Annotated in this window: 200 protein-coding genes, 1 tRNA gene and 2 pseudogenes (1 of these 203 only partly in view); 105 read left to right on the top strand and 98 right to left on the bottom strand. The window is 70.0% G+C overall.

Features of this window, described 5'->3' with window-relative positions:
- Positions 1-1,062: 1,062 nt before the first annotated feature.
- Together clpB and ACFVT5_RS24875 are read left to right on the top strand one after the other, a co-directional pair.
- Entirely contained in the window at positions 1,063-3,702 is a 2,640-nt protein-coding gene (gene clpB / locus ACFVT5_RS24870; RefSeq protein WP_389892031.1) for an ATP-dependent chaperone ClpB, read from the top strand.
- 125 nt (positions 3,703-3,827) lie between these two features.
- Entirely contained in the window at positions 3,828-4,358 is a 531-nt protein-coding gene (locus ACFVT5_RS24875) for a YbjN domain-containing protein (protein WP_389892034.1), read from the top strand.
- 46 nt (positions 4,359-4,404) lie between these two features.
- Here ACFVT5_RS24875 and ACFVT5_RS24880 read toward each other — a convergent pair whose 3' ends face one another.
- The 5 genes from ACFVT5_RS24880 to ACFVT5_RS24900 form a co-directional block, all read right to left on the bottom strand.
- Complete coding sequence (locus tag ACFVT5_RS24880) at positions 4,405-5,643, bottom strand: hypothetical protein (protein ID WP_389892037.1); 1,239 nt, start codon at positions 5,641-5,643, stop codon at positions 4,405-4,407.
- A gap of 91 nt (positions 5,644-5,734) precedes the next feature.
- Complete coding sequence (locus ACFVT5_RS24885) at positions 5,735-6,529, bottom strand: aldose 1-epimerase (RefSeq protein ID WP_389892040.1); 795 nt, start codon at positions 6,527-6,529, stop codon at positions 5,735-5,737.
- A 29-nt stretch (positions 6,530-6,558) separates the two neighbouring features.
- A complete protein-coding gene (locus ACFVT5_RS24890; protein ID WP_389892042.1) occupies positions 6,559-7,356 on the bottom strand; it encodes an SRPBCC family protein in 798 nt (265 codons plus the stop codon).
- A gap of 64 nt (positions 7,357-7,420) precedes the next feature.
- The gene (locus tag ACFVT5_RS24895) at positions 7,421-9,049 is read right to left on the bottom strand and encodes a polyamine aminopropyltransferase (protein WP_389892045.1); all 1,629 of its coding nucleotides are present in this window, start codon (positions 9,047-9,049) and stop codon (positions 7,421-7,423) included.
- A 204-nt stretch (positions 9,050-9,253) separates the two neighbouring features.
- The gene (locus tag ACFVT5_RS24900; protein ID WP_389892048.1) at positions 9,254-9,778 is read right to left on the bottom strand and encodes a DUF2617 family protein; all 525 of its coding nucleotides are present in this window, start codon (positions 9,776-9,778) and stop codon (positions 9,254-9,256) included.
- A gap of 929 nt (positions 9,779-10,707) precedes the next feature.
- On the opposite strand from ACFVT5_RS24900, the gene ACFVT5_RS24905 reads away from it, so the two are divergent.
- The gene (locus ACFVT5_RS24905) at positions 10,708-11,907 is read left to right on the top strand and encodes a pyridoxal phosphate-dependent aminotransferase (protein WP_389892050.1); all 1,200 of its coding nucleotides are present in this window, start codon (positions 10,708-10,710) and stop codon (positions 11,905-11,907) included.
- Positions 11,908-11,981: 74 nt separating this feature from the next.
- Here the strand turns inward: ACFVT5_RS24905 and ACFVT5_RS24910 are convergent, their stop codons facing one another.
- The 3 genes from ACFVT5_RS24910 to ACFVT5_RS24920 all read right to left on the bottom strand — a co-directional run bounded on the left by ACFVT5_RS24910 (position 11,982) and on the right by ACFVT5_RS24920 (position 13,583).
- Positions 11,982-12,479 (bottom strand): prevent-host-death family protein, encoded by a 498-nt coding sequence (locus tag ACFVT5_RS24910; RefSeq protein WP_389892053.1) that lies wholly within the window; start codon positions 12,477-12,479, stop codon positions 11,982-11,984.
- A 79-nt stretch (positions 12,480-12,558) separates the two neighbouring features.
- The gene (locus ACFVT5_RS24915) at positions 12,559-13,332 is read right to left on the bottom strand and encodes a hypothetical protein (RefSeq protein WP_389892056.1); all 774 of its coding nucleotides are present in this window, start codon (positions 13,330-13,332) and stop codon (positions 12,559-12,561) included.
- The gene (locus ACFVT5_RS24920) at positions 13,329-13,583 is read right to left on the bottom strand and encodes a hypothetical protein (protein WP_389892059.1); all 255 of its coding nucleotides are present in this window, start codon (positions 13,581-13,583) and stop codon (positions 13,329-13,331) included. Before ACFVT5_RS24920 ends, ACFVT5_RS24915 begins: the two co-directional genes overlap by 4 nt.
- A 326-nt stretch (positions 13,584-13,909) precedes the next feature.
- On the opposite strand from ACFVT5_RS24920, the gene ACFVT5_RS24925 reads away from it, so the two are divergent.
- The 6 genes from ACFVT5_RS24925 to ACFVT5_RS24950 all read left to right on the top strand — a co-directional run bounded on the left by ACFVT5_RS24925 (position 13,910) and on the right by ACFVT5_RS24950 (position 17,913).
- Positions 13,910-14,746: a helix-turn-helix domain-containing protein gene (locus ACFVT5_RS24925; RefSeq protein WP_389892061.1), complete on the top strand. Its 837-nt coding sequence runs from the start codon at positions 13,910-13,912 to the stop codon at positions 14,744-14,746.
- Positions 14,746-14,967: a DUF397 domain-containing protein gene (locus tag ACFVT5_RS24930; protein ID WP_389892064.1), complete on the top strand. Its 222-nt coding sequence runs from the start codon at positions 14,746-14,748 to the stop codon at positions 14,965-14,967. The genes ACFVT5_RS24925 and ACFVT5_RS24930 overlap by 1 nt, the downstream gene beginning before the upstream one ends.
- A gap of 15 nt (positions 14,968-14,982) precedes the next feature.
- Positions 14,983-15,192 (top strand): DUF397 domain-containing protein, encoded by a 210-nt coding sequence (locus ACFVT5_RS24935; protein WP_389892066.1) that lies wholly within the window; start codon positions 14,983-14,985, stop codon positions 15,190-15,192.
- Positions 15,193-15,449: 257 nt separating this feature from the next.
- Positions 15,450-15,788, top strand: coding sequence for a hypothetical protein (locus ACFVT5_RS24940; protein ID WP_389892069.1), 339 nt, complete (start codon positions 15,450-15,452; stop codon positions 15,786-15,788).
- Positions 15,788-16,756: an ATP-grasp ribosomal peptide maturase gene (gene tgmB, locus ACFVT5_RS24945; protein ID WP_389892072.1), complete on the top strand. Its 969-nt coding sequence runs from the start codon at positions 15,788-15,790 to the stop codon at positions 16,754-16,756. Before ACFVT5_RS24940 ends, tgmB begins: the two co-directional genes overlap by 1 nt.
- Complete coding sequence (locus tag ACFVT5_RS24950) at positions 16,753-17,913, top strand: methyltransferase domain-containing protein (RefSeq protein ID WP_389892074.1); 1,161 nt, start codon at positions 16,753-16,755, stop codon at positions 17,911-17,913. Before tgmB ends, ACFVT5_RS24950 begins: the two co-directional genes overlap by 4 nt.
- Positions 17,914-17,926: 13 nt before the next feature.
- Here ACFVT5_RS24950 and ACFVT5_RS24955 read toward each other — a convergent pair whose 3' ends face one another.
- The 7 genes from ACFVT5_RS24955 to pyrE form a co-directional block, all read right to left on the bottom strand.
- Positions 17,927-18,811: an alpha/beta hydrolase family protein gene (locus ACFVT5_RS24955; protein ID WP_389892077.1), complete on the bottom strand. Its 885-nt coding sequence runs from the start codon at positions 18,809-18,811 to the stop codon at positions 17,927-17,929.
- Positions 18,812-18,929: 118 nt separating this feature from the next.
- A complete protein-coding gene (gene kynU, locus ACFVT5_RS24960) occupies positions 18,930-20,141 on the bottom strand; it encodes a kynureninase (protein ID WP_389892080.1) in 1,212 nt (403 codons plus the stop codon).
- Positions 20,134-21,021 (bottom strand): tryptophan 2,3-dioxygenase, encoded by an 888-nt coding sequence (locus tag ACFVT5_RS24965; RefSeq protein ID WP_389892083.1) that lies wholly within the window; start codon positions 21,019-21,021, stop codon positions 20,134-20,136. The genes kynU and ACFVT5_RS24965 overlap by 8 nt, the downstream gene beginning before the upstream one ends.
- A gap of 166 nt (positions 21,022-21,187) precedes the next feature.
- The gene (locus ACFVT5_RS24970; RefSeq protein WP_389892086.1) at positions 21,188-21,601 is read right to left on the bottom strand and encodes a DUF3151 domain-containing protein; all 414 of its coding nucleotides are present in this window, start codon (positions 21,599-21,601) and stop codon (positions 21,188-21,190) included.
- 159 nt (positions 21,602-21,760) lie between these two features.
- Positions 21,761-21,940, bottom strand: a complete 180-nt coding sequence (locus ACFVT5_RS24975; RefSeq protein WP_389892089.1) for a hypothetical protein — start codon at positions 21,938-21,940, stop codon at positions 21,761-21,763.
- A gap of 104 nt (positions 21,941-22,044) precedes the next feature.
- Positions 22,045-23,067 (bottom strand): class II fructose-bisphosphate aldolase, encoded by a 1,023-nt coding sequence (fbaA, locus tag ACFVT5_RS24980; protein WP_389892092.1) that lies wholly within the window; start codon positions 23,065-23,067, stop codon positions 22,045-22,047.
- Positions 23,068-23,256: 189 nt separating this feature from the next.
- Positions 23,257-23,808, bottom strand: coding sequence for an orotate phosphoribosyltransferase (pyrE, locus tag ACFVT5_RS24985; protein ID WP_389892095.1), 552 nt, complete (start codon positions 23,806-23,808; stop codon positions 23,257-23,259).
- A 203-nt stretch (positions 23,809-24,011) separates the two neighbouring features.
- Between pyrE and ACFVT5_RS24990 the strand changes: the two genes are divergently transcribed.
- The 4 genes from ACFVT5_RS24990 to ACFVT5_RS25005 all read left to right on the top strand — a co-directional run bounded on the left by ACFVT5_RS24990 (position 24,012) and on the right by ACFVT5_RS25005 (position 28,232).
- On the top strand, positions 24,012-24,794 hold the full coding sequence (locus tag ACFVT5_RS24990; protein ID WP_389892098.1) for a DUF899 domain-containing protein: 783 nt from the start codon (positions 24,012-24,014) through the stop codon (positions 24,792-24,794).
- Positions 24,795-24,935: 141 nt separating this feature from the next.
- Complete coding sequence (locus ACFVT5_RS24995; protein ID WP_389892100.1) at positions 24,936-26,264, top strand: sensor histidine kinase; 1,329 nt, start codon at positions 24,936-24,938, stop codon at positions 26,262-26,264.
- On the top strand, positions 26,261-26,935 hold the full coding sequence (locus ACFVT5_RS25000; RefSeq protein ID WP_389892102.1) for a response regulator: 675 nt from the start codon (positions 26,261-26,263) through the stop codon (positions 26,933-26,935). The genes ACFVT5_RS24995 and ACFVT5_RS25000 overlap by 4 nt, the downstream gene beginning before the upstream one ends.
- Before the next feature lie 76 nt (positions 26,936-27,011).
- Complete coding sequence (locus ACFVT5_RS25005; protein ID WP_389892105.1) at positions 27,012-28,232, top strand: cytochrome P450; 1,221 nt, start codon at positions 27,012-27,014, stop codon at positions 28,230-28,232.
- Positions 28,233-28,248: 16 nt separating this feature from the next.
- Here ACFVT5_RS25005 and ACFVT5_RS25010 read toward each other — a convergent pair whose 3' ends face one another.
- Entirely contained in the window at positions 28,249-29,934 is a 1,686-nt protein-coding gene (locus tag ACFVT5_RS25010; RefSeq protein ID WP_389892108.1) for an ABC transporter permease, read from the bottom strand.
- Positions 29,931-30,899, bottom strand: a complete 969-nt coding sequence (locus ACFVT5_RS25015; protein WP_389892111.1) for an ATP-binding cassette domain-containing protein — start codon at positions 30,897-30,899, stop codon at positions 29,931-29,933. Before ACFVT5_RS25015 ends, ACFVT5_RS25010 begins: the two co-directional genes overlap by 4 nt.
- A gap of 94 nt (positions 30,900-30,993) precedes the next feature.
- Between ACFVT5_RS25015 and ACFVT5_RS25020 the strand changes: the two genes are divergently transcribed.
- Positions 30,994-31,545, top strand: coding sequence for a GbsR/MarR family transcriptional regulator (locus tag ACFVT5_RS25020; protein WP_389892114.1), 552 nt, complete (start codon positions 30,994-30,996; stop codon positions 31,543-31,545).
- A gap of 35 nt (positions 31,546-31,580) precedes the next feature.
- Here ACFVT5_RS25020 and ACFVT5_RS25025 read toward each other — a convergent pair whose 3' ends face one another.
- The gene (locus ACFVT5_RS25025; RefSeq protein WP_389892117.1) at positions 31,581-32,396 is read right to left on the bottom strand and encodes a diacylglycerol kinase; all 816 of its coding nucleotides are present in this window, start codon (positions 32,394-32,396) and stop codon (positions 31,581-31,583) included.
- 183 nt (positions 32,397-32,579) lie between these two features.
- Here ACFVT5_RS25025 and ACFVT5_RS25030 point away from each other — a divergent pair, with 183 nt between their 5' ends.
- The 3 genes from ACFVT5_RS25030 (at position 32,580) to ACFVT5_RS25040 (ending at position 37,953) form a co-directional block, all read left to right on the top strand.
- Positions 32,580-33,863 carry an adenylosuccinate synthase gene (locus tag ACFVT5_RS25030; protein WP_389892120.1) on the top strand — a complete coding sequence of 428 codons (1,284 nt, stop codon included), beginning with the start codon at positions 32,580-32,582 and terminating at the stop codon, positions 33,861-33,863.
- Positions 33,864-33,997: 134 nt separating this feature from the next.
- Positions 33,998-34,399 (top strand): hypothetical protein, encoded by a 402-nt coding sequence (locus ACFVT5_RS25035; RefSeq protein ID WP_389892123.1) that lies wholly within the window; start codon positions 33,998-34,000, stop codon positions 34,397-34,399.
- Between the two features lie 11 nt (positions 34,400-34,410).
- The gene (locus ACFVT5_RS25040) at positions 34,411-37,953 is read left to right on the top strand and encodes an NACHT domain-containing protein (RefSeq protein ID WP_389892126.1); all 3,543 of its coding nucleotides are present in this window, start codon (positions 34,411-34,413) and stop codon (positions 37,951-37,953) included.
- 7 nt (positions 37,954-37,960) lie between these two features.
- Here the strand turns inward: ACFVT5_RS25040 and ACFVT5_RS25045 are convergent, their stop codons facing one another.
- The 6 genes and pseudogenes from ACFVT5_RS25045 to ACFVT5_RS25070 all read right to left on the bottom strand — a co-directional run bounded on the left by ACFVT5_RS25045 (position 37,961) and on the right by ACFVT5_RS25070 (position 42,450).
- Positions 37,961-39,382, bottom strand: coding sequence for a M28 family metallopeptidase (locus tag ACFVT5_RS25045; protein ID WP_389892129.1), 1,422 nt, complete (start codon positions 39,380-39,382; stop codon positions 37,961-37,963).
- A 377-nt stretch (positions 39,383-39,759) separates the two neighbouring features.
- Positions 39,760-40,293: a flavoprotein gene (locus ACFVT5_RS25050; RefSeq protein WP_389892131.1), complete on the bottom strand. Its 534-nt coding sequence runs from the start codon at positions 40,291-40,293 to the stop codon at positions 39,760-39,762.
- Between the two features lie 76 nt (positions 40,294-40,369).
- Positions 40,370-40,840: an NUDIX hydrolase gene (locus ACFVT5_RS25055; RefSeq protein WP_389892134.1), complete on the bottom strand. Its 471-nt coding sequence runs from the start codon at positions 40,838-40,840 to the stop codon at positions 40,370-40,372.
- 5 nt (positions 40,841-40,845) lie between these two features.
- Positions 40,846-41,307 (bottom strand): annotated as a pseudogene (locus ACFVT5_RS25060) (XRE family transcriptional regulator); the annotation flags it as partial.
- A gap of 101 nt (positions 41,308-41,408) precedes the next feature.
- A complete protein-coding gene (locus ACFVT5_RS25065) occupies positions 41,409-41,876 on the bottom strand; it encodes an NUDIX domain-containing protein (RefSeq protein WP_389892137.1) in 468 nt (155 codons plus the stop codon).
- A complete protein-coding gene (locus ACFVT5_RS25070) occupies positions 41,863-42,450 on the bottom strand; it encodes a DUF5919 domain-containing protein (RefSeq protein WP_389892140.1) in 588 nt (195 codons plus the stop codon). Before ACFVT5_RS25070 ends, ACFVT5_RS25065 begins: the two co-directional genes overlap by 14 nt.
- A gap of 353 nt (positions 42,451-42,803) precedes the next feature.
- On the opposite strand from ACFVT5_RS25070, the gene ACFVT5_RS25075 reads away from it, so the two are divergent.
- The 3 genes from ACFVT5_RS25075 to ACFVT5_RS25085 are packed head-to-tail and all read left to right on the top strand — an operon-like array spanning position 42,804 to position 43,905.
- Complete coding sequence (locus ACFVT5_RS25075; RefSeq protein ID WP_389892143.1) at positions 42,804-43,229, top strand: hypothetical protein; 426 nt, start codon at positions 42,804-42,806, stop codon at positions 43,227-43,229.
- Positions 43,226-43,408, top strand: a complete 183-nt coding sequence (locus tag ACFVT5_RS25080) for a hypothetical protein (protein ID WP_389892146.1) — start codon at positions 43,226-43,228, stop codon at positions 43,406-43,408. The genes ACFVT5_RS25075 and ACFVT5_RS25080 overlap by 4 nt, the downstream gene beginning before the upstream one ends.
- Complete coding sequence (locus tag ACFVT5_RS25085) at positions 43,405-43,905, top strand: hypothetical protein (protein WP_389892148.1); 501 nt, start codon at positions 43,405-43,407, stop codon at positions 43,903-43,905. Before ACFVT5_RS25080 ends, ACFVT5_RS25085 begins: the two co-directional genes overlap by 4 nt.
- Before the next feature lie 45 nt (positions 43,906-43,950).
- Here ACFVT5_RS25085 and ACFVT5_RS25090 read toward each other — a convergent pair whose 3' ends face one another.
- The 4 genes from ACFVT5_RS25090 to ACFVT5_RS25105 form a co-directional block, all read right to left on the bottom strand.
- Positions 43,951-45,489: a PstS family phosphate ABC transporter substrate-binding protein gene (locus ACFVT5_RS25090; RefSeq protein ID WP_389892151.1), complete on the bottom strand. Its 1,539-nt coding sequence runs from the start codon at positions 45,487-45,489 to the stop codon at positions 43,951-43,953.
- Positions 45,490-45,608: 119 nt separating this feature from the next.
- Positions 45,609-47,534 (bottom strand): serine/threonine-protein kinase, encoded by a 1,926-nt coding sequence (locus ACFVT5_RS25095; protein WP_389892154.1) that lies wholly within the window; start codon positions 47,532-47,534, stop codon positions 45,609-45,611.
- A 47-nt stretch (positions 47,535-47,581) separates the two neighbouring features.
- Positions 47,582-48,046 carry a MarR family winged helix-turn-helix transcriptional regulator gene (locus ACFVT5_RS25100; protein ID WP_389892157.1) on the bottom strand — a complete coding sequence of 155 codons (465 nt, stop codon included), beginning with the start codon at positions 48,044-48,046 and terminating at the stop codon, positions 47,582-47,584.
- Positions 48,043-48,663: a DJ-1/PfpI family protein gene (locus ACFVT5_RS25105; RefSeq protein ID WP_389892160.1), complete on the bottom strand. Its 621-nt coding sequence runs from the start codon at positions 48,661-48,663 to the stop codon at positions 48,043-48,045. The genes ACFVT5_RS25100 and ACFVT5_RS25105 overlap by 4 nt, the downstream gene beginning before the upstream one ends.
- A 194-nt stretch (positions 48,664-48,857) precedes the next feature.
- Between ACFVT5_RS25105 and ACFVT5_RS25110 the strand changes: the two genes are divergently transcribed.
- The 4 genes from ACFVT5_RS25110 to ACFVT5_RS25125 all read left to right on the top strand — a co-directional run bounded on the left by ACFVT5_RS25110 (position 48,858) and on the right by ACFVT5_RS25125 (position 54,270).
- Entirely contained in the window at positions 48,858-50,213 is a 1,356-nt protein-coding gene (locus ACFVT5_RS25110; RefSeq protein ID WP_389892163.1) for an aspartate aminotransferase family protein, read from the top strand.
- A gap of 201 nt (positions 50,214-50,414) precedes the next feature.
- On the top strand, positions 50,415-51,101 hold the full coding sequence (locus tag ACFVT5_RS25115; protein ID WP_389892165.1) for a GntR family transcriptional regulator: 687 nt from the start codon (positions 50,415-50,417) through the stop codon (positions 51,099-51,101).
- Positions 51,098-53,524, top strand: a complete 2,427-nt coding sequence (locus tag ACFVT5_RS25120) for a dolichyl-phosphate beta-glucosyltransferase (RefSeq protein ID WP_389892168.1) — start codon at positions 51,098-51,100, stop codon at positions 53,522-53,524. Before ACFVT5_RS25115 ends, ACFVT5_RS25120 begins: the two co-directional genes overlap by 4 nt.
- 95 nt (positions 53,525-53,619) lie before the next feature.
- Positions 53,620-54,270 carry a hypothetical protein gene (locus ACFVT5_RS25125; protein ID WP_389892171.1) on the top strand — a complete coding sequence of 217 codons (651 nt, stop codon included), beginning with the start codon at positions 53,620-53,622 and terminating at the stop codon, positions 54,268-54,270.
- Between the two features lie 254 nt (positions 54,271-54,524).
- On the opposite strand, the gene ACFVT5_RS25130 is transcribed toward ACFVT5_RS25125, so the two are convergent.
- Complete coding sequence (locus tag ACFVT5_RS25130) at positions 54,525-55,277, bottom strand: SLATT domain-containing protein (protein WP_389892173.1); 753 nt, start codon at positions 55,275-55,277, stop codon at positions 54,525-54,527.
- A gap of 345 nt (positions 55,278-55,622) precedes the next feature.
- On the opposite strand from ACFVT5_RS25130, the gene ACFVT5_RS25135 reads away from it, so the two are divergent.
- The 11 genes from ACFVT5_RS25135 to ACFVT5_RS25185 all read left to right on the top strand — a co-directional run bounded on the left by ACFVT5_RS25135 (position 55,623) and on the right by ACFVT5_RS25185 (position 67,681).
- On the top strand, positions 55,623-55,964 hold the full coding sequence (locus tag ACFVT5_RS25135) for a YbaB/EbfC family nucleoid-associated protein (RefSeq protein ID WP_389892956.1): 342 nt from the start codon (positions 55,623-55,625) through the stop codon (positions 55,962-55,964).
- 56 nt (positions 55,965-56,020) lie between these two features.
- Positions 56,021-56,620 carry a recombination mediator RecR gene (gene recR / locus ACFVT5_RS25140; protein WP_389892176.1) on the top strand — a complete coding sequence of 200 codons (600 nt, stop codon included), beginning with the start codon at positions 56,021-56,023 and terminating at the stop codon, positions 56,618-56,620.
- 197 nt (positions 56,621-56,817) lie between these two features.
- Positions 56,818-57,480, top strand: a complete 663-nt coding sequence (locus tag ACFVT5_RS25145) for a DUF5063 domain-containing protein (RefSeq protein WP_389892179.1) — start codon at positions 56,818-56,820, stop codon at positions 57,478-57,480.
- Positions 57,481-57,845: 365 nt separating this feature from the next.
- Positions 57,846-58,856 (top strand): hypothetical protein, encoded by a 1,011-nt coding sequence (locus tag ACFVT5_RS25150; RefSeq protein ID WP_389892182.1) that lies wholly within the window; start codon positions 57,846-57,848, stop codon positions 58,854-58,856.
- Between the two features lie 74 nt (positions 58,857-58,930).
- Positions 58,931-59,821 carry a DNA-processing protein DprA gene (locus tag ACFVT5_RS25155; RefSeq protein WP_389892185.1) on the top strand — a complete coding sequence of 297 codons (891 nt, stop codon included), beginning with the start codon at positions 58,931-58,933 and terminating at the stop codon, positions 59,819-59,821.
- A 120-nt stretch (positions 59,822-59,941) separates the two neighbouring features.
- Complete coding sequence (locus ACFVT5_RS25160; RefSeq protein WP_389892188.1) at positions 59,942-60,391, top strand: nuclear transport factor 2 family protein; 450 nt, start codon at positions 59,942-59,944, stop codon at positions 60,389-60,391.
- Positions 60,392-60,486: 95 nt separating this feature from the next.
- Positions 60,487-62,895 carry a tetratricopeptide repeat protein gene (locus tag ACFVT5_RS25165; RefSeq protein ID WP_389892191.1) on the top strand — a complete coding sequence of 803 codons (2,409 nt, stop codon included), beginning with the start codon at positions 60,487-60,489 and terminating at the stop codon, positions 62,893-62,895.
- Positions 62,896-63,113: 218 nt separating this feature from the next.
- Positions 63,114-64,394 carry an aspartate kinase gene (locus ACFVT5_RS25170; RefSeq protein ID WP_389892194.1) on the top strand — a complete coding sequence of 427 codons (1,281 nt, stop codon included), beginning with the start codon at positions 63,114-63,116 and terminating at the stop codon, positions 64,392-64,394.
- Positions 64,391-65,449, top strand: coding sequence for an aspartate-semialdehyde dehydrogenase (locus ACFVT5_RS25175; protein WP_389892197.1), 1,059 nt, complete (start codon positions 64,391-64,393; stop codon positions 65,447-65,449). Before ACFVT5_RS25170 ends, ACFVT5_RS25175 begins: the two co-directional genes overlap by 4 nt.
- A gap of 424 nt (positions 65,450-65,873) precedes the next feature.
- Complete coding sequence (locus ACFVT5_RS25180; RefSeq protein WP_389892200.1) at positions 65,874-66,554, top strand: SigE family RNA polymerase sigma factor; 681 nt, start codon at positions 65,874-65,876, stop codon at positions 66,552-66,554.
- Positions 66,551-67,681: a hypothetical protein gene (locus ACFVT5_RS25185; RefSeq protein WP_389892203.1), complete on the top strand. Its 1,131-nt coding sequence runs from the start codon at positions 66,551-66,553 to the stop codon at positions 67,679-67,681. Before ACFVT5_RS25180 ends, ACFVT5_RS25185 begins: the two co-directional genes overlap by 4 nt.
- Before the next feature lie 39 nt (positions 67,682-67,720).
- Here the strand turns inward: ACFVT5_RS25185 and ACFVT5_RS25190 are convergent, their stop codons facing one another.
- From ACFVT5_RS25190 to ACFVT5_RS25200, 3 genes are all read right to left on the bottom strand, one after another.
- Complete coding sequence (locus ACFVT5_RS25190) at positions 67,721-68,488, bottom strand: SURF1 family protein (RefSeq protein WP_389892205.1); 768 nt, start codon at positions 68,486-68,488, stop codon at positions 67,721-67,723.
- Between the two features lie 235 nt (positions 68,489-68,723).
- On the bottom strand, positions 68,724-70,565 hold the full coding sequence (locus ACFVT5_RS25195) for a prolyl oligopeptidase family serine peptidase (protein ID WP_389892208.1): 1,842 nt from the start codon (positions 70,563-70,565) through the stop codon (positions 68,724-68,726).
- Between the two features lie 192 nt (positions 70,566-70,757).
- Entirely contained in the window at positions 70,758-71,096 is a 339-nt protein-coding gene (locus ACFVT5_RS25200) for a DUF6191 domain-containing protein (RefSeq protein WP_389892211.1), read from the bottom strand.
- 111 nt (positions 71,097-71,207) lie between these two features.
- Between ACFVT5_RS25200 and ACFVT5_RS25205 the strand changes: the two genes are divergently transcribed.
- Both ACFVT5_RS25205 and ACFVT5_RS25210 read left to right on the top strand, forming a co-directional pair.
- Positions 71,208-71,687 (top strand): BlaI/MecI/CopY family transcriptional regulator, encoded by a 480-nt coding sequence (locus ACFVT5_RS25205; protein WP_389892214.1) that lies wholly within the window; start codon positions 71,208-71,210, stop codon positions 71,685-71,687.
- Positions 71,688-71,696: 9 nt separating this feature from the next.
- Positions 71,697-72,641: a M56 family metallopeptidase gene (locus tag ACFVT5_RS25210; protein WP_389892217.1), complete on the top strand. Its 945-nt coding sequence runs from the start codon at positions 71,697-71,699 to the stop codon at positions 72,639-72,641.
- A gap of 106 nt (positions 72,642-72,747) precedes the next feature.
- Here the strand turns inward: ACFVT5_RS25210 and ACFVT5_RS25215 are convergent, their stop codons facing one another.
- The 3 genes from ACFVT5_RS25215 to ACFVT5_RS25225 all read right to left on the bottom strand — a co-directional run bounded on the left by ACFVT5_RS25215 (position 72,748) and on the right by ACFVT5_RS25225 (position 74,887).
- Entirely contained in the window at positions 72,748-73,203 is a 456-nt protein-coding gene (locus ACFVT5_RS25215) for a tellurite resistance TerB family protein (RefSeq protein ID WP_389892220.1), read from the bottom strand.
- 51 nt (positions 73,204-73,254) lie between these two features.
- Positions 73,255-74,334, bottom strand: a complete 1,080-nt coding sequence (locus ACFVT5_RS25220) for a PucR family transcriptional regulator (protein ID WP_389892223.1) — start codon at positions 74,332-74,334, stop codon at positions 73,255-73,257.
- A 145-nt stretch (positions 74,335-74,479) separates the two neighbouring features.
- Positions 74,480-74,887, bottom strand: a complete 408-nt coding sequence (locus ACFVT5_RS25225) for a rodlin (protein WP_389892225.1) — start codon at positions 74,885-74,887, stop codon at positions 74,480-74,482.
- 303 nt (positions 74,888-75,190) lie between these two features.
- Here ACFVT5_RS25225 and ACFVT5_RS25230 point away from each other — a divergent pair, with 303 nt between their 5' ends.
- Positions 75,191-75,337 (top strand): hypothetical protein, encoded by a 147-nt coding sequence (locus tag ACFVT5_RS25230; RefSeq protein WP_389892227.1) that lies wholly within the window; start codon positions 75,191-75,193, stop codon positions 75,335-75,337.
- A 123-nt stretch (positions 75,338-75,460) separates the two neighbouring features.
- On the opposite strand, the gene ACFVT5_RS25235 is transcribed toward ACFVT5_RS25230, so the two are convergent.
- Positions 75,461-75,871, bottom strand: a complete 411-nt coding sequence (locus ACFVT5_RS25235) for a rodlin (protein ID WP_389892229.1) — start codon at positions 75,869-75,871, stop codon at positions 75,461-75,463.
- 177 nt (positions 75,872-76,048) lie between these two features.
- Positions 76,049-76,444, bottom strand: coding sequence for a hypothetical protein (locus ACFVT5_RS25240; RefSeq protein ID WP_389892232.1), 396 nt, complete (start codon positions 76,442-76,444; stop codon positions 76,049-76,051).
- A 265-nt stretch (positions 76,445-76,709) separates the two neighbouring features.
- Here ACFVT5_RS25240 and ACFVT5_RS25245 point away from each other — a divergent pair, with 265 nt between their 5' ends.
- The 3 genes from ACFVT5_RS25245 (at position 76,710) to ACFVT5_RS25255 (ending at position 78,744) form a co-directional block, all read left to right on the top strand.
- Positions 76,710-77,120, top strand: coding sequence for a rodlin (locus ACFVT5_RS25245; RefSeq protein WP_389892234.1), 411 nt, complete (start codon positions 76,710-76,712; stop codon positions 77,118-77,120).
- Between the two features lie 261 nt (positions 77,121-77,381).
- Complete coding sequence (locus tag ACFVT5_RS25250) at positions 77,382-77,639, top strand: chaplin (protein WP_389892237.1); 258 nt, start codon at positions 77,382-77,384, stop codon at positions 77,637-77,639.
- Positions 77,640-77,739: 100 nt separating this feature from the next.
- Positions 77,740-78,744 (top strand): chaplin, encoded by a 1,005-nt coding sequence (locus tag ACFVT5_RS25255; protein ID WP_389892240.1) that lies wholly within the window; start codon positions 77,740-77,742, stop codon positions 78,742-78,744.
- 133 nt (positions 78,745-78,877) lie between these two features.
- On the opposite strand, the gene ACFVT5_RS25260 is transcribed toward ACFVT5_RS25255, so the two are convergent.
- Positions 78,878-80,134 carry an FAD-dependent oxidoreductase gene (locus ACFVT5_RS25260; RefSeq protein ID WP_389892243.1) on the bottom strand — a complete coding sequence of 419 codons (1,257 nt, stop codon included), beginning with the start codon at positions 80,132-80,134 and terminating at the stop codon, positions 78,878-78,880.
- Positions 80,134-81,480: an ATP-grasp domain-containing protein gene (locus ACFVT5_RS25265; protein WP_389892246.1), complete on the bottom strand. Its 1,347-nt coding sequence runs from the start codon at positions 81,478-81,480 to the stop codon at positions 80,134-80,136. Before ACFVT5_RS25265 ends, ACFVT5_RS25260 begins: the two co-directional genes overlap by 1 nt.
- 158 nt (positions 81,481-81,638) lie before the next feature.
- Here ACFVT5_RS25265 and ACFVT5_RS25270 point away from each other — a divergent pair, with 158 nt between their 5' ends.
- Positions 81,639-83,036, top strand: a complete 1,398-nt coding sequence (locus ACFVT5_RS25270; RefSeq protein WP_389892249.1) for a glycoside hydrolase family 26 protein — start codon at positions 81,639-81,641, stop codon at positions 83,034-83,036.
- A 215-nt stretch (positions 83,037-83,251) separates the two neighbouring features.
- Here the strand turns inward: ACFVT5_RS25270 and ACFVT5_RS25275 are convergent, their stop codons facing one another.
- From ACFVT5_RS25275 to ACFVT5_RS25315, 9 genes are all read right to left on the bottom strand, one after another.
- Positions 83,252-84,358, bottom strand: coding sequence for a GNAT family N-acetyltransferase (locus ACFVT5_RS25275; RefSeq protein WP_389892251.1), 1,107 nt, complete (start codon positions 84,356-84,358; stop codon positions 83,252-83,254).
- Positions 84,355-85,017: a lipopolysaccharide biosynthesis protein gene (locus ACFVT5_RS25280; protein ID WP_389892254.1), complete on the bottom strand. Its 663-nt coding sequence runs from the start codon at positions 85,015-85,017 to the stop codon at positions 84,355-84,357. Before ACFVT5_RS25280 ends, ACFVT5_RS25275 begins: the two co-directional genes overlap by 4 nt.
- Complete coding sequence (locus ACFVT5_RS25285) at positions 85,014-86,150, bottom strand: glycosyltransferase (RefSeq protein ID WP_389892257.1); 1,137 nt, start codon at positions 86,148-86,150, stop codon at positions 85,014-85,016. The genes ACFVT5_RS25280 and ACFVT5_RS25285 overlap by 4 nt, the downstream gene beginning before the upstream one ends.
- Complete coding sequence (locus ACFVT5_RS25290) at positions 86,147-86,956, bottom strand: polysaccharide deacetylase family protein (RefSeq protein WP_389892260.1); 810 nt, start codon at positions 86,954-86,956, stop codon at positions 86,147-86,149. The genes ACFVT5_RS25285 and ACFVT5_RS25290 overlap by 4 nt, the downstream gene beginning before the upstream one ends.
- Positions 86,946-88,679 carry a murein biosynthesis integral membrane protein MurJ gene (gene murJ, locus ACFVT5_RS25295; RefSeq protein WP_389892263.1) on the bottom strand — a complete coding sequence of 578 codons (1,734 nt, stop codon included), beginning with the start codon at positions 88,677-88,679 and terminating at the stop codon, positions 86,946-86,948. The genes ACFVT5_RS25290 and murJ overlap by 11 nt, the downstream gene beginning before the upstream one ends.
- The gene (locus ACFVT5_RS25300; protein WP_389892959.1) at positions 88,676-90,088 is read right to left on the bottom strand and encodes an O-antigen ligase family protein; all 1,413 of its coding nucleotides are present in this window, start codon (positions 90,086-90,088) and stop codon (positions 88,676-88,678) included. Before ACFVT5_RS25300 ends, murJ begins: the two co-directional genes overlap by 4 nt.
- A gap of 76 nt (positions 90,089-90,164) precedes the next feature.
- Positions 90,165-91,634, bottom strand: a complete 1,470-nt coding sequence (locus ACFVT5_RS25305) for a sugar transferase (RefSeq protein WP_389892266.1) — start codon at positions 91,632-91,634, stop codon at positions 90,165-90,167.
- Positions 91,631-92,812 carry a glycosyltransferase family 4 protein gene (locus ACFVT5_RS25310; protein WP_389892269.1) on the bottom strand — a complete coding sequence of 394 codons (1,182 nt, stop codon included), beginning with the start codon at positions 92,810-92,812 and terminating at the stop codon, positions 91,631-91,633. The genes ACFVT5_RS25305 and ACFVT5_RS25310 overlap by 4 nt, the downstream gene beginning before the upstream one ends.
- A gap of 119 nt (positions 92,813-92,931) precedes the next feature.
- Complete coding sequence (locus tag ACFVT5_RS25315) at positions 92,932-94,086, bottom strand: DUF3344 domain-containing protein (RefSeq protein ID WP_389892272.1); 1,155 nt, start codon at positions 94,084-94,086, stop codon at positions 92,932-92,934.
- Between the two features lie 335 nt (positions 94,087-94,421).
- On the opposite strand from ACFVT5_RS25315, the gene ACFVT5_RS25320 reads away from it, so the two are divergent.
- From ACFVT5_RS25320 to ACFVT5_RS25355, 8 genes are all read left to right on the top strand, one after another.
- Complete coding sequence (locus ACFVT5_RS25320) at positions 94,422-94,661, top strand: chaplin (RefSeq protein WP_389892275.1); 240 nt, start codon at positions 94,422-94,424, stop codon at positions 94,659-94,661.
- Positions 94,662-94,902: 241 nt separating this feature from the next.
- Positions 94,903-95,535, top strand: a complete 633-nt coding sequence (locus ACFVT5_RS25325; protein WP_389892278.1) for a hypothetical protein — start codon at positions 94,903-94,905, stop codon at positions 95,533-95,535.
- Positions 95,536-95,861: 326 nt separating this feature from the next.
- Positions 95,862-96,146 (top strand): hypothetical protein, encoded by a 285-nt coding sequence (locus ACFVT5_RS25330; RefSeq protein WP_389892281.1) that lies wholly within the window; start codon positions 95,862-95,864, stop codon positions 96,144-96,146.
- Between the two features lie 169 nt (positions 96,147-96,315).
- Positions 96,316-96,819 (top strand): DUF5949 family protein, encoded by a 504-nt coding sequence (locus ACFVT5_RS25335; protein ID WP_389892284.1) that lies wholly within the window; start codon positions 96,316-96,318, stop codon positions 96,817-96,819.
- 21 nt (positions 96,820-96,840) lie between these two features.
- A complete protein-coding gene (locus ACFVT5_RS25340; RefSeq protein WP_389892287.1) occupies positions 96,841-97,566 on the top strand; it encodes a vitamin K epoxide reductase family protein in 726 nt (241 codons plus the stop codon).
- Between the two features lie 115 nt (positions 97,567-97,681).
- Positions 97,682-98,182 carry a hypothetical protein gene (locus ACFVT5_RS25345; protein ID WP_389892290.1) on the top strand — a complete coding sequence of 167 codons (501 nt, stop codon included), beginning with the start codon at positions 97,682-97,684 and terminating at the stop codon, positions 98,180-98,182.
- Between the two features lie 247 nt (positions 98,183-98,429).
- A complete protein-coding gene (locus ACFVT5_RS25350) occupies positions 98,430-98,747 on the top strand; it encodes a tyrosinase family oxidase copper chaperone (RefSeq protein WP_389892962.1) in 318 nt (105 codons plus the stop codon).
- A gap of 29 nt (positions 98,748-98,776) precedes the next feature.
- Positions 98,777-99,640 carry a tyrosinase family protein gene (locus tag ACFVT5_RS25355; protein ID WP_389892293.1) on the top strand — a complete coding sequence of 288 codons (864 nt, stop codon included), beginning with the start codon at positions 98,777-98,779 and terminating at the stop codon, positions 99,638-99,640.
- 61 nt (positions 99,641-99,701) lie between these two features.
- Here ACFVT5_RS25355 and ACFVT5_RS25360 read toward each other — a convergent pair whose 3' ends face one another.
- The 6 genes from ACFVT5_RS25360 to ACFVT5_RS25385 form a co-directional block, all read right to left on the bottom strand.
- Entirely contained in the window at positions 99,702-99,983 is a 282-nt protein-coding gene (locus tag ACFVT5_RS25360) for a chaplin (RefSeq protein ID WP_389892296.1), read from the bottom strand.
- Positions 99,984-100,107: 124 nt separating this feature from the next.
- Positions 100,108-101,271: an NAD-dependent formate dehydrogenase gene (locus ACFVT5_RS25365; protein ID WP_389892299.1), complete on the bottom strand. Its 1,164-nt coding sequence runs from the start codon at positions 101,269-101,271 to the stop codon at positions 100,108-100,110.
- Positions 101,272-101,379: 108 nt separating this feature from the next.
- Positions 101,380-102,327, bottom strand: a complete 948-nt coding sequence (locus tag ACFVT5_RS25370) for a LysR family transcriptional regulator (RefSeq protein WP_389892302.1) — start codon at positions 102,325-102,327, stop codon at positions 101,380-101,382.
- A gap of 27 nt (positions 102,328-102,354) precedes the next feature.
- Complete coding sequence (locus ACFVT5_RS25375; protein WP_389892305.1) at positions 102,355-104,301, bottom strand: ABC transporter permease; 1,947 nt, start codon at positions 104,299-104,301, stop codon at positions 102,355-102,357.
- A 63-nt stretch (positions 104,302-104,364) separates the two neighbouring features.
- A complete protein-coding gene (modA, locus tag ACFVT5_RS25380) occupies positions 104,365-105,186 on the bottom strand; it encodes a molybdate ABC transporter substrate-binding protein (protein ID WP_389892308.1) in 822 nt (273 codons plus the stop codon).
- Positions 105,187-105,376: 190 nt separating this feature from the next.
- A complete protein-coding gene (locus ACFVT5_RS25385) occupies positions 105,377-105,775 on the bottom strand; it encodes a molybdopterin-binding protein (RefSeq protein WP_389892311.1) in 399 nt (132 codons plus the stop codon).
- Positions 105,776-105,973: 198 nt separating this feature from the next.
- On the opposite strand from ACFVT5_RS25385, the gene ACFVT5_RS25390 reads away from it, so the two are divergent.
- Positions 105,974-106,396: a molybdopterin-binding protein gene (locus ACFVT5_RS25390; RefSeq protein ID WP_389892313.1), complete on the top strand. Its 423-nt coding sequence runs from the start codon at positions 105,974-105,976 to the stop codon at positions 106,394-106,396.
- Here the strand turns inward: ACFVT5_RS25390 and ACFVT5_RS25395 are convergent.
- Positions 106,362-106,883 (bottom strand): molybdopterin-dependent oxidoreductase, encoded by a 522-nt coding sequence (locus ACFVT5_RS25395; protein ID WP_389892316.1) that lies wholly within the window; start codon positions 106,881-106,883, stop codon positions 106,362-106,364. The genes ACFVT5_RS25390 and ACFVT5_RS25395 overlap by 35 nt on opposite strands.
- 311 nt (positions 106,884-107,194) lie before the next feature.
- Between ACFVT5_RS25395 and ACFVT5_RS25400 the strand changes: the two genes are divergently transcribed.
- Together ACFVT5_RS25400 and lysA are read left to right on the top strand one after the other, a co-directional pair.
- On the top strand, positions 107,195-107,542 hold the full coding sequence (locus ACFVT5_RS25400) for an SAV_915 family protein (protein WP_389892319.1): 348 nt from the start codon (positions 107,195-107,197) through the stop codon (positions 107,540-107,542).
- A gap of 3 nt (positions 107,543-107,545) precedes the next feature.
- Positions 107,546-108,898: a diaminopimelate decarboxylase gene (gene lysA, locus ACFVT5_RS25405; protein ID WP_389892322.1), complete on the top strand. Its 1,353-nt coding sequence runs from the start codon at positions 107,546-107,548 to the stop codon at positions 108,896-108,898.
- A 276-nt stretch (positions 108,899-109,174) separates the two neighbouring features.
- On the opposite strand, the gene ACFVT5_RS25410 is transcribed toward lysA, so the two are convergent.
- Both ACFVT5_RS25410 and ACFVT5_RS25415 read right to left on the bottom strand, forming a co-directional pair.
- Positions 109,175-109,759 carry a histidine phosphatase family protein gene (locus ACFVT5_RS25410; RefSeq protein ID WP_389892325.1) on the bottom strand — a complete coding sequence of 195 codons (585 nt, stop codon included), beginning with the start codon at positions 109,757-109,759 and terminating at the stop codon, positions 109,175-109,177.
- A 56-nt stretch (positions 109,760-109,815) separates the two neighbouring features.
- On the bottom strand, positions 109,816-111,687 hold the full coding sequence (locus ACFVT5_RS25415; protein ID WP_389892327.1) for an alkyl/aryl-sulfatase: 1,872 nt from the start codon (positions 111,685-111,687) through the stop codon (positions 109,816-109,818).
- 308 nt (positions 111,688-111,995) lie between these two features.
- Here ACFVT5_RS25415 and ACFVT5_RS25420 point away from each other — a divergent pair, with 308 nt between their 5' ends.
- Both ACFVT5_RS25420 and ACFVT5_RS25425 read left to right on the top strand, forming a co-directional pair.
- A complete protein-coding gene (locus ACFVT5_RS25420) occupies positions 111,996-112,472 on the top strand; it encodes a phospholipase (RefSeq protein ID WP_389892330.1) in 477 nt (158 codons plus the stop codon).
- 252 nt (positions 112,473-112,724) lie between these two features.
- Positions 112,725-114,413, top strand: coding sequence for a DUF885 domain-containing protein (locus tag ACFVT5_RS25425; protein WP_389892333.1), 1,689 nt, complete (start codon positions 112,725-112,727; stop codon positions 114,411-114,413).
- Positions 114,414-114,536: 123 nt separating this feature from the next.
- On the opposite strand, the gene ACFVT5_RS25430 is transcribed toward ACFVT5_RS25425, so the two are convergent.
- The 3 genes from ACFVT5_RS25430 to ACFVT5_RS25440 all read right to left on the bottom strand — a co-directional run bounded on the left by ACFVT5_RS25430 (position 114,537) and on the right by ACFVT5_RS25440 (position 118,234).
- Positions 114,537-115,508 (bottom strand): NAD(P)-dependent alcohol dehydrogenase, encoded by a 972-nt coding sequence (locus ACFVT5_RS25430; RefSeq protein ID WP_389892336.1) that lies wholly within the window; start codon positions 115,506-115,508, stop codon positions 114,537-114,539.
- Between the two features lie 270 nt (positions 115,509-115,778).
- Positions 115,779-117,023, bottom strand: a complete 1,245-nt coding sequence (locus ACFVT5_RS25435; RefSeq protein ID WP_389892339.1) for a hypothetical protein — start codon at positions 117,021-117,023, stop codon at positions 115,779-115,781.
- On the bottom strand, positions 117,020-118,234 hold the full coding sequence (locus tag ACFVT5_RS25440; RefSeq protein WP_389892965.1) for a ThiF family adenylyltransferase: 1,215 nt from the start codon (positions 118,232-118,234) through the stop codon (positions 117,020-117,022). Before ACFVT5_RS25440 ends, ACFVT5_RS25435 begins: the two co-directional genes overlap by 4 nt.
- A gap of 396 nt (positions 118,235-118,630) precedes the next feature.
- Here ACFVT5_RS25440 and ACFVT5_RS25445 point away from each other — a divergent pair, with 396 nt between their 5' ends.
- Entirely contained in the window at positions 118,631-119,923 is a 1,293-nt protein-coding gene (locus ACFVT5_RS25445) for a M14 family zinc carboxypeptidase (protein ID WP_389892342.1), read from the top strand.
- A gap of 788 nt (positions 119,924-120,711) precedes the next feature.
- Here ACFVT5_RS25445 and ACFVT5_RS25450 read toward each other — a convergent pair.
- Positions 120,712-121,104 (bottom strand): hypothetical protein, encoded by a 393-nt coding sequence (locus tag ACFVT5_RS25450; protein WP_389892344.1) that lies wholly within the window; start codon positions 121,102-121,104, stop codon positions 120,712-120,714.
- A gap of 858 nt (positions 121,105-121,962) precedes the next feature.
- Here ACFVT5_RS25450 and ACFVT5_RS25455 point away from each other — a divergent pair.
- Complete coding sequence (locus tag ACFVT5_RS25455) at positions 121,963-123,135, top strand: helix-turn-helix domain-containing protein (protein WP_389892347.1); 1,173 nt, start codon at positions 121,963-121,965, stop codon at positions 123,133-123,135.
- Here ACFVT5_RS25455 and ACFVT5_RS25460 read toward each other — a convergent pair.
- Entirely contained in the window at positions 123,074-124,072 is a 999-nt protein-coding gene (locus ACFVT5_RS25460; protein ID WP_389892349.1) for an ATP-binding protein, read from the bottom strand. The two genes, ACFVT5_RS25455 and ACFVT5_RS25460, sit on opposite strands and share 62 nt — an antisense overlap.
- A gap of 611 nt (positions 124,073-124,683) precedes the next feature.
- On the opposite strand from ACFVT5_RS25460, the pseudogene ACFVT5_RS25465 reads away from it, so the two are divergent.
- A pseudogene (locus ACFVT5_RS25465) lies at positions 124,684-125,061 on the top strand (LacI family transcriptional regulator); the annotation flags it as partial.
- A gap of 82 nt (positions 125,062-125,143) precedes the next feature.
- Here ACFVT5_RS25465 and ACFVT5_RS25470 read toward each other — a convergent pair.
- Both ACFVT5_RS25470 and ACFVT5_RS25475 read right to left on the bottom strand, forming a co-directional pair.
- On the bottom strand, positions 125,144-125,818 hold the full coding sequence (locus tag ACFVT5_RS25470) for a hypothetical protein (RefSeq protein ID WP_389893016.1): 675 nt from the start codon (positions 125,816-125,818) through the stop codon (positions 125,144-125,146).
- A gap of 243 nt (positions 125,819-126,061) precedes the next feature.
- Positions 126,062-126,850, bottom strand: a complete 789-nt coding sequence (locus ACFVT5_RS25475; RefSeq protein ID WP_389892352.1) for a DUF1883 domain-containing protein — start codon at positions 126,848-126,850, stop codon at positions 126,062-126,064.
- Between the two features lie 632 nt (positions 126,851-127,482).
- Between ACFVT5_RS25475 and ACFVT5_RS25480 the strand changes: the two genes are divergently transcribed.
- The 3 genes from ACFVT5_RS25480 (at position 127,483) to ACFVT5_RS25490 (ending at position 132,747) form a co-directional block, all read left to right on the top strand.
- Positions 127,483-127,923, top strand: a complete 441-nt coding sequence (locus ACFVT5_RS25480) for a hypothetical protein (RefSeq protein WP_389892355.1) — start codon at positions 127,483-127,485, stop codon at positions 127,921-127,923.
- A complete protein-coding gene (locus ACFVT5_RS25485; protein ID WP_389892357.1) occupies positions 127,923-128,858 on the top strand; it encodes a hypothetical protein in 936 nt (311 codons plus the stop codon). Before ACFVT5_RS25480 ends, ACFVT5_RS25485 begins: the two co-directional genes overlap by 1 nt.
- Positions 128,859-128,946: 88 nt before the next feature.
- The gene (locus tag ACFVT5_RS25490; protein WP_389892359.1) at positions 128,947-132,747 is read left to right on the top strand and encodes a CHAT domain-containing protein; all 3,801 of its coding nucleotides are present in this window, start codon (positions 128,947-128,949) and stop codon (positions 132,745-132,747) included.
- A gap of 150 nt (positions 132,748-132,897) precedes the next feature.
- On the opposite strand, the gene ACFVT5_RS25495 is transcribed toward ACFVT5_RS25490, so the two are convergent.
- Positions 132,898-135,522: a hypothetical protein gene (locus tag ACFVT5_RS25495; RefSeq protein ID WP_389892362.1), complete on the bottom strand. Its 2,625-nt coding sequence runs from the start codon at positions 135,520-135,522 to the stop codon at positions 132,898-132,900.
- Between the two features lie 37 nt (positions 135,523-135,559).
- Positions 135,560-137,032, bottom strand: coding sequence for a hypothetical protein (locus ACFVT5_RS25500; RefSeq protein WP_389892365.1), 1,473 nt, complete (start codon positions 137,030-137,032; stop codon positions 135,560-135,562).
- 428 nt (positions 137,033-137,460) lie between these two features.
- Here ACFVT5_RS25500 and ACFVT5_RS25505 point away from each other — a divergent pair, with 428 nt between their 5' ends.
- Genes ACFVT5_RS25505 through ACFVT5_RS25520 form a run of 4 tightly spaced genes read left to right on the top strand, consistent with a single transcriptional unit; the run spans position 137,461 to position 145,691 of the window.
- The gene (locus ACFVT5_RS25505) at positions 137,461-139,569 is read left to right on the top strand and encodes a hypothetical protein (protein WP_389892368.1); all 2,109 of its coding nucleotides are present in this window, start codon (positions 137,461-137,463) and stop codon (positions 139,567-139,569) included.
- Between the two features lie 41 nt (positions 139,570-139,610).
- Complete coding sequence (locus tag ACFVT5_RS25510) at positions 139,611-141,251, top strand: type I restriction-modification system subunit M (RefSeq protein ID WP_389892371.1); 1,641 nt, start codon at positions 139,611-139,613, stop codon at positions 141,249-141,251.
- Positions 141,244-142,431: a restriction endonuclease subunit S gene (locus tag ACFVT5_RS25515; RefSeq protein ID WP_389892374.1), complete on the top strand. Its 1,188-nt coding sequence runs from the start codon at positions 141,244-141,246 to the stop codon at positions 142,429-142,431. The genes ACFVT5_RS25510 and ACFVT5_RS25515 overlap by 8 nt, the downstream gene beginning before the upstream one ends.
- Complete coding sequence (locus tag ACFVT5_RS25520) at positions 142,428-145,691, top strand: type I restriction endonuclease subunit R (RefSeq protein WP_389892377.1); 3,264 nt, start codon at positions 142,428-142,430, stop codon at positions 145,689-145,691. Before ACFVT5_RS25515 ends, ACFVT5_RS25520 begins: the two co-directional genes overlap by 4 nt.
- Positions 145,692-145,730: 39 nt before the next feature.
- Here ACFVT5_RS25520 and ACFVT5_RS25525 read toward each other — a convergent pair whose 3' ends face one another.
- Together ACFVT5_RS25525 and ACFVT5_RS25530 are read right to left on the bottom strand one after the other, a co-directional pair.
- Positions 145,731-146,117, bottom strand: a complete 387-nt coding sequence (locus ACFVT5_RS25525; protein ID WP_176162646.1) for a toxin-antitoxin system, toxin component, PIN family protein — start codon at positions 146,115-146,117, stop codon at positions 145,731-145,733.
- Positions 146,107-146,763, bottom strand: coding sequence for a DUF433 domain-containing protein (locus ACFVT5_RS25530; protein WP_389892380.1), 657 nt, complete (start codon positions 146,761-146,763; stop codon positions 146,107-146,109). The genes ACFVT5_RS25525 and ACFVT5_RS25530 overlap by 11 nt, the downstream gene beginning before the upstream one ends.
- A gap of 316 nt (positions 146,764-147,079) precedes the next feature.
- Here ACFVT5_RS25530 and ACFVT5_RS25535 point away from each other — a divergent pair, with 316 nt between their 5' ends.
- The 4 genes from ACFVT5_RS25535 to gltX all read left to right on the top strand — a co-directional run bounded on the left by ACFVT5_RS25535 (position 147,080) and on the right by gltX (position 153,428).
- Entirely contained in the window at positions 147,080-149,554 is a 2,475-nt protein-coding gene (locus tag ACFVT5_RS25535) for an AAA family ATPase (RefSeq protein WP_389892383.1), read from the top strand.
- Positions 149,551-149,931: a hypothetical protein gene (locus tag ACFVT5_RS25540; RefSeq protein ID WP_389892386.1), complete on the top strand. Its 381-nt coding sequence runs from the start codon at positions 149,551-149,553 to the stop codon at positions 149,929-149,931. Before ACFVT5_RS25535 ends, ACFVT5_RS25540 begins: the two co-directional genes overlap by 4 nt.
- A gap of 109 nt (positions 149,932-150,040) precedes the next feature.
- Positions 150,041-151,726: a TIGR04141 family sporadically distributed protein gene (locus ACFVT5_RS25545; RefSeq protein WP_389892389.1), complete on the top strand. Its 1,686-nt coding sequence runs from the start codon at positions 150,041-150,043 to the stop codon at positions 151,724-151,726.
- A gap of 328 nt (positions 151,727-152,054) precedes the next feature.
- The gene (gltX, locus tag ACFVT5_RS25550) at positions 152,055-153,428 is read left to right on the top strand and encodes a glutamate--tRNA ligase (protein ID WP_389892968.1); all 1,374 of its coding nucleotides are present in this window, start codon (positions 152,055-152,057) and stop codon (positions 153,426-153,428) included.
- A 10-nt stretch (positions 153,429-153,438) separates the two neighbouring features.
- Here gltX and ACFVT5_RS25555 read toward each other — a convergent pair whose 3' ends face one another.
- From ACFVT5_RS25555 to ACFVT5_RS25595, 9 genes are read right to left on the bottom strand one after another with little or no spacing between them, the layout of a single operon-like run.
- Positions 153,439-154,425 (bottom strand): glycosyltransferase, encoded by a 987-nt coding sequence (locus ACFVT5_RS25555; protein WP_389892391.1) that lies wholly within the window; start codon positions 154,423-154,425, stop codon positions 153,439-153,441.
- Positions 154,422-155,036, bottom strand: coding sequence for an HD domain-containing protein (locus tag ACFVT5_RS25560; RefSeq protein ID WP_389892394.1), 615 nt, complete (start codon positions 155,034-155,036; stop codon positions 154,422-154,424). Before ACFVT5_RS25560 ends, ACFVT5_RS25555 begins: the two co-directional genes overlap by 4 nt.
- A 16-nt stretch (positions 155,037-155,052) precedes the next feature.
- Positions 155,053-156,768 carry a carbamoyltransferase gene (locus tag ACFVT5_RS25565; RefSeq protein ID WP_389892397.1) on the bottom strand — a complete coding sequence of 572 codons (1,716 nt, stop codon included), beginning with the start codon at positions 156,766-156,768 and terminating at the stop codon, positions 155,053-155,055.
- A gap of 24 nt (positions 156,769-156,792) precedes the next feature.
- Positions 156,793-157,590 carry a radical SAM protein gene (locus ACFVT5_RS25570; RefSeq protein ID WP_389892399.1) on the bottom strand — a complete coding sequence of 266 codons (798 nt, stop codon included), beginning with the start codon at positions 157,588-157,590 and terminating at the stop codon, positions 156,793-156,795.
- Between the two features lie 18 nt (positions 157,591-157,608).
- Entirely contained in the window at positions 157,609-158,760 is a 1,152-nt protein-coding gene (locus ACFVT5_RS25575; RefSeq protein WP_389892402.1) for a hypothetical protein, read from the bottom strand.
- A complete protein-coding gene (locus tag ACFVT5_RS25580) occupies positions 158,760-159,872 on the bottom strand; it encodes a radical SAM protein (RefSeq protein ID WP_389892405.1) in 1,113 nt (370 codons plus the stop codon). The genes ACFVT5_RS25575 and ACFVT5_RS25580 overlap by 1 nt, the downstream gene beginning before the upstream one ends.
- A 3-nt stretch (positions 159,873-159,875) precedes the next feature.
- Complete coding sequence (locus ACFVT5_RS25585) at positions 159,876-160,874, bottom strand: D-2-hydroxyacid dehydrogenase (protein ID WP_389892408.1); 999 nt, start codon at positions 160,872-160,874, stop codon at positions 159,876-159,878.
- Positions 160,871-162,181 (bottom strand): glycosyltransferase family 4 protein, encoded by a 1,311-nt coding sequence (locus ACFVT5_RS25590; protein ID WP_389892411.1) that lies wholly within the window; start codon positions 162,179-162,181, stop codon positions 160,871-160,873. Before ACFVT5_RS25590 ends, ACFVT5_RS25585 begins: the two co-directional genes overlap by 4 nt.
- 44 nt (positions 162,182-162,225) lie before the next feature.
- A complete protein-coding gene (locus ACFVT5_RS25595) occupies positions 162,226-162,711 on the bottom strand; it encodes an ATP-binding protein (RefSeq protein ID WP_389892413.1) in 486 nt (161 codons plus the stop codon).
- 333 nt (positions 162,712-163,044) lie between these two features.
- On the opposite strand from ACFVT5_RS25595, the gene ACFVT5_RS25600 reads away from it, so the two are divergent.
- Positions 163,045-164,490, top strand: coding sequence for a carph-isopro domain-containing protein (locus ACFVT5_RS25600; RefSeq protein ID WP_389892416.1), 1,446 nt, complete (start codon positions 163,045-163,047; stop codon positions 164,488-164,490).
- Positions 164,491-164,500: 10 nt separating this feature from the next.
- Positions 164,501-165,454, top strand: a complete 954-nt coding sequence (locus ACFVT5_RS25605; protein WP_389892419.1) for an FAD-dependent oxidoreductase — start codon at positions 164,501-164,503, stop codon at positions 165,452-165,454.
- Between the two features lie 45 nt (positions 165,455-165,499).
- Here ACFVT5_RS25605 and ACFVT5_RS25610 read toward each other — a convergent pair whose 3' ends face one another.
- From ACFVT5_RS25610 to ACFVT5_RS25625, 4 genes are all read right to left on the bottom strand, one after another.
- Entirely contained in the window at positions 165,500-167,200 is a 1,701-nt protein-coding gene (locus ACFVT5_RS25610; protein ID WP_389892422.1) for a relaxase/mobilization nuclease domain-containing protein, read from the bottom strand.
- A gap of 4 nt (positions 167,201-167,204) precedes the next feature.
- Positions 167,205-167,804 (bottom strand): plasmid mobilization protein, encoded by a 600-nt coding sequence (locus tag ACFVT5_RS25615; RefSeq protein WP_389892425.1) that lies wholly within the window; start codon positions 167,802-167,804, stop codon positions 167,205-167,207.
- Between the two features lie 130 nt (positions 167,805-167,934).
- Complete coding sequence (locus ACFVT5_RS25620) at positions 167,935-168,699, bottom strand: DUF2637 domain-containing protein (RefSeq protein ID WP_389892426.1); 765 nt, start codon at positions 168,697-168,699, stop codon at positions 167,935-167,937.
- A 211-nt stretch (positions 168,700-168,910) separates the two neighbouring features.
- Complete coding sequence (locus ACFVT5_RS25625) at positions 168,911-170,188, bottom strand: DUF3631 domain-containing protein (RefSeq protein WP_389892429.1); 1,278 nt, start codon at positions 170,186-170,188, stop codon at positions 168,911-168,913.
- A 295-nt stretch (positions 170,189-170,483) separates the two neighbouring features.
- Between ACFVT5_RS25625 and ACFVT5_RS25630 the strand changes: the two genes are divergently transcribed.
- The 4 genes from ACFVT5_RS25630 (at position 170,484) to ACFVT5_RS25645 (ending at position 174,377) form a co-directional block, all read left to right on the top strand.
- The gene (locus ACFVT5_RS25630) at positions 170,484-170,990 is read left to right on the top strand and encodes a helix-turn-helix domain-containing protein (RefSeq protein ID WP_389892431.1); all 507 of its coding nucleotides are present in this window, start codon (positions 170,484-170,486) and stop codon (positions 170,988-170,990) included.
- A gap of 125 nt (positions 170,991-171,115) precedes the next feature.
- Positions 171,116-171,496 (top strand): helix-turn-helix domain-containing protein, encoded by a 381-nt coding sequence (locus tag ACFVT5_RS25635; protein WP_389892434.1) that lies wholly within the window; start codon positions 171,116-171,118, stop codon positions 171,494-171,496.
- Between the two features lie 31 nt (positions 171,497-171,527).
- Positions 171,528-173,027: a LacI family DNA-binding transcriptional regulator gene (locus ACFVT5_RS25640; RefSeq protein ID WP_389892437.1), complete on the top strand. Its 1,500-nt coding sequence runs from the start codon at positions 171,528-171,530 to the stop codon at positions 173,025-173,027.
- Between the two features lie 234 nt (positions 173,028-173,261).
- Entirely contained in the window at positions 173,262-174,377 is a 1,116-nt protein-coding gene (locus ACFVT5_RS25645; RefSeq protein WP_389892440.1) for a DUF3644 domain-containing protein, read from the top strand.
- 18 nt (positions 174,378-174,395) lie between these two features.
- Here the strand turns inward: ACFVT5_RS25645 and ACFVT5_RS25650 are convergent, their stop codons facing one another.
- From ACFVT5_RS25650 to ACFVT5_RS25665, 4 genes are all read right to left on the bottom strand, one after another.
- Positions 174,396-175,229: a hypothetical protein gene (locus ACFVT5_RS25650; RefSeq protein WP_389892443.1), complete on the bottom strand. Its 834-nt coding sequence runs from the start codon at positions 175,227-175,229 to the stop codon at positions 174,396-174,398.
- A gap of 87 nt (positions 175,230-175,316) precedes the next feature.
- Positions 175,317-176,006 carry a DUF488 family protein gene (locus tag ACFVT5_RS25655; protein ID WP_389892446.1) on the bottom strand — a complete coding sequence of 230 codons (690 nt, stop codon included), beginning with the start codon at positions 176,004-176,006 and terminating at the stop codon, positions 175,317-175,319.
- Between the two features lie 243 nt (positions 176,007-176,249).
- Positions 176,250-176,323, bottom strand: a tRNA-Pro gene (locus ACFVT5_RS25660).
- Positions 176,324-176,398: 75 nt separating this feature from the next.
- A complete protein-coding gene (locus tag ACFVT5_RS25665) occupies positions 176,399-177,325 on the bottom strand; it encodes a metallophosphoesterase (protein ID WP_389892449.1) in 927 nt (308 codons plus the stop codon).
- Positions 177,326-177,420: 95 nt separating this feature from the next.
- Between ACFVT5_RS25665 and ACFVT5_RS25670 the strand changes: the two genes are divergently transcribed.
- Complete coding sequence (locus tag ACFVT5_RS25670; protein ID WP_389892452.1) at positions 177,421-177,885, top strand: GatB/YqeY domain-containing protein; 465 nt, start codon at positions 177,421-177,423, stop codon at positions 177,883-177,885.
- Between the two features lie 409 nt (positions 177,886-178,294).
- Entirely contained in the window at positions 178,295-178,783 is a 489-nt protein-coding gene (locus ACFVT5_RS25675) for a DUF2690 domain-containing protein (RefSeq protein ID WP_389892455.1), read from the top strand.
- A gap of 169 nt (positions 178,784-178,952) precedes the next feature.
- Here ACFVT5_RS25675 and ACFVT5_RS25680 read toward each other — a convergent pair whose 3' ends face one another.
- Positions 178,953-181,208: a transglycosylase domain-containing protein gene (locus tag ACFVT5_RS25680; protein WP_389892457.1), complete on the bottom strand. Its 2,256-nt coding sequence runs from the start codon at positions 181,206-181,208 to the stop codon at positions 178,953-178,955.
- 476 nt (positions 181,209-181,684) lie between these two features.
- Between ACFVT5_RS25680 and ACFVT5_RS25685 the strand changes: the two genes are divergently transcribed.
- Complete coding sequence (locus tag ACFVT5_RS25685; protein ID WP_389892460.1) at positions 181,685-182,092, top strand: WhiB family transcriptional regulator; 408 nt, start codon at positions 181,685-181,687, stop codon at positions 182,090-182,092.
- 46 nt (positions 182,093-182,138) lie between these two features.
- On the opposite strand, the gene ACFVT5_RS25690 is transcribed toward ACFVT5_RS25685, so the two are convergent.
- Complete coding sequence (locus ACFVT5_RS25690) at positions 182,139-183,671, bottom strand: ArsA family ATPase (protein ID WP_389892463.1); 1,533 nt, start codon at positions 183,669-183,671, stop codon at positions 182,139-182,141.
- Complete coding sequence (locus ACFVT5_RS25695) at positions 183,668-184,669, bottom strand: ArsA-related P-loop ATPase (RefSeq protein ID WP_389892466.1); 1,002 nt, start codon at positions 184,667-184,669, stop codon at positions 183,668-183,670. The genes ACFVT5_RS25690 and ACFVT5_RS25695 overlap by 4 nt, the downstream gene beginning before the upstream one ends.
- Positions 184,670-184,857: 188 nt before the next feature.
- On the opposite strand from ACFVT5_RS25695, the gene ACFVT5_RS25700 reads away from it, so the two are divergent.
- The 5 genes from ACFVT5_RS25700 to ACFVT5_RS25720 all read left to right on the top strand — a co-directional run bounded on the left by ACFVT5_RS25700 (position 184,858) and on the right by ACFVT5_RS25720 (position 188,155).
- Complete coding sequence (locus tag ACFVT5_RS25700; protein WP_389892469.1) at positions 184,858-185,682, top strand: lipase family protein; 825 nt, start codon at positions 184,858-184,860, stop codon at positions 185,680-185,682.
- A 51-nt stretch (positions 185,683-185,733) separates the two neighbouring features.
- A complete protein-coding gene (locus ACFVT5_RS25705; RefSeq protein WP_075033571.1) occupies positions 185,734-185,895 on the top strand; it encodes a DUF4177 domain-containing protein in 162 nt (53 codons plus the stop codon).
- Positions 185,892-186,359 (top strand): RidA family protein, encoded by a 468-nt coding sequence (locus ACFVT5_RS25710; RefSeq protein WP_389892472.1) that lies wholly within the window; start codon positions 185,892-185,894, stop codon positions 186,357-186,359. The genes ACFVT5_RS25705 and ACFVT5_RS25710 overlap by 4 nt, the downstream gene beginning before the upstream one ends.
- 78 nt (positions 186,360-186,437) lie before the next feature.
- A complete protein-coding gene (locus tag ACFVT5_RS25715; RefSeq protein WP_389892475.1) occupies positions 186,438-187,325 on the top strand; it encodes an NUDIX hydrolase in 888 nt (295 codons plus the stop codon).
- Entirely contained in the window at positions 187,325-188,155 is an 831-nt protein-coding gene (locus ACFVT5_RS25720) for an MBL fold metallo-hydrolase (RefSeq protein ID WP_389892478.1), read from the top strand. Before ACFVT5_RS25715 ends, ACFVT5_RS25720 begins: the two co-directional genes overlap by 1 nt.
- 43 nt (positions 188,156-188,198) lie before the next feature.
- Here the strand turns inward: ACFVT5_RS25720 and ACFVT5_RS25725 are convergent, their stop codons facing one another.
- Complete coding sequence (locus ACFVT5_RS25725) at positions 188,199-188,873, bottom strand: Crp/Fnr family transcriptional regulator (RefSeq protein ID WP_016642758.1); 675 nt, start codon at positions 188,871-188,873, stop codon at positions 188,199-188,201.
- A 319-nt stretch (positions 188,874-189,192) separates the two neighbouring features.
- Here ACFVT5_RS25725 and nth point away from each other — a divergent pair, with 319 nt between their 5' ends.
- The 3 genes from nth to ACFVT5_RS25740 all read left to right on the top strand — a co-directional run bounded on the left by nth (position 189,193) and on the right by ACFVT5_RS25740 (position 192,389).
- Entirely contained in the window at positions 189,193-190,212 is a 1,020-nt protein-coding gene (nth, locus tag ACFVT5_RS25730) for an endonuclease III (protein ID WP_389892482.1), read from the top strand.
- 79 nt (positions 190,213-190,291) lie between these two features.
- Positions 190,292-191,038: an NUDIX hydrolase gene (locus ACFVT5_RS25735; RefSeq protein WP_389892485.1), complete on the top strand. Its 747-nt coding sequence runs from the start codon at positions 190,292-190,294 to the stop codon at positions 191,036-191,038.
- Positions 191,039-191,189: 151 nt separating this feature from the next.
- Entirely contained in the window at positions 191,190-192,389 is a 1,200-nt protein-coding gene (locus tag ACFVT5_RS25740; RefSeq protein ID WP_389892488.1) for a MarP family serine protease, read from the top strand.
- 74 nt (positions 192,390-192,463) lie between these two features.
- Here the strand turns inward: ACFVT5_RS25740 and ACFVT5_RS25745 are convergent, their stop codons facing one another.
- From ACFVT5_RS25745 to ACFVT5_RS25770, 6 genes are all read right to left on the bottom strand, one after another.
- Positions 192,464-192,652 (bottom strand): hypothetical protein, encoded by a 189-nt coding sequence (locus tag ACFVT5_RS25745; RefSeq protein WP_389892490.1) that lies wholly within the window; start codon positions 192,650-192,652, stop codon positions 192,464-192,466.
- 165 nt (positions 192,653-192,817) lie between these two features.
- A complete protein-coding gene (locus ACFVT5_RS25750) occupies positions 192,818-193,765 on the bottom strand; it encodes an alpha/beta fold hydrolase (RefSeq protein WP_389892493.1) in 948 nt (315 codons plus the stop codon).
- Entirely contained in the window at positions 193,762-194,247 is a 486-nt protein-coding gene (locus ACFVT5_RS25755) for a phage holin family protein (protein WP_389892495.1), read from the bottom strand. The genes ACFVT5_RS25750 and ACFVT5_RS25755 overlap by 4 nt, the downstream gene beginning before the upstream one ends.
- 179 nt (positions 194,248-194,426) lie before the next feature.
- On the bottom strand, positions 194,427-195,869 hold the full coding sequence (gene nhaA / locus ACFVT5_RS25760) for a Na+/H+ antiporter NhaA (protein ID WP_389892498.1): 1,443 nt from the start codon (positions 195,867-195,869) through the stop codon (positions 194,427-194,429).
- Positions 195,870-196,182: 313 nt separating this feature from the next.
- Complete coding sequence (acs, locus tag ACFVT5_RS25765; RefSeq protein WP_389892500.1) at positions 196,183-198,189, bottom strand: acetate--CoA ligase; 2,007 nt, start codon at positions 198,187-198,189, stop codon at positions 196,183-196,185.
- A 1,204-nt stretch (positions 198,190-199,393) separates the two neighbouring features.
- Entirely contained in the window at positions 199,394-201,712 is a 2,319-nt protein-coding gene (locus ACFVT5_RS25770) for a bifunctional SulP family inorganic anion transporter/carbonic anhydrase (RefSeq protein ID WP_389892503.1), read from the bottom strand.
- A gap of 338 nt (positions 201,713-202,050) precedes the next feature.
- Between ACFVT5_RS25770 and ACFVT5_RS25775 the strand changes: the two genes are divergently transcribed.
- Positions 202,051-203,310, top strand: a complete 1,260-nt coding sequence (locus ACFVT5_RS25775) for a hypothetical protein (protein WP_389892506.1) — start codon at positions 202,051-202,053, stop codon at positions 203,308-203,310.
- Positions 203,311-203,367: 57 nt separating this feature from the next.
- On the opposite strand, the gene ACFVT5_RS25780 is transcribed toward ACFVT5_RS25775, so the two are convergent.
- Positions 203,368-204,363: an ATP-binding protein gene (locus tag ACFVT5_RS25780; protein WP_389892509.1), complete on the bottom strand. Its 996-nt coding sequence runs from the start codon at positions 204,361-204,363 to the stop codon at positions 203,368-203,370.
- Between the two features lie 101 nt (positions 204,364-204,464).
- Here ACFVT5_RS25780 and ACFVT5_RS25785 point away from each other — a divergent pair, with 101 nt between their 5' ends.
- The gene (locus ACFVT5_RS25785) at positions 204,465-205,289 is read left to right on the top strand and encodes an oxidoreductase (protein ID WP_389892512.1); all 825 of its coding nucleotides are present in this window, start codon (positions 204,465-204,467) and stop codon (positions 205,287-205,289) included.
- Positions 205,290-205,730: 441 nt separating this feature from the next.
- Here the strand turns inward: ACFVT5_RS25785 and ACFVT5_RS25790 are convergent, their stop codons facing one another.
- Positions 205,731-206,564, bottom strand: a complete 834-nt coding sequence (locus ACFVT5_RS25790) for an HAD family hydrolase (RefSeq protein ID WP_389892515.1) — start codon at positions 206,562-206,564, stop codon at positions 205,731-205,733.
- Positions 206,565-207,137: 573 nt separating this feature from the next.
- On the opposite strand from ACFVT5_RS25790, the gene ssd reads away from it, so the two are divergent.
- The 7 genes from ssd (at position 207,138) to ACFVT5_RS25825 (ending at position 212,367) form a co-directional block, all read left to right on the top strand.
- On the top strand, positions 207,138-208,292 hold the full coding sequence (gene ssd, locus ACFVT5_RS25795) for a septum site-determining protein Ssd (protein ID WP_389892518.1): 1,155 nt from the start codon (positions 207,138-207,140) through the stop codon (positions 208,290-208,292).
- The gene (locus ACFVT5_RS25800) at positions 208,289-209,461 is read left to right on the top strand and encodes a TadA family conjugal transfer-associated ATPase (RefSeq protein ID WP_389892521.1); all 1,173 of its coding nucleotides are present in this window, start codon (positions 208,289-208,291) and stop codon (positions 209,459-209,461) included. Before ssd ends, ACFVT5_RS25800 begins: the two co-directional genes overlap by 4 nt.
- On the top strand, positions 209,458-210,348 hold the full coding sequence (locus tag ACFVT5_RS25805) for a type II secretion system F family protein (protein WP_389892524.1): 891 nt from the start codon (positions 209,458-209,460) through the stop codon (positions 210,346-210,348). The genes ACFVT5_RS25800 and ACFVT5_RS25805 overlap by 4 nt, the downstream gene beginning before the upstream one ends.
- Before the next feature lie 11 nt (positions 210,349-210,359).
- Complete coding sequence (locus ACFVT5_RS25810) at positions 210,360-211,178, top strand: type II secretion system F family protein (RefSeq protein WP_389892971.1); 819 nt, start codon at positions 210,360-210,362, stop codon at positions 211,176-211,178.
- A gap of 220 nt (positions 211,179-211,398) precedes the next feature.
- Positions 211,399-211,572, top strand: coding sequence for a DUF4244 domain-containing protein (locus tag ACFVT5_RS25815; protein WP_389892973.1), 174 nt, complete (start codon positions 211,399-211,401; stop codon positions 211,570-211,572).
- Positions 211,559-211,987 carry a TadE family type IV pilus minor pilin gene (locus ACFVT5_RS25820; RefSeq protein ID WP_389892527.1) on the top strand — a complete coding sequence of 143 codons (429 nt, stop codon included), beginning with the start codon at positions 211,559-211,561 and terminating at the stop codon, positions 211,985-211,987. Before ACFVT5_RS25815 ends, ACFVT5_RS25820 begins: the two co-directional genes overlap by 14 nt.
- Positions 211,984-212,367, top strand: coding sequence for an Rv3654c family TadE-like protein (locus tag ACFVT5_RS25825; RefSeq protein ID WP_389892530.1), 384 nt, complete (start codon positions 211,984-211,986; stop codon positions 212,365-212,367). Before ACFVT5_RS25820 ends, ACFVT5_RS25825 begins: the two co-directional genes overlap by 4 nt.
- A 21-nt stretch (positions 212,368-212,388) precedes the next feature.
- On the opposite strand, the gene ACFVT5_RS25830 is transcribed toward ACFVT5_RS25825, so the two are convergent.
- Complete coding sequence (locus ACFVT5_RS25830) at positions 212,389-214,869, bottom strand: DEAD/DEAH box helicase (RefSeq protein WP_389892533.1); 2,481 nt, start codon at positions 214,867-214,869, stop codon at positions 212,389-212,391.
- Between the two features lie 81 nt (positions 214,870-214,950).
- On the opposite strand from ACFVT5_RS25830, the gene bldG reads away from it, so the two are divergent.
- The 10 genes from bldG to ACFVT5_RS25880 form a co-directional block, all read left to right on the top strand.
- Entirely contained in the window at positions 214,951-215,292 is a 342-nt protein-coding gene (bldG, locus tag ACFVT5_RS25835) for an anti-sigma factor antagonist BldG (protein WP_003975386.1), read from the top strand.
- Between the two features lie 114 nt (positions 215,293-215,406).
- Positions 215,407-215,835 carry an ATP-binding protein gene (locus ACFVT5_RS25840; RefSeq protein ID WP_389892536.1) on the top strand — a complete coding sequence of 143 codons (429 nt, stop codon included), beginning with the start codon at positions 215,407-215,409 and terminating at the stop codon, positions 215,833-215,835.
- Positions 215,836-216,341: 506 nt separating this feature from the next.
- A complete protein-coding gene (locus ACFVT5_RS25845) occupies positions 216,342-218,750 on the top strand; it encodes a sodium-translocating pyrophosphatase (RefSeq protein ID WP_389892539.1) in 2,409 nt (802 codons plus the stop codon).
- 316 nt (positions 218,751-219,066) lie between these two features.
- Positions 219,067-219,660: a small secreted protein gene (locus ACFVT5_RS25850; protein ID WP_389892542.1), complete on the top strand. Its 594-nt coding sequence runs from the start codon at positions 219,067-219,069 to the stop codon at positions 219,658-219,660.
- Between the two features lie 57 nt (positions 219,661-219,717).
- The gene (locus ACFVT5_RS25855) at positions 219,718-221,253 is read left to right on the top strand and encodes a methyltransferase (protein ID WP_389892545.1); all 1,536 of its coding nucleotides are present in this window, start codon (positions 219,718-219,720) and stop codon (positions 221,251-221,253) included.
- Between the two features lie 269 nt (positions 221,254-221,522).
- Positions 221,523-221,720 (top strand): hypothetical protein, encoded by a 198-nt coding sequence (locus tag ACFVT5_RS25860; protein ID WP_389892548.1) that lies wholly within the window; start codon positions 221,523-221,525, stop codon positions 221,718-221,720.
- A gap of 240 nt (positions 221,721-221,960) precedes the next feature.
- The gene (gene topA / locus ACFVT5_RS25865; protein ID WP_389892551.1) at positions 221,961-224,804 is read left to right on the top strand and encodes a type I DNA topoisomerase; all 2,844 of its coding nucleotides are present in this window, start codon (positions 221,961-221,963) and stop codon (positions 224,802-224,804) included.
- A gap of 161 nt (positions 224,805-224,965) precedes the next feature.
- Complete coding sequence (gene tmk / locus ACFVT5_RS25870) at positions 224,966-228,244, top strand: dTMP kinase (RefSeq protein WP_389892554.1); 3,279 nt, start codon at positions 224,966-224,968, stop codon at positions 228,242-228,244.
- Between the two features lie 206 nt (positions 228,245-228,450).
- Positions 228,451-229,656: a DNA polymerase III subunit delta' gene (locus tag ACFVT5_RS25875; RefSeq protein WP_389892557.1), complete on the top strand. Its 1,206-nt coding sequence runs from the start codon at positions 228,451-228,453 to the stop codon at positions 229,654-229,656.
- A 171-nt stretch (positions 229,657-229,827) separates the two neighbouring features.
- Positions 229,828-229,841, top strand: the 5' portion of a protein-coding gene (locus ACFVT5_RS25880) for an alpha/beta hydrolase (RefSeq protein WP_389892560.1). Its footprint extends 1,654 nt past the window's final position; only the first 14 of its 1,668 coding nucleotides appear in the window; the start codon lies at positions 229,828-229,830; the stop codon falls past the right edge of the window.

Here is a 229,841-nt window from a genome sequence, read left to right on the forward strand (position 1 = left end):
CAATCCCCCCCCCCCCCCGCTGTGCCTGACGCTTTTCCCCCGTGTTAATAAATCGCGCTGGTGCTACCCCCCAGCCGCGGCGCCACCGTGGACCTGAAACACGGTGGCGCCGCTGCCGTTTGCTGTCCAGCATGGGTGACCGGTACATCCAGCTGCCGCTGTGTGTCGCGCCTCTACGCGAGCGGCACTCCCACCCACCCGCCCTCACGGGCGGCCCTGTCGACTACGTGCCGCTGCCCTGGCGGGCGGCCCCCGGACCTAGCGTCGGGCGGCGAGAAGTGCCGCTGCGCGGAGGGCACTCCCACCCGCCCGCCCTTTACGGGCGGTCCTGTCGACTACGTGGCGGTGGGAAAAGCTGCCGCTGCACGGCTCCGCTCGTCCTTACGTGCCGCCGCCGACGGTTCCGGGCGGGTGCCCCCGGACCTCGCATCACCGAAAAGTGCCGCTGCGCGGCGGGCTTCGCCGGGGCGCTCCCGCTCGTCCTTACGGGTGGCTCTGTCGACGGCGTGCCGCCGCCGGGCGGTTTCGGGCGGGTGCCCCGGGGCCTCGCGTCGCCGAGAAAGTGCCGCTGCGCAGGGCGCACTCCTTCCCGCCCTTGCGGGTGGCCCCTGTCGACTGCGCGGCGGCGCCGTTACGGGTGGCCCCTCGCGTCGCCGTTGTCGGAGTGGGGAGAAGATCCGCTGCGCGACGGGCGCTCCCGCTCGTCCTTGCGGGTGGCCCCGCACACTGCGTGCCCGCTTCCCGCGAGAGTGGTCCCCGGGGGCTCGTCCGAAGTGACGGGCGGCCCCGGGGGCCATGTGCCGTCGCCATTTCCCGCGCCAGCGGTTGAGGGGCGGGTGGGTGGGGGTTGCCCTGGTTGTCCCCGCGTGTCCGCCGTCGGCGATTCCGCCGGACCCTCGCCGCCGTGGTGCGCCACCGTCGCGGCCCGTCCTCGCCGATGTGCCCTAGGTCGCCCGTAAGGGCGGCTGGGTGGGATTGCCCTCCGCGTACTTGAGCCGGATTGGCTCAACTTTGTGTACGCTGGGTGAGTCAAAGGGGCATCGTCAGGAGGAGACAGCGGACGTGGACGCCGAGCTGACCAACAGGAGCCGGGACGCGATCAACGCGGCGACCAGCCGCGCCGTATCCGACGGGCACCCCGACCTGACCCCCGCCCACCTCCTCCTCGCACTGCTCGCCGGCGAGGACAACGAGAACATCATCGACCTGCTCGCCGCGGTGGAGGCCGACCAGGCCGCCGTACGGGCGGGGGGTGAGCGCGTACTCGCCGCTCTGCCCCGCGTCACCGGGTCCACCGTCGCACCGCCCCAGCCCAACCGCGAGCTGCTGGCCGTCATCGCGGACGCCGCCCAGCGCGCGAAGGAGCTGGGCGACGACTATCTCTCCACGGAACATCTGCTGATCGGTCTCGCCGCCAAGGGCGGTGGGGCCGGTGAGGTGCTCGCGCAGCAGGGCGCCACCGCGAAAAAGCTGCTGGACGCGTTCGAGAAGAGCAGGGGAGGACGCCGGGTGACCACACCGGACCCGGAGGGTCAGTACAAGGCCCTGGAGAAGTTCGGCACCGACTTCACGGCCGCCGCACGCGAGGGCAAGCTCGACCCCGTGATCGGCCGGGACCAGGAGATCCGCCGAGTCGTCCAGGTACTGTCGCGCCGCACCAAGAACAACCCCGTACTCATCGGTGAGCCCGGCGTCGGCAAGACCGCCGTCGTCGAAGGGCTCGCCCAGCGCATCGTCAAAGGCGACGTACCCGAGTCCCTGAAGAACAAAAGACTGGTCGCCCTGGACCTCGGCGCGATGGTCGCGGGTGCGAAGTACCGCGGTGAGTTCGAGGAGCGCCTGAAGACCGTCCTGGCCGAGATCAAGGCCAGCGACGGACAGATCATCACGTTCATCGACGAGCTGCACACCGTCGTCGGCGCGGGCGCTGGCGGCGACTCCGCCATGGACGCCGGCAACATGCTGAAGCCGATGCTCGCGCGCGGAGAGCTGCGCATGGTCGGCGCCACCACGCTGGACGAGTACCGCGAGCGCATCGAGAAGGACCCCGCCCTGGAGCGCCGTTTCCAGCAGGTCCTGGTCGCCGAGCCCACCGTCGAGGACACCATCGCCATCCTCCGCGGCCTCAAGGGGCGCTACGAGGCCCACCACAAGGTCCAGATCGCGGACAGCGCCCTCGTGGCCGCCGCGTCCCTGTCGGACCGGTACATCACCTCACGGTTCCTGCCCGACAAGGCCATCGACCTGGTGGACGAGGCCGCGTCCCGGCTCCGTATGGAGATCGACTCCTCACCCGTGGAGATCGACGAACTCCAGCGCGCCGTGGACCGGCTCCGTATGGAGGAGCTGGCCCTCGACAAGGAGACCGACCCGGGCAGCCGCCAGCGCCTGGAGAAGCTGCGCCGCGACCTCGCCGACAAGGAGGAGGAGCTGCGGGGCCTGACCGCCCGCTGGGAGAAGGAGAAGGAGTCCCTCAACCGCGTCGGTGAGCTGAAGGAGCGCCTGGACGATCTGCGCGGCCAGGCCGAGCGCGCCCAGCGCGACGGCGACTTCGACACCGCGTCCAAGCTGTTGTACGGCGAGATCCCCACCCTGGAGCGCGACCTGGAGGCCGCGACCGAGGCCGAGGAGGAGGTCGCCAAGACCGGGCCCGCCAAGGACAGCATGGTCAAGGAGGAGGTCGGGCCCGACGACATCGCCGACGTCGTGGGCGCCTGGACCGGGATCCCCGCAGGGCGTCTCCTGGAGGGTGAGACACAGAAGCTGCTGCGCATGGAGGAGGAGCTGGGCCGCCGCCTCATCGGCCAGAGCGAGGCCGTGCAGGCCGTGTCGGACGCCGTCCGCCGCACCCGCGCCGGAATCGCCGACCCCGACCGGCCCACCGGCTCGTTCCTGTTCCTCGGCCCTACCGGCGTCGGCAAGACCGAGCTGGCCAAGGCGCTCGCCGACTTCCTCTTCGACGACGAGCGGGCCATGGTCCGTATCGACATGTCGGAGTACGGCGAGAAGCACACCGTCGCCCGGCTGGTCGGCGCGCCCCCCGGCTACATCGGGTACGAGGAGGGCGGCCAGCTCACCGAGGCGGTACGGCGGCGCCCGTACAGCGTGGTCCTTCTGGACGAGGTCGAGAAGGCGCACCCCGAGGTCTTCGACATCCTGCTCCAGGTCCTGGACGACGGCCGGCTCACGGACGGCCAGGGCCGTACGGTCGACTTCCGCAACGCCATCCTGGTGCTCACGTCCAACCTGGGCAGCCAGTACCTCGTGGAGCCGCTGACCAGCGAGGAGGAGAAGAAGCAGCAGGTACTCGAACTGGTGCGGACCTCCTTCAAGCCGGAGTTCCTGAACCGTCTCGACGACCTCGTGGTCTTCTCCGCCCTCAGCCAGGACGAGCTGGGCCGGATCGCGCGGCTCCAGATCGACCGGCTCGCGAAGCGTCTCGCCGAGCGCCGGCTCACCCTGGAGGTGTCCGACGCGGCCCTCGCGTGGCTCGCCGAGGAGGGCAACGATCCGGCGTACGGAGCGCGCCCGCTGCGCCGTCTCGTCCAGACCGCTATCGGTGACCGGCTCGCCAAGGAGATCCTGTCCGGCGAGATCACGGACGGCGACACGGTCCGGGTCGACGCCTTCGGCGACGGCCTGATCGTGGGCCCCGCGACAAGCCCCGAGCCGGGTCCCGAGCCGGTCGAAAAAACGCTCTGAGCGAACCCCGGGAGGACCCATCCCCCAAATCGCGCCACGGACGCGCAAACCATGCCGGGCGGGGGTTGCCAGTACCCGCCCGGCATGAGGGAGGATGACTGAATCCGTACGAAGGGAAAAACACGGTGAGCATCGACCCGTCCTCGATTCCGAACTTCGGGGGCCAGCCAGAGCCGCAGCCCGGTGGACCGGCGGGCCCCGTCATCCCGGATCAGGACCTCGTGAAGCAGCTCCTCGATCAGATGGAGCTGAAGTACGTCGTCGACGACGAGGGTGACCTCGCGGCGCCGTGGGAGGAGTTCCGTACGTACTTCATGTTCCGCGGCGAGGACGACCAGCAGGTCTTCTCGGTGCGGACGTTCTACGACCGGCCGCACGCCCTTGAGGACAAGGCGCAGCTCCTTGAGTCGATCGACGACTGGAACCGTCGCACCCTGTGGCCGAAGGTCTACAGCCACACGCACGACGACGGCACCGTCCGCCTGATCGGTGAGGCGCAGATGCTGATCGGCACCGGCGTCAGCCTGGAGCACTTCGTCTCGTCCACGGTGAGCTGGGTGCGGGCCGCGATCGAGTTCGACCGCTGGCTCGTGGAACAGCTCGGCCTGGAGAAGGAGATCGACTCGGCGGAGAAGCCGGAAGACGACGACGAGTAACACGCGTACGCGCGTACGCGTGCCCCACGGTCCCCGCGCGGGACCGTTAGAGAGGTGCGCGCGCGAAGGCGATCAGATACGCCCCGTACGACAGCGAGAGCCCGGCCAGGAAGCCGACCACCAGGACGGCGTGCCACGGCCGGGCTCTTGCCGTGCGGGCCAGGGCCTGGGCGATCGGCAGCAGCAGCGGGAACGCGGGCAGCAGGAACCGCGGCTTCGACTCGAAGAACCCGGAGCCGCCGAGCACCACCAGCAGCAGTACGCCCGAGTAGACGATCAGGGCCACCGGCGCGCGGTCCACGATCAGCAGGCCGAAGAGCAGGACCGAGATCAGCACGATCAGCAGCGCCATCGGGAAAACGAACCGGCGCTCGCCGTGCGTCAGCATCCGTCCGACGAACGACACGGCACCGAAGTCGAAGCGTGAGCCCCAGTCGCTCTGCACCTTGAAGTAGCCGCCGAGCAGATCGTGCCGGCGATAGCCCACCCAGGCCACGTATCCGCACCAGCCGACCGGCGCGAGCAGCGCGCCCGCCCACAGCCGTGGCGGTACGTGACCGCCCTCTCGCCGCACCCGCCACACCTCGTACGCGGCACCGGCCACCACCGCCGCGAACACCGCCATGCCGTTCGGCCGGGAAATGCCCGCCAGGGTGGCCAGGGCGCCCGCCCAGATCCACCGGCCGCTCAGCACCGCGTACATCGACCACGCGGCGAAGGCGGTCAGGACGGGCTCCGTGTAGGCCATCGAGAGGACCACGGAGTGCGGGAGCAGCCCCCACAGCACCACCAGGGTCAGCCCGACCCCGCGCCCGTACAACCGGGTCCCGACGGCGAAGATGCCGACGGCCGCCGCTGCGGCGGCCGTCCATGAGATCAGCAGGCCCGCGGCGCCCCCGGACAGCGGCAGCACACCGCAGACGGCGTGGACCAGGCCCGGATAGAGCGGGAAGAAGGCGTAGTCGCTGAAGGTGATGCCCGGCCGGTAGTGCGTGGTGCGCCAGCCGTACCCGTGGACGGCGATGCCCATGTACCAGACGGAGTCCCAGGAGCGCCCGAGGAGCCTGAAGGGGCTGCGGCCGACGGCCGACGCCGTGACGAGGACGACGATCAGCGTGGCGATCCGGGTGGCGAGAAAGAGCCCCAGCGCGAGCGCGGTCACCCGCAGCCGCCCGGCCGGCGCTCCTCCCAGTCCCTTGAGGCGGCGGGCCAGCGACGGCTCGCCGCCCCGCTTCGTGCGGACTTTCCTGACATGCGGCGGTGCGATGGTACTTGGGTGGGTCACACCCGAACTCTGCGTTGCGAACCCACCCCGAGTGAGCTAGGCGCGGCCGTGCGGGCGGCCGAAACACCCGTCCGTACCGGGCCTCAGGCGGTCAGAGTGTGCGCCAGCTCCACACCGTGGTGACCTCCAGCGGCTGGATCGGGGTGACGAGCCGGGGCGTGGTGTTGAGGCCGTCCGGCGGCCCGGACTGCGGCTCCACGCAGACGGCGGCGTCCTGCTCGTCGTAGACGACGACCCACGGTTCGCGCGACGCGATCGTCAGTTCGAGCCGTTCGGGCCAGGTCAGTTTCACGTCGACGCCGTCCGGCATGCCGAAGCAGTCGTCCCACGGCCCCGGCTTCCGCTCGACGCGCCGCCCGGTCGGCAGATGGTCGGGTCCGCGTTCCTCCTGCCAGGCGGGCGAGAAGTCGATCCGCACGTCACCGCTGCCGATGTTCCGGTGGAACCAGGGGTGCCAGCCGGCCTGTGCGGGGAACGACGAGTCGTACGTCTCGACGCCGAGGGTCAGCGTCAGCCGGTCATCGGCGAGTTCGACGATCTGGGTGACGGTGGCGGGATACGGCCAGGGGTCGGTGAGTTCGCAGGTGAAGACGGCGCGGTCGGGCGCCGTGCTGTGGCGTGCGGTGCGCCATTCGGTGTCGCGTACGAAGCCGTGGATGGCGTGCGGCGGCGCGTTGAGCGGCATTTGGTAGACCTCGGCGCCGTCGCGGAACCGGCCGTCCCGGATCCGGCCGCACCAGGGAACCATCGGGAAGCAGCCGTACCGGTCGCCCTGGCGCAGCAGTTCGGTGCCGCCGATGCGCAGACTTCCGATCCGGCAGCCGTTTCCCGGCCGCACGGTGACTTCCGCGTCGCCCGCGGTCAGCGTGATGTCGTCGGTACTCACGCAGTTGACCCTACGGGGTGGACACCAGGTCAGCGGCGGCGGCGCAGGGCTCGGCCCACGACGATGGCGGAGGCGATGGCGAGCGCGGCGGCGGGCGCGGCCCAGCGGAGTGCGGAGTTGGGGAGGGCGTACTCCGGGGCGGGCACGGGGGCGTACCGGCCGCGCGGGGGCGCGTGGTCGACCTCTTCGGCGCTGCGGCCGATCATCGTCCGCCGGGCGTGCGCCGCTTCGGCCGGTGGGGCGCCGTCGTCCGCGTTCCCGAGGTCCTCGTCGTTCTCGTCGGCGTCCTCGTCCTCGTCGTCGAAGGCGGCGAAGGGGTCCAGGGACGACGGCGGAACGTCCACCTCCGACACGGCGGTGGGCAGTTGTTCCACCACGGCGGCCCCGGTACCCGCGCCCTCCGCGAGGGCCTCGGCGAATCGGTTGAGCAGTCTCCGCACCGCCGACCGCACGGCCTCGGGGGAGAGTTCGCCCGCGCGTCCGTCGGCGGAGGCTCCACCGGAGAAGGTGAGGACCGTACCCGTGATCCCCGCGCCGTCGTCTCCCGGGGCGAGCCGTACGCTCAGTGCGACCTTGACGCCGCCGGATCCGCGTACCTCGACGCCTTCGCCCTCCACGGAGAACCGGTCGGGTCCGCTCGGCGCGATCCGCAGGGCGCCCCGGTAGGTGATCGTCGTCCCGCCGACGCGGATCTTGAGCCGTCCCACGCCGGGCACCTCACCGGCGTCCTGCTGAAGCCCGGGGACCGCCCGTGCGACGGCGGCGGGATCGGTGAGCGCCTCCCGCAGAGGCTCTGCCGGAACCGGAACGAACACCTCATGCTCCATGGAAACCGAGCCTACCCAGTCCGGGCCGCACAAGGGGCCTGTCGGCTCAGTCCGTGTGACCGGTTCAGTCCGCGTAACGGGGATGCACGAGCGTCGACGGGGCGAGTCCCGGCAGCCGGGTGCGGGCGGCCTCGCGTACGCCCGCGTCGAGCGCGGGGCGCGGCTCGGGGCGGGTGCGCCCGGCGAGGACGATGCCCCAGTCGTCGGGCGACGCCTCGGGCGCCCCGGCACCGTCCGCCGTGCGGTCGGGCCCGGCCGAGAACCCGCTGAGCCGGCCGCCGACGCGGTACGGGGTGGTGCGCAGCCCGGCCGCGCGGACCGTCGCGTCGACCGTCCAGAACACCCGGGGCCGGGAGGTCACGGGCCCCGCGTGCACGGCGAGCCGCGCGCCCGGCGTGAGCACCCGCGACACGAGCCCGTAGAACTCCTGCGAGTACAGCTTGGTGCTGGCGGTGATGCCGGGGTCGGGCAGATCGGAGATCACGACGTCGTACGGGCGCCGGTCCTCGCGCAGCCAGCGGAAGGCGTCGGCGGTGGCGACGTGCACGCGCGGGTCGCGGTAGGCGTGCTGGTTGAGCGCGCTCAGGGCGGGGTCGGTGCGGGCGAGGCGGACCACTCCGGCGTCGAGTTCGACGATGTCCACGCGCCGGACGCCGGGGTACTTGAGGACTTCGCGGGCGGCGAGTCCGTCGCCGCCGCCGAGGATGAGCACGCGCGCGTGGGGGCCGTTCATCGCGGGACGCACCAGTGACGCGTGGTAGCGGTGCTCGTCGCGTCCGCTGACCCTGAGCCGCCCGTCGAGATAGAGGTCGAGGGGCCCGCGCGCGGAGCCGGTGAGGACGACCTCCTGGACGCCGCTCTGGAAGGCGACCCGAACGTCCTTGCCGTAGACGGCCTGGCGGGCGGCCCGTTCGAAGTCGTCCACGAGGACGGCGGCGGTGGCGAGGATGCCGAGGACGAGGACGTTCGCGGTCAGCAGGGTCCAGCGGCCCCGGCGGGTCAGGTCGCGGTGGAACAGGCCGAGGACGAGGGCGCCGCCCGCGACCGCGTTGACCGCGCCGGTGAGCAGGGCGCCGGTCAACTGGCCGAACAGCGGGAGGAGCAGGAAGGGGAAGGCGAGGCCGCCGACGAGGGCGCCCACGTAGTCGGCGGCGAACAGGTCGGCGACCGCGCCGCCCGCGTCCTGGCGGCGGATGCGCTGGATCAGCACCATCAGGAGGGGTACCTCGGCGCCGATGAGGACGCCGATGGCGAGCGAGAAGCCGACCAGGAGATAGCGGGTGTCGTCGGCCCAGGCCCCCTCCCAGGTGCCGGTCAGGGCACCGGTCCACGCGAAGGCCGCGTACAGGGCCATCGCGCTGCATCCGCCGACCAGCGCGAGCGCCGCCTCGACCAGGCCGAAGCCGACGGCGGGGCGGCTGCGCAAACGTTTCGCGGCGAGCGATCCGATGCCCATCGCGAACACCATCACGGACAGCACGACGGACGCCTGGGTGACCGAGTCGCCGATCAAGTAGGAGGCGAGGGCGACCAGTTCCAGTTCGTACACGAGCCCGCAGGCCGCACAGATGAACACCCCCGCGAGGACGAGGAACCGGCCCGTGCGCGCTGTGACGGGCAGACTCGCCCGGCCCTGCCGGTCCTGTCGGCGCCGGGGGGCGGGGACCGGAACAGAGGTACGCGGTTCGATCACGCTGCGAACGGTACGTCACGGTCCGATCGCGTCGAGTCACCCACACGTGTGGATCTGGCGCCGTCAGGCATGTTCGACACGGCTCGTACGGACGGGCCATTCGCACGGGAATCGGATGGGGTCACTCGTACGTGAGACGGATGGGGTCACTCGTCCGGTAAGCGGGTTCACGGGGGAGTGTGCCGGGGGCGTGCGGGCGCGCGGTCAGAGGGCCGCGGCCATCCGTGCGCCCACGCCGACCCGGGTCCGGGTCGCCACCAGTTGCCCGTCCTGCGGATAGGCGTGCCATGTACGCCAGTGCACATGGTCCTCGTGGCGCTGGGCCAGCATCGCCGTGAAGGCGTGCGGGCTGCCCGGGAAGACACCGGCAAGGCCGTTCGGATGGTCGGACACCAGAGCGATGAGTTCCTGTGCGCGGCCCGTGAACTGACCCCGCGACAGGGTCTCCACGCGGGCCGCGAATTCGTACTCCCAGTCGCCCACCCGTTCGGCCACGCCCAGCGGGAGGGGGGTGCTGCTGCCCGGGATACAGGCCACCGTCTCGGAGCAGGTACCGCGCTCTTCCTCAAGAAGTACCTGGTGGGAGGCGCCTAGGAGTCTCAATTGGAGTCTGACACCGGTGAGTTCGAGATCGAGGGTGGCCAGGGCGGGCAGCGGCTCCCGTCCCAGCGCCCAGGCGAGGTCGGACGCACTGGTGTCCGTATAGGAGGTCTTCAGGTTCGTGAGCATGGGTCGGCTCCGCTAGCACGCAAAGATGAGGTGAGTCCGGCTCGTCCGTGTGGGCGGGGATCGGCCCGGAAGTGTCCGCGCGATCGGGTGCCGGCTCGGGCCCACGAGAAGGATCCGCAGGCTGCCTTGACGTTTAAGAGGGAATCATGAACTTAGGCGCCACCACAGCGTTTTTACCCAACTTCGTAGGATTTCCATCCCCCCGAGGGCTGCTCAGCTCAACTGTTCACCAGGGTTGCCACGATCGGGGGGCGACGCGGGGGCGCTCGGCGCGGTAGAGGACGCACCGGCGGCGCCGGGGGGAGGGGCCTGTGAGGCTGGACGTGCCGACGGCGCCCGTCGCATCCCTTGCCGGATGCGTCGGGCGCCGCCCCATGTGGTGCCGTCAGACGGTGACCCGGCTCCGAAGCGTTCCCCCGCCGCTCCCGGCCCGGCCGCGGACCAGCTGCCCCGTGTCAGCTGCCTCCGCCGCAACCGCCTCCGCCACCGCCGCAGGAGGAGGACCCGCCTCCGCAGGAAGAGGATCCGCCGCCACAGGAATGACCACCGTGATCCGACCCGCCGGACGACCCGCCGGACGACCCGTCGAACGTGCCGCCGGACACCCCTCCGGAGCAGGACGAGCCACCGCCCGACCCGCTGGCCGCGCCGGCACCTCCGGCCCACCAGCTCTTGGACCGCCGCTTCTGCAAGCGGGCCCGCCTCCGCGCCGCGCTGGACGCCCCCCTCGTACCGAGAAAGACGATCCCAGCCACGATGATCACGATGAGGATGACGAAGACGATCATGTCCTCACCCTCCTTCCTTTCCCCCGTTGACTCCCCCGAGACGGACCCTCGTTCGGGCCCTCGCATCTTGCGTGAAAGGGGGATGCCCCCGCGCTCCCTTGGCCAAAGCAGAGTTGAGGAACTCCAGAGGTTCGGCGCAGGATGGCGGCCATGACCTCCACCTCCGGCCCGTCCCGCCCCTTGCTCAACCGCCGTCTCGCGGAGTTCGGTACGACGATCTTCGCCGAGATGTCCGCGCTGGCCGTACGGACCGGCGCCCTCAATCTCGGGCAGGGCTTCCCCGACACGGACGGCCCCGAAGCGGTACGGGAGGCGGCGGTACGGGCGCTGCGCGACGGGCGCGGCAACCAGTACCCGCCGGGGCCCGGCGTTCCGGAGCTGCGTACCGCGATCTCCGACCACCAGCGGCGTTTCCACGGCCTGTCCTTCGACCCCGACACCGAGGTCCTGGTCACGGCGGGCGCCACGGAGGCCATCGCCGCCTCGCTGCTCGCGCTGGTCGAGCCCGGCGACGAGGTGATCGCCCTGGAGCCGTACTACGACTCGTACGCGGCGAGTATCGCCATGGCCGGCGGAACCCGGGTGCCGGTGACGCTCCGGCCGCGCGACGGTGCGTTCCGGCTCGACCTGGACGAGTTGCGCGACGCGGTGACGCCGAGGACCCGGCTGCTGCTCCTGAACACCCCGCACAATCCGACCGGCACGGTCCTGACCCGCGCCGAACTCGCCGAGATCGCCCGCCTCGCCGTCGAACGAGACCTCCTGGTCGTCACGGACGAGGTCTACGAACACCTGGTCTACGACGACGCCGAGCACATCCCGCTGGTCACCTTCCCGGGCATGCGGGACCGTACGGTGACGATCTCGTCGGCGGGCAAGACGTTCTCGTTCACGGGCTGGAAGGTCGGCTGGGTGACAGCGCCGGCACCCCTGACGGCGGCGGTCCGCTCGGCGAAGCAGTTCCTGACGTATGTGGCGTCGGGCCCGTTCCAGTACGCGATCGCGGAGGCACTCGCCCTGCCCGACAGCTACTTCGCCGAACTCCGGTCCGGCATGGAAGCGAAGCGGGATCTCTTGGTGAAGGGCCTCGGGGATGCGGGCTTCGGGGTGTACCGCCCGTCCGGCACGTACTTCGTCACGACGGACATCCGCCCTCTGGGCACCGACGACGGCTTCGCCTTCTGCCGCGCGCTCCCGTCCCGGGCGGGGGTGGTGGCCATCCCGAACGCGGTCTTCTACGACCACCAGGGGGAGGGCGCTCCCTATGTTCGCTTCGCCTTTTGCAAGCGGGAGGAGGTATTGCGGGACGCGGTGACTCGACTGGGCCGAATCACTGCCTGACCGGCGCCTGGGCTGCGGAACCTATTCGGTGCCTGTCGCGGCCTCTGTCTTTCCGTTGATCACGCTCCATCCGGTCAGCGGGAGGACGCTGCGTGCACCTCGACCGGGCCGAGAGCGTCGCCGTCCAGGGGGCGCAGGGCGTCGCTGAGTTGCTCCGGATCGGCATTGATCCGGGCAGTCGCACGCCACGAGACGATGGCGCGGTGCACGGCCTCGCGCGCGCCCAACTCCGCCGCGTCGGAGAGCGCTTCGAGCAGTTCCACGGTGAACGCGCGGACTTCGTCGTCGTTCAGGTGGCGCACCCAGGGAAACACGTCGGGCAGCGCGAGAAGCAGTGAAGCGGCACCGTCGTTCCGCTTCATCAGGGCGAGGAAGAGCCGCGATGCGGTGGTCAGGTTCTCTTCGGTGCGTTCCGCGTGTACGGCGGTCGTCAGCACCATGTCGGGCGCGTCACGGTGTGTGACGCGCAGGCAGCCCACGGCGGCGGCTCTGGCGGCCACGGCCTTGGGGTTCCGGGACAGATCGGTGAAGGACACGGACTCCGGGTCACTTCCGAGGTGGGTGATACTCATACTCAGATTGTACTCAGACTGTGTTCTGATTCGCATGGGATAGATTCCCCGGGACAGCGCCCCCCGCGTGTGCGGGGGACTACTCGCCCTGGCATTCACCGGTACCGCCGGCGGTGTGATCTTTGCGGAGTAGGGCTTCTGTTCCGGGGTCGTGCAGAGCCCATGCGTGGGGGTGGGGGTGGTCCCTGTAGAGGGTGCAGGCGTCGTTTTGGGGGCCGTCGGCGGTTTCGCACCAGGGGAGGGACTCGTACCGCGGGGTGTCGCCGTTGTTCCAGCGGGCCCATAAGGCGTGGGTGGGTTGGTGGTCCCAGTCCCATACGTGGTCGGCGTGTTCGCCGTCGTGTCCGTGGCCGAGTTCGCAGTGGGCGCGGGTGGGTGCGTGGGCGAGGTCGTTGCCGAGGGCGCGGCCCTGTCCGGCGAGGATCGCGAAGAGGAGGCCGAGGGGCGGTACGGGGGTGGTGGCTTCGCACTGGTGCATGGTCTGTCCTGGAGGGAGGTGGCGGCAGGCGAGGAGGGTGTACGTGCAGTCCGCGTCCGGGACGACGACGAACAGGGGGTGTCCCGCCTTGATCCGTTCACGGGCGACCCGTTGTCTGTGCCGGTCCTCGGCCCAGGTACGTAACTCGGTGGGGCAGTCGGGTCCCGTCGCCGTCGCCTGGCGTGCGGCTGGCGGCAGCCAGGGCGAGTGTGCGGGGTCGGGGTCGAGTCGGTTCGCGATGTGTAGTGCTTGGCCGCTTAGCCAGCGGAGGGCGAGGACGGGGGAGATGGTGTGGTGGGTGCCGAGGATGTGGTGGGCGGTGTGTCCGGTGCCGTAGACGGGGCCTTCGGCGTGGACTTCGGACCGGTAGTTCATACGGGTCCTTCGCGCCACATCACCCAGGGGCGTTCGATGACTTCGGCGTAGCTGGTGTGGTCGGGGTGGGTACGGAGGTGGGTGAAGGTCCAGGTCTGGGGTTCGGTCGGGTCGGTGCTGGTGGGTGACGTGGCGTTGCATGCGGTGTCGTCGGTGTTGAGGGTGAGGCACCGGTAGGCGTAGGTGAGTTGGGGGGCGTCGGGGTCAAGATCCGGCCGTAATGTCCAGCGGACGAATCCGAGGGTGGTCACAGGTACTCACCCCGACTCCGGGCGTTCATCCGGGAGTTCTCCGCGCGTAAGCGCTGTTCGGGACTTGCCGGCCGTACGTCCTGTGGGTCAACGGTCCATTCCCTACCGCCAGTTACTGGGCGCAGGGACCATAGTCCGCACCACTCACCCCGGAACTCGCCGATCCGGTTCTGTGCGTCGACCATGAGCGTGCCGGGGGTCGGAAGGTTCTTTTCGGACACCATCGTTCCTCTCCGTAGCGGTTCCACTACCGGGAGGAATTAGGCTGACCCACAGTTGGAACCTGATCAACGTGGCCTGGCAGCAAGATAAGTTGGGGGTGATGGGTGAACCGGAAAGAGCTGGACCCGGAGAGCAGCCCGCAGGCAGCGTTCGGCGCACGTCTACGCAGCTCACGCGAGGCACGCGGCTGGAAACAAGACGAACTCTCCACTCAGATGGGCATTTCCAGCGGGCATATTTCGGGCGTTGAAACTGCTCGCAAGATGCCATCTTTACGCTTCGCGAAAGCTGCTGATGTGGCCTTTGGCTTGACCGGCCTGGTGGATACGTTCGAACGCCAGTGGCGGGAGATTCAGCACGGCAGCTTGCTGGAGGGCTTCCCCGAGTACGTCGGCTACGAGGGGCGTGCGGCGGAGATCCGGCTGTTCGAGTCAGGAGTGATCCCCGGGCCGCTCCAGACGCTGGAGTACGCACGGGCGTTGGCGGACTACGCGGTGCAGCGAGGTGACATCACGCCCGAACAAGCCGCTGAACGAATTGACTTCCTGATAGAACGGCAAGCCGCGCTTGTTCGGACGCCGCCGCCGGTCATCTTCGCGGTACTGGACGAGAGCTGCATCCGTCGACCCATCGGGGGCCCCGCCATCATGGCAGGCCAGTTCGCGCGACTGATCGAGTTCGCCAAGGAGCCGAACACGGCATTCCAGATCGCTCCGTTCGCCATGGGGGGACGGAAGCCGTTCATTCGGTTGGTCCACCTTCTGACGCTGTCGGACCGGTCTGTGATGTCCTACGTCGAGTCGCAGACGCAAGGGCACCTGGACCGTGAGCTGCCCTCCGTAGTGCCGTTGATGAGGAACTACCATCAACTACAGATCGAGGCAGCTTCTCAGGCGGAATCTGTCGCCATGATCGAAGAGCTACGAAGGGCAACGATGTGATGACCACGACCAACTCTCCCCCCTTGCGGTGGGTGAAGTCCTCGTACAGCGTTGAGAATGGCGGGTCCTGCGTCGAGTGGGCCCCGGCGCATGCGTCCGCGACCGGCATAGTCCCCGTCCGTGACTCGAAGGACCCGCGCGGCCCGGTGCTGAACCTCCCCGCCGATGCGTTCACGTCCTTCGTTTCGGGCATCAAGACGGGAGACTTCGACACCGTCTGACCGAAGGGGCACCCCGTGACGACCGAGTCTCCGCGTTGGTTCAAGTCTTCGTACAGCGAGAACGGTGGCGCCTGCGTTGAGGTCGCCGCCAACCTCGTCGCTTCGTGTGGCGTGGTCCCGGTCCGTGACTTCAAGAATCCGACCGGTCCGGTGCTGGACTTCCCCGCCGATGCGTTCACGTCCTTCGTGACGGGCATCAAGGCCGGGCGGTTCGGCGCCCTCTGAACTTTCGCCAACGCCCTGTCATGCCCCCGAGTCGGGAGGCACGGCGGGGTTGCGGCCATGACGGCCCGCACGAGGCATTCCCCCGGGATCTCGGGTGGCTGCGAGGAGACGAACACGCCTCCTGGGCGCCGATTTGTCGTGATGCGAGCTGGAACCCGGCCGGCGCTACGTCCAGCCCCTTCACTATGCGTGAGCGACCGGACACACTTGATGCACTGTCGGCTACTTCCCAGCCTTCCTGCGAGAAAGGGGAAGTCATGTCCATTGCACGGGTTCGAGACCGCCGCGCCGTCGGCCTGGCGCTCGACGTACCAGAACTGCGGTTGCCACTGAGTACCGATGGTGCCGCAGCCATGCCGGATCTGTCCGACGGAGAGGGACCGTTACCGTTCGCCTTCCGCTTTTTGGTACCGGTGTCTGGTACGGGCGGCATCCTGCCGAGCGACATCGAGTACGACGAGGACTCGCAGACATGCACCTACGAGGACATGCCACCCGGTGTCTACATGACCAAGAACCCCCCGAAGACCTACGGGCCGACGGCGCCGTCGGGCCAGATGGACGCGCCGGACGACCCGGGACCGAGTGACGACTGATGACCGACGCCGGTCAGATTCTCATCCTGGCGGGTCGCTTCGACCCGACCTGTGATCTGGTGGTTGAGGAACTGAACCGGCGTGCCCTGCCCGTCTTCCGGGCAGACATGTCCGAGTTCCCGCTGAGACTGACGCTCGCCGCGAGCCTCAGCGGGAGTCGGTGGCACGGCACACTGAGCAACGACCGTCGCACGCTCGACCTGGCGTCAGTGCGTTCCGTCTACTACCGACGTCCCACTCGCCCGAAGTTTCCCCAGCGGATGAGCCCCCAAGCCCGCAAGGTCGCCGAGACCGAAGCGCGGTCGGGCTTCGGGGGACTGTTGTCAGCTCTGCCGTGCAGGTGGCTTCCTCCCCCGGGGAAGGCGGCCGATGCCGAGTACAAGCCGCTGCAACTGCGTGTCGCCGCCGAGGTGGGGCTGAGTGTTCCCCGGACTCTGATCACCAACGACCCTGATGCGGCAAGGCACTTCGCCGATTCGATCGGTGGACCTCTCGTGTACAAGCCGTTCTCTCCCGTACGCGGCACCGTGCATGGCGAGACCGCAGCCGTGTACGCGAGCATCATCACCGCTGACGACCTCCCGCACCCGGACATCGGGACGACCGCCCACCTGTTCCAGGAGTGGGTGCCCAAGGCGCACGAAGTGCGGCTGACTGCGATTGACGGCCGGATATTCGCTGCCGAGATCCACGCCGACTCCGACGCCGGTCACGTCGACTGGCGCAGCGACTACGACAGCCACACGTACGAGATCTGCGAGCCGCCGCCCGAAGTGGCCACCGGAGTTCTGCGGATGCTCGGCCGGCTCGGGCTGCCGTACGGTGCCTTCGACTTCGTGGTCACCCCGGAGGGGAACTGGCGATTCGTTGAGGTGAACCCGAGTGGACAGTACGGGTTCATCGAGCAGGCGACGGGACTGGCGATCACGGCCGCGATCTGTGACTACCTGGAAGGAAACAGCCAGTGACGGGCATCCTCGGTGATGAGCAGCGGCTCCTTGCCTCTCGTGTTGGCCTTGCGCGGCAGATCGACAGGGGAAGCGTGGTGCTGTCGTCCCGGCTGGCTGGGGCCTTTCTCAATGTGCCCCGGCACCCCTTCGTGCCCGTCTTCTATCGGCGTGACGGTGAACGGTTCGTCCCGTGGCGTGTGAAGGACGGGGATCCGGAGGCGTGGCTCGATGCCGTGTACGCGGACGACTCCCTTGTCACCGAAGTGGACGGCATCCATGCCGAGGTCGCCGCCCCCGAGGGGTTGATCGGTGTTCCCACGTCGTCCTCCACCGCACCGAGCCTCATGGCGGACATGCTCGACGCCCTTGACGTGAGCGAGGGGAACGAGGTCTACGAAGTCGGCACCGGCACGGGCTACAACGCGGGCGCGCTCTCCTTCCTCGCCGGGGACCGGCACGTCACCACCGTGGACCGCACCGAAGCGCTCACGGACAGAGCCCGCCGGCGGCTGAATGCCATGGGATTCGACCCGCTCGTGCTTCATGGCGACGGAGCGCGGGACTTTCCCGAAGACGCCACGTACGACCGCCTCATCGCCACGGCCTCCGTGCCCCGCGTCCCGCGCGAGTGGCTGAAGCGGCTGCGCCCCGGCGGCATCATGGTCGTCCCCGTGAAGGGCACACTCGCCGGTGGGACGGTCGCCCGGCTCACCAAGCTTCGTGACGGCGCGGCGGTCGGCCACATCCTGCACACACCCGCCGCGTTCATGCCGCTGAAGACCGGCCCGCAGGTGCCCCCGCAGATGCCCGACGTCCCGGACCGCCCGGGGCGGAAGACCGCACTCTCAGCGCGCGTACTGGACGACTGGACGTTCTCGTTCTTCGCCCAACTCCACATGCCCGCCGGCCTCGTCCGCACGTACGGACGGCAGGGAACGATCCTGTACGACCCCGCCGACGGCTCGGTGACCCGCGTCGCCGACATGCACGAGGGGCCGCCCTTCGTCACCTCCACCGGGCCGAGCGACCTGTGGCGGCCGATCGAAGCCGCCCACCGCCTGTGGCAGCGCCTCAACCGGCCCCGCCGCGAATGGTTCACCGTCGAAGTCACGCCGGTGGAGCAGTCCGTGAGGTACACCGCCCCGGACGGCGAGGTCCACTGCTGGCTGCTGTAGTCAGGACGCGGGCCTACCAGGCCAGTTGGGCGATTTCCTCCGCTACCACCGCGCAGGCGTCCGCCGTCGGGTCGATCAGGGCATAGTGGCCGACGTCCTCCAGGAGTGTCAGGCCCACCACCTCGCCCGCTCTGGCCGCCGCCTCCGCGTAGGACTCGGCGACGGCGTGCGGCACCTCCGTGTCGGTGCGGCCCTGGACCAGGGCCGTCGCGATGCCGGTGGGGAGCAGGGTGACCGGATCCGCGTACGGGAGCCGGTCCTCGAAGTGGTCCTTGCCGCCGAGGAGTTGGAGCACCGCGCCGGAACACACGTCGAGCTGTTCGGCGACCCGGAAGTCGGCGATCGGGGCCAGGGCGACGACACCGCGCAGTTGGGCGGGGCGCGCGGTGCGCCAAGGCGAGTCGGCGGGCAGGACATGCCGGGCCGCGGCCCAGAGCGCGAGGTGCCCGCCCGCCGAGTGCCCGGTCAGTACCGTCCGCCGGGAATCGGCCTGCGGCAGGGCGTCCCGTACGAGAGTCGGCAGCGCGTCCCATGCCGCGGCCAGGTCGTCGAAGGTTTCCGGCCAGCGCCCCGCGACCGGACTCTCGCCCTGTACCGGTACGGCGGTGCCCCTGCGGTACTCGACCACCGCGACGGCGAACCCCCTGCGGGCCAGGAAGTCCGCGAACGGCGTGATGTGCCGCCGGTCGTACGGGGCCCGCCACGCGCCGCCGTGCACCACGACGACGAGCGGCACCGAACGGTCCGGGACGACGCCGTCACCCGCGCGCGGGGCGTAGAAGTCGATCACCTGGTCCGGGTGGCTCCCGTACGCGGCGGTCGCGTCGGGGTCCACGGCGGGGTGCGCGAACGCCGACTCCTCTTCTGCGGCGGCGCGGGCAGCGGCGTCGTCCGGCATGCTCCAACCTCTCAGCGGCAAAACGGAATTGATCTTTTCGACCGATGGCAGGGGACGGTATCAGCCGACGGTGTGTATGCCGTACTGCTCACCAGCCGTGACAGCTCGTCCCCGCCCGTCACAGCTCGTCGGCCAGTGCCCGTGCCGCCCTTTCCGTGTCCGCGTAGCCCACGTACAGCGGTGTGAAGCCGAAGCGGAGGGTGTCCGGGGCCCGGTAGTCGCCGACCACGCCCTTGTCGATCAGCCGGGCCATGATCTTGCCCGCGTCGGAGCAGCGTAGGGCAACCTGGCTGCCGCGTTCCGCGTGGGTGGCCGGGGTGAGCACCTCGACCCTGCCCTCGGGCACATACGCGGCCACGCACTCCAGGAAGAAGTCCGTCAGCGCGAGGGACTTCGCCCGTACGGCTTCGATCGTGACGCCCTCCCACACGTCGAGCGCCGCCTCCAGGGCCAGCGTCGACAGGATGTCCGGCGTACCGACCCGGCCCCGCACCGCGCCGGGCGCCGCCTCGTAGTCGGAGCGCATCCCGAACGGGTCCATGTGCGAGTTCCAGCCCGGCAGCGGCGAGTCGAAACGGGGCTGGAGGTCCCGCCGGACATACAGGTACGCGGGCGAACCCGGGCCCCCGTTCAGGAACTTGTACGTGCAGCCCACCGCGAGGTCGACCCCGTGCGCGTCCAGGCCGACCGGCAGGGCGCCCGCGCTGTGGCACAGGTCCCAGACGGCGTACGCGCCCGCCGCGTGCACGGCCGCCGTCAGACCGGGCAGGTCGTGCAGGCGTCCGGTGCGGTAGTCGACGTGGTTGAGCAGGACCGCCGCCGTGCGCGGGCCCACCGCGCGCGGGACATCCGCCGGTGCGACCGGACGCAGCGCGCACCCCGTCATCCGTGCGGCGGATTCCGCGATGTACCCGTCCGTGGGAAAGGTCGTGGCGTCCACCACGATCTCGTCGCGTCCGCCGTCCGGGGCGGATGCGCGCGCCATCCGTACGGCACCCACCAGCGCCTTGAACACGTTGACGCTGGTCGAGTCCCCCACGACGATCTGGCCGGGCGCCGCGCCGACCAGGGGCGCGATCCGGTCGCCGATGCGTTCCGGCGCGGTCCACCAGCCGCTCTCCTGCCAGGAGCGGATACGCAGTTCGCCCCACTCGCGTTGTACGACGTCGGCCACGCGCGCGGGGACCCCGCGCGGGAGGGCGCCCAGTGAGTTGCCGTCGAGATAGACGGTGTCGTCCAGGGTGAACCGGTCGCGCAGGGGGGCGAGTTCGTCGGCGGTGTCCAGGGCGGCGGCCTTCGCGGCCAGGGAAAGTGCGAGCGGCTCAGACATGGCTGCGCGCCGTCCACAGCTCGGGGAACACGTTCTTCACGGCGCGTTTCTCCAGCCATGCCACGCCCGCGGAGCCGCCGGTGCCGGTCTTGGAGCCCATCGCGCGCCGGGTCGCCACCAGGTGGTCGTTGCGCCAGCGCCACACCAGTTCGGCGACATCGGTGAGGGCCTCGCCGAGCCGGACCAGGTTGTCGGGCTCGTCCCCCGATGCACCCAGTGATTCGCCTCCGTACACGGTCGCCCACACCGCTTCGACCCCGGCCGACGGCTCGTACCGCAGGGACAGGTCGCGGTCCAGGACGGCGGTCGGTACGGGGAGGCCGCGGCGGGCGAGCAGCCGTAGCACCTCGTCGTACAGGCTCGGTGCGTGCAGGGCCTTCTCCAGCTCGGCGTGGACGCGCGGCGCGCCCCGGTGCGGGACGAGCATGGACGCGGACTTCTCGCCGAGCAGGAACTCCATGCGCCGGTACATCGCCGACTGGAATCCGGAGCCCTCGCCGAGGGCGCCGCGGTAGGAGTTGAACTGCGCGGGGGTGAGCTGGGCGAGCGGGCGCCAGGAGGCGTTGAGGGCGTCCAGTTCCCGGACCGACCTCTTGAGCGCGTCGATCGCGACCGGGATGTCGTCCTGGCGCAGGGCCCGCGACGCGGTCTCCCACTCGTGGACGATCACCGTGAACCACAGCTCCATGACCTGGGTCGTCACCAGGAAGACCATTTCCCCGGGGTCGTCCGAGAGCGGGTGCTGAAGGTGCGTGAGCACATCCGCCTGGACGTAGTCCTCGTACGGAGTGGTGCCGGCGAAGTCGAGGTTGGGGGCCTCTGTTGTCTCCGGCGCCGTCGTGTGCGGCTCGTGGGCCCCGCTGCTTACCTCGTGGGACATCGCTGTCTCCTCGATACGTACTCCGGGTAGCGGTCCGCCCCTGCCATGTCGGCACGGGGGCCCCGGTCCCCACCGGGCATCTTCCGCAATCGTCCCCGGAAACGGCAAGGCCCGCCTGGCCAGAGGTCCAGGCGAGCCATTTCCGTACCCGTATGTCAGCCGTATGTCAGCCCAGGGTCTGGGCGGCCGTCGGCGAGGAGTCCTTCAGGAACTGGCTGCACCGCTCGTACTCCTCCTGCTCGCCGATCGCCTGGGCGGCGCGGGCGAGGGCGTGCAGAGCGCGCAGGAAGCCACGGTTCGGCTCGTGGTCCCAGGGCACCGGACCGTGCCCCTTCCAGCCGCTGCGGCGCAGCGCGTCGAGGCCGCGGTGGTAGCCGGTACGGGCGTAGGCGTACGACTCGACGACGCTGCCCCGCTCGAACGCCTCGTCGGCGAGCTGGGCCCAGGCGAGGGAGGAGGTCGGGTACTTGCCCGCGACCTCGGCGGGCGCGGTGCCGCCGGCGAGCAGCTCGCGCGGCTCCGGGTCGTCGGGCAGATGGGTCGGGGGCGGTCCCCCGAGCAGATTCTCGTGAATGGCCATGGGTTCCAGTCTCCCAGGTACAACGCCATACGCAGAGCCCCACCAACCGCTATGGGTGCCGCCACCCAGTACGACCGGAACATCCGGTACCGGCGGGACACCCGGTACCGACGGGACATCCGGCACGGGCCGCCGGGCACGGCTGTCGTGGCGGTGACGTCAGAGGTCGTCGGGCAGAAAACAGAACGCCGTGTGCCCGGTCCAGGGTCGTACCACCCTTTCAAGGACAGCGGCGTCGATGTCCTCGGCCGAGACCGGTCCGCCGAAATCGACCACTGGAATGTCCCAGTCCCCGTCCCAGCGGCGGGAGCGCAGTGTGACGAGGTTCTTCAGAGTCATGAAGTCATGGTGCTGCCCCCCGCCACAGCACCTTCGCCCCGGAACAAGCCAAAACCCGGCACCCCCAAAGGAGTGCCGGGCCCCGGCGGCGTACAGGAAAGCTGCTACTTGAGCTTCGTGCCTGTCGACCGGAGGTTGGCGCATGCCTCTGTGACGCGGGCTGCCATGCCGGCCTCGGCGAGCTTGCCCCAGGTGCGGGGGTCGTAGGTCTTCTTGGAGCCGACCTCGCCGTCGACCTTCAGGACGCCGTCGTAGTTCTGGAACATGTGTGCGGCGACGGGGCGCGTGAAGGCGTACTGGGTGTCGGTGTCGAGGTTCATCTTGACGACGCCGTTCTCCAGGGCCGTGGCGATCTCCTCGGCCGTGGAGCCGGAGCCGCCGTGGAAGACGAAGTCGAACGGGGACGCCTTGCCGTACTTGGCGCCTACGCCCTCCTGGAGGTCCTTGAGGAGTTCGGGGCGCAGGACGACATTGCCCGGCTTGTAGACGCCGTGGACGTTGCCGAAGGACGCGGCGAGCAGATAGCGGCCCTTCTCGCCGAGCCCGAGGGCCTCGGCGGTGCGGACGGCGTCGTCGACGGTGGTGTACAGCTCGTCGTTGATCTCGTGGCTGACGCCGTCCTCCTCACCGCCGGTGGGGGTGATCTCCACCTCAAGGATGATCTTGGCGGCGGCGGCCTGCGCGAGCAGCTCCTGTCCGATGGCCAGGTTGTCGGCGAGGGTCTCGGCGGAGCCGTCCCACATGTGCGACTGGAACAGCGGGTCCCGGCCCTGCGCGACCCGCTCGGCCGACACGGCGAGCAGCGGGCGTACGTACCCGTCGAGCTTGTCCTTCGGGCAGTGGTCGGTGTGCAGCGCGACGGTGATGTCGTACTTGGCGGCGACGATGTGCGCGAACTCGGCGAGCGCGACGGCGCCGGTCACCATGTCCTTGTTGTGCTGGCCGCCCAGGAACTCCGCACCACCGGTGGAGATCTGGATGATGCCGTCGCTCTCCGCCTCGGCGAAGCCGCGCAGTGCGGCGTGCAGGGTCTGCGACGAGGTCACGTTGATGGCCGGGTAGGCGAACTTGCCTGCCTTCGCCCGGTCGAGCATCTCGTTGTAGACCTCGGGGGTTGCGATGGGCATCTGTCCGCTCCTCGTGATGTGCGGGTGTTTTCTGACCGGCCCTGACCCTTGCCGCGCCGGGGGGAAGCGACGTCGTCGTCGGCCCCATCTTTCCAGACGTGGCGGATTGCTCCAGACCGGAAGCGGGGGACTTTTCCGGACGTTTCCCCTCCCTGCACCCTCCCGGCCCCCTACCGGTCCCTTACCGGGTCAGTCCAGGCCCAGTTCGTCCTTGGAGAAGGCGAAGAGGTACGGGACCCCGGCGCCCTCGGTGATCTTCTCGCCGGCGCCGGTAGCGCGGTCGGCGATCGTGGCGACGGCGACGACCTCGGCACCAGCCGCGCGGACGGCCTCGACGGCGGCGAGCGGTGAGCCCCCGGTGGTGGAGGTGTCCTCCACGACGACGACACGCCGTTTCTTGATCTCCGGGCCCTCGACCTGGCGCTGCATCCCGTGCGCCTTGGCCGCCTTGCGGACCACGAAGGCGTCGAGGCGCCGCCCGCGCGCGGCGGCGGCGTGCAGCATCGCCCCGGCCACCGGGTCGGCGCCCATGGTCAGCCCGCCGACGGCGTCGAACTCCAGGTCCGCGGTCAGATCGAGCATGACCTGCCCGACGAGCGGCGCGGCGACCCCGTCGAGGGTGACCCGGCGCAGGTCGATGTAGTAGTCGGCCTGAAGCCCGGAGGAAAGGGTCACCGCGCCGCGTACCACGGCCTTGTCCTTGATCTGCCGCAGCAGCTCACCACGTACGTCATCACTCATACGGCCAGCTTAAGGGCGCCGCGATCGGCTGCCGGGGGTGTGATGGCGGTGGCTGAGGGGTGCGATGAGTTCCGGCCCGCTCGCGAGTCTGTTCCCGTGAGCGCCGTGGCACGTCGCGCGACGCCCACCCGCACCGGACCCCGCACCGGACCCCGCACCGGACCCCAGTACTGGACACCGCAATGGACACCACGGAGGACACCATGACGAACACGCCCGACGAACCGACCACCGCGCTGCCGGGCCGCCCGCCCGTCGTCGACCTGGCCACCTGGCAGGCCGAGCGTGACGAGCTGCTGGTCCGCGAGAAGGCCCACACCCACGAGGGCGACGCCATCGCCGCCGCCCGCCGCCGGCTCCCGATGGTGGAGTTCGACGGCACGGTCGAGGTCGTCGGACCCGACGGCCCGGTCCCGTTCCTGGACCTGTTCCAGGGCCGCGACGAACTCGTGGTCTACAAGCACATGTGGCACGACGGCGCGCCGCACCAGGGGCAGTGCGAGGGCTGCACCACCACGGCCTGGCTCCTGAAGGACGCCGTCTACCTCAACGCCCGCGGTGTCTCGTTCGCCATCCTGACCACGGGCCCCTGGGACGAGGTGGCCCCCTTCATCGAGTTCATGGGCTACACCCAGCCCTGGTACTCGGTGCGCGGCGTGGACGAGCCGGTCGGCGGCGACATGGGGTACGTCACCTGCTTCCTGCGCGACGGCGACCGCGTGTTCCTCACCTACTCCACGACCGGCCGCGGCAACGAGCCGGTGATGGGGGCCTTCGCCCTGCTCGACATGACGCCCTACGGCCGCGGCGAGGCATGGGAGGACAAGCCCGAGGGATGGCCCGAGGGGCAAGGCCCGTGCTGGTACTGGCGCTCGGACGCGGACGGGAACGCCACCTGGGGCCCGACCGGGCGTCCCGTACCGCAGTGGACCCGCCCCGGCGCGACCCCGGTGACGACCCTTGGCCGGAAGGGCGACTGCCACTGACGCACCTCGTATACCGACCTGAACCAGCTCGGTATCTTCCCCGGTACCCGTAGATACGTGCCGTAGTACTTGCGACGGATACCGCAGAACCCGTCTGACTGGGGACGACCGGGTACCGGCGGTGCGCCTACCGTTCATAGCGTGACCGAGACCCAGCCCCTGCCGGGCCCGCAGCCATCCAAGTCCCGTAGTCCCGAGTACGACCATGCCGCGAAGGTGCTCGCGGGGCTTCGCCAGGATCTGTTCCATGACGCCTTCGCGTACCGTCCGCTCCCCCCACGGAGCCCGGACGGGCGGCTGATACGCCGCGTGCCGGAGCGGCTGAGGCGCTACGCCGTGTGGACCCCGCACGCGATGGTCTGCCTGTTCGCTTTCTGGCTGCTGATGTTCGCCTACACCACGACGAACCCCTACGGCGGTTTCTCGCTCGGGGTCCTGATCGCCATGGTGCCGGTGGCCGGTGTGCTGCTGACCCTGCTGCGGCCGGTGGGCGCGTTCTGGGTGTCGCTGGGGGCGGCGCCGTTCGTCGGGGTGTGGGGGGCGTCGGACGGCGGCTGGCCCTGGTCGGACAGCTCACTCATCGGTCACCTCGTGGTGCTGGTGGTCGTGGCGGCCCGTACCACCCCGCGTACCGCCCTGTGGATGTGGCTGCTGACGTCGGCGTACGGCTTCTTCGGGGCCGTCCTTTTCGGCCGGGACGACTCCACCACCGCGACGATGGCGTTCGTCTCGGCGGTCGCCCTGCTCTGCGTCTCCGTACTGCACATCCGCCGCGAGGCGCGGCAGGAGGTCGCCGCCGAGCGCACGGTGTCGGCGGTCGAGCGGGACAAGCGGACGCTCCTCGAAGAGCGCACCACCATCGCCCGTGAGCTGCACGATGTGGTGGCCCACCACATGTCGGTGGTCGCGATCCAGGCGGAGGCCGCCCCGTACCGGGTGGAGAACCCGCCGCCGGAGCTTGAGCAGGCATTCGTGACGATCCGGGAGAACGCGGTGGCCGCCCTCACCGAGCTGCGCCGGGTCCTCGGAGTGGTCCGCGCCGAGGACTACGAGGCCCCGGACGCCCCGCAGCCCACCCTCGCCGACCTGGACAGGCTGCTCGCCAATGTGCGGGACGCCGGGCTGAACGTGGAGAAAGTGATCACCGGAGCGGTACGGACGCTGCCGCCGGGCGTGGAGCTGTCCGCGTACCGCATCGTGCAGGAGGCCCTCAGCAACAGCCTGCGGCACGCGCCGGGCGCCGAGGCCCGGGTCGAGGTCGGCCATGTACTCGGGGGCCTCGGCCTGCGGATCGTCAACGGCCCGCCGACCGGTCTGGTCAAGCCGTCCCAGGGCGCCGGACACGGCATCGCGGGGATGCGGGAGCGGGTGGCGATGCTGAACGGCGAGATGACGGCCGGCGTCCAGGACGACGGCGGCTACGAGGTGGCGGTGTTCCTGCCCGTACCGCTGACCGAGGAGCCCTCATGACCGGCGGGACGATCAAGGTTCTGATCGCCGACGACCAGATGATGGTCCGCGAGGGCTTCTCGGTCCTGCTCAACGCGATGCCGGACATCGAGGTCGTCGGCGAGGCGGTCAACGGCAGGGAGGCCGTCGACCGGGTACGTGAACTGGCGCCGGACGTCGTCCTGATGGACATCCGGATGCCGGAGCTGAACGGCATCGAGGCCACCCGCGAGATCGTCGCGGCGGACGGCGGCTCGAAGGTGCTGGTGCTCACCACCTTCGACCTGGACGAGTACGTCTACCAGGCGCTGCGGGCCGGGGCTTCCGGCTTCCTGCTCAAGGACGCGTCGGCACGGCAGCTCGCCGACGGGGTCCGGGTGGTCGCGAACGGCGACGCCCTGCTCGCGCCGAGCGTGACCCGGCGGCTGATCACCGAGTTCTCGAAACTCGCGGACACCCCCCGCCTCGCGCCCGGGGCACAGGCGGCGTACGGGGAACTCACCGAGCGCGAGACGGAGGTCCTGGTACTCATCGCCCAGGGTCTGTCGAACGCGGAGATCGCCTCGCGTCTGGTGGTGGCCGAGTCGACCATCAAGACACATGTGAGCCGCGTCCTGGTGAAGCTGGGCCTGCGGGACCGTACGCAGGCGGCGGTCTTCGCGTACGAGGCCCGCCTGGTGACTCCGTCCTGACCCCGCCCCTGTCCTCTCCGGGCTCCCGTCCTGCCCGGCCTTCCCCCGTGGCGGGCGCAGCGGTTAGCGTCGGCCCATGGACGCACCCCTCGAACCCGCCCTTTTCGATCCCTGGTCGCCCGGGTTCGTCGCCGACCCGTACCCCGCCTACGCCGAGCTGCGGGAGCGCGGGCGGGTGCACCACTTCGCACCGACCGATCAGTGGCTGGTGCCCCGGCACGCAGATGTGTCGGCGCTGCTGCGGGACCGCAGGCTGGGGCGGACCCATCTGCACCGCTTCTCCTACGAGGAGTTCGGGCGGCAGGCGCCCCCGGCGGCGCACGAACCGTTCCATGTGCTCAACGACCACGGGATGCTCGACCTGGAGCCGCCGGACCACACCCGGATCCGGCGGCTGGTGTCGAAGGCGTTCACGCCCAGGACGGTCGAGCGGCTCGCGCCGTACGTGGAGCGGCTGGCGGACCGGTTGGTGCGGGACCTGGTGGCCGACGGCGGGGGCGATCTGCTCACCCGGGTCGCCGAGCCGCTGCCCGTCGCGGTGATCGCCGAGATGCTGGGCATCCCGGAGGGCGACCGGGAACCGCTGCGGCCCTGGTCGGCCGACATCTGCGGGATGTACGAACTCAACCCGTCCGACGAGGTCGCCGGGCGGGCGGTACGGGCGTCCCTTGAGTTCTCCGCCTACCTGCGCGACCTCATCGCCGAGCGCCGCAAGGAACCCGGCGACGACCTGATCTCCGGGCTCATCGCGGCCCACGACGAGGGCGAGCGGCTCACCGAGCAGGAGATGATCTCCACCTGTGTGCTGCTCCTGAACGCGGGCCACGAGGCCACCGTCAACGCCACGGTCAACGGCTGGTGGGCCCTGTTCCGCCATCCCGACCAGCTCGCCGCGCTCCGCGCCGACCACGGTCTCGTATCCACAGCTGTGGAAGAACTCATGCGCTACGACACCCCGCTCCAGCTCTTCGAGCGGTGGGTCCTGGACGACATCGAGATCGACGGGACGACGATTCCGCGCGGCTCGGAGGTGGCGCTGCTGTTCGGCTCCGCCAACCGGGACCCGGCGGTGTTCGCCGACCCCGACGCGCTGGATCTGGGGCGTACGGAGAATCCGCACATCTCGTTCAGCGCCGGCATCCACTACTGCATCGGCGCGCCCCTGGCCCGTATCGAACTGGCCGCTTCCATGCGGTCGTTGCTCACGCGGGCGCCCGGACTCCGGTTGGCGGCGGAGCCCGGACGCAGGCCGAACTTCGTGATCAGGGGGTTGGGGGAACTGTTGGTGGAGGTCTGAGCGGCTCAGCCGGAAGTCAGGCTGTCGACAGGTCGCGGCGGCGGAGGGCGGTGAGTCCCGCCGTCAGCAGGGCCAGCGCGATGACCGTCAGTGTCAGGACCGGTGCCCACTGCATGTCCGAGCCGGGCAGTTTGGGGAGATGCCCGAACGGCGACAGGTTCATCACCGACTGCGGCAGCTTCAGCGCGGGGCCGATCCAGCCGATGAGCAGCGCGGCCCCCGCCACACCCCACGCCCCGATCGCGACCTGCGGCGAGATCCCGTGGAGCAGGACGGCCAGCGCGCCGATCACCCAGATCGCGGGGAGTTGGACCAGGCAGGCGCCGACGATCGCGCCGAACTCGTGCCCGTAGCCGAGGGCGAGGCCGAGGCCGCCGACGAGCATGATCAGGGCCGAGCCGCCGAAGGCGATGAGCAGATGGCCGCTCGCCCAGCGGAGCCGTCCGACGGCGTTCGCGAGGACGGGTTCGGCGCGCTGCGAGGTCTCCTCGCCGTGCAGGCGCAGTACCGACGAGACGATGTAGAGGGCGGCGACCAGGCCGAGCATCCCCACCATGGTGGCCAGGAACGCCTGCGTGACGCCGCTCTGGCCACCCATCCGTTCGATGATGTCCCGGGTCTGCTGGTTGTCGCCGACGAGGTCGGCCGCGCCGTTCGTCATCGAACCGAACACCGCGCCGGAGGCGAGGAAGCCGAGGCTCCAGCCGAGTACGGTGCCGCGTTGCAGCCGCCAGGCCAGCGCACCGGCCGTGGAGAGCCGCCCGCGCGCGGGGCCGGGACGCGTCGGCAGGAAGCTCATCCCGACATCGCGGCGCCCGGCCAGCCCGTACGCCACGACCGCCTGCGCGGCGACGGCGGCGACGAACAGGAGCAGGACCCACCAGCGTTCGGTGGCGAACGCCCGCTGGTTCTCCAGCCAGCCGACCGGTGAGAGCCAGGTCAGCGGGGACGAGCCGTCGCCGGTCGCCGAGTCACCGGCCGCGCGCAGCACGAAGGCGGCGCCGAGCAGCCCGGACGTCAGCCCCTTGGCGAGCCGCGCGCTCTCGGTGAGCTGCGCGACGATCGCCGCCATGGTGGCGAAGACCATGCCGACGCCGCCGATGCCGAGCCCCAGCGCGAGCGCGCCCGCCGAGCCCTGGCCCGCCAGACCGGCGGTGATCAGCAGGGCGAGCAGGGTGTTGGCGAGGGCGGCGGCGAGCAGCGCGGCGGTGAGCGGGGCCCGGCGGCCGACCATCGCCGCCGAGACCATCTCCTGGCGCCCGCTCTCCTCCTCGTCCCGGGTGTGCCGGATGACGACGAGCAGGCTCATGATCGCCGCGAAAACGCCGGCGAAGGTGCCCACGCGCCAGACCGTGAGGGCGCCGATGCTGTCGCCGAACACCGGCCCGTACATGGCGCGCAGGGAGCTGTTGCCGACCATGGACTGCGCGAAGTCGGCGCGTTCGGCGGCGGTGGTGTAGAGGCCCTTGAGGGTGCCCGGCATCGACAGCACCATCACGCTGATGACCAGGACCCAGACGGGGATCATCACGCGGTCCCGGCGCAGCGCGAGCCGGAGCAGGGTGCCGGTGCCGGCGAGGGGGCGGGAGCCTCCGGTACGGGGGTTTCCGTTACGGGGGGTTTCTTGACGCTGGGACGGGGTGCCGGTGCCTGTGCCGTGGGTGGGATCGGTGCCCGAGGTGGGATCGGTGACGGCGGTCATCGCGCCATCGCCTCCTCGGTACCCGAACCGCCCGAACCGCCCGAACCGCCCGCGCCACCCTCTCCGTCCGCCGCGTCCGCGCCGTCGTCCTGGTAGTGCCGCAGGAACAGCTCCTCCAGGGTCGGCGGGGTCGAGGTCAGCGACCGTACGCCCGACGCCGTCAGGGACCGCAGCACCGCGTCGAGCTTGTCCGTGTCGACCTGGAGCCTGACCCGGTGGCCCTGCACATCCAGGTCGTGTACGCCGGGGAGGCCCGCGAGACCGTTCGGCGCGCCGGAGAGTTCGGCGCTCACACTGGTACGGGTCAGATGCCGCAGCTCGGCCAGCGAACCGCTCTCCACGGTCCGGCCCTTGCGGATGATGCTCACGCGGTCGCAGAGGTTCTCCACCTCGCTGAGGATGTGCGACGACAGCAGGACCGTACGGCCCCGGTCGCGCTCCTCCTCGACACAGCTCTCGAAGACCTCTTCCATCAGCGGGTCGAGCCCTGAGGTCGGCTCGTCGAGGATCAGCAGGTCGACATCGGACGCGAAGGCGGCGACCAGGGCGACCTTCTGCCGGTTGCCCTTGGAGTACGTGCGGCCCTTCTTGGTGGGGTCCAGCTCGAACCGCTGGATGAGATCGGCCCGGCGGGCCTCGTCCAGACCGCCGCGCAGCCGCCCGAACAGATCGATGACCTCGCCACCGCTGAGGTTGCGCCACAGGGTGACGTCACCGGGTACGTAGGCGATACGGCGGTGCAGGTCGACGGCGTCGTGCCACGGGTCGCCGCCCAGGAGTTGGGCGGCGCCGGAGTCGGCGCGCAGCAGGCCGAGGAGGACCCGGATGGTGGTCGACTTCCCGGCGCCGTTGGGGCCGAGGAAGCCGTGCACTTCGCCGGTCTCGACATCCAGATCGAGGCCGTCCAGCGCGTGCGTCCGTCCGAAGGACTTGTGCAGTCCGGAGACGGTGATTGCCTTCGTCATGATTCGGAACGTACGCTACTTTCACAAATTTGTGAAGTTAAGGAAGCGTATAAACTCCGTTCGGGGTGGTGCGACCAGGGGAGATGATCGGGGCATGATCGAGCAGCACGGTGACAAGTCGGCGGGTTCGGGTTCGGGCTCCGGTCCGGGCGAGGGGGAGGTGCCGCGCGAGGCGAGGGTGTCGCGGTTCGTCGAGCACTTCGCGGCGCAGCTTGTCGAGGCGGGGATGCCACGGATGCCGTCACGGGTGTTCGCCGCACTCCTCGCGTCGGAGACGGGCACCCTGACATCGGCGGAGCTGGGGGAGCAGCTTCAGGTGAGTCCGGCCGGGGTGTCGGGCGCCGTGCGGTATCTGGCGCAGCAGCACATGGTGTCGCGGGAGCGGGAGCCGGGTTCGCGGCGGGAGCGGTACCGGGTCCACAGCAATCAGTGGTACGAGGCGTTGACCAATCGGGATGCCCTGTTGAAGCGGTGGTCGGACGCCTTGGCGGAGGGGGTGCGGATGCTGGGGGCCGATACGAGTGCCGGTGCCCGGCTGGCCGAGACGCTGGCCTTTTTCGACTTCATCGAGTCAGAGCTGGGCGGGATGATGGAGCGGTGGCATGCGCACCGGGTGACCTTGGGCTTCGGGACGCCGTCTCCCTGACCGTCCCCCCTTGGTGCGACGCGGCCGGTAGTGTCTCAGCCCGGCAGCGTCAGGCTCCAGGCTTCCTCCCGTACCGTCCACGTCCTGGTTCTCACCGGCCCTCCGGTCATCGCGTCCGCCCGGTACCGGAAGTCGGGGCCCGACACCGTGAGGGTGCGGGCTCGGGCGTGCACCGGGGCCGCGTCCGACGGGCGGATCTCGATCTCCGCGTACCCGTCCGCCGCCGGAGCGACCGAGACGCCGTCCACGGGCTGGTCGAGGTCCACGAGTGTCACCCCGTCCGCCTCCACGCGCAGTCGTGCGGCCCCCGGCCCCGGTGCCGTGGCCTGCGCGACCCGGCCGTTCCGTGGCCCCAGACTCCGTACCAGCGACTGGCAGGTGCGCAGCCAGGCGGGCGCCGGTCCGGTCGAGGCCGCGGAATGCGACAAGGACGGGATACGGAGATCGCCCAGGACCACCCCGTCACTGTCGTCCACCAGCAGGTCGAGGCGCCGGTCCACGCCCTCCAGGACGGCCCGCGCGGCGGCGACGGCCCCGGTGGGCACCCCGAGCGAGCGCGCCAGGGTCACCACGCCCCCGATCGGCACCACCGACAGCGCCCCCGCCGCCAGCTCCCGCTCACGGTGCAGCAGCCCCACCGTCCTCAGCAGGGCCCGGTCGTCGCCCACCACGACGGGGCGCCGGGAGCCCCGGCGGACCAGGGCACGGGCGAATTCCTCGGGACTGTCCGGAAGGCACACCTTCAGGGCCGCACCCGCGCTGAGCACGTCTTTCGCGATCCGGACCGACTCCCCGTCGTGACGCCGGGCAACCGGATCGATGAGCACCAGCAGCTGGTCGGAAGCCGACACTTCGGTCCTGCCTCGCTTCCTCGGGTAGCATCTTTGTGCAAGAGCCCCTTGCGCTATTGCGCCAGGGGCTTCGTCTATTCCGGGGCACCGGTCCGACGGGTCGCGACCGACAAGGGTCGCGGGTGTACGCGCGGCGTACGCCCCTGACCCTGGACATGCCCCGCCCGGAAGGGGTGTACGCCTGTGCCCGCACTTGTGCTGCTCGGTGCTCAGTGGGGTGACGAGGGCAAGGGAAAGGCCACCGACCTGCTCGGTGGATCGGTGGACTATGTGGTGCGCTACCAGGGTGGCAACAACGCCGGCCACACGGTGGTCGTCGGCGACCAGAAGTATGCGCTCCATCTGCTCCCTTCCGGAATCCTTTCCCCGGACTGCGTCCCGGTCATCGGCAACGGCGTCGTCGTCGACCCGTCGGTCCTGCTCTCCGAGCTGAGCGGTCTGAACGAGCGCGGCATCGACACGTCGAAGCTGCTGATCAGCGGCAACGCACACATCATCACGCCGTACAACGTCACCGTCGACAAGGTGACGGAACGCTTCCTCGGCACCCGGAAGATCGGCACGACCGGGCGCGGTATCGGCCCCACCTACGCGGACAAGATCAACCGTGTGGGCATCCGGGTCCAGGACCTGTACGACGAGTCGATCCTCACCCAGAAGGTCGAGGCGGCTCTCGACTTCAAGAACCAGGTGCTCGCCAAGCTCTACAACCGGCGCGCGATCGCGGTCGGCCAGGTCGTCGAGGAACTCCTCGGCTACGCGGCGAAGATCGAGGGTTACGTCGCCGACACCACCCTGATCCTCAACGACGCGCTCGACGCCGACAAGGTCGTCCTGTTCGAGGGCGGTCAGGGCACGCTCCTCGACATCGACCACGGCACGTATCCCTTCGTCACCTCGTCCAACCCGACCGCGGGCGGCGCCTGCACGGGCTCGGGCGTCGGTCCCACGAAGATCACGCGCGTGATCGGCATCCTCAAGGCATACACGACCCGGGTCGGCGCCGGCCCCTTCCCGACGGAACTGTTCGACAAGGACGGTGAGGCGCTGCGCCGTATCGGCGGTGAACGGGGTGTCACGACCGGCCGTGACCGCCGCTGCGGCTGGTTCGACGCGGTCATCGCCCGCTACGCGACCCGGGTCAACGGTCTCACGGACTTCTTCCTCACCAAGCTGGACGTCCTCACCGGCTGGGAGCGGATCCCGGTCTGCGTGGCGTACGAGATCGACGGCAAGCGCGTCGAGGAACTCCCGTACTCCCAGAGCGACTTCCACCACGCGAAGCCGGTGTACGAGTACCTGCCAGGCTGGTCCGAGGACATCACCGCCGCGAAGACCTTCGGCGACCTCCCGCGCAACGCACAGGCGTATGTGAAGGCGCTGGAGGAGATGTCGGGCGCCCCGATCTCGGCGATCGGGGTCGGCCCGGGACGCGACGAGACGATCGAGATCAATTCGTTCGTCTAGCACCCGGCCCGCCTCCCAAGTCCCCTAGCGGTACTGTCCGTTCGGGCGAGGGAACGTACCTGCCCCTGGTTGGCTCCGGCCGGCCGGGGGCACGTTCCGTGTGAGGGGTCCGGAGTCCGACGGAGGGGCGGAGGGTGCTCGTGGAACCTGTGGCGGCCGAGTTGCTGATGGCGCTGGCGAGCGGGGCGCTGGGAGCGGCGGGGCAGAGTGCGTGGGAGCGGCTGCGGGGGCTGGTGGTGCGGCGGCCGGACGGGCGGTCGGGCAGCGCGAACCCGGTTGTCGGGGAAGGCGAGTTGACCGCTTTCGGCGGGGCTGTCGGTGACGAGGAGCGGGCCCGGCGGCTCGCTGACGCGCTGGCGCTGCGGGCCACTCAGGACCCCGCCTTCGCGCAGGCGCTCGCGACCTGGCGGCAGGAGGCCGAGGCGGTGCGCGACGCGCATGTGTCGGCGGGCGACCAGCACCAGGAGATCTCCGGCGGCACCCAGACGCACGTGGTCTTCCTGCGTGACGTGAACGGGAACATCAACATCGGTTGAGGGACGCCAGGGTGAAGCGCGGACGGCGCCGCTGGATCCATCGGCGTGGGCCCCGGCCCCAGCAGATACAGGGGATCTGGGGCGGCACGCAGGAGAACGTCGTGTTCGCCCGGGACATCCAGCATCTGGAGATCCATGAGCACGGCGGGAACTCCGTCGGCCGGGGCGGCCTGCTGTGGCGTTCCGCCGCCGTGCTCGGCGCCCTGGCCCTGCTCTTCCTCCGGCCCGAACTGCCGCTGCCCGACCGCTGGGACCCGGGGCCGGTACAGGCAGGGTGGCTGCTTCTGGTCGGAGCCGTGGCCGTCGACGTGGCCGTGCGGATACGGGACGCGGCGCAGCGTCGGCGGCTGCGCGCCTGGCGGTCCCCGAAGCACCTCGCACGGGCCCTCGAAGCGCTCGCCGACGGCCTGTTCCTCCGGTACGACCGGGACGAACGCCTCGCGCAGATCAGTGATCCCCGGCCCATCGAGGTGACGTGGACGACACCGGCGGATGCCATGGGGGAGCGTGCCGGGGAGACCGCCGGGGAGACCGCCGGGGAGGCCGCTGGGGAGCGCGTCGGGGAGTCCGCCGGGGAGTCCGTCGGGGTGGGTCCGCCCGTGTCCCTCGCCGACTACTTCACCGCGCTCCCGACCCGCCGTCTCGTCGTCCTCGGCGGCGCGGGCGCCGGCAAGTCCGTCCTCGTCCTGCGGCTCGCGCACGACCTGTTGCGGCGCCGTACGGACGGGTCGCCCGAGCCGGTTCCCGCGGTGGTGTCCCTCGCCTCCTGGGATCCCCGGCGGCAGGGGCTGATGGGGTGGGTGGCACGGCAGTTGGCGGACGAGTACCCCGAGGCGTGCGAGCCGGTGCCGGGGGCGCCCCCGGCCGGCGTCGCCCTCGAACTGATCCTGGATCGCCGGGTCCTGCTCGTGCTCGACGGCTTCGACGAACTCCCGCCGGAGAACCGGAAACTCGCGCTGGAGCAGATCACCGGGACCCTGCGCGGCGGTGTCCCCTTCGTGCTGACCAGCCGGGAGCCCGAGTACCGCGAACACGCGCCCGATGCGGCCGTCTTCGAGCGGACCGAGATCACCCTCAGCCCGCTGACCGCCGGGACGACCCGCGCGTATCTCAGCCCCGGCACCGCGCGGACCCGCTGGTCTCCGGTGCTCGCCCGGCTGGCCGACGAGGAGGAGCGCGCCCCCGAAGTGCGGCGGCTGCGGCAGGTGTTGAGCGTGCCGCTGACGGTCGCGCTGGCCCGCGTCGCGTACGCGGACCCCACCACCGACCCCGCCGAACTCCTCGCCCCAGGCCGCTTCCGCCGCCGCGCCGACCTCGAACGGCACCTGTACGACGCGTACTTGGACGTCGTCTACAGCACCTCCCACGACATTCGGGCCGCGCACGGCGGCTGGGACCCCGTACGGGCCCGTGCCTGGGCGGGTTTCCTCGCCGCCCGGGGCAAGGCGGAGCAGCGGCAGGACATCGCCTGGTGGCGGCTCGACGAGGGCCTGCCCCGCGCCGTACGGCTGCTCGGACTTCTCCCCGCCTACGCGGTGAGCACGGCGGTCGTCGCGCTGCTCGGGTTCGGGCAACCGGCCTGGCGCGACTGGCTGCCGGTGCCGCTGTGGGGCGGATTCCTGCTGCTGTGCGGACTGCGTCTCGCGGTCGACGGGCTCGTCGGCATGGACGACTGGCCCGAACCGCCGCGCCGCCCGACCCGGCCGACCGGCGCCGAGATCCGGGCGGTGCTCCGGCGCCGCCGGGTCCGGGCGGTGGTGGCGGTCACCGTGCTCACGCTCGGCTGGGGCTGGACGGCGGCGTACCTGTCGGGGTCGGGGTTCTGGCGCTGGGTGACGGGCCTGCTGACCGCGTACACCGTGTGGCGCTGCGCCCTTCCGGCCGTCAAGTCCGTGGTCCGGCCGTCCGACCCGGCGCTCGCGCGCTCCCCGGCCGCGCTCCTGCGCGCCGACCGGCGGGCCGTCCTCACCCTCGGCTGGCTCCGGCCGGTCCGGGCCAGCGTGGAGGACACCCCTGCGGCCCTGGTGCTGCTGCCGCCCCTCCTCCTCCTCGGCTGGGGAAGCGTGGGCGGCCAGGACGTCGCCGGTGCCCGCGAGTGGGCGCTCGCCTGCGCGGGGGCGGTGCTGTCCGGCGCGCTGTACGGGTACGGGGTGTCCGCCTGGGGCCGGTTCACGGTGGCCCGCGCGTATCTCGCCCTGACCGGGCGGCTGCCGTGGCGGCTGATGGCGTTCCTGGAGGACGCGCACACGCGGGGTGTGCTGCGGCAGTCGGGGGCCGCGTACCGGTTCCGGCACATCGAGCTTCGGGACCGGCTCGCCCAGGACGCGCCCGCGTCTCCGGTACGGAGCGGTCCGCGCCCCGCGTGGCTCCCGGCGGCGGTGGCGTTGCCGGTCACCGGGGCGGCCCTCGTGGTGTTCCTGGGCATCGGGGCCCAGGTGTTCGTGGGGAGTCCGGGTCCTGTCCGGTCGGTTCCGCCCGCCTGCCGGCTGCTCACGGACGCCGACCTCGGCACGCTGATGACGGATCCCGCCACGGTGTCCCGGGAGCGGGGGCGGTCGTGCTCGGCCGGGGAGCAGTCCCCGTTCGCCCGGAACACGCAGATCGAACTGCGCGCGTGGGTCGAGACGACGGACGGGGTGAACGACGGACCCGCCAAGGCCCGGTTCGCCTTCGGCCAGCAGAAGGCGTACGCGGAAGCCGGGGACAGCAGGGTCCGTACGGTGACGGGGGTGACGGGGCTCGGCGACGCCGCCTTCCTGGTGACCCGGTCCCGCCCGGCGGTTCTCGACCATCCGGCCGAGCAGGGGTACGCGGCGTCCTGGACGGCGTCGGTGGGCGTGCGGGCCGGGAACGCGGTCGTGGTCCTCACCTACGGCGAGGAATTCGCGTCACGGGAGCGAGTGGCGGAGGTCGCGGAGGTGCTGGCGCGGACGGCGGTACGGCGGGCGGAACTCGGCCCGGCACCGGCCGCCGACCGGCGGCTGTCGGCGATCCCGCGCCCGGCACTCCCCTCGTCGGAAGACACCCGCTTCGGGGTCTATTCCCATCGGCCCGCGCAGTCCCTGACCGGGGCCGCTTGGCGGGCCGACGAGCGCTCGTACCTGTGGCACCTGACCGACGTGCCTTTTGTCTTCCGGGCGCCGAAGCATCTGAAGTGCGGGGCGGCGGACGAGGACGAGGCCGAGGTGGCGTCGTACATCTGCCGGTCCCGTCCGGAGAACGTCCGCGCCGGGCCACTGCCGGACCTGCGTCTGTCGATCCGGTCGTACTACTGCGGTGAGTCGTGCTCCCAGAAGGAGACGGACGACTTCCTGCGCGCGAGCCCCGACCACGCCACGACACCGTGGAAGAAGGCGGACGACTCGACGTACTACGCGACGGAGACGCACGGCGACGACCGGTACCGGATGTCGCTCAAGCGCCACTGGGGCTGGAGCGTGAAGTCCCGCACCTACGCCTTCCTTCTCTGGGCCCGGGTGGACGGACCGGAGTCCGCCGAGGAGTGGGCCCAGAAGCCGGTCAACGACATGTTCACGCAGACGGGCGGCCGTTGATTGCGGGCTAGGACTGGGGAAGCGGGAAAGCCACCGGACTCCTCTGGCCGCCGCGCCCCACCGCCCGCACCCCGAAGAACACGTTGTCCTTCGAGAGGTCGACTTCGTGGCGGGTGACGTCGCCGACCGGGACGACGTGGGTCCACTCGGGGGACGTGGTCTCGCGCCAGACGATCTCGTAGCCCTTGAGATCCGGTTCCGTGCCCCGCTCCCACACCAGTTCCGTGGAGTTGGTGAGGTTCGAGGTGATGATGCGGGCGCCGCGTGGGGTGCCCGGGGCCTGGGCCAGGGTCCAGAGGGCCGCCGCGTTCACCCGGGCGACGCGGGTGATGTACGCGAAGTCGCAGAACTCGGGCAGGTCCCCGAACCGTTTCCCGTCCGTGTCGACCCGTACGTCCTGGTGCTGGTGGGCGAAGTCTTCGGCGGGTTCGGTGAACCGGGCGGCGGGGTAACCCCGTTCGAGGAACGGGATGTGGTCGCCGCCGCGCAGGTACCGGTCCCTGCGGTAGACGACCCGTACGCGCATTCCGGTGATGTCGTGGTCGGCGGTGTCCTGGACGAAGCGGGCGAGTTGGCGGGCGGGTGAGTCGTTCTCGCCGCCGACCGAGCGGCGTACGGCGGCCTGTGCGGGGGTTTCGGAGGTGGGCACGCCCTCGGCGAAGAGCCGAACGGTGTACGGGTCCCTTTCGCCGTCGTCCGCGGTGGAACTGCCAACGATGTCGTTGGTGAACATGGCCTGGACGTCGGCCTGTCGGTCCTTGAACTGCTGTGCCATGTGGGCGGCCCCGTACAGCCCCTGCTCCTCGCCCGCGACCGCCGCGAACACGATCGTCGCGGCCGGGCGCCGCTTGGTCATGACCCGGGCCAGCTCCATGGCGACGGCGACCCCCGACGCGTCGTCGTCGGCGCCCGGCGCGTCCGAGGTGAAGTCCATGACGTCCGTGCAGCGGGAGTCGTAGTGCCCGGAGACGACGTAGATCCGCTCGGGTGTGAGGGAGCCGCGGAGGGTGGCGATGACGTTGGTGATACGGGTGGGGGTGGGGATACGGGAGGCGGGTTCCTGGACGTACGACTGAAGCTCCACGGTCATCCGCCCACCGGATTCGCCGGCGTACTCGCGCATCCGGCCATATATCCAGTCACGCGCGGCACCGATGCCACGGACCGGGTCGTCCTGGGTGGAGAGGGTGTGCCGGGTGCCGAAGCCGGCGAGCCGACGGACGGTGGCCTCGATCCGATCCTTGTCCAACTCTCTTAGGATTTCGCGGAGTTCGGCGGTGGGGCGCTGGGCGGTGGCCGGTGGACGAGACACCTCGGGGGCGGCGGTGGTGGCGGTGGCGGGCGCGGCGCCGATTCCGGTGACGGCCATCGCCCCCGTCCCGGCGACGCTCGCGGTCAGAAGGGTTCTCCTGCTGGGGCGCTGGGGCATGTGTCCTCCGTGGGGGCTGGGGACCGAGGGCGCTGCAATCGTCGTGCACGCGTCAACCCCCAGACAAGGGGACAAACCCCTGACGATCAGCCCCTCGGGTGACCGGTGCCGTATCCAGACGCACACCTCTGTGCGGGCGGGGGGCTTTGCTCCCGGCGGCGATGTCCCTGTCCTGCCGGACCCTTCCGTGGCGAATGGCCAGATCCCGGTGAGAGCCGCCGATCTGGCCAAAAGGACGGACAGGGTTACGTGACGTCGGCCATGTTCACGGTCACCCATCGGTTCTCGTACACGGTGCGCTCGCCGAGATTCCGCCATACGGACACGCTGCTGCCTCTCGTCGGGTACGGGAACATCCAGCCGTGTCCGTGGGTGGGTCAGTCGGGCAGGGCGGCCAGCGCGCGCTGCCACGGGAACGCTTTCGCGTTGCCCCGCTTGGGTGGGTGAGGTGTGTACCCGTCCGGTCCGATCAGGACCCGTACGCCTTGCGCGCGCAAGCGTTCCACTGACACGGACACCGCCGGCTGTGCCTCCTGTGCCTGGTTGAAGTACGGCATCGCCGCCACCGGTACACCCATGTGCACGGCTTCCGACGGCAGCCCGATGGCCAACGTGTCGGCGATCCCGGCGCCCCACTTGTTCAGCGTGGTGCACGACATGGGCGCCATCAGCATCGCCGTCGCCTTCGGCAGGGCGTCCGACTCCCACGGCAGCTTGTACCGGGACCTCACCGGATGCCCGGTCAACTCCTGCAACTCCCGCATCCGGGGCTCCCACCAGCGGGCGGCCGACGGCGTCAGCACCAGGCACACGTCCCAGCCCGCCCCCTGCGCGACCCGCACCCCCTCGTCCACGTACTGAGCCGGTCCCGCCGCACACGCGATCAGATACAGCACCCCGCGACTACTCATGCGCGAAGTCCACACTCCCGAGCGGGCCGCCGCAATGCCTCGCCGGCGGCATGCCGTGAGCCGATGTCAACCACGCCTACCCGAGATACGGCGCGGGCCGGTGTTCCAGGTAGTGGTGCAGTCGGAGCCGTTGGGTGTGATGCATGGGCAGGGCGTCGATGTCGCCCGGGGCGATCCAGCGCAGGTCTGTCGACTCGTCGGAGATGGCCAGTTCGCCTCCGATCACCTGGGCGTGGAAGCAGATGTTGAACTGCCTGCGTACCTCTCCGTCGCTGTACTCGATGATGTGCCGGGGATCGGTGTACGTGCCGACGAGACCGGTGATCTCGACATCGAGTCCGGTCTCCTCCCTGACCTCACGGACCGCCGCGCCGGGCAGTGACTCGTCCAGGTCCATCCCGCCACCCGGCAGCGCCCACAGGTCGTTGTCCCGCCGGCGCTGGAGAAGGATGCGTCCCTCGTCGTCGGTGACCACGGCGGACGCCGCCACCACCATGCTGTTGGGCGCGGGTGCGGCGGGGTCGTCGTAGTACTCGATCCGGCTCACGGGACCTACTCGGGAGGACGGTTGTAGGCGTCGAGCGTCGCCTTCGCCGTCGATGTGTCCATCAGGCGCAGTTCCCACGGTCCGGTGTTCACGTCGAATTCCTTCCCGAAGCCCACCCACTTGCCGGCCATCCGGCGGCCGGTCGGCTCGGCCAGGAGTTGTATGGCGCCGAAGTACCGGGCTCCGCGGTAGTAGCCCACGGCTGCCGTCTGCTCCGTCCAAGTGCCGGTGACCGTGTTGCCCTCCGCTTGGAGGTCGAGGGTCAGCGGGCTGTCCGCGTTCAGTGACGCGTGGGGCAGGCTGCGTCCGGTGAGGCGGTTGCCGTGCTGGAGGAGCACCACGTGGTGCTTGCCGGTGAAGACCTGGTTGCCCCGGCCGCTGGAGACGTACTCGTAGGTGCTCAGCCAGATGCCCGAGTAGTTTCCCCGGGGCGCACGCCGAGGGCTGGGGGTCGCCGGGGCGCCGGCTGCGGCCGACGTGCGGATGGCTCGGGCGACTTCGTCTTGGGACATGGGCAGGCCCCTCCTTGGGAACGACGCCTGGATGATGCCCCGCGATGACGCCCCGATCACCGGAAGGCGGGCATCGTGCCGCTGCGCCAGTCGTTCACGCGCTTGCGGATGCCGGACACCATGGGCAGCGCGTCGACGTCTGCCGCATCGAACCAGCGGACATCCGTCGACTCGTCGGAGACCACGATCTCACCGGCCACCGGGCGAGCCAGGAAGCAGATGGAGAACTCCTGCCGCACCTCGCCGTCGTCGTAGGCGAAGACATGCCCCGGATTGGTGTACGTCCCGACGAGACCGACGATCTCGACGTCGAGACCGGTCTCCTCACGGGTCTCGCGGACGGCGCATTCAGGCAGGGACTCTCCGATGTTCATGGCGCCCCCGGGCAGGGCCCACATGCCGTTGTCGACGCGGCGCTGAAGCAGAACACGCCCTTGCTCGTCGACCACGACGACCGAGGCCGCCGGTACGAGACTGTTCGCCTCGGGTGCGTCCGGATCGTCCTCGTAGTCACGCCTGCCCATCGACATCCCCTTCCCACACCGGGGTACCCCGGTTCCACAGTTCCTCGACATGCGACACGAAGCGGTCGAACATGCCGTCGTCCTGATGCCTGCGCAGATGCAGCGTGGGCGCGTCGTGGCCGACGTTGTGTGTCAGCAGAGGGGTGACGATCATGTCGTCATCGAAGCGGAACACGGACAGATGGGCGTGTCCGCCGCTGTACCGCGCGTCGATGCCCGAGTGCCCCTTGATCTTCTCCAGCTCGGCGAGCGTCACGCGGATACGCGTCGACAGGGTGAGCGCGACGTCCTCGTCCTGCTCACGCGACCGCGTGAGTTCGCTGTCCGGATCCCCGATCAGGAAACGCACACGGCACCCCTGAGCCGCCTTGCGTCCCAACTCCTTGCCGAACCGGGACTGTTCGAGCCACAGGAAGTAGTTGGTGTACCCGGCGAAGGTCAACTCCCGCTTGGCGTTGGTGATCAGCGAACGCCACAGTGAGGCCGGGCAGCCGGAACGGTACGGGTACACCGAGACGACCTCCCTGTCCGGGCCGACCTTGATCGCCTTCTTCGCCGCTACTGGCCACAACACGGCCTCGTCCTCTCCGAGCGCTTCGCAGACGGCCCACCGGTGGCGGGCCCGGGGCACGCGGCCCGACTGAGTCAGCCACCGGCCAATCGTCTTGACGTCGACGCCACACTGTTCGGCCAACTCACGGTCTCCTACGTGCGCTTCGGCCATGGCGCGGCGCAGTGCTTCGTTCACGAGTACCCCAAGGGACGTTAGGGACGCTTTCTGGAGCCCTTCCACTCTGTACCTAACGTTCTCGGGACGCAGTAGGAACGCCCGACTCAACTCGCAAGAGTGGTGGAGGTACCACGCACAGACCCCGGCGACCGCGCTAACGGCCCCGGGGCGTGGCCGACTACGAAGGAGTCGACGCGATGCACCGTACAACTGCCCCTGGCCCGAACGAAACGGTGTCCCCAACGGACCCACCACCCCTGCTGACCGACCAGCTCACCGCGTGGGTGCGGGACCAGCCCCCCTGCGAGCAGGTGGCCGTTGCCGCGCTCATCGAAGAGGACGAGCTGCTGGCGCGTCATTGGGTCCGCCGTCTCCTGGTCGCCGAGCACGACGACGGTGCGCTGTCGTGTGACTGGTTGCAGTTCGAGGCCCGGTACACCCGGGCGCCGGGGCTGACTCCGGAGGACAAGGCGTTCCTCCGCCTGATCATCGCGATCCGTTTCCCCCGGGACGTCTCGCTGTGGAACCTCGAACTGCTGGACGACCGGCGCCTGTGCATCGTGCTCCGTGCCATGGCGAAACTGGCCGGGTCCGAGACGGTCGCCGTAGGGACGCGGGTATGACCGGGCCTCAGCTCATGTATGTGACCGAGGACGGCCGCGTGGAGTTCTTTCCGGAGGCCGCCATCGCGTACGAGGCCCTGATCGAGCACACCGTGACGTGCGCGCAGTGCAACGCCGACCAGTCGAAGTGCGTACCCGGTACGGCTCTGCGCCGCGCGCTGAGGGCGGCGCGCCGGTGAGCGCCGCCGAGGACCAGGTCCTCACTGAGCTGTCGCTGTTCGAGATCCCGGGCATGCGCCAGCTCACCACCGAACAGAACACCGGTACCGCGTGTGTGTGGTGCGCCGATCCCCTCGTACGAGGCACGCGTGTCGACCTCCGTGCGGGCATCGGCTGGGAGCCGCACTCCTGCCGGTCCTGCTACACGATCCGGGTCGCGGTCGTGACCACGTACAGGAACCTCTACAGCCACTGGACCTCGTGCGGGCAGTGCGAGGACGCCGCCCTGGTCGGGGACCGGCTCTGCGCCGACGCCACCACGCAACAGACCGCGCTACTCCGGGCCCGCACGGCGGCCGGAAAGGGCCGACCCGTCTGCATCTCCTGCCACGCCGACCTCACCGAACAGGAACTGAACGCCGGCACCTTCGCACCCCTCGTATGGATGGGATACAGCTCGCCCCACCGGGGCTTCATCCACACCGGCGCCTGCCTATGGCACGGCAGCACACTGTGACGTGCGGGGGTTCCGGTTCGGGTGCCGATTCGTTCAAGGCGCCGCTCAGTTCTCCTCGCCGCAGATTCGCAACCCCTCCGGTGTCGCGCACGGCAAATGGCCGAGGTCTCGGATCACGTCCTGGCCGGTGCCCCGGCTCATGAAGGCGACGAAGCTGGCGGCGAGGGAGTCGGCGGGCGGGCGGTGGTACGTGTACGCGTACTCGATCTCGCGGTACGGATAGCCGTCCGTGTCGCCGGCGCGCAACGCGTCAAGTGAGGGCTCGTTACCGTCGAGGCGCAGCGCGTGCAGGCCCTTCACGCCGTCCGTCGCGCGCAGTTCGCTGTAGCCGACGGCGCCGGGGAGCCGGGCGACCATGGCCAACACCTGCTCGGTGCCCTCCAGTTCGCAGCGCACCACGTCGGGCCCCGGATTGTCCCGGTGGACGCAGTCCAGTGAGGTGTTGGCGGGCTCGCCCTCCTGAAGGACCCGACGCTGGAAGACCTGCCGCGTACCGGAGTTGGCGTCGCGACTGACCAGGCGTACCGCGAGGTTCGGGCCGTCCAGCTCACGCCAGTTGGTGATCTCGCCCCGGTAGAGCCGCCGTACCTGGTCGAGGGTGAGGCCCGTGAGCGTGACGTCGTCGTTGACGACGAGGGTGAAGACGGACACGGCGACGCGGGTGGGCTGGAGTTCGGCGTAGCCGGAAGGCGCCGGGCCGTCGGAGAGGGCCACTACCGCCGGTGAACTCCCCTTCGCCGCCGCCCCCTTCTCGACCAGCCCCCGTATCCCGGCGGTACTGCCATGCGTGTCCACGGTCACCGTCGAACCGGCGCACTCCTTCTCGTACCGGTCGGCGAGCCGCAGCAGCACCGGCCGGAACGCCGTCGAACCGGTCACCGTGAGGGTGCCCCGGGCACACCCCATCGGCGGCGGCCGGTCGTCACGGACGACGATGATCGTGGCGAGGACGACGACACAGGCCGTGAGCAGCACGGTGATCACCCGGGCGGCGCGGCTGAAGAGGGGTGGTTTGTCGTCCGGTGTCGTGGAACGGTTCGGCTTGACCTCGCCGTCCTTGATGCCGCCCTCGATCCGGATCGGACGGCCCACACCGCCGCCGGACAGCAGCATCAGCAGCTTGAAGTGCTCGCCCCGGTTGAGCGGCACTCGGGGCACGCACAGTTCGGACCCCTCGTACCGCAGGCCCGCCGTCTCGGTGAAGTGGCCCATCAGATGCCCGGCCTGGCGCGGCACGCTGACGACCAGGCCCTTGATGGTGCGATCGGTCAACACGACTTCCAGGCCGTGCAGTTCACGGCGCCGGTAGTCGTCCTCGTCGATGGACTGCGAGCCGTCGTTCTCTATCCGCAGCAGAACGAGGGTCGCGTCCTCCATGCCGGGCACGTCGGCGAACCAGCCCCGGCGGACGTTCGCCCGGCCGTCGTGCGCCTCGCGGCCTACCGGGGTGTCCAACTGGACGCGGTAGCCGATGCGTTTACGGCGCGGTACCCGCAGCTCGTACCAGAGGACGGCGACCGAGGTCAGCACACCGAGCACCGCCGTCCCGACGGCCACGACGTTCTCGGCGCTCAGCCATTCCACCGCTCCACGGTAAAAGCGCCGGAGCCGCCCGGGAACAAGTGTTCTGATTGGCCGTCAGGAGTTCGCCCCTCGTTCAACTCCGCACCGTTCAACTCCGCACCGTTCAGCCCCTCTTCCCTTCAGCCTTTCTTGTACGTGAGTGCGTCGCCGTTGTCGTTGTTGACGCGGCGCAGCCGGCCGTCGGAGAGGATCGTGACGGTGGTGGCGGCGCCCGGCGTGCAGGACGACATCGGCTCCCCGACGGTGACCCGCGACGGTCCGATCTCCAAGGGTCCGTCGCCGGAGGGCGCGGAGGTCAACTCGGCCTGGAACACGCAGTGATACGTACCCCCGCCGTCCATCGGGCCGTCCGCCGTGAGGGACATGACCGTGTCGCCGACCTTGCCCTGCTGGATGACGAGGCGACGGGTGCTGTGCCCGGACGCGTTGTCGATGGTGCCGGACCAGGTGCCGAGGTAGGCGTCGGGCACGGTCCCCTCGTCCTTCGGCGCGGAGGACTCCGGCGTCGGGGACGGGGAGGGGGAGTCCTCCGTCGAGGGGCCCGGGGTGCTCGGGGCGCCCGAGCTGGTCGGCGGCTTGGGGTCGTCCCCCTTGGCCTGCGTGCCGCCGTCGTCCTTCATCAGCGCGTACACGGCCCCGCCCGCGCCCAGCGCGACGACGAGCGCGACCACGACGAGCACGGCGGTCGACCGGCCGCCGCGCCGGGGCGGTTCCGGCGGCGGGGGACCGTACGGGGGCGTGGCGCCATAGGGAGGTGCGGCGCCGCCATACGGCGACGGTCCGTACGGCGACGGGCCATAGGGAGGCGTGGAGCCGAGCGCGCCGGGCTGCTGCTGCGGATACCCGTACCCGTAGGGCGGCGGCGCGCTCTGCGGGTACCCGTACTGAGGCGGCGGGGCCGCCGGGGCGTGGGCGGGTGGCGGGGTGGCGCTGACCTGGGTGGGGAGGCGATCGAAGGAGGGGGCGGCGTTGGGTGTGGGGGGAGGGGGTACGGGGGTGCCGGCGGCGGGGGCCTCGGGGGTGTCGGCACTCCCGGGATCCGGGGCGGGTTGCCCTGGCGCGGCGGTGGCCTCGTCCGCGCCGCCAACCGCGGCACTCTGACCTGCCCCAGCCTCCCCCTCCGTCCCCGGATCCTCCGTGTCCAGCAACTGCACGGCGTGCCGCCCCAGTTGGGCCACCAGCGCCCCCGGCAGCCACGGGTCGAGCGCGCGGCCGTCCGAGACGGTGTCCTCGGCTCCCGTACGGGCGAGGATGTCGTCCAGGGACGGGCGGGACGCGGGGTCCTTGCTGAGGCAGTCCCGTACGAGGTCGGCCAGGCCCTCCGGAAGCGCGGCCAGGTCCGGTTCCTCCTGCGCGATACGGAACATCAGCGCGTGCACACCACTGTTGGCGGTGCCGAACGGCAGTCTCCCGGTGGCGGCGTACGCGAGGACCGAGCCTAGGCAGAACACGTCGCACGCCGGGGTGATCCGGTCGCCGCGTACCTGCTCGGGCGCCATGAATCCGGGCGATCCGACCAGCGCGCCGGTCCGGGTCAGCCCGCCGTTCGTCACCGTCTCCAGGGCCCGCGCGATCCCGAAGTCGATGACGCGTGGGCCGTCGATGGTGACCAGGACATTGGACGGTTTGAGGTCGCGGTGGATGAGTTCCGCCGCGTGGATGTCCTTGAGGGCGTGCGCGAGTCCGGCGGCGAGTATCCGCACCGAGCGTTCGGGCAGCGCCCCGTGGTCGTGTCCGACGACCGTCTGGAGCGTGGGTCCGGCGACATAGCCGGTCGCCACCCAGGGGATCGCGGCGTCCGTGTCCGCGTCGAGTACCGGCGCGGTCCACTGCCCGCCGACCCGTAGCGCGGCCCGTACCTCCTGCCGGAACCTCCCCCGGAATTCCTCCTGTTCGGCGAGTTCCTGCCGAACCAGCTTCACCGCGACCGTACGGCCCCGGTCCGACCGCGCCAGATACACCTGCCCCATACCGCCCGCGCCGAGCCGCGCCAGCAGTCTGTAAGCACCGATCCGCTGCGGATCCCCCGCCCCCAGCTGTTCCATGGACCGAGGATAGGTGCGGGCGCCCTGCCGGGGGACCGGGCCGCCCTCTACGGTTCCGTAACAGCGGCGCCCTGTCGTCCGGTGACCTCGTCCATGGCGGCCGACAGCCGCTCCAGCACCCGTACCGTCTCGGCGAACGCCTCGTCGCCGAGATGGCGCGCGAGTCGGTCCGCGAGGTCGGCGTGCCCGGGGTTGATCTCCGCGATGGCCGCCCGCCCCTCCGACGTGGGTCTCAGCAACTTGGCACGCCGGTGCGCCGGGTTGGGTACGTACTCGGCGAGGCCGCGCTTGGCGAGGAGGTCGGCGACGCGTTGCACGCTCTGCCGGGTGATGCCCATCGCGCGGGCGATCCCGGCGACGGGCAGCGGCTCCCGGAGTACGGCACCGAGCACCTGCCACCAGGCCGCCGTCAGCCCGGCGGGCTTCGCCAACTCCTCGGATGCGGTGAGGAATTGACCGTTGAGTCGGAAGACGGCGAGTGCGGTACCGCTGAGCAGGTCCTGGTGGCTCACTTGCCGGCGGCTTCCAGTACGGCGTACGCGCCGGCGTCGGAGTCATGGAAGAGCCGGTACCAGGCGTCGAGTACCTCGCCCTCGAACACACCGAGCAGCCCGAGGACTTCGCGCGCGAACGCGACGGGTTCGGTGGGCCCGGCGGTGACCAGCGCACCGGTGCCGTCCGCCGCCCGGTCGGTCACGGCATCGGCGTCGACGTAGTGATCGCCCCCCTGATACCCGGTGGCCGCCAGATAGAAGGACACGGCGCTGGTGTGCGCCCGATCATCGAGCAGCCCTTCCCGAGCGAGCCCCGCGGTGGCTCCGCAGATCGCGGCGACGGGAGTCCCGGCATCGAGAAATCCCCGCGCGGCCCGCGCGAAGGGCGCCAGCTCATCACCGCTGTCCCAGAGATCGGCCCCGGGCAGAATCAGCAACGAGGACTCCTCGGCCCGCACCTCGTCCAGCGCGACATCCGGCTGAATCCGGACCCCACCGATGGTGGTGACGGATTCCCGACCGACCCCGACGGTCCGCACCTCGAACCCACCCCGCGCGAGATACGCGACCGCATGCCCGGTCTCCCAGTCGGCGAGGGTGTCGTACACGGCGAGATGAACGGGTTTGCGGTCCATGCGTTCCTCCTGGGACGGGCCGAGCAGATGTAAGTACCCTGTCAAAAAGGCAGTGTGCTGTCAATCGGAACGAAAGGGGAAGCCGAGAGGGAAACTGAGGGGTCGCCCGTCTGGACAGACTGTCGCGTTCCGGCCCGTACCTCACACACCTCGCCGATGTCACGTCCCACCCCCCGCCACCTACCCTCACCCCCATGACCCCTCAGCCGAACCCGCAGGCCGGCGCCGCCGTGAAGGCTGCCGACCGGGCACACGTCTTTCACTCCTGGTCCGCCCAGGACCTCATCGACCCGCTGGCCGTCGCCGGAGCCGAAGGCGCGTACTTCTGGGATTACGAGGGGAACCGGTATCTCGACTTCACCAGCGGTCTTGTCTTCACCAATATCGGGTACCAGCATCCGAAGGTCGTCGCCGCGATCCAGGAGCAGGCCGCGAAGCTCACCACCTTCGCGCCCGCGTTCGCCGTCGAGGCCCGTTCGGAGGCCGCACGCCTCATCGCCGAGCGCACCCCCGGCGACCTGGACAAGATCTTCTTCACCAACGGTGGCGCCGAGGCGATCGAGAACGCCACCCGCATGGCCCGCCTGCACACCGGCCGCCACAAGGTGCTGAGCGCCTACCGCTCGTACCACGGCGCCACCTCGACGGCGATCAACCTCACCGGCGACCCCCGCCGCTGGCCGTCCGACAACGGTTCCGCGGGCGTCGTCCACTTCTGGGCGCCCTTCCTCTACCGGTCCCCCTTCTACGCGGAGACCGAGGAGCAGGAGTGCGCGCGGGCGCTCCAGCACCTGGAGGACACCATCGCCTTCGAGGGGCCCGCCACCATCGCGGCCCTGATCCTGGAGACCATCCCCGGCACCGCCGGGATCATGATGCCCCCGCCCGGCTATCTCGCCGGGGTCCGCGCGATCTGCGACCGGTACGGGATCGTCTTCGTCCTGGACGAGGTCATGGCCGGGTTCGGACGGACCGGTTCCTGGTTCGCCGCCGATCAGTTCGACGTCGTCCCCGACCTGCTCACCTTCGCCAAGGGCGTCAACTCCGGGTACGTACCCCTCGGCGGTGTCGCCATCTCCGGTGCCATCGCGGAGACCTTCGCGCGCCGCCCCTACCCGGGCGGGCTCACGTACTCCGGGCACCCCCTGGCCTGCGCGGCGGCCGTCGCGACCATCGGTGTGATGGAGGACGAGGGCGTCGTCGAGAACGCGGCCCGGATCGGCGCCGACGTCCTCGCGCCCGGTCTGCGCGACCTGGCCGGGCGGCACCCGAGCGTTGGCGACGTCCGCGGCACCGGTGTCTTCTGGGCCCTGGAACTCGTCCGCGACCGCGAGACCCGCGAGCCGCTGGTCCCGTACAACGCGACCGGTGAGGCGAACGCCCCCATGGCCGCGTTCGGCGCGGCGGCCAAGAAGCGCGGTCTGTGGCCGTTCATCAACATGAACCGCACCCATGTCGTCCCGCCGTGCACCATCACGGACGCCGAGGCGAAGGAAGGTCTGGCCGCCCTGGACGAGGCCCTGACGGAGGCCGACCGCTTCATCGCGTGAGGGTGGCACTGCGGACGGCGACCAAGGACGGCGACCGAGGACCGGAAAAGAAAAGAAATCGCGGCCCCGAAAACATCGCCGGAACGCAGTGACTCAAAGCCCCTGAAAATCGGCACCGATTTCCGGCCCCCCGGAAAGGTAGGGTTACCCCCGCTCGTCAGAGCGATTAGTGACCCACACCGCCCGGGGGGAGGACGCCACATGCCAGGTATCGGCGCGAACGCCGCCGCCGTCACCCGCAACACCCTGCGCCAGCAGATCGCCGACGCCCTCCGCGACGAGGTCCTGGCCGGCCGTCTCCAGCCGGGCCAGGAGTTCACGGTCAAGGAGATCGCCGACCAGTACGGCGTCTCCGCGACCCCGGTCCGCGAGGCCCTGGTCGACCTGTCGGCCCAGGGCCTCCTGGACTCCGTCCAGCACCGCGGCTTCCGGGTCCACGAGTTCTCGCTCGCCGACTACCGGGGCATGGTCGAGGCCCGCAGCCTGGTCACCGAGGGACTCTTCCGCGGCCTCACCGAGGCATCGCACCGCCGGGGCGCCGCCGAGGCGCTGCGCGGGGTCCGGCGCCGCGGCGAGGAGGCCCAGCGCGCGGCGGCGGCCGGTGATCTGAACGTGCTCATCGGCTATGACCTGCGGTTCTGGCGGGAACTCGGCGCCCTGTTCGGCAACCCGTACCTCTCCGACTTCCTGCACCGGCTGCGCGTCCAGTCCTGGGTCTGCGCGGTACCGCTGCTCCGCCGCGAGAGCGACCTCAGGGGCTGCCTCTGGGCGGGCCACACGGAACTGGTCGACGCCCTCGCCCGCCGCGACCAGTCCGACGCCGGCGCGATCGTCGCCGCCTACAACGCGCACTCACTCGCCCTGATCGAACGGCTGGCCGCTGGATGAACGCAGTGGACCTGTCGGTGGTCGTCCCCGCGTACAACGAGGAGCACCGGCTCGGTCCCACGCTGGAGGCGATATGTGCCCATCTGGGTGCCGCCGACAGCCGCTGGGGGACCTGGGAACTGATCGTCGTGGACGACGGCTCGACCGACGGCACCCGCAAGCTCGCCGACGAGGCCGCCGCCCGAGACCCGCGCGTCCATGTCGTCGGGAGCGAGCACAACGGCGGCAAGGGGCATGCCCTGCGCGTGGGCGTCCTCGCCTCGTACGGCCGCCGGGTGCTGGTCACGGACGCCGATCTGGCCGCGCCCATCGAGGAGTTGGACCACCTCGACAAGGCGCTCTCGGAAGGCCACGCGGCGGCCATAGGGTCCCGGGCGACACCGGGCGCCACCATCGAGAACCGTCAGCACCGGGTCCGTGAACTCCTCGGCCGCACCGGCAACTTCCTGATACGCGGCGTCGCGGTGCCCGGCATCCGCGACACCCAGTGCGGCTTCAAACTCTTCGAAGGCGACCTGGCCCGTGAGGCGTTCGCCGCGTCCCGGCTCTCCGGCTGGGGCATCGACGTCGAGATACTCCAGTACCTGCGCCGCCAGGAGGCACCCGTCGCCGAGGTCCCGGTCCGCTGGGCCCACCAGCCCGGCTCCAAGGTCCGCCCCCTCGACTACGCGCGCGTCCTCGCCGAACTCTCCGTCCTCAAGGCCCGCTCGCTGCGCCGCGCCGACCTGCTGGCCGCCGCCCTGTTCCTGATCGCGTCCGTCGCCCTGTACTCCGGCCGCTGGTCCGGCGGCCCGGAGCACCGCTATCTGACGGACTCCATGCAGGACCAGAACCAGTGGGAGTGGTTCTTCGCCGTCACCGCCGACAACATCGCGCATCTGCGGAACCCGCTGTTCACCACGCTCCAGGGCTTCCCGGACGGCGTGAACCTGATGGCGAACACCGTGATGCTCGGCCTGTCGGTCCCGTTCGCGCCGGTGACCTGGCTCTTCGGCCCCGCGATCAGCCTCGCCCTGGTGATGACCCTGGGCCTCGCCGCGACCGCCCTCGCCTGGTACTGGCTGCTCGTCAAGCGTCTCGTACGCCACCGGGGCGCCGCCGCCGTCGGCGCGCTGCTCGCGGCCTTCGCGCCGCCCATGGTCAGCCACGCCAACGCGCACCCGAACTTCGTGCTCCTGTTCATGATGCCGCTGATCGTGGACCGTGTGCTGCGGCTGTGCGAGGGCGGCCGGCCGGTCCGGGACGGGGTGCTCCTCGGCCTGTTCGCGACGTACCAGATCTTCGTCGGCGAGGAACCGCTGCTGCTCGCGGCGATCGGCCTGCTGCTGTTCCTCGTCGGGTACGGGGCGCTGCGCCGCGATCTGGCCCGTACGGTGTGGCGGCCCCTGGTCCGGGGGATCGGCGTCGCGCTGGCGGTCTGTCTTCCGCTGGTCGCGTTCCCGCTGTACTGGCAGTTCTTCGGGCCGCAGAGCTACCACAGCGTGCTGCACGGCGACAACGCGGGCAACAGCCCCCTGGCCCTCCTCTCCTTCGCCGAGCGTTCCCTCGCCGGCGACGCCGAGAGCGCCGCGCGGCTGTCCCTCAACCCGACCGAGCAGAACGCCTTCTACGGCTGGCCGCTCACCGCGCTCGTCTTCGCGATCGTCGTCCGGCTCTGGGACCGGACCGTCGTCAAGGCCCTCGCGTTCACCGCCGTCTGCGCCGCCCTGCTCTCGCTCGGCCTGCGGTTCCGTATCCCGCTGACGGACATCGTCCTGCCGGGCCCCTGGAAACTGCTCGCATCGAAGCCCCTGTTCGAATCGGTCATCGAGTCCCGGGTCGCGATGATCTGCGCCCCGGCCCTCGGCATGCTGCTCGCGCTCGCCCTGGAACGCCTGCTCACCACCCGGAACCTGGTCAACCGGACGGTCGGCCTCGTCGCCGTCACCGCCGCGCTGCTGCCGATCGTGCCGATGCCCCTGAAGGCCGTGGACCGGGCGCCCGTACCGGCGTTCATCGCCGACGGCACCTGGCGCTCGTACGTCGACACCGCGCGCGGCGAATCGCTCGTCACGGTCCCGCTGCCCGACCCCGGCGCCGCCGAGGCGTTGCACTGGCAGACCGTCGCGGGCCTCGACTTCGCGCTGCCCGGCGGCTACTTCAACGGCCCCTACGGACCCGACCGCGTCGGTATCTACGGTGCCTCGCCGCGCTGGACGTCGAATCTGCTCCGGGACGTCCGTTATTCGGGCCGCATCCCGGCCATCGGCGATTCCTGGCGGAACCAGGCACGCAAGGACCTCGCGTACTGGCGCGCGGGCGCCGTCGTCCTCGCCCCGCAGCCGAACGACGAGGCGTTGCGCCGCACGCTCGAACAACTCCTCGGCCGCCCCGGGACCTGGGTCGACGGTGTCTGGGCCTGGGATCTGCCGCGGGTGAGCTGACGGTGTGACCTGCCGCGGGGGAGCCGACCGGCGGCCCGCGCATTACGCTGCTGCCCGGCGTCCTTCCCTCTTCCCCTCGCGAGGAGTGCTCTCTCTTGGCCTGTGACCTCTGGCTGGTCCCGCTCGTCGACGTGCTCTGCCACAGTTCCGACAACCCCTTCGCCGAGGAACTCGCGCTCTACGACCGGACCTTGGGCGAGGCCGGCCTGCCCCCGGTGCCGGTGTACGCCTATATGCCGGGCCTTTCCGGTGACGTGGCCCCGGTCGCGGGCTTCGACTACGACGCGCTGCACTTCCTGCGCCGCGCCTACCTCCTCCAGATCTGCGGGCTCGCCGTGACGCCCGTGGACGCACTCGGCGGCGACTACGAACAGCTCCTGGAGATGTTCGAGTCCACCGCCCAGCAGTCGCACCTGGTCTGGCACTACGACCACGCGGGCGCGTACGTCCCCCTCGACTTCCCGGCCCCGCTCTCCAACGACGAACTCCTCGCGGGCGGCGGCCCCCTGGGCTCCTCCCAAGCGCTCCTGCGCGAACTGGAGTACGTGGCCCCGGCGATCGGCATCGACCCGGCCAACCCCCCGGCCCCCCCGAGCCCCCCGGCGGGCCCCACGGACCTGGAAGAACCAGCGGCCCCCGCCCCACCGGACGACAGCCCCTTCGCCAGAGAACGCCACGTCTGGCTGGGCCTACACGCAGCAACAACAAGAAGCCTGGCCCAGGGCTCCATGATCATCTTCAGCTAACACTCACCGGTCCTGGATACTTCCGCTGCTTCCGTTGTGGGCAGGCGTCCCGCACGGCGCCCCCACCCCACCCGCGCCAGCCCTCCCGTTCCGCCTCCGTTGTGGGCAGGTGTTCCGCACGGCGGAACGGGTGGGCACAACGGAACCCCGGTGCCGGGCAACCCGAAGCAGTCGTTCACCGAGACCTCGGTGCCGGGCAACTCAAGAGCAGACGTTCACCGAGCCCCCCGTACCGCGCACCCGTACCCCAAGGGTTACCGAGGTTCCGGCGGCCGTTGCCGAGGCATGTTCGGGCGGGCCGCCCCGGAGGGGTGGGGGAGGACCCGCCCCCCGGACACACCGTCACCCCGGGGCCCACCCGAACCAACCACCCCGGTCTGCAAACCCAGCGGCGCGGGCCCGGCCCGAAACTCCACCATCCAGTCCGCCGTCTCCACCCGCACCAGCTCCGTCACGTCGTCACAGAACCGCCGCAACACCCCAAGACACCGATCGGCCGCCTCACTGGCGGTCCCCTCGGTCGGCCCCAAAACCTCCCGTACACACTCCGACGCCCAGTCGAACTGAAGAACCTGAAGCCGCCGCTGCACCGCCTGCGCCGTGGCCACGTCCCTTATCCACCCGGACGTCAACCCGAAGAACCGGTCCCCGGCCACACACGCCACCGCCAGCAACAGCGCGAGATACCCCCAGGCCGCGACCCCGCCACCGACGGCCCCGGTCAGTTCCATGAGCGGCAGCACCCCCGCGACCACGGCCCCGACCGCCGCCCCGCCCCGCAGCCCCCGCGCCCCCCGCCGCTTCCACACCCGGTCCGCCAGATACCAGTCGGCGGTGGCCAGGGCGCCCTGCTCCACCCACCGGTACAGCTCTTCGAGCCGCTGAGCCGGTTCCGCCCAGTTGCCGAGCGGAAAGCGCCGCCCGGCCAGATCGTCCGGCCGCAGGCCCCCGCCCTCGCCCCGCCCGTCCTGGGGCGGTCCCTCGGGCTGCATCTCCGGCTGACTCACCCGGCACTCCCTATGTGCTGCATGTCCTGCGGTACGTGATGACGGCGATTCGCGATGATTGCTCTGAGTGATGAATGGGCGACGTTACGTGATGTTGCTGTGACGTGCGGTGCCGATCGGCCGCCCCCTTCCTACCGCCCAATGGGTGGCCGCACTTCCGTTTTCGCAGGTTTTCCGCCCGGAAGTGGCCCTTGATCAGGTATAGGAGAACGGCCCAACTCACTCGAAAGAGTGCTGGGGCGAGTGACCCTCCGAGCACGTAGGCTCGTGCCAGGCGGAAAACCCCGCCGACCTGTCATACCGTCGTCCGCCGGCGTGGAAAGCGCCGGCAGCCAGGAGCTGATCGTGATCCCCGGTGGTGGCCAGCCCAATATGCAGCAGCTGCTCCAGCAGGCCCAGAAGATGCAGCAGGATCTCGCGCGCGCCCAGGAGGAACTGGCGGCGACCGAGGTCGAGGGGCAGGCGGGCGGCGGCCTGGTCAAGGCGACGGTGACCGGTTCCGGTGAACTGCGTGGCCTGGTCATCGACCCCAAGGCCGTAGACCCGGAGGACACCGAGACCCTGGCGGACCTGGTCGTCGCGGCGGTCCAGGCGGCGAACGAGAACGCGCAGGCGCTCCAGCAGGACAAGCTCGGCCCGCTCGCCCAGGGAATCGGCGGCGGCGGCATTCCGGGACTGCCCTTCTAAGGCGGTCGACGGCCAACTACGGTTACGTACCGAAGCACTCCAGGAAAGGCAGTCCGTTGTACGAAGGCGTGGTCCAGGACCTCATCGACGAGTTGGGCAGGCTGCCCGGCGTCGGTCCCAAGAGCGCGCAGCGGATCGCCTTCCACATCCTCCAGGCGGAGCCGACCGACGTACGCCGCCTTGCCCACGCCCTCCTTGAGGTGAAGGCCAAGGTCCGCTTCTGTTCGGTCTGCGGCAATGTGGCGCAGGAGGAGCAGTGCGGTATCTGCCGTGACACCCGGCGCGACCCGGCGGTCATCTGTGTCGTCGAGGAACCCAAGGATGTCGTGGCGGTCGAGCGGACCCGGGAGTTCCGGGGCCGGTATCACGTGCTGGGCGGCGCCATCAGCCCCATTGAGGGCGTCGGCCCGGACGATCTGCGCATCCGCGAACTGCTGGCCCGCCTCGCGGACGGCACGGTCACCGAGCTGATCCTGGCCACGGACCCGAACCTGGAGGGCGAGGCCACGGCCACCTACCTCGCCCGCATGATCAAGCCCATGGGCCTGCGGGTCACCCGTCTCGCCAGCGGCCTGCCGGTGGGTGGAGACCTGGAATACGCGGACGAGGTCACCCTCGGCCGCGCCTTCGAGGGGAGGCGGTTGCTGGATGTATGACACCACTGGCATCGGCATCGGCCGCCCCGTTCGCCGGGCGGCGCCCAGTACGGCGTACCGCACCGGACGACCCGTCCGCCGGGCCGAACGGCCCGGCATAGTGTCCCGCCGTCCGCACGACGGTGCGGGGGACGCAACAAGAGCCGCCGCGGAAGAGGTGACTCTCGGACGCGCCTTCGAGGGGAGACGACTCCAAGATGTCTGACGCCACGCTGCACGCCACGACTCAGGACCCGGACGACTTCGCGGTCCAGATCTCCGATCAGATCGAGAGCTTCCTCGTCGCCGTCGGCGAGGTCGCCAAGGGCGACGAGCCGGACTCCGCCGTGCCGTTCCTCCTCCTGGAGGTCTCGCAGCTCCTGCTGGCCGGCGGCCGACTGGGCGCGCACGAGGACATCGTCCCCGACGAGCGGTACGAGCCCGACCTCGGCCCCGAGCCGGACGCCGACGAGCTGCGCGAGCGCCTCGCGGTCCTTCTCGAACCGGTCGACGTCTACTCCGAGGTCTTCGACCCCTACGAGCCCCGCAAGGCCCCCGTCGCCTGCCGTATCTCCGACGACCTCGCCAACGTGGTCGCCGACCTGCGCCACGGCATGGCCCACTACCGCGCGGGCCGCGTGGTGGAAGCCCTGTGGTGGTGGCAGTTCTCCTACTTCTCCAACTGGGGCTCCTCGGCCTCCGGCGCCCTGCGCGCCCTCCAGTCCCTGGTGGCCCACGTCCGCCTGAACCAGCCCCTGGAGGCCCTGGACGGCCTGGACACGGACGAGGACCTGGCGGACGACGACCTGGCGGAAGCGGCGGGCCGAGTCATGGCAGAAGAAATCGCGGCCCCCTTGGGCCTCCGCACCACTTCACCCTGACGGTTTCCACCGGCGTTCGCCGGCCTTCACCCACCCCATAAACCCCAGATAAACCCCAGGTCGGCCCGAGGCTCAAGCCTCGGGCCGCGGGTTTCGGGCCCCGAGCTTCTCCCAAGGAATGGTTGGTTGGTCTCTCTACCCACCCAACCAACCCGGGATCGCAGGCAGGGCGCCAACGCGGGGCGCCAACGGTCGCTCTGACATGGCCAGTTCACTTTGGGTGACCAGCTTGCGCCGCAGTGTGTGCAGGCTTTAGCGTTCGCGGCAGGAAACAGCCCCGGTCGGTGCGCCAACACCGAGTCCGGGGCCTGACCTACGAGTCGAACCCGGCTCAACCCACTCGAAAGATTGATTGAGGCCCGCTCGTGGCTATCCTCAACTCTACTTCCGCGCTGCCCGCCGCCGCACACCCCCACGCAAGTCCGGGGTACGGAAAGCGCGAGGCACCGGCCCAATTACCGCCCTCTGAGCAGGACTTCGCACACCTGCCCAGGAGGGAAGCCGAGATCGCCGGCTATCTGGATCGCCTGGACGAGGGATCGGCGATCGGCTACAAAGCGCTGGCGAGCGTGCTCGACGGCTACGGCCAGCAGGCGTGCCGCACGGCGATCGGCAACCTCACCGACCACGGCCACATCCGGCACGTTCTGGAGCATCTGACGGCGGCCGACGGCTGCATGCGCTGGGTGACCAGGACGTATTGGTCCCGTACGGCACGGGACGACGCGTGGTGGGCCGAGTTCGTACGCGACATCCACGGCACTGACGTGACGGTGCGGCGCCGCTCGGGCAAGGCGACGGTGCCGGGTCCGAGGGTTGAGCCCGCCGACGCGGACACCCCGCAAGTCCCGGAACCGGAGCGGGAGTCGGAGGCCGACCTCCCGTCCAAGGACCCTTCCCAGCCACCGTCCCCTTCCCCGTCCCCCGCGTACACCGCTCTCGCCCGCCTCGGCCGTCAGGACCCCCGGATGACGTTGTCCGGCGCGGAATGCGCGGCCCTGGAACCGCTCGCGGCCGAGTGGCTGGAGCGCGGTGCGAGCGTCGACCATCTCACCCGGGCCCTGACGGCAGGGCTACCCGTACCCGTACAGAATCCGGGCGCCATCGCCCGTCACCGACTGGAGAAGAAGATGCCCCCCAAGCAGACTCCCGCAGCCGCCGAGCCCCAGGGCGAGCGGGTCACCCGCGCTCTGATGGTCTGCCCCCTGTGCGACGAGGACGAACGTACGGTGAACCTCGTCCGAGGCATCTGCGAGGACTGCCGCGCCGAGTTCATGTCCCCCGAGCGCGACGTCCGCCCCGGCCACGTGCCCGACACCTTCCGCCCCGCCCGGCGCATCGACCCCCTCCCGGTGGCGCAGCCGTGGCACAGGTGAGGTGCGCGGCGCCGTCGATACCCCGGTGCTCCGTTACCGGGGTGACCGGTGGGGGCCGTCTCTATACTTGCGGCATGGACCGGGAGCTGGAGCAGGCGGCGCTCGTCGCACTCCTGCGGCGCGGGGATCGGTCCTGGTCCGACCTCACCGACCAGGTCGAATCCGTCGGAAGCGCCTGGGAAGTCCTCGACGGTGCCCTTGATGTCTCCGGGCAGGGTGCCTTGTTCGATGAGGCGTTCGCGGACGAAAAGGACCTGGAGGGCATCGCCGCCGAGATCGCGGCCTGGGAGAGCGAGGGCATGCGGCTGGTCACCGTCCTGGACGACGACTACCCGCTGTATCTGCGGCTGGTGCACCAGCGTCCGCCCTTCCTCTTTCTGCGCGGCACTCCCGTAGAGGACGATCTGCGGGTCGCCGTCGTCGGCACCCGTAACCCCACCCCCGAGGGCGTCGCGCACGCGCGCGCCATCGCCGGAGGGCTCGCGGAGCGGGGTGTCACCGTCGTGAGCGGCCTCGCCGCCGGCATCGACACGGCAGCACACGGAACGGCCCTCGCGGTCGGCGGGCGAACCGTCGGGGTCATCGGGACGGGCCTGCGCCGTTCCTATCCGGCGCAGAACGCCCGCTTGCAGGGCGAGATCGCCGAGCGGGGGCTGCTGCTCTCGCAGTTCTGGCCCGACGCGCCGCCGTCGAAGACATCCTTCCCGATGCGCAATGCCGTGATGAGCGGGTACAGCCTGGCCACCGTGGTCGTCGAGGCCGCGTATCGCAGCGGAGCCCGTATGCAGGCCCGGCTCGCCCTGGAGCACGGGCGTCGGGTCTTCCTGATGCGGTCGCTCATGACACACGAGTGGGCACGGGAGTACGCGGCACGACCCAACACCACGGTCATCGACGGCCCCGACGACGTATTCACCGAACTCGACTCCCTCGTCCCTGCCACGGGCGAACTCAGCTGGATGTGACGGCGAGGCGACATGGTCTCCTGGGTTCGGACAGGGCGTGTTGCGGGAGTGGTGACCGTGTTGCACGACGACGTCTGATTTCCGCGAGCAAGATGTGGCCTTGCTGATCACGCTGGTGTCATGACGATCTCATCCACTACAGACTCAGTGACGGTCCTCACCTGCATGTATGCGGCTGAGGCCGAGTACCTCGCGGCCGGAGGTCCCGGCGAGGCTTCGTTCGACTTGCTTGCCCCCTTCTTCGCGTCGGATGTCGAGCTGCATCAGGCGGATGCCCTGCCGTACGGGGGTACTTGGCGTGGGCACACAGGAATGACGCAGTTCTTCCTCACGATGGGACAGGTCTGGGAGACCTTCGACATGGTGGAGCAGGAGTTTCTTGCCACCGGTGAGACCGCGGTCGTACTCACCCAGGTCCGTGCCCGTGCTCGTGCGACCGGCCGTGAACTCAGCTTCCCCATCCTGCAAACGATCACGGTCAAGGACGGGCAGATCGCCGAGGTCCGTCCGTTCTACTGGGACACGCAGGCCATCGCCGACGCCTGCGCCGGATCCACGCCGACAGACTGAGACCGACCGCAAGTCCCTCCCCCCGGTCGTCCCGCCGTGGGCAAGTGTCCCCGGAAGCCTGACGGTTCGGGTGTGGGCGCGGCATCATGTGGCGTATGAGCGGGATGTTCGAGCGGCGGCCGGTGGTGGGGGCCTCGGGGGACGGGGCCGTGGCGGCGCAGGGGGACATCGGTGTCGCCGTCACCGGGGCCGGTGCGATCGGGACCGTACGGATCGATCACGCCACCGTGCTGCCGGCCGGCGCGTATCCGCAGGCCGCGTCCGTGGAGTGGCCCGCCGGGCTGACGAATCTGCCCGAGCGGCCCACTCTGTTCGTCGGGCGTGACCGTGAACTCGCCCTGCTGGACGCGGCGTTGGCGAGTCCCGGTGGCGCCGTCGTGCACGCCGTGCACGGCCTGGGCGGTATCGGCAAGTCCACGCTGGCCGCGCGCTGGGCCGCCGACCGGGCCCGGCGTACCCCCGTCTGGTGGATCACCGCCGAGAGCCCCGCGTCCGTCGACGCCGGACTCGCCTCGCTGGCCGGCACCCTCCAGCCGGCCCTGACGACCCTCCTCCAGCAACGGCAGTTGCGCGACTGGGCACTTCAGTGGCTCACCGCGCACGACGACTGGCTGGTCGTCCTCGACAACGTCTCCGACCCGGCCGACCTCAAGCCGCTGCTCGCCGCGACCACCGGACGGTTCCTGATCACCAGCCGGCGCGCCACCGGCTGGCACGGCATCGCCGATCCCATCAGCCTCGACGTCCTCGAACCCGCCGAGGCCGCCGACCTGTTCACCCGGATCTGCCCCGGCGCGGGCGACGGCACCGCCGAGGTCTGCGCCGAACTGGGCTGTCTCCCGCTCGCCGTCGAACAGGCCGCCGCCTACTGCGCCGAGACCGGCGCCACCGCCCGCGAATACCTCGACCTGCTCGCCGACTACCCGGCCCATATGTACACGGCCACCGCGGAAGGCGGTGACATCCAGCGGACCGTCGCCCGGGTTTGGCGCCTCACCCTGGACCGCATCGCCGACGACCCGCTCGCCGTCACCATCCTGCTGGCCCTCGCCTGGTACGCGCCCGACGGCATCCCCCGTTCCCTCCTGGACACCCTCGGTGCCCGCCCCGCCGTGCACCGCGCCGTCGGCCGCCTCGCCGCGCACAGCATGCTCACCCTGCACGGCACCACCTCGCACGGCACCACGCTGTCCGTGCACCGGCTGGTCCAGGCCGTCGCCCGTACGCCCGACCCCGACGATCCGCACCGCGGCCCCGGCGCCGTCGCGCAGGCCCGGGAGATCGCCGCCGAATCCCTCGCCGAGTCGCTGCCCACCGACGCCGACGACCCGGCCGGCTGGCCCGAATGGCGCACCCTGCTGCCGCACGTCGAGGCGATGGCCGAGCACAGCCCGCAGGACGCCGACCCCGTCGAACTGGCGCGTGCCGTCAGCCGGTTGGGCGCGTTCATGTCCGAACAGGGCATGTCCCAGCGCGCCCTGCGGTTCCTGGAACGCGGTGCGGCCGGTCTGCTGCGGCACCTCGGCCCGGACCACCCCAGCGTGCTGATCGCCCGTAACCGCCTGGTCAGCCGGCAGCCGCTGCCCGTCGCCGAGGCCGAGCGCCATCTCGCCGACTGCGAACGGGTCCTCGGCCCGCGCCACCCCGAGACCCTCACCGCGCGCTACGAACTCGCCGGTGCCTGCCTCAAGGCCGACGACGCCGAACGGGCCGGGCGGATCGTCGAACACGTGGTGAAGCTCCGCACCCGGGTCCTGGGCGCCGGACACCCCGGCACCATCGAGGCCCGGACGGCCGGCGCCATGATCCTCGTCAGGGCCGGGAACCTGCCGGGCGCCGTGGACGGCCTGCGACGCACCATCGCCGACAGTGCCCGCGCGCTCGGCGAGACCCATCCGGCGACACTGGACGCCCGCGGCCGGCTGTCCCAGGTGTCGAACCTGGGAAGCCTCCTGGGCGACGACGCGGGAGCCACCCTGATGAGCATCGGAACCCGGCTCGACGAGAGTGAACTCACCTCCATGGTCAAGGACTTCAGCCAGTCCGTCGACCCGGACGAGACGCAGGAATGGGCCCGCCGCCAGGTCGTCGCCGCCGAGGAACAGCTGGCGGACTGTGAGCGCGTACTCGGCCCCGGACATCTGGAGACCATCCAGGCCCGGCTCACGCTCGCGCAGCTCTCCGTGTTCAGCCGGGACATCGAGGGCGCCCTCGCGCACGCCGAACGCAGCGCCGAGGACGCGGCGCGCCATCTCGGCCCCGACGACGCGGCGACCCTCAGCGCGCGCGGAATCCTCCTGCTGATGCACCTCGTCCAGAGGGCCGAGTCGAACGGGTCCTTCGACCTGGACGACGCCATGGACTCCGCCCGGCAGGTCCTGGGCGGCGACTCCCCGGCGTTCCGGGAACTCCTCAGCCGCGCCGACTCGCTACGCACCTCGCTGGAGGAGGAGGACGACCCCGGTGCTCCCCAGCTCCCTCCGGGTGTGAGCCCGGACGTGTGAGCCGGACGTGTGAGCCCGGACGTGTGAGCCGGGACACTTTCCGGAGTGGCCGCAGATACAGGGGGCAGGTTCCGCGATGGAGCGGGCCGTCCGGTCGGGTGATCACGTGGTGGGCGGGACATCTCACCATGTGATACGTACCCGGCCGTGACCGGCCGCTCGTTAAACTGAGCCGACCGCAGTGGTGCGGACCGAGACGGAATGAGCGAGGAGCGCACGTGGGCCTTGTCGTGCAGAAGTACGGAGGCTCCTCCGTAGCCGATGCCGAGGGCATCAAGCGCGTCGCCAAGCGGATCGTGGAAGCCAAGAAGAACGGCAACCAGGTGGTTGTCGTGGTCTCCGCGATGGGCGACACGACGGACGAGCTGATCGATCTCGCCGGGCAGGTATCCCCGATGCCGGCCGGGCGTGAGTTCGACATGCTGCTGACCGCCGGGGAGCGGATCTCCATGGCCCTGCTGGCGATGGCGATCAAAAACCTCGGCCACGAGGCCCAGTCCTTCACGGGCAGCCAGGCGGGCGTCATCACCGACTCGGTCCACAACCAGGCGCGCATCATCGATGTCACGCCGGGCCGTATCCGTACCGCACTGGACGAGGGCAACATCGCCATCGTCGCCGGGTTCCAGGGCGTGTCGCAGGACAAGAAGGACATCACCACGCTCGGCCGGGGCGGCAGTGACACCACGGCAGTCGCCCTCGCCGCCGCGCTCGACGCGGAGGTCTGCGAGATCTACACCGACGTGGACGGCGTCTTCACCGCCGACCCCCGGGTCGTCAAGAAGGCCCGGAAGATCGACTGGATCTCCTTCGAGGACATGCTGGAGCTGGCCAGCTCCGGCTCCAAGGTGCTCCTCCACCGCTGTGTGGAGTACGCACGCCGGTACGACATCCCGATCCATGTCCGGTCGTCCTTCTCGGGCCTCCAGGGCACCTGGGTCAGCAGCGAAGCACACGCCAGGCAAGGGGACCAGAAGGTGGAGCAGGCCATCATCTCGGGTGTCGCGCACGACACCTCCGAGGCGAAGATCACCGTAGTAGGCGTCCCGGACAAGCCCGGCGAGGCCGCCTCGATCTTCCGCGCCATCGCCGATGCCGCGGTCAACATCGACATGGTCGTGCAGAACGTGTCCGCCGCGTCGACCGGTCTGACGGACATCTCGTTCACGCTCCCGAAGACCGAGGGCCGCAAGGCCATCGACGCCCTGGAGCGCACCAAGTCCGCGTCCGGCTTCGAGTCCCTGCGCTACGACGACCAGATCGCCAAGATCTCCCTCGTCGGCGCCGGTATGAAGACCAACCCGGGCGTGACGGCGACCTTCTTCGAGGCGCTCAGCGACGCGGGCGTCAACATCGAACTCATCTCGACCTCCGAGATCCGTATCTCGGTGGTCACCCGCGCCGACGACGTCAAGGAAGCCGTCCGCGCCGTCCACAGCGCGTTCGGCCTCGACTCGGACTCGGACGAGGCCGTCGTGTACGGGGGCACCGGGCGATGACCGGGCGACCGACGCTCGCGGTCGTGGGAGCGACCGGAGCCGTCGGCGCGGTCATGCTCCAGATCCTGTCCCAGCACGCGGACATCTGGGGCGAGATCCGACTCGTCGCGTCACCGCGCTCGGCCGGCCGCAAGCTGACCGTGCGCGGTGCCGAGACCGAGGTCGTCGCCCTCACCGAGGAAGCGTTCGACGGCGTCGACCTCGCGATGTTCGACGTGCCCGACGACATCGCCGCGCGCTGGGCGCCGATCGCCGCCGCCAAGGGCGTGATCGTCGTGGACAACTCCGCCGCCTTCCGGATGGACCCGGACGTGCCGCTGGTCGTGCCCGAGGTCAATCCGCACGCCGCCCGGGTCCGGCCGCGCGGCATCGTCGCCAACCCGAACTGCACCACCCTGTCGATGATCGTCGCGATCGGCGCGCTGCACGCCGAGTTCGGGCTGCGAGAGCTGATCGTCTCCTCGTACCAGGCGGTGAGCGGCGCGGGCCGCGCGGGCATCGACACGCTGCGCGAACAGATCAACCTCGTCGCCGGTACGGAGCTGGGCACCTCACCCGGCGACGTACGCCGTGCCGTCGGCGACCGCACCGGCCCCTTCCCGGAACCGGTCGCGCTGAACGTCGTACCGTGGGCCGGCTCGCTGCGCGAGGACGGCTGGTCGTCCGAGGAGATGAAGGTACGGGACGAGTCCCGCAAGATCCTCGGGCTGCCGGACCTGCGGGTCACCGCGACCTGCGTCCGGGTACCGGTCGTCACGACGCACGCGCTGACCGTGCACGCCCGCTTCGAGAACGAGGTCACGGTCGACCGCGCCCGGGAGATTCTCGCCACGGCGCCCGGCGTCGTCCTCTTCGACAACCCGGCCGCCGGTGAGTTCCCCACCCCGGCCGATGTCGTCGGCACCGACCCCACCTGGGTCGGCCGCGTCCGCCGCTCCCTCGACGACCCGACCGCGCTGGAACTCTTCGTGTGCGGCGACAATCTGCGCAAGGGTGCCGCCCTCAACACCGCGCAGATCGCCGAGCTGATCGCGGCGGAACTGGCCAGGGGCTGAGTCAGGGGCTGAGCCAGGGGCTGAGCGAGGAGCTGAGCCACGGGCTGAGCCAGGAAAATCGGTGCTCCGCACGTTCGATAGCCGGACTCCCTCTGGTGTTCACCGGATTCATTTGTAGGATCTGTGTGTGTTCCATGAAACGGCAGGGGGCCGTGTCATGTGAGCCGGGCCGTCCTGGCCGTCGTCATGGCGGCCGAAATTTCTCCCCGCCCTGTGCAACCGCGCACACGGCGGGGAGCGTCTTTGCGGTCGCCTTCCGGGGCGTCGGGTGCGGGACATATCGGGGCACGAGGGAAGAGCTGGTACGCATGTGGGCATGTGACGTGACGTCAGGAAGGGCGCCCGGCGAGAGTGTGATGCCTGTCGCGTACAAGACGGCCGGCGCCGCGTACAACCCTGCCGGGGGGACGCGTGTCCAACAGGCGTGGCAGAGGTACTCGAATTCACAGTGGTCCAGGTGCGGGGCGCGGCTCTGCGCCCGGCCGGCCGTCCCCGCAGGCCCGGCGCACCGCTCGGCGGTATGCCCGTGATCGCGCCGGTGCCGGCGGCGCGGTCCACCCGCGTACCGTCGCAGCGCGGCGGTGACGCCGCGGGCGCCGAGGCCGTGGCCGAGGGGACCACTGTCGACCACCTCACCGAGACCTATCGCGCGCACTACCGGTCGCTGCTCGGTCTCGCCGCCCTGCTCCTGGACGACACGGCCTCCTGCGAGGACGTGGTCCAGGAGGCGTTCATCCGCGTGCACTCCGCGCGTAAACGGGTCCGTGACCCCGACAAGACCCTCGCGTATCTCCGGCAGACCGTGGTGAACCTCTCCCGGTCCGCGCTGCGCCGCCGCATCCTCGGGCTGAAGCTGCTGTCCAAGCCGATGCCGGACATGGCGAGCGCCGAGGAGGGCGCCTATGACCAACTGGAGCGCGACGCCCTCATCAAGGCGATGCGCGGACTCCAGCGGCGCCAGCGCGAGGTCCTCGTCCTGCGGTACTTCGCGGACATGACCGAGTCCCAGGTCGCCGAGACCCTCGGTATCTCCTTGGGCTCGGTGAAGGCATACGGCTCTCGCGGCATAGCCGCCCTGCGCGTCGCCATGGGGGCGTCGGCATGAGCAAGCACGAGTGGTACGAGAACGAGCAACACGCTGGGAACGGAACTGTGAACCACGGCCCCGATCGCTCGCCCGACGACGCGGATCACACGCCCGACGGCCCCGACACCGGTGCCTTTGATCTGGGCTCCGACGAGCCGGCGCTGCGCAGGCTGATGCAGCAAGCCGTGCAGAACATCGAGCCGGTCGACGGCACCCTCGACCATCTGCGCCGGGCGGTGCCCGCGCGGCGCGCCCGTAAGCGGCAGGCCGTCGTCGGGATGGCCGCCGCCGCGCTGCTCATCGGCACCGCGATCCCCGCCCTGGTCCATGTCTCCAACGCCGGCGGCTCGGGCGACGACCGCACGTCCATCGCCGGACACGGCGAGCAGACACAGGGCGGTACGGGACGGGGCAAGGGCGCCGACAGCGGCCACAAGGACTCCGACAGCCCGTCCGACAAGGCCAGCTCCCAAGGCAAGGGCGACAAGAAGGACAAGCCGGGCGACAAGGGGAAGGGTGCCGACGCGACCGGCGGTTCCGGCAACCCGTCCGGCACGGTGGCGTCCAACGCGCCCGCGTGCGGCGTCTCGGAACTCGGAAGCGCCAACACGGTGGTCGGCAGCCCGGACGCCGAGGGCAAGGTGTACGGCACGTTCCGGGTCACCAACATCTCCGGGGCCGGCTGTTCCGTCGAGGGCGGCGGCTCCGTGAGCACCGCGGTCGCGGGCGCGGCCGACCAGGGCAAGGTCATCACGGCGACGCACACCGCCGGTGACGCGGCCACCGGACTGCCCGCTCCCTCGGACGCGGCGGCCCCGGTCCTGCTCCACCCCGGTGCCTCGTACGAGGTGCGCTTCGCCTGGGTCCCGTCCGAGAGCTGTCCCCCCGGCGGCGGCAGCACGGGCGGTCCCTCACCGGACCCGTCACCGTCGGACCCCGGCACGGCATCGGCCGGCGCCGGAGGGGCCGGAGGCACCGGGGATCAGGGCACATCGGCGCAGCTGTACCGCGAAGACGGGGGGCAGGCCGACGGCAGTGTGACGGTCTCCCACACGGCCGAGCCGGGCGGACCCTCCACCGGCGCCACGATCCCCAACGCGTGCGCGGGCACGGTGTACTACACGGGTGTTCTGCCCGCGTCGTAGTCGTTCCCCCAGCCGTTTCTGTACGGGGGCCGGGGTGGCTCAGCTCTGTGTGGCGGGGGTGAGTCCCAGGGCGGCGTCGCGGGCGAACTCGGCCTCGCGGCGCAGCAGTCGGAACCACATGAACACCACGAACCCCGCGAAGACGAACCACTCGCCGGTGTAGCCCAGATTCTGGAACGCCTTCAGATCCAGGCCCGTACCCTGCGGCGCCGTCGCGGGCACCGGCTTCATCCCGCCGTCCGCGCGGTCGACGGTGACCCAGGCGTCGTACACGTCGTACGGCACGAGGTTCACCAGCGATGCCGCGCTGATCAGGCCGAGCTGGCCCTTGGGCAGTCCGCTGACGGTGCCGGAACCCGGGCTCTCGGATGCCTGGAGGGCGCCGGTGACGGTGACCTCGCCGGTCGGTGCCGCGGGGACCCGGGCCGGGTCGACATCGCCGGGCAGCCAGCCCCGGACCACGGGCAGTGCCCTGCCGCCGCCGTCGTCGGTACGGAACATCGAGACCACGTAGAAGCCGCGCTTGCCGTCGAGTTCACGGTCCGGGACGAGCAGTTGCTCGCCGTACCGGCCGGTGGCCCGCGCGCGCTTTCCCGACGTCTCCTTGTCCACGGGGAGCAGGGAGGCCAGCGGTCTTGCCGCCGCGGTCTTGTTCTCGGCGGACTGCTCGGTCTCGGACCGATGGTCCTTCACCCGGTCCTCGAACCGGCCAAGCTGCCAGGACCCCATGAAAACGCAGAAGGGGATGGCGAGCACGACGAACACGTTGATCCCCCACCAGCGGGGGGTCAGCAGGAACCGGTACACCTCTTCACCGTACGTGGTCCCTGCCGGGGGCTGACCGGTGGGGGGCCGGGGGCTCCGCCCCTCTGGCCCCCGCCGGGGAGATCGCGGTTCGGCACCGCCGGTCACCTTCGCGGAGGTGCGCGCCGTCGCGGCGGAGTGAGTAGAGGGGCTGCCGCCCCTTCACTGACCCCGCGCTGCTGCGGCGGGGACGGCGGAGGGGCCGGCGCCCCCCCACAGACCCCCTCCCCAGACCCCGCTAAACCGCCGGAGGCACGTGCTTGGCCAGGAAGGTCAGTTCCAAGCTGACCTGTTTGATGCGTTCGTCGACGACCAGGGAGCCATGGCCCGCGTCATAGCGGTAGACCTCGTGGACGGCCTCGCGGGCGGCCAGGCGGGATACGTAGTTCTCGACCTGTTGGATCGGGCAGCGTGGGTCGTTGACGCCTGCCGAGATGTAGACCGGGGCCTTCACGGCGTCGACGTAGGTCAGCGGGGACGAGGCCGCGAAACGCTCGGGGACCTCCTCAGGGGTGCCGCCGAGCAGGGTCCGGTCCATCGCCTTCAGCGCTTCCATCTCGTCGTGGTAGGCCGTCACATAGTCCGCGACCGGCACCGCCGCGAGCCCCACCGCCCAGGCGTCCGGCTGGGTGCCGAGTCCGAGAAGGGTGAGATAGCCGCCCCAGGAACCGCCCGTGAGGACAAGCCGCTCCGGGTCGGCGAGACCGGACGTCACCGCCCACTCCCGCACCGCCGCGATGTCCTCCAGCTCGATCAGCCCGACCCGGTGCTTGAGGGCGTCGGTCCACTCCCTGCCGTACCCCGTCGAGCCCCGGTAGTTGACCCGCACCACCGCGTACCCATGGTCCACCCAGGCCGCCGGGCCCGCCGCGAAGGAGTCGCTGTCGTGCCAGGTCGGCCCGCCGTGGATGTCGAAGACGGTGGGCAGCGGCCCGCTCGCCCCGGCCGGCTTCTGGATCAGCGCGTGGATGCGCCCGCCGGGCCCTTCCACCCACACGTCCTCCACCGGCACCGACGCGGGCGCCCGCATCCCCGGCGGGTCGAGGACCACCCCGCCCGCCGTGGACCGCACGACCGGCGGCTCCGCGGCCGACGACCACAGATACTCGACCGTGCCGTCCGGCCGGGCCGTCGCCCCGGACACCGAACCCGGCGGTGTCTCGATCCGGGTCAGCGCGCCCGACGCGAAGTCGAACCGCCACATGTCGCTGCGCGCCTCGAAGCTGTGCACGATCAGCAGCGCCGAACCGTCCGGATACCACTCCGCCGACACATCCCCGGGCAGATCGAGCCCGAGGTCCCGTTCCGCACCCGACACCACGTCCCACACCATCGGCTCCCAGCGCCCGCGCCGCTGATGACCGACGAGCAGCCGGGTGTCCCCGTCGACCGGGGCGAAGCCCAGTACCTCCAGGCCCAGCTCCTCCGTACCGCCCTTGGTGTCGTCCAGGTCGGCGACCGGCGAACCGTCCGGCCTCATCACCCGCAGCGCCGAGTGCATCGCGTCACCGTGCTCGGTGTGCTCGATCGCGATCAGCGAACCGTCGTGCGAGAGGTCGCCCACGCCCGCCGACTCCCGGTGCCGGTACACCTCGACCGGGTCGCCGTCGCCCCGCACGACATGGATCGTCGAGCCGTCCTCGTCGGTGGAGCGCCCCACCACGGCAAGGCGTTGGTCCCGCCCGATCGCCAGGCCCGCCGGATACGAGGCGTCGAGCCCCGGCACCGCCACCGGGTCGCCGCCGTCTGGGGCGTCCCCTTCCTCGTACCCCTCGAAGGGGTGGCGGCGCCACACGCCGAACTCGTCGCCGTCCTTGTCGTCGAACCACCAGATCCACGCGCCGTCCGGCGACAGCGTCCCGTCCGTGGTCCCATTCGCTCGATCGGTCACCCGCCGCTGCTCCCCGGTGCCCCGGTCCCAGGCGTACAACTCATACGTCCCCGTCGCGTTCGACACGAACAGCGACCGGTGCGGTGCGTCCTCCGCCCAGTCCGGCAGCGACACCCGGGGCGCCCGGAAGCGCTTCTCCCAGTCCGGCATCGTGCTGTCCCCACCCACGGGCCCGTTGCTCTCAGTCATGGCCCCATAGTGCACGCACCGACCCACAATCCGCTGGCGAGGTCCCCAGCCTGTGGATAACTTCCGGGATGTACGCGTCAGGACGCCCTGCGGGACCGCGGTTGGGTAGCGCCCCGAAGGGGCGCGGGGAACTGCGCGACCAGCCGGTCGCCGAAATGCGCTTACTGAAGTGCGTTTACTGAAAAGCGCCCGCTAAAGGCCACGCGCTCCCGGTCCGTCCGGCGTCGGCACGTGTATCACGGCCACCCCGCCGTCCAGGTCCACCCGGGTGCGGTGCGGTGGGGCGCCGTCCTCCTCGTCGTCCCGCATGATCAGGGCCGACTGCCGCTCCTTGAGTTCGTGCTGCTTGCCGGGGGACAGGGCGCCGTGCAACTGCTCGAAACCGGTGGCCGACACCTGTCCCACGCGCGCGCTGTTACGCCACGGCAGCACACCGGCGCGCCCGGCGCGCAACAGCAGCTGATCGACCAGGGCGATCACCGTGAGCAGGATGACGAGCCCAGGCAACGTGGCGAAGACGACGAATTCCATACGGGCCAGTCTTGCCGCCGAAAGGGCCCGGCGACACCCCCGCGCCGGCACCGGGGCGGGTCGTAGCATGGGACATCGCTCCACGGGCGGACGAGGGGAGGTGAGGTGCGGATGTCGAACACGCCAGGCACGTCGAAAACTCCAGCCACGTCGAACACGCCAGGCACGTCGGACACATCGGGTACGTCAGGCACGTCGGACGCCGGTGACGGCGCGGGGCGTGCGCGGCGGCGCGGGCAAGGGGAACTGGAGGCCCAGGTGCTGGGCGCGCTGCGGCGGGCGCCGGGTCCGGTGAACGCCGGCTGGGTCCAGGAGGCCCTGGGCGACGACCTCGCGTACACCACCGTGATCACCATCCTGACCCGGCTGCACGACAAAGGCGCGGTCACCCGCGAGCGCGCGGGCCGCTCCTTCGCCTGGCGCGCCGCCTCCGACGAGGCGGGCCTCGCCGCCCTGCGCATGCGCCGCGTCCTGGACGGCGAGTCCGACCGTGAGGCGGTGCTCGCCCGGTTCGTGACGGCGCTGTCGCCCGACGACGAACGGCTGCTCAGGGACCTCCTGGAGCGCCCCGACGGCCTCGCGGACGGCTGAGACCGGGCCATGGGGGTCTTCGTCTTCCTGCCGCTGGTGTTCCCGCTCACCGCGATGCCGGTGGCCCGTCTCGCCGAACAGCACCTCCACCCGCGCCTCGCCACCCGGCTGCTGACCGCGCTCGCCGTGGTCCTCGCCGTGTGCAGCACCCTGTGCCTGGGCCTGCTCGTGGTGGTCGGTACGGCGCAACTGCCCGGCAATCCGCTGCCCGACGCCTGGTCCGATCCGGAGGTCAGGGCCGCGCTGCCGTACGACGAGGTCGCGGGCCGCACGGCGATCGCCGTCCTGTGCGCGGTCGCCGTGGCCTGCGCCGCTACCCTCTGGCGCCACCGCGCCGTGCACCGCGCCGCCCACCGCGCCCTGACCGCCCTGCCCCGGGCCGACGCGTCCTCCGATATCGCCGTCGTCCCCGACCCGGCCCCGTACGCCTACGCCCTCCCCGGCACCCCCCGGGGCCGCGTCGTCGTCTCCACCGGCATGCTCGACTCGCTGGACGCCCGTGAGCGTGGCGCCCTGGTGGCGCACGAGCGGGCCCATCTCGCGGGCCGCCACCACCGTTTCCTGCTCGCGGTACGGCTCGCCGCCCGCGCCAACCCGCTGCTACGGCCCCTTCAGGACGCCGTCGCCTACACCGCGGAACGCTGGGCCGACGAGGAAGCCGCCCGCGCGCTCGGCGACCGCAGGGCGGTGGCCCGTGCGATAGGCCGTGCCGCCCTCGTCTCGCGCGGTACGCCCTTACCGGTGCTGACCGGTTTCGCGGCGCCTGGTCCCGTACCCCGCCGGGTCGCCGCGCTGCTCGGCCCCGCGCCCGCGGACCGCACCTGGCCCCCGGCGTCGACGGTGGTCGGCCTCGCCGTGTGGACGGCGGCGATGGGCGCGGCGGGCTCGGCGCTGTCCTCCGCGAACGCCACCGTGACCCTCTTCCTCGTCCTCAAGGCCGCCACCGCGATCTGAGATCTCCATAGACCGCAGAGCAGAACGCAGAACGCGGCCGATACGAGGCGTAGCACCTCGTACCGGCCGCTCACCGCGCACGGCGGACCTGCGGATCGGGGCGGACCTACAGGTCGAACTCGTGCGGCGGCAGATCGAGGGTGAAGCACGCCTCACGGACCACGGCCTGTTCCGTCTTGTCGAAGTCGCCGTCGGCGCCACCGATGACGATGCCGATCTGGATGACGGCCCGTGCCTCGGCGGGCTTCTTCTTGGCCTTGGCGATCTCCTGGAGGACGCTCACCTTGCCGAAGGCGAAGTCGGCGGTGAGCTTGTTCAGGTTCTCCTCGAACCGGCGCCGGAGGTCGTCGGCGGGGAAGTTCTGGAGGACCTCGTTGGTGCCGATGAGCTGGGCGACGCGCTGCCGCTCGGCGGGGTCGATGTGCCCGTCGGCCGCGGCGACCAGCGCGCACATCGCCATGCTGGCGTCACGGAACGCGCCGCTCTTGAGGTCGTTCTTCTTCGCCGTGAGCTGGGTCTGCATCGTCGATGCGGATTCCTTGATGCGATCCCACAGGGCCATGCGTTCTCCGTTGGTCTCGTCCGGCTAACTTCTACAGCACTGTAGAAATTATCAGGGACCGGTCGCCCGTGCGGGCCAGTCGAGCAGCCGCGCCCCGATCACCGCGGTCTGCAAGGTGTACCGCTGCACCGGATCGGACGGATCGGCGCCGGTCAGCCGGTGGATGCGCGCCAGGCGGTAGGTCAGCGCCCGCACGCTCAGCGAGAGCCGCCGGGCGGCCTCGGCGGCGACACAGCCCGCGTCGAAGTACGCGGAGAGCGTGTCGAGCAACGGCACCGCGCCCCCGCGCGCCTGCTCCAGCGGCCCCAAAGTGTGGTGGACCAGGTCGGCCATCGCCTGCCGGTCCCGGGACAGGACCGGGAACACCAGCAGATCGGCGGCGCGCAGCACAGGCCCGTCGAAGGCGAGCCGCGAGGCCAGATCGAGCGTGCTGAGCGCTTCCTCGTACGAGTGCGTCACCCCGCCGACGCCGGGCTGTGGCCGCCCGATGCCGATCCGGGACCCGCCGGTCGCCGCGAACGCCTGCTTGGCGAAGAAGTTGAGGACGTCGTGCTGGTCGCCCGGCGCGACGCACACCATCCGCCCGTCCTTGGTGGTGAGCAGCGTGCTCCGGTCGCCGAACCGGGCGATGAGCGCCTGCTCCACCTGCCGGGGCACCGAGTCGCCCTCCTCGTAGCCGATCGTGCCCTCCGCCACGGCGACCGCGTGCGCCGTGGAGAACCGCAGCCCGAACCGCTCCGCGCGGGCGGCGAGCCGGCCCAGGTCGCTGCGGCCGTGCAGCAGGTCGTCGATGAACTCCCGTCGCGCGGCCTCCTCCTGGCGCACCGCGATCCGCTGGGCCCGCTCGTACCCCTCGGCGACGGCGTCGATGGCCTGCTCGACGGCGGCGAGTACCCGGTCGAGGGCGGCGCCGGAGCGCAGCGTGGGCCCAGTGGGCCAGTGCGCGCGGGTCGCGGCGAGATGCGCGGTGATCAGCGGGCGCATCCGCACGCCCGCCTCGGCGGCCTGTTCGCCCAGGGCGCGCCGTTCCTGGAGTTCCTCACGGGTGAGCCGGCGCCCGGTCTCGGCGACCTCGCCGAGCACACGGGCGTACCCGTCGAGGTAGTCCTCGGGTATGTCCTTGCCCGTCATGTAGCCCCCGATTTCCTTGCTGAGTCCTTACGCCTTTTTAACGCATCCGTACGGGAAGGCGCCCCGGGCCCCTCGGCGCCACCGGCTCCGGGCAGCACGAAGGGGGTCGACCGGCACGACGGTCGACCCCCTTCCGAGGCGGCGGTCAGTGGTTGCCGGCGCCGTTGCCCGAGAGGACCGGGATGTCGTCCAGGATGTGCGACAGCGCCTCGTCGCCCTTTGCCTGGGTGGAGTTCTCGGTGCACTGCTGGTTCTGCGGGGAGGACAGGACGTTGATGTCCTGGACCGCGATCGGCCACCAGCCGATCAGCGAACCGGCGTTGACCTTGGCCGGCAGAGCGACACAGGGCTTGTTGAGCGAGCCCTGCACGAGCGCGAACTGCGGGCTCATGTCACCGTGCGTGGCGGAGTTGCCGTAGACCTGCGAGGCGCCGTTGCCGCTGAGCGAGGTCGTACCGCCGTCGTCACCGATCGCCAGGGCCTGGGGGGCGGCCATCGCCGTGACACCGGCAACGGAGGCGGCGACAGCCGCGGCTGCCCACAGCTTCTTCATGTGTGTTCCCTTTCGAAAGCGGGCTCCGGGGGATGGAGCTGCGTGATGATCAACTGCGTGTTCGACCCGGGGGTTGCGCCAGACGACCCTTTTGGCGGAGCGCGCCCGGCGCAGTGGGGGCGCTGCCCATGTCAGGCACGGCGTCGGCGCGTTGGACCCGGCGACGGGACATCCGCCCGTTCACCCCAGGGCCTCGTTTCGTTCCGCCACCGCTGAGGAACGAATGGCGCGGCGCACGTCCACCGATGACGAGGGAACATGACGGCAACTAAGGGTGGCTGGAAGAGACAGGGATTCATCCCGGTGAGCCGCAGAGCACCCGGCCACCAATCGCCGGAGCCGGTGTACACCTCGCTCGTGGAGGCGTGGCACCGAGCGGGCCGTACGGTGCCGGGCCGCCCCGACCCGGAGTGGGACACGCTCGTCACCCGGGAGATCTGGCCCCGGTGACGGGGACACCACCGGTAAGGGCGAACACATGGCGTCCGCCCACACATGGCATCCGCCTGGGGCGGCGCAGCAGCGAACGGGCCGCCGTGGTGGTCACGGCGGCCCGTTCGCGTGGTGCCGGGATCAGTCGTTGCCGGCGCCGTTGCCCGAGAGCACCGGGATGTTGCTCAGGATGTGCGACAGCGGCTCGTCGCCCTTGGCCTGCGTCGAGTTCTCGGTGCACTGCTGGTTCTGCGGGTTGGACAGGACGTTGACGTCCTGGACCGAGATCGGCACGACGCCGCCCAGCGAACCGGCGTTGACCTTGGCCGGCAGGCCGATGCAGGGCTTGTTCAGCGAACCCTGGATGAGCGCGAACTGCGGGCTCATGTCGCCGTACGTGGCGGAGTTGCCGTAGACCTGCTCGGCGCCGTTGCCGCTCAGCGACGTGGTGCCGCCGTCGTTGCCGATGGCCAGCGCCGGGGCGGTCGCGGCCGCCGTGGCTCCGATGACGGAAGCGGAGATGGCCGCGGCGGCCATAACCTTCTTGATCACGAATTTTCCCTTCTGAGAAGCCCCGTCCCGTGGCTCTCTGCCCGTCCCGGAGCGCCCTGCCCAACTTCGGCGGCCGGGCATGGTTGCTGCGCTTCACTCCGATGGCGTACACGGCGGGGGTGACAGGGGAGCGAACGGGTGCGTGAGCGGTGCGTATGCGGGCGCCGGGGGCGCGAGTTATCCGAGGCGCGCGGGCCGGTTCGGGCGCCGGTGCAGATGGAGGAACGACAGTCGGGTCACGGTGTCCCGGTACGGGCCGGGCGCGCCGAAGGCCACCGGGCGGGGCTCGGCGTCGCCGAGCAGATCCGTGTCCTCCGGGGCGATCCGCCAGGACAGCTTCCCGGCGGCGGTGTCGACGTGCACGACGCGCCAGCCCCCCGGATCGGGGGCCGTGACGCAGCCCGCGTGGAGGCGCGAGACATAGGCGATGAGGGCGGCGCGCTCCTTGTTGAGCGTGTCCAACTCCTCGTGCACGGTGGCGAGTCGGTCCACGAGCCGCAGCTCGCGATCCGTCCACGCGCCGTGCGGTCCGCTGCTGCTCGGCTTGCCGTTCTTGATGATCACGCGCTTCACGGAATCCTTCCACTGCCGATGACGGCAGAGTCGTCCCCGATGGCCGGGGCGAATTCACTGAGTCGGGGTCGGCCGAATAGATAATCGGATCTTGGGCGGCCGACCGGAGAGGGTGCGCGCGGTTTTTTTGGCGCTGTGGTCAACGGATCCCTCTGCGCCAAGCGGATGACGCGGGCCGACCGGGTGAAGCTCCGCAACCAAACCGGCGGGCCGTAGTTGTGCAGAGGGCCAGTAACTTGTCCTGCAGAAAAGGAACCCTGGAAAAATGTTCAAGAAGGTTATGGCCGCGGCCGGTGTCGCTGTCTCCGTGGTCGGTATCTCGGCCGCCGCCGCCCCCCAGGCGCTGGCGATCGGTGACGACGGCGGTACGACCTCGGTCAGCGGCAACGGCTCCTCGCAGGTCTACGGCAACTCCGCCACGCACGGTGACATGAGCCCGCAGTTCGCGCTCGTGCAGGGCTCGCTGAACAAGCCCTGTGTCGCTCTGCCGGTCAAGGGCAACCTGGGTTCGCTGGGCGGCGTCGTGCCGATCGCGGTCCAGGACATCAACGTCCTGTCCTCCCCGCAGAACCAGCAGTGCACCGAGAACTCCACCCAGGCGAAGGGCGACGAGGCGCTGTCGCACATCCTGAGCAACATCCCGGTCCTCTCGGGCAACGGTGTCGGCAACGGCTGAACCAGGCCGAGCGCGTCACGGCACCCGGGCCGCCCGTAACTCCGAGCGCGGGCGGCCCGCGTGCCGCACGGCCCGTCCGGTGCGGCGGCGGAGCCGTTTTATTTATACCGAGCCCTATGTTCTTTCCGGTTGTTCGGGTGAATGAAAAAAAGGAACAGAGGGCGTGGTTTCCTCCCCTGTTCGTGGTCGTTTGACAGTTCGCAGGTCATGGTGCGGGCCATCAATGCCGTGTCCGCTCGGTTTTATCGCCGAAACATCGCCATGACCGCCGAGAAGGGATATCCCGTGAAGCTCAAGAAGACGGCGACGGTTGTCGCCGGCATGCTCATGGCCATGGGCGTCGCCGCCCCCGCGTTCGCGGACGCCGGCGCCGAGGGTGCCGCCGTGGGTTCGCCGGGCGTTCTGTCCGGCAACGTCGTCCAGATCCCGGTCCACATCCCGGTCAACGCGTGTGGCAACACCGGCAACCTGTTCGCGCTGCTGAACCCGACCTTCGGCAACGCCTGCGCCAACAAGTGACTTAGCGCGCCAGCTTGGCTGGCCGCGTTACCCGCCGGCTTCGGCCCGTCCCTGACGGTGCCGGGGCCGGCATTCCAACTGCGAGCAGGAAGACCCCTAGATGCGACAGGCTCTCAGCAAGGGAATGCTCACCGCCGCCGCGGCCACGAGCATCCTGTCCCTGCCGGGCGGTTACGCCTTCGCCGCGGACGCCGACGGATCGGCGGCGGAGTCGCCCGGCGTGCTGTCGGGCAACAGTGTGTCGGCGCCGATCGAGGTGCCGATCAATGTCTGCGGCAACTCGGCGAACGTGGTGTCGGCGCTGAACCCCTCGTTCGGCAACAACTGTTCGAGCCACGAGGCCCAGCAGCGGACCTCGGCCCCGGCTCCCCACAAGGTCCAGGCACCTCGCGCGGCCCCGGCCCCGGGGGTTGCCCCGGCCCCCAGGGCGGCTCCGGTTCCCCGGGCGGCCCCCGCGCGGCAGGAGGCTCCGGTGCGACATGCGGCTCCGGTACGGCATGAGGTTCCGGTCCAGCATGGCGCTCCGGCGCCCGCTCCCGCCGAGCGCGAGTCCGGTCCTTACGCCGGGCCCGCCACACACACTGCTCCCGCACGGCACACCGCGCCGAACCACCGTGAGCACCAAGGGAGTTCGGCCCAAGGGCGGGCCGAGGGTTCGCCCGGGTTGCTCTCCGGCAATCTGCTCGGGGCGCCCCTGGATCTCCCGGCGAACGTGTGCGGCAACACCGTGAATGTCGTGGCGCTGCTCAACCCCGCCTTCGGCAACCGGTGTGCCAATGCGGCGCCGAGGCCGGCGCCGACGCCGGCGCCCGAGGAAGTGCCGCCGGGTGTGGGAGTGCCGCCGGGTGTGGGAGTGCCCGGAACTCCCCCCGTGGTGCGGGTCGTTCCGCCGAGGCCCGCGCCGGCTCCCGCGCCTGGGATTCCCACGACCCGAATGGTGCCGCCCTCGTCCGTGGCGGCGGTCCACCACAACCCCGTGGGGCGGGCCACTCTGGCGGAGACCGGTGCCGATGGGGGTGTGATCGGCGCGGCTGCGGCGAGTTTCGCCCTGTTGATCGGTGGCGGAGTTCTGTACCGGCGTGGACTCGCGGCGGCGCGGCCGTAGCACTCCGTGCCTACCTGGTTCCCGGCCGGGAAGTGACGTCTGCGGCGTCCTTCCCGGCCGGTGCGTTGTTCCTTGTCAGCGGGTCCGTCGTGGCTGGTCGCGCAGTTCCCCGCGCCCCTGTCGGGGCGCTTTCCTATCGGGGGGCGTTCATCAGGCTTCGGGGGCGGGTTGGGGTGGGGAGGGTCAGTTTGGGGCCTGGGTGGCGTAGGTGGTGGTTGATGCCCTTGACCAGGCGGGATGCTGTGTACGTCGCGCCGTGGACGAAGCGCATCGCGGGGCCGAAGGCCGATGCCGTGACCAGGCCGGCCAGGAACAGGCCCGGCCAGGAGGACTCGAAGTCGACGCTGACCTCCGGTGAGCCGTCGGCCCAGGCCGCGAGGCCGTCCCGTAGCTCGTCCGAGAGCAGGTCCATGCGGTCACAGGTGGGGCGGAAGCCCGTCGCCGCGATGACATGGTCGGTTTCGAAGGGGGCGAGCGGTCCGGAGGGGCCCGTTACGTCGAGGCGTACGCGGCTGCCCTCCGCTGTCGCCCGGGTGATCCGGTGGCCGAGGACGACCTGGACGGACGGCTCGACCCGGTCGCGTACCCACCAGGCGCCCGCCGGGCCCAGGGCAGAGGACGCGATCCGGGTGCGGGTCGACTCCGGGAGGCGGCGGAAGGCTCCGGGGAGTTCCGCGTAGCACCAGTTGCGCCAGCCGGGGCCCAGGCCGCTGTGCGGGGTGCGGGCCGACTGCCACCAGGGGCGCTGCCAGGGGAGCGGCACCGTGTTCCAGTTGAGGCGGTCCGAGCGGGCCAGGACGCGGACACGGGTGCCCTGTTCGGCGAGGAGCGCGGCGGTCTCCAGGGCGGCCTGTCCGGCGCCGACCACGGTGACGTCCAGACCGTGGAAGCGGAGCAGATCGCTGTGGTGGCTGCTGTGCGAGACCAGGTCGGGGCCGAGGTCGCGCAGCGCGGCGGGGATCTCCGTGAACGGCAGCACGCCGACGGCCAGCGCGACCGCGCGGGCGTGCACGATCTCACCGTCCGAGGTGACCGCACGGTAGCCGCCGGGCCCGGTGCCGACCCCCGTGACCATGCGTTCGTCGACGCCGGGCACCGCACGTTCGGCGAACCACATCCCGTACCGCGCGAAGGTCTCCACCGGGATCGGCTCGGCGTGCCGGGCCGGGACGCCGATGCCGGCGCAGTAGGTGTCGAGGCCGAACCGGGCGTCCGGGTCGGACAGATGGGACGCCCACGGCTCCGACTTCAGGTACATACCGCGAGGCATGTGGTCGCGCCATGACGCCATCGGTCTGCCGAAGACACGGACGTCGAGGCCGGACGCCGCGGCGTGCGAGGCGATCGACAGGCCGTAGGGTCCGGCTCCGACCACCACCAGGTCGTACATCAACAACTGCTCGCTTTCTCGTCGTCGCGCCGGGCGGCCCCGCCGGCGTCGGTGCCCGGGTCGTCGACCCCGGCGGGGGCTGGGTCGGGGGCGCCCGCCTGACGTCCCACCGGAGCCGGGGTGCGGATCGGTGGGACGCGCCGTGGCGGCAGGACCGTGCGGCGGAGCAGGCCCGGCAGTTTGTGTGCGACGTGTCGGCTCCACAGGGCGGCCATGGCCAGGCCGGGGGCGCGGTCGTCGGGCGCGTACCAGGCCAGTTCGCTCAGGTGGCCCGGCGCGGGAAGGGTGCGCAGGGCGGCGAGCGGGGCGTAGTTCTCGACCACGAAGGTGCGGCCCGGCAGCGGCGCCGGCTCCGGCAGCGACCGGTGCGTGAGGTCGAGGTGCAGCGCGCGCACCACGTCAAGGCCGGTCGCGTCGGCGAAGAGCCGGAACTGCGCCCCGGGACGCGGATTGAAGTCGAGCAGGTGGTACGTACCCGCCTCGGGGTCGAGCCGGAAGTCCAGGTCGAGGATGCCCCGGTACCCCAGGACGCGTACGAGGTCCTCGGCGGCCGACCGGAGGCGGGGGTTGGGTAGCCAGCGGCCCTCGGCGGTCAGGCCCGCGCCCGGCGGCCAGGCGCGGTGTTTCCAGCCGGAGCCGCCGCCGTGCACCGTGCCCGAGCGGTCCGCGTACCCGTGGAAGAACCAGTCGCGGCGCGGGCCCGGCGGCAGATACGCCTGGAGGAGCAGCCGGCTGCCCGCGTCGCCGGTGCGCCGGTACAGCGCCTCGGCCTCGTGCGCGGAGCGCAGCAGCGTCGTGCTGCGAAGGTCCGAATCGGGCGGCAGCAGCCACGGGCGGCTCCATTTCGCGACCACCGGCAGGCCCAACTGCCAGGCCGCTGCCGCCGCCTGCGCCGGGCTCTCCGGGATCAGCGTCACCGGGTGCGGGAGGTCCAGGGCGCGGCAGACCTCGGCGAGTTCGGCCTTGTCGGCGACGCGTTCGGGCAGTCCGCCCGGCTGGCTCGGCAGCAGGAACAGGTCGGTCAGCTCGCGGTAGAGGCGGCTCACGGCGATGGCACTCGCGTCGTCCATCGGGATCAGCACCGCCGGGCGCCCCACGCGCGCGGCGACCCGGCGCAGTACGGCCGCGATGTCGCCGGGTGTCGCGCCGGGGCGCGGGGGAGGGTGCATCCGGTGCAGGAACCGGGAATGCGGCACCGGGCTTCCGGCGGATTCCGCGACGGCGTGGACCTCGACTCCGCAGCGCCCCAGTGAGCGTACGGCGCCGAGTGTGCCGTGATGAAAAGGGTTCCGGTCGATCCGCAACAGAACGGCCGGAACTCGGGGATCGAGCAAGGACACGGTCATCTCCTCCACTTTCACTCACCCGACCGGGGGAGACACACCCGCAATGGGTTAAGGGGCACGATCGGCGCAATAGAAATATTTATGACTCGGCGTCAGCAGGCAGGGTCGAATACAGCAGGCAGGGTCGAACGCGGAGCACACCAGCCCGAGGAGCAGGTATGGCCAATCAGCAGCGAGGGATCGTCAGGGGACGCCTTCTCTCGATCGCCGCGGGGGTCGTCGCGTCCGCGGCCCTCGCGTCCGGTACGGCGTTCGCCGTGCCCGGCACCCTCCCGGGGAGCGGCCCGCCGGCCGCGGCGCCGACGCCCCCGCCCGCAGCCGTGGCCCCCACCGACCCGACGGCGGCCACGGCACCCACCACCACAACGACACCCACACCGACAACGACACCGGTCGCCCCGACGACACCCACGGCTCCCACGACACCCGCGGCTCCCACCGCACCGGTGGCTCCCACCGCGCCCACCGCACCGGTGGCTCCCGCCGCACCCGCCGTCCCCGCCAAGCCGGCCGACGAACCCGCCAAACCGGCAGTGCCGCCCTTCTTCGGCGCCTACCTCGACTACGGGCCCCGAGGCGTCCAGCGCATCGCCGAGCTGGGCAAATGGCTCGGCGGCGCCGATCTCCGGGTCGGGCACACCTACCTGCCGGGCGACCGCTGGGCGGGCATCGAGGGCAAGGTCGACTTCCTCGACAACTGGGCGACCTGGCGACGCGCCGAACCCGACCGGATGTTCGTCCTCAACGTGCCCATGGCCGAGCGCAACGAGGAGGGGCTCAGCGACGACCGGGTCCGGACGAACCTGCGCCTCGGCGCCGCCGGTTACTTCGACGCGCACTACCGCGCGCTCGCCCAGCGGCTCGTCGACCTCAAGATCCCGGACACGGTGATCGTGCTCGGCTGGGAGATGAACGGCACGACGTACAGCCACCGTTGCGGACCGGACCCGCAGGCGTGGAAGACGTACTGGAACCGGATCGTCACCACCATGCGGTCCGTGCCGGGGCAGAAATTCCGTTTCGATTTCGCGCCCAGCCGGGGACGGGACGCGGTGCCCTGGACGGATTGCTATCCCGGTGACGACACCGTCGACATCATCGGCATGGATTCCTACGACCAGCCGGGCGGAATGGACTTCGACCAACAGATCAAGGAGCCTTACGGGCTTCAGCAGCACGTCGATTTCGCGAAAGCCCACGGCAAGCCCATTTCGTACCCGGAATGGGGGCTGTTCCGTAATGGCGACAACGCGGAATACATGCGGCGCATGATCGAGTGGATGAACGCGCACAAGCCGGTCTACAACACCATCACGGACTACTGCCCGCACGGTGTCTGGCAGTGCGGGGGGAACCCGAAGGCGACGGCGGTGTACCGGGCGCTGTTGTCGGGTGGCACGGGGACGACACCTCCGGTGACTCCCCCCGTCACCCCGCCGGTGACTCCGCCCGCCAACCAGCCCGCCTGTTCGCCCCTGAACCTCGGGAACTGGGTGGAGTACTGGCTCGGTGGGAAGTTGTGTCTGCGGTTCGACTGGTTCCAACGTCGCGGGTAGGTGCGTTGCGGGGCGTGGGGTCTGGCGGCGGGTCCGTTGCGGCAGGTCGCGCAGTTCCCCGCGCCCCTTTCGGGGTGCGTCTGTCGGTGGTTGGCTGCGGGTCGGCTGTGGTTGGGTGCGCAGTTCCCCGCGCCCCTTTCGGGGTGCGTCTGTCCGTGGTCGGCTGCGGGGCCGTCGTGGCTGGTCGCGCAGTTCCCCGCGCCCCTTTGGGGCGCTCATGCGCTGGCCTCGCGGTTGCGGCGTAGGAGTTCCTTCGCGTGGGTGCGGGCCTTTGCGTTGCAGAGGGCTGCGGCGAGTAGGGGGGCTGTGCGGCGGCGGGCGAGGAGGAAGCGCTGGTTGGTGACCTCGGTGGGGCGCCAGTGGTGCTTGTACGGTTCGTTGCCGCGCAGCAGGCTCAGTGTGCCGCCGCTCAGGTGCTCGGTGCTGGCGTGCAGGAGCATCGTCGCGACGTCGACCTTCCGTTCCCGCAGCCCCGGGTGCGCGCCGTACAGATAGCCGCCCGTCAGGCCCGGTGCGAGCAGCGTCAGATCGGCGGCGACCACCGTGTCGTCGAGGCGGAACTCGGTGACCACGGCGGCGCCGGACCGCACCATCGGCCCGACCGACCGGATCAGGTGCTCGCAGAACCGGGGCCGCAGATGCTCGGTCGTCACCTTGCGGCCCTGCCACTGGAGCCGGTGCAGATCGAGCAGGGTGCGTACGGCGCCCTCGGCCTCGTCGGCGCCGACCACCCGGCGCTGTACGCCGAGCGCGTCGATCTTGCGCATCTTGGCGCGGGCCCGCTGGGCGCGCGGCGTGGGCAGCCGGGCCACCAGGTCGTCCATCGGCAGCGCGGGCAGCTCAAGGCAGAGCGAGTCCGGCAGCGCGCGGCGCGGACCCGACCAGCAGGCGTAGACGCGTTCGGCCGCGCCGCCGGGCCGTACCTCGCGCAGGTCGACCAGCGCGGTACGGGCCGCGTCGGCGAGACCATGGGCGAGGGCACGGGCCGCCGGTTCGGCGCGCTCGTCGTCCAGGAGGACATCCGTGAAGTCGGAGATCGCGCCGCCCAGCGGGACCAACGTGGGCAGCGGTGCGCGGAGGAGCATCAGCGGGGCGGCGGCGAGGAGTTCACCGTCGGCGTCGCGGACGAGCACCATCCGCAGTCGACCCGGCCTGCCGTACGACACCCACCACGAGTGCAGCCACGCGTGGCTCTGGAACGCCGTCACGGACCGGCACCGCCGGTAGAGCCGTCCCCAGTCGTCGGCGAGCGCGGCGAACGCCTCGTCGTCCCGGCACAGCTCGACGCGCGGGGCCCCGGGTCCCGTGGCCCGGCCGCTCACCGTTGGAGGTCCGCCGCAGGGGCCGGGTTCGGCACCGTTGCGGGAAGGTCGTCGGGGATGCGGCGGCGCGGGCGGACCAGGAGGGCGAGGCCGCCGATGAGCGCGCCCGCGCAGCCGCCCACCAGGGCCGTGACCGGTGCCGAAGTCGAGCTGGGGGCGGACGGTTTGACGGCGCGGGAGAACTGGAGGAGCTGGACGCGGGTGTTGCGCACGGTCTGGTTGGCGTTGATGGTCAGGGCGCGGGACACGGCGTTGGCGATGTCCGCGGCCTGCGCGGGGCGGGGCGCGGTGGCCGAGATCGCGACCATCGGCGCGTCGGGCGAGGTCGACGCGCGCACGCTGTCGCGCAGCGTCCCCACCGGAACGCCCGCCCATACCTGGGCGTCCCCGAGCACCGCGAGCTGGGTGGCGGCACGGCCGTACGCCTGCGCGAAGCCGAGGGCGGTCGCCGGGTCGGACTTCTCCGTCGGAACGGCGATGACATAGCTGGTGGCGGTGTACTCGGGTGTCTTGACGACGCCGTACGTGCCGCCGGCGAGGGCGCCGGCGAGGGCGCAGACGGGGAGTACGGACCAGGTGGGGAACCGGTGGGCGCGGGACCAGACCCGGGCGGCCGGCCGGCCGGGGCGGCGGGGCCGTCGGCTGGGGTTCTCGGTCATCGGGATGTCACTCTCTCGTAGACGCGGGTGAGGCGGGTGGCGCTGTGGGCGATGTCGTAGTGGTGGACGGCGTCGTCGGCGGTGGTGCGGTCGCGGGGGGCCGGGGGGTGGCGTAGGGCATCGGTGAAGGCTTGGGGGGTGCTGGGGACGCGGTGCGCCCGGGTGGGGCGGCCGGTCGGGAGGTCGTCCAGGGCGGGGCAGTCCGCGTACACCACCGGCAGCCCGGCGGCCAGACCCTCAAGGACGGCCAGCCCGAATGTCTCCTCGGGCGAGGGCGACGCCAACACGTCCATCGCGGACAGCAGTTCGGGCAACGTGGCGTCTTCGGCCGGGAACGGGGAGCCGGCGTTCCCGGGTTCGGTCTGCGGTGGGCACTCGCCGGTGAAGTGGACCCGGGCCGCCACCCCCGCCCCACGTGCCGCCTCACGCAGCGCCGGCGCTTCCGGACCGTCTCCCACCAGGACCAGGTGGTGGGTCGGGGGGAGTTGAGGGAGGGCGTCGATGAGGACGTCGAAGCGTTTGGGCGGGGTCAGGCGGCCCACCGCGCCGATCAGTACCGCTTCCTCAGACAGCCCCAGTCCCGCCCGGACGCGCGCCCGCGCCCTCGGATCGAAGCGGAAGCGTCCCGCGTCGATGCCGTTGGGTACGACATGGATGCGCTGGGCCGGTACTCCCCAGCGGCGGAGGCGGTCAGCGACCGTCGGGGACACGGCCACCGTGGCGCGGCCGAGGCGTTCACCGGCGAGGTAGAGGCCGCGTACCCCGGCGGTGAGCGGTCGTCCCTCCAAGTGGGCCTCGCCCAGGGAGTGTTCGGTCGCCACGACCGCCCGTACGCCCGCGATCCGCGCCGCGAGCCGCCCGTACAGGCAGGCCCGGTAGAGGTGGGTGTGGACGAGGTCGTAGCGGCCCGCGCGGATCAGGGCGGTGAGGCGGGGGAGCGCGCGCAGGTCGCGGTTGCCCGACATGCCGAGGTGGACCACGCGGACGCCGTCGGCGGTGAGGCCGTCCGCGACCGGGCCGGGGTTGGTCAGCGTGACGACGTCGCAGCGCGCGGGCAAATGGCGTAGCAGGAGCCGGAGTTGCTGCTCGGCGCCGCCTACGCCGAGTCCGGTGATGATGTGCAGCACCTTCACGACGACTCCAGGGAGGGCGCCGTGGGGGGTGCGGGCATCGGGCGCCGGAACGGGCTGATGCGCCGCTTGAGTTCCAGCCGCATCCCGGTGTCCTCCTGCCCGATGTGCACCCGGGGCAGCGCGAGGTCACCGGCGAGCGGACCGGGCGCGATGGCGCACGCGTACCGGTAACCGGCGGCCCGTACCGCCTCGATCGCGCGGGCGTCGACCGTGCCGTACGGGTAGCAGAACCCCGCCACCTCGCGGCCGGTGATCTCGCGCAGCCGGGCGCGGCTGTCGGCGGTCTCGGCGCGCAGCGTCGCGTCGTCGGCCTCGGTGAGGTCGACGTGGGTGAGGCCGTGCGAGCCGATCTCGACGCCCTCGGCGGCGGCGTGCCGGATGCCGTCGGCGGACAGCAGCGGCTTGCGCGGGCCCAGCGGGTCCCACGCGTTGTCGCCGCCGAGCCGCCCCGGCAGGACGAACAGCGTGGCGCCGCAACCCCGTTGGCGCAGGATCGGCAGGGCGTTCTCGGTGAAGTCGGCGTAGCCGTCGTCGAAGGTGAGGGCGACCAGGTTCCGCGCCGAACCGGCGGCCCGCGCGGCGACCAGCTCGGACATGGCGACGGCCCGCAGTCCGCGCCGCCGCAGCCGGTGCAGCTGGTCGTCGAGGCGTTCGGGCGTCACGGTGATGCGATACGGGTCGTCCGTGGTGTGGGTGACCGAGTGGTACATGGCGATCCACTCGGGGGCCCCGGCGGAACGCCGCCGGGCGGGGGCGGCCGGGCCGTGGGGTGCGGTAGGTGCGGCGGGGGGCGGGTCAACGGACATGGGCGCGCTTTCTGGCGAGGGAACGAAGACCGGGAGTCCTGCGGGTGAGTGAGAGGGGGAGCGCGAGGACGAGGGCGAAGACGGCGGTCACGGCGACGGCACCGGCCACCACGGCGAGCAGCGGGTCGGCGATCCGTGTGGTGCAGGCGAGCCCGGCACCGGTCGCGCAGAGCGCCGCCGTCACGGGCCGGGCGAGTCCGGCGAGTACGCGGAGCCGGTGCAGCGGCACGGTGCGGGCGCCGGTGCCGCACAGCAGCAGGACGGCGCCGAGGGTGATGCCGAGGGCGTTGGCGGCGGCGATGCCCCGGACGCCCCACGGGCCGACGGCGCAGGCACCGACACCGGCGGTGACGGCGATGCCCACGGCCATCGCGGCGGTGGGGTACCAGGTGGGCCGTCCCGCCGAGAAGTACGTACGGGCCAGGGCGCCGACCAGGGTGTGACCGAGCAGCCCGAGCGCGTACACGCGCATGACGCCCGCGGTGGCGGCCGTGTCTGCGGCCGTGAACTCGCCGCGCTGGAAGAGGAGTTGGATGAGCTGGGGGGCGCAGGCGATGACGGCGGCGGTGCCGAGCAGGACGACACGGCCGGCGAGCGCGATGTCGCGTTCGACGCGGACCCGGGCGCGTTCGGTGTCGCCGTCGGCGAGGGCCTGCGCGACGACCGGGAAGGTGACCGTGCAGAGCATCAGGGACAGCACCATCGGCATCTGCGCCACTTTCTGGGCGTAGTTGAGATGCGAGATGGCACCGGCCGGCAGCGAGGACCCGAGAAACCGCTCGATGAGCACCTGGGACTGCCGGCACAGCGCGAAGAGCAGCACGGCCGAGATGAGCGCGATTCCGGCGACCCGATGCGGTGCGGGGGCCGGGTCGGCAGGGGCAAGCGTCCCCTTGGCCGCCGTTGCCCCGGTGGTGGTGCGGCGCCTCAACTCCCGCCACAGCGAGGGACCTTGAGCCACCACCATCAGGCAGCCGCCGAGCGCGACGCCGAGTGCCGCCGAGCGCACGCCCCAGCGGCCCCCGAGGGCGAACATCGCGGTGATGATGCCGATGTTGTAGGCGACGTAGATGGTCCCGGGGGCGAGGAAGCGGCGGTGGGCGCGGAGCGCGGCGCTGGCGTATCCGGCGAGGCCGAAGAAGAAGGCGCAGGTCGCGATGATCCGGGTGCAGTCGACGGCGAGTCCGGGGTCCGGCAGGCCGGGCGCGAGCAGTCGGACGAGGAGCGGCGCCCCGGCGACGAGCAGCACGGTGAGGGCCGCGAGGGCGAGCGTCAGGCGCGGCAGCGACCGGGCCACCAACGCCCGTACGGGATCGGCCGGTTCGCCGCCCCGGGAGCGTCGCGCGAGGGCCAGGCTGAACGCCGGTACGAGGACGAAGGCCATCCCGTCCTCGATGAGCAGCGTCGCCGCGAACTCCGGCACCGTCCACGCGACCAGGAACGCGTCCGTGTCGAGTCCGGCGCCGAACAGATGGGCGAGCGCCTGGTCCCGGCCGAGCCCGAGCAGCGCCCCGGCGACGGCGAGTACGGCGGTGACGAGCGCGGCGCGGGCGAGGAAACGGTTGGTGGCGGGCGGCGGCCCACCGTCTCCGACCAGGGACTCGCCGTCTCCGACCAGCGCCTTGCCGCCTCCGGTGTCTCCGGGGTGGGTACGTGGTGGCCTCAGCGGTGTCGTCGGGTGGGCGTCCGTGAGCTGGGGTGCCTGGCCCGTTCCAGGGGTCATCGCGCTGCGACCTTTCCGGTCGGCGACCCCGTCGGCGCACCCCTGCGTACGGTCGCCGGTGCGCGGTCGGCCAGGGCCCACCACGCGACGACGCCGAGGACCACGGCGGTCAGCACGGTCGAGGGGCCGCCGATGTCCGCGTACGCGAAGTCCACGAGCTGCCAGATCAGGAGGCCGCACGCGAGCAGCCCGCAGTCCGCGCCCCGGTCACCGCCCCGGTCACCGTCCCAGTCGCTGCCCCGGTCACCGCCTTGGCCCACCCATCGCCGCGCGTCGGCCAGCCTTCGCAGACCGCACACCAGGAGCGCCGCCCAGCAGCCGACCAGCGCGGTGAACCCGATGAGGCCCTGTTCGCTGAGGACGAGGAGGTACATGTTGTGCGGGGACAGCAGCGGCTGGCGGCGGAAGGCGGCGCCCGCCCCGCCGGTGTCGCTGCCGGACGACAGGGCGAGTGAGGCGTGGCTGTCGCGGTACTCGGGGAAGTTCTTCAGGCCCACGCCGGTCACCGGATGCTCACGCCACATGTCGACGGCCGCCGACCACATCGTGTACCGGTCGACCACCGACTGGTCGGGCTGCGCGGTGACCTGCGTGATGCTGTCCAGCCGATCCTGGAGCTGCGCGGTACCGACCCCGACCCCGCCGACCAGCACGACGACCACCGCACCGACAGCCGCCAGGACCCCTACGGCCCGACGCACCCCGGCGAGCAGGAGTTGCGCGCCGCAGGCGACGGCGGTGGCGATCCACGCGCCCCGGCTGAACGACAGCGCGAGCGGCACCAGGAGCAGCAGCGCACACCCGAGGGCGACCAGGCGGCGGGTGCGGGTCGCGGGGTCGCGCGGCCCGAGCGCGAGTCCCACCGCGCAGACCAGACCGTACGCGACCACCGTCGACATCCCCATCACATCGGCCGCCCCGAAGGTGCCGACGGCCCGGATGTCGGAGCCCATGTAGGAGGCGCCGGTGCCGGTGACGTACTGGTGGACGCCGACACCGCCCTGCCAGAGGGCGAGTGCGGTGAACGCCCAGGCGACCAGGCGCAGATCGGCGCGGTCCCGGATCAGCAGCAGGACGGCCGCCGGGACCAGGACGAAGATCTGGAGGTAGCGGCCGAGCCCGGCGAGTCCGGAGGCGGCGTCGACGGCGCCGGTCGCGGCGACGGCGATCCCGGCGACCGGCAGCGCCAGGACGGCGGCGGCGGTCCGGGTCAGCGGGCGCCGCGCCCGGCGCAGCAGACCGAGCGCGCAGCAGACCACGAGCAGCCCGGACGCGGCGTCGGCGGCCGTGCCGCCCCCGGAGTCCCCGCCCGCGCCGGACGGCGCGGGCAGCGCGAGGAGCGCCACCACGAGGACCACCGGCAGGACGGGCGCGTACCGGCGCGCGTACCCGTGAAGCACGTCGAACAGGACGACGGCGGGAGCCCGGTGGTCGAGCGGCAGGCCCGGCGGAGAGAGGGTCGAGTGGGTCGAGTGGGTCACCGGCTCAGCTCCCCGTCGGACGGACGAGCGCGGCGGCGGTGCGCAGCAGGATGCAGATGTCCTGCCACAGCGACCAGTTGTCGATGTACGCGTTGTCGAAGCGGGCCCGGTCCTCGATCGAGGTGTCCCCGCGCAGCCCGTGGATCTGCGCGAGCCCGGTGATCCCGGTCTCCATCCGGTGCCGGGCCGCGTAACCGGCGTACGTCTGGCTGAACTTGCCGACGAAATAGGGCCGTTCGGGGCGCGGCCCGACCAGGCTCATGTCGCCGCGGAACACGTTCCACAATTGCAGCAGCTCGTCCAGCGAGGTGCGGCGCAGGAACCGGCAGAAATGGCTCATGCGCCGTTCGTCGGCGACGCTCCACCGGGTCGCGGCCTCGTGCGGGTCGGCCGGCCGGTGGGTACGGAACTTCAGCAGCGTGAACGGCCGCCCGTCCTTACCGATGCGTTCCTGCCGGAACACCACACCGCGCCCGTCGGTGACCCGCAGGACGAGCGCGCACAGCAGCAGCACCGGCGCGCTCGCCAGGAGCAGCGCCCCGGACACGGTCACATCGAGGGCCCGCTTGCCGAGCCGCCCGCGCCCCGGCCGCGTGAACACCAGCGGCCGGTACGCGAACCCGGCGACGTGCCCGCCGGGCAGCGGCCCGCCGATGGTGCCGTACGCGGGTGACTCGGGTTCGATCCGCCACAGCGCGCAGCCCTGGTCGTCGAGGGTGCGCAGGAGCGGGGCGTGACTGCGGCCCGCGTCGGCGCCGACGACGAGCGCGGCCCGCACCCCGTTCTGGATGAGCGCGCGCTGCACCTCCTCGGTCGACAACAGGACCGGAAGCCCCGGGCCCGTGTCGGAGCGCTCGGCGGGCTGCGTGGAGACGATGCCGACGGGCCGTACCCCGCAGTCCGGTCGGCGCAGGAAGGCGGCGGCGACGCGCTGCGCGGTGTCGGCGGGGCCGATGACGAGGGCCGCGCGGGGCTGTCGCAGCAGGGCCGCGCGGCGCCTGCCGTACACGACGGCGCGGCCGGCGCAGCTCGCCAGGGTCTGGAGCGCCCAGGCGGTGACGAGGGTGAGAGGGGACAGCGCGTGGCCGGGCGCGACGGCCGCGACAAGGGCGCCGATGAGGGCCCAGGCGACGATGATCCGGCCGCACAGGGCGGGCAGTTCGTCAAGGACGGCGGGCGGCGCGGCGGTGGGGTGCGGCGCGCTGCGCGCGTTCCAGCCGCTCACCCCGGCGATCAGGAGCACGATCAGGACCGGGTGCCGCTGCGACCCGCTGAGGGCCAGCGTGGCCAGGAGCGCGGCGGCGCCGTCCACGGCGAGCAGCGGGAGCTGCCGGACGCGCGGTGCGGCGGGAGGCCGCGGCGGCGGGCCGAAGCCGCCGTGGGGGGCGCGCGGGTGGAGGATCGAGACGGAGGAGGCGTGCCCCGCCGCGCGTGGCTGCCCCGCGGGAGGGGGAACGGTGCTGTCCGCAGTCACGAGGTGATGGACTCCCTGCACTCGGTGCGCGCCGTGCCGAGCAGGTCGCGGTAGACGGCCGCGACCGCGTCGGCGGCGTGCCGCACATCGTGGGTGGTGAGAACGTGCCGGCGCCCTTGCCGGCCGAGCGCCGCGCGCCGCGCCGGGTCCCGCAGCAGCCCGACGGCGGCCCGTGCGAGCGCGCCGGGATCCTCGGGCGGTACGAGACAGTGCGGGGCGTGGCCGGGCGGCAGGCTCTCGCGGGCGCCGTCGACGTCGGTGACGAGGACGGTCCGCGCGCAGGCCATCGCTTCCAGCGGCGCCAGCGCCATGCCCTCCCAGCGGGACGGCAGGACGACGAGATCGGCGGCCCGGTACCAGCGGGCCGCGTCGGCGGCGGCGCCCGCGAAGACGACTCCGGCGGGCGCCGCCGCGCGCAGCCGCTCCGTGTCGGGCCCGTCGCCGACGAGGGCGAGCCGCGCACCGGGCACCTCGGCCGCGATGGTCCGCCACGCGCGCAGCAGGACGTCCTGCCCCTTCTGCGGGCACAGCCGCGCCACGCACACCACGAGCGGCGCGGTGTCGGTGCCGTCGAGTGCGGGCAGTGCGGCGCGGGCGGCCCCGGGGTCGCCGGGGGTGAAGCGGGCGGTGTCCACGCCGTTGGGGATCACCGCCCAGCGCGCCCGGATACCGGCCGCGATCCCGGTGGCCCGCTCCGCCGCGCTGACGCACACCACCCGCGACGCCCAGCGGGCACCGGCGCGCTCCCAGCGCAGGGCGAGCCGCGCGGTGGCCCCGCCGACCGCCTCGAAGGACCAGGCGTGCGGCTGGAACACGGTCGCCGTCCGGCCGCGTACCGCCAGACGCGCCACGAGCCCGGCCTTGGCGCTGTGCGCGTGCACCAGATCGGGGCGGACCCTGTCCACCAGCCGTGCCAGCGCCCGCACTTCACCGGCGAGCGAGGGCCCGGGGGAGCGGGTCGCCTCCCACCGGTACCAGTCGGCGCCGAGATCCCGTACGGCCGGGGCCAGCGGCCCGTCCTGGGGGCAGGCGACAGCGATTCGGTACGGGTCGTCGGTGGCGGTCGCGAGGTGGGCCCGGGTCAGATCCGCGACCACGCGCGCGACACCGCCGTCGACGGGCTGCACGACATGCAGGACCCGGGGGCGGGGGGATCGGGGTGGGGGTGGCAGCGGCATGCGCGGCGCTCCGCTCAGGGAAGGGAGGAGGGCGTGGGGAAAGGGAGGAGGGTGTAGGGGAAGGGCAGTTGTGGCGGGCTGGGCCGGCGGGCCGGGGCGTCGGCTCGGGGGTGGGTCGGTCAGCGCCGAGTGTCGGCGGCGACGAAGAGGACCCCGGCCCAGGCGGCGTCGCGGCGCACCGTGAGCCGCAGGTCGAGTCGCTCGCCGCCCGCCTTGAGGGCCCGGTCGAGCGAGAAGACGTCGGAGTCGTAGCCGAGGGTGTTCGCGTAGGCGGGTCTGCGCTCGGCGGGGGTGTCACCCGGTTCGCCGATGGTCGAGTTGAGGAGGTCGTAGGCGGGGTTGCGCGCGTCGGACAGGGTGGTCGCCGCGCCCTTCCCGGTGGACACGGTCAGCGAGTCCCCGGTGGTACCGCGGTCGCCGTCGTACGCGACCAGGCCCGCCCGCCCGGACGCGCCGGCCGGGATCCGGGCGCCGTCGAGCCCGACGGAGAGGTCCCGGAGGCCGGGCTCGAAGCACGCGAACCCGTCCCAGAGGGCGAGTTGCCGCAGCGGCTCGCTCGCCTTCTCGTACGCGGTGACGAGCGTCCAGCCACCCCACGCGCCGGCGGCGGACCGGCCCATGGCGACGTTCACCTGAGCAACCGTCCACAGCCCCGGACCGCTCGACCGGACCAGCTCGGTGACATCGGCGGACGCCTGGAACGCGTCCGCGCCGTGCGCGACCCGGTGCCCGACGAGGGTGTCCGCGAGCACCTCCTGGTAGTCGCCACCGGGTTCGGCGATCAGCACCCGCCCGCTGTCCCGCGGTGGCTTCTGTTCGCCGACCAGCAGATTGCCGCCCCAGTACAGCCGCGCGTAGGTGACCCGCGCCCCGGTCGGCAGCTTCAGCTCGGCCCGGCTGGAGTTGTACGTGTTCGGGTCGTCGTCCACGTCGATGTAGAACATGTCGAAGTCGTGGTTGGCGGCCCACTCCGTGCCCCGCCGACCGGCCCGCGCGGCGTCACAGGCCGTGGCCGCCTTCGCCGGGGTGTCGTCGGTGGTACGGCAGCTGATCGAGGAGTTGGCGGCCCGGACGATGCCACCGTGCTGGACGGCGTGGAAGCGCTGCGTGAAGGGGATGCCCTCGGCCTCGTCGGCGACCGGCTCCCCGGTCGGCGCGGGCTCGGCGGAAAGGGCGGGAGGGACGGAAAGGGCGGACGAGACGGAAAGCACGGAAAGGGCGGTGAGGGCGCTCACGGTGCCGCGGCGCAGAACAAGACCGAGAGAATTACGCATGACCGGCTTTGCCCTTTCGGGATGTAAAGGTTCTGACCCGGTGGGGAGGCAGGATGACCATCACACTTCGACGCGTGAACTCCCGTACCCGTTTCAGCAGGTGTCAGGAGGGAAGTCACTCTAGCCTTACGCACTATTTCGTTTCAGAATCTCCGCAAGTCAGTGTGTCGGATTAGTTGAGCATCCGCGTTTTCGTTCGGCAGGGGAGCGGCGGTGGATGAGCACGGCCGTAAGAGATCACCCTTTCGGAGGCGGAACTCCGGGGCGCGTGTGGCGTTGAGCATCGGCCGGGCATCCCGCCCCGGTGTGTCACGAATACCGAGGAGCAACTCCCCATGTCGCGTACCGCGAAGGCTTTCGTTCTGTCCACCGTCGCTGCCGCCGCCGTCGTCGGCACCGCGGGCATCGCCGCCGCCGACAGCGGTGCCCAGGGCGCGGCCGTGAAGTCGCCCGGCGTGCTCTCGGGCAACGTCCTCCAGGCGCCGATCCACATCCCGGTCAACATCTGCGGCAACACCGTCAACGGCGTCGGCGTGCTGAACCCGGCCTTCGGTAACGCCTGCGTCAACCGCTGACGGCGTATCACCGGCCGGCCATGACCGGCTGAGCATGACCCGCTGAGCATCACTGGCTGAGCATCAGCGCCCGACCGGCCGCCCTCTCCGTACCGGGGAGGCGGCCGGTCGTGTCATTTTTTCCCCCGTACGAGCCAGTCTCCCGGCGGTCCGTGCCCCGAATGGCGGCGCTCGGTTGCGTACCGGTGTCACCGCTTTCACGGTGATCACACGATCGTACGCACCACCGAAGGGAACATTCATGCGTGCTCTTCCGGCACGACGCCTGGCCACCACGGCGGTCTGCGCCGCCCTCCTCATCGGTACCGCCGCCCCTGTCTTCGCGGCCGACGGGGCGTCAGCCCCCGGCGCCCACGCGGCCCAGGGCGCTCCGGTCCCGGGAGTGGACGCGCTCCTCGCCCAGAGCAGGACACTGAACAACGCGGGTGGTGTGCTGACGCCGGTGACGGACCTGCTGACCGCCGTCCTCAAGGCGGACAACGGGCAGTTGCCCGCGGCCGACGCGGCGAAGCTCGCGGCCTCGGCCAAGGCGGCGATCGACGCGGCGAAGGCCACGGCGCCGGCCCCGGGCTCCCCGGCCGCGGGCGCGGTGCACGAGAAGGCGCCGATGGACGTCAAGGCGGACGCGCTCGCCGCGCTCCAGTCCGCGGTCGACGCGCTGGTCAAGGCGGCCACGGCCGGCGATGTCGCGGCGGTCGTCAAGCAGGCACCCGTGGTCGTCACCGGACTCGTCAACTTCCTTGCCGCGACGCTGCTCGGCGGCGGTCTGCCCGCGGCGAACCTGCCGGGCCTGCCCGCGCTGCCGGCCCTCCCGGCCGACCCGGCGGCCCCGTCGCTTCCCGCGGCTCCGACCGTGCCCACCCTGCCGTCCTGACCCGAGGCAGTCGCTTTTCCGTACGTCGTGCCGGTGCCGGTTTTCCGGGACCGGCACGACGCATGTTCGACGCGTGTTCGGAGTGCGTTCGGATCTGTTCGGAATCTGTTCGGAATCTGTTCGGAACTCGACGTTTGTTCGGGGTCTTTCGCGCACCCGTTCGCGTGCGCGAGTATTCATATGAGAATCAGAAACGTTTCCCCTGTGTTCGAGTGGGTTCCAGGACAATTTATTGGCCAATAGTTTCCCTCCAGTCGAGGGATCGTTAGCCACGGCGAAGTGAGTATTCCCCCTGGCGATCTTCCGTCGCCGAAGAAAGGACCACGATGAAGCCCCTGAAGGCTGCCGCCGTCGTTGCCGGGTCGCTCGCGATGGTCGGTGCCGCCGCACCGGCGTTCGCCGCCGACCTGACGCCCACGAGCCTCAACGGCGCGCTGGAAACGATCAGCAGCCAGTCGACGCTCGAAGTGCACCCGCTGCACACCGACGCGATCGACACGGAGAAGGAGGGCTCGCTCGTGAACACCCTGGGGGACACGACCGATCACCTGAACGCGGGTGGCGCGACCGCGCCGACGCAGCTCCTCGGTGGCCTGCCTCTCGGGAAGTAGCCGGGACGCGGTGGCCGGCCGCGCCCGCCGTCGCGCCGTACCCCCGCCGTCGGCACAGGAGGGCCGGTTCCCCGGAACCGGCCCTCCTTCGTGTGATCGGCGTCCCGGGATCCCCCGGTCGGGTGACACGGACATCAGGGTCATCCGGATATGTCGCTACGGTGCCCGGGTGACCTCGATCTCCTCCGAAACGCGCCCCTTCCGCCCCGCCGATCTCGGCACCCTCGCTGTCGTCGCCTGGAGCGGCGAACACCACGACGGCAAGGGCGACATGGCCTTCCTGCTGGCCTACACCCTCGGTGACGGACCTGGTGGACCCGAAGCCTCCGTCGAGGCGGCCCACGCGCTCCTCGCCCGGAACGGCGTGCCTGTCGGCGGTCCCGTGGTCGACGCCGCCCAGCAGCCCAGCTTCCCGGTCACGCTCCTCGTCGAGGCCGGGCAGGCGATCCTCAACATGCCGCCGCTCAACGCCCAGTGCGTCGTCCCGCCGGAGTGGCTGACGGCCGTGAAGAAGCGCGGCCACGCCTGCTTCCTCTTCTCGACCGTCCCGTGGCCCGAGGGCAGGCCCGGCGTCGAGATGACCGAGGAGACCCTCGCCGCTTACGCCGGTGATGAGGACATGCTCGCCGCCGCCGCGCACTGCCTGCTGCCCGCCCGCAGCCTGCGGTTCTGAACCGGACCGGTGAGGGAACCCATGAGTACCGGAGACACCGCCCGCGTCCGACCCCCGCGCCGCCCCGCCGACGCCCCCGCACCTGTCCCCGTACGCCAAGTCCCGCAGAGCGAAAGCCCGTACAGCGAAAGTTCGTACAGCGATAACCCGGCCGGTGAAGGTTCGTCCGGTGTGGTCGGTGGGGGCCGTGCGTTGGCGCTGCTTCTGGTGATCACGGGGGCTGCGGGGCTGCTCGCGGCCTGGGTGATCACGCTGGACAAGTTCAAGTTGCTTGAGGACCCGAACTTCACGCCGGGGTGCAGTCTGAACCCGGTGGTGTCGTGCGGGAACATCATGAAGAGCGAGCAGGCGTCGGCGTTCGGGTTCCCGAACCCGATGCTGGGTCTGGTCGCCTACGGCATGGTGATCTGTGTCGGCATGAGCCTGCTGGGGCGGGCCCGCTTCCCGCGCTGGTACTGGCTCACGCTCAACGCGGGCACCCTGTTCGGCGTCGGGTTCTGCACCTGGCTCCAGTACCAGTCGCTGTACCGCATCAGCTCCCTGTGCCTGTGGTGCTCCCTGGCGTGGGTCGCCACGATCGTCATGTTCTGGTACGTGACCTCCTTCAACGTCCGCAAGGGGTTCCTGTCGGCACCGAACTGGCTGCGGAACTTCTTCGGCGAGTTCACCTGGGTCCTGCCCGTCCTGCACGTCGGGATCATCGGGATGCTGATCCTCACGCGTTGGTGGGACTTCTGGACGAGCTGACAGTCGTCCGATTGGTACGGGTGGGGGAATTTTGCAGTGGACCGGGCGGGCGACTCGTTACCCGGGTGCCGCCGGGCACCCACCGGCGCACGAACTCGGAAAGGGACCGCCCGAGATGAAGTCGACTGCCCGAGGAAGCCTTGCCGCACTGCTGACCTGTGTGGCCGCCGCAGCCGCCGCCACTCCCGCCGTCGCGGGGGAGCAGGTGCCGGTTTCGGTGCCGATGGAGGGCGTGGAGAACGTGCTCGGACTGCGGGCGCCCCAGATCAGCGGCGGCATTCCGGTGCCCACGCCCGGCGCGATGGACCGGCCGCGTTATGTGCAGGGCCGGATGCTGCCCGCCCATGCGCTGCCGCAGGTGCCGCTCACCAGTCCGTTGCCGGAGGCTCGGCTCAGCTCTCCGGTGCCAACGCTTCTTGGCGGGGCGTCGGATCGGCTCGGTCTGTCGACGGGGGGTAGCGAGCTGACGACTGCCACGCCGGGCGCTTCGCTTGATGCCCCGCTCAGTGCTCCGCAGGCTGATCAGTTCGGGTTGCCTCGGGTGGCCTTGCCTGTTGCGGCGTTGCACTCGCCGTTGCTTCAGGCTGCGCCTGGGGCTGAGCTTGGGCTCAATTGAGGGGTTTTCGGGTGCGGGGGGTGTTCGTTGCCGGTTGCGCAGTTCCCCGCGTTCCCTTTTTTTGGGGTGGTTCGGTCGTTGGTCGGGTGCGGGTTCGTCGTGGCTTGTCGCGCAGTTCCCCGCGCCCCTGTCGGGGCTCGGTTTCGCACCGTGAGGAGACACCGTGAATCGTCGGATCCTGTTGCGGGCGCTCTTTGTCGGTGGTGTGGGGGGTGGGGTTGCTGGTGCTTTGGTTCCTGTTGTCGTGGTGGGGCGGGGTGGGCGGCAGGATGAGGCGCCTGGGGGGTGGCGTGGGGGTGTGGTGTTCGACGAGGTGTATCGGGGGCGGCGGATTCGGGGGTTGGAGGTGACCATGGTTGGTCTGGGGCACGGGCACGGTGGGTCCGTGCGGGTCACCGTGGACGGGCGGGCCTTGCCGTTGATGCGGCGCGCGGACGGCGGTTATCTGAGCATGGTCGACCACTACGCGTCGTACGCCACGCCCCTGGAGGCGACCCGCGCCGCCGTCGACGAGTTGGGGACCGCGCGGCTCGCTCGGGAGCGCGGCGCTTCGCCCACCGTCTGACCATCGCATCCGCCGGGAGGGGAGCCGCCGTGGTGTACACGCGCAAGAATCTGAGCAGTCTGACGGCCGCCGAGAAGAAGCGGTTCGTCGGTGCCGTTCTCGCGGTCAAGCGCAGTGGGCGGTACGACGATTTCGTTCGCACGCATGTCGAGTACTACGTCTCCGACGGCGACCGCGGACTGCGGGTCGCGCACATGGCGCCGTCGTTCCTGCCATGGCACCGGCAGTTCCTTCTTGAGTTCGAGCGTGCCCTCCAACAGGAGGCGCCGGGTGTCACCGTGCCGTACTGGGACTGGATCGTGGACCGTTCACCGGTGGCGGGCCCCTGGACCGACGATCTGCTCGGCGGCACCGGACGTGGCCCCGACCGGGAGGTCAAGACCGGTCCGTTCACCCGCCGTAACGGATGGGTCATCGATGACGGAGTCACCGACGCGGAGTTCCTCGTACGGGACCTCGGGCGCCCCTCGAATCCGCTGGAGCTGCCGACCCGGGGTGAACTCGACGGTGCCATGCGGGAGTCCGTGTACGACGTGTCGCCGTGGGACTCCACCTCGTCGTCCGGCTTCCGTAACCGGCTTGAGGGCTGGACGCGGGAGCGGGGCGACGGGCGGTGGCGCAACCACAACCGGGTGCACCGCTGGGTCGGCGGGAACATGCTCGGCGGCGCCTCCGTCAACGACCCCGTGTTCTGGCTGCATCACTCCTACGTCGACCTGCTCTGGTCCCGCTGGCAGCAGGCGCACCCCGACGCCGCGTACCTGCCCGCCCGGCCGCCCGGGATCGGCTCCGCGCAGCGCGGCCGGGTCGTCGCCCGGGACGAGCCCATGCCGCCGTGGAACGTGAAGCCGTCCCAACTCGCCGACCACAGCCGGATCTACCGCTACGCGTGACAGCCGAAGGCCCCCGCCGGTTTCCTTACCGGCGGGGGCCTTTACGGACGCTGACGGGAGATCAGCCGCCGTAGCCGTGGCCGTGGCCGTCACGCTTGTGGTGGCTCTCGTTCTTGCAGTGGTTGCCGAACGTCGGGTTCAGCGCGCCGATGACGGTGACGGTGTTGCCGCAGACGTTGACCGGGATGTGGATCGGCGCCTGGACGACGTTGCCCGAGAGGACACCCGGCGAGCCGATGGCTTCGCCCTGGGCGCCCGCGTCGGCCATGGCCAGACCGGCACCACTGAGCACCACGGCACCCGTGCCGGCGAATACGGCGGCTGCCTTCGCGATGCGAGACATCACGTTCTCCTTCAGTTGTCGACCAAGTGCGGGCGCACGATCGCGCCCGCACTTCCCCTTCAACGCCAGGAGACTCGCCTGGTCACGGTACGGGTCGTCCGTACGGGCACCTGGCCCCGGGACCCTAGCCCTTGGAGACCGAGTACGAGTGGGCGCCCACTCCGGCCAGGGCGCCGCCGTCCACGATCAGATACTCGTCGCGGATCGGCTTTCCGGTCAGCCAGGACTCCAGGATCTCGCGGGTGCCGGCCGCGTACCGGGCCTGCGCCGACAGGGACGAGCCGGAGATGTGCGGGGTCATGCCCTGGTGCGGCATCGTGCGCCAGGGGTGGTCGGGCGGCGCGGGCTGCGGGTACCACACGTCGCCCGCGTATCCCGCCAACTGCCCACTGCGCAGGGCCCGGTCGACCGCGTCACGGTCGCAGATCAGGGCCCGCGCGGTGTTGATGAGATACGCGCCCCGCTTCATCGTGCCGATCAACTCGTCGCCGAACAGGCCCTGGGTCTCCGGGTGCAGAGGCGCGTTGACGGTGACGACATCGCAGTGCGGGACCATCGCCGCCGCCGACTCGTGCCAGACGAGACCCAACTCCTCCTCGATCTCCGGCGAGAGCCGGTGGCGGTCGGTGTAGTGCAGCTTCACGTCGAACGGCGCGAGACGGCGCAGGACCGCCAGCCCGATACGGCCGGCAGCGACCGTGCCGACGTGCATGCCCTCCAGGTCGTAGGAGCGGGCCACACAGTCGGCGATGTTCCAGCCGCCGTCCAGCACGATCTGATGGGACGGCAGATAGTTCCGTACCAGCGACAGCGTCATCATCACCACGTGCTCGGCGACGCTGATGCTGTTGCAGTACGTGACCTCCGCGACGGTCACCCCGTGCGCGATGGCCGCGTCCAGGTCGACATGGTCGGAGCCGATGCCCGCCGTGACCGCCAGCTTCAGGTTCTTCGCGGTGGCGATCCGCTCCGGGGTGAGGTACGCGGGCCAGAACGGCTGCGAGATCACGACGTCCGCGTCCGGCAACTCCTGATCGAAGACCGATCCGTCGCCGTCCTTGTCGGAGGTGACGACCAGGGTGTGCCCTCGGCTCTCCAGGAAGGCGCGGAGGCCGAGTTCGCCGGAGACACTGCCGAGGAGGTGGCCGGGGGTGAAGTCGGTGGCCTCCGGGGTGGGGGTGGTCTGGCCGCCCGGGTAGTGGTCGATGGCGGGGAGGTCGTCGCGGGCGTAGGTGGTGGGGTAGCCGTCGGTGGGGTCGTCGTAGAGCACGCACAGGACTTTGGCCATGAGTGCGGGTCCTCACTGGTGGCAGGGGATGTGCGGGTTGCTCCTTACGGTCCGGGGTTGGCTGGGGGTGGGTCAAAGCGAAGGTTTCTATGCGGGGATAGGGGGGCGCTATGAGGGCTGGTCCGGGCGCTGGTCGGAGAGGTGCGCCTTCAGTAGCGCGTCCAGGGACTCTCTCACTCCGGCTTCCCGCGCCGTTTCCAGCAACGCTCGGGCCATCGGGGGTTCCGGGTGGTGGGTGGTGGTGACCAGGCCGACTCGGGGGCCGTGGGTCGGGCCGGTGATGCGGAGGACTCTCATGCCCTTCGGGATGCCGAACATATGGAGCCAGGCGTGGGAGATCACGCTGGACCAGCGGCCCGCGGTGAGATGGGCGTACAGGCCCGCGACGGTGTCCGACTCGACGGCGGGGGACGCCACCGCTCCGTCGGCGGCGAAGTTCTCGTCGAGGATGCGGCGGTTGCGCATGCGCGGGGAGAGGAGGCAGAGGGGGAGTGCGGCGATCTGTGCCCAGCGCACCTCGGCGTCCCCCGTGTGCGGGCCGTCGGCCGGTGTGAGCAGCACGTACCGCTCCTCGTACAGCGGCATTTTCCGTACGTCGCGGAGGTCTCCGTCATCGAGATAGGTGAGCGCCGCGTCGATGGTGAAGTCCATGAGGCCGCGGGTGATGTCGCGGGACGACAGGGACTCCAGGCTGACCTTGGCGCCGGGGTGCCGTTCGCAGAACGGGGTGGTCAGGAGGGACGCGGCGGTGAGTGCGGTGGGGATGGCGCCGAGGCGCAGTGTGCCGGTCAACCCGCCTCGCAGCGAGGCGAGTTCCTGCTGGAGGGCGTCGCGTTCACCGAGGATGCGGTGGGCCCAGGCGAGGACGACCTCGCCCTCCGGGGTGAGTCCCTGGAAGCGGACACCGCGCCGGACTATCGGCACACCCAGGTCGGCTTCGAGGCGGCGGATCCCGGCGGACAAGGAGGGCTGGGAGACGTAACAGGTGTCGGCGGCACGGGCGAAGTGCCGTTCGCGGGCGAGTGCGACGAGGTATTCCAACTGGCGCAGCAGCACGGTGACTTCCCTCCGGTCCCCCTGACGTTACGTGGCCACGAGCGTGACCTCGGTCGCCTTGACGCTGGTGAACACCGGGACACCGTCCTTCAGTCCGAGTTCAGTCGCGGCCTGCGGGGTGATCTCGGCGACGAGGTCGGGTGCCGCGTCGGAGGTGATCAGCACCCGCAGTCGGCTGCCGACGGCCGTCAACTCCCTTACAGTGCCCGGCCAGACGTTGCGCGGGCTGCCGCCGGGGCGGGTGCGGTGCACGGCGACGGACTCCGGGGCGATGATCGCGAGCGCGTCGGTATCCGGGGTGAGCGGTTCGGCGGCGACGATTCCCGTACCGTCCGGGAGGCGCAGGCCGTCCGCGGTGGCGGTGCCCGGCCAGGCGTTGCGGCCGAGCATGCGGGCCACCCACGGGGAGCGGGGGTGCCGGGTGACCTCGGCGGGCGGCGCGTCCTGGACCGCGCGGCCGTCCTCCAGGACGAGGACACGGTCGGCGAGCGCGACCGCCTCGACCGGATCGTGCGTGACCATCAGACAGACCCCGCCGAACCCGTCGAGGTGGGTGCGCAGGGTGTGCCGTACCTGGGCGCGGGTCGTCTGGTCGAGCGCGGCCAGGGGTTCGTCGAGCAGCAGCAGCCGGGGGCGGGCGGCCAGTGCGCGGGCCAGCGCGACCCGGCCCGCCTGCCCGCCGGAGAGCTGTGCGGGGCGGCGGTGCGCGAGATGGCCCACGCCGAGCCGGTCCAGCCAGCGTTGGGCGTCACGCCGGGCCTCCGCGCGCGGGACTCCGTGGGTGCGCAGCCCGTACGCGGTGTTGGCGAGGGCGTTCAAGTGCGGGAACAGGGCGCCGTCCTGGGGCACCCAGGCCACGGAGCGCCGGTGCGGCGGGAGCGCGGTCACCTCGGTGGGACCGAGCCGGAGGTCGGCGTGCGCGCGGTCGGTGAGGCCGAGCAGGGCGCGCAACAGGGTTGTTTTTCCTGCGCCGTTGGGGCCGACGACCGCGATGGTGGTGCCGGGGCCCGCGTCCAGGGTGAGGTGGGTGAAGCCGGTGACCTCGGCGTGCAGGGGCCAGGGGGCCGGAGTCTCCGGGGCGGGTGGGTCGGTGTCCGGTTCGGCGGTCTTCGGTTCGGGGGTCTTCGGCTCGGTGGTGGGGTTCTCGTCGTCGGGGCGTGGGGCGGGGTCGGCCGCCGTTCGAGCGGTACCCGTGGCCGCGGCGGTCCATCGGCCCCGTAGCGGAATCAGGACGGCCATGGCGATGGCGAGCAGCAGCAGCGAGACCGAGGTCGCGGCCTCCGGGTTGTCCTGGAGGAGCAGATACACCTGGAGGGGGAGGGTCTGGGTGGTGCCGGGGAGGTTGCCCGCGAAGGTGATCGTGGCGCCGAACTCGCCGAGCGCGCGGGCCCAGGTGAGGGCGGCTCCGGCGGCCAGACCGGGGGCGACCATCGGGAGGGTGACGGTGAAGAAGACCCGTACCGGTGAGGCGCCGAGCGAGGCGGCGGTCTCCTCGTAGCGGGTGCTCAGTCCGGCGAGGGTGCCTTCCAGGCTGATGATCAGGAACGGCATCGCGACGAACGTGGACGCCACCACCGCGCCCGACGTGTGGAACGGCAACGTGATCCCGAACCAGTCCTCCAGCCATGGCCCGAGCAGACCGCGCCGCCCGAAGCCGAGCAGCAGCGCCACACCGCCGACCGTGGGGGGCAGCACCATCGGGAGCAGGACCAGGGTGCGGACGAAGGACTTGCCGGGGAACGGGACGCGGGCCAGCAGCCAGGCCAGCGGGACGCCCAGGACCAGGGAGACGCCCAGGGACCAGAAGGACACCAGGAGGGAGAGTTTGAGGGCGGTGACCGAGTCGGGGCTGGTGAGGTGGCCGCCGAGTTCGGACCAGTTGGTGCGGGCGAGGATGCCGATGAGGGGGAGCAGGAGGAAGGCCACCGCCAGGAGTGCCGGGGCGGTGAGGGTGAGCGGGGGTCTGGGTCTCATGTGCTCGGGGGCCTTCCGGGTGGCCGGTACCGGTGGTCCCGGTACCGGCACACGGCTCGTCGTCTACGGCTGCTGGAAGCCCGCCTGCTGGAGGATCTTCTGGGCCTCCGGGGTGGTCAGCCACGCGACGAACTGGGCTGCCGCCGCCTTGTTCTTGGACTCGTTCAGAGTCGCCGCCGGGTACTCGGCGATCGCGTTCTCCGCGTCCGGGATGGTGATCGCGTCGACCTTGTCGGGCGCGCTCTCGGCGTCGGTCTTGTAGACGATGCCCGCGTCGGCCTCACCGAGTTCGACCTTGCTGAGCACCGCGCGGACGTTGGGCTCCTCGGAGACCGGCTTCACGGTGATCTTCTGCGCGTCGAGCACCTGACGGCTGTAACGGCCGACCGGGACCTCGGGCGCGGCGAGCACCACCTTGAGCTCGGTGTCCGCGAGGTCCTTGAGGTTCTCGATCTTCTTCGGGTTGCCCTCACCCGTCGCGATGACGAGACGGTTCTTGGCGACGATCGCCGGGGTGCCGGTGTCGCCCTTGAGGCCGTCCATCGTCTTGGTGTCGGCGGTGACCAGCGCGTCCGCCGGGGCGCCCTGCTTGACCTGGGCGGCGAGTTCCTGCGAGCCCGCGAAGGAGAAGGTGAGCGTGGTGCCCGGGTACTTCTTCTCGTACGCCGTCTTCGCCGTCTTGAACACATCGGTGAGCGACGCGGCGGCGAGGACCGTCAGCTTTGCGTCGGGCGCCGAACTGGACGAACTCCCCGTCTCCTTACCGCTTCCGGTGTCCTTCTTGGCGTCGTCCGAGCTGCCACAGGCGGCGAGCGGCACGAGCAGCGCGGCGGTGACGAACGCGGTGGCGGCGCGGCGCCGGGTGAGGGCGGGTCTGCGGAACATGGCGAGGGGCTCCTTGGTGAGGCGGGCCGGTGAAGACGGCCCGGTCGGTCGGGACGAGCCGCGCCGGGGACGGCGACGCCGCTGGGTTGTGCGGGCGGGTGCGCGGGGTCAATGTCGGTTGTGGTGAGGGCAATTGCGCTTGACGCGGTGTCAGTTCCGGTTACTGAGGCTGGTTTCGGTTGACGCGGGGTCAGTTCCGGTCGATGTGGACGTTGGTCGACTTCACGCGGGCGGTGGCCTGCATGCCGACCTCCAGGCCGAGTTCCTCGACGGCCTCGCGGGTGAGCAGGGACACCAGCCGGTGCGGGCCCGCCTGGATCTCCACCTGGGCCGCGACATCGCCGAGCTTGACGGCGGTGACGATGCCCGGGAAGGCGTTGCGCGCGGAGGTGTACGAGGGGTCCTCGTCGCCGCCCAGGCCGCCCTGGCCGACCTCGATGGAGAAGGCCGCCAGGTCCTTGCCGTCGATGAGGCGGCGCCCGCCCTCGTCGCGGTGGGTGGCGACGCGGCCGGCGTCGGCCCAGCGGCGTGCCGTGTCCGGACTGACGCCCAGAAGACGGGCGGCCTGGCCGATCGTGTAGGACTGCATGTGCGTCAAGGTAGGGAAGTTCAGCTGGTATCTGCAAGTCTTCAGGCGATACCTCCACAGCAGATGCGAGGGGCGTCGGAGGAAGGTCCAAGAGGGTGCGGAGGGGCGTCGGTACAGTACGGGCGCGGAAGTGTGCGAATCGGTGTGAAGTCGTACGAAATTCCGCGTATCCCCTAGTAGCTGAGTGAGGCGTGTCCGATGGCCCTGAGCATCCGGAACCAACTGCCCGGCACCGTCGTCTCGGTGACGCCCGGCGCGGTGATGGCGACCGTGAAGGTCCGGCTCGACGGCGGTCAGGAACTCACCGCCGCCGTCACCCGGGAGGCCGTGGACGACCTCGGGATCGCGGACGGCAGCGCGGTGCGGGCGCTGGTGAAGTCCACGGAGGTGTCGCTCGCCACGGGGTCCTCCGTCGCGGGGCTGAGTATCCGTAACCAACTGCCGGGCACCGTGACCGGCGTGGTCATGGGCGGTGCGATGGCGGGCGTGAAGGTGGCGGTGGCGGGCGGCACGGTGACGGCGGCGATCACCAAGGAGGCGGTGGCCGAGTTGGGCCTGGCCGAGGGCACGGCGGTGGTGGCGCTCATCAAGTCGACGGAGGTGGCGCTGGAGAAGGGGTGACGGGTGGGGTCTGCCGGCTGCCGCACGTCCCCAGCCATACCCGCGTGATGCCGCTGATGTACCGCGCGCCGCAGCGGTCCCACGGGACCACCAACTGGGTTCCCGTACCGTCCAGTTCGTGGCCGTCCAGGCTGGTGGCCAGCAGTATCGGGGCGTTGCCGAAGTCCTCGTCCACCTCCGCCCAGGACAGCACCGTGCCGTGGCCGTCGCCGCCGGTGATCTCCAGCAGATAGCGGGAACGGTCCTTGCGGCGGCGCGGATCGAAGGCCGGTCCTGCCGCCGTCACCACCTCGCGAAGGAGCGGGCCCGCGAAGCGGTGTTTCCTGGGGCCGCTGGTGGCGCAGTCGAAGACGACGTCCGCCGTGTGCTGGGGCCAGGACGTCCGCAGTTCGGCGACCGTCAGCCGGACGGGCCGCGCCACCGCACCCGTCACGGTGAACCGGCTCGCCCCTGTCACCGTGAACCGGTTCGCCCCCGTCGCTCCCATGGCCGCCCCTCCCGTCGCGTGACCGCGCCCCTCAAGGATGCCCGTCGGATGCGGGGCGGAATCGCGTGTATGGGTTGCTTTTACGAGGTCGATACGAGTAGCGGGACCGCAGATGCCGGACGGGAGTCCCTTTTGCCTCCGGTGCCGGAAAGGTGCCCGTGTGTCAGGGGGGCGTCAACTCCGACGGGTGAGGCGTCAGGGGTGTGTCAGGGGGTGGCCGGAAGCGGCGGGAGGCGGCGGATGGCGGGCATAGCGTCACTGCGTGGTTCCGTTTCGTTCCGTTTCGTTCGAGGATCCTCCAGGAGGAATCCATGCAGGACATTCCGTGCGCCGACGACCCCGAGCCCTCCGATCGGCCCCCGGCCGGACCCCTGTACGTACCGGTCCGGCCGGGACCCGGTGGGTGGGCGGCGCGGCTGTTCCGTACGCCGCTCGGTGACCGTACGGCGGTCGGTTTCAGCAGCCCGGGGCGGCTGGCTGACGCGCTCGGGGACGGGCAGCCGTGGATCCGGCTCGCCGCCCCGGCGCTGCTCGCCCTCACGGCGCCGCTCGGCGTCATCCGGCTCACCGTGGACCCGAGGTTCGCGGCGCCGGCCCCGAAACCGTCCACCGTACGGGTGACGACTCGCGGCCGTGGCGGCGTTCTTCAGGAGGTGTGAGCGATGACCACCACCCAGGTGACTGTCGACGCAGGGAACGGCTTGTCCGCCGAGGCCATGGATGACCTGTCCGTGTGGCCCGCGTCGACGGCGCGGCTCGCGCACGGGGACCTCGCCGTGGGCGGAGTGCCGCTCACCGAGATCGCGGAACGGTTCGGTACGCCCTCGTACGTACTGGACGAGGGTGAGGTACGGGCCCGGTGCCGTGCGTACCGGGCCGCCTTCCCCGACGCCGAAGTCGTGTACGCGGCCAAGGCGTTCCTGTGCCGGGCCATGGTGCGGTGGGTGGAGGAGGAGGGGCTCGGGCTCGACGTGTGCTCGGCCGGTGAGCTGGAACTCGCCGTGACCTCCGGATTCCCCGCCGAACGGATCGTGCTGCACGGCAACGCCAAGAGCCCCCAGGACCTGGAGTCGGCGCTGCGGCTAGGGGTCGGCCGGATTGTCATCGACAGCGGGTCGGAGGTGGCCCGGATCGCCGCCGCCGTCGGGCCCGAGGGGCGGCAGCGCGTGATGGTACGGGTGGTGCCGGGGATCGTGGCGGGGGGCCACGACAAGATCCGTACCGGGGGAGAGGACCAGAAGTTCGGACTGTCCGTGACGGATGGCTCGGCGCAACACGCCATAGCCAGAATCCTGGACCAGCCACAGCTTCAACTAACCGGTTTGCACTGCCACTTGGGGTCGCAGATCGTGAGCGTGAAACCGTATCTGGCGGCGGTACGGCGCGTGGTGGGGCTGATGGCGCGGCTGCATCGGCAGTACGGGATCGAACTGCCCGAGCTTGACCTCGGCGGGGGACACGGCATCGCGTACCGGCCCGGCGAGGACACCCTCGACCTCGCGGTGCTGGCCCGCCGGGTGCGGGCGGAACTCGCCGCGAGCTGTGCGGTCGCCGGGATCGCGGCGCCCCGGCTGATCGTGGAACCGGGCCGGGCGGTGGCCGGACCTGCGGGCGTCGCCCTTTACCGCGTACTCGCCGTCAAACGCACCGGTACGCAGGTCTTCGTGGCGGTCGACGGAGGCATGAGCGACAACCCGCGTCCCGCGCTGTACGGGGTGCGGTACGCGCCCCGCCTGGTGGGACGCCACTCACTGGCGGCACCCGCGAGGGTGACGGTGGTCGGCCGCCACTGCGAGGCGGGCGACGTGGTCGCACCGGACGTTCCCCTACCGGGCGACGTCCGCCCCGGCGACCTGATCGCCGTCCCGGTCGCCGGCGCCTACCACCTCTCCATGGCAGCCCCCTACAACCTGACAGGCCGCCCCCCAGTAATCGCCACCCACACGACGACGGCCCGCCTACTAATCCGCCGAGAATCCCTGACGGACCTGACGACGAGGGATGTGGGCGAGTAGTAAGGGACGGGGCCGCAAACTGGCGGGTGGCCGGCGGAATGGGCGAGGGTCGGGCAGTGGAGTCCCCGCCCTTGGCAGGGGGTGTTTCTTCCCGCGGTAACGGTGAGGTGCCGCACCGGTGTGTGTCCGACGGAATGGGCGAGGGCCCGGCAGGGGAGTCCCCATCCCCGAAAGGGGGTTGTTTCTTCCCGCCGCAGCGGCGAGGTGCCACCACGGTGTGTGTCCGGCGGAATCGGCGACGGCCCAGGCCGGGACCGGTCTGGAGAGGGGCCGGGTTCAGCGGTCCAACGGGGTACCTACACGGAGATTCCAACGCCCACTTCGCCCCGTCAAAGCCACAGCGGCCAGCGGCCCGGCATCGATACGCCAAAACGTCGCATCCGGCACCCCCAGCGCGTGAACCACCGCCGCCCGCACCACATCCGGCTCCACCACCGCGACCATCCGCCCCGTCCCGGCCACCGTCGCGTCGAGCCACCCGCCCACCCGCTCCCGTAGCCCGGTCAGCGACTCCCCGCCGTGCGGGGCACCGGACGGATCGGTCAGCCACTCCCGTACCGCACCCGGATCCTGAGCCGTCACCTCGTCCAGCGTGCGCCCCCGCCACCGCCCAACATCCCACCCGGTCGGCGCCACCGCACCGTCGTCCGGCGCGAGCCCGAGGGCCACCGCCGTGTCCCGGCACCGCCGCGACGGCGACACCGCGACCCGGTCCGCCGCCGGCAGATTCCCCGCCGCCGACCGCGCCCGCCGCAACCCCTCGGCGTCCACCGGCCCTTCGCCCGCGAACCGCACCTCCCGCAAGTCCCGCCCCACAGCGGGTGAGATCAGCGTCACCCGGGTGGTCACCTCACCACTCATCGGTCTCCGTTTCATCGGCATGGCGCACGGTCGCGCCACTGTAGGCCGACGGGACGTCAGGGCGTGACGATCGCGAAGTCGGGGTCGGGCCGGTCGAGTACCGAGACCAGCGACTTGAGGACGTCCGGGTCACCGGAGTACTCGACCCCGCCGAGCACATCGTCCCCGTCCCCGCTCGCGAAGAGCGTCAGAAGCTGGGGCTTCGTCAGCGTGATGAGCAACTGCGCGTCATCGGCGGGCGTGATGGTACGGGTATGCACCAGGACCCCGTTGTGCAGGGTCGTCCGGTAGGTCTCGCCGAGGTCGGTCACGTTCCAGCCGATACTCAGCGAAAGGTCCCACGCCTGGGGGCCGTTGACGCGGATGGCGAGCGAGTCGAAGAGCTGCCCGACGCTGAGGGCCGTCGCGATGCTCCCGGCCGTGACGGCCGTGGGCGTGATCCCGTGACGCAATTCGTCGGCGCCCATGAGATAGCAGTTGCGCCAGGTCGCGTTCTCGGCGCCGTACGCCAGCTTCTCGAAGGTGTCCGCGAGGAGTTCCCTGGCATCGGCGCTGTCCGGCGACGCGAACACCGCGTGCTTCAGGAGCTGCGCCGCGAACCGCAGATCACCCGCGTCGACGTACCCGCGCGCCTTCTCCAGTACGGCGTCCGGACCGCCCATACAGTCGACGTACCGCCGCGCGCTCTCGACGGGCGGGTGCTCCCACAGGGACGAGGGGTGACCGTCGTACCAGCCCATGTAACGCTGGTAGACCGCCTTCACGTTGTGGCTGACCGAGCCGTAATAGCCGTGCGTGTGCCAGGACTTGGCGAGTGCGGGCGGCAACTCGACCAGCTCGGCGATCTCGACGCCGGTACGGCCCTGGTTGGCGAGACGCAACGTCTGGTCGTGCAAGTACGCGTACAGATCACGCTGTTCGGCGAGGAACGTACGCAACTCCGCCGTGCCCCACGTCGGCCAGTGGTGCGAGGCGAAGAGGACATCGGCGTCGTACCCGAAGAGGTCGATGGCCTCACCCAGATACCGGGCCCAGATCCTGGCATCGCGGACGACGGCGCCGCGCAGGGTCAGGATGTTGTGCAGATTGTGCGTCGCGTTCTCGGCCATGCACAGCGCGCGGCGCCCGGGCAGCAGGAAGTTCATCTCGGACGGCGCCTCCGTGCCCGGCGTCATCTGGAACCGGAACAGCACCCCGTCGAGCGTCTCCTCCTGCCCGGTGTGCCGGATCTCGACGGTCGGCGGTACGAGTCCGGCCCGACCGCTCGACGCGGTGAAACCGAGCCCCATGCCGACCAGACCGGTCGGGCCACGGACCAGATTGGAACCGGCGTAGTACGCGCCCCGCCGCAGCATGGCCGTACCGGCGTACACGTTCTCGGCGACGGACTGCTCCATGAACCCTTCGGGCGCCACGACCGGTACCTGGTCGCGTCCGTACTCGTGGTCGCCGTCGTCCGGCGGGAGCACCCCGAGAACCCCGCCGAAATGATCGAGATGGGAGTGCGTGAAGAGTACGGCGGTGACGGGCCGCTCACCCCGGTGCGCCCGGTACAGCGCGAGCGCGGCGGCGGCACACTCCTCCGACACGAGCGGATCGACGACCACGACACCCCGCTCGCCCTCGACGAGGGACATGTTGGACAGGTCGTACCCCCGCACCTGATACACCCCGTCCGCCACCTCGTACAACCCGGCCCTGGCACACAACTGCGACTGCCGCCACAGCCCCGGATGCACGCTGTCGGGGCACTCCCCCTCCAGGAACACGGTGTCGTCGAAGTTCCACACCACCCGCCCGTCCCCGGCGACCACAGTCCGCTCGGCGGGCCCCGCCACGAACCCCCGGTCAGCACTCTCGAAGTCCCGCCGGTCCCCAAAATCGGGCCCACCACCGCTGCTACCGGAAGACCGGGCCTGACCACTCATGAACCACTCCGTTCCCGGCGAGCGCGCACGGATCCAACGGATCCAACGGATCCATCTGAGCACCGGGCGACGGGGGCCGCACGTCGATGAGGACATACGGCGCTGGTGAGGACATACGGCACTACGGCGCGCCGGCAGGCGCGAGTCGGATCGGGCATGTCCGGCGCCCCCCTTCATGAACCCTTCTTCAGTAATCCACCTAGGTCTTCCCCACGCCCTCTACCCCTGACAGGGACATGACGGCACTCTGGGTGCGCCCCGTGAGATCCCACGGGGCGTTCAGGTCCCCCACACCCGGAGGTCCCCCCATGCGTCGCAGCGTCACCCTTCCCCTCGTCGCAGCCGCACTCTCGGTCCCGCTGGCCCTGCTCCCGGCCGTCTCCGCGTCGGCGGCCCCCGCCGACAAGCCGCAGGTCCTCAACTCCTGGACCCAGACGAGTGCGGCCAGTTACAACGCCTGGCTCTCCGCCCGTAACAACCAGGGCGCCTGGTCCGCGTACGCCTTCGACTGGTCGACGGACTACTGCAGCTCCTCGCCGGACAACCCCTTCGGCTTCCCGTTCCAGACGTCCTGCGCCCGCCACGACTTCGGCTACCGCAACTACAAGGCGGCCGGCACCTTCGACGCCAACAAGTCCCGTATCGACTCGGCGTTCTACGAGGACCTCAAGCGCGTGTGCAACGCCTACTCGGGCGCCACCAAGGCGTCCTGCAACGCGACGGCGTGGACGTACTACCACGCGGTGGACATCTTCGGTTTCGCCCCGGCGAAGCAGCCCGCGTAGGCACACCCGTACGGCTTACGGTTTACGGATTGCAGCGGCTCGGACGGCCCGGAAGGGGGCGGTCCGAGCCGTAACCGTCCGTAACCCTCCGCGAATACGGCACAGCGTCGTCGCGGTCGCGGGCCGCCTCGCGCAGGTCATGGTCGCGAACGACTTGAGCGGACTGGTCGCCCTGAGCGAAATCCGGCGCCCCCACTACCGGGCCCGGCCAAGCGGCTGACGCGACACCGGTACCCGTATGAGGATGGCCGCATGTCCGAGACCAAGAACCCGCTGCCCCGCGAGGTCGCCGACGCCTATGTCGACGAGCTCATCGCCCTTGACCCGGTCACCGGAACGGTGCTCGGCGTGCAGGAGAGTTCCAGCCGTCTGCCCGATTTATCACCCTCGGGGCAGGTGGCCCTCGCGGCGCTGGCGCGGGCCACGCTCGTCCGGCTGGACGAGGCGGAGCGCCGGCCCGGCGGGGACAGCGACGTGGAGCGGCGCTGCGCCCGGCTGCTGCGCGAGCGCCTCACCGCCGAACTCGCCGTGCACGAGGCCGAGGAGGGCCTGCGCTCGGTCGGCAACATGGCCACCGTCGCGTACTGGGTGCGCCAGATCTTCACCATGACGCCGACGCAGACGGACGAGGACTGGGCGCGGATCGCCGAACGACTGCGCGCGGTGCCCGCGGCGTTCGCGGGCTACCGCGAGTCCCTGGCCCTGGGGCTGGAGCGCGAACTGCACGCGGCTCCGCGTCCGACGGCCGCTTTCGTCGTGCAGCTCGGCGAGTGGGCGGACACGGGCGAGGGACGCGGCTGGTTCGAGGACTTCGCCGCCGACGGTCCCGACGCCCTGCGCCCGGAGCTGGACGAGGCCGCCCGGGGCGCCACCGCCGCCGTGAAGGAGCTGCGGGACTGGATGCGCGACGTGTACGCGCCGGCCGTCAAGGGCGCCCCGAACCCGGTGGGCCGCGAACGTTACGCCCGCTGGTCGCGCTTCTACAACGGTACGGACCTGGACCTGGACGAGGCGTACGCGTACGGCTGGACCGAGTACCACCGGCTGCTCGCCGAGATGCAGACGGAGGCCGAGAAGATCCTGCCGGGCGCCGAGACACCCTGGGTGGCGCTGGCCCACCTCGACGAGCACGGCAAGCACATCGAGGGCGTCGACGAGGCCCGCGACTGGTTGCAGGGCCTGATGGACGAGGCGATCGAGCAACTGGACGGCACGCACTTCGAACTCGCCGAACGAGTACGGCGGGTGGAGGCGTGCATCGCCCCGCCCGGCACCGCGCCGTCGCCCTACTACACGTCGCCGTCGGAGGACTTCTCCCGCCCCGGCCGCACCTGGCTGCCGACGAGGGGCAGGACCCGCTTCCCGATCTACGACCTGGTTTCCACCTGGTACCACGAAGGCGTCCCCGGCCACCATCTCCAGCTCGGCCAGTGGGCACACGTCGCGGAGGACCTCTCCCGCTACCAGGCCACCATCGGCATGGTCAGCGCCAACGCCGAGGGCTGGGCGCTGTACGCGGAACGGCTGATGGACGAGCTGGGCTTCCTCAAGGACGCGGAGCAGCGGCTCGGCTACCTTGGCGCGCAGATGATGCGGTCCGTCCGGGTCATCGTGGACATCGGCATGCACCTGGAGCTGGAGATACCGGCGGACTCCCCGTTCCACCCGGGCGAGCGGTGGACACTGGAGCTGGCGCAGGAGTTCTTCGGCGCGCACAGCAGCCGTCCGGCGGCCTACGTGGAGAACGAGCTGACCCGGTATCTGACGATGCCCGGCCAGGCGATCGGCTACAAGCTCGGTGAGCGGGCCTGGCTGCTGGGCCGGGAGAACGCCCGCAAGCGCCACGGCGACGCCTTCGACCCGAAGGCATGGCACATGGCGGCCCTCTCCCAGGGCTCCCTGGGCCTGGACGACCTGGTGACCGAACTGTCGCGACTCTGACCGGTCCCGCCGACGCGACTGGGCACGGTGCGACACCCGACGCACCACGTCGCACCGTGCCCTCAGGGAATGTCGGCCGACTCGCGCCGGCCCATCAGGCACCCGGCTCATCCTCCCCCGGGTTCAGACGGTGATGACCAGCTTGCCCCGGGGGTGCCCCGACTCCAAGTGGCGTACCGCCGTGGCGACTTCGGCCAGCGGATAGGTGCGGTCGACCACCGGCTTGAGCGCACCGGCCTCAGCGAGTTCCGTGAGCGTCAGCAGATCCTGCCGCCGAGTGGCCGCGATCACCGGGCGGAGTTTCTGCCCGACGAAGGCGGACAGCACCAGGCCGCGCACCCACCGGTCCGTACCGCCGAACACTGGGCCGCTGTCTTCGCCGCCGACGAAGACGGCGGTGCCGCGTGGGGTGAGGACGCGGCGCACGCGGGAGAGGGAGCGGTTGCCCGCGGTGTCGAGGACGAAGTCGTAGCGGACGGGCCGGTCGGCGATGTCCTCCCGCGTGTAGTCGATGACGTCGTCGGCGCCGAGCGAGCGGACGAGGTCGCCTCCGGTGGGTCCGCAGACGCCGGTGACGCGGGCGCCGTAGTGGACGGCGAGCTGGACGGCGTAGGTGCCCACTCCGCCGGAGGCGCCGATGACGAGGACCTCCTGGCCGGGGCCGGGGCGGGCGATGTCCAGTCCCTGGAGGGCGGTCACGGCGGAGACGGGGAGGGCGGCGGCCTGCTCGAAGGTGAGGCCCGGCGGTTTGGGGGCGAGTTGTTCGGCCTTGCCGCACGTGTACTCGGCGAAGGAACCCTCGCACTGGCCGAACACCTCGTCCCCCGGCTTGAAGGAGGTCACCCCCGTCCCGACCGTCTCCACGACCCCGGCGGCGTCCCATCCCCGCACGCGGCGGGCGGGCTTGCGCAGACCGATCTGCGGATTGAGGCGGGCGAAGTACGGCCGTCCGGTCATGAGGTGCCAGACGCTCGGGTCCATGCCGGCTGCCCGCACCCTGACGAGTACCTCGTCGTCGCGGGGGACCGGCGGGTCGATGTCCCGCAGGTGCAGCCGGTCGGCTGATCCGTACGCGTCCTGGACGATGGCCTTCATCGGGGCTCTCCTTGACCGCCGCTCTGTCAGGGCTGCTCGTCCGTGATCGTCCCAACGGACCGCGCGGTTGGCCAGAGCCGGACGGGGCAGCCGGCCGGGAACCGGTCAGGAACCGGTCAGTCCGTCCAGCGTCATGGCCACCAACTGGCCCTCCAGAACCTGCTGTTCCGGCATGAAGGCCGCCGCCCGTAAGGTGCGGGCGGGGCAGCAGGGACAGCGGTCACCAGGCCACGGACACGGGCTTACTGGCCCCTCGCTCAGGCCCCTCGCTCAGGCCCTTCGCGCAGACCTGCGTGACCGGCGGTTACGCCAGCGGGTGACCAGCCACAGGATGTTCACTCCGCCCAGAATGACCAGCACCGCCACCGCGTCGGCGTTGGCCGCGAGGCCGTGGTCCGGCCCCAGTCCCCGGGCCGCGCGGACCAGCAACGTGACGTCGGCGGGAAGCGTGACAGCGGCCAGGAACATCAGGCAGACCACCGTGCCGACCACGAGGACAACGCTGTAGAGACGAACGGCTCTACGCTCGTGCGCGGGCAACCGGGTGCTCGGGTCGACGGCCTTGGTCGTTCCCGCGCGGCGCGGCCATCGCACCACCCGCCGGAACACGTAACGGGCGTACGCGAGACCGTCGCCGTACAGATCCCGGCAGCCGGTGAGGTCCTGGAGGACGAAGTACAGGTCCGTACGGGTGAACACCATGCATTGGAAGGGCAAGGGCATCAGGGCCAGGAGCAGGGCCGCGGCCAGCATCCGGTGGGCCGTCGTCCCGGTGTCCGTCACGGCGAGGACCAGGACCAGGGACGACGCGACGGCCAGATTGAGGGCGATACCGGCCAGGTAGGCCGTCAACCGGTGGCGGCGGGGCGCGAGTTCGATGCCGCTGATGTCGGTCTGCATGACGAGGAACTGGAGCCGGGTGCCCAGCCGCATGTTCGCCGGCACGCCCGCGGCGCGTGCGGTGACCAGGTGCGCCAGCTCATGGGCCAGCAACAGCGTCCACCCCGCCGCCGCGCCGGTGACCAGGACCAGGCTGCCGTGCGGGCTCCACAGCAGATCGCGATAGCCCGGTACCAGCTCGGGACGGCGGAACAGGGCGATGACGGCAGCCGCCAACAGCACCCCGACGAGTACGGGAAGTGCCGGATGCAGGGCGTACCGGACATGGCGGGGGCGCAGCCGCGGAAGGGTCGCGCGCGGCGGTTCGGCGTCCGGAACCGGGCAGTCCCCGATCCGTGCCACGAACCCCAGCGCGGCCAGATCCCTGACGAAGTCCGTGATGTCGAGTTCCTCACCGGTCTCGGCACGCAGAATCTCCCCCGTGCGGGCCACGCTGTGCCCCTCGCCCAGGAGTTCCACCGCGCGTGCGCCGGCCGCGGGGACGGCGACGAAGGTACGGGTGGACATCCGGCCCACGATCCACTCGTCCCGGTCAGGGCGTACGCCGAGGTCGCGGAGCAGGACGCGGGTCGAGGGTTCGATACGGGGGTGGTTCTCGGCGGCGGTGTCCGTCACGGGAGGTCCTGCGGTGCCGGGTCCACGTCCGGTTCCGGGTTCACCGCCGGTGCCGGTGCCGGTGCCGGTGCCGGTTCCGCTCGGCACGCGGGGCAGTCGGGGCGTCGCTCCGAGCGTTGCGCGATCGGGTCGCCGGGCACCATGAGGTTGAGGCCGAACCGGCATCCGGGCTCGATCTCCGGGATCCCGCACAGCAGTATGAGAGCGGCATGGGCCAGCAGACTTCCCGACAGACCCGCGGTCACGGCGTTGACCGGATTCCACGGCATGCGGGGTGAGGCGACCTCCTCGTCCTGGCCGGGCGCGAGCCGCAGATCGCGCCGCTCGGACTCGGTGCTGCGCAGACACTCCCAGCACGCGCCCCGGCCGGGTGTGAAGACCCCGACGCTCACCAGCGGTCCGCGGTATCCGGCTTCGGCCCACGGCGTGCCGGAGGCCAGGCAGACCTGATTGGCCCATCCGCGGATCACGGGGGGACGGTCGGCGGCCATCAGGAGGACGTCGTACCCCGAGCCGTCTCCGGCGGCGCCGGTCAGCAGGTCTTCGAGGTCCGCGGGACCGCGTACGACGCGGCGCTCGCCGGTGACGGTCGTGTCCGAGTTCAGGGCGCGTAACGCCGAGAGCGCCGCGTCGAGCTTGGGCGTACCGAGGTCGCTCTCGCGGAAGAGGGTCTGCCGGTTGAGATTGGACAGTTCGACGACATCCGGTTCGACGCAGTGCAGCCGCCCCACGCCGGAGGCCACCAGGTCCCGCGCGGCGGCTCCGCCCGTACCGCCGACGCCGACCAGCAGGACCCGGGCACGACGCAGGCGCAGCTGCGGTTCCCAGGCGCTCTCTCTGGGTCTCAGATCCATCCAGCGCAGCAGGGTCATGCCCCTGCTGTACCGCTCGCGCTCCCGCTCGGACAGCTCCGCCGGCGGCGCGGCACCGGCGTCCTCCACGTACCCGGCCATGGCCAGATCCGTCATGGCCTGGACGATGTCCGGTTCGGGCAGCCGCAGTTCCGGGTGGCTACGGGACACCACGGCGACGATGTCCGCGGCGCTCCGCGTACCGTCCATGGCCTCGACCAGCGTCCACACCCAGCCGTCGGGATCCTTGACCTCGGAACCGATGCCGTGAACGACGCTCCCGATTCTCACGTGACCGTCGACGGTCCGATAGGCCCGGTGTTCCGGCTTGATCCGAGGCAGCCGCATCGCGGGCACCATCACCTTCGCGCCCCTCTGGTCGCCCCAACTTCCCTCACAAAAACGGACATTGGCAAGGGTCACCCGAGAATCAAACCCTGGCAAGTGCACCTCGGAACCACGGCACACCACGGCACACCACGGCCCCGCGACGGCGGCTGACCGGACAAGGTTCCCGGGGCGCGCGCACCACCGTCACCTTCGCGCCAATCTCGTCAGCCCCAACTTCCCGGACAAGAACGGACATTGACAAACGTCACCGGAGAGGCAAACCCTGACAAGGGCACCTCGCACCACGGCACACACAGCCGTCAACGGGAGGAGATGACATGGCGAACAAGATCCAGATCCGTCCGCTGGACAAGAAGGAGACCACCGGCGACAGCGGTGGCAACGGCGGCGGTTGATCAGTTGCGGATGACGCACCGCTATCCCACGGTTGCGGAAGTCACCGATTCGGCACGGAAGTTGGTCTCCCGGTTCCCGGGAACCTGCCGCCTGCGCCGGATCGGGACATCCCGCGGGGGACGCCCGATCCAGATGCTCTCGGTGGGACACGGCCCGCGCCACGTCCTGGTGGTCGCCCGCCCGCACCCCGATGAGCCGGTGGGCGCCGCGACCGCGATGGCTCTGGCGGAGCGAGTGGCACACGGCGACGGACTGTCCCCGGCGACCGACCCCACCACCGTCACCTGGAACATCGTCCTGTGCCTGGACCCGGACGGGGCCGCACTGAGCCAGGGAATCGAAGAAGCGACGGCCGGTACCGGCCACACCCTGGAAGGCTATTACCGTTCCGCCTACCGTCCCGTAGCGGCGGAACAGCCGGAGTGGGCACCGATCGTCTCGCGGCAACTCCCGGAGAGCCAGGCACTGTTCGACGTGATCGACGAACTGCGGCCGTTCCTCCAGTGCTCCCTGCACAGCGTCGAAGCGGGCGGCACCTGGGTCCAGTTGACCCGCGACCTGCCCGAACTCGCCGTGCCTTTCCACACGTCCGCCGCGGAGAACGGCATCCCCGTGCAGCACGGCACGTTCGACGCCTTGTACTGGGAGAGCCCCAGCCCCGGGGTCTACATCCTGCCTCCCCCGGACCTCACCGACCGCCTGGCGGCCGGGTCCGAGAACATCGGGCTTTCCACCTGGTGCGCCCCTCCGCGGTACGGCGGCGTGACGGCGATCATCGAAGTGCCGCTGTGGACCACCGACATGGCCGACGACCTGACCCCGCACCCGGAACCCGCCGCCGCCCTGCGCGACCTGTCCGCCCTGGTACTCGACGGCGGCCGGCAGGTGACCGCGATCCTGGACAAGGCCCGCGCCTTCCTGCCCCAGCCTCAGGACAGCCCGCGCAGACGCGTGCTGGAGTGGATGGCCGAGGGGCTGTACGACCTGGTGGCCGAATCCTGGCAGCCACTCGCCACCAACGCGTCACACCCACTGACGACAGCCCAGATCTGCGCCCTGGACATCGTGGCCCGCCGCCAACCACTCCGCGCGGCGGGACTTCTCCAGCACCTACTGAAGTCAACGACCGACCCGGCGTCCCCCGACCTGCACCACGCCCTGAACGAACTCCTCACCACCTGGTCCACAGACTTCAAAAGGTCCCTACACCTACGCCGAGTACCGATACCCCACCAGGTGCAACACCAGTCCCAAACGGTACTGACAGCAACGGAAGCCGCACTGAAGGTAGTAGCGGCTTGACCGGCGACAAAGCACGAGAGGGCTCAGGGTCGCCGACGGTACACAACAGCGCCAGGAACGAAGGTAGTCGCAGCGGGGTCGCGTTCTAGGAAAGGGCATGACGCCTGCCAAGAGCGCTACTTCGGAGCTTCGCCGTCCGGGACTGGCCCGCGAAGCGCCTGCGCCACGAAGATCGTCATCTTGTCTTCATATGTCATCGCGCCTGCTGTACGACTTGCCGGGCGTCATTCCTGCGGTCCGGGTCTTGCCCCGTCCTGCTGGGGCACCGTAAGACGGGACTGCGTGGAACGGCCCGAAGGGCGCAGACACCGACAATCGGAGGGATGTCTAAGGCAAGGGGGAAGCCCTTGCCGGCTGGGCGCTCTTCGCCCGCCCTGTACAACTCCTTGGCAGTGCTCGTAGGCCCCGTATCGGAACTCGGCTCCCAAACGGCTCCCAGAACGCCCCCATAAACCACTCAGAGGCCCGACCTGCACTGCGGATCAGGCCCCTGACCTGGTGCTTCTCTGCCGGGGTGACGGGATTTGAACCCACGACCTCTTCGTCTCGAAGCAGGACCTGGAAGGTCGTCTACCTGTGCTCTAGGTCAATTGTGCAGGTCAGGGCGTCGGGAAGCACCGGTCTCCGTCGGCGCCTTAGGAGTCCCGACGTAAGATCATCTCCAGGATTTCTCCAAGGCGGCGCTCACGCTCAGTGCGCGCAATCCAGGAGCTGGCGTGGGGTCCGCAGATCCGTGGTCCGCTGGCCACCCCGCCCGCTTTGGCGCGAGGCACCGCGAGCCTCGGAGGCTAGGCCCTTCTGCGCGGGACTGGAACGGCGATGTATAGCTGTCGGAGTCCCTGCATGGCGGCATGGAACGCAGCCGCGATTTCGCGTGCTTTCTGCTCACTCTCGATCGCCCAAATGGAGATGTAGTCAGGTGCAATGTTGGCCTGCGTCACCGTGCCAGCAGATACCAACGCTTCAACCGCGGACTGCAGGACTGCCACTGCCTGGTCCGGGATGGTGGGCCCACTGCTGGCGATAGCGTCAAGCTCCACCTTCCAGCGCGATCCCTGGCGAGCGATGCACACAAAGATCGCGTCGTTGGTCTTGGCGCTTCTGTAGGCCGCGTGATGAGCTTCCGGTTTGGTGCAGTCGGGGATGAGTGCAGCGGGGAGAGGCGTTCCAGGCGTCGGCATGCTGGCATCGTCGCAGGCCCTCACACCGTTAATCAGGCGAACACCCATCATCACAGCGGACCCCGCGCCACCTGTACGGGCCGTCAGTGACCTGAAGTAAGAGCTTCCGGTCGCGACTAGAGGACCCAGCTCTGCTTCCTCGGCGACTCGCGTCGCCGAGGAAGCAGCTCCGCCTACGCCGATTTGAGGTGGCACGCCTTCCAACTGTCCGCGTGGCCGTTCAGAGGCAGGGCGGCTCAGACGGGGTGCGTGTACGGCGGTGAACTGTGACGGCCGTCAGCGCACTGGACAAGAACCCGGACAACGAGCAGCGCAGAGAGAGCCAGGCTGACACGGTTTCAAGACGAGCCGGATTCGAGCGCCCAGATGAGCTTGACCTGCACCCTAGAAGGGGCGGGTCCTCCTCTCCTCCCGCCAGAGGGACGCCAGCGCGATGGCAGTCTGAGCGCCGGCACCGACGTCCGTAACCACGGCGATAGCCAACCCGACGGAAGCGCAGGCCAACCCCATGACAAGCTTCTGCCGCACGGCGGGATCCGCCGCACGAGACTGAAGCGGCTTCTCCCAAACCGCAAAAAGCCGTACCCTCTTCATGTGTTCCTCTCCAACCTGGGACACTCTCGAACGGCTCTCCCGTTGCACCGGGAGAGCCGTTTTGCTCTGCACGAGCATCGATCTAATGCAGCGCCACATCAGTAGATCCTGACCGAATTGTTCACAGCAAACTGCAAGTGAACTGCCCGAACAATCGCGAACAATCGTCCATGGGTGTCGCCTTGGGGGTCGGTTCCGCGATTCTGGTGGCAATGTGACGCAGGAAGCTGAACAATCATCACCACGCTGAAGCCCGTCTGAACAATGGGAGCTCCCGTGGCTGGTCGCAACCTCAAGTCTCTGCCCGATGACGATCATCCTCGTACGCAGTTTGCTCGAGCCCTCCGAGAGCTGCGGAACAGGGCCGGGTCACCCTCGTACAGGATCTTGGCGGAGAAAGTGGGCTACACCCTCGCTACCTACTCGTCGATTTTTAACGCAAAAGCCCTACCTGAAAAAGAGCAACTAATCGACCTTGTGACATATCTGAAGGGTGACACTCGTGAATGGGCCCGACGTCTCGCGGACGCCGCTGCAGCCGAAGAACGATGGGATCGCAGTAGCGGTGCCCAGAGTGAATCCTTTGCGGAAATGGAAAGCCTAAAGGTCGAACTGGAGGGATATCGGGTCATCGCTAATGACCCTGCATCGGCATTCGCTCAGGCGAAGCGAGTGCAAGAAGATGCTCAAAAGAGAATAAATTTTGCCAATGATATAGAATCTCAATTGAGTGTCATACTCTATTCTGTCGATGTGCAACTGAATGAAGCTCGAAGCGCTATTCCGCTAGCTCAGGAAGAGGCGCAAGCCTTGGTAGGTGAGGCTAGAGCGACCGCCCAAGATATTGAACATTCTGCACGCATTGAGGCACAAGCTAGGCTGGAGAGGGCTCAGGCCAGCTCTGACAGACTAGTAGCCCGAGCAGAATCGGAAGCGAACGAAATTATCGACAAGGCTGGATCCGAGAGTCGTAGGCTTCGGGCGGACACAGGGCGTATCGTTGATCAGCTTCTCACTGAAGCGGAGCAATACATCGAAGACGCTAGGGCCGAGCGGTTGCAGACTGAATTGGAAAGGCAAAGAGGGGAGGCGCTTGTCGAGAGAATGAAACTCAGAGCAAAGATTGACCTGGCGCAGGTGATTATTGAGGCTCAGCAAGTCTTGGCTAATGCTGGGGCGGCGCAGTATTCTGAGATGCTTGATCTTCTTTTGCAGGATCTTGGGATCAATGACATGCCTACGGATGCTGAAAGCATCAAGGGGCGTCACCGAAAAGACGTATCACGACCGTCAAGCGAATACGTAAAGTTGCCCGAAGTCTTGCCGGTCGAGTCCACTGTAATCGGCGCTACGCACGCCGAGGATGAGCCTGATGCTAGAGCGCCTCTTCCGCGACGGCGCAGTGCTCGGAAGAATGACGTTGTCGGGAAAGCGTGAATTGACGGAAGTCGCGTCGAGGAATCACTTGGCTACATGAGTGATATGAGTCGGATAGCGCCCATCGGCTTAGACCGGCCGCTGCATACAACTCATCAACTGTGCGCAGGGCTGAATGGAAGCGTCCACGAGGTTCGGTCGGCAGGTCAGGCGAGGCACCCGTACGGCGGCAAACGGTGGCGTCCGTCGGCGCACTGGAAAGAACCAGGACAACCAGCCCCCCCACGGCCCGCGACCTCGCCGGTGACTGTCGTCGTCCGCCGCCCTCTTGATATCTGTCTTGATTGGGTCCAGTCGCGCAAAACCAGGCAGTAACCTCACGATTCGGACGATATTTTGTGGGCCGGTCGTGTGAACCACTAGTCAACCGCTCCGTTCGAATGAAAAAGACAGGGAATCTCGCCGTCAGGGACCGAAGCCAGTCGGGATTCTTTGCGCGCGACGGTCCGGGGGAATACTGACTCAGTCGCTCTCCGTAGCGATCAAGCACGCCATTCAGGTCAAGGTTCTCTCCGGTTACCATGTCGAACCATTCATTCGCTCCCGTTTGGTTGAGCTCATGAATGACGTCCTCGATCATGGTCTTCGGAATTCCGAGGTCTATGGCGCTTTGGCCCAGGGTCCATGGTGGATGAACAAGGCGATCTTCATCGTCAGTCAGTCGAAATTCGAGAGATGTTTTTTCGCGTGTTTGATCAATGTTGCGCTTAACTGCCAGAGTTTCACCATTGGAGAAGCGGGCCTGGAGTCCGGGAAAATGAATTGACCGCAACATCGAGAACCGTCGATTTGAAAGAGCGTCGATTATCTTCAGTACCGTGGTCTTGCCAACTCCATTGGCGCTGTGAAGAAGAGTCAAGCCGTCAATCGTGTTGAATGGGATGGCATGCGTGAATTCATCGAAAAGATTCTCGATGCGCAGCTCGTACAGGTCCATGCGCTGAGGGCAGCGGTAGGAGGGGACGCACAGGCCGCTTTCCGGTGCAATCAGTCATGGTGCTTCATCGCGATGACAGCAAGACCCTGCCCTCTGGCTGTCACAGCGAGACGCAGGCTGCCCTACCCAGAGGACCAAGCACTGGCGGAGCGGCCTTGAAGTGACGCTGTTTTCGGGAGTGATCATGACCCGGTGAGCCTTCGGCGCGTTGGGCAGTCTGTAGACCTGCCCGGTAGAGCACGGCATTGGGGCCATCGCCTTCGTGGCTCGGGCCAAAGTAGCTCCGTAAGCCGTGGAGCCAGCCGCCTAGGCGCGACGTACCCAATCTCAGTGGGCAAGTGGCTGCGTGCCACGCGGTGAGTGGAGCGAGCCGCCTTGAATCAGTAGAGAAAGTTACAACTCAATCGGTCGTTTTGGGCGTGTGTGGCTTGAAGTCGTATGCGCATGTGGGGAGTTCTGAGGCGTCGTGGCCAAATTTGCCACCAAGCGCGAGGCCAAGCAGGCCGCAGACACGGAAGTGGTGACCGTTCGGTGTGGACAGTGGCGCGACCCGGGCCTCGGTCAGGAGACCTTCGGCGAGTACGCGAGCCGCTGGTACGCGGCCCAGGACCTGGCCGCCAAGACGATGCAGAACTACAAGCGCCACATCGAGGAGTACCTGCTCCCCACGGCCTGGCATCCCGGCCCGATGCCGAGGCGCTGCTACTCGGGCGAACGTCAGCTGGCTTCCGATCGCCAAGGGCCTCATACCCCACGGCCTCCGCCACACGCACCGGAGGATGATGGAGGACCTCGGCACCGAGAAGGTCCTCATGGACGAACGCATGGGCTACATCGACGGCTCTGTCTCCGCGCGCTACGCCCACGTCACGCCAGGCATGCGCAAACGCCTCACTGCCGGTCTGACCGAGCAGGCAGAGGGGGCAATTGAAACTCGACTGGCCATGGCCCCCCGTTCGCCGTTGCAGATGCTCGACAAGATCTTCCAGCGCGGGCGACCGCAGGACGAACGTAGTCGCTGTCGGGACTGCGCTCTGGGCAACCGCATGGCGCCGACTGAGAGCGCTTCTGTTAGGCGTCACTCCTGCGGTCGGGCCTTGCCCCGTCCTGTTGGGGCACATCAGGACGAAGCGGTGTGTAACGGGTGGAAGGGCGCAGATGCCGTTCCGGATCGCGGATACCAGCGATCTCTCCCAGTCCGATCACATACGGCCGAAGGCGGTCCTGCAGTTGGCGGAGTTCCGCGCGAAACGCGGTGTTCTGGAGCCACTCGGACTCGTCTTTGTCCGGATGGCTGTTCTCGAACTCCGTCAGGCTTGTGTGCCACCTGGCTAGGAACGGAGCCAGCTCAAAGTTAATGACGTCCAGGGCCAGTTCATACACCGAGTCCCCCTTGGAAGGGGGAGGCGGAGCAGTATGGTCCTCTAGTGGATCGCGGTAGAGGTCGAAGAGGGTTTTCAGAGAGGTCAGGGCCTCGCGCAGGTTCCCGCTTCCCTCCTCGAGCGGGCGAGTGGCTACTCGGGTGGCAGCTTGGAAGAACATCCGCTGGGCGGCCTGGCGCATGTCCGTCTTGGTGATGAACGACATCTCGTTGCCAAGGAGGACAAGGCGCACCTCGGTCAGTTGAACGGACCTGCGGTACAGCTCCAGGCCGAATGCTGCGGCCACACCGGCTAGGCAACCGACGATGATCGACAACCGCTGCCCGCCGGTCTGACTGATGGAATACGCGGCGATGCCGATCACGCTGCCCGTGACGCCGGCTAACACAGCTCTCAAACCCGTCCGAATCGCGCGGTTGCCCTCATGTCCACTCCGTCTGGCCACCGGACCCCCCATCACGTTGACGCTCCGTCTTGTCCAGTGGCTCTCGCAGGGACGCGGCGGCCACCTCGCGCTCCCGGAGCACGTTGGACCTGCGCCGGTGAACATGGCCATGCCACTCTAGTGGGGTGCATTGGCAGCTGACTTGGCGATGGTGTCTCCGCGCTACGCGGCATCATCCTCTCGAACCACGTCAGCGATCTGTTGTGCGATCTCCTCGATGGAGTATTCGCTGGTGCTCATCGCAACCTTGTCCGCGAGAGAAGGGCTGTGGCGTCGGACGTCATGGGCGCTCAGGTCGTGCCAGATCGGCAAGAGTGACTGTTCGCCAGCCACGTTACGGGTGACGAGTCCGTCGAGTTCGTGGTTGGTCCAGCCCTTGGCGAAGAACGGCTCCGAGAGTACGACGATGCCGAATCGGCTTGCCCGGATCCCTTCATCGATCTTGCGGCGGAGGCTATGGCCGATCCGCATCTGGGCTTCATCGAGCCAGACAGTCACACCTAGCTTGGTCAGTGCGTCTCGGAGGGGTCGTGCAACGGCTCCTTTGTCCTCGGACGCATGGGAGATGAAGACATCCCATGTCTGGCCCCCAAGTACGTCACCAACTGGCTCCTCCGGCTCATGGACTGCGACGGAGCGGGCCGGGCTGCCTTGCGGTTCGCGGGCAGGGGGGAGGAAGGCGCGCGGAGGCGGTTGAACCTCAACAGATGAGCCGATGCGGCCGGTGCGGCCGCCGAGGTCGATGGCCGCGACCCAGTGTCCGTTACTCGGGATGGTGATCCTGTGAGGGGACCGATTGACGCGACCACCCAGGTATCGGTAACCCTTCCCCGACTTGTACTTGCTGTACTCGCTGCGCGTCATCACCTGGACGTTGGCTTGGTTGCGCAAGGTGACGACGACTGTGGAACCTCTCTTGAGGCTGCCGAGGTCGTAGTAGACGTGTTCCATAAGAGCTCCTGGGGGCGTGCGGCCAAGCACATCTCAGGGTATGGACTGCCACTGACAGTCGGTGGGGTTCCAAGGCAACGGGGAGCCGTTGCCGACTGGGCGCTTACCGCTCACTGGTGCCCGTGGGAGCCGACTTTCGAAAGTCGGTTCCCAAACGGCTCCCAGAGCACCCCCAGAAACCACTCAGGGACCCGACCCGCTCCGCGGATCAGGCCCCTGACCTGGTACTTCACTGTCGGGGTGGCGGGATTTGAACCCACGACCTCTTCGTCCCGAATGAGGGTCGATCATGTTGACCACCTGCTGTGGACGATATCTTTGCAGGTCAGCGCGTTGGTGATGGTTGGCCTCGGGTGGTCTCGCGGGGGCTCTGGGAGAAGATCTTCTCCCAGATTTCTCCCAAGCGGCGAGGGGACGGCATGACGGTTGCTTCCGCGCGCCGCGTCACGAAGGCGAATTTGCGCGATGCCGTACGCCGTCAGCGGCAGCGTGGCGCGTGGCACACCGCCGCCTACGCATCGCTCGCGCAGAGGAGATCGGCTGAACCGTCCTTTCAAGGACCTCGGCGCCTCTTTGCTCTGCCCGAGGGAGTTGGCCGAACCCGCGCGTGCACCTGCACATTTGGAGCAAGAATGGCGGCCTGGTGGATCAACAAGGCGCAGGGGGCGGAGTTCTGCATGACGAGCCAGGTGGAAGTAGGCGGCCTGAGGATCGCCAAGGCACTGTCGTACGTGTGTGGGCATCGGGACGAACTCGCAGCGCTGCTCGACGAGGACGACGCCGCCTTGCGTGCTGTCGAAGCCGCAGTCGGCAGGCCGCCCGCGGACGACGTCTCGCTCACTGTCCTTCTGGACGCTTTGCACGCAGCGGTTCGACGCGCAGGTGACCCGTCGGGGGTGTATGGGGGAACGGGCCGCAGTGTCGTACTGGCCGGTGTTGCTGATTTAGACGTCGTGTACCGGTGCCCCTTGCAGCTGTGTATCGGTCGGTCCGGTCATGAAGTGGATGACGACGTGCCACGCTGCCAGTTCGCCCCCGGCGAGACGGCGCTGATCCGGGAGAGGCTCCCGTAGTGGGAGGGCTGCTCAGTGAACTCAGCAAGAAGCTGGCCGAGCGGTGGCTGACTCTCCTCGTACTCCCAGGCGCGCTCTACTTGGCGATCGCCGCAGCCGGACACACCCTCGGGCAGAGCGCCGCGCTGGACGTGGGGCGGCTTACTCACGCGATCTCGGACGTTGCCCGGGCTCCCGAGGCGACCACGGTGGGCGGCCAGGTCGTGCTGCTCGCTGCCATCCTGGCCGGTGCGGCCGTCACTGGTCTGGCCGCCCAGTCTCTCGGCTCCGTTGTCGAGCGTGTGGCTCTGGCTGCCGGCTGGGGCGCATGGCCGTGGTTGTTCGGCGAGTTGGCCGAGCGTCACGTGTCACGCCGACAGCGTCGCTGGGACGCGGCACGGGCGGAGTACGAAGCCCTACGGCTTCTGGAGCGCGCTCCGCGTCCGGCTGACCGCCCCAGGCCCCGGGAGCGTCATCGTGCGGCCCACAGGTGCGAACGTATCTCCGTGGAGCGGCCTGAACGGCCGACCTGGAGTGGTGACCGGATCCACGCCACCGCGGTCCGGCTAGACCGAGACGCACATGTCGATCTCCTCATCCTCTGGCCACACCTCTGGCTCGTGCTGCCGGAAGAGATACGCGGCGAGATCGGCAGGGCCCGCGCCGCGTTGACGCGAGCTGCCGTCCTCGGTGGATGGGCCCTGCTCTATCTGCCTCTGGCCTGGTGGTGGTGGCCCGCGGTGCCGCTCGCCGCCACGCTGGTGGTCATTTCGGCACGTCGCCTCCGTACTGCCTCGGACACCTACGCCACGCTGCTGGAGGCATCCGTGCGCCTTCACCTGACGGACCTGGCCGACAAGCTGCGCATCGAGGAACAGCCAATGGGCCCTCCACTCGGTGGCGCGGTCATGCGACGGCTGAGCAGCCTGGCGCCAACGACGGAGTCGGCTTCGTGAGCTCCCTCGCATTCAGAGGCTCGCCTCGGCAGACCTGGACAGTGCAGCAATCAGACCTACCGGAGACCGGGAAGTGACAGGACGGTTCATGCATGGGCGCGAGCAGGACTTCGCAAGGGAACACGAACTGGAGCAGCGGATTGCCGTAGTGGGGTTGCGGCTCGAACGGCTGGCCCGTGAACAGGACCTTGGTGTGGTGCTGGAGCCGGAAGCACTGGTCGAGGCCCGCCAACTTGCCGCAATACTCCGAAACGGCGAGTCCGACCTGGAAGGTCATTACGTCCTCGGTTGGTTGCACGCCTTCAGGTACCGGGCACTTCCCGAAGGGGCTGGGCAGCGGGACAGAGAGGAAGCCGTCGCGAAGTTCACGCCCTGTTTCGTGTTCGGCGCAGATGAGGAGGATCTGCCAGACGAACTCCTTCCAGATGTGGCCCAGCACGCGCTTGGTTTCGTCTGGAGGATCCTGCAAGGGATGGACGCTTCGCCGAGCCCGGCGCTGCGTGCAAGAATGACCGATCTCCTGCGGCGCATCGCGGCCGCTATTCCCCGTGGAGAAAGCGAGCACGCGGAAACGCTGTCCAATCTTGCCGTCATTCTGAAAACCCATTTCGACATGGGTGGCGAACCGGCGGATCTGGACGCGGCGATCGACGCGGCGTGGGGGGCGGTGGAAAGTACGGCAACGGGGCACCTGAACCGGTCGGTCATGCTGGTCAACCTGTCAGGTGTGCTGATGGAGCGTTTCACTCATGCAGGTATGGCGGCGGACCTGGACAATGCAATCGAGACTGGCCGGCTGGCAGTCCAAGCGGCGGTGAGCCCTTCTGTCGACCGGGCTGGCGGGCTCAATAATCTGGGCACCGCGCTGAAGACCCGGTTCACCGAGAGAGGCATCCTGTCGGACCTGGACGCGGCGATAGAAGCTTTCCAGGAAGCGTCAGACTTCTGTGTCGAGGACCACGACAAGGCGGGAGTTCTCTACAACCTGGGTATCGCTTGGCAAGACCGATACGAAAGCACCGGCGTCCCGGCCGATCTGGAGAACGCGATCGAGTGCTGCCAGGCCGCTGTCGAGGCTGCCCCCGAGGAACATCCTAGGCGCGCCACATTCCTGGCTGGGCTCGGCAGTACCGCGCTGACCCGATTCAAGCGCACTGGGGAAACAGATCACCTGGGCCGTGCCATTAACGCGTTCCGGGGAGCTCTGGAGATGACCCCGCTGGGTCACCGGACACGGGGACTTCGCCTCTCCGGCCTGGGGCAAGCTCTCCTAGCGCGGTACCGCCTTGGCGGGGACAGGTCTGACCTCGATACGGCGCTTGAGATGAACCGGGCTGCCTCCCAAGAAATCGCCCCGCAACAAACCGAGGTCAACGCGGTTCTTAACAACCTGGGCATTTCTCTGTGGCAGCGCTTCGAGCTCAATGGTCATATGGCCGACCTGGACGAGGCGCTCAGCGCCAGCCGTGCTTCCGCGCAGGCCACAGCAGTCGGTCACGCCGATCGCCCGACCCGTCTGTCCAACGTCGGACTGATGCTGTGGACGCGGTACAAGCACACCGGGGCGCTGTCGGACCTGGATGCCGCGATCGAGTTCGCACACGACGCTGTGGGGGCAGCACCACCTGGCCACTCTGTCCTGGCAGGAATGCTGTCCAATCTCGGCATCGCACTGATGGAACGTTATGAACGAAACGAGTACACACCGGATCTCGATGAGGCGATCCAAAGCAATCGCGAGGCCCTCGCGATCACAGATTCCGCCAGTCCCGACCGTCCGCGCTTCCTCGCGAATCTGTCCGCCACACTGCACGCGCGGTTCCAACAAACCGGGGGGTTCGAGGACCTGGATGCCGCGATCGAGGCAGGACGGGACGCCGCCGCCGATGTCCCGAGCCACTACCCAGAGCGCCCGCGATACCTGTCCGCGCTGGGAGCCGTACTGTCCGTCAGATCCAGGGAGACCGGATCCGCAGTGGACCTGGACGAGGCGGTGGCAGCATGCGAGGCCGCGCTCGACACTACGTCCGCCGAACATCCGGAAAGATCTAACTACCTGCTCAACCTCGGGACAGCCCTGCACAGCCGGTATGAGCGGACTGGCTCATGGCACGACTTCGATCGCGCTCTGGCCGCACATCTGGAAGGCTCGCGAGCCGACTGGACCAGACCGTCAATGCGAATTCGGGCAGCTCAGGCGGCAGCCTCACTGGTCGGACGGGAGGACCCCGATCTTGCGGCCGATCTTCTGGCCGGGGCCGTACGCCTGCTGCCCGAGGTAGCTGATCGTCGGCTGGGCCGTGGCGACCAACAGCACGCCATGGGCAAGTGGTCCGGGCTGGCCGGAGATGCCGCGGCACTGGCTCTGGCTTCTCACGAGGGAACACCCACCGACCGGGCCGTGCGGGCGCTGCAATTGCTTGAGACGGGCCGCGGCGTTCTCCACAGCCAGGCACTGGACATGCGGAGCGACCTCGCAGAGCTTCGCGAGCGCCATCCCGACCTGGCCCATCGCTTCGAGGTACTTCGGGACGAGCTGGACCGGCCGATGGAATTGGCTCCCCTCACGGAGCCCGAGGGACAAGTCAACGCCGCCGTACGTGCGGTCGATGCCGAGGAGCAACGACGCAGCCGCGCCGACCAACTTCAGGCCACGTTGGGCAACATCCGAGCGCAGGACGGATTCGCCAGCTTCGCTCGTCCCCCCGCCGTCAGTGAGCTCCTGGCACAAGCCACCTCCGGCCCGGTGGTGAGCTTCAACGTCAGCCACTACCGCAGCGACGCACTGCTGTTGACGTCCGATGGAATCGAGTCCGTGAACCTGCCCGACCTCACGTACGACCTCGTCATCGACCAGATACAGACCTTCCATAGGGCTTTGGCAACTGTTGCGGATCCGCGCATGTCGCCCCTCACGCGAAAGGAGGCGCAAGCGACGCTTCACGCTGTCTTGGAGTGGCTGTGGGACGCGGCGGCCGAACCGGTCCTGCGCAGCCTTGGTTTCACTGGTGAGTCCGCTCCCGGACAGTCGTGGCCCCGCGTCTGGTGGGCGCCTGGCGGGCTTCTCTCGCTGCTACCTCTGCATGCTGCCGGCCATCACTCCGAGCCGCTCCGGGTGGACTTGAGAGAGGGGGAACCGCCGACAGTCATGGACCGTGTCGTCTCCTCGTACACCACCACTATCCGCGCACTGCACCACGCGCGCCGTCGTCACACCTCCGCGCTGTCCGTGAGCCGGTCACTGATCGTGGCCATGCCCACAACTCCGGGCGTTCAAGGCCGCCTGGACCACGTCTCGGAAGAAGCCGCACTGCTGTGCGGCCTGCTGCCCGAGCCGACGCTCCTCATGGCGCCGGGTGCAGAAGCTGACGGCATGACCGTCTCCGGGCCGGAGACACGACCGACCAAGGCTCGGGTCCTGAAGGCCCTCTCCGATTCCGGGATCGTTCATTTCGCGTGCCACGGTGCCCACGACCCCGACGACCCGTCCCAGAGCCTGCTGCTTCTGCACGACCACGAACGTGATCCGCTCACGGTGGCGAGCCTTGCAGAAATGAGGATGGACTCGGCCCAACTGGCCTACCTGTCAGCGTGCCGAACAGCGTTCATGGAATCCGTGGAGCTGATCGACGAGGCCATCCATCTCACGTCGGCCTTTCAGCTCGCGGGTTTTCCCCACGTCATCGGCACCCTCTGGGAGATAAATGACGAGGTGGCCTCGCATATGGCAGCTGATTTTTATGCTGAGCTCGGCGGGATCTCCGACCAGCATGGTGGCCTCGACACGGATTCAGCAGCCTGTGCTCTGCACCACACTGTGCGCAAGGTCCGTGATCGCTATCCCAAGTCCCCCTACCTCTGGGCGGCCCACTTGCACGCCGGAATTTGAACGCGGGCGGTGCCGTTGTTGAGCCGCGGCATCGACATACATACTGTTGTCGATGCCGCGTGTACCTTGGCCTTGACTGATCGTGAGTGCGCGGTGATTGAGTGTCCGTGACGCGGATCTTCCGCGATGGACATGTAGAAACTCCCCGGGCTATGGCTCACATTGCGGTGGTTGGGGTCCGACCAGGCCGAGATCCGACAGGACTTGGTGAGCCAGTTCGAATGGCTGGTTGCGGGGGCCGTGGGGTACGGAGGCAGCGGATTCGAAGCTGCGCTGTGCGGCGAGAGCTCGGGGGCCCACAAGTCCGGTGAGCCGGTAATGCCGCCAGAGGGGAATCGGCCGGCGGGCATCGACCACGATGAGGTCGGGCCGACGCCAGACGACGAGCGCCCAGGCTCCGCCGGAGTCCGAGCCCGAGTCGGCCCAGGCCCCGACCAGGGGCGCGTCCTCGGCGGCGCCGACTGCTTCGAGTGCCACCAGCGCGGGGGTGCTGAAGCGGCCGGTGACATGGAGCAGGAGTCGTCCGTGGCGATGTACGTCGCGCCCTTTCTCGGCGAGGGACCATACAGCGTCGGCGAGGGGATCGTCCTGGACGACGTCCGACGCGACATCGAGCACGGCGGCTTGGTCGACGGCCGGGCCGAAGGCTGTGTCGAGCAGCGCCGTGTACTCCCCGACGTACGCAGAGTCCACTGCGGGAAGCAGGTGGCCGACTGCCTGGGAGGCTTCGTTGAAGGCGATGGTCTCCGGTGTGATCTCGTAGCGCGGAGCGTGGCTGCGGAGCACGGCGAGGGCGACTGCGGCGAGGCTACCGACCTGGGGCTCGATCCGCTCGGGAAGATCGTTTCGGTTCAGTGCGCGGACGGCCCGGGAGAGCAGCGGGAGCCAGTCGGTGTGTGCCGGAGGCCAAGCGCCGGCCGCGACGGTCCACAGGGTCAGCCGGACGACGAGCATGCGCTCGGGAGGACCCAGGTGGGGAGCGAGGGCGACGAGGCGCTCCACCCAGCGCCGGTATCTACGGCGGACTTCCTGGTCGGCCTGCCGGAGGTCGGGCAGGGTGGCGGTGCCGCTCGCTTCGGCACCGGCTGTCTCGGGGTCGTACTCTGCCGCCATGGTCTCGGCGTCGTCATCGTCGAGGGCGGCTTCGATGTCGTCGGTGAACCGTTCGTCCCAGGAAACGGGCAGCAGGTCCTGAAAGGGCGTGCTGATGTCGGTGGGCAGGGGGAGCCCCAGCGCGAAGCGCGTGAGCGGATGTCCGACGCGTCCGGCGCATTCGTCCAGATAGCGCTCCCAGCCTTCCTCGTCGGCGTCCAACGGAGCCGTCGCGGCCGCACCGCCAGTGCTGCTGCTCGCGGATACGCCCGCTGGGGTGGGGGTCAGTCCCGTTCGGAGGGTTTCCAGGTCGCCCAGGAATCGTTCGGCGAGCCGGGGATCCGCGAACAGGTCGGGAGGCCGTGTCGTGGGGGCCTGAGACTGGGTCGGGGTCATTCGGCGCAGGGCGCGGTCAGGGTCGACGACGAACACGATGTTGCCGAAGCTTGGTACGCCGTCGCTGTCGACTACGACCAGGCGCACACGGCTGCCCGCATCCGCCGGAGCCGTCACCGTCAGTGTGGCCTGGCCGGGCGGGATGTCGGCGATGCGCTCCCATGCCTCCGGCGGTGCTGCGGCCTGAGACAACTCCAGGTGAGCGGCGTCGGAGAGAGGCCGGGCCACGCTGATCTCCAGGCCGTCCGGTACGCGTAGGGCACCGAGCAGCAGTGGCCCACTGCCGGCGATGGGGCGGGGAAGGGGCGGGACCGTGTTCAGCCGGGCGGCGGGCTCGTCGGTGCCATCCGGAAGGAGGGTGGCGGGGATGGGGGTGACGATGCCGAGTTCGCAGTTACCGCCGTCGCCTTGAGAAAGCAGCAGGGCCGCGGCGGAGAGGTTCGGGCTGCCGGTCAGGGCCCACCGCTGCCCCTCGGAGACCCACTCGACGAGTTTCCCGTGGCGGTACCGCTGGTCGTTGTCGCTGATGACGCGTCCGTCGTATTCCTTCACCAGGGCGGCGACCGACGGACCGTCGAGATCGCTGAGCCCGGGCTGGTAGGCGAGGGTGAACCGGCTTGGCCGGAACCGTTCGAGCAGCCGCCGCAGTGCCATCGAGCGCCGGTCGTAGAAGGGCGCGAACACGGCCAGTTCATCGACAGGCCCCTGCGGCAGCTGATCGATGATCGACGAACGCAGACTGCTGACGACGCGGACCTGTGACGCCGCAGGTGTCCTGTCGCGGTGGAGCCGGTCCAGTAGCGCTGCGACCCGACCCAGCGCCTGTGGCACTCCGGCGGAGAATCTCACCCTTTCCGGGAGGTCGCGCAGCCATGCCGACAGCTCCGGAACCACGGTGGGACTCTGCTCGCCGTCCACCCGCAGAACCGTCCACAGTTCAGCGTTGGCCTGCCACCCGGCCAGCGTGGTGTTGCCGGAGCCGAGGGCGATGATGGCGTGTTCGGGTCCGGCGAGGACGATCAGCTTGGGATGGAACGCGGCACCGTGGGCGTATGCCAGACCGGCGAGGTAGCTCCGGCCGGCCCGCCGGACGGAGCGGGGATCGTTCCGGGCCATGGAGACGTCTCCCGCCACCGTGACGCGTGCGCCGGTGGCCTGAGTGACGCCGAGGGCGACCTCCTCGAAGAAGCCGAGATCGGCGGTGAAGCTGAGGAAGAGCGCTTCCTCCAGGTTCCGCCCGCCCGCGCGCTCCTCGTCGAGGATGAGGGTCAGCGGAGAGGCGAACACGGTTGGTGGCTCCACCACTCCCGGTGCCGGCGCGGTCTCAGTCAACGAGAGCCCTCCCGCTACTGGTCACCGACCAGTGCTGGTCGTCGTAGTGCAGCACGCCGCAGGTGGCCAGGACGGTCCCGAGCTGGTCCAGCCGTAGCCCGACGTCACCGCGCCCCTCCTGGCTCGTCCGGTACAGCAGCCCGCCCCGTTCGTGCAGCCGGGTCGGTAACCACAGCGTGCCGTCAGCACGTCGGCGGGCCTTGGCCAGCGCGATCCGCTGCGACCGCGCCACCAGGTCGTAGGTGAGTCGGAGGGCGACGTCGCGCAGTTTCATGCGCCGAGCTTCGTCAAGCCGCCGCTGGACCCATTCCGGGCCGAGCTCGACACCGCGCTGGCCGAGGAACGCGTCCCGGACCCGACCGGTGAGTTCGTCCACTCGACGGGCACTGGCGGCGAGCACCCGCAACTCGGCGACAGGCAAGGGATCACCCGCCCACCGCAGGTCGTGCTCGGCGGGCAACGGCGTTCCGGCCGTGCTCTGTGTCGCAGGCAGGGAGGACAGGAACGCGTCCACCGTCATGTCGGGCAGTTCCGCGGCAAAGCGGTCGGCCACTTCCTCGATCGGCACCAGCCCGTCGACCTGTTCCACGAGCCAGGACCACAGGCGGCGCCAGGCTCCGACGGAGTAGTTCCGCAGCACCACTCCGCGCCAGGCGCCGGCCGCGTCGATGCCGCTGGTCACGGGATCAGTGGTCAGGAAGTCGCCGAAAGCGAGCACCTGGCCGATGTCGCGGGTGAAGTATCGGACGGGATGTGTGGCGACCACACGAGCCAGAAGCTGAATCACCTGGCGTCGCGTCGCCGAACGGGAGCCCGCTTCGGCCGGTGCACCGGGCTCGCACATGAGGTTCGCCAGCCACGCCCCGTCAGGATGCTCGCCGCCCACGCACACGCACAGCCGGTCCCCGCAAGAGGCGAGATCATCCACGTTCAGCGTGTCCTCGGCGGCCAGTTCGAGCAGCCCGTCCAGCCCGGCTCGTAGTGCCGCAGCATCCAGCCGCGGTCCGGGAACCGGCATCGGGCCCGCACCGAGGATGCCGAGCGCGACCTCGGATCCGGCGTACGGTCCCCAGAACCCCCACGAGTTGCCCACGTACCCGTTCTTGCCCGGGACCTCAGCTTCGGACATGGTGACCGTCCCGGAGTGCAGCCGCCGGGCGAGGGCATCGACCCCATGAGCACGCGGCAGCCACTCCAGAGCCTGCGGATGATGCGCGAACGACACGGCAGCCAACGCCACTTCGGCGCGGCGCAGCAGAGTCTGGGCGGCCGGGACCGTCAGGTCTTCCGCATCGGCTTGCGCCGCGACCAGCCCGTGCAGAGCGTAGTAACGCGCATGCGGGGTCAACGTGGTCACCCCTGGCACCAGATGATCGACCATGCGCCCCACATGCCGCTCCACCGAGAGCGGATAACGGCCCGCGGCGACGTCCAGTCCGGGGCGGCTCCAGCTGGGTCCGTCCACGAGCTCTGGTGTCTGCCCCTTGCCGCCGACACTGACCACGCTCGGCCATCTCCCGCTGCCACCCCCTCAGCGCTGCCCAGCCGGGAAAACTGATCCGTCATTCTGGCGCATCTCTCGGGAGGCAGCGGCACTTCGGATGTGAATCACCCAGCCGGATGAGACAGCCCGATGGGGTGTGAATCTGCATTCCTGTCTGATAACCGTCATTATCAAATGAAGGCGCACTCGCGCCGCTGGGGTCGGCGTATCGTCTTGTTGCGTCGGCGAGAATCCGCTGCGAGCGGAGCCGTGACGAAAGACAAGGCCCGGCCTGATGGCCGAAGCGGCTGATGTGACGATAGATGAGCGGGGGAGGGATGCGCACCGTGACCACTGGTCTGCCGGACCCGGCGCTCAGCTCCCCCGGGCCGCTACCTCTCCTGGTATCGATGTCCGACATCGCGACGTTCGCCCAGGTGAAGCGCCCTGTCGTGTCCACCTGGCGCCGACGCCACCCGGACTTCCCCGCCGCCGTGTCCGAGAACTCGGGACGGCCGCTGTTCGACGGCGCACAGGTGACGGACTGGCTGATCGCCTCCGGCCTGGGCAACGCCGCTCCACAGGAGCTCCAATCCGAGCTGGCCCTTTTCGGCATCATCGCGCTGCGGGACCGCTTCACGCCGTGGCAGCTGGTCGAGACGCTGGGCAGCCTGCTGTGCCTGCGCCGGCTCGGCGGCCGTCCACTGGCCGACGACGGCGCGAACGCCTGCCCGCCCGACGACGCCGAGGCCGACGAGGCCCTCTGGTCCACGCTGTTGCACCGAGCCGAACGGATCGACGCCGAGGACGATTTCGTACTCCGCGAGCTTCGCTCGATCGACGCCACGGCGGCCCCGCTCGCCCGGCTCGCCGAGGACCTGGTCGAGTCCGCCTACGACGAGCGCGGAGCGTACGAGTGGCTGCTCGCCGCCCGCTCGCGGCTCGGGCTGGACTCCCTCGCCGCCGACGCGGTCACCCCGGAGCTGCGGAGCCTGCTCACCCAGCTCACCGACCTCCGCGTCCGTCTTGAGCGAGGCGAGTCCCTCACCCTCGCCGACCCGCACGCCCGCGCCGGCGACCTGCTCGCCGCGCTCCTCGACGACACGGAGGACCGCGATCGCGTCACCGTCCTCGCCGCCGACCTCGACGACCGGCTCACCCGCATCACCCGCCGCCGTTTCCTGCTGGCGGGCGTAAGCGAACTCGACCTGGACGTGCAGACCGGCTCCGACCTGGAGGAACGCTTCGCGGACCCGGACATCGTCGTCACTCAGCTCCCGTACCGCCCGGGTGAGGACCGCTCGGTACTAGCCGCCCTGACGGAGCTCGAACGCGTCGCCTACCTCCTCCGCCCCGGCTGCACGGCCCTCGTCCTCGGACCGGCCGACGCGCTCGTCGACGAACTGAAGAGCACGGAGGCCGCCCAGCTCCGCTCGGCTCTCCTGCGCGAGAACATCGTCGAGTCGGTCATCGCCCTTCCCGGCGGGGTCCTTCCCTTCCGCCCCGGCTACCGTCCCGCGTTGTGGACGCTCACACGCGGTCCCGTCCGGGAGGCGGAGGGCCTGGTCCTACTGGCCGACATCAGCTCGGAACAGCTCACGCCGGGCGTGCGCATGCGGCTCGCCGAGGACGTCCTCCTCTGGCGGGCAGAAGGCTTCCGAGGACTCGACGGTCACGACCCGCGCTACGGCCGTGTGGTCCCCGTCGCCGACCTGGACCGGGCCTTCGGCGGTCCGCTGACCCCGCCCGCGCCACCGGCCTCCGCGATCTGGTCCGACAAGGTCACCGAACGCCCCGCCCTGATCGCCGAGGCTGAGGCCCGCCTGGAGCGTGCGACAGCGGACACCCGGGCGTACGAGGACGAGCGAGGCGCTTACCGAGGGGCCGTAATGCGCAGGGTCGGTCTCCTGCCCAAGCGCACCACCCTCGGCAAACTGATCACCGCACGCAGGGTGACCCGGCTCCCCGGCCACCGTATCGACGGCAAGCACCTCACCCGGGACGGCCACCACACCGTCCTGGGTCCCGAGGAGATCACCGGCGAACGGACCGTGGGCGACCGCCGCATCGACCGTCTGCTGCTGGCGACGGCGTATGAACGGGCGGCGCTCACCGAGCCCGGTGACGTCGTCTACACCCTCGCGCCCCGCCTCGGCGTGTACGTCGACCACGACGGCTTCTCGGTCGTCGCGTTCCCGGCCCGGGTCCTTCGCGTCAACGCCGACTCCACGCGTCCGCTCACTCCTCGGGTCCTCGCGGCCCTGCTCGGCGCGGCCCGCGGCACCGCCCGCAGCCCCAGCGCCGTACGCCCCGCCCGCCGTATCGAGGACTACCAGCTCCCCGACCTCGACCCGGACGAGGTCCTGCGCTTCGAAGCCCTGCTGGCCGAGACCGAACGCCGGGAACGCCTGCTGCGCGCCCAGTCCGACACCCTCGCCGAGGCCCGCCACCTGACGATCGCGGGCCTGGCCGACGGCACCCTCACCCTCGGCGAAGCCCGAACCATCAACCGTACGTAACCCATCCAGACCCACCCGCTGACGAGTCGGAAGAAGGAACGATGCCTCCCCGCAAGCGAGCCGCGGCAGCCGCCGGACAGGGCGAACTGCTCAGTGTCTCCAGCACCAAGGAGATCCAGGACATCCTGTGGAAGGCTGCGGACAAGCTCCGCGGCTCCATGGACGCCGCTCAGTACAAGGAGTTCGTGCTCGGCCTGGTCTTCCTGAAGTACGTCTCCGACGCCTTCATCGAACGCCGCGAGGAACTGGCCGCCGACCCCGAGCTGGCCCAGATCCCCGAGCACCGCCGGGCGGCCTTCCTTGAGGAGAAGGACGAGTACACGGAGAAGAACGTCTTCTGGGTGCCCCCGACCGCCCGCTGGGACCACATCTCCGAGAACGCGGCCAGCGCGGAGGGCGGCGTCGGCAAGCTCCTCGACGAGGCCATGGACGAGGTGATGAAGGCCAACAAAACCCTCACCGGCGTCCTCCCGAAGATCTTCAACCGCGACAACGTCGACCAGAAACGACTCAAGGAACTCGTCGACCTGATCAGCGACGCCCGCTTCACGGGTCACGGTGACCGCCCGGCGCAGGACGTCCTGGGCGAGACGTACGAGTACTTCCTGGAAAAGTTCGCCCGCGCCGAGGGCAAACGGGCCGGCGAGTTCTACACGCCGGCGAGCGTGGTCCGTCTGATCGTCGAGGTGCTGGAGCCGTACGAGGGGCGGGTGTACGACCCGGCGTGCGGCTCGGGCGGCATGTTCGTACAGAGCGGCAAGTTCGTCGTGCGGCGGCGCGGCAAGGACCACACGCACGACATCGCGGTGTACGGCCAGGAGGCCAACGAGCGCACATGGCGCCTTGCCAAGATGAACCTCGCCATCCACGGCATGGACCCCAAGGGCGTCGGCGACCGCTGGGCGGACACGTTCGCGGACGACAAGTTGCCCGATTTGAAGGCCGACTTCGTCATGGCCAACCCGCCGTTCAACATGTCGGACTGGGCGAGGAAGTCGGACGACCGGCGGTGGCGTTATGGCACCCCGCCCCAGTCGAACGCCAACTACGCGTGGCTCCAGCACATCGTGTCCAAGCTGGGGGACCGGGGCAGCGCGGGCGTGGTCCTGTCCAACGGCTCGATGTCGTCGAAACAGTCGGGCGAGGGCGAGATCCGCGCGGCGATGGTCGAGGCGGATCTGGTGTCCTGCATGATCGCGCTGCCGGGCAACCTGTTCCGTACGACGGCGATCCCGGCGTGCCTGTGGTTCCTGACGAAGGACAAGGGGCCGCAGGGCACGAAGGCATTGGAGGACCGGCGGAGCCGGGTGTTGTTCATCGACGCGCGCGCGATGGGCACGATGGTCGACCGCACGGAGCGGATCCTCACGGAGGAAGACCTGGAGAAGATCTCCGACACGTATCACGCGTGGCGGGGCACCAAGTCGGCGAAGGACAAGGGCCTTTCGTACGAGGACGTGCCGGGTTACTGCTACAGCGCGACGCTGGAGGAGATCGAGAAGCACGACTATGTGCTGACGCCGGGACGGTATGTGGGGGCGGCGGACGTTGAGGAGGACCCGGACGCGGAGCCGGTGGAGGAGCGGATCGCCCGGCTGACGAAGGAGTTGTTCGAGCAACTGGACGAGTCAGCTCGGTTGGATGCGGTGGTGCGGGAGCAGTTGGGGAGGATCGGTGGCTGAGCGAACGGTGTCGCTTGCGGAACTGGTCGACGAGAATCAGATTGAAGTCGGCGCTGGACGGCCTCGATCGGTGGCCCAGGACCAGGGCATACTCCCCATTTTGAGGGTTGCAGACGTTTTGGATGGCAAGATTGGGTCACTCGATTTGAGCCCATCCCCGGAGAGCCATTCTTGGGATCTTGGCCCAAAGGTCTCATGCCCCGGAGACATTGTCCTTACCGTCAAGGGAACTGTGGGTCGGGTTGCTTTGATGCCGAGCGAAGGCCCACGCTTTGCTTACAGCCCGCAGCTTTGCTATTTCCGGCCACGCATGGATGGTCCACTGGTGGCACGATATCTGTACTACTGGTTCAAGAGCGCCGATTTTTGGATTCAAGCGAATGCCCTAAAGGGGCAAACTGACATGGCAGACTTCATCAGCTTGGGTGATATTTTGTCACTCAAGCTGCGGCTCCCGCATCGGGAAAAGCAGGAAAGTGTAGCTGGTGTTCTCGGAGCGCTGGATGACAAGATCGCCGCTAATGAGCGTATCGCCATGACTGCTGAGGTGCTGCTACGCAACATGTACCTTGCATGCGATGTCGCCGGGAGTGAGATCCGTGTCGGCGATATCGGCCACTTGGTTCGGGAATCGGTGAATCCGCCCTCCCTCCGGGGTGATGAACCCTACATCGGTCTTGAACACATGCCTCGTAAGCAAGTGTGGCTCAATTCCTGGGGGAATTCGTCGGCGATTGGAAGTACCAAGAGCGCATTCAAGACCGGTGACATCCTCTTTGGAAAACTACGCCCCTACTTCCACAAGGTGGGAATTGCACAGGTAGACGGTGTCTGTTCGACTGACATCATCGTCGTGCGGGCAAGTAGGACCGAATACCGCTCCTGGCTTCTGATGGCGCTGTCCAGTGACGAGGTCGTTGCGCATGCGACGGCGCGAAGCGACGGAACACGGATGCCGCGTGCTAAGTGGTCCGATCTTGCCGACTTCAACATCCCTTGGCCCAGCGCAGAGCGGATGGCGAGCTTCGAGGATGGTGCTGCGGCCTTGATCCAGCGAGCAGAGAGTGCGGCGGCGGAGAACCATGCCCTTGTACGCCTCCGCAACACCCTCCTCCCTCAACTGATGTCCGGCAAGCTCCGAATCCGAGACGCCGAGAAGATTGTGGAGGACGCCGTATGACCACCAGAAGTGACCGCGACGACCCCGCCCCCGCCCACCTCGACGCCAAAATGACCGAGTCCACCTGGGAGCATCTCGCCCTCGACGAACTCGTTCAGCTCGCCTGGGTGAAAAAGTCCGGCAAAGACCTCGCCCCCGGCACCGGCCACCGCCGCGACTGGGACGACCTGATCCTCCACGACGAGCTCCAGGCAGCCATCGAGAGGCTGAACCCGGAGCTGACCTCCACCGCCGTCCACGAGGCGACGCGCATCGCCACCGACCCCACCTCCCGCGAGGTGTACCCGGAGAACAAGCAGGCGCACGAGTTACTGACCGCCGGCATCCGCCTCACCTACACCGACGAGTTCGGCGCCGAGCAGACCCCCACCGTCCGCCTCGTCGACTTCACGGACCCCGACGTGAACAGCTACCTCGCCGTCAACCAGGTCACGGTCAGGGACACCGACGGCAGCCACCGCCGCTTCGACATCGTCCTGTACGTCAACGGCCTCCCCCTCGCCGTCGTCGAACTCAAGAGCGCCTCCGACGAGAACGCGACCCTCAAGTCCGCGCACGCCCAACTCCAGGCATACGTCGCGGAGTTCCCGATCGCGTTCCGCTACAACGTGCTCTGCCTGGTCTCGGACGGCATAACCGCCAAGTACGGCACAGCGTTCACGCCGTACGAGCACTTCGCGCCCTGGAACGTCGACCACGAGGGCGAGCGCGTCGACACCAACGAGCCCGGCTACGACGGCCTCGACGCGCTGAACCTGGCCCTGCACGGCCTGTTCACGCAAGAGCGGTTCCTCTCCCTCATCCGCAACTTCGTCAACTTCCCCCCGCCCAAGCCGGGCGAGCCCCTGACCGGCAAGCGCATCGCGAAGCCGCACCAGTACTTCGCGGTGAACAAGGCGGTGGACGCCGTCGTAGAGGCGGCACGGACGAACGGCCAGGCCGGCGTCGTCTGGCACACGCAAGGCGCGGGCAAGTCGGAGGAGATGGTGGAGACGGCCGCGCTCGTCCTCCGCCACCCGGCGCTCAACAACCCCACCATCGTCGTCATCACCGACCGCAACGACCTCGACGACCAGCTCTACGACACCTTCCTCGACAGCGAGTCCCTGCTGGGGGCGAAAGCCCACCAGATCGACACACGCGACGAACTGCGCGCCGAGCTGACGGGTCGCAACGTCGGCGGAATCGTCTTCACCACCCTCCAGAAGTTCGGCCTGAGCAAGGAGGAGAAGGACGCCGGCAGGTCGCACCCGCTCCTCTCCGAGCGCCGCAACATCCTGGTGATCGTCGACGAGGCGCACCGCTCGCACTACGACAGCCTCGACGGCTACGCCCGCCACCTGCGCGACGCCCTGCCCTATGCCACCCTGCTCGCCTTCACCGGTACGCCGATCTCGAAGGCCGAGGCCGACACTCGTGCCGTCTTCGGCGAGTACATCGACATCTACGACCTGAAGCGCGCCGTGGACGACGGGGCCACGGTCCGCGTCTTCCACGAGCCGCGTGTCATCAAGGTCGACCTGCCCAAGGGTGTCGACCCGAACACGCTCGACGAGCAGGCCAACACGCTCACCGAGGGCATGGACGACGCCGAACGCCGCCGCGCCATCCAGTACGCCACGACGATGAACACCATCTACGGCTCCGAGGACCGCATAGCGAAGCTCGCCGACGACCTGATCGCCCACTGGGAGCAGCGCCGCGAGCTGGTCAAGCCCGACATCGGCGCCCCCGGCAAGGCGATGATCGTGTGCGCGACCCGCGAGATCTGCGTACGGGTCTTCGACGCGCTGGCCGAGCGGCGGCCCGGCTGGGTCAGCGACGAGGTCGACAAGGGCGTCATAAAGATCGTCTTCCATGGCGACCGCTCCGACCCCGAGCACATGCGCAAGCACTCTCTGCGCAAGTCCCAGCAGAAGGTCGTCCAGAAGCGCGCCAAGGACCCCGACGACGAGCTGGAACTGCTCATCGTCCACTCCATGCTGCTCACCGGCTACGACGCCCCGCCCATCCACACCCTGTACATGGACCGCCCGATGCAGGGCGCCAATCTGATGCAGGCGCTCGCCCGCGTCAACCGGCGTTTCCGCGGCAAGCAGGACGGTCTGCTCGTCGGCTACGCGCCCCTCACCGACAACCTCACCAAGGCCCTGCGCGAGTACTCGGATCAGGACCGCAAGGACCAGACGCTCGGCGCGGACATCGAACGGGCCGTCACCGAGGTCAAGAACGAGCTGGCCACCATCAAGGGGCTGCTGGCCGGGAGCCATTGGAAGGAATGGCTTGCCGACACCAGCCGCCCCGACACCCGCAAGCGGGCGCTGCGCCTGACCGCCGACTTCCTGCGCGACCCGAGGAACCCGGGCAACAAGGTCGAGCCCCCCGCCAAGCCGCTCTCCGTCCGCTTCAAGGACAGCGCGGCCCGGCTGGACCGTTTCTACCGGGTCTGCGCGATGAGCAAGGAGATAGCCGAGCGCTGCGAGGACCTGGACGACTGGCGTCGTGACATCTCCTTCTTCAGCGAGGTCCGCGCCTGGATGATCAAGCTCGACGCCGCACAGCGCGAGGCGAGCGGGGAGCCACTCAGTGCCGAGGTCCAGCGTTACCTGCAAGCCCTAGCAGCCTCGGTCGTCGACGCGGACGAGATCACCGACCTGTACGCGGAGGCCGGGATCGGCCGGCTGGACATCACCCGCCTCAACGAGGCGCAGCTGTGCAAGCTGGAGAACTCCGAGACCCCGCACCTGGTCACCGAGGCCCTGCGCCGCATGATCCAGCAGAAGATGCGCGAGGTGACCAAGCACAACGTCGTCCGCAACGAGAGCTTCACCGAGCGCCTGAACGACCTGATGAAGCGGTACATGCTTCAGCAGCTCACCAGCGCCCAGGTCATCGCTGAACTCGCAGCCCTGGCACGGGAGGTGTCGGCGGAGGCCCGCCGCGGCGAACGGTTCGACCCGCCGCTGACCCACGCCGAGCTGGCCTTCTACGACGCCGTCGCACACCGTGACATGGCCGAAGTGATGGAGGGCGGCGACGACACCCTCGCCAAGATCGCCCGTGCCCTCGTCAAGGACATCCAGAAGAACCTCTCCGTCGACTGGCTCTCCCGCGAACCCGTCCGTGCGAAGCTCCGTACCCGCATCCGCCGCGTGCTGGCGATGTTCGACTATCCGCCGGAAGAGGAGCGCGAGGCGATCGACCTGGTCCTCAAGCAGATGGAGATCGTGGCCGCTCTGTGGGCGCCCGCTGCGAAGTAGCAATGCACGCGGGCGGGCGCCACCAGGGGCGCCTGCCCGTCACGGCCAGGTGCGCTCAACACGGTCGTGCCGTACGGCGTAGGCTGCCGGGCCACCCTTCTCGACGGCCCGGTGGATCGCGTCACGACGCGCGACGAGCCTCTCGACCATCTCGGAACTGCGAAGTTGTTGGTTGTCCAGGTAGAACAGCACCGCCTCGCGCTCCAGGACGGGCTGGATCTCAAGATCCCGAGTCTTGATCCGCCCGTCCTTCGACAGCGGGACCCAGGACCGGTCGAGACCGTAAGTGATCCATTCCTCGTCCGGAACGTCCTGCCCGTCGTCAGGAAAGACGTCCCCGATGCGGTGAACCGTCCAGCCGCAGGCTCTCAGTCCTTCCGCGACACGGCGACCGAGGTTCCGGTCGAGGAAGAACTCAGGCGGCAAGGTGCACCACGGCCCGGCAGAGCGCGTCCACCTGTGCAGGCGTCATGTCGTAGTCGTACGCGATGTCCTCGACGGTCTCCCCGGCCTCCCACAGGTCGGTGATGGCCTGGACCGTGACGCGGTTGGCGGCCACCACGGGGAGACCGTGGCCGAACCTCGGATCGATCACGACCGGGACGGAGTCCGGGTACTGCCTCAGCCGCAGGCTGGAGGGGAAGTCGTCGCCCGGCTCCCAGGTGAGGTATCGGAGATAGTCGGAGACCACTTCGTGGATGGGGACCTGGCCGTCGCGGGCTCTGCGGAGATCTCCCCAACCGTGCTCGATGAAGATGTCCACGCCGTCCGTGGCGATCCGCTTCGACACGAGGCCATAGGGGGTGTCGAAGGCGTCCCGTACGGCGGCGGCGGCCTCCCTGATCTCGCTCATGCGAAGCCCAAGGGAACGCAGAGAACGAAGAACGTGCGCCTCGGCCACCGCGATGAACGGCACCGAAGGCTGCCCCCTCCGTACCGGCTCGACCTGGTGGACCAGTGGCGCTCCGGCGGCCTTGCCCTTCAGCCACGAGGTCAGGGTCGACTGCGGAATCTCAAGGTAGGAGGCGGTCTCTGCGGGCGTCAGCAGCCCGTCGCTGAACCTGTCGACCATGCCCCACCTCCTCTTGGCGCCGGATTTCGCATCGTGCCACATCAAGCCTCCCACCTGCAGGTGGACCGCACACCCAGTCATCGGCTCAGCCAGCCACAGGGAGTCGGTCTTTGGCCTGGCAGTCCCGGCAGCATTCAGTTCACTTTAGGCTGTGATTCTCGATAACCACGGTTATCACTGAAATCTTCGATTCAATAACTTCTCCGCCTCTACCGTCGGTTCTGTCACACCGGGCTCGCGCAAAGCGAGAGACTCACCCCTCTCGCCCACCGCATGAGGCCGGCCCCGGAACCGACCACGGAGGGCGGAGAGCACCATGACGGAACACCCCGCACAGAACGAGCCGAACGCATCCGATCATCAGGTCGATCACCGCCGAGGCACCTCCTCGACTCTCTCTCGCCTGGCAGCCCGCCTCGAAAGCTCGGCGCTCGCCGAGGTGCCCCGAGAACTCCTGCGAGAGGCACTGAGCGCCACCGCGACGGAGTCCTCCGGCACCCCCGCCGCACCGCACCCGGACCAGCGGGTGTTCCTCGACTCCATCAGCGTCAACGGCTTTCGCGGCATCGGCCGCAAGGCGCGTCTGCCGCTGACCGCGAAGCCCGGCGTCACCCTCGTAGTGGGACGTAACGGCTCGGGGAAGTCCAGCTTCGCCGAGGGAGCCGAGATGGCGCTCACGGGCCGGACCGCCCGCCTGGACAAGCAGCGGGGAGAGGTGTGGCGCCGGCACTGGCGCAACCTGCACGACGGGGCTGACCCGAAGATCGAAGTCCGACTCGCCATCGCGGGTGACCCCCGACTGTCCACTCTGACGTGCACTTGGTCCGGCGACGATGTCACCGCCCCCGAGGTCGAGTTCAGGCGGCCGGGCCACGGCCGTCGTCCCTCCGCCGGCGTCGGGTGGGAGCGGGCCCTGAAGGACTACAGCCCCTTTCTGTCGTACGCGGATCTCGACAAGGTCCTCAACGGCAGGCCCAGCGAGCAGTACGACTCGGTCGCCGCCATCCTCGGACTCCGCGAACTGACCGACGCGGACGAGCGGCTCCAGGGCATCGAGAAGGCGCTCGACTCCGCGCTGAAGCAGGCCGAGGCGGAACGGCCCGTACTTGCCGAGGCGTTGTCCGCGCTGGATGACCCGCGGGCGGTACGCGCGCTCGCGGTCGTCGGCAAGGCGGGCGACCCCGACTTCGCCGAGCTCGACGCCCTCGTGACCGCACTGCCCGACGCGGACGAGGGCCGTCTCCGGGAACTGCGGACGATCGCGGCGCTGGCCGGACCTGACCTCGGTACGGTCGGCGCGGCCGTGGACCGGCTGCGCGAGGCCGTCGCCGTATTCGACGACGTACGTGCCTCGGGCGCCGAGGACGCCCACCAGCGCGCGGAACTGCTGGCCAAGGCCCTGGAGCACAGCCGCCGGCACGAGGACGAGGACACCTGCCCGGTGTGCGGGTCCGACCGAGCGCTCGACGAGGTGTGGGCCGAGCGGGCAGCCGAGCAGGTGGCGAGCCTGCGGCAGGAGGCCGCGACCGCGCGGAAGGCTCGCACCGGGCTGCGGGACGCGGTGAACGCCGTCCGCTACCTCGTCACGCCGGTCCCCGCGTGGCTGCCCGCCCCGCTCGTGGACCCGTGGGAGGAGTGGCAGGCGTGCCGGGCGATCGACGACGCCGAGCGGCTCGCCGCCCGCGCCGAGACCGCCGCGCTCGTCCTCGCCGACGCCTGCGCCGCGCTGCGCGAGGAGGCCCTGCGGGAGCTGGAGAAGCTTGACGAGGAGTGGCGCTCCTGTGTCACCCGCCTCGCGGGCTGGCTCGACCGGGCCCGGCCCGCGTACGCCGGCAGGCCACGGCTGTGCCAGGTCAGGGCGGCCCGTAAGTGGCTCAAGGAGGCGCGTGCCGAGCTGCGCGAGGAACGGCTGCGGCCGTTCGAGGACCACTCGCAGCGGATCTGGGAGGAACTGCGCCAGCAGAGCAACGTGGACCTGCGTTCCGTACGCCTGACCGGCAGCGAGAAGGCCACCGTGCGCAAGCTGGTGATGGACGTGTCCGTGGACGGCACCGAGGCGGCGGCCCTCGGCGTCATGAGCCAGGGCGAACTGCACTCCCTCGCGCTCTCGCTCTTCCTGCCGCGCGCCGCCGCGCCGGACAGCCCCTTCGGGTTCGTCGTCATCGACGACCCGGTGCAGTCCATGGATCCCGCCAAGGTCCACGGCCTCGCGAAGGTGCTGCACGACCTCGGGGAGACCCGGCAGGTCGTGGTCTTCACCCACGACACGCGACTCCAGCGGGCCTTCACCAACCAGGAACTCCCGGTGACCGTACTGGAGGTGGAGCGGGCGGGCCGGTCCGTGGTGACCGTGAACCGGGTGACCGATCCGGTCCGCCAGGCGCTGGCCGACGCACGCGCCCTCATCCACAGGCGGAACCTCCCGCAGGTCGCGGTGACCCATGTGCTGCCCAGCCTCTGCCGCGCAGTCCTGGAACGGGCCTTCTCCGAGGCCGCGTGGCTGCGGCTGCACCGGGCGGGGGTTGCCGAACACGAGGCGGAGAAGACCGTCGCGGGGGCCGTCACGCTGATGGACATCGCCGCCCTGGGGCTCTTCGGAGACCCGACGAAGACGGCCAGTGACGTCTACTGCGAGCTGCGCAGGCGGTGCGGCTCCAAGGCGGTGGACGTTGTCCGGCAGTGCCAGCAGGGCGCCCACCCGTCGGGCACCTCGATGCCGGACCCCCAGCGGTTCGTGGACGACATCAAGGCCATCGCCCTGACGGTACGCAAGCCCGAGGAGGGGCCGTGAACAAGACGATTCGCCAGCTGCTCGACACCGCCGACCTGCTGCTCACGGACACCGGCGAGCCCGCCACGTCCACTGCCGCCACGGCGAGCCGGTGTCGAGGTGCCACCTTCGCCCTCCGTGTCGCGCTGGAGAGCGCGGTCGCCGACCGCCTCACCGCCCACCGGGCGCCACGCGCGATCCGGGAGGGCACCCAGCGGGCCGCGTTCCTCTGGCTCCGCGGTTGCGCCGAAGCAGGAGCGGCCCGCCGCGCGAAGGCCGTGTGGAGCCAGCTCTGCCTGGGATGCCACTACCACCAGTACGAGATCGGCCCCACGGAGGACCAGGTCCGCGCATGGCACACCGAAGTCGCGGCGCTCGTCGCCCTGTTGGCCCTCTGATCCGCATCGACTCCGGGAGAGGCGCTGCCGGGAGGAGACACGCATGAGAACGAAACCACGAGGGCGGTTATCGCCGCCGTCCACAAAGAGCGGAACGAGGAGCAGCACCATGACGACCCGTACGTCCAAGCGAACCCTGTACCGACTCAGGGGCGTGCCTCCCACTGCCGACGCGATGTTCGACGCTCTGGACGCGAACCAGTTGGAAAGGGTCCACGCAGACTTCGACGTCCCCGAGAACCTCGGTGTACCAGCGGTCCTGGTCACCGGCAGCTTCGAGCAGCCTGTCGCGAGCTGGTGCGACGAGATCTTCCGTACGACAGGTATCGAGGTGTCACGGCCCGTGAACCGCTCGGCCGGCCTGCTGATGCTGGCCATCGACGGCGAGGTGTACGCGATCGGTTACGACCAGGGCTTCCGCCTGGTGCCCGACCGCCTGAAGGACCACCGCTTCGGCCTGAGCTTCGCGTCCCGCCGGGTGGACCCCGCGAAGATCCGGGACCTGGTGTCGCACACCCCGGGCGGAGGGCGCACCGACATCACCCTGATCCCGAGCGGGGCCTCGGTGTGGAGCCTGGGCATCGTCGAACACGCCCAGATCGTGCGCCGCCTCGGCGGCCACCTGGACAACATCCCGCTCACCATCTCCCGGGACAACCCGGGGAAGATCTCCAGCGCCGAGGGCGGCGCCGGCCTGCGCATGCGGCTCGGCGTGGAGGGCGCCGACCTGATCGCCGACATCCGTGCGATCGCCCGCGTGCTGCGCGAGGAGAAGCCGAGTCCGGAGCTGGAGTTCGTCGAACACGTCGTGCCCGTCGACGATCTCAACCTTGTCACCCGCCTGGAGGCTGTCCTCGACGACCTTCTGGGACAGGAGCCCGACGGGAGAATCAGCGTCGCTGTCCCTGCCGACCGTTGGGACGACTACATGGCCGCCAGAGCGTTCAGGGCCAGGATCAACAGCGACGTGGCCGGCCGGCCGACCGACGACCTCGACCTTGAGTACGTCCTCTGCCGCGCGCGCATCCAGCGTGCGGGCAGCCGCGTGGCCGCGCTCCGGGAAGGAACCGTCACCCTCTATCGGCATGGCCGCGCCGACCGGGCCGACGAAATCTGGACGTCCAGCGCGCTCCGGTGGATCGAGGCGGAGGTGTTTCTCGACTCCCGCCGGTTCTTCCTGATGGACGAGCACTGGTACGAGATCGACCAGGAGTATCTGAAGGCGATCCACTCGCACGCCGAGCGGCTGATCACCGACACCCCGTCCGTCGACCTGCCTCCGTGGGTCCTCGGGGAGAAGGAACGCACCTACAACGCGTCCGTGCCGGACCAGCGGCCTGGGTACGTCTGCTTCGACCGCGACAACGTACAGACCTGGTTGCACCGCGGGAACGGCGTGGAGATCTGCGACCTGCTGAGCCCGGACGATGTCCTGGTCATGGTGAAGCGGGCCAAGGGCTCCGACGCCCTGAGCCATCTCTTCAGTCAGGCACTCGTCGCCGTACAGACGCTGCGGAACTCCCCGGAGGGGAGGGAACGGTTCGCCGAGAAGGTGGCTGAGGCCCGGAAGGGGCGCGGCCTGCCGGAAGACTTCCGGCCTTCGCGGGTCGTCTTCGCGATCCTGCTGAAGGACGGCACCGACCTCACCGCCGACACCCTGTTTCCGTTCTCGCAGGTCACCCTGGTACAGACGGCCAGGACCCTCGAAGCGTGGGGTGTTGAGGTCGAGGTCGTCGGCATCGCCTCTACTCCTTCGACCGTCACCCCGACTGGGATCCGGCGGCTGGCGGCGTAGCCGAGTCGCGCGCCGCCTGGCCTCGTCGAAGTCCCACCAGGCTGGTCGTCGTGTTCCCGGGACATCTGTGCGTCCTACGTCCTCGTGGATCTGTCAGGACCTCAGTAGGACAGTCATGGGACCCTGCTCGCTGTCCCCCGCAGAACCGTCCACAGCTCGGCGTTGGCCTGCCAGCCGACCAGATGGCGTGCTGACCGAAAGTGAGGACGGCAGGAAAACGTCGGCGCGGGGGTAGATGGAGTGGCCGGTATGGGTGTCCGGCATCGGTACCCTTGAGCGCATGTCTGCTGCCCCCGTTCGCGTTCGTTTTGCCCCCTCTCCAACCGGTATGTTCCACGTCGGTGGTGCGCGGTCTGCTCTCTACAACTGGGCCGTGGCGCGACAGTCCGGGGGGACGTTCGTTCTGCGGATCGAGGACACCGACGCGGCTCGGAACAAGCCGGAGTGGATTGACGGGATCGTCAGCGCGCTGGCTGCCATCGGCATCCACAGCGAAGACGCCGCGTTCGAGGGGCCTTACTTTCAGTCGCACAATGCTGCTCGGCACAGCGAGGCCGCCCAACAGCTCTTTGCGGCTGGCCGTGCGTACTACTGCGACTGCACCCGGGAGCAGCTGAAGGAGCGCACCGGGTCGGAGCACCTCGGTTACGACGGGTTCTGCCGGGATCGCGGTCTCGCGTTCGAGTACGGGCGGGCGTTGCGGTTTCGGACGCCGGATGAGGGTGAGACCGTTGTGGTCGACCTGGTTCGCGGAGAGCCCGCCTTCCCGAATGGCGCGATTGAGGACTTCGTGATCGCCCGTGGTGACGGGTCGCCCGTATTCCTGATCGCCAACGTCGTTGACGACCTGGACGAGGGGATCACTCAGGTCATCCGTGGCGAGGAGCATCTGTCCAACACGCCCAAGCAGCAGTTGCTGTGGGAGGCGCTTGGTGCGAAGCCTCCCGTATGGGCGCACCTGCCGGTGATCGTGAACGAGAAGCGGCAGAAGCTGTCCAAGCGCAGGGACAAGGTCGCGCTGGAGGACTACCTCGGCGAGGGCTTCCTGCCCGAGGCGATGGTGAACTACCTGATGCTGCTCGGCTGGGGCCCCGGCGACGACCGGGAAATCATGCCGTACGAGGAGCTGGAGCAGCTCTTCCGGATTGAGGACGTCAACACCGCGCCGGCCTTCTTCGACGTGAAGAAGCTGACGGCGTTCAACGGCGACTACATCCGCGCCCTGGCGCCGGAGCAGTTCGCCGCCGCCTGTGCGCCGTGGCTCATCGCCCCGTACGCGCCCTGGCGGCCGGAGGCTTTCGACACGGCCGTGTTCGAGACGGCGGCGCCGCTGGCCCAGACGCGGCTCGCCCTGCTGTCGGAGATCACCAGTTACGTGGACTTCCTGTTCCTCGATGAGCCGGTCAATGACGAGGCGTCGTGGAACAAGGCGATGAAGGCCGGTGCCGGCGATGTCCTGCGGGATGCCCGCGCCGAGCTGGCCGCCGTCGCGGACTGGAAGGCGGATGACCTCAAGGCCGTGCTGCTCGCCGTCGGTGAGAAGCACGGGCTCAAGCTCGGCAAGGCTCAAGCGCCCATCCGGGTCGCGGTCACCGGCCGGACCATCGGACTCCCGCTGTTCGAGTCCATGGAGTTGCTCGGCCGGGACCGCGTGCTGGCCCGTCTGGACGCCGCGGTCGAGAAGCTGGCCGCGCAGGCGTAGCCACCGCTGGTCAGGCGACCTTCGCGAGGAGGTCGCCCCAGGCATTGCCGAAGTAGTTCAGGTCGAACCGGGCCAGGGCCTCGTACGCGGTCTTGGCCTCGGCCTGGCGCATCGCCGCGCGATCCCGGATCTGCGTCGGCAACTCAGCGATGTCCGGGGCCGGTTGGCCCGTCAGCGCGGCGAGGTCGCCGAGCCCGGCCATTGGGCGGATCAGGCATGGCAGGCCGAGTAGCAGGGCTTCGGCCGCGCAGCGGCTCCAGCCCTCCCGCATCCGGGGGAGGAAGACGCCGACGTCGCAGGCGCGCAGCAGCCGAAGGTACCGTTCGCGGTCCACGTCGTAATGCGCGCCGTCGAAGCCGATGGTGTTGCTGCCGCTGGTGATCACCCGTAGCCCAGGAGCGTCGGCCAGGGCCGCCGAGACCTCCTCGGTGCCCTTCCAGTGCACGGCCTTGCCCGCGTAGACGGCAGTCACGTCCGAGGGCAGTCCGAACTCCGCTCGGCACTCGGCTCGGTCGTAGCCGCGTGCGCGCTCGACCTCCGCCATGTCGAAGGCGTTGTAGATCACCCGTACGTTGTCCACTCCCCGGGCGCGGAGGAAGTCGGCCCAATACGGGGCGACGCACACCACGGCGGCACACTGTGGCAGGACCCGGAACAGTCGGTCCCAGAGCATGGCTTCGAAGGGGGCGGAGTCGTGTTGCAACGGCTCGTAGTGGTGTAGGAGGAACACCGTTCGGGCTCGCATCTCGGGCGTGAACAGCAACAGGCTCAGGTCGTCCCATACGAAGGTGCCCGTGTCGCCCGCCAGCGCCCGTATGGAAGGGGCCAGGCGAGTGAGATGGCGGAGCTTGCGCCAACGTCGTACGCGATACGTGCGCTTGTGGTCCGGGACCGTGCGCCACTCCAAGTCGTCTGCCGTCGCCTCGTGGAGCATCCGCAGATAGACACGGCCGCCGGTTCGGCCGACCGGCTCCATCGAGTACGCGACCCGTTTCACGGACGCACCTCCTGTCGCTGCCGGACGTACTCGGCTTGGAGCAGCGCGTGCGCGGTTTCCAGGTGAGGGCTGAGGAGGCGGGCGGCTTCGGCCAGGAGGAGGTGGAAGTCGTTGAGGGCGCGGAGGAATCGTCGGCGACGGTCGAGGTTCGGGGAGGCGGCGAGATCGCGCAAGTTGTGGAGACGGTCGGCGAGGCGGACGAGTAGCTCATCGGGCGTTAGCCCTGCCTGCTTGGCGCGCCAACGGGTCTCATCGCCAAGGGACTTGGGGCGGCGTTCGAGGCGATGGTCAGCCGTCATGGCACGCAGGCGGGCGGCGAAAGGCGCACCTAAATGTTGGACAAGAAGCGCCTCCGATTCGGGAGCCACCTCCAGGGCGTCGTGGAGGAGGGCGAGGAGAAGCGTCTCGGGGTCGCGTACGCCGATCTCCGTCCTCAAGAGGGTGACGACGGCCAGTGGGTGTTCCAGGTACGGAGTTCCCTGGTCGCGGGTGTGGCCCTCGTAGACAGTGAGGGCGAGGCCGGCGGCCACGCGTGCGCGGGACTGTTCTTCCGGATTCCATGCGGCGGCGCCGAGCACGGTCAGGACGTCATCCGGGTCGATGGGGTTCATTCGCCTCACCTCGAAGTCAGCTCGAACGGACGGTCGTGGCACGGAGATCGGGCACGTGGTCGGCGAGCAGCAGAGTGTCCCCGACCGCGAGGGCGTCGAGGCCCAGGTCGGCCGCCGCGTGCACCGCCTGCTCAGCCGTCCGCAGGATGGGCGCGCCCTTGCGGTTGAAGGACGTGTTCAGCAGGATTGGCAGACCGGTGCGCTGGTGGAAGTGCTCAAGGAGTTCGCGCAGGCCCTGGTGGTTGGCGGCGACGGACTGGACGCGGGCGGTGCCGTCGTGGTGCGTGACCGCGGCGATGCGGTCGGCTCTGCACCGGCGGACGTGGGCGACGCGGTTCATGAAGGGATCGCCGGCTGACATGAACCAGTCCGTGGCGTGCTCGGCGAGGACCGCCGGGGCGAAGGGACGGTATGAGGCTCGCTTCTTGATCGCGTTGAGCCGGTCCCGTGTGGCGGCGTGTCCGGGGTGAGCCAGGATCGAGCGGTGTCCGAGCGCCCGCGGGCCGAATTCGAGCTGACCCTGTACCCAGCCGACGATGTGGTGCTCCGCGAGTAGAGCCGCCACCGTGGACGCCAGTTCCGGCCCGAGGTCCGTCAGGGCGCGGTAACCGGGTGGCACCGCCCTCGTCGGCAGGGTTCCCGGGTACGGGCCCCAGGCCGCGTCGGTCGGCACCGGAAGGCGATCCCGCCCGAGTTGGTAGTGCCAGCCGTACAGTGCGGCGCCCACAGCCGTGCCCGCGTCGTGCGGGGCCGGTGCCACGAACAGGGTGTCGAAGCCGCTTTCGGCCGCCAGTTGGCCGTTGAGGTGGGAGTTCAGGGCGCATCCGCCGGAGAACACCAACGCCGAGGCGCCGGTGAGCCGTTGCAGGTGGCGGGCGGTGTGGACGACCGATTCGGCGAAGACCTCTTGTACGGCGGCTGCGAGATCGGCCCGTTTGTGTTCGGGCTGCTCCGCGACGTTGTCGGCGGTCCATGCCCGGCCGTCGAGCAGCAGCGGAGTGCCGCTGTCCGCCGAGCCCCAGGGGTGTTCGATCCGGACCTCGCCGGCGCCGCCCAGCCGTACGAGTTCGCGGACCCGTGCCCCGTAACGCTCGGGATCGCCGAAGGCAGCGAGCGCCATCATGCTGCCCTCGGGCTCGTCCCCGGGCGGGATTACGCGCCGGGCGAGGTTCCGGTAGAAGTGCCCGAGGGAGGAGTGGACGCGCCGTGGTCCGGCAGGGCCGGGGATCACAGTCGGCATGCCCTGGTGGAGGCGGTCGATGCGATCGGGCCGCAGGTCGTAGCCGGTGATGCGTTCGCGGCCGGGCCCGAAGTCGGAGCCGAGGGAGGAGCCGCCGGCGTCGATGACCAGGCCCGCCGCGTGATCGTGGCCGGAGAGCAGGTAACCGGAGAGCACGTGGGCCGTGTGGTGGGAGAGAAGGCGGAGCTGTTCACCGAGCGGCGCGGGCAGGAGGGCGGCGAGTTCGTCCCGCTCCTCCGCCAGCCACCAGCCGGCGGCGGGGTTGGGGCGCATGGAGGCCGCCCAGACGGCGTCCACGTCCTCCGGTTCGATGCCCGCTGCCTCCAGGCACCATTGGAGAGCGCGGGTCGGGGCGGTGAGGGTGCCCTTGCGGGTGGGGTGGTGGTGTTTGACGCCGCTCCAGCGTTCCTCCTCGGCGGCGTAGAGACGACCGTCGACGAGTAAGGCGGCGGCGGTGTCGTGGTGGAAGTTCAGTCCGAGGATTGCGGGCATGAGTGCGTACCTCCGGTCTGTGGCTCAGGCGCTGAGGGTGGGGGCGGGGACGAGCGCGGCGCCGGAGTCGGTGTACTCGTGGCAGCGCACGCAGAACCGGAAGTGATGGCCTCGGGGCGCGAACACCTTGGCCGTGAAGTCCTCGTCCCAGACGGTGAATTCGCTGTCGTCCTTGGCCATGGCGTTGAAGCAGCGGTAGCAGGATCCGTCCATCTCGATCATCAGGTGCTGGTCGAGGTAGCGGTCGCAGATGCCGCGCAGCTCGTTCGCCGGCTGGCCGACGTCCACGTGGTGGACGTGGTTGGTGACGTGGATCGCGCCGTACCTGTCGCACAGCCTTGCGAGCGCAACGAGACGGGAGGAACTGATCCCTTCCAGGACGCTGTTGATGACCACGGTCTTCCCGGCTTCGCGGAGGCGGGGCAGGACGGCGTACACCTCGGTGTAGTTGTCATGCTCGTCGTCGCAGCCGATGAGGATCTGGTCGTACGAGCGGAGGGTGGCCTCCAAGATCCGCTTGTTGCGGGCCAAGGGGATGGCGTTCGTGCCGAGGACCATGACCTTGTCCGGCAGGCGGCTCCGGGCCGCGTCGCTGAGCGCGGGGAAGTCCCGGTGCACCGTGGGCTCGCCGCCGTTGATGTGGAGCTGCTGGAACGGGATGGTCTCCAGCCGGGTCAGGATGGTGGAGAACAGCTCCAGGGACATGTTCTCGCCCTGGGCTCCGTCGGCGAAGATGCAGAAGTCGCAGGACCTGTTGCACTTCGTCGTGATCTTGATCTTCGCCGTCTTCAACGCGCGGGGTAGGGACGCGTGCGCGGGCATGGGGGAACTCCTCGTGTGTCAGAGGTGGACGTCACCGGGGCTGAGGCTGAGGAAGTCCTGCACTGTGGACTTCTGCCGGTGCCAACGGGCGAGGGTCGTACGCAGGGTGCTGACGGTGGTCGGTCCGGCAGGGATCAAGGCCCCCATCCGGGCGGCCAGTTGCTGGACGGGAGTGGTCTCGTCCCGCGCGAGTGCCTTCAAGGTCTGTGCGGCGGAACGGAGTTCTTTCGCCTCTCGCCGGATCAGGTATCCGGTCGCGACTCCGGGTGGTGGATCAAGGTAGTAGATCCAGCGAGCCACGCGTACGCGGAGCATTCCGGCGGTCATCACCCAGTCGGTACGGGGGTTATGGGGGTTGCGGGGGCGTTCCATGCCCTTGTCGGCGGCGCGGCCCGCCTCGGGAACGCGGCGCATGGCTGCCTCCAGGGCGACATGGGCCGCGCGGATGAGCTGGCGCGGACTCCGTGTTCGCGCGTCGGGCGCTTCATCGGCGCGCCCGTCCTCGGCGTACCGGAGGAACAGCTCGGCATACCGGTCCAGACCGTCCGGACGCCACTGGGTGAGCGCGGCCGTTTTGCCGGGGCAGCGGGTCCGTGTCGCGAGCGCGGCTGCGGCGAACCAGCATGGGGCGAGGTAGTGCCAGGCCACGCAGTGGCGCCGGTACGCGGTGATGTCCTCGATCACGTTGTCTGTACTGTCCGCCGCCAGTCGGTATCGGCCGCCGAGTCGGGACTGGAGGATTCCCCGGTAGAACCGCTCGTCGACCTCGCACCAAGGCGCCATCTGGGCCCGGGATTTCCAGCGCTGGAAGTCCCGGGCACTTCCGCTGATCCGCGACCAGGTCGCGAGTTCCGGCGCGGAGACGAGCCGGTCGTCCGCCTCGGCCAAGGTGAACGCGAAGCCGGGCGGGTGCTCCAGGAGACGCCGGTGGGACACCTCCCGGCTGACCGCCGCAGTGTGCGCGGCGGCCAGTCGGTGGTTCCACTCCTCCCAGTCCGTGGGGGCTTCGGCGAGGAGGACGCGTACGTCGATGTCGGAGTGGGGAGCGAGGAGGTCGGCGAGCTGCCATTTGTGGGTGAGCATCGCTGCCCCGGTGCCGTGGGCCTCCAGCTCGCTCGCGTACAGCGCTCCGAGACCCGGATAGAGAGGCGGCGCTTCGACCACGATCATCACCGCTCCCTGGTGGAGCCGCGGGCGCAGGAGGGCTGGGCCGTCGTGTCCGTGGTGACCACAGGGAGCAAAGGCAGGACCGGGGTGCCTTCGGGGCGCTCCATCCGGTCCCAGCGCAGGTCGTAGTCGACGTAGTGGAAGCCCTGCCAGGCGTCGTTCGAGTCGCGGTCGAGCATGGCCTGGAAGAGGTGCGCGAAGGCGTCGCCGAGGGTGTTGTCGGTGAGGTGGGGCTTCAGGGGGATGTCTCGGTTGTGGAGGATGCAGGGGCGGGCCACGCCCGTAGGAGTGATCTTGATCCGGTTCGCGTCGGAGCACGTGGCGCAGCTTGAGTTGGAGATGAAGCCGATCGAGCCCGCCCAGCCGTCGGGGCGGAGGTACTGCCCAGGGCTGCGGACTCCGAGCTGGTCACGGGAGACCTCCCCCGCGCCCGCGAACCACTCGTGGAGACGGTCGCGGACCTCGGCCTCGCTGATGAACTCGGTGTCGAACAGCGCCTGCGCGGGGCCGATGTTCTGGAGTTCGATCAGGCGGACGGCGATGGGCAGGTCGCGGGCGAGTTCGGCGACGTCGAAGGCATCGTCCAGGTAGGTGCGCTGGAGAACGCAGTTGACCTTCACGCGCAGGCCGAGGGACAGGGCGGTGTCGAGGGTGTGCCGGGTGATGCGCGGGTCGCCGCCTCCCATGATCGCGGCGGACCGTGCCGGGTCGAGACTGTGGAGGCTGAGATTGAGGTACGTCAGGCCGGCGCCGTGGAGCTTCTCGACGCTCAGGCCGCGGCGCAGGTTGCCGTGGCTGGTCATGCCGATCGCGGCGTCGGGCCCGAGGCCGTCGGCGAGGCTCGCGATGACGTCGAGGATGTCCGCCCGGAGGGTCGGTTCGCCGCCGGAACAGTGCGCCTTCTTGATCTCCCAGGAGCTGGCCTCGGCGGCGATGGCCGCGTAGTCGGAGGCGGTCAGGGGACGGTCCTTGTGCCCGTAGTCCGGCATGCAACGGGGCTTGCAGAACACGCAGTCCAGGTTGCACAGGGAGTTGAGGGTGAAGGCCAGGTAGGGGTGGTTGCGGCCGGTCGCGGCGAAGGCGGCGGCCAGGTCGCGGTGGCGTGCGGTGAGCATCGTTCAGCCTCCTGCGAGGTGAGATCGGGCGGCGGGCTGCTCGGCCAATCCGTTGAGCGGCTGGCCGGTGAGGTAGCGGTGCAGGTTGTCGGCGAAGAACGCGACCGCCCGGTCCATGTACGTGTGGCAGAGCGTCGAACTCTTCGGCGTGAGGACGACCCGGGGGTGCAGCCGCAGCGGATGGCCGGCGGGCAGCGGTCTGGGGTCGAAGACGTCCAGGGCGGCGCCACGGAGGTGGCCGGCGTTGAGAGCGGACAGGAGCGCCGACTGATCGACGGTTGCCGCACGTCCGAGGTTGAGGAACAGGGATCTGGGTTTGCACGCCGTGAACAGGCCGTGGTCGAAGAAGAGGTAGGTGGCTGGGGTGGCGGGCAGTAGATCGACCACCACATCGGCGACGGCGACCGCCTCGTGCACGGCCGAGGCGTGCATCCATGTGATCCCGTCACCGGAGGGCGCGGGCGGCGCCCGGCGTACTCCGATCACGTCCATGCCGAAGGCGCGGGCGGCGCGGGCGAGGTGTCCGCCGATGCTGCCGCAGCCGACGATGGTCATCGTCGCTCCGGCCAGGTCGAAGAACTCCTCGGCCAAGTCGTCCTTCCACCAGGTCCGGTTCCGCTGGACGCGCTGGCTCATGAACAGCCCGCGGGAGAAGCCCAGGATCAGCCCCATGGCGTGCTCTGCCATGGGCCGGCCGTGGAATCCGTACGAGCGGGTCAACTCCACCCCGACGGAGCGGGCTTCGGCGACGGGCAGATGATCGGTACCGGCGGCCGGGGAAGCGATCCACTTCAGGAGTGGCGCGCCGACCAGCCACGACGGCTCGAACCTCCAACCGAAGTAGACGTGAGCGTCTGCCAGTTGGTGCGGTACGTTCGCCTCGGTCGCCGTACGGAACTCGACATCGGCGAATGAGGCGCGCAGACAACGCTCATGGTCGGCGGACAACCGCCAGAAGGCGTGCGGGGATTCCAGACTGATCAGCACCACGGGCCGGTTCACCGGGCCCTGACCTCTCCGGTCGGCGAAGGCGTCAGTGCCCAAGGGGCGATACGGCCGATGGCGGAGCCGACGCTGACCTCGTAGTCGTGGCGCGAACGCACCAGGGCCGTCCCGGCGCTCAGAAGACGCTCGCGCTCTCGGGGTAGAACGGTCAGGGCGCGACGAAGTGCGGAGGCCAGGGACTTGGGGTCCCCTGGCCTGGCGCTGAAGCCGGTCTTGCCTTCGATGACGGTCTGGGCCAGTCCGCCGGCCGTGGTCGCGACGACCGGGCCCGCGCCTGCCGCGAACGCCTCCAGAGGTATCCGCCCGAAGGGTTCCTCACGCGACGGGATGACGACCGCGCGCAGCGCGGGACTGTGCAGCCAGGCACGGACCGCAGGGGTGAAGCGGGCGATCAGTGTCGCGTCCAGGCCGTACGCGCGGATGCGCCCCGCGAGGTCCTCCTGGTACGAGGTGGGGCCCTCGTGATCACCGGAGGTCACGGCCGCCAGCACCAGGTGCGGAACACGGACGCGCCGTTGTTTCAGAGCGTGCAGTGCCTCCAAGAGATCTTCGAAGCCCTTGGTGGGTACCGCGCGGCCCATGGCCAGGAGGAATCCGGCGCGGGCGTTGAATGGAAGGGGCGGGACGATCCCCGGCCTGGTCATCTCCTCCTGGAGCAACCCGTTCGGGATGCTCACGATGTTCGTCCGAGGGATGGCGCACCTCACGATGAGGTGGCTTCGCATGTGGGTGGAGATGGCGCCGACCCGTGCGCCCCGGGCGGTCGCCGCCCGCAGGGTGTCTCGCTCCCAGCGAATGCGCGGCAGGTCGCCGGGCCGCGTCAACGCCGCCATGGAACGGGGCACGAGCAGCAGGTCCATGGCCGGGGACGTGTAGGGGGCGAGCCCGAGGAAGGGGACATCGAGGCCGATGAGGAGGCAGCGGCTGGCGTGATCTGCGATGCGCAGGGCCGCCTCTCCCGCCAGGTCGGACAACTGGATGGAACCGTGGACCGAGTCCGGCGCCGCTTGGACCTCGGGAACCGTGATCACCTCGGCCTCGGCCTGCCGCAACATCTCCTGGACCTCGCTGGTCCACCGCCGATCGTGTGCTCCGGCTGTTTCGGATACGTGCGGGGTGATCACGGATAAGCGGCCTGCCGGCAGTAAGCGGGTGAGTGCCGTGAGGAAGGCGCGGTTGCTGAAGCCGGTGCCCGACTGGGCGCCGTAGAAGCCCTCGTGAAGGGCGACGACCACGCGGGGGCGGCGAGTCGCGTTCGGCGCGCCCGTGGGCGGGGGTGGTGGAGTCGCGTGGTCGATGCGCATCGTTTGGTGCCTCCTTCGAGGGCGAGATCTCGGGGGCGTGGATCTCAGGGGGTGCCGGCGGGCGAAGGACGGGTGCCGCAGGTGGACTCGCGGGTGATTTCGTGGGTGATCCCGTGAGTGAGGCGGCACCAGGCGCGGGTGCCGTGGGTGCCGGTGGTCAGCGACCAGGCGTCGGCCAGGGCCTCGACGATGACCAGCCCTCGTCCCGATTGGGCCTCCTCCTCGGGAGGCGACGGGGAAAGCGAGACCGGGTGAGGGCAACCGCCGTCGGTGACGGTGATCTCGACCTCCAGGCCATCGGCGGTCGGGCTGCTGCGGTCGACGCAAAGGATCACGGGCGGGCTGCCCGAGGTGAACGCGTTCGTCGCGAGTTCCGATCCGACCAGGCGAGCGTCATCGAGCAGGTCTCCCGCCGTGGCGCCGTGGAGCGCCACCGCGACGGCCTGCCGAGCGACCTCGGCCGCTCTTGGCCCGTAGGGAAGATCAGTGATCAGCGTGGTCGTACCGCCGCAATCGACTTGCCTGTGCACGGGGCCGGGCGTGGAGGCCGGTCGCCCGCAGTCACGCTCCAGGACACTGCCCGGACGCTCTCCGTCGCGGTCGCGGTCGCGGCCACCGTCTCGGTCTCGGTCTCGGGAGGTGCTCGTGTGGTCTCTCAAGGCCCCACCTCTCTCCGTCGGCGTCGAAGGCGGCGCCTTCCGCCGGGATCCAAGAACACCGGAGGAGACCGGTCACGTAGGACCCCATCAGTGGGTCAACTCGGTCAACTTCCTTGAGACGGAGGTCACTCGGCCGCCGAGGGCATCACCATGGGAACGCGAGATGAAGGACGAGCCACTGGGGCCGTGAGGAGGTGGTCGCACGTGGCACAGACGGCAGGGGCACCCAACGCCGTACTGGCGGCGTGCCTCAACGAACTCGGATGGAGCCCCAAGGCGCTCGCCCGCAAGCTCAACAGAGTGTTCGGCGCGGGGACGGTGGCCGAATCGGCGCCGTACCACTGGAGGGACACCGGCTCCCTGCCGCGCTCGCCGTTGCCGATGATGGCCGCGTACGTGCTGTCCCAGGAGTTGGGCAGGGCTGTCCCGGTAGCCGAACTGTGGCAGGGCCGGGCGGGCGACTCCTCGGCGCTCGTCCCGGCGGACACCGATCTCGCACGGCCCTGGACCGTACGGGGCATGGAGGCGATCGTGGAGGACTGGGTGCTGGGAGGGCTCATCGACCGACGCCGATTCCTCGCGATCTCGGGAGCGGGGCTGCTCGCGATCGTCGCCCAGTACCTTGACGGCACGGCCGGTCGAGGCCAGTACGCGTCTCGGATGACGCCACCATTCGGCGCTGATCCACTCGTGGACCAGGTGGAGCAACACCTGCCCATGCTCCAAGTGCTGGACGACGAACACGGAGGGGCGCGGCATCTCCCGTACGTGGGAGCCCAGTTCCGTGCCGTAGGGCTGCTCCTCCACGAAGGCGGCCACTCGCCCGCCGTGACGAGCCGGCTGATCCGCGCTCTCGCGGAGATCGGCCAACTCGCCGGCTGGATGGCCTTCGACGCGGTCGACCACGGCCTGGCGCAGCGCTACTTCGCCACGGCGTTACGGGCCGCGCATCAGGTCAACGATCTGCCCTTGTGCGCCCACATTCTCGGCGACCTCTCCTTCCAGGCGGCGAGCCGGGGACACCCGGCGGACGCCATCGCGCTGGGGGAAGCCGCCCGCCGGGCGAGTGACGCATCCCCGCCCGTCGTCCGGGCGTCCGTCCTGTCCCGACTCGCCTACGCGTACGCGGCGGCGGGCCGTGACAAGGACTTCGCCCACACCCGTGGTTCCGCCCACGAACTGATCGCGAGCCGGGATGGCGGCCAGGAGGAGCCCCGCTGGATGTACTTCCTCACCGACAACCACCTGGACTGCCAGGCCGGTTACGGCCTCGTCCAGATGGGCCGCGCGCAACAGAAGGCGGACGCTGGCGCGAAGGGCCGCCGATTCCTCGCCCAGGGGATCGAGATGCTTCGATCGGGGGCCTACGACGTTCCGCGTGGCGACCCGAGCCAGCGCAGGGCCATGTTCGAGGGTGCCTGGCTGGCGCTCGGCCACAGCGCTCACGGAGATTTGGAGACGGCCTGCGAGATCGGACAGATCGTCGCCGACCGCCTCGACATCGTGCGCTCACCTCGCAGCGCGGCCCTCCTCCACCAACTCGCCACCGACCTCCGCCGCCGCCAACGCAACCCCCACGTACGCAGCTTCCTTCCGGTCCTGGAGGGCGCACTCGCCCGACACGCGCCGTTGACGCGACCCGGCCGTTAGGGTCGAGATCATGACCGCAGGGGAGCGCGTTGTCGTTGTCGGGGCTGGGGTGGCAGGGCTCACCACTGCCATCGTTCTCGCCGAGGCAGGAGCTTCGGTGCGCGTGGTCGCGGAGCAGGTCCCCGGAGTCACGTCACTCGCGGCCGGGGCGATGTGGGGCCCGTACCTGGTCGAGCCGAAGGACAAGGTCGAGCAGTGGGGGCAACGGTCCCTGGAGGTCTTCGGGAAGCTGGCCGATGACCCCGCCACGGGCGTCCGGCTTACGAGCGGGATTGAGGCATCCCGTACGGCGGAGGCGGCGCCGGACTGGGCCACGACATTGCCGGGTTTCCGGCTGTGCGAGCGGACGGAGCTTCCGGCCGGGTTCACCGCCGGGTACCGGTTCACCGTGCCGCTGATCGACATGCCTGTCTACCTCGACTACCTCCTGCGTCGACTGCGCGATGCGGGGGGAGCGGTTGAGCGGCGACGGCTGACCTCGCTCGCGGACGCGGGCCCGGCCTCGGTGATCGTCAACTGCACGGGCCTCGGCAGCCGGGACCTGGTCCCGGACCCTGACCTCCGCCCCATCCGGGGCCAGCACGTCGTCGTCACCAATCCGGGCCTGACCGACTTCTTTTCCGAGGACACCGGCTCCTCACCGGACCTGCTGTGCATCTATCCGCACGGTGACACCGTCGTCCTGGGCGGCACCGCCATCGACGGCGAAGGCGACCTAGCCCTCGACGACAAGGCGGCGGCCGACATCCTCACCCACTGCACCGAGGTCGAACCTCGCCTCGCCCAGGCCCGCGTCCTGGAGCATCGGATCGGTGCGCGGCCGACCCGTGCAACGGTCCGCGTGGAGGCGGAGCGGTGGGAGGACGGCACCAGGGTCGTGCACAACTACGGGCATGGGGGCGCCGGCGTCACGTTGTCGTGGGGGTGCGCCGAGGAAACTCGGAAATTGCTTATGGCCAAGTGACCCGCTTGATCTGCTTGCCCCAGTGAGGCTGCTGCCGGGCAGTGATCACCGGCGCCGTACTGGCGGTGTCTGGGGCGACGAGGCGGCAGCAGCCGGGTAGGCGGGATTGCCCGGACGGTGTGCGGTGCTGCGTGCCCGTGCTGCTTGTGCTCGTGGACTGGGGGCGTGGCGTTCGCCGAGGCGGCGGATGCGCCAGGTCAGTGTGCGGGCAGGGCTGTGGGCGTCGTCCAGGGTGCGCTGGCCGAGCGCGTGGTTAAGGACGGTGGCGGCGTTGTGGCCCGCTGCCTCCGCTTCGGCGAGGACGGTGGTCAGTGCGTCCCAGGCCGGGTCGTCGAGGATCCGCTGAGCATGCTCCGGCGCTGCGTCACGGAGGTGCTGGGCGAAGCGGCGCTTGGCCTGGGGACTGGGAGCGCGTACGGCAAGGTCGGCCAGGACAGGCCCTGATACCTGCGCGTACGCGGCCTGCAAGTGCACGAGGGCTTGTTCGGCGGCTGCTTCCTGTTGTGCGTGCCGACGGGTGCGGTGCCAGTGCATCGCGAAGGCCACTGCGGTGAGCGTGACGTCCATGAGCATCGCGAGTCCGGTGCCGTCCACAGCCTGTGAACGGTCGCGCCAGATCGTCTGGAGGCTGCGTCGCAGGACGCGGGTGCTGTCGAGGTCGGCGGTGACGCGCGAGCGAGTTGCGCGCTCGAAGGCTGCGGCGGCGTGGTCGAGTTCGGCCTTCACGGCGGCTGGTGCGGTGAGCGGCAGCAGGTCCAGGGTCATCCCTAGGGCGACGAGTTGGCCTTGTGCGGTGTGGTCGTTGCCTTGGGTGAGGTGGTGCGGGATGCGTTCGGTGGCGGTGGTGGCCTGGTGCCACGGATTGCCCGGCTGGACTGTGGCAGGTTCGGGGCTGGTGGTGCCGAGGCGTTTACGGATATGGGGCAGGGACAGGTCGGGGGCGAGGGTAGAACCCGCGTAAAACACTGGTTCGCCCTGGTCGTTGGTGTCGCCGGGCAGGGCGAAGTTGCAGCCGAGCGCATCGCCGGAGGGGCCGTGTTTGAGGCGGACGGTGACGCCGGTGGCCTCCAGCAGGGCGAAGAACTCGGTCTCGTCGGCTGCGGCGGCCACAGCTCGGCGTACCCGTAGGCGCAGGACCTCACGGGAGGTGGCATCGTGCCCGAGCCGCCTGGCCTTGAAGTGTTCCTTGCTGGTCGGACGCTTGGCGCCGGTGCCATCGCCTTGCTTCAACCGCCGGAGCCCGTAGTCGACTTCGATCTTGCGGGCGGCGCGTTGGACGGCGCGCTGGTCGTAGCCGCGATCGGGGCGGCGGCCGTCCTGGCGTACGAGGGTGGCGGCGATGTGGATGTGGTCCTCGGCGTGGCGGACGGCGACCCAGCGGCAGGCGTTCTCGTCCCCGTCGGGTGCGATGCCGGCGGCGGCCACGATCCGGCGGGCGATGTCGGCCCACTGGGCGTCGGTGAGGATCGGGTCCTCGGGTGCGGCGCGGACGGGGCAGTGCCACACGGTGTCCTTGGGCGCCTTGTCGCCTAGCATCTTCACGGGCTGGTCGAGCTGGGCGACGAGCTGCCTCTCCACCGCCTTCGAATCTCGATGGGGGCTGCGGCCGGGGTCGGGGGCGAAGCCGTTCCAGGAGGCCACGAGGTGCGGATCGATGTGCTCGTTCGCTCGTCCCTTGCCGAAGAGGTAGCCGATCGTGCGGCGCGTGGCGTGCGGGCCCGAGCTGAGGATGATCTTGGGTATCACCCGCTCACCGCCCCTCAGTGACCTGAGCAATGGCGGAGTCCGCTTCGGCGACGGCCGCCTCCACGCGGTCCAGGAGGCGGAGGACGACATCGGGGTGGGGCCAGGCGCCGTCCTTGTTGAGATGTCCGACGAGCTGGTTGAGATTGCTGCCGATCTTGCCGAGCTGTCCGTTGGAGGCCATCAGCGCCTGGATCATGGCGCGGTAGTCGGCGACGGCAGCAGTGGGGTCGTCGGCGCGGGCGGCGGCGAGCGAGCAGTCGGCGACGTAGCCGCCGACTGCCATACCGGTCAGGGCAGCGGCGTTCTGGACGAGGGAGAACTCGTCGTCGTTGTAGCGGGGGTGGACGCGGCGCTCGCGCAGCTGCTTGTCTCGCAGACGGCGACGCGGCGCAGGCTGTTGCGTGGTGCTCGACGACTTGCTGCTTCCCGTCTCGGCTGGCTCCCCCGGGCCGGCCGACCCTGGTGCCGCCTCGGCGTCGGATGCCTCCGCCCCTTGTGGGGCGGAGGCCGGGTAAGGACTCCTTACCCGACAACTTGCTGCGCTGTTGAGGCTGGTGTTCGTCACCTGCTGTTGGATGGGGAGTTCGTAGTGCGGATCGTGCATGAGTTGGTTCTCCGAGGGGTGCTTGGGTATCGGGGTGCATCGCTGCGTCGGCCTCCGTGTCCCCAGTACTTGGCTGCACGGGGGACACGGGGCGAGCCCGGAGGCGGGGCGACCGGCGTGGACGCAGGGGTTAAGCGGCAGTGCTGGCGGGGACCGCTTCGAGTTCCTGCGGCCGCTCGGAGGCGGCTGCGTCGAGCTCGGCCTGCAAGGTGTCCTTGAGCTTGTCCGCCTCCGTCCTGCCGATGGTCAAGTCCCTGCTGCGGAAGGTGGCTTCGATGTGGCGGCGCGAGGCGCGGCCCTTGCGCCCGAGTGGCGCGGTGCGCGCGAGGGCGAGCCGTTCGGGAGAGATCTCACGGGGCTCGTGATCCTGCGGATCCGTAGAGGGCGGAGGGGTCTCAGCCACGTCAGTGGTGTCCGCAGCCACGTCGGCAGAGTCCTGCGCCACATCGGTGTGGCTGCGGGAGGAGGGGTGGTGGTGGACGACGATGTAGAGGTGGACGGCGCCGGCCAGAGCGAGCGGGGCGATGGCGGACAAGGCGCCGACGGTGACGTCGTCGAGACGGAGCCCATCACCATGACGGGCCTGCTCGTTGAGGCGGACAGCGTGTACGGCGTTTGCCCAGATACTCGTCATCGTGGCCACACCGACGAGCAGCCACACGTACAGCCGGGAGTACCAGGGTGCGGTACGCAGCATGAGCAGGGCTCCGACGCCGACGGCGATGAACCCGTCGATCACGAGTGGGAAGGCGTAGGTGAGCAGTCCGCGGATGTGGATGGCGACTCCCATCTGGCGCAGGGCGTCGTAGGAGAGGGCGAAGGCGAATACGGCGAGCAGGGCGATGCCGAGGCGGATCAGGTCGGTGCCGCGTATGGCGGCGATGCGTGCGAACAAGCGGGGTGCTCCAGGTGTCTTGGGGTGGCGGCTGCGGCGCAGGGGGAGGGCAGGGCGTGGCCGCCGTGGGGCGTGACGTCTCGTACCACTCGTTGCGTGCCTGGTCAGGGCAGGTACGGGTGGCGTGGTGATGTCGACTCGACTCGTTGCGGCTCTCTCACTCGTCCCCGCGCTGACCTGCGCGGGGACGAGTGATGCGATTGGAGTCGGGTCAGGCTGCGGTGCCGGGCTGCGGCCCGTCGGCTGACGTGGTGGGCGCGTCCGCTGCCTTCGGTTCGGGGCAGTAGCGGGCCCAGGTGTCGAGGAATTGGTTGCGTGCGAACCCCTTGGCCTGGGTGCCGTCGGGGAAGCGGCGGTTGGCCGACCCGATGCCGTAGGGCTTCAGAAGCAGCTGCAGGCCGCGCGGAGTCAGGCCGTTGGCGCCGTACTCCGCCCACGGCGCTTCCCTGTCCGCGTTCAGCGACTCCAGCAGATGCTTCGTGCTCAGCACGGCCGGATCGCCGACGGCGGCGAAGGCGCGGCGGATGCCGACCAGGAGGCGAGTGCGCAGGCCGCCTTCCTCGTCCTGGCAGGCCTCGTAGTCGGTCATGGCGCGGCAGGCGGCGCGGGCCAGCACCGGCCAGTCACCCCCGGCGAGGTCGGCGATGATGACCAGCGGCTCCCAGGTGTCCGCCGCGCGGTCCTCGACCGGCATGGGCGGCTCCATCTCCATAGCCTGCTCGTACAGCGGCTGGAGCCAGGCGTGGAGGCGGTCGCGGATCGCGTTCAGGGCGGGGGTGTCCCGGCCGGTACGGAAGGACGCCACCTTCTCGCCCGCCGCACGGCGTCGCATCCGGATCACCACCGCGCGGTCCATGATCGTGTCGGGCAGGTCACCGATCCCGGCCAGTGCCGCCATGGCGAAGGTGGGAAACTCCTGCACCTGGTGCTCAGGTCCCGACACCCGCAGTGTGGGGCGTCCGCGCTGGTGCCCGGCGTTGATCAGGCCACGGACCTCCTCGTTCTTCTCCGCGGCCTTGGTGGTGGCGAACATCGTGTCGGCCTCGTCGACCAGCAGGGTCGGCGGGTCGTCCCCGTCGATCGACCGGAAGATCGCCGCCGCGCTGGCGTTGACCGTGATCAGCCGGTTGTGCACGGTCTCGGTCACCACGTCCAGTAGGCGGGACTTCCCGCACCGCTTCTCCGGCGCGACGATCGCCAGCCGCGGCGCGTGCTGCCAGGCACGCTGCAGATGCGTCGCCGCAGTCCACAACGTCACCGCGGTGACGGCCTCCTCGCTCGGCATCGCCACGTACCGCTTGATCTGCGTACGTAGGTGGTCCAGGATCTCCGCGCCCTCGGACGTCGGCACAGCCTTGGAGGCGTCGTCGAGGTCGTCGTCCGCGGGCGGTGCCGTGGGGTCGGCCGGTTGGCCGGGCACGGCAACGGGAGGCCACGACGTGGCGGCGTCGTCGGGAAGGGATGGCGTACTCGGCTGGGGATCGGTCATACTGGGCATCAGCTCCTCTGCTTGCGGGCCATATGGGACGGCAATCCCGGTCTCCGCAGGTTGATCGCTAGGGATGGCGGTTGAGAGGTTTGCGCTTGAGCCCCCGGCATCGCCGGGGGCTTCTTTCATGTGACGTGCGGGCGTGCGGACTCCTGAGGTCGGTGGGGTGGGGGTGCCACCACTATGCCACATGAATTGCAGATCGCAGAAGTGTTCTGCATCTCGCAGTGCGCATGCTACTGTTATGGGGTCCTTGCAAATGGCAGGGTGCCGCTACGAACGGAAGGAGGTGGCCATGGCGGATGAGCACCCGCCGCAGGGCGTGCTGCTCAGCGGCGAGGGCAACGTCGCGGTGCGCATCAAGCTGGAACGCGAGGCGCGCGGCTGGAGCACCAACGCCCTGTCCGACCGCATGAACGAGGCCGGCTTCGAGATGAACCCGTCCGCGGTCTGGCGGATCGAAAACGGCAAGCGCCGCATCAACCTCGACGAGACCATCGGCTTCGCGGAGGTCTTCGGCCTCGACCTGCGCAACCTCGTCGGCCCTCCGCAGTTGGCTGCCAAGGCCCGCGCCATGGAGCTCATCGACGAGATCCTCGATGCGTTCCGCGCCACCCAGCGCGCCAACATGGCCTTCACCGAGGCACGCGACGCCCTCGACGCCTACCTCACTGAGCACCCGGACGTGCGCGAGGAAGCCGACGTCATGGTTTCCAACGCCATGGCGGAGGAGGCCAGCAAGACCATGCTGAAGATGCACGGGCCTCCGCCTAGCGACGCCGACTCCGTCGGCGAGGCATAGCTTCCGGCGCCCACTCCCGTCCTGGGCCCGCAAACCCCCAGCACGGGCAGCTCACTCCTATCCCTAGCGATCGACCGGCGGACCGGCGTTGCCGCGCCCATGCCCGCCAGAAGAGGAACCACCCCTTGCGTCAACCCGCGATACCCCCTGCCTCCACAACGACCCCGTACGCCGAGGCTGCCCTGCCGCGCCTCTACGTCCCCGAGGAAGTCGCCGCCGCACTCGGCTGCTCGGCCTGGTGGGTCAAGGACCGCGCTCGCCGGCGGCTCATCCCGTTCACCCGCGTCGGCCGTGCCTACCGCTTCTCGGACGGGCACCTCGCCGAGATCATCCGCATGCTCGAAGAGCGTCCGGTCCAGGCTCCGCAGCACCCTGGTGCCGTCCCTGCGCCGACCCGGAAGCCTCGTGCCCGGCGGCAGCAGCCCGAGACGGCTGTGCCCACCGTCCGTCTCAAGGCCCGGCCACCACGCCGGATGACCAAGTCCCAGTACGGAACCGCTGCTTAAAGCACCCCACGCGACAGAAGGGAGGGAATCTGTGGGGTACGCAGAAAAGCGCGGTGGCTACTGGCGAGGCCGCTACAAGATCGAGGACGGCAAGTACGGCACCGTCGCTGATTCCGCGGGCGTCGTGGTCAAGTTCGCCACCAAGCGCGAGGCCAAGCAGGCCGCAGACGCGGAGGAGGTGACCGTTCGGCGCGGCCAGTGGCGCGACCCGGGCCTCGGTCAGGAGACCTTCGGCGAGTACGCGAGCCGCTGGTACGCAGCCCAGGACCTGGCAGCCTCGACGATGCAGAACTACAGGCGCCACATCGAGGAGCACCTGCTCCCCGACTTCGAGGACAAGGCGCTCGCAGGCATCCTGCGCACGGACGTCGACGCCTGGGAGAAGAAGGAGCGGGCCGCGTACGCGGCTTCCAGCGTCAAGACCTGGCGCTCCACGCTCCACCTGATCTTCGAGGACGCGATCGACGAGGGCTTGCTCACGTCCAACCCGGCAGCCAGGCGCCGAGGCCGAGGAAAGCGCGCCGGCCGCTCGCGCGACCGCGGCCCGGAGAAGGTCGTCACCGACGCGCTCGGCATCCTGCTGACAGCCGAGCGGGCAGCCCTGCTCTCCGGGCGCGACGACGAGTTCGTCGCCACCGTCCTCAAGGGCTACACGGGCAAGCGCTGGGGCGAAATCGTCGGTCTGGAAACGGAGTTCGTCCGCCCCAGCGCCTTCCGCGTCGAGTGGCAGCTGTACGAACTGGACACCGGCGAGCTGGTCCGCTGCCCGCCCAAGGACGACAGCTACCGCGACATCGACTCGACGGAATGGCTGTCCGCCCTGGTCCTCAACCACATCGCCCGTACGAAGCCGACGCCCTGCCCCTGTCACGGCAGGACGTACGTCTTCCGTGGCCAGGGTGCGGCGCGCACCGGCGGCCACCAGGGCGCCAAGCTCGTCGATGTCGCCCGCCGCGCCGAAGTCTCCACGGGCACGGTCTCCAACGTCCTCAACCACCCCAATCGCGTCCGCGAGGACACCCGCGTGCGCGTCGAACTCGCCATCGCAGAGCTCGGGTTCATACGGGGAGGCATCACATCGGAGCACGCGGCCCACTGGCGCCGAAACGGCTTCGCCACTTGGCTGTTCACCCCTGCGGTCTCCGGCTGGTATCCGAAGAAGGCTCCACAGGAGGCCCGCCCGGTACCGATCCTCGGCGAGCCCTGGCCGGGCATCCCGGCCCGAGGCCGAGGGGCCGCTGCTCGGGCGGACGCTTGCTGGCTCCCGATCGCCAAGGGCCTTACGCCGCACGGTCTCCGGCACACCCACCGCACGATGATGGAGGACCTCGGCACCGAGAAAGTGCTCATGGACGAACGCATGGGCCACATCGACGGCTCGGTGTCGGCGCGCTACGCCCACGTTACGCCTGGCATGCGCCGGCGCCTCATCCTCGGCTTGACCGAGCAGTGGGAGGCGGCACTCGACGTGCGCCGAGGGCTGGCCCCAAGGTCTCCCGTGCCAGTCCTTGATCGGTTGCTCCAGAAGTAGCCCTGACCTCGCGAGGCTGTGAGACAGGGGCGAGGCTGAGTCCAGTGGTGGATGACGGCCTTGCTTCGCCTTGTCCCCACTCTGTAGTCCTCGGAGTGGGGACAAGGCTGTCTGCGTTTGCGCAGTTGCTGGCCCGGCGGGTGCAAGTGCCGTTCTGACCCTGATTGTTGAATTCCGGTTGTCGAGATTCTGTGGAAGGTGTGATCCTCCTCTTGGACGAGAAGGACACGTGACATGGCATACGCTCGCTGGCGCCACATCCTCATGGAATCGCAGCGGCACGCCCTCAAAGCGGTGGACGAGTGGAATTGCTCGACTGGTAACTACAGCGACTTCCTCACGCACATGCACAAGGCGTGGCACTACCTACTTCATGCAGAGTTCCACAAGGCGAAGATCGACTATCACTACAGCGACCCCAAGACCGGTCAGCAGCAGCTGATTGATGGTGAGCCCAAGGCTTGGGATCTCGACCGGTGCTTGAAGGAGCGCTTCCCTGACAACAGGGATGCCGTGCGCTTGAACGGGGAACTCTTCGTGGCGCTCCGAAACAAGGTGGAGCACCGCTACGAGCACAACTTGAAGATCGCGACAGGTGGCAGGGCCCAAGCGCTCGTCCTGAACTACGAACAAGAGATGGTTGCCCACTTCGGCACCGAGTTCAGCCTTGCCGATCAGCTTCGATTTCCGATTTCGCTTCAGGCCCTCACCGCTGAGGGGCGGGAGCAACTCCAAGCGGCAGCGAAGAAGCTGCCGAAGCACACCCGCGACCTGGTGGCGAAGTTCGAGGCTGCCATCGATCCTGCCGTCCGCGAAGACCTCAGGTACGACTACCGCGTAAGGCTTGTGCCCATCATCGGCTCCAAGACGGATGCCGACCTGGCGATCAACTTCGTCAAGCTCGATGAGCTGAACGAGGAAGAGCGCAAGATCATGGTTGAGGCTGGGCGTCTCGGCACAGTCATCGAAAAGACCAAGCACGTCGAAGTGGCAGACAAGGACAAGCTGCTCCCGGGGCGGGTGGCTAGCCTCGTAGAAGAGCAACTGATCTTCGAATTCAGCGTCCAGAACGAGCACGCCAAGATGTGGCGACGCCTCGGGGTCAGACCTGTCAGTGGAGCTGCTGACCCCTACGCTACGAACGCGAAGTACTGCGTCTACAGCGAGGCATTCGGGGCCTACGTCTATACGCCCGACTGGGTGAAGAAGATCGTCAGGGAGATCGGCACCATCGAGAAGTACCGCGCGTTCTTCGGAAGGGAGCCCCGCATGAAGAAGGTGACCCCATTTCCGAAGCAAGCGGGGGTGCCAGAGCTGGGCATCGCTCAGCAGCGCAGTAAGTCCGCCTGAAGATCGCGCAGAAGTGCGCTACTCGTCGAACAGACTGTCTTGGACGTAATCGACGACCTTCCGCTCCGGGTAGAAGACGGCCAGCAGCATGAACGTCTTGGGATGAGCCGCGATGTTGCCGACGAAGAAGTGGACGGCCCGGCTCGGGGCACACATCCGCGTGTACCAGCGCTCGCGGAGCGCATCGCGGACCCCGTCCTCGCCGTACTTGCGCAGGAACTTGCGGTACGACTGGCCTGCCTCCCAGTCCTTCAGCCCCATGTCGTGGGTCGGGCAGTCGTCTTCGGCGCAGCGAAAGCTGTAGCGGAGGTCGAGCGGCACCCACTCCAGCGGGTTCAGCTCCTGCTCGAATAAGTCGAGTTGGTCGGCCAGAGCGGCTTTGGAGACGGACCAGGGCTCGGCGGCCTCCATCCGGAAGCGGGTGATCTCGGCGGGGCGGAAGACGCCGAGGGATGTTCCTCGCTTCTCCTGATCCCGCTTGATCGCGCAGAGCGACGGGGCGACCAGTGGCTCCACGTGGCGGTACCGCTTCTGCCAGCCGCCGTCGGGCGGTACCTCGCCCACAATCTCCAACGTGTCGAGATACGGTCGGAGACTCTCTGGTCGGGAGTCCCGCTCAAGGCGGTGTGGCTCCACGTCGACTTCGATGATCGAGTACTTGGAGAACTGCGCCTCTTCGCTGAGGAGCCGGAAGGGCACAGGGAAGAGCCGCACGTGCTGTGGCTCGCCTTGGTCGAGTCGTATGCCGGCCACACAGCTGGTCTCACGGTATTTGCTGGACAGCTCCGGATACGTCTTGACCGTGATCATGATCCGCGCGCGCTGTCGCTTCCCGAATGCCGACGACGCCATGGCGTGCCCCCTCCATCGATCTCCCGATCTGATTGGACGAGAGGCATGCACCGCTGGCAAGGGCGCGTACGAAAGCCGGGGACGAAGTCAGGCCAAGGGATTCACCGGCACTTGGACCCGGCTGCGGACCGTCTCCAAGACGACCTGCCGGTGACAGCGACTCTCGTCTTTCTCGAAGCACAGCACCGCGACCCGTGACGCTCGAGCGTGCTCTGCCAGGCGGTCAAGGTCGGCCTGCGCCTCTTCGGATCGCAACAGGCCACGGAAGCGCGCGCACCCCTCTTCGACGCGGCCGTCCCAGAAGGGCTCCCGATTGTCCTTCGGATTGCCCAGGCCACGAAGGTGCGTGTACTCGATGCCGGCTGCGGCCAGAGCCTCCCCGAGGCGGGTCTTACTGAAGCCCTTCTTGCGGCTGATCGGGGTGAGCCGTACGTCCGCTACGACACCGATGCGACTGTCGACGAGCGAGGCGACGAATGAGTCGATGTCTCGGCCTTCGTATCCGGCTGACCAGATACCGGGGGTAACGGGCGGGACATGGGTTACCCGGAAAAGATCATCGAGGGAGACGGAAAGAGCCTCAGCCACCGCGCCGACGGTGAAGAAACCTGGCTGGATCGCTCCCTCGCTCTCCAGGCGGCGCAGCGTAACGGCGGCGATGCCTGCCTCTTTGGCCAGCCGTTCACGCGTCCACCCGCGGTCCTCCCGTAACGCCCGCACTCGCTGGGCAAGCGCATGGGCGGGGCCGTGGGGAGGAGCTGAGCGATGACCTGCCATGTGCGGTGTTCCTAACGACCGTTGGGGCGGCCCGCCGCGGCGTTCCTGGTCAGCTACGAGCCCTGGATTCGCGAACGCGCAGGTCCGAGGGCGCTTGAGCGTCACTCATCCTGCGGCACTGGAGACCGGTCCTGGGAGAAGCCGACCAAGATCTTCTCCCAGATTTCTCCCAAACGATCTCCAGGAACCACTCAGGGGCCTGACCCGCTCTGCGGATCAGGCCCCTGACCTGGTACTTCACTGTCGGGGTGGCGGGATTTGAACCCACGACCTCTTCGTCCCGAACGAAGCGCGCTGCCAAGCTGCGCTACACCCCGATGTCCCCGCTTGCGGCGGCGACGTCGTTTACTTTAGCCCACCGGGGGCCCTGGGCGAAATCCGGTTTGTGGCGGCTATGGGGTCGGCGTCAGGGTCAGGAGGGACGCCTCCGGGGGGCAGGCGAAGCGGACTGGGGTGTAGCGGTTCGTTCCGCAGCCCGCGGACACGTGGAGGTACGAGGTCCGCCCGTCCACCCGGTGCCGGGACAGGCCCTTCACCCGGTCCGTGTCCAGGTCGCAATTGGTGACCAGCGCCCCGTAGAAGGGGATGCAGAGCTGGCCGCCGTGGGTGTGGCCCGCCAGGATCAAGGGGTAGTCGTCGCCCGTGAAGGCGTCCAGCACGCGCAGATACGGGGCGTGGACGACGCCGAGAGAGAAGTCCGCCCCCGTCTCCGGCCCCCCGGCCACCCTCCCGTACCGGTCCCTCTTGATGTGCGGGTCGTCCAAACCGGTGAGGCCGATCTCCATGCCCTCGATCTTGAGCGCCCCGCGCGTGTTCGTCAGGTTCACCCAGCCCGCCCCGTCGAACCCGTCCCGCAGGTCCTCCCACGGGTTGTGGATGGCGCTCACGGCCGGCCGGTTCCCGTTCAGACCGTGCCTGCCCTGCGCCTTCTCGAACAGGTACCGCGCAGGGTTACGGAGCTTCGGCCCGTAGTAGTCGTTCGAGCCGAAGACGTACGCCCCGGGGAACTCCATCAGCGGGCCCAGCGCGTCCAGCACCTCCGGCACGCCCTCCGGGTCCGAAAGGTTGTCCCCCGTATTGATGACGAAGTCCGGGCGGAGCCCCGCCAGGGACCGCAGCCACCGCTGCTTCTTGCGCTGGCCGCTCACCATGTGGATGTCGGACACCTGGAGCACCCGCAGCGGACGCATCCCCTTGGGCAGTACGGGTACGGTCACCCGTCGCAGTCGGAACGAGCGGGTCTCGAAACCCACCGAGTAGAGCAGACCGGCGGCGCCGACCGCCGTGATTCCCAGGGGTACTCCGTATCGCGCGCGCATACGTCCATCGTGTCAGACGCCCGCCACTCGGGAGCATCGGCGGTACCCCGTAAATCCGCGGGCACCGGCACTTCCGTACCTGCGACAATCAGGCCATGACCACCCTCAAGTCGAAGCTCAAGGAAGACCTCACGGCCGCCATCAAGGGGCGCGACGAACTGCGCTCCTCGACGCTCCGGCTGACCCTGACCGCGATCTCCAAGGAAGAGGTCGCGGGCACCTCGGCGCGCGAGCTGTCCGACGACGAGGTGCGGAAGGTGATCGCCCGCGAGGCGAAGAAGCGGCGCGAGGCCGCCGAGGCGTTCGCGAAGGGCGGACGCGCCGAGCAGGCCGAGCGGGAGAAGGTGGAGGGCGAGGTCCTCGCCGAGTATCTGCCGAAGCAGCTCTCCGACGACGAGCTGCGCGCGATCGTGGCGCAGGCCGTTGAGGAGGCCAAGGCCGCGGGCGCCGAGGGGCCGCGCGCCATGGGCCAGGTCATGAAGATCGTGAACCCGAAGGTCGCGGGCCTCGCCGAGGGCGGTCGCGTCGCCGCCCTCGTGAAGCAGCTCCTGGCCGGCTGAGCAGCCGCCACAGCCGCCACAGCCGCCACAGCCACCACAGCCACCACCGCCGCCACAGCCGGGCGTCCCCCCGGCCCCGCCCCTCGGCCCCGCCCCCTCGCCTCACCCCCGACTTCCCTCTCGTTCGGGCCCTGCCCCCCGTGTCCTCACGTCCGGGGGCAGGGCCCCACGTCTATTTTCTGGCGAATACGTCCGCTCGGTGTACGAAATTGCGGAATAGGCATTTCCTGCCGGTAATTCTCCATTGCTGCCGCACGTATGGCTGGGTATCCTGCTCGTGTTCGTTTCTGCGCATGAAATGCGACGAGCGTACGGGGGCTGGATATTCGGGGTTCTGTTTGTGCGGTCGCGCTTTGGCGTGCCCGAGAACTCGTGCGCGTGTCACGCATGGAAATAGGGGAAAAGGGGAATGATGAAGGTTTCTCAGAATTCGACCAAGTCAAGGCGGCTCGCCCGGTTCGCGCTGGTTCCGGCCGCCGCGGCCGTTCTCACGATGATCCCGCTCGCCGGTACCGCGAGCGCGGTCGGCTGTAACGGCACCGGGTGTGAGAACAAGGGCCCCGTCGCCATGGGGTGTGACGCGGACGCGCACACCGTCGTGGTGGGCGAGGTCTACTCGACGGGCGGTGGCAGAACCGACTTCGAGCTGCGCTGGAGCAACAAGTGCTGGGCGGGCTGGGCGCGTACCGGAGACTCGAAGTACGCGGCCACGATCTCGGTGGAGAAGTGGAATCCGGACCGTACGGTACTTATCACCCGTCGTACCGTGACCATTGCGGACGGCGTGCACGACTGGACCAATATGGTCGGCGGCAAGGGGTACATGGTGCGCGCGTGCGCCACGGAGAAGCGGTCCAACAAGACGAGCTGCACCCCCTTCCGCGGTACGGACTCGTAATCCCCGACTCGTCATCTACGACTCGTCATCTACGACTCGTAGTCTCCGACTCGTCATATCCTGAGCCTCGCGATCTCCTTACTCTCGTCATCTCCTGAGGCTCGCGCGAAATGGAATGTGCCCCACCCGGAATGGGTGGGGCACATTTCATGCGGGGCGGGTCACCGAGTCATCCCCGGCGGCCTCCGGTCCCGTTCCAGCCGCCTCCGTTGCCGCCGCCCCCGTTCCCGCCCCCGCCGATCAGATTCGGCGGGAGGGAGATACCGGGGAAGGGACCGCCGGTCGCGCCCGTGGTGTCGCCGGGCTTGCCGTCGTCGCGGCCACCTCCGCCGCCACCGTTGTCACCCTTGCCCTTGTCCTTCCCGCCGTCCGGGATGTTGACGAGGTTGAAGCCGGGCGAGTCCTTGCCCGACAGGGCGCCGGTCATCGCGTCCCGCCAGATCGGACCCGGCACCTGACCGCCGTAGACCTCGTCGTGGTAGACGCCGCCGATGGTGATCCGCACCATCTTGACCTGCTGCGTGCCGCTGCCGACCCAGACGGCGCCCGACAGGTTCGGCGTGTAGCCGACGAACCAGGCGTTCTTGCGCTCGTCCGTCGTACCGGTCTTACCGGCGTTGGCGCGGTCGGTGAGACCCGCCTGCTGACCGGTACCGGAGTCGATCACACCGCTCAGCAGCGTGTTGATGCTGTCCGCGGTCTTCTCGCTCATCACCTTCGAGCACGTCGACTTCGGGACCGGCATCGACTTGCCGTCGGGACCGGTGATCGACGCGACGGCGATCGGCGTGCAGTACGTGCCCCGGGTCGCGAAGGCGGCGTAGGCGCTCGCCATGGTCAGCGGGGAGATGCCCTTCGAGCCGAGCGCGATGGCGGGCATCTCGGGGAGCTTCTCACCGTTGCCCTGCACGATGTGCAGGCCGTCGGCCATCTTCATCAGCGGGCAGAGGCCGATGTCGGCGACCATCTCCACGAAGTAGGTGTTGACCGACTTCGCCATGGCCTCCTTCAGCCGGTACGGGCCGACCTCCGACTCGTCCTCGTTCGGGACGGATTCGCCGTTCTGGTTGATCCAGGGCTTGCCGCTGCATGTCTGTACGGGGCTGGGATAGTCCATCTCGAACGGCGACGGGTACTCCTGCGTCACCGGCTTGCCCTGCTCCAGAGCGGCAGCCGCCACGAACGGCTTGAACGTCGAACCGGTCGGGAAGCCGTAGTTCGAGCCGCCCATGCTCCGGTCGACCGAGTAGTTGATCTCGGTCTCGTTCTTGCCGGAGCCGTACGGCTTCGTCTGGCCCATGCCGAGGATCTTGCCGCTGCCCGGCTCGACCAGCGTGGCCGCCGACGCGACCGAGTCCGACTGGTTGACGTGGTCCTTCAGCGATGCCTGCACCGACTCCTGGGCCTGCGGGTCCAGTGTCGTACGGATCGTCAGGCCACCCCGGTTCCAGAGCTTGGCGCGATCCTCCTGGGTCTTGCCGAAGACCGGGTCGGTGAGGAAGACCTTGCGGACGTAGTCGCAGAAGAAGCCGGCGCCCTTGACCGCGGTGATGCAGCCGTTCTGGGGCTGGCTGACCTTGAGGCCGAGCGGGGTCTCCTTGGCCTTGTCGGCGTCCGCCTGCGAGATGTCCTTGGTCTCGGCCATCCGCTGGAGGACGATATTGCGCCGCTTGGTGGCCTCTGCCTCGTCGTTCACCGGGTCGTACCGGCTCGGCGACTGGACGACGCCGGCGAGCAGCGCGGCCTCCTGGAGCTTCAGGTCCTTGGCGGGCTTCGAGAAGTACCGCTGGGCCGCGGCCTCGATGCCGTACGCCTGCTGCCCGAAGAAGGTGATGTTGAGGTAGTTCTCCAGGATCCGCTTCTTGCCGAGCTTGTCCTCGACCTGGATCGCCATCTTCAGCTCGCGGATCTTGCGGCCGAGGGTCTGCTGGGTGGCCTCCGCGACCTTCGTCGGGTCGTCGCCCGCCTCCTCGACGAAGACGTTCTTCACATACTGCTGGGTGAGGGTGGACGCGCCCTGGGTGACGCCGCCGCTCTGCGCGTTCTGGTTGAGCGCGCGCAGGATGCCCTTGGCGTCGACCGCGCCGTGCTCGTAGAACCGTGAGTCCTCGATCGCGACGATCGCCTTCTGCATATAGGGCGAGATGTCCTTGAGTGCGACCACCGTGCGGTCACGGGAGTAGACCGTGGCGATCTGCCCGCCCTCGGCGTCCAGGATCGTGGTCCGCTGACTCAGCGGGGGTCGCTTGAGATTGGCCGGAATCTCGTCGAATCCCTCGACTGATCCCTTGGCCGCGAGTCCGAGCGCGCCCGCCGCGGGCAGCGCGATACCGGCCAGCACAGCTCCCGCGAGCACACTGACACCGAGGAATTTGGCGGCCTGCTGCGTGGGAGACAGACCACCGCCCGAGCGCTTGTTTGCCATGGGGGCAGCCTACGTTCTCATTCGCCGGACACGCGTATATGCCTTGGCCTAAGCTGCTCCCAACTGTCACAGCAGTGCGGCCGTGTATCAACCCCTGGGCTCTTAAACCTTCATGACCGCCCGAAGTCTCGGCAAGCCTCCCGAAGTAACCCGAAGCTGACGGAGTCATGGGCGCCGATGACCACGGTGAAGGTACGGCCGAGTGGCGGAACATGGGCCCGATTCCGCCTCATGTGTCACCTGGCGTCCGTTGTGACTCAACTGAACTGTCCCAATTTGTGGGATAAGTCGCGCATGCCCCCAGCTCACTCCGTTGGGTGATCTGCCGCGTACGCATAGTCCGTTCGGACCATTCAAGATTGGGCCCGAAGGGGGTGTTGCGCTGTCCCCGCCTTCCGTAACGTCCTCAACTGGCGGCGGTGAATATGCCGCTGCCGCCGTGGGGGAGCCTCGATTCGGGAGAGGACGGCGCCGGTATGGGCTGGGTAACCGACTGGAGTGCGCAGGCGGCCTGCCGCACTACCGATCCGGATGAACTGTTCGTACAAGGAGCAGCGCAGAACAGGGCCAAGGCGGTGTGCACCGGATGCCCGGTGCGCACGGAGTGCCTGGCCGACGCGCTGGACAACCGCGTCGAGTTCGGCGTGTGGGGCGGCATGACCGAGAGGGAACGCCGCGCCCTGTTGCGCAGGAGGCCCACCGTCACATCGTGGCGCAACCTCCTGGAGACCGCGCGCTCCGAGTACGAGCGTGGCACGGGCCTGCTGCCCGTGAACATCGACGCCATCGGCGAGATCGATGACATCCATGACATGCATGACATCGACGACGTCGACAACATGGACGACGAGGAGACGTACGAGAGCTACGCGGCCGTGGGGTAGGCCGAACCGACCGCCGGCGTGTCGCCGAACACGGCCGCCGCCGGGATCACGCAGTAGCTCCGGCCGGGGGACCCTCGGCCGCGAGCCGGTCCGCGATGTCGCGCAGACCCGCGAGATCGTGGACATCACCGGGCAGCGCGGCCACCTCGGTCACCGCCACCTCCGGGTGCAGGGCGGTGAAACGGTCGCGCGTGCGCTGTTCGCGTGCCAGCAACTGCATACGTTCGGCGTGCAGCTTCAGCAGCCCGATGGTCAGTCGGGCCGAACTTCCGGCTGCTTCCGGGGAGTTCGTGGAGTTCGTGGGGTCATCGGGAGAGTCAGGAGTGTTACGAACTCCAGCTTTCCCGTCCCCCTGATCCACAATGCGGCCGTCTTCAAGATTTTCTGTGGACCCGGTCTCGAAGCCGGTATCCGAGCCGGTCCTGGAGCCGCCCGCAGAGCTGCTCGCGGAGCCTTCCGCGGAGCCTTCCGCAGAGCCGCCCGCGGAGCTGTCCGCAGCGCCGTCCACGGAGCCGCCCGCAGAGCCCTCCGTGGTGGGCTGCTCGCTGCTCTCGGCGACGCTCTCGGCGACCAGGTGCTCGGCCGCCGACAGTGACCGTTCGGCCGACAGCTGCGCGGCACCGCTGCCGTGCACCCGGTTGAGTACGAGACCGGCCAGCGGCATGTCCTCGGCGGCCAGCCGCTCCACGAAGTACGCCGCCTCACGCAGCGCGTCCCGCTCCGGGGCCGCCACCACCAGGAAGGCGGTGCCGGGCGCCTGGAGCAGCCGGTACGTGGCGTCGGCGCGGGTGCGGAACCCGCCGAACATCGTGTCCATCGCGGCCACGAACGTCTGCACGTCCCGCAGCAGTTGCCCGCCGAGCACCTTGCCCAGGGCGCCGGTCATCATCGACATGCCGACGTTCAGGAACTTCATCCCGGCCCGGCCGCCGACCTTCGCGGGCGCCATCAGGACCCGGATCAGTTTGCCGTCCAGGAAGGAGCCGAGACGTTTCGGCGCGTCCAGGAAGTCCAGCGCCGAACGGGACGGCGGGGTGTCCACGACGATGAGGTCCCACTGGTCACGGGCCCGCAACTGGCCCAGCTTCTCCATCGCCATGTACTCCTGCGTGCCCGCGAAACCGGCCGACAGGGACTGGTAGAAGGGGTTCTCCAGGATCGCCCGCGCCCGCTCCGGGTCCGCGTGCGCCTCCACGATCTCGTCGAAGGTCCGCTTCATGTCGAGCATCATCGCGTGCAGCTCACCGCCCGAGCCGTCGGCGATGCCCTTCACCCGGCGCGGGGTGTTGTCGAGCGAGTCGATGCCCATCGACTGGGCCAGCCTGCGCGCCGGATCGATCGTCAGCACGACGACCTTGCGCCCGCGCTCGGCGGCCCGCAGCCCGAGAGCCGCCGCCGTGGTGGTCTTGCCGACCCCGCCCGCGCCGCAGCACACGACGATACGGGTCCTGGGGTCATCGATCAGCGAGTCGATGTCGAGCACGGTCCGGGCGTCGTCGTCGAGAGTGCCGCGCTGACCGTGCGATGTCGGGTCCGGTGTCGGGTCCGGTGTCGAGTCCGGTGTCGGGTCCGGTGTCATGAGACTCCTTGGACTCCTTGCTTCCGCAGTTCCTTGGCGAGCCGGTAGAGCCCCGCGAGATCCATTCCCTCGGTCAGCAACGGCAGTTCCCGCAAGGGCAGCCCGAGGTCCATGAGGACGGCCCGCTGGGCCTGCTCCAAAGCGTGCCGCTCCGCGTACTCGCCGGCCTGCGCGAGGAGCGGGTCGACCAGCTTCTGCGCGTTCCCGCCTTTGCGGGCGCCGCCAAGACCGGCAGCGGACAGCGACTTGGCGATCGCCGTACGGGGGACCTTGCCGTGGCCATGGCCGCGTACGAGATCAAGAGCGTCGTCGTCCAGCAGCTCCGGGCGGACCATGTTGACGATGATCCGGCCGACCGGGAGCCGGGCGGCGCGCAGCTCGCCGATGCCGTCCGCGGTCTCCTGGACCGGCATCTCCTCAAGCAGGGTCACCAGGTGCACGGCCGTCTCGGGTGACTTGAGGACCCGCATCACGGCCTGCGCCTGGTTGTGTATCGGGCCGATCTTCGCGAGCCCGGCGACCTCGTCGTTCACATTGAGGAAGCGGGTGATCCGGCCGGTCGGCGGCGCGTCCATCACGACATGGTCGTACGCGAACCGGCCGCGCTTGTCCTTGCGGCGCACCGCCTCGCACGCCTTGCCGGTCAGCAGTACGTCCCGCAGCCCCGGCGCCACGGTGGTCGCGAAGTCGATGGCACCGAGCTTCTTCAGGGCGCGGCCCGCACCGCCCAGCTTGTAGAACATCTGGAGGTAGTCCAGGAGCGCCAGTTCGGGGTCGATGGCCAGCGCGTACACCTCCCCGCCCCCGGGAGCCACCGCGATCTTCCGCTCCTCGTACGGCAGCGACTCCGTCTCGAAGAGCTGCGCGATGCCCTGCCGGCCCTCGACCTCGACCAGGAGGGTACGTTTCCCCTCCGTCGCGAGGGCGAGCGCGAGGGCCGCGGCGACCGTGCTCTTGCCGGTACCGCCCTTACCGCTGACGACCTGGAACCTGCTCACGCATTCGAGCCTAATTCCTCCGTCGGCACCGGCGTGGCTCCGGGGTGATGTCTGCGGGGTGCGCCGTACGGCCCGGTGCCGGGTCCGGCTTTCGGGTGACGGGCGGCGGGGTTCCGGCCCGACGGGTCGAAGGGACCGGTACGACGGCCTCAGGAAGCACCCCTCACCCCTGCCCGGGAGGACCCCCGATGCCCGTACCGCCCACGACGATCGACCACCACGCGACCGGCTACAGCCTGGCGCACGCCTACTGGCTCGCCCAGGCGTCCGACCTGGCCTACAAGGACGAGGCCACCATCGAGGAGCGGGCCCGGCAATGGGGCTTCGACCAGGTGCGGCACCACCACACCGCGTTCACCCCGCCGTTCCCCCTTGAGGACACCCAGGCGTACACCGTCGCCGGCGACGACATGATCATCACCGCCTTCCGTGGCACCGAACCCGCGCAGATCCGCGACTGGCTCTCGGACGCCTCCACACCGCCGTGGCCGGGACCGAAGCAGACCGGCTTCGTCCACTACGGCTTCGCGAAGGCCCTCGACTCCATCTATCCCCAGGTACGCGACACCCTCGCCGAACTCCGCACCCGAAACCAGACGGTGTGGTTCACCGGACACAGCCTCGGCGGAGCCCTCGCGATGCTCGCCGGGGCGCGCATGTACCTGGAGGAGCCGGGCCTGCGCGCCGACGGCGTCTACACCTACGGCCAGCCCCGCACCTGCGACCGGCTGCTCGCCGCCGCGTTCAACAAGGGCTTCAAAGAGCGCATGTACCGCTTCGTCAACAACAACGACATCGTGCCGCAGCTCCCGCCGGAGCCCGCGTTCACGCATGTCGACACCCTGCGGTACATCGACTCCGGCGGCCGGATCCGCGAATCCATGACCCTGGTCGGCAGCCTGACGGACCGCTCAAAGGGTCTCACCGCCGACCCCCTGGCACCGACCTCGGACGGGGTACGCGACCACTTCATCCACCGCTACGTCGACGCCCTGGGCAAGAGCCTCGGCTGACCGTCCCACCTCGGCTGAGGGCCGCACCCGGCAACGGATACAGTCGGCCGCATGACCAAATGGGAATACGCCACCGTGCCGCTGCTCGTCCATGCCACGAAGCAGATTCTGGACACCTGGGGCGAGGACGGCTGGGAACTCGTCCAGGTCGTGCCCGGACCGAACAACCCCGAGCAGCTCGTGGCCTATCTGAAGCGGGAGAAGAGCGCGTGAGCGGCGCCGTCGAGGCGAAACTCGCCGAGCTGGGCCTGACCCTGCCCGGCGTTGTCCCGCCGCTCGCCGCGTACCAGCCCGCCGTGCGGACCGGTGTGTACGTCTACACGGCGGGCCAGCTCCCCATGGTGGACGGCAAGCTCCCGGTCACCGGCAAGGTGGGCGCCGAGGTCACGGCCGACGAGGCCAAGGACCTGGCCCGCATCTGCGCCCTGAACGCACTCGCCGCCGTCAAGTCGGTCGCCGGTGACCTGGACCGCATCGCGCGAGTCGTGAAGGTCGTCGGCTTCGTCGCGTCGGCGACCGACTTCACCGGCCAGCCCGGCGTGCTCAACGGCGCCAGCGAACTCCTGGCGGCGGTTTTGGGCGACAAAGGCGTGCACGCGAGAAGCGCGGTGGGGGTAGCGGTCCTTCCGCTGGACGCCCCGGTGGAAATCGAACTCCAGGTAGAACTGGAGAACTGACCAACCGCTGAGGTCAGGGGGGAGTTCGAGGGGGGATCCCCCCTCGAACATTCGCCCGCCCCGAGATAGCCTCCGCCCATGGCAGATGGGCAGTGGTACCCCCCGGAATGGCCGGCAAGAATCCGCGCCCTGGCGACCGGCACCCTCACCCCCGCCCCGGCGAAACGCGCGTCGACGGTCCTGCTCCTGAAGGACACCCCGACCGGCCCGACCGTACACATGCTCCGCCGAGCCGCCTCGATGGCCTTCGCCGGCGGAGCGTACGCCTACCCGGGCGGCGGTGTGGACCCCCGCGACGACGACCACCACGTGCGCTGGGCGGGCCCCACGCGCGCGGAGTGGTCGACCCGCCTGGGCGTCGACGAGTCAGCCGCCCAGGCGATCGTCTGCGCGGCGGTACGCGAGACCTACGAGGAGGCGGGCGTCCTGCTCGCCGGCCCCTCCGCGGACGCCGTCGTGTCCGACACGACCGGCGACGACTGGGAGGCGGACCGCGCGGCCCTGGTCGCGCACGACCTGTCCTTCGCGGAGTTCCTCGACCGCCGCGGCCTGGTGCTCCGTTCCGACCTGCTCGGCGCCTGGGCCCGCTGGATCACCCCGGAGTTCGAACCGAGGCGCTACGACACCTGGTTCTTCGTCGCCGTACTCCCGGCAGGGCAGCGCACCCGCAACGCCACCACGGAGGCCGACCGCACGGTCTGGATCCACCCGTCCGACGCCGTCGCCCGCTACGACAAGGGCGAACTGCTGATGCTGCCCCCGACGATCGCGACCCTGCGGCACCTCACCGCGTACGGGTCCGCCGCCGACGCGCTGTCCGCCGCCGCGACGGTCGACCTCACCCCGGTACTGGCCCAGGCCCATCTGGCGGACGACGACGCACTGGTACTGACCTGGCCGGGCCACGACGAGTTCACGATCCGTATCGCCCCGGGCGGCGCATCCACCGGAGGGAGTGGGTCCTGATGACCGAGGCCGCCGCACTTCCCGGGCAGCCGAGGGGCGGAGTCGTCTCCGGGCCCGCCACCGCCCGCGCCGTCAACGTCCTCGCGCCCAACGCCTCCGCGATGACCCTCGACGGCACCAACACCTGGATCCTGGCGGAGCCGGACTCGCCGCTCGCCGTGGTGATCGACCCGGGACCGCTGGACGAGGGCCATCTGCGGCACGTCGTGGAGACCGCCGAGCAGGCGGGTAAGCGGATCGCGCTGACCCTTCTCACGCACGGCCACCCGGACCACGCGGAGGGCGCGGCCCGCTTCGCGGAACTGACGGACACGAAGGTACGGGCCCTGGACCCGGCGCTGCGGCTCGGCGACGAGGGCCTGGCCGCGGGTGACGTCGTCAGGGTCGGCGGCCTGGAACTACGCGTCGTACCGACCCCCGGCCACACCTCGGACTCGCTCTGCTTCCATCTCCCCGCCGACCGCGCCGTCCTGACGGGCGACACGATCCTCGGACGCGGTACGACGGTGGTCGCGCACCCCGACGGCCGCCTCGGCGACTACCTGGACTCGCTGCGCCGCCTGCGCTCCCTCACGGTCGACGACGGCGTCCAAACGGTGCTGCCGGGCCACGGTCCCGTACTCGACGACGCACAGGGCGCCGTCGAGTTCTACCTCGCGCACCGGGCGCACCGACTGGCCCAGGTCGAGACGGCGGTCGAGAACGGCTACCGCACGGCCGAGGAGATCGTCGCGCGCGTGTACGCCGACGTGGACCGCTCCTTGTGGCCCGCCGCGGAGTGGTCGGTACGCGCCCAGTTGGAGTACCTGGGCGAGCACGGCCTGATCTGAGCGGGCCTTTCTGAGACGGCCCTTTCTGAGACGGGCCTTCGGGTCAGCGGGAGCGCTTGGCCAGGCGTTCGACGTCGAGCAGGATCACCGCGCGGGCCTCAAGGCGGAGCCAGCCACGGCCGGCGAAGTCCGCGAGCGCCTTGTTGACCGTCTCGCGGGACGCGCCGACCAACTGGGCCAGCTCCTCCTGCGTCAGGTCGTGCACCACGTGGATGCCCTCCTCGGACTGCACGCCGAAGCGGCGGGAGAGGTCCAGGAGCGCGCGGGCGACCCGGCCGGGCACGTCCGAGAAGACCAGGTCGGACATCTGGTCGTTGGTCTTGCGCAGGCGCCGGGCGACGGCGCGCAGCAGGGCGGCGGCCACCTCCGGGCGGGCGTTCAGCCAGGGCTGGAGGTCGCCGTGGCCGAGGCCGAGCAGCTTCACCTCGGTCAGCGCGCTGGCCGTCGCCGTGCGCGGACCCGGGTCGAACAGCGACAGCTCGCCGATCAGTTCGCCGGGGCCGAGCACCGCCAGCATGTTCTCTCGGCCGTCCGGGGATGTCCGGTGCAGCTTCACCTTGCCCTCGGTGACCACGTACAGGCGGTCGCCGGGGTCACCCTCGTGGAACAGCGCGTCTCCGCGCGCGAGGGTCACCTCACTCATGGAGGCGCGAAGTTCCGCGGCCTGCTCGTCATCGAGCGCCGCGAAGAGCGGGGCGCGCCGTAGAACGTCGTCCACGAGTACTCTCCTTGTCGACCTGCTCAGGGGACCGTGCTCCCCATCTTGCCGGACGGTCCATACAGTGTGATCAGTCACAAGTCTGCCGCACGTGCGTCCCATGCTGTGCGGGAGGGGGCCAATTGGGGGCTCATCCGCTGGGTCCGGGGCACATGTCAGTGCCGGGCTTTAGGCTGGCCGGGTGTCCAAATCACCAGTGAGAGCACAGGCGGAGGGGGCCGGGCGGGTGGTTGGACGACGTAATTCCGCTGTGGGCGAACACCTCTCGGCGCACCAGACAAATGGGACAAATCCTCCCGCGAGTACGAAGAGGGCGACCGTGTCGGAGACCGAGAAGACGGCGGCCAGGAAAACGACAGCAAAGGCGACCCCCGCGAAGAAGGCCCCCGCCAAGAAGGCGACGGCGGCCACGAAGGCGACGGCAGTCAAGAAGGCCGCCACCGAAAAGGCACCGGCCAAAAAGGCACCGGCCAAGAAGGCACCGGCCAAGAAGGCTGTCGTGGAGAAGCCCCCGGCCAAGAAGACAGCCGTCAAGGCCGCCAAGCCCGAGAGCAGAGCCGCCCTCGTCCGCCGGGCCCGCCGGATCAACCGCGAGCTGGCCGAGGTCTACCCGTACGCCCACCCGGAGCTGGACTTCGAGAACCCGTTCCAGCTCCTCGTGGCCACCGTGCTCTCCGCGCAGACCACCGATCTGAGGGTCAACCAGACCACGCCCGCACTCTTCGACGCGTATCCGACCCCGGAGGACCTGGCCGCCGCCGACCCGACCGTCGTCGAGGAGCTGATCCGGCCCACCGGCTTCTTCCGCGCCAAGACCAAATCGATCATGGGTCTGGCCACCGCGCTGCGCGACGACTTCGGCGGCGAGGTCCCCGACACGGTGAAGGACCTCGTCAAGCTGCCCGGTGTCGGCCGCAAGACGGCGTTCGTCGTACTCGGCAACGCCTTCGGGCACCCCGGAATCACCGTGGACACGCACTTCGGGCGTCTCGTCCGGCGCTGGAAGTGGACCGAGGAGACCGACCCGGAGAAGGTCGAGGCCGCCGTCGGTGAGCTGTTCCCGAAGAGCGAGTGGACGATGCTGTCGCACCGTGTGATCTTCCACGGCCGCCGCATCTGCCACGCCCGCAAGCCCGCCTGCGGCGCCTGTCCGATCGCCCCGCTCTGCCCGGCGTACGGAGAGGGCGAGACCGACCCGGAGAAGGCCAGGAAGCTGCTGAAGTACGAGAAGGGCGGCTTCCCGGGCCAGCGCCTGAAGCCCCCGCGGTCGTACCTCGACGCGGGCGGCCTTCCCGCACCCCCGCTGGGCGCGCCGCCCTCGGCGGGAAACGCCGGATGACGGCACAGGCGGAACGATCCGCGACCCCGCGGGCGTTGTGCTCAGCGCGGGCATTGCGCTCAGACGGACGGGGGTGCCGATGAGGCACACGAGCGGCGACATTCACCACAGCAGCCATCACGGCCGTCACTACGGCAGCCACCACGGCACCGGCACGGACGCCGTGCCGGTGACCACCGCTGGGCTGCCCGACTGGCTGGATCCGGTGGCGCGCGCCGCCGCCACGGTCGAGCCGGACCAGCTGAGCCGCTTCCTGCCGCCCGAGGACGGTGCGGGCCGCCAGTCCGCCGTACTGATCCTGTTCGGCGAGGGCGCCCGCGGCCCCGAGCTGCTGCTCATGGAGCGCGCGAGTTCCCTCAGATCGCACGCCGGGCAGCCGTCCTTCCCCGGTGGCTCCCTGGACCCCGAGGACGGCGACCCGCGGGGCGAGGGCCCGCTGCGCGCCGCGCTGCGCGAGGCCCGTGAGGAGACCGGGCTCGACCCCGCCGGGGTCCAGCTCTTCGGCGTGCTGCCCAAGCTGTACATCCCGGTGAGCGCCTTCGTGGTGACCCCGGTCCTCGGCTGGTGGCGCGAGCCCACGCCGGTCGGTGTGGTCGACCCGGCCGAGACCGCCCGGGTCTTCACGGTTCCCGTGGCGGATCTCACGGATCCCGAGAAGCGGGCCACAGCCGTGCATCCGAGAGGTCACGAGGGTCCGGCTTTCCTCGTCGAATCGGCTCTGGTCTGGGGTTTTACCGCCGGAGTGATCGACCGCATCCTGCACTACGCGGGCTGGGAGCGCCCGTGGGACCGCACCAAGCAGGTCCCACTGGACTGGCGCTCATGACAAGGTGGGCGCCCGTGCCGCAATTCCGTGGGACCGTCATGGGCCCCACGGGCCCGGCATGATCCAGACGAGAGGCCCTAGGCCCCCGACCTAGGCCCCCGGCCGGACTCGGGCAGGCGCAGGCGGCGAGGTAAAGGCGAGGCTTGAAACGGTGAATGTGCTGGACATCCTGCTGCTGGTCGCCGCCATCTGGTTCGCGATCGTCGGCTACCGCCAGGGTTTCGTCGTCGGCATCCTGTCGGTCACCGGCTTCATCGGCGGCGGTCTCGTCGCCGTCTATCTGCTGCCGGTGATCTGGGGGGCGGTCACGGACGACGCCCAGGTCTCCACGACGGCGGCCGTCGTCGCGGTGGTCGCGGTCATCGTCTGCGCGTCGGTCGGGCAGGCGTTCACCACCCACCTCGGCAACAAACTGCGCCGGCACATCACATGGTCCCCGGCCCGAGCCCTGGACGCCACGGGCGGCGCCCTCGTCAACGTGGTGGCGATGCTCCTCGTCGCCTGGCTGATCGGCTCGGCCCTCGCGGGGACCACACTGCCGACGCTCGGCAAGGAGGTCCGCAGCTCCAAGGTGCTGCTCGGGGTCTCCCGCGTACTGCCCTCGCAGGCCGACACCTGGTTCGCGGACTTCTCGTCGGTCCTCGCGCAGAACGGCTTCCCGCAGGTCTTCAGCCCCTTCGCGAACGAGCCGATCCAGGACGTCCAGCCCCCGGACCCGGCGCTCGCCAACAGCGCGGTCGCCGCGAACGCCAAGCGGTCCATCGTGAAGGTCATGGGCACGGCCCAGAGCTGCGGCAAGGTCCTGGAAGGCACCGGCTTCGTCTTCTCGGACCGCCGCGTCATGACCAACGCCCACGTGGTCGGCGGCGTGGACGAGCCCACCGTCCAGATCGGCGGCGAGGGCCGGCTGTACGACGCCAAGGTCGTCCTCTACGACTGGCAGCGCGACATCGCCGTACTCGACGTACCGAACCTGCGGGCGCCCGCGCTCCAGTTCACGTCGTCCGAGGCGGCCAGCGGCAACAGCGCGATCGTCGCGGGCTTCCCGGAGAACGGCTCGTACGACGTCCGCCCCGCCCGGGTACGCGGCCAGATCACCGCCAACGGCCCCGACATCTACCACCGGGGCACCGTGCGCCGCGATGTGTACTCGCTGTACGCGACCGTCCGCCAGGGCAACTCCGGCGGCCCGCTGCTCACCCCGGACGGCAAGGTGTACGGCGTGGTGTTCGCGAAGTCCCTGGACGACCCTCAGACGGGGTACGCGCTCACCGCCGACGAGGTACGTGAGGACATCGAGGCGGGCCGTACCGCCAACCAGCAGGTCGACAGTCAGGGATGTGCCCTGTAGAGCCCCCGTAGAGCTACGGCATCGCGCGCGGGGCTCGGCCCGGGTCGCGGGGCTCGGCCCGGGTGTGTGCCGCGTCAGCCCCGGGTATGCCGCAGCCGTGCGGACACCCAGCGGGCCCTTCGGCGCAGGATGCGCGGGATCCCGATGGCCTGCGCGGTATGCCTATCGCCCGGATCCCCCGGACCGCCCTGTTGACGGGCGGTCAGCGCTGAGGCCGAGCGGCGGTTGCGTGCTGCGTCACTGTAGTCGTGCGTCCAGCCCATACCCCGACGTCTGCCCGTGCCTCAAGGTCGGTAACCGCCCCCACGCCCCCCAATTGGCCTATGCGCGGGGCAATTGGCTGTTCGTCGGACAGGCGTTCCCGTAGCGGTTCCCGTAGTGCGGGAAGACGGGCTTCCGGTAGCTCCCCGGGCCCGGGGAACAGGCGCTCAGCGGTCCGGTTCGGGGTCCTTCAGCCAGTTCACCAGTTCGGTGGAGAAGGCCACCGGATCCTCCTCGTGCGGGAAGTGTCCGAGCCCGTCGAACAGCCGCCAGCGGTAGGGCGCTTCGACGTACTCGCCGGATCCGGCGGCGCTGCGCGTGCGGGTCACCGGATCGAGCGAGCCGTGCAGATGCAGCGTCGGCACCCGCACCGGCCGCTTCATGCGCCGGTTGAACTGGATGCCGTCCGGCCGCAGGATCGACCGGATCATCCACCGGTACGGCTCGATCGCGCAGTGCGCCGTCGAGGGGATACACATCGCCCGCCGGTACGCGTCGATCACCTGGTCGTCAGGGAACTCCGTGAGGCGGGGCCCCGACCAGTCCCGGATCAGCCGGCCGACCAGCGCCCCGTCGTCCGCGACGAGTTGACGCTCCGGCAGCCAGGGTCGCTGGAACCCCCAGATGTAGGAGCCGGCGGCGGTCTGCTTGAAGTCCGACAGCATCGCGGACCGCCAGCGCCGGGGGTGCGGCATCGACGACACGACGAGCCGGCGCACCAGCTTGGGCCGCATCACGGCCGCCGTCCACGCCAGATAGCCGCCCAGGTCGTGCCCGACGAGCGCCGCGTCCGGCTCGCCGAGCGACCGTACGACGCCGGTGATGTCGAGCGCGAGATTCGCCGGGTCGTAGCCGCGCGGGGTGCGGTCGCTGCCGCCCACACCGCGCAGGTCCATCGCGACCGCCCGGAATCCGGCGTCGGCGAGCGCCACCAGCTGATGGCGCCAGGACCACCAGAACTCCGGGAATCCGTGCAGCAGCAGCACCAGCGGCCCGTCGCCCAGCTCCGCGATATGGAAGCGGGCGCCATTGGCGGCCACGTCGCGATGGGTCCAGGGGCCTTCTATCCGTACGGCCGACGTGGGTTGCGCCGAATGGGGGGCGGGATCCGTCATGACGTCGAGCGTGCCACAAGCGCGGGCCTGTCCAGGACGTCATCGCCCGCCGTCACCTCACGGGGGTGCGGTTTGGCGTTCTGGAGGAGGGCCGCGGTCTCCTTCGCCGACGCGACCGCCTTCTGCGGACCCTGCCCCTTCTTGGCCTTCTTCACGAAGTACAGCCCGACCAGGGCGAGGAGCCCGGCCACCAGGACATTCGCCGCGAAGGACAGCACGAAGCACACCGAGAGGTGCCAGCCGCTCCAGGAGTTGATCCCGTACGCAAGGGCGAAGCTCAGCATGGGCAGCGAGAAGATCAGGACGGCACCGGCCGCCCCGAAGGCGCCGCCGCCGACGGCACCGCGTTTGACGTCCTGCCGCAACTGGGCCTTGGCCAGGGCGATCTCGTCGTGCACCAGCGCCGACATCTCGCCGGCCGCCGAGGCCACCAGCTTGCCGATGCTCCGGTCGGCGCCGACGGGGCCGTCGGGTGCGCTCATCGCGTTCTCCCTCTTTCTGCCGCGGTTCGCTGACTCCACGGATGCTCCAGCTGACTCGACGGCTGTTCCATGCTTCGGTCCGCCGACGGTGTTTTGTCGATCTCTGTCTGCCGACTCTGCCGACTCTGTCGCATGTCTGTCGCATGAAGTGACGCCGTGGATGACGCTTTGGTGTCAGATCATGCCGGAAGGTCGCCGTCGCTGCCTGCCCCGCCGCCTCTCAAGGCGCCGCCTTCCCCGGCGGTCACTTCCGCAAGCCTGCGATGTTCGGCGGCCTTGCGCTCGTAGATCGCGGCCATCCGCAGGTGGTACGCGGGGTTGTCCTGCTCGTAGATGTCGGGGATGCCGTCGAGATCGTCGTCGCGGTCCTCGTCGGCGACCATCGCCCGGTACTTGGCGTTTCTGACCTTCAGCAGGATGCCCGAGAGCAGGGCCGCGATCAGCGAGCCGGTCAGGACGGCGGCCTTGACCTCGGAGGTCAGCGCCGCGTCATCGGCGAACGCGAGTTCCCCGATGAGCAGCGACACCGTGAAGCCGATGCCGGCGAGGGAGGCGACCGCGAAGACATCGGGCCAGGCCAGGTCGTCGGAGAGTGACGCACGGGTGAACCGGGCGGTGAGCCAGGTCCCGCCGAAGATGCCGACCGCCTTGCCGACGACGAGTCCGAGGACGACGCCGAGCGTCTCGGGCTGTGTGAACACCCTGGCCAACGCCCCGCCGGACACCGCCACACCGGCACTGAACAGGGCGAACAGCGGTACGGCCAGCCCCGCCGAGAGAGGCCGTACGAGATGTTCCACCTGCTCGCCGGGGGAGTGCTCCTCGTCTTCGGTACGGGTGCAGCGCAGCATCAGGCCCATCGCGACTCCGGCGATGGTGGCGTGGATGCCGCTGTTGTACATCAGCCCCCAGATCACCAGGGCGAGTGGCACGTACACATACCAGCCGTGTACGCCCTTGCGCAGCAGCACCCAGAAGACGGCGAGCCCGACGACGGCGCCGCCGAGCGCGGCGAAGTTCAGGGTGCTGGTGAAGAAGATCGCGATGATCAGGATGGCGAACAGGTCGTCCACAACGGCGAGCGTGAGCAGGAAGGCGCGCAGCGCGGACGGCAGCGAGGTGCCGATGACGGCGAGGACGGCCAGCGCGAAGGCGATGTCGGTGGCGGTGGGGACGGCCCAGCCGTGCAGGGAGCCGCCGCCGCTGAGGTTGACCAGGAAGTACACGAGCGCGGGCGCGGCCATGCCGCAGAGCGCGGCGACGACGGGCAGTACGGCGGCCTTGGGGTCACGGAGGTCTCCGGCGACGAGTTCGCGCTTGAGTTCGATACCGGCGACGAAGAAGAACACGGCGAGGAGTCCGTCGGCCGCCCAGTGCTGGATGGACAGATCGAGGCCGAGCGCGGCGGGGCCGATGTGGAAGTCCCGTACCGACGCGTAGCTGTCGCTCAGGGGGGTGTTCGCCCAGATCAGCGCGGCGATCGCGGCTGCCAGGAGCAGGACGCCGCCGACGGTCTCGGTCCGCAGGGCCTCGGCGACGAAGTTCCGCTCGGGGAGCGAGAGGCGTCCGAACGCCTTGCGGGGGGTGTCGGGCCCTGGGGACGGGGTGTGGGGCGCGGCCACGGGTGCGGACCTCCAGGTCGTGTTCGGAAACGCGGTCGTTCGACTGCGTTGCCGACCAGACTTCCCGGCGCACCTGGGGTCCTGCGGCGTCAAAGGTCCAGGACCGGGTGGCCCGTTCCCACGTTTCTTGACGTGACCTTGACGCTGCTTACAGCCTACCGGGTGGATCGCGCGGCGTTCCGGGGGCCCGGAGGGTGGTACCGGGCGGTCTTCACTTTACGGAGAAAAGGGGCGCCCGGCGCGCGAGACGTACGCTCGCATGCGCCGGGCGCCCCTTGATCTGATCAGAGGGTCCGTCGGTAAAGGTGTCGGGTCAGTCCTCGCTCGGCGCGGCCGGCAGCTTGGACTGGATCAGATCCATCACGGACGAGTCGGTGAGCGTGGTGACGTCCCCGAGCGCCCGGTTCTCGGCGACATCCCGCAGCAGCCGCCGCATGATCTTCCCGGAACGGGTCTTCGGCAGTTCGGCCACCGGCAGCACCCGCTTGGGCTTGGCGATCGGACCGAGCGTGGTGCCGACATGGTTGCGCAGCTCACCGACGAGGTTCGCGTCATCGGCCGACGCGCTGCCGCGCAGGATGACGAAGGCGACGATGGCCTGTGTCGTGGTGTCGTCGGCCGCGCCCACGACCGCCGCTTCGGCGACCGCCGGGTGCGACACGAGCGCCGACTCGACCTCGGTCGTGGAGATGTTGTGCCCCGACACGAGCATCACGTCGTCCACCCGGCCGAGCAGCCAGATGTCGCCGTCCTCGTCCTTCTTGGCGCCGTCCCCGGCGAAGTACTTGCCCTCGAACCGCGCCCAGTACGTGTCCAGGAACCGCTGGTCGTCGCCCCAGATGGTGCGCAGCATCGACGGCCACGGCTCGGTGAGCACCAGATAGCCACCGCCGCCGTTCGGCACCTCCCGCGCCTCGTCGTCCACGACGGTCGCCGAGATCCCGGGCAGTGCGCGCTGCGCGGAGCCCGGCTTGGTCTCGGTGACGCCGGGCAGTGGCGAGATCATCATCGCGCCGGTCTCGGTCTGCCACCAGGTGTCGACGATGGGGCAGCGGTCACCGCCGATGTGCTTGCGGTACCACATCCACGCCTCGGGGTTGATCGGCTCACCGACGGAACCCAGGACGCGCAGGCTGCTGAGGTCGAACTTCGCGGGGATGTCGTCGCCCCACTTCATGAACGTACGAATCGCCGTCGGCGCCGTGTACAGGATGGTGACCCCGTACTTCTGCACGATCTCCCAGAACCGGCCCTGGTGGGGGGTGTCGGGCGTGCCCTCGTACATGACCTGCGTCGCGCCGTTCGCCAGCGGGCCGTACGTGATGTACGAGTGGCCGGTGACCCAGCCGATGTCCGCGGTGCACCAGTAGACGTCGGTCTCCGGCTTGAGGTCGAAGACGGCGTGGTGCGTGTACGACGCCTGGGTGAGGTAGCCGCCAGAGGTGTGCAGGATGCCCTTGGGCTTCCCCGTCGTACCGGAGGTGTAGAGGATGAACAGCGGGTGCTCGGCCTCGAACGCCTCGGGCGTGTGCTCGGCGGACTGCCGCTCGGTGATCTCGTCCCACCACACGTCACGGGTGTCGTCCCACGCCACGTCCTGCCCGGTACGGCGCACGACGAGGACCTTTTCGACACCGTCGACCCGGCGGACGGCGTCGTCCACGGCGGGCTTGAGCGCGGAGGGCTTACCGCGCCGGTAGCCACCGTCGGCGGTGATGACGAGCTTGGCGTCGGCGTCCTGGATACGGGCGGCGATCGCGTCGGCCGAGAACCCGCCGAAGACCACGGAGTGCGCGGCGCCGATCCGGGCGCACGCGAGCATCGCGACGACGGCCTCGGGGATCATCGGCAGATAGACCGCGACCCGGTCGCCCTTGCCGATACCCAGTTCGGTGAGGGCGTTGGCGGCCTTCGACACCTCGTCCTTGAGCTGGGCGTAGGTGACGGTCCGGCTGTCGCCCGGCTCGCCCTCGAAGTGGATCGCGACCCGGTCGCCGTTCCCGGCCTCCACATGGCGGTCCACGCAGTTGTACGCGACATTGAGCTTGCCGTCCGCGAACCACTTCGCGAACGGTGGGTTGGACCAGTCCAGTGTCTCGGTCGGCTCGGTGGCCCAGGTCAGCCGACGGGCCTGCTCGGCCCAGAAGCCGAGCCTGTCAGCCTTGGCCCTGTCATACGCCTCCGCCGTGACGTTGGCGTTCGCGGCCAGGTCGGCGGGCGGCGCGAACCTGCGCTCCTCTTTGAGCAGGTTGGCCAGGCTTTCGTTGCTCACGACATCTCCCTTTCCCAGGGTGTCCGTTGTGTCCGCGCCACAGCTCATCAGAACCGGCCCCCGGTGACAAGGGCTTCCCCCAAGATTGGTTTAGACCTGTGGGACGACGCGAGTGAATGCGCGGACGCCCCCAAGGCCACCGCGCTCGCCCCGACCGGGCGACACGGGAGCCCCCGGGGAGACCGAGAAGAACAGATTCTCACGCCGCCTGCCTACGACCGATGACCGGATACCGCCCGGCGCCGGCAGGGGGGAGGGACCCTTCGCCAACAAATGGCCACATACCAACGGACACACCCCATCTGGCCAAATGCTGGGGACGGGTGGCCGTCGGCCGGGTGACCGGAGAGAGGTGAGGGTGACGGATGAAGGGCACCAAGCGACCGTCGGCCGAGTACCCGCCCCGGCGGCAGGCGGGTGCTCAGCGCCATGTGACTTCCGGACCGGCTCCTGCTGACGCGATGGCCTCTGCCCCCGACACCGCCTGGCCCCGGACCCTGGCGACCCGCTGACAACGTCACCGCTCGCCGTCCCATCACTGAACCAGACCTTCCCGCTCCGCATCCCGCCCTCCAACGAGCCCGTTGGCGAACGACCCAGGGCGAGGCAGCCCGGACCCACCGCCACATCCCGAACCGTTGACCGGGCCCCCCGCCCAAACCCCGCCCGGACCGGGCCCGCCCGCCCGGCCGACCGGCACGTCGCCATCCCGCAACCCGGCCTGGCTGCCTAACGCCGCAACCCGGATCTGCTGCCTGGGAGCCACTGCCTCGGAGCCACCGTCTGGTACTGGCCGCCTGGGAGCCACCGCCTGGGGCCGGCCGTCTGGGAGCCGCTGCCTCGGAGTCACCGTGTGGGACCGGCCGCTTCGGAGCCACCGCCTCGGACCGGCCGCCTGGGAGCCACCGTCTGGGACCGGCTGCCTGGGAGCCGCTGCCTCGGAGCCGCCACCTGCTTCCTGGGACCCGCTGCCGGGGAGTTCCTGCCGCAGAGCCACCGCCACGACCGGCTGCTCCGGCCCCACCCCGGCCGCCACGTCCCCGCCCCCTTCCCCTCGGCCAGCGCCCGCGCCCCGCGCCCCAACCACCGCCCCCCCCGGCAAGCTGGAGACACCACCCGCCCGCCGCCTCCCGACCCACCGCCAACCCCGGCCTGCTCCCCCCAACCTCCCGCCCCGCCCCCCAGTCCCCCCGGCCCCCCCGACCCACCTCCCGCCCCCCCGACCCCCCGGCTCCACCCCCGGAGGGCCCCGTCAGCGGCCGATCACCACATCGTCCGCCACCTCCGCGAACACCCCCTCCTCGTCCGCCAACAGATACGCCTGCGCCTCCCCCACATGGAAATACATCCCGTGCAGTTCGAGCGCCCCCTCCGCAAGCCGCCGTGCCACGGCCTCGTGCTGCCGTAGGTGCTCCAACTGCTGGACCACATTGGTGAGGCACAGTTGCTCGACGGCGTCGGCGGGTGCCCGACCGGCGAGCCGGGCCCACGGTCCGTCGGTCGTCTTCATCCGCTCCACACTCGCCGCCCCATGCCGCAGCCACCGCTTCAACGGTGTCTGGGCACCACCCGGCGGCGTACTCAACAGCGCCTGCATCGCCCCGCACCCGGAGTGCCCGCACACGGTGATGGACCGGACCTTGAGCACATCCACCGCGTACTCGATCGCCGCGGCCACCGAGTCGTCGCCGCTCTCCGCGCCGGGCCGTGGCACGAGATTGCCGACATTGCGGACCACGAACAGATCACCGGGACCACTTGATGTGATCATCGAGGTGACCAGCCGCGAATCGGCACAGGTGAGGAACAGCTGTGCCGGACGCTGTCCTTCCCGCGCGAGCCGGGCCAGCTCACCACGGACCAGCGGCGCGGTGTTCCGCTGGAACGCGCTGATTCCGCTGGCCAGTTGATGCCCGCTCGGCCGCTGCCGCCCGTCGGCATGGGGCATCGTCTGCGGCCGGTCGCAGTGGTGGTTGCGCCAAGGCGTCCAGGGCCGGCAACAGGTGTGCGAGGCACTCGCGGGCTCCGCGATCCGACGCCCGGCCCGCCCGGCGACCTCCACGCTCCCGCCGTGCGCACGGTGCGCGACCTGCCAGTCCTGCAACGACTCGTACGCCGCGTGGTCCATGAACGAGCCGTCCAGCTCCACGACCGTGTCCGTCCCGGCGGGCACTTGGTGCAGTGCCCTGCTGAGCCGTGGCACGGCGAGGAACGTCAACTGCCCGCGCACGCGTACATGGTGCACTCCCCGCGCGTCCCGCTCGTGCGTGATCCGGGTACGCGCGAGCCGGTGCAGGGCGACGCCGACGGCGACCGCGACACCCAGGGCCACGCCCTCCAGGACACCGAGGAAGACGACGGCGAGGATCGTCACCGCGTAGACCAGCACTTCGCGGTGGCGAGTGACCGTACGGATGTGGTGCAGGGACACCATCTGGATACCGACCGCCATCACCAGGGCGGCGAGCGAGGCGAGAGGGATCAGCTCCAGAAGCGGCACCATCAGCAGTGCGGCCACTACTACCCAAACGCCGTGCAGCATTGTGGAGTTCCTGCTCACCGCTCCCGCTTGCACATTGGCCGAGCTGCGGACGGCGACACCGGCCACGGGCAGCCCGCCGAGGGTGCCGGAGACGATGTTCGCGGCGCCCTGTCCGAGCAGTTCGCGGTCGAGGTCGGAGCGCCCGACGCGCCGTCGCGGATCGGAGCGCCGGGCGGTGAGCTTGTCGACGGCGACGGCTCCCAGGAGGGACTGCACGCTGCACACCAGCGTGATGGTGAGGACGGCCGCCATGATCCCGAGGACGGGACCCTCGGGCAGCCCGGCGAGGGCGTGACTGCGCCACGACGGCAGGTCGACCTTGGGCAGGGTCAGCCCGGCGAGCGACGCGGTGAGGGTGGCGCCGGCGACGGCGACCAGGGCGGCCGGCAACCGGCGGGCGATGCGTCCCGCAGGTCCGGGAATCCTCGGCCAGGCGAAGAGCAGCGCGAAGGTGAGGACGCTCATCGCCAGGGCGGCGGGGTGAATGTCCGCCAACTGGGCCGGCAGTCCGCGGAGGTTGTCCAGGACGGCGCTCTGCGGGGTGCCGCCGAGCACGATGTGCAGTTGGGCGACGGCGATCGTGACCCCGATCCCGGCCAGTATGCCGTGCACGATGGCGGGGCTCACGGCGAGTGCGGAGCGCGCCACCCGAAGGCAGCCGAGTCCGATCTGTACGAGCCCGGCGAGGACGGTGATGGCGCAGGTCACGCGCCATCCGTACTGCTGGATGAGTTCGGCGGTGACGACGGTGAGTCCGGCGGCGGGGCCGCTCACTTGGAGGGGCGAGCCGCCGAGCCGCCCGGCGATCAGGCCGCCCGCGGCGGCGGCGACGAGTCCGGCCTGGAGTGGGGCTCCGGTGGCCAGGGCGATGCCAAGTGAGAGCGGCAGCGCGATCAGGAACACGGCGACGGACGCGGACAGATCGGCGCCCATGCCTCGGAATCTGGGGGACGGCGGTGGGCTGTGGGGTTGGTGGTCGCGCTCTGTACGAGATGCGCCGAGGGCGTGGGTGGGGACGCAGGCTGACATGTTTCCCGTCTCCTCCGGGGCTGCGCGGTCGCGGAACAGCGGATCCCCGTCGATTTCGGGAGCGGCTCGCGGCCGTGGGGCACGGCATTGCAGCGGCGGGATATCTCAAAGTTCGGTAAATGGATCGTAATCCAGAGTAAAGAAGATAGCCGAACATTTGCATCAATTGGCCCAAGTAATCCCTCTGGAGAGTGAATGCTTCATTTGATCGGCTTGTCACACAAATTCAGGAGCGATCCCGTGCGACCTTGGCGGCGCCTTGCCCCGAACCCGGACCTGACTCGGAAAGCCGTTCCGATACGCGGCCCGGCCCTGAACCGAAGGAAGAAGGTGGGCGGATGGCCGCCACCCAGAGGATCGCCGCGGGCATCACCGCGGCCGCGGCCTGCGCCGTGGCACTCACCGGCTGCTCGACCGACGGCGCCAAGGAAGGCGCTCACGGAAAGAAGGGCGGACCGGGTTCGGCACCCAAGAGCGCGATGCGGCTGATCGGTGACGGCTCCACCGCGTACACCGGCCTCCAGCCTCATCTGCCGAGACCGGAGCGGCTGAAACCGGGGCAGAAGCCGCCTCAGTTCGTGGTGTTCTCGTGGGACGGGGCGGGCGAGGACAGCCAGAAACTGTTCTCGCATTTCCGGAAGGTCGCCAAGGCGAACAACGCCACCATGACGTACTTCCTCAGTGGCGTGTATCTGCTGCCCGAGGACAAGCGCGAGCTTTACGACCCGCCCAAGCACAACACGGGCAGCTCGGACATCGGCTTCGGCGATGCCCAGGGCATCAAGGACACCGTGGACCAGCTCCGCGGCGCCTGGCTCGAAGGCAATGAGGTCGGCACGCACTTCAACGGCCATTTCTGTGGCAAGGGCACCGGAGTCGGCGAATGGTCGGTCGCCGACTGGAAGAACGAGATCGCCCAGGCGAAGTCCTTTGTGAAGTCGTGGAAGACCAATGCCGGTATGAAGGACGCCAAGCCGCTGCCCTTCGACTACGACAAGGAACTCATCGGCGCCCGCACGCCCTGCCTGGAAGGGCAGAAGAACTTCATGCAGGCCGCCCGGGAACTCGGCTGGCGCTATGACACCAGCGGTGTCAACGACCAGGTGTGGCCCAAGAAGAAGAACGGCCTCTGGGATCTGTCGATGCAGCTCGTCCCCATCCCCGGGCGCGGCTTCGAGACGCTGACCATGGACTACAACTTCATGGTCAACCAGTCGGGCACCACCACCCAGGGAGACCCGGACCAGCGCGAGTACTGGGGCGACCAGATGCGTGACGGGCTCCTCCAGGGCTTCGACCGCGCCTACGAAGGCAACCGCGCGCCGCTGATGATCGGCAACCACTTCGAGTCCTGGAACGGCGGCACCTATATGCGTGCCATCGAGGAGACCATCGAGTCGGTCTGCACCAAGAAGGACGTGCGCTGTGTGTCCTTCCGTCAGCTCGCCGACTGGCTGGACGCCCAGGACCCGGCCACCCTCGACAAGCTGCGTGGCCTCGGCGTGGGTAAGTCCCCGAAGGAGGGCTGGCCGGCCTTCCTCGCGGGCAAGCCCGCGCCGGCGCCCAAGGGCGTACCGGGAGCCCCGGCCCAGCGGTGACCGCCCGGCCGGCCGGAGGGCGCTGACCACTCGGGCCGGCCGTCAGGGACGGGGTACTCAGGCCGGCTGCGGCGTGCCGACCTCGGTGGTCCGTTCCCGCAGGACGAAGGAGGGGTCGACCTGGGCCGCCAGGTCGGCCCCCGTCCTTTCGTTGCCCCACGCGTGCGCGTTCTTCAGGTGGAACTCCACCATCTGGCGGGTGTAGCGGTCCCAGTCGCGGCCCGCGTACGTGGCGTCGGCGGCTTCCCGCAGTGTGCGCAGGGAGCGGTGGTTGTCCTCCTCCAGGAGGTCGAAGCGCGGCGGGCGGCCCTTCTCCATGGCGCGCACCCAGTCCGAGTGCCCGACGGTGACCAGCAGGTCGTCGCCGACCTCCGCCCGCAGGAAGTCCAGATCGTCCTGGCCCTGCACCTTGTTGCCGACGACTTTCAGGGCGATTCCGAAGTCCCGTGCGTACTCCCTGTACTGGCGGTAGACGGAGACGCCCTTGCGGGTGGGCTCGGCCACCAGGAAGGTCATGTCGAATCGGGTGAACATGCCGGACGCGAAGGAGTCGGAGCCCGCCGTCATGTCGACCACCACGTACTCATCGCGGCCGTCGACCAGGTGGTTCAGGCACAACTCCACCGCGCCGGTCTTGGAGTGGTAGCAGGAGACGCCGAGGTCCGACTCCGTGAACGGCCCTGTGACCATCAAACGCACGGCGGCGCCGTCGAGTTCCACGGTCCTGGCACACGCGTCGTAGACCGGGTTGTTCTCGCGGATCCGCAGCAGCCGTGAGCCCTCGCCGGGCGGCGTGGTCTTGATCATTGTCTCGGCCGACGCGATGCGCGGGTTCGAGCCGCGCAGATACTCCTTGATCAGCGGCAGCCGCTCGCCGAGCGCGGGCAGCGCGTCCGCCGTCGCGTCGTCGAGGCCGAGCGCGGGACCCAGGTGCTGGTTGATGTCGGCGTCCACCGCGATCACGGAGGAGCCGGTCGAGGCGAGATGGCGCACGAAGAGCGAGGACAGGGTGGTCTTGCCGCTGCCGCCCTTCCCTACGAAAGCAATTTTCATGTTCAGAAAGGTTAGCGGTCGCACCCTGCCCCACCGGACCACCACGTGAAGAAGACCACTCCTTCGTGGGGCGGCGCCCCGGGGTGCGTAGGGTCGTACCCATGAGTACGTCAGGTGCGACCGCGGATCCGCTCGCCGCTCTCGGGTCGCTTCCCGGAGTGGCTGATTCCGTGGCCTCGGTGCGCAAGGCCGTGGACCGGGTCTACGGCCACCGGATCATGCGGCGCCGCAGCAACGAGATCACCTCCGAGGCGGCTCTGCGCGGCGCCCGTGGCTCGGCCGCCCTGTCCGGGGCCGACTGGGCGCTCGAAGAGGTGCGGCGGCGCGGCGACTTCAGCGGCGACGACGAGGCGCGCGTGGTCGGCGCGGCCCTGCGGCTGACCGCCGAGTCGGGACAACTCCTGTCCATCTGGCGGCAGTCGCCGCTGCGGGTCCTGGCCCGGCTGCATCTGGTGGCGGCTGCCGGCCACGACACGCGCGTGGGACGTCCCCGGCAGGCGGGGGAGCCGGTCGACGAGCCGTTGGTCGAGCTGCCCCTGCCGGACGCGGACGAGGTCGCGGGCCGGCTGGACGGCTTGGCCCGGCTGGTCGTCGCGGGCGGCTCGGCGCCCGCCCTGGTGACGGCCGCCGTGGTGCACGGCGAACTGCTGGCGCTGCGCCCGTTCGGCACGCACAACGGCCTCGTCGCGCGCGCGGCGGAACGGATCGTGCTGATCGGCAGCGGCCTGGACCCGAAGTCGGTGTGCCCCGCGGAGGTGGGTCACGCGGAACAGGGCCGGTCGGCGTACACGGCTGCCCTTGATGCGTACGCGTCGGGGACGCCGGAGGGCATGGCGGAATGGATCGCCCACTGCGGTCGCGCGATCGAGCTGGGCGCGCGTGAGTCGACAGCGGTGTGCGAGGCGCTGCAACGGGGCGCCGCCTGAGCCGGTGACCGCCGGAAACGGTCGTCAAAGGCGTCGACGCGAAAAGGGGCCCTCCAAGAAGGGCCCCTCAACAGGGTTGCGGCGGTACGAATTTCTCGCACCGCCGCTGGCATGTTCACCCGGCTACCAGGCGTCCTCGATGTATTGCCCATCAGGTCGGGGACTCTTGCCCGTCACCTGGTGCGGCTGGCCCGTAATCGACGGGTCGACGTCGCGTGGGTTCCCGGTGTTCATGCTAGGTCCGTGGGGCCTTGGTTTGCGTTGAAGGTGATCCTCTCGGATGTCCTTGGTCTCGCGGGCCGTTGAGTCCTTTGTACTCCTGTCCCGAATGAAGCGGAACCCCTGGCTGCACTTCTTTACTTTTAGGTTCAAATACGGGTAAAGCGGGCGGCAGGTGGAAACTCCTGTGACGCACGGGGCGTCACCCTTGAGCGAGGCGTGTCAGCTCACGGCGGCGCGCCGCCTGCTCGCGTACCAGACGAGCCCGGCCGTGGCCGCCGCGGCGCCGACCGCGGCGGCGGCCACCAGGGCGGGGCGCGGCGGAACTGAGAGCGAGGGGATCCGCTGCTTCAGCCGGACCGGCCGGTGGAAGTCCAGGATCGGCCACTCACGCACGAGGGCTTCGCGCCGCAGGGCACGGTCCGGATTGACGGCATGCGGATGACCGACGGCGCCGAGCATGGGCAGGTCGGTCACGGAGTCGCTGTACGCGTAGCAGCGAGCGAGGTCGTACCCCTCGGTCGCGGCCAGCTCCCTGATCGCCTCGGCCTTGGTGGGGCCGTACGCGTAGTACTCCACCTCCCCGGTGAAGCACCCGTCCTCGCCGACGACCATGCGAGTGGCGACGACGCGGTCCGCGCCGAGCAGCTCACCGATCGGTTCGACGACCTCGGCGCCCGACGTGGACACGATGACGACGTCGCGCCCCGCGGTGTGGTGCTCCTCGACGAGTGACGCGGCCTCGTCGTAGATGATCGGGTCGATGAGGTCGTGGAGGGTCTCGGCGACGATCTCTTTCACCAGCCGTACGTTCCATCCGCGGCACAGTGCGGAGAGGTACTCGCGCATCCGCTCCATCTGGTTGTGGTCGGCGCCTCCCGCGAGGAAGACGAACTGCGCGTAGGCGGTGCGGAGTACGGCCCTGCGGTTGATCAGGCCGCCTTGATAGAACGACTTGCTGAAGGTGAGCGTGCTCGACTTCGCAATGACCGTCTTGTCCAGGTCGAAGAAGGCGGCTGTGCGGGGCAAGGAGTGGTTTTCCACGTGCCTGAGCATAGGCGCCCACCATTCGGCGTAAGGCTCGGGCGTGTGGGTTTGCCTGAGAAGGCTCTCGGGTACACCATGGAAGTCACGGATCGTTCGCGACCGTGCTAACCCGGTCCGACTCCTCCCCCCCCGAGTCGGCCGTGGGGACGACCCCCGCTCTCCCCCCCGGCGGGGGTCGTCGCATGTCCGGACGCGTTTTGTCCTCTCTCCGATGATCGCCGGGCCTTCTCGCGCCCCGAATCGGCGTCCCCTCTCTCCTCCCCGGACTCGTCACGGTGTGTGACGGTTGCGCTGCTCTGTGGAAGTCGTGTTGATGTCACCGGTATGGGTGATGGGGATATTCACAACCACTGACTCGTCCACAGTTATTGACCAAGATCCACACGATTTCCGGGATCGCTGCACGGTGATTCCAGCGCATCCCGCTCACGGAGTTCATCTGCGGTTCGGCTCGGCGTGGTTCGTATGGCCGGTTTCTGACGGCGATACGTATCCCGGCGCCACGAACGGAACTTCAGGTTCGGGATTCGCGGACTCACCGGGAGCCCGCGAGACGCGCGCCGAAATAGGGGGCTGAGGATCGTGGCGGGAACCATCACACATGACCGGGCGCGGACGACCGACGGACAGCGGGGCGGGCCGCTGATCGTCACCGAGGATCCGCCGCTCCTCGACGATCTGCTGCGGCTGTGCGCGGCGGCGGGCGCCCGGCCCGAAGTGCATCACGGGGTGCCGGAGCGCGGCGGGGGCTGGGAAGCGGCACCCCTGGTCCTGGTCGGCGACGACGCGGCGCCGCGCGTCCGAGGGGCCACCCGTCGGCGCGGAGTCGTGCTGGTCGGGCGGGACCAGGACGACCCCGGAGTCTGGCGGCGCGCGGTCGAGATCGGCGCCGACCACGTACTCGTGCTGCCCGACGGCGAGCAGTGGTTGGTGGACCGGATCGCCGATGTCGCCGAGGGTGTGGGGCGGCCCGCCTTCACCGTCGGCGTCATCGGCGGACGCGGCGGAGCCGGAGCTTCCACCCTGGCCTGCGCCCTGGCCGTCACCTCGGCCCGCGCCGGGCGCCGCACGCTGCTCGTCGACGCCGATCCGCTGGGCGGTGGGCTCGATGTGCTGCTCGGCGGCGAGACGGCCGACGGTCTGCGCTGGCCCGCCTTCGCCGAGTCCCGGGGCCGAGTCGGCGGCGGCGCCCTGGAGGAGGCGCTCCCTGAGCTGCACGCGCTGCGAGTCCTGAGCTGGGACCGCGGCGACTCGGTCGCCGTGCCGCCTCAGGCGATGCGAGCGGTGCTGGCGGCGGCACGCCGACGCGGTGGCGTGGTGGTCGTGGACCTGCCGCGCCGGGTGGACGAGAGCTCGGCCGAGGCCCTCGCCCAACTCGACCTGGGGCTGCTCGTGGTGCCCGCCGAGTTGCGCGCGGTGGCGGCGGCGAGCCGCGTGGCGTCGGCCGTGGGGATGGTCCTGCCGGACCTGCGCGCCGTCGTCGGCGGCCCACGCGGCGGTGCGGCGGCGAGCCGCACGGGAGGGCTGTCAGGGACGCGTGAGGGGCTGGGCGGACTCGACGCCGAGGAGGTCGCCCGGCTGCTCGGGCTGCCCCTCGCGGGCGAACTGCCCGTGGAGGACGACCTGTTGAACGCACAGGACGACGGCAGGCCACCGGGCGGCGACCCCAGAGGACCACTCGCCCGGTTCTGCGGCGCCTTCTGGGAGCGCATGCCGGTCGAAGGCGGTGCGTCATGACCGCGGTGGTGGGCGCGCGGCTCCTCGACGGGGTGCGGCAGTGGCTCGCCGAGAGCGGCTGCGAGGCGACCCCCGCGCGCGTGGCGGAGGCGCTCCGCGCCCAGGGGAGGGTCCTCGGGGACGCCGAAGTGCTGGGCGCGGCCGAACAGTTGCGGTCGGAACTGGTGGGCACGGGCCCGTTGGAGCCCCTGCTCGCCGACCCCTCCGTGACCGATGTGCTGGTGTCCGCGCCCGACCGGGTGTGGGTGGACCGGGGCGGCGGCCTGGAGCTGACCGGCGTGACCTTCCCGGACGCCCCCGCGGTGCGCAGACTCGCCCAGCGCCTCGCCGCCGTCGCGGGACGACGCCTGGACGACGCCCGGCCCTGGGTCGACGCCAGACTGCCGGACGGCACCCGGCTCCACGCGGTGCTGCCACCGGTCGCGCTCGGCTCGACGTGCCTGTCGCTGCGGGTCGCGCGCCCGAAGGCGTTCACGCTCGCCGAACTGGTCGCGGCGGGCACGGTACCGCCCGGCGGCGACCGTGTCCTGCGGGCCCTGCTGGACGCCCGCCTCTCCTATCTCATCAGTGGCGGGACGGGCTCGGGCAAAACCACCCTCCTCAGCGCCCTGCTCGGACTGGTCGGCCCCGCCGAACGGATCGTGATCGCCGAGGACTCGGCCGAACTGCGCCCCGACCACCCCCATGTCGTACGCCTCGAAGCCCGGCCTGCGAACCAGGAGGGCGCCGGACTCGTCACCCTCCAGGACCTGGTGCGCCAGGCCCTACGGATGCGGCCCGACCGGCTGGTGGTCGGCGAGGTCAGAGGCCCGGAAGTTGTCCACCTCCTGGCCGCCCTCAACACCGGACATGAGGGAGGCTGCGGCACGGTCCATGCCAATGCCGCATCGGACGTCCCGGCCCGCCTGGAAGCGCTCGGTACGGCGGCGGGCCTTGACCGGGCTGCCCTGCACAGCCAGTTGGCCGCGGCACTCTCAGTGGTCCTTCATCTCGTACGGGACCGGGCGGGCCGGCGCCGTATCGCCGAGATCCATGTGCTGGAGCGGGACGTATCGGGACTGGTGGTGACCGCGCCGGCGCTGCGCTGGGGACCGGACGCCTTTGTGTACGGGCCCGGGTGGACCCGGCTGCGGGGGCTGCTCGGCGGTGCCTGGGAGGCGGGGCGATGACCGGGGCGGGCGGGGCGCTGTCCGTGGGCGCGGTGGTCGGTCTGGCGATGGTGTGTGCCGGGGCGGCCGGTTGGCCGGGGAGTGCGCGGGACCGGCGGCTGGTGCGGCGGGCGCGGGGGTTGCTCGGCGGCGGGAAGACGGCGCCGGCCGGACCCGGCGGGAGAGCCGTGCCCTGGTGGGTCGGCCAGGTGTGGCGCCGGAGTCGGGCGGGGCGCGAGTGGTGGTGTCTGGTCGCCGGGTTCGTGGTCGCGGTGCTGGGGGCCTCGGTGGTGCCCTTGCTGATCGGGGCCGCCGGAGTGCCGGTGGTGCGGCGGGCGATGGGGTCGGGAGCGCGGCGGCGGGCGCGGGAGCGTCGGGCCGATGAGGTGATCGCCCTGTGCGGGGTGCTCGCGGGTGAGGTCCGGGCCGGACGGCAACCCGCACAGGCCCTGTTCACAGCCGCACGGGACACCGGAGGGCTCGGGGACGCCCACGCGTGCGTGCTGGCCGCCGGGCGGTTCGGCGGTGATGTGCCGACGGCGCTGGGCGCGGCGTCTCGGGAGTCGGGCGCGGAGGGGCTGTCCGGTCTCGCGGCGTGCTGGCGGGTCGCCGTGGACCGGGGCGCGGGCCTCGCGAGCGGACTGGAGCGACTGGAGGGTTCCCTGCGCGCGGAGCGTGATCAACGCGCTGAGACGCGAGCGCAGTTGGCGGGGGCCCGCTCGACGGCCGTGATGCTCGCCGGGCTGCCGGTGCTGGGGCTGCTGCTGGGCGGTGCGCTGGGCGCGGCACCCCTGCGGGTGCTGCTGCACACGGGAGCGGGGCTCGGGTGCCTGGCGGTGGGCGGAGCTCTGGAGGGGGCCGGTCTGTGGTGGGCCCTGCGGATCGTCCGGGGAGCGGAGGAGGCATGAGCGGTACGGAGTTGGGCGGAGAAGTTGTCCACAGGTTGGGGGCGGCCCTGTGTGTGTCGGGGGCGTTGGTGGCCCTGGTGCGGGTGGTGATGGTGGGGCGTCGGGAAGGGAGGGTTCGGCGCCGGGCGATGCGGGTGCTGGACGGGCGAAGGGTCGCTGATCGGGCGGGCGTCGGACTGGCGAGGGCCGCGGCCCGGCGGCATCGGCGGACGGCGGCCGTGCGTCGGTGGCTGCCGGTGGTCGGGGTGGTCTGTGCCGGATTCGTGCTCGTCGGAGGGGTGGCGGGGGTGCTGGTCGGAGTGGCCGCGGGGTACGGCGCGTGGCGGTACCGGCGGCGTCCCGCACAGGTCGAGGATGTGGACGCGGCCGTGGTCGGCAGGGAACTCCCCTTGGCGGCCGACCTGTTGGCGGCGTGCATCGCGGCCGGCGCCGATCCCGTGACGGCAGCACAGGCGGTCGGCGAGTCCCTGGACGGCCCGGTCGGGGCGCGGTTGGCCTGGGGCGCGGCGGAGGTACGGCTCGGCGCCGAACCGGTCGATGCCTGGCGGAAGTTGGCCACCCTGCCGGGCGCCGGAGCGGGCGGTGCGGCGGTGGCGCGGCTCCTGGAGCGGGCCGGCGAATCGGGGGCGCCGGCGGCGGCACCCGTGGCCCGGCTCGCCGCCGAGGCCCGAGCGGAATGGGGGCGCGCGGCGACGGCGAGGGCGCGGCGGGCGGGCGTACTGATCACCGCGCCGGTCGGGTTGTGCTTCCTGCCCGCCTTCATCGCGATCGGGGTGCTGCCCGTCCTGATCGGCCTGGCGGGGCGGCTGATGGGCGGAGGGGGTGAGTGACACGCGGATGACACGGGGCGGATGAGCGAGCAGGAGTAACGACTTCGAGGAATTACCGGACTTCGACAGGTCCGGGACCACATTCAGTGCAAGGAAACGCGCATACACGGGGGTTGAGATGAGTGCGAGGAAACGGGAACGGGCGGGCGCGGAGGCGTCGGCCTGGACGGAGCGGACGGAGCGAACGGAGCGGGCGGAGCGGGCGGCAGCGCGGAAGCCGGTGCGTTGGGTGCGCCGACGTGGCAGGGATGCCGGAATGGTGACGTCCGAATACGCGATGGGCCTGATCGCGGCGGTGGGGTTCGCCGGCCTGCTCTACAAGGTGCTGACAAGCGGGCAGGTACGGGCGGCGCTGCAAGGAGTTGTGGAGAAGGCGCTCGATGTCCAGTTCTGAGAGGGTCCAGGACCGGGGGTTCGTGACCGCCGAGGCCGCCGTGGTGCTGCCGGTGCTGGTGCTGTTCGCGATGGGATTGGTGTGGGCGTTGCTGGCCGTGGCGGCGCAGATCCAGTGCGTGGACGCGGCGCGGGCGGGAGCGCGGGCCGCGGCGCGTCAGGACCCGGACGCGGTGGCCGTCGCGGCGGCGCGCCAGGCCGCGCCGCCCGGGGCGCGGGTCACCGTACGACGGGAGGGCGATCTGGTGCGGGTGAAGGTCGAGGCTCCCGTGCCCGGCCCGGACGTCTTCATGGTGCGGGTGCGGCACGAGGCGGTGGCGTTGGCCGAAGAGACGGTCGGGGCCGAGGAGAGGAGTGGGGTCGAGGAGGCGAGCGGCGCCGAAGAGACGACCGGCGTCGGGGAGGGGAGCCGATGAGAGTCGCGCGTGGCGGCGGCCCCCGCGACCGTGGTTCCGCCACCGTCTGGGCCGTGGTCGCCACAGCCGCCCTCGGCCTGGTGTTCGGTGCCTTCCTGGCGATGGGGCAGGCCGTGGTGGCCCGTCATGAGGCGGGCGGCGCGGCGGACTTGGCGGCGCTGGCGGCGGCGGACCACTGGTTGCAGGGAAGTGCCGACGCGTGTGCCCAGGCGGCGCGGGTGGCCGAGGCGCAGGGAGCGCGGCTGGTCCGGTGCGCGGTGGACGGCGCGATCTCGGAGGTGACGGCCGCGGCGGGGCTCGGGCCGTTCAGGGCGGAGGTGAGGTCCCGCGCGGGTCCGGCGGGGCCGGTGAGTGCGACGCTGCCAGGTCCTGGGCCGTAGGGCTCAGGTGGACTGCCTCGCTCAGGTGGCCGCGTCGGCCTCCGGGACTTCCGGCTCCGGCGCACCCCGTAGCAACACGTCCAGCAGCCGCACGGCCCCCCGCTTGTGCAGCGGCTCGTTGCCGTTGCCGCACTTGGGGGACTGGATGCAGGACGGGCAGCCGGCGTCGCACTCGCAGGAGGCGATGGCCTGACGCGTCGCGGCGAGCCAGGCGCGGGCGGTGTGGAAGGCGCGCTCGGCGAATCCGGCACCGCCCGGGTGGCCGTCGTAGACAAAGACCGTCGGCAGCAGGGTGTCGGGGTGCAGCGGGACGGAGACGCCGCCGATGTCCCAGCGGTCACAGGTCGCGAAAAGCGGCAGCATGCCGATGGACGCGTGCTCGGCGGCGTGCAGGGCGCCGCCCAGTTGCTCCGGGTTGACGCGGGCCGCGTCGAGTTGGTCCTCGGTGACGGTCCACCAGACGGCGCGGGTACGGAGCGTACGAGGAGGGAGGTCGAGTTTGGTCTCGCCCAGCACCTCGCCGGTGATGAGGCGGCGGCGCAGGAAGGAGACGACCTGGTTGGTGACTTCGACGGACCCGTAGCAGAGGCGGGCGTCGCCCCAGGGGATCTCGACGTCGGTGTCCAGGACGGAGACGGAGGTGGTGTCGCGGGCGACGGTGGAGTAGCTGGGGCTTGCCTCCTCGACCAGGGCGACCGAGTCGTCGAGGTCCAGGTGCCGTACGAGATAGGTGCGGCCCTGGTGGAGGTGGACGGCGCCGTCGTGCACGGAGGTGTGCGCGGCGGAGGCGTCGACGGTGCCGAGGAGCCGTCCCGTGGCGGCCTCGACGATCTGGACGGGGGTGTCGCCCTCGCCGCGGATGTCGGTGAGGTCGGCGGCCCGTTCCCGGCGGGTCCAGTGCCAGGCGGCCGTACGGCGCCGGAGCAGCTTCGCGGCCTCCAACTGCGGCAGGAGTTCCTCGGTGGCGGGGCCGAAGAGGGCCAGGTCGTCGTCGGTGAGCGGGAGTTCGGCGGCGGCGGCGCAGAGATGGGGCGCGAGGACGTACGGGTTGTCCGGGTCGAGGACCGTCGACTCGACCGGCTGTCGGAAGAGGGCTTCCGGGTGGTGGACGAGATAGGTGTCCAGCGGGTCGTCGCGGGCGATCAGGACGGCGAGGGCGCCCTGCCCCGAGCGGCCGGCGCGGCCCGCCTGCTGCCACAGGGATGCGCGGGTCCCGGGATAGCCGGCGATGAGGACGGCGTCCAACCCGGAGATGTCGACGCCGAGTTCGAGGGCGGTGGTGGCGGCGAGGCCGAGGAGTTCGCCGGAGTGAAGGGCGCCTTCGAGGGCGCGGCGTTCCTCGGGGAGATAGCCGCCCCGATAGGCGGCGACGCGGCGGGCGAGGGAGCGGTCGACCTCGGCGAGGCGTTCCTGGGCGATGACGGAGATCAGTTCGGATCCGCGCCGGGAGCGGACGAAGGCGACCGTGCGGACGCCCTGGACGACGAGGTCGGTCAGCAGGTCGGCGGTCTCGGCGGTGGCGGTGCGCCGGACCGGGGCGCCCTTCTCGCCGTGGAGTTCGGTGAGCGGGGGTTCCCAGAGGGCGAAGACGAGTTCGCCGCGCGGGGACGCGTCGTCGGCGACCTCGCGTACCGGCAGGCCGGTGAGGCGTTCCGCGGCGACCGAGGGGTCGGCGGCGGTGGCGGAGGCGAGGAGGAACACGGGTTCGGAGCCGTAACGGGCACAAAGGCGCCGCAGTCGGCGCAGCACCTGGGCGACATGTGACCCGAAGACACCACGGTAGGTATGGCACTCATCGATGACCACATAGCGCAGCGCGCGCAGGAAGGAGGCCCAGCGGGGATGCGAGGGGAGGATCCCCCGGTGGAGCATGTCCGGATTGGTGAGGACGTAGTTGGCGTACTGACGTATCCACTCGCGTTCCTCGAACGGGGTGTCGCCGTCGTAGACCGCCGGGCGGACCGCGGTGCCGAGCGGAAGTGAGAGATCTTTCACGGCCCGGCACTGATCGGCGGCGAGCGCTTTGGTCGGCGCGAGGTAGAGGGCGGTCGTGCCGCGCCCGTTGGGGGCCTCGGATCCGGCGAGGAGCGTGGAGAGCGCGGGGACCAGATAGGCGAGGGACTTGCCCGACGCGGTGCCCGTGGCGACGACGACCGACTCGCCGTCCATGGCGTGCTCGGCGGCGGCTGCCTGGTGGGCCCACGGATGATCGATTCCGGCCCTCTGGACAGCGGCGATGACCTCGGAGCGGATGCGGTCGGGCCAGACCGCATGGCGACCCGCGCGCGGGGGCAGGTGCTCCGTATGGGTGATGCGCGAAGCCCGGCTGGGACCGGGCGCGAGGCGGTCCAGGACCGTCCGCGGAGAAGGGTGTGCCGTGGGGTCCGCAGAGGGGCGATCGGGTCGGTGATTCTTGGCCATCGGCACCGAGTGTGTCACCGGCGTGACGGACAATGGTCCGAAGGCGTCGTGCGCGCCTGCCGGTAAGTGATTGAATGCCATCGCGGCTGGCGATCCATCCCGGGGGCTCAGGCCGAGGTGTCCCTAGGGACGACCGCTCGATAGCAAGGTGCTGGAGGATCCGTGGACCTGTCCCTGTCGACCCGTACCGTCGGCGATCGTACGGTCGTCGAGGTCGGTGGCGAAATCGATGTATATACCGCGCCCAAGCTGCGGGAGCAGCTGGTCGAGTTGGTGAATGACGGCAGCTTCCACCTTGTCGTCGACATGGAGGGTGTCGATTTCCTCGACTCCACCGGACTCGGCGTGCTGGTGGGCGGGCTGAAGCGTGTGCGGGCCCATGAGGGGTCGCTGCGCCTGGTGTGCAATCAGGAGCGCATCCTGAAGATCTTCCGCATCACCGGTCTGACCAAGGTGTTCCCGATCCACACCTCGGTCGAGGAAGCCGTAGCGGCCACCGACTGAGATCCGGTTCCCCGGGCAGCGCCCGGGGCGGCAGACAATGGGGGGACCGGGCCACGGGCCCGGTCCCCTGACCGCACGCCCGTACGTCACGCCAGGCCCGTCCGAGGGGGATGCATGGCAACCGTCGAACTCCGCTTCAGCGCACTCCCCGAGCACGTCAGGACCGCCCGCCTGGTAGCGGCGGCGGTGGCGCGCCGTGCCGGTGTGGACGAGGCCGTGCTCGACGAGGTCCGGCTCGCCGTCGGTGAGGCGTGCACCCGGGCCGTCGGCCTGCACCAGAGCGCGGGGATCACCTCGCCGGTGCGGGTGGTGCTGACCGAGGAGGAGAAGCAGTTCTCCATCGAGGTCGGCGACGAGGCACCACGGGTCGTCGCGGCCGACGGGACACCGGGCGCCCATGGAGGCGCCGAGGAGCCCGAGGGCGAGGACGAGATGGGCCTCGCGGTCATCAGCGGCCTTGTGGACGACGTGGAGGTCACCGCCGGGGAAGCCGGTGGCTCCATCCGTATGACGTGGCCTACGACCCCTTCAGTGGCCGTCTGACGCCGGTCTTGGTGTGACCCGGGTGGTGCCCTGAGCCGAGCGCGCGGTTCTCGCCCCCTCCGCCAGTGGGTGTCCCGTTCAGCTCACGCTCTCCCACGTCACCTCACTCACCCTGCTCCGTACACCCGTACATGCGAACACTCGTACACCAGGGCGCACGAACATCCGTACCCCCTGAGTGATCATCCTCAGCCAATCCTCGCCGGCGCCCCCGGCGCGTTTCGTCGCGCCCGGCGCACGCCCCGCGCGCGGGAACAGGTCCGCCGCGGGGCCGTCCCGACCCCCGGGCGCGACCCTTGAGCAGGGTCTTTATCATTTCGCTTGATCATAATGTGCGGGTCAATGCTTTTAGGGCATTACCACTTTCGAGGGCAATCGGCGGTCCGCGATCATTTGCTGAAGAGCGTGCGAGGGCGAATTCCGTTTGTCGCACCCTGTTTTGATCAAGCCCCGCTCCCTACAATCCGTCCACATCTTGAGCGCAGCCCAAGCGTCAAGGAGGACGAATGGCGGGGCTCTTTACCCCTCATCAGTTTGATCAGCCCACAACCTTCGCAGCCGCAGTACTGACCAATGACAACCGCCTCATCGTGATGATCATCGGGGTCGTCGCGCTGGCGGCCCTGGCGGTCGCCGGGGTCCTGGTACGCCAGGTGCTCGCGGCAGGCGAGGGCACCGACAGCATGAAGGAGATCGCCAGGGCCATCCAGGAAGGCGCGAACGCCTATCTGGCCCGGCAGTTGCGCACCCTGGCGGTATTCGCCGTTGTGGTGTTCTTCCTGCTCATGCTGCTGCCCGCGGACGACTGGAATCAGCGGGCGGGACGTTCGCTGTTCTTCCTGATCGGAGCTGGTTTCTCGGCGGCCACCGGATATATCGGCATGTGGCTCGCCGTACGCAGCAATGTCCGTGTGGCAGCCGCCGCCCGAGAGGCCACACCGAAGGAGGGGGAGCCCGAAAAGGATCTCACCGCCGTCTCGCACAAGGCCATGAAGATCGCTTTCCGCACGGGCGGTGTCGTCGGCATGTTCACGGTGGGGCTCGGTCTGCTGGGCGCCTCCTGTGTGGTGCTGGTGTACGCGGCCGACGCGCCGAAGGTCCTGGAGGGCTTCGGTCTCGGCGCCGCGCTGATCGCGATGTTCATGCGCGTCGGCGGCGGCATCTTCACCAAGGCCGCCGACGTCGGCGCCGACCTGGTCGGCAAGGTCGAGAAGGGCATTCCGGAGGACGATCCGCGCAATGCCGCGACCATCGCGGACAATGTGGGCGACAACGTCGGCGACTGTGCCGGTATGGCCGCGGACCTGTTCGAGTCGTACGCCGTCACGCTGGTCGCCGCGCTGATCCTCGGCAAGGCGGCCTTCGGCGACGCGGGCCTCGCGTTCCCGCTGATCGTGCCCGCGATCGGCGTGCTCACCGCGATGATCGGCATCTTCGCGGTGGCACCCCGCCGCTCCGACCGCAGTGGCATGTCCGCGATCAACCGGGGCTTCTTCATCTCGGCGGTGATCTCGCTCGTGCTGGTGGCCGCCGCCGTGTACACGTATCTGCCGTCCTCGTACGCGGAGCTGAAGGGCGTCACGGACGCGGCGATCCAGGCCAAGAGCGGGGATCCGCGGATCCTCGCGGTCATCGCCGTCGCGATCGGCATCCTGCTCGCCGCGGTGATCCAGCAGCTCACCGGCTACTTCACCGAGACCACCCGGCGTCCCGTCAAGGACATCGGCAAGACCTCGCTCACCGGCCCGGCCACCGTCATCCTCGCCGGGATCTCGATCGGTCTCGAATCGGCCGTCTACACCGCGCTGCTGATCGGCCTCAGCGTGTACGGGGCGTTCCTGCTCGGCGGTACGTCGATCATGCTGGCGCTGTTTGCGGTGGCCCTGGCCGGCACCGGGCTGCTCACCACGGTCGGCGTCATCGTCGCCATGGACACCTTCGGTCCGGTTTCCGACAACGCCCAGGGCATCGCCGAGATGTCCGGCGACGTCACGGGCGCGGGCGCGCAGGTGCTCACCGACCTGGACGCCGTCGGCAACACCACCAAGGCGATCACCAAAGGCATCGCCATCGCCACGGCCGTCCTGGCGGCGGCGGCGCTCTTCGGCTCGTACCGGGACGCGATCGCCCTGGCGGCGAACGACGTCGGCGAGAAGGTCGGCGACGGCGGGCCACTGACTCTGGTGATGGACATCTCGCAGCCCAACAACCTGGTCGGTCTGATCGCCGGGGCCGCGGTTGTGTTCCTCTTCTCGGGGCTCGCGATCAACGCGGTGTCGCGTTCGGCGGGCGCCGTGGTCTACGAGGTGCGGCGGCAGTTCCGTGAGCGCCCCGGGATCATGGACTACACCGAGAAGCCGGAGTACGGGCGCGTCGTCGACATCTGCACCAAGGACGCGCTGCGTGAGCTGGCCACTCCCGGCCTGCTCGCGGTCCTGGCGCCGATCGCGATCGGCTTCACGCTCGGGGTCGGGGCGCTCGGCGCGTATCTCGCGGGCGCGATCGGCACGGGCACGCTGATGGCGGTGTTCCTCGCCAACTCCGGTGGCGCGTGGGACAACGCGAAGAAGCTCGTCGAGGACGGCAACCATGGTGGCAAGGGCAGCGAGGCCCATGCCGCCACGGTGATCGGTGACACGGTCGGCGACCCGTTCAAGGACACCGCGGGCCCGGCGATCAACCCGCTGCTGAAGGTGATGAACCTGGTGGCGCTGCTCGTCGCTCCCGCCATCGTGCAGTTCAGCTACGGCGAAGATCGAAACCTCGCGCTGCGGATCCTGATCGCGGTGCTCGCCATCGCGGTCATCGTCGGGGCGGTCTACATCTCCAAGCGGCGCGGGATCGCCATGGGCGACGAGGAGGACGGGAGCGCGGAACGGGTGTCCAAGCCGGCGGACCCGGCGGCTGTTTCGTAGCACCGGGATCGCTTTTCGTTCAACGGGCGGGCGTACGGCGCGGGTTGGCGCGCCGTACGCCCGCTCTGCGTGGGGCGTGTGCCCGCTCTGCGTGGGGCGTGTGCCCGCTCTGAGTGGGGCGTGCGACCGCTTCGCGTGGGGCGTGCGCCGGGGGCGCGCTGTGCGCCGTCGCGCTCGGGACGGGACGGGCCGACCCGTGAGCCTTCTCTCCCTTATCGCCAACACCTTGGTGCAAATGGCTTCAATAGGGGGTGAAGCGGACGCCTCGCATGCGGTTGTCGCCGACTTGGCGTGTATGTTCCGGGGCCGAGAGCCCATGGAAGGGACCCATCCGGTGAACAAGAAGTTTGCAGCAGCGCTGTCCGGCGGTGCGGTACTGGTACTGGCGCTGTCGGGATGCGGAGACAGCAAAGACGACGAGCTCAACAGCTGGGCCAATACGGTCTGCGACGCTGTGCAGCCGCAGGCGAAGAAGATCGAGAGCGCCAACTCGGCGATCCAGCAGCAGACCGCCGACAACAGCAAGCCGGTGGACGTCCAGAAAACGGACTCACAGGCGTTCCAGGACATGTCCGACGCCTATAAGGCGATCGGTTCCGCCGTCGACAAGGCGGGCGCCCCGCCCGTCGACGACGGCCAGACGAAGCAGCAGAACGCCGTCAAGGAACTGAACGGCATCTCCACGTCGTACGCCGATCTCCAGAAGCAGGTCGACGGTCTGGACACCAACGACCAGGGCAAGTTCGCCGACGGCCTCAAGAGCGTGGCCGGTGAGCTGGACAAGCTGAGCCAGAGCGGCAACGACGCCCTGAAGAAGCTGGAAGAGGGCGACGTCGGCAAGGCGATGCAGAAGCAGGAGAGCTGCAAGAGCGCGAGCGCTTCGCCGACCGCGGCGGCCAAGAACGAGTGACGGTGGGTCCGGTACGGGCCTGACCACGGCGCCCCGCACGGGCGCGAGGAGGACAATGTGGGCGTGACTACGACCCGCCTGCCCTCGTCCGACCGTGTCGACGCCGCCGTCCGGCTGCGCGACGCCCTCCTGGGCGCCGACTTCACCGCCGACGGCCTGCTCGAACTCCTCGGCGCCCCGGCATACGCGGCGCTGGCCCGCAGTGAGACCGTCCCCGCACTGCGGGCCACCCGGGGCGACAGCGCCCTCGACACGCTCGTACGGCTCTTCCTTCTTCAGCAGCCCGTGGCGCACGCACGCGTGGAGCACGTTCTGCCCGTGGACGTCTGCCTGGAGAGCGGTTGGCTGGTCGCGGTCGGCGCTGACGAGGTCACGGCCACGGTCGACATCAGGCCGTACGGGGGACCGGGCGGCGAGGACTGGTTCATCGTGTCGGACCTCGGCTGTTCGGTGGGCGGTGCCGGGGGCATCGGCGGCGACACCGGTACGGCGGACGCGGGCGTCGTCCTGGGGGTCGGCGGCGCGTCCACGACCCTGGCCGGACTGACGGTCCGTACGCCCGTGGAGTCGGCGCTCGATCTCGGTACCGGATCCGGGATCCAGGCGCTGCATCTGGCGCAGCACGCGACCCAGGTCACGGCGACCGACCTCAACCCGCGCGCGTTGCGTATCGCCCGGCTCACCCTCGCGCTGTCCGGTGCCCCGGAAGCGGAGCTGCTCGAAGGCTCGCTGTTCGAACCCGTCGCCGACCGCACCTTCGACCTGGTCGTGTCCAACCCGCCGTTCGTGATCTCGCCCGGCGCGCGGCTCACGTACCGGGACGGCGGCATGGGCGGGGACGATCTGTGCCGCACGCTCGTTCAGAGGGCGGGGGACCGGCTGAACGAAGGGGGGTACGCGCAATTCCTGGCCAACTGGCAGCACACCGAGGGCGAGGACTGGACCGACCGCCTCCGCACTTGGGTGCCGCGCGGGTGCGACGCGTGGATCGTGCAGCGCGAGGTGCAGGACGTGACGCAGTACGCGGAGCTGTGGCTGCGGGACGCGGGTGACCACCGCACGGACCCCGTCGAGTACGCCGCGCGGTACGACGCCTGGCTCGACGAGTTCGAGGCCCGCAAGACCAGGGCCGTCGGCTTCGGCTGGATCACCCTGCGCAGGACGGGTTCGGCGCGGCCGTCGGTCACCGTCGAGGAGTGGCCGCACCCCGTGGAGCAGCCCCTCGGCACCACCGTACGCGCGCACTTCGACCGCCAGGACTATCTGCGCGACCACGACGACGCGGCCCTCCTCGCCGGGCACTTCCGGCTCGCCGACGAGGTCGTGCAGGAACAGGTCGGGCTGCCCGGTGCCGAGGACCCGGAGCATGTGGTGCTGCGTCAGCATCGGGGCATGCGCCGCGCGACCCAGGTCGACACCGTCGGCGCCGGCTTCGCGGGCGTGTGCGACGGCTCGCTCAGCGCCGGGCGGATCATCGACGCCATCGCCCAGCTCCTCGGCGAGGACCAGGTGCTTCTCCGGGACCGCACCCCCGCGCAGATCCGGCTCCTGGTCGAACAAGGCTTCCTGCTGCCGGTCGGCACGGATGTCTGACGGATGGCATGCGGATCTGTGACGGGCGGCACTCGGACTCCGACGGGCGGCACCCGGATCTCCGACGGGTGGCATGGTGACATTCGCCGCATGTTTCGTACGGCCGTGTTCCGCGCCACGTCTTCCGTGCGGCGTCCACGGGGCGTCCCGTAGGCGATCCGCGTATCCGGTCCGCACCGGCACACGCCGTTCACCCCGGGTTCGCCGGGTCGCCGTCCGGGCATGTCAGCCTCCCTCCGCTGGGCACCCGGTACGGAGAGGGCGAGGCCATGGAGAACGGACCGGCGATCTTCGCGGGATCGGTGTTCGCCCTGTTCGGGGCCGCGCTGTTGCTGTGGACCGGAGTCCGGCTGCACCACCGGCTGCCGGTCGCCGACGGCATGCGCCAAGGCGCGTCCGCGACCATCGCGACGCTGGCTGGAGCGGCCACCCTCGCGCTCTCCGTCTGGTGCTTCGCGAGGATCTGAACCGGGCACCGGGAAGATCTCGGGCGACACCCGCCCAGTAACTGAGAGATCACACTCCGCATAACGCCGAAACAGCAGGTCGCCGCTCCGGGCGGCAGAGACGGCTGTAGTCGGGTTACCGTTCGAGTGGCCGTTGCGGGCTTTTCCCGTTTGACACGGGGGCGGGATGTACCGTCACACTCCGCAGCGTCACCGTACGTACCGCACTGCACCCAGTGTCGACCGGAGAGAAGAGCGAAGTTGTCCCCGACCAGCGAGACCGCAGGCCGCCGACTCGTGATCGTCGAGTCGCCTGCCAAGGCGAAGACGATCAAGGGCTATCTCGGCCCCGGCTACGTCGTCGAAGCGAGCGTCGGGCACATCCGCGACCTCCCGAACGGCGCTGCGGAGGTCCCCGAGAAGTACACCGGAGAGGTGCGCCGCCTCGGCGTGGACGTCGAACACGACTTCCAGCCGATCTATGTGGTCAACGCCGACAAGCGGGCCCAGGTCAAGAAGCTCAAGGACCTGCTGCGCGACTCCGACGAACTCTTCCTCGCCACCGATGAGGACCGCGAGGGCGAGGCCATCGCGTGGCACCTCCAGGAAGTGCTCAAGCCCAAGATCCCCGTCCACCGGATGGTCTTCCACGAGATCACCAAGGAAGCGATCCGGGACGCCGTCGCCAATCCGCGCGAGCTGAACCAGAAGCTGGTCGACGCCCAGGAGACCCGCCGCATCCTCGACCGTCTCTACGGCTACGAGGTCTCGCCGGTCCTGTGGAAGAAGGTCATGCCGCGACTGTCGGCGGGCCGTGTCCAGTCCGTCGCCACCCGACTCGTGGTCGAGCGGGAACGCGAGCGCATCGCGTTTCGTTCAGCTGAGTACTGGGACCTGACGGGCACCTTCGGCACCGGCCGTGCCGGGGATGCGTCCGACCCGGCGTCGCTGGTCGCCCGCCTCACCGCGGTCGACGGCAGACGAGTCGCGCAAGGCCGCGACTTCGACTCGCTGGGACAAATCAAGAGCGCGAACACCCTCCACCTCGACGAGGCGAACGCCCGCGCCCTCGCCGCCGTCCTCGCCGACACCCGGTTCGCCGTCCGGTCCGTCGAGTCGAAGCCCTACCGCCGCTCGCCGTACGCGCCCTTCCGCACCACCACCCTCCAGCAGGAGGCGAGCCGCAAGCTCGGCTTCGGCGCCAAGGCCACGATGCAGGTGGCCCAGAAGCTGTACGAGAACGGCTTCATCACCTATATGCGTACGGACTCCACGACCCTCAGCGACACGGCGATTTCCGCTGCCCGCGCGCAGGTCACGCAGCTGTACGGCGCCTCCTACCTCCCGGACAAGCCCCGCGTCTACGCCGGGAAGGTCAAGAACGCGCAGGAGGCGCACGAGGCGATCCGTCCCTCGGGTGATCGTTTCCGCACTCCTGCCGAGACCGGACTGACGGGCGATCAGTTCCGGCTCTATGAGCTGATCTGGAAGCGGACCGTCGCCTCCCAGATGAAGGACGCCGTCGGGAACTCCGTGACGGTGAAGATCGCCGGCCGCGCGAGCGACGGCCGGGACGCCGAGTTCAGCGCCTCTGGTAAGACGATCACCTTCCACGGCTTCCTCAAGGCGTATGTCGAGGGCGCCGACGACCCGAACGCCGAGTTGGACGACCGCGAGCGCCGCCTGCCGCAGGTCGCCGAGGGCGATGCCCTGTCCGCCGACGAGATCACGGTCGACGGGCACGCCACCAAGCCCCCGGCCCGCTACACCGAGGCCAGCCTGGTCAAGGAGCTGGAAGAGCGCGAGATCGGCCGCCCGTCGACGTACGCGTCCATCATCGGCACCATCCTCGACCGCGGCTATGTCTTCAAGAAGGGCACCGCACTGGTGCCGTCCTTCCTGTCCTTCGCCGTCGTCAACCTGCTGGAGAAGCACTTCGGCCGGCTCGTCGACTACGACTTCACCGCTCGTATGGAGGACGACCTCGACCGCATCGCGCGCGGTGAGGCCCGCGCCGTGCCGTGGCTGAAGCGGTTCTACTTCGGCGAGGGCGAGGCGTCCGGCGGCGCCGCCGACGCGGGCAACGGTGACGGTGACCACCTCGGCGGCCTCAAGGAACTCGTCACCGACCTGGGCGCGATCGACGCGCGCGAGGTGTCGTCGTTTCCCGTCGGCGACGGCATCGTGCTCCGGGTCGGTCGGTACGGACCGTATGTCGAGCGCGGTGAGCGGGACTCCGAGAACCACCAGCGCGCGGACGTTCCCGAGGACCTCGCACCCGACGAACTGACCGTCACCTACGCGGAGGAACTGCTGGCCAAGCCCAGCGGCGACTTCGAGCTGGGCGCCGACCCGGAGACCGGCCACCAGATCGTGGCCAAGGACGGGCGGTACGGCCCTTATGTCACCGAGGTGCTGCCCGAGGGCACCCCGAAGACCGGCAAGAACGCCGTCAAGCCGCGCACGGCCTCGCTGTTCAAGTCGATGTCGCTGGACACGGTCACACTCGCGGACGCCCTCAAGTTGATGTCCCTCCCGCGCGTGGTCGGCGCCGACGCGGAAGGCGTCGAGATCACCGCGCAGAACGGCCGGTACGGCCCGTATCTGAAGAAGGGCACCGACTCGCGGTCCCTGGAGAACGAGCAGCAGCTCTTCACCATCACTCTCGAAGAGGCCCTCGCGATCTACGCCCAGCCCAAGCAGCGCGGGCGGGCCGCCGCGAAGCCGCCGCTGAAGGAACTGGGCGAGGACCCGGTGAGCGGCCAGCCGGTCGTCGTCAAGGACGGCCGCTTCGGGCCGTACGTCACCGACGGCGAGACCAACGCGACCCTGCGCTCCGGCGACAGCGTCGAGGACATCACGCCCGCGCGCGGCTTCGAACTGCTCGCCGAGAAGCGCGCGAAGAGCCCGGCCAAGAAGACCGCAAAGAAGGCGGCGAAGAAGGCCCCCGCCAAGAAGGCTCCGGCGAAGAAGGCGACGGCCGCCCAGAAGACCGCCGCGACCAAGACGGCGGCCAAGAAGACGGCGGCCAAGAAGACGACGGCGGCGAAGAAGACGGCCACCAAGGCGACGGCCGCGAGGAAGGCGGCGTCCTCGGACGACTGAGGCCCACCGGTCCCACCAGGCCGGGCAGGACCTTGGCGCGGCGACGTAGCGTACGCGTTCCGGCGCCGTCGTGATGCCGAAACGGCACCGTGATGGTGCGGGGACGTCCGTATGTTCGGACGGCCCTTCGGCGAGCATCGGCGTCCGGATAGGCTGTCAGGATGACGCGTGCAGAGCAGCCAACGGCCGGAAACACGGCCCCCGACGACGCCCTGGTCGCCGATTCCCGGGAGCGTGCCGTCCGCGCCCTGCTGCGCGTACCGCAGCTGAAGCGGCTGTGGAGCGCGCAATTCGTCGGCGGTGTCGGCGACGCACTCGCGCTGCTCGTCCTCGTGGTACTCGCCCTCCAGGCGGCCATCTCCGAGGGCTCGTTCGGGGGCGGCTTCCGGGGGGTCGCGTATGCGGTCGCCGCCGTGTTCGGCGCCCGGATCCTCGCGACCCTCGTCTTCGGCGCGGTCCTGCTCGGCCCGATCACCTCACTCACCGCGCCCGGCGGACTCCTCGACCGCCGCTGGACCATGATCGCCACGGACGGTCTGCGGGCCGCGCTGCTGATCGTGGCCCCGCTGTGGATCGACTGGACGCCCGACAACGCGCTCGCGCTGCTCCTCGTCACCTCCTTCGTGATCGGCGTCGCCGAGCGGTTCTGGACCGTGAGCCGGGAGAGCGCGGCGCCCTCGCTGCTGCCCCCGCCACCGCCGGAGGGCGCGACCGTCCGCCCGCTCCCGGACCACATGGACGCGCTGCGCCGGCTCTCGTTGCGCACCGGATTCGTGGCACTGCCCCTCGCGGCGGCGGGGCTCGTCGCGGTCACGCTGGTCGAGAATCTGCTGGGCGCCGGGATCGACTGGTTCGCGCTGCACCAGGCGGCGCTCGCGTCGTATGTCGCCGCCGGCCTGTTCGCCGCCTCGCTGTCGGTCGTGTACTTCCTGGAACTGCCCGACACGCAGACCCCACGCGCGCGGTCGCCGCTCGAAGGACTGCGCCGGCCCCGTACCGGCACGGGCGTCGACAAGGGGCGTACCGGCACCATCCGGCTGCTCGTCGTCGCCTGCGCCGCCGTCGCGGCGGCGATCGCGGCGGCCGTCGCGGTCGCCGTACTGCACGCGACGGACCTCGGCGGCGGCCCGGTCACCTTCGGGCTGATGGTGCTGGCGCTGACCGGCGGCACCCTCGTCGGGATCCGTACGGCGCCCTCGGTGCTGCCCTCGTTGTCGCGGCGCCGGCTGCTCGCCCTCGCCATCGCGGTCACCGGGGTCGCGCTGCTCGCCGCCGGTCTGGTGCCCGACAGCACCAGCGTGCTGCTCATCCTCGCGCTGGCGGGCGTCGCGGCGGGAGTCTCCGCCAACACCGGCCACATACTGCTCGACCAGGAGACCGAGGAGTACCGCCGCCCCCGGACGACCGACCATCTGCACGCGGTCGTCCGCGTGTACGTGGCCCTGGGCGCCGTCGTCGCGCCGCTGGTGGCGTCGGCCATAGGGTCGCACCGGCTGGAAAACGGCAAGTTCGTCTTCGCGCACGGTGGCGCCGCGTTCACGCTGATGCTGGTCGGCGCGCTGCTGCTGCCGGTGGCGGCCTTCGTCCTGGCCAAGGTCGACGACCGGTCCGGCGTACCGCTGCGGCAGGACCTGCGGGAGGCGCTGCGCGGGGGCGATCCGGCGCAGGCACCGGCCACGACCGGCTTCTTCATCGCCCTGGAGGGCGGCGACGGCGCCGGCAAGTCGACCCAGGCCGAGGCGCTCGCGGAGTGGATCCGGGGCAAGGGCCACGAGGTCGTCGTCACCCGGGAACCCGGGGCGACACCGGTGGGTAAGCGTCTGCGGTCGATCCTGCTCGATGTGTCGAGCGCGGGTCTGTCGCACCGCGCGGAGGCCCTGCTGTACGCGGCCGACCGCGCCGAGCACGTCGACACCGTGGTGCGGCCCGCCCTCGCGCGCGGTGCGGTCGTCATCTCCGACCGGTACATCGACTCGTCGGTCGCGTACCAGGGCGCGGGCCGCGATCTGTCGCCGACCGAGGTCGCGCGGATCTCCCGGTGGGCCACGGACGGTCTCGTACCGCATCTGACGGTGCTGCTCGACGTGGCGCCCGAGGCGGCGCGGGAGCGGTTCACGGAGGCGCCCGACCGGCTGGAGTCGGAGCCCGCCGAGTTCCACGCGCGCGTACGGGCCGGTTTCCTGACGCTCGCCGCCGCCGATCCGGGCCGCTATCTCGTGGTGGACGGTGGCCAGGAACCGGAGTCGGTCACCACCGTGATCCGGCACCGGCTCGACATGCTGCTGCCGCTCTCCGAGGCCGAGATCAAGGCCCAGGAGGAGGCGCGTAAGGCCGCCGAGGAGGAGGCCCGCCGCAAGGCCGAGGAAGAGGCCGCGCGGAAGGCCGAGGAGGAGCGCCTGGAGCGCGAGCGCCAGGAACAGCTCGCCAAGCTCCGCGCGGAGGAGGAAGAACGCAAGCGGCGCGAGATCGAGGAGGCCCAGCGCCGCGAGGCCGAACGCCAGGCCGAGGAGGCCCAGCGGCGCGCGGAGGAGGCGCGGCGCCGTGCCGAGGAGGAGCAGGCCCGGCTTCTCGCCGAGGAAAAGGTGCGCGCGGCCGAGGAGGAGCGCCGTCGTCGGCAGGCCGCCGAGGAGGCGCGTCTGCACGCGGAGGCGGAGGCGCGCCGGCTGGAGAAGCAGCGGAAGGCCGAGGAGGCGTTGCTGCGGGCTGAGGAGGCTCGGCGGGAGGCCGAGGCGGCGGAGGCCGCGGCGGCGACTGCGGCTGCGGAGGCTGCGGCGCGGGCCGAGGCGGCGAGGTCGGAGGCGTCCGGTGTCGGTGTTGCCGGCGGTGTCGGTGCTGTGGATGAGGACACGACGGTGTTGCCCTCGGTGCGGCCGGGGGGCGAGGGCAAGGAGTCCGGTGCGCGTGAATCCGGTTCGGGTTCCGGTTCTGGTTCGGTGGGGTCCGATGCCGAGGTGACGACGGAGTTGCCGCAGGCTGGGGCGCCGGCCCGGGTGCCGGGTGCGGCGGATGAGACGGCGGTGTTGCCTCCGGTACGCGCGGGGGGTCCGGGTCCCGCCGATGAGACCGCGGTACTTCCCCCCGTACGGGAAGACCGTGCGGCGGACGAGACCGCGGTGCTGCCTCCCGTACGGCAGGACGGTCCCGCGCCCCGGGAGAGTGGCGGTGCGCCGGCCGATCGCGTACCCCCCGGGTTCTTCCGCGACGAGCGTCCCGGTGACGCGGGGGCCGACGCGCGGGCGAGTGACCGTACGCACGAGTTGCCGCAGGTCGACGCGGAGGGTGCGCCTCGGCGGCGGCCCCGTTCCGACTGGGCGGAGGAGACCCCGCTCGATGATCTGCCGACGCTCGCGGACGAGTTGCTCGGCCCGCACGACGACGAGGTCGAGGACGACGACGGTGGGCGCGGGTCCGGTCGGGGGCGGGGCGGAAAGCGTCGCTGACGGGCGGTCCTTGGCGTCGCTGAGGCGCGTCGCGTCCCGGGTCCCGGTGTCTCATGGGTGTGCCGTGGGTGTCCCCATGGGCTGTCTCGTCCGGCTGAGCTTTTGCTGAAGTCGGCCGTCCGGTTGCCGTTGCGTCCATTGTCAGTGGGGTCGTCCACAATGGATCGGGCAAGGCGAAGTGCGGGGCGAGGCGAGGACGGCAACCCATGACCGTGTGGGACGACTTGGTGGGGCAGGAGCGGGTGAGCGATCAGCTCGCCGCTGCCGCCCGGGATGCCGACGCGCTCGTGACGGCGGTCGCGGCGCGCACCCCCCTGCCCGAGGCGTCGAAGATGACGCATGCGTGGCTGTTCACCGGACCGCCCGGTTCCGGCCGGTCGACCGCCGCGCGCGCGTTCGCCGCCGCCCTCCAGTGCGTGAGCCCCGACCGCGCGCTGGGCGGCATCCCTGGCTGCGGGTTCTGCGACGGCTGCCACACGACCCTGGTCGGCACGCACGCGGATGTGCAGATCGTCCGTACGGATCTGCTGTCGATCGGCGTCAAGGAGACCCGGGACCTGGTCCGCCGCGCCCAGCTCTCGCCGGCGGTCGGCCGGTGGCAGGTCATCGTCCTGGAAGACGCCGACCGTCTCACCGAGGGCGCCGGCAATGTCCTCCTGAAGGCGGTGGAGGAGCCCGCTCCGCGCACGGTGTGGCTGCTGTGCGCGCCGTCGCTCGAAGACGTACTGCCGACGATCCGTTCCCGTTGCCGTCATCTGACGCTGCGGACACCGCCGGTGGCCGCCGTCGCGGACGTACTCGTGCGCCGCGACGGCATCGAACCGGACGTCGCCGCCGCCGCCGCCCGCGCCACCCAGGGGCACATCGGGCGGGCCCGCCGACTCGCCACCGACCCGCGGGCGCGCGAGCGCCGGGCCGCCGTGCTGAAGCTGCCGTTGCGCGTGGAGGACGTCGGCGGCTGTCTCCGGGCCGCGCAGGAGCTGATCGACGCGGCGACGGAGGACGCCAAGGACGTCTCCGACGAGCTGGACGTGAAGGAGACCGAGGAGCTGAAGGCGGCGCTCGGCGCGGCGCAGGGCGGGCGGATGCCGCGGGGCACGGCGGGCGTGATGAAGGACCTGGAGGACCGGCAGAAGCGCCGGCGTACGCGGACACAGCGCGACAGCCTGGACCTGGCGCTGACCGACCTCACCGGGTTCTACCGCGACGTACTCGCCCTCCAGCTCGGCACCCGGCTCGCCCTCGCCAACACCGACGCCGAGGACACGTTGGACCGCCTCGCGCGCGGCAGTTCCCCGGAGGCGACGCTCCGGCGGATCGAGGCGATTTCCGCGTGCCGCGGGGCGCTGGACAGCAATGTGGCGCCGCTGTTGGCGGTGGAGGCGATGACTATGGCGTTGCGGGCGGGGTAATGGGTTGCGGGCGGGGTGACGGGTTGCGAGGGGGGAAACGGGGGGAGGTCGCACGGACGCGCCGGAGTTGGGGGGACACATGTACGCGCGCGGTCCGGGGTTTCACTCGTACGAGCCGGAGTGGTGGCCACGCGGAGCGATCGGGCGCTCGCTGAGGGTTAAGGTCGCGGAATGTGCACCAGTCC

This window comes from Streptomyces sp. NPDC058001 (genome assembly GCF_042886315.1).
In the GTDB taxonomy this organism is placed as follows: domain Bacteria; phylum Actinomycetota; class Actinomycetes; order Streptomycetales; family Streptomycetaceae; genus Streptomyces.

Excerpts from the sequence above, each read along its gene's own strand:
- ACFVT5_RS25115 (WP_389892165.1), top strand. The coding sequence starts at position 50,415 with ATGCCAGGTATCGGCGCGAACGCCGCCGCCGTCACCCGCAACACCCTG.
- ACFVT5_RS25415 (WP_389892327.1), bottom strand. The coding sequence starts at position 111,687 with ATGAGTGGTCAGGCCCGGTCTTCCGGTAGCAGCGGTGGTGGGCCCGAT.
- acs (WP_389892500.1), bottom strand. The coding sequence starts at position 198,189 with ATGAGCTGTGGCGCGGACACAACGGACACCCTGGGAAAGGGAGATGTC.
- ACFVT5_RS25675 (WP_389892455.1), top strand. The coding sequence starts at position 178,295 with ATGATGAAGGTTTCTCAGAATTCGACCAAGTCAAGGCGGCTCGCCCGG.
- ACFVT5_RS25395 (WP_389892316.1), bottom strand. The coding sequence starts at position 106,883 with ATGGGAGCGACGGGGGCGAACCGGTTCACGGTGACAGGGGCGAGCCGG.
- ACFVT5_RS25850 (WP_389892542.1), top strand. The coding sequence starts at position 219,067 with ATGGAAGGGACCCATCCGGTGAACAAGAAGTTTGCAGCAGCGCTGTCC.
- ACFVT5_RS25345 (WP_389892290.1), top strand. The coding sequence starts at position 97,682 with ATGAAGTCGACTGCCCGAGGAAGCCTTGCCGCACTGCTGACCTGTGTG.
- ACFVT5_RS25225 (WP_389892225.1), bottom strand. The coding sequence starts at position 74,887 with ATGAAGAAGCTGTGGGCAGCCGCGGCTGTCGCCGCCTCCGTTGCCGGT.
- tgmB (WP_389892072.1), top strand. The coding sequence starts at position 15,788 with ATGACCGACGCCGGTCAGATTCTCATCCTGGCGGGTCGCTTCGACCCG.
- ACFVT5_RS25245 (WP_389892234.1), top strand. The coding sequence starts at position 76,710 with ATGTTCAAGAAGGTTATGGCCGCGGCCGGTGTCGCTGTCTCCGTGGTC.
- ACFVT5_RS25205 (WP_389892214.1), top strand. The coding sequence starts at position 71,208 with ATGTCGAACACGCCAGGCACGTCGAAAACTCCAGCCACGTCGAACACG.
- ACFVT5_RS25325 (WP_389892278.1), top strand. The coding sequence starts at position 94,903 with ATGCGTGCTCTTCCGGCACGACGCCTGGCCACCACGGCGGTCTGCGCC.
- ACFVT5_RS25665 (WP_389892449.1), bottom strand. The coding sequence starts at position 177,325 with ATGCGCGCGCGATACGGAGTACCCCTGGGAATCACGGCGGTCGGCGCC.
- ACFVT5_RS25830 (WP_389892533.1), bottom strand. The coding sequence starts at position 214,869 with ATGGCATTCAATCACTTACCGGCAGGCGCGCACGACGCCTTCGGACCA.
- kynU (WP_389892080.1), bottom strand. The coding sequence starts at position 20,141 with ATGTCTGAGCCGCTCGCACTTTCCCTGGCCGCGAAGGCCGCCGCCCTG.
- ACFVT5_RS25690 (WP_389892463.1), bottom strand. The coding sequence starts at position 183,671 with ATGACACCGGACCCGACACCGGACTCGACACCGGACCCGACACCGGAC.
- ACFVT5_RS25840 (WP_389892536.1), top strand. The coding sequence starts at position 215,407 with ATGGCAACCGTCGAACTCCGCTTCAGCGCACTCCCCGAGCACGTCAGG.
- ACFVT5_RS24970 (WP_389892086.1), bottom strand. The coding sequence starts at position 21,601 with ATGGCCATTCACGAGAATCTGCTCGGGGGACCGCCCCCGACCCATCTG.
- ACFVT5_RS25860 (WP_389892548.1), top strand. The coding sequence starts at position 221,523 with ATGGAGAACGGACCGGCGATCTTCGCGGGATCGGTGTTCGCCCTGTTC.
- ACFVT5_RS25845 (WP_389892539.1), top strand. The coding sequence starts at position 216,342 with ATGGCGGGGCTCTTTACCCCTCATCAGTTTGATCAGCCCACAACCTTC.
- ACFVT5_RS25310 (WP_389892269.1), bottom strand. The coding sequence starts at position 92,812 with ATGCCGCTGCCACCCCCACCCCGATCCCCCCGCCCCCGGGTCCTGCAT.
- ACFVT5_RS25175 (WP_389892197.1), top strand. The coding sequence starts at position 64,391 with ATGACCGGGCGACCGACGCTCGCGGTCGTGGGAGCGACCGGAGCCGTC.
- ACFVT5_RS24930 (WP_389892064.1), top strand. The coding sequence starts at position 14,746 with ATGACCACGACCAACTCTCCCCCCTTGCGGTGGGTGAAGTCCTCGTAC.
- modA (WP_389892308.1), bottom strand. The coding sequence starts at position 105,186 with ATGTTCCGCAGACCCGCCCTCACCCGGCGCCGCGCCGCCACCGCGTTC.
- ACFVT5_RS25265 (WP_389892246.1), bottom strand. The coding sequence starts at position 81,480 with ATGACCGTGTCCTTGCTCGATCCCCGAGTTCCGGCCGTTCTGTTGCGG.
- ACFVT5_RS25010 (WP_389892108.1), bottom strand. The coding sequence starts at position 29,934 with ATGACCGCCGTCACCGATCCCACCTCGGGCACCGATCCCACCCACGGC.
- ACFVT5_RS25195 (WP_389892208.1), bottom strand. The coding sequence starts at position 70,565 with ATGACTGAGAGCAACGGGCCCGTGGGTGGGGACAGCACGATGCCGGAC.
- ACFVT5_RS25490 (WP_389892359.1), top strand. The coding sequence starts at position 128,947 with ATGCATGGGCGCGAGCAGGACTTCGCAAGGGAACACGAACTGGAGCAG.
- ACFVT5_RS25215 (WP_389892220.1), bottom strand. The coding sequence starts at position 73,203 with ATGGCCCTGTGGGATCGCATCAAGGAATCCGCATCGACGATGCAGACC.
- ACFVT5_RS25785 (WP_389892512.1), top strand. The coding sequence starts at position 204,465 with ATGAGTACGTCAGGTGCGACCGCGGATCCGCTCGCCGCTCTCGGGTCG.
- ACFVT5_RS25095 (WP_389892154.1), bottom strand. The coding sequence starts at position 47,534 with ATGGAACAGCTGGGGGCGGGGGATCCGCAGCGGATCGGTGCTTACAGA.
- fbaA (WP_389892092.1), bottom strand. The coding sequence starts at position 23,067 with ATGCCCATCGCAACCCCCGAGGTCTACAACGAGATGCTCGACCGGGCG.
- ACFVT5_RS25185 (WP_389892203.1), top strand. The coding sequence starts at position 66,551 with ATGAGCAAGCACGAGTGGTACGAGAACGAGCAACACGCTGGGAACGGA.
- ACFVT5_RS25590 (WP_389892411.1), bottom strand. The coding sequence starts at position 162,181 with ATGCGCATCGACCACGCGACTCCACCACCCCCGCCCACGGGCGCGCCG.
- ACFVT5_RS25670 (WP_389892452.1), top strand. The coding sequence starts at position 177,421 with ATGACCACCCTCAAGTCGAAGCTCAAGGAAGACCTCACGGCCGCCATC.
- ACFVT5_RS25720 (WP_389892478.1), top strand. The coding sequence starts at position 187,325 with ATGACCGAGGCCGCCGCACTTCCCGGGCAGCCGAGGGGCGGAGTCGTC.
- ACFVT5_RS25005 (WP_389892105.1), top strand. The coding sequence starts at position 27,012 with ATGGACGCACCCCTCGAACCCGCCCTTTTCGATCCCTGGTCGCCCGGG.
- ACFVT5_RS25520 (WP_389892377.1), top strand. The coding sequence starts at position 142,428 with ATGACCACCAGAAGTGACCGCGACGACCCCGCCCCCGCCCACCTCGAC.
- ACFVT5_RS24915 (WP_389892056.1), bottom strand. The coding sequence starts at position 13,332 with ATGAACTACCGGTCCGAAGTCCACGCCGAAGGCCCCGTCTACGGCACC.
- ACFVT5_RS25000 (WP_389892102.1), top strand. The coding sequence starts at position 26,261 with ATGACCGGCGGGACGATCAAGGTTCTGATCGCCGACGACCAGATGATG.
- ACFVT5_RS25220 (WP_389892223.1), bottom strand. The coding sequence starts at position 74,334 with ATGACGGGCAAGGACATACCCGAGGACTACCTCGACGGGTACGCCCGT.
- ACFVT5_RS25530 (WP_389892380.1), bottom strand. The coding sequence starts at position 146,763 with ATGGTCGACAGGTTCAGCGACGGGCTGCTGACGCCCGCAGAGACCGCC.
- ACFVT5_RS25645 (WP_389892440.1), top strand. The coding sequence starts at position 173,262 with ATGGCATACGCTCGCTGGCGCCACATCCTCATGGAATCGCAGCGGCAC.
- ACFVT5_RS25460 (WP_389892349.1), bottom strand. The coding sequence starts at position 124,072 with ATGGACCTGTACGAGCTGCGCATCGAGAATCTTTTCGATGAATTCACG.
- ACFVT5_RS25565 (WP_389892397.1), bottom strand. The coding sequence starts at position 156,768 with ATGCCCGCAATCCTCGGACTGAACTTCCACCACGACACCGCCGCCGCC.
- ACFVT5_RS25615 (WP_389892425.1), bottom strand. The coding sequence starts at position 167,804 with ATGCACGATCCGCACTACGAACTCCCCATCCAACAGCAGGTGACGAAC.
- ACFVT5_RS25750 (WP_389892493.1), bottom strand. The coding sequence starts at position 193,765 with ATGACGGATCCCGCCCCCCATTCGGCGCAACCCACGTCGGCCGTACGG.
- ACFVT5_RS25580 (WP_389892405.1), bottom strand. The coding sequence starts at position 159,872 with ATGCTCACCGCACGCCACCGCGACCTGGCCGCCGCCTTCGCCGCGACC.
- ACFVT5_RS25875 (WP_389892557.1), top strand. The coding sequence starts at position 228,451 with ATGACCGTGTGGGACGACTTGGTGGGGCAGGAGCGGGTGAGCGATCAG.
- ACFVT5_RS25700 (WP_389892469.1), top strand. The coding sequence starts at position 184,858 with ATGCCCGTACCGCCCACGACGATCGACCACCACGCGACCGGCTACAGC.
- ACFVT5_RS24990 (WP_389892098.1), top strand. The coding sequence starts at position 24,012 with ATGACGAACACGCCCGACGAACCGACCACCGCGCTGCCGGGCCGCCCG.
- ACFVT5_RS25570 (WP_389892399.1), bottom strand. The coding sequence starts at position 157,590 with ATGCCCGCGCACGCGTCCCTACCCCGCGCGTTGAAGACGGCGAAGATC.
- ACFVT5_RS25655 (WP_389892446.1), bottom strand. The coding sequence starts at position 176,006 with ATGGCAGGTCATCGCTCAGCTCCTCCCCACGGCCCCGCCCATGCGCTT.
- ACFVT5_RS25545 (WP_389892389.1), top strand. The coding sequence starts at position 150,041 with ATGACGACCCGTACGTCCAAGCGAACCCTGTACCGACTCAGGGGCGTG.
- ACFVT5_RS25155 (WP_389892185.1), top strand. The coding sequence starts at position 58,931 with ATGGACCGGGAGCTGGAGCAGGCGGCGCTCGTCGCACTCCTGCGGCGC.
- ACFVT5_RS25015 (WP_389892111.1), bottom strand. The coding sequence starts at position 30,899 with ATGACGAAGGCAATCACCGTCTCCGGACTGCACAAGTCCTTCGGACGG.
- ACFVT5_RS24975 (WP_389892089.1), bottom strand. The coding sequence starts at position 21,940 with ATGACTCTGAAGAACCTCGTCACACTGCGCTCCCGCCGCTGGGACGGG.
- ACFVT5_RS25360 (WP_389892296.1), bottom strand. The coding sequence starts at position 99,983 with ATGTCTCGCATCGCGAAGGCAGCCGCCGTATTCGCCGGCACGGGTGCC.
- ACFVT5_RS25050 (WP_389892131.1), bottom strand. The coding sequence starts at position 40,293 with ATGAGTAGTCGCGGGGTGCTGTATCTGATCGCGTGTGCGGCGGGACCG.
- ACFVT5_RS25375 (WP_389892305.1), bottom strand. The coding sequence starts at position 104,301 with ATGAGACCCAGACCCCCGCTCACCCTCACCGCCCCGGCACTCCTGGCG.
- ACFVT5_RS24910 (WP_389892053.1), bottom strand. The coding sequence starts at position 12,479 with ATGAGTATCACCCACCTCGGAAGTGACCCGGAGTCCGTGTCCTTCACC.
- ACFVT5_RS25745 (WP_389892490.1), bottom strand. The coding sequence starts at position 192,652 with ATGGGCTGGACGCACGACTACAGTGACGCAGCACGCAACCGCCGCTCG.
- ACFVT5_RS25705 (WP_075033571.1), top strand. The coding sequence starts at position 185,734 with ATGACCAAATGGGAATACGCCACCGTGCCGCTGCTCGTCCATGCCACG.
- ACFVT5_RS25680 (WP_389892457.1), bottom strand. The coding sequence starts at position 181,208 with ATGGCAAACAAGCGCTCGGGCGGTGGTCTGTCTCCCACGCAGCAGGCC.
- ACFVT5_RS24955 (WP_389892077.1), bottom strand. The coding sequence starts at position 18,811 with ATGCCGGACGACGCCGCTGCCCGCGCCGCCGCAGAAGAGGAGTCGGCG.
- ACFVT5_RS25045 (WP_389892129.1), bottom strand. The coding sequence starts at position 39,382 with ATGCCCCAGCGCCCCAGCAGGAGAACCCTTCTGACCGCGAGCGTCGCC.
- ACFVT5_RS25800 (WP_389892521.1), top strand. The coding sequence starts at position 208,289 with ATGACCGCGGTGGTGGGCGCGCGGCTCCTCGACGGGGTGCGGCAGTGG.
- ACFVT5_RS25290 (WP_389892260.1), bottom strand. The coding sequence starts at position 86,956 with ATGTCCGTTGACCCGCCCCCCGCCGCACCTACCGCACCCCACGGCCCG.
- ACFVT5_RS25400 (WP_389892319.1), top strand. The coding sequence starts at position 107,195 with ATGCAGGACATTCCGTGCGCCGACGACCCCGAGCCCTCCGATCGGCCC.
- ACFVT5_RS25805 (WP_389892524.1), top strand. The coding sequence starts at position 209,458 with ATGACCGGGGCGGGCGGGGCGCTGTCCGTGGGCGCGGTGGTCGGTCTG.
- ACFVT5_RS25315 (WP_389892272.1), bottom strand. The coding sequence starts at position 94,086 with ATGCGTAATTCTCTCGGTCTTGTTCTGCGCCGCGGCACCGTGAGCGCC.
- ACFVT5_RS25020 (WP_389892114.1), top strand. The coding sequence starts at position 30,994 with ATGATCGAGCAGCACGGTGACAAGTCGGCGGGTTCGGGTTCGGGCTCC.
- ACFVT5_RS25340 (WP_389892287.1), top strand. The coding sequence starts at position 96,841 with ATGAGTACCGGAGACACCGCCCGCGTCCGACCCCCGCGCCGCCCCGCC.
- ACFVT5_RS25650 (WP_389892443.1), bottom strand. The coding sequence starts at position 175,229 with ATGGCGTCGTCGGCATTCGGGAAGCGACAGCGCGCGCGGATCATGATC.
- ACFVT5_RS25820 (WP_389892527.1), top strand. The coding sequence starts at position 211,559 with ATGTCCAGTTCTGAGAGGGTCCAGGACCGGGGGTTCGTGACCGCCGAG.
- ACFVT5_RS25420 (WP_389892330.1), top strand. The coding sequence starts at position 111,996 with ATGCGTCGCAGCGTCACCCTTCCCCTCGTCGCAGCCGCACTCTCGGTC.
- gltX (WP_389892968.1), top strand. The coding sequence starts at position 152,055 with ATGTTCCACGTCGGTGGTGCGCGGTCTGCTCTCTACAACTGGGCCGTG.
- ACFVT5_RS25075 (WP_389892143.1), top strand. The coding sequence starts at position 42,804 with ATGCACCGTACAACTGCCCCTGGCCCGAACGAAACGGTGTCCCCAACG.
- ACFVT5_RS25715 (WP_389892475.1), top strand. The coding sequence starts at position 186,438 with ATGGCAGATGGGCAGTGGTACCCCCCGGAATGGCCGGCAAGAATCCGC.
- lysA (WP_389892322.1), top strand. The coding sequence starts at position 107,546 with ATGACCACCACCCAGGTGACTGTCGACGCAGGGAACGGCTTGTCCGCC.
- ACFVT5_RS25260 (WP_389892243.1), bottom strand. The coding sequence starts at position 80,134 with ATGTACGACCTGGTGGTGGTCGGAGCCGGACCCTACGGCCTGTCGATC.
- ACFVT5_RS25330 (WP_389892281.1), top strand. The coding sequence starts at position 95,862 with ATGAAGCCCCTGAAGGCTGCCGCCGTCGTTGCCGGGTCGCTCGCGATG.
- ACFVT5_RS25780 (WP_389892509.1), bottom strand. The coding sequence starts at position 204,363 with ATGAAAATTGCTTTCGTAGGGAAGGGCGGCAGCGGCAAGACCACCCTG.
- ACFVT5_RS25770 (WP_389892503.1), bottom strand. The coding sequence starts at position 201,712 with ATGTCAGCCTGCGTCCCCACCCACGCCCTCGGCGCATCTCGTACAGAG.
- ACFVT5_RS25280 (WP_389892254.1), bottom strand. The coding sequence starts at position 85,017 with ATGACCGAGAACCCCAGCCGACGGCCCCGCCGCCCCGGCCGGCCGGCC.
- ACFVT5_RS25440 (WP_389892965.1), bottom strand. The coding sequence starts at position 118,234 with ATGGTGCCCGCGATGCGGCTGCCTCGGATCAAGCCGGAACACCGGGCC.
- ACFVT5_RS25165 (WP_389892191.1), top strand. The coding sequence starts at position 60,487 with ATGAGCGGGATGTTCGAGCGGCGGCCGGTGGTGGGGGCCTCGGGGGAC.
- ACFVT5_RS25605 (WP_389892419.1), top strand. The coding sequence starts at position 164,501 with ATGACCGCAGGGGAGCGCGTTGTCGTTGTCGGGGCTGGGGTGGCAGGG.
- ACFVT5_RS25390 (WP_389892313.1), top strand. The coding sequence starts at position 105,974 with ATGGCCCTGAGCATCCGGAACCAACTGCCCGGCACCGTCGTCTCGGTG.
- ACFVT5_RS25320 (WP_389892275.1), top strand. The coding sequence starts at position 94,422 with ATGTCGCGTACCGCGAAGGCTTTCGTTCTGTCCACCGTCGCTGCCGCC.
- ACFVT5_RS25475 (WP_389892352.1), bottom strand. The coding sequence starts at position 126,850 with ATGGAACACGTCTACTACGACCTCGGCAGCCTCAAGAGAGGTTCCACA.
- tmk (WP_389892554.1), top strand. The coding sequence starts at position 224,966 with ATGACGCGTGCAGAGCAGCCAACGGCCGGAAACACGGCCCCCGACGAC.
- ACFVT5_RS25755 (WP_389892495.1), bottom strand. The coding sequence starts at position 194,247 with ATGAGCGCACCCGACGGCCCCGTCGGCGCCGACCGGAGCATCGGCAAG.
- ACFVT5_RS25425 (WP_389892333.1), top strand. The coding sequence starts at position 112,725 with ATGTCCGAGACCAAGAACCCGCTGCCCCGCGAGGTCGCCGACGCCTAT.
- ACFVT5_RS25065 (WP_389892137.1), bottom strand. The coding sequence starts at position 41,876 with ATGGGCAGGCGTGACTACGAGGACGATCCGGACGCACCCGAGGCGAAC.
- ACFVT5_RS25385 (WP_389892311.1), bottom strand. The coding sequence starts at position 105,775 with ATGCAGTCCTACACGATCGGCCAGGCCGCCCGTCTTCTGGGCGTCAGT.
- ACFVT5_RS25535 (WP_389892383.1), top strand. The coding sequence starts at position 147,080 with ATGACGGAACACCCCGCACAGAACGAGCCGAACGCATCCGATCATCAG.
- pyrE (WP_389892095.1), bottom strand. The coding sequence starts at position 23,808 with ATGAGTGATGACGTACGTGGTGAGCTGCTGCGGCAGATCAAGGACAAG.
- ACFVT5_RS25270 (WP_389892249.1), top strand. The coding sequence starts at position 81,639 with ATGGCCAATCAGCAGCGAGGGATCGTCAGGGGACGCCTTCTCTCGATC.
- ACFVT5_RS24940 (WP_389892069.1), top strand. The coding sequence starts at position 15,450 with ATGTCCATTGCACGGGTTCGAGACCGCCGCGCCGTCGGCCTGGCGCTC.
- ACFVT5_RS25560 (WP_389892394.1), bottom strand. The coding sequence starts at position 155,036 with ATGAACCCCATCGACCCGGATGACGTCCTGACCGTGCTCGGCGCCGCC.
- ACFVT5_RS25110 (WP_389892163.1), top strand. The coding sequence starts at position 48,858 with ATGACCCCTCAGCCGAACCCGCAGGCCGGCGCCGCCGTGAAGGCTGCC.
- ACFVT5_RS24965 (WP_389892083.1), bottom strand. The coding sequence starts at position 21,021 with ATGTCCCACGAGGTAAGCAGCGGGGCCCACGAGCCGCACACGACGGCG.
- ACFVT5_RS25410 (WP_389892325.1), bottom strand. The coding sequence starts at position 109,759 with ATGAGTGGTGAGGTGACCACCCGGGTGACGCTGATCTCACCCGCTGTG.
- ACFVT5_RS25630 (WP_389892431.1), top strand. The coding sequence starts at position 170,484 with ATGGCGGATGAGCACCCGCCGCAGGGCGTGCTGCTCAGCGGCGAGGGC.
- ACFVT5_RS25365 (WP_389892299.1), bottom strand. The coding sequence starts at position 101,271 with ATGGCCAAAGTCCTGTGCGTGCTCTACGACGACCCCACCGACGGCTAC.
- ACFVT5_RS25160 (WP_389892188.1), top strand. The coding sequence starts at position 59,942 with ATGACGATCTCATCCACTACAGACTCAGTGACGGTCCTCACCTGCATG.
- ACFVT5_RS25080 (WP_389892146.1), top strand. The coding sequence starts at position 43,226 with ATGACCGGGCCTCAGCTCATGTATGTGACCGAGGACGGCCGCGTGGAG.
- ACFVT5_RS24900 (WP_389892048.1), bottom strand. The coding sequence starts at position 9,778 with ATGCTCACGAACCTGAAGACCTCCTATACGGACACCAGTGCGTCCGAC.
- murJ (WP_389892263.1), bottom strand. The coding sequence starts at position 88,679 with ATGACCCCTGGAACGGGCCAGGCACCCCAGCTCACGGACGCCCACCCG.
- ACFVT5_RS24890 (WP_389892042.1), bottom strand. The coding sequence starts at position 7,356 with ATGGAGCATGAGGTGTTCGTTCCGGTTCCGGCAGAGCCTCTGCGGGAG.
- ACFVT5_RS25510 (WP_389892371.1), top strand. The coding sequence starts at position 139,611 with ATGCCTCCCCGCAAGCGAGCCGCGGCAGCCGCCGGACAGGGCGAACTG.
- ACFVT5_RS25625 (WP_389892429.1), bottom strand. The coding sequence starts at position 170,188 with ATGACCGATCCCCAGCCGAGTACGCCATCCCTTCCCGACGACGCCGCC.
- ACFVT5_RS25445 (WP_389892342.1), top strand. The coding sequence starts at position 118,631 with ATGACGCACCGCTATCCCACGGTTGCGGAAGTCACCGATTCGGCACGG.
- ACFVT5_RS25455 (WP_389892347.1), top strand. The coding sequence starts at position 121,963 with ATGGGAGCTCCCGTGGCTGGTCGCAACCTCAAGTCTCTGCCCGATGAC.
- ACFVT5_RS25105 (WP_389892160.1), bottom strand. The coding sequence starts at position 48,663 with ATGGACCGCAAACCCGTTCATCTCGCCGTGTACGACACCCTCGCCGAC.
- ACFVT5_RS25735 (WP_389892485.1), top strand. The coding sequence starts at position 190,292 with ATGAGGCACACGAGCGGCGACATTCACCACAGCAGCCATCACGGCCGT.
- ACFVT5_RS25120 (WP_389892168.1), top strand. The coding sequence starts at position 51,098 with ATGAACGCAGTGGACCTGTCGGTGGTCGTCCCCGCGTACAACGAGGAG.
- ACFVT5_RS25790 (WP_389892515.1), bottom strand. The coding sequence starts at position 206,564 with ATGCTCAGGCACGTGGAAAACCACTCCTTGCCCCGCACAGCCGCCTTC.
- ACFVT5_RS25505 (WP_389892368.1), top strand. The coding sequence starts at position 137,461 with ATGTCCGACATCGCGACGTTCGCCCAGGTGAAGCGCCCTGTCGTGTCC.
- ACFVT5_RS25250 (WP_389892237.1), top strand. The coding sequence starts at position 77,382 with ATGACCGCCGAGAAGGGATATCCCGTGAAGCTCAAGAAGACGGCGACG.
- ACFVT5_RS24905 (WP_389892050.1), top strand. The coding sequence starts at position 10,708 with ATGGCGGCCATGACCTCCACCTCCGGCCCGTCCCGCCCCTTGCTCAAC.
- ACFVT5_RS25775 (WP_389892506.1), top strand. The coding sequence starts at position 202,051 with ATGGCCGCCACCCAGAGGATCGCCGCGGGCATCACCGCGGCCGCGGCC.
- ACFVT5_RS25255 (WP_389892240.1), top strand. The coding sequence starts at position 77,740 with ATGCGACAGGCTCTCAGCAAGGGAATGCTCACCGCCGCCGCGGCCACG.
- ACFVT5_RS25480 (WP_389892355.1), top strand. The coding sequence starts at position 127,483 with ATGGCGGCCTGGTGGATCAACAAGGCGCAGGGGGCGGAGTTCTGCATG.
- ACFVT5_RS25145 (WP_389892179.1), top strand. The coding sequence starts at position 56,818 with ATGTCTGACGCCACGCTGCACGCCACGACTCAGGACCCGGACGACTTC.
- ACFVT5_RS25200 (WP_389892211.1), bottom strand. The coding sequence starts at position 71,096 with ATGGAATTCGTCGTCTTCGCCACGTTGCCTGGGCTCGTCATCCTGCTC.
- ACFVT5_RS25450 (WP_389892344.1), bottom strand. The coding sequence starts at position 121,104 with ATGCCGACGCCTGGAACGCCTCTCCCCGCTGCACTCATCCCCGACTGC.
- ACFVT5_RS25430 (WP_389892336.1), bottom strand. The coding sequence starts at position 115,508 with ATGAAGGCCATCGTCCAGGACGCGTACGGATCAGCCGACCGGCTGCAC.
- ACFVT5_RS25825 (WP_389892530.1), top strand. The coding sequence starts at position 211,984 with ATGAGAGTCGCGCGTGGCGGCGGCCCCCGCGACCGTGGTTCCGCCACC.
- ACFVT5_RS25685 (WP_389892460.1), top strand. The coding sequence starts at position 181,685 with ATGGGCTGGGTAACCGACTGGAGTGCGCAGGCGGCCTGCCGCACTACC.
- ACFVT5_RS25210 (WP_389892217.1), top strand. The coding sequence starts at position 71,697 with ATGGGGGTCTTCGTCTTCCTGCCGCTGGTGTTCCCGCTCACCGCGATG.
- ACFVT5_RS25575 (WP_389892402.1), bottom strand. The coding sequence starts at position 158,760 with ATGATCGTGGTCGAAGCGCCGCCTCTCTATCCGGGTCTCGGAGCGCTG.